Annotated in this window: 198 protein-coding genes, 2 rRNA genes and 1 pseudogene (1 of these 201 cut by a window edge); 80 read left to right on the top strand and 121 right to left on the bottom strand. The window is 37.9% G+C overall.

Annotated features, from left to right (window positions below):
• From ND812_RS07210 to ND812_RS18435, 8 genes and pseudogenes are all read left to right on the top strand, one after another.
• On the top strand, positions 1 to 619 hold the final stretch of the coding sequence (locus ND812_RS07210; protein WP_265374896.1) for a HAMP domain-containing methyl-accepting chemotaxis protein. 1,127 nt of this gene lie to the left of the window's left edge; only the last 619 of its 1,746 coding nucleotides appear in the window; its start codon lies beyond the left edge, outside the window; the stop codon is at positions 617 to 619.
• Between the two features lie 9 nt (positions 620 to 628).
• Complete coding sequence (locus ND812_RS07205) at positions 629 to 1,132, top strand: chemotaxis protein CheW (RefSeq protein ID WP_265374895.1); 504 nt, start codon at positions 629 to 631, stop codon at positions 1,130 to 1,132.
• Between the two features lie 3 nt (positions 1,133 to 1,135).
• Positions 1,136 to 3,067 carry a chemotaxis protein CheA gene (locus ND812_RS07200; protein ID WP_265374894.1) on the top strand — a complete coding sequence of 644 codons (1,932 nt, stop codon included), beginning with the start codon at positions 1,136 to 1,138 and terminating at the stop codon, positions 3,065 to 3,067.
• A complete protein-coding gene (locus tag ND812_RS07195) occupies positions 3,064 to 4,107 on the top strand; it encodes a protein-glutamate methylesterase/protein-glutamine glutaminase (protein WP_265374893.1) in 1,044 nt (347 codons plus the stop codon). The genes ND812_RS07200 and ND812_RS07195 overlap by 4 nt, the downstream gene beginning before the upstream one ends.
• Positions 4,104 to 5,360, top strand: coding sequence for a sensor histidine kinase (locus ND812_RS07190; protein ID WP_265374892.1), 1,257 nt, complete (start codon positions 4,104 to 4,106; stop codon positions 5,358 to 5,360). Before ND812_RS07195 ends, ND812_RS07190 begins: the two co-directional genes overlap by 4 nt.
• Position 5,361: 1 nt before the next feature.
• A complete protein-coding gene (locus ND812_RS07185) occupies positions 5,362 to 5,721 on the top strand; it encodes a response regulator (RefSeq protein ID WP_265374891.1) in 360 nt (119 codons plus the stop codon).
• 13 nt (positions 5,722 to 5,734) lie between these two features.
• Complete coding sequence (locus ND812_RS07180; RefSeq protein ID WP_265374890.1) at positions 5,735 to 6,103, top strand: response regulator; 369 nt, start codon at positions 5,735 to 5,737, stop codon at positions 6,101 to 6,103.
• Positions 6,090 to 8,576, top strand: a pseudogene (locus ND812_RS18435) (sensor histidine kinase). Before ND812_RS07180 ends, ND812_RS18435 begins: the two are co-directional and overlap by 14 nt.
• Here the strand turns inward: ND812_RS18435 and purM are convergent.
• From purM to ND812_RS07155, 4 genes are read right to left on the bottom strand one after another with little or no spacing between them, the layout of a single operon-like run.
• Complete coding sequence (gene purM, locus ND812_RS07170) at positions 8,566 to 9,594, bottom strand: phosphoribosylformylglycinamidine cyclo-ligase (RefSeq protein ID WP_265374889.1); 1,029 nt, start codon at positions 9,592 to 9,594, stop codon at positions 8,566 to 8,568. The pseudogene ND812_RS18435 and the gene purM overlap by 11 nt on opposite strands.
• The gene (gene murI / locus ND812_RS07165) at positions 9,587 to 10,399 is read right to left on the bottom strand and encodes a glutamate racemase (RefSeq protein ID WP_265374888.1); all 813 of its coding nucleotides are present in this window, start codon (positions 10,397 to 10,399) and stop codon (positions 9,587 to 9,589) included. The genes purM and murI overlap by 8 nt, the downstream gene beginning before the upstream one ends.
• A complete protein-coding gene (locus ND812_RS07160; RefSeq protein ID WP_135662611.1) occupies positions 10,400 to 11,701 on the bottom strand; it encodes a pyridoxal phosphate-dependent aminotransferase in 1,302 nt (433 codons plus the stop codon).
• A gap of 4 nt (positions 11,702 to 11,705) precedes the next feature.
• A complete protein-coding gene (locus ND812_RS07155) occupies positions 11,706 to 12,833 on the bottom strand; it encodes a S1C family serine protease (protein WP_265374887.1) in 1,128 nt (375 codons plus the stop codon).
• 3 nt (positions 12,834 to 12,836) lie between these two features.
• Between ND812_RS07155 and ND812_RS07150 the strand changes: the two genes are divergently transcribed.
• A complete protein-coding gene (locus ND812_RS07150; RefSeq protein WP_265374886.1) occupies positions 12,837 to 13,922 on the top strand; it encodes an aminopeptidase in 1,086 nt (361 codons plus the stop codon).
• On the opposite strand, the gene ND812_RS07145 is transcribed toward ND812_RS07150, so the two are convergent.
• From ND812_RS07145 to ND812_RS07100, 10 genes are all read right to left on the bottom strand, one after another.
• Positions 13,919 to 21,859, bottom strand: coding sequence for a biopolymer transporter TolR (locus tag ND812_RS07145; protein ID WP_265374885.1), 7,941 nt, complete (start codon positions 21,857 to 21,859; stop codon positions 13,919 to 13,921). The genes ND812_RS07150 and ND812_RS07145 overlap by 4 nt on opposite strands.
• On the bottom strand, positions 21,856 to 22,431 hold the full coding sequence (locus ND812_RS07140) for a DUF1318 domain-containing protein (protein WP_265374884.1): 576 nt from the start codon (positions 22,429 to 22,431) through the stop codon (positions 21,856 to 21,858). Before ND812_RS07140 ends, ND812_RS07145 begins: the two co-directional genes overlap by 4 nt.
• 7 nt (positions 22,432 to 22,438) lie before the next feature.
• Positions 22,439 to 25,471, bottom strand: coding sequence for an LIC_11026 family protein (locus ND812_RS07135; protein ID WP_265374883.1), 3,033 nt, complete (start codon positions 25,469 to 25,471; stop codon positions 22,439 to 22,441).
• A 21-nt stretch (positions 25,472 to 25,492) separates the two neighbouring features.
• Positions 25,493 to 25,834: an STAS domain-containing protein gene (locus ND812_RS07130; RefSeq protein WP_002989181.1), complete on the bottom strand. Its 342-nt coding sequence runs from the start codon at positions 25,832 to 25,834 to the stop codon at positions 25,493 to 25,495.
• Between the two features lie 63 nt (positions 25,835 to 25,897).
• On the bottom strand, positions 25,898 to 26,710 hold the full coding sequence (locus ND812_RS07125; RefSeq protein WP_265374882.1) for an RNA polymerase subunit sigma-70: 813 nt from the start codon (positions 26,708 to 26,710) through the stop codon (positions 25,898 to 25,900).
• A gap of 95 nt (positions 26,711 to 26,805) precedes the next feature.
• The gene (locus tag ND812_RS07120) at positions 26,806 to 28,179 is read right to left on the bottom strand and encodes a Na+/H+ antiporter NhaC family protein (protein ID WP_265374881.1); all 1,374 of its coding nucleotides are present in this window, start codon (positions 28,177 to 28,179) and stop codon (positions 26,806 to 26,808) included.
• Between the two features lie 10 nt (positions 28,180 to 28,189).
• Positions 28,190 to 29,437 (bottom strand): NRAMP family divalent metal transporter, encoded by a 1,248-nt coding sequence (locus ND812_RS07115; RefSeq protein WP_265374880.1) that lies wholly within the window; start codon positions 29,435 to 29,437, stop codon positions 28,190 to 28,192.
• Between the two features lie 38 nt (positions 29,438 to 29,475).
• Positions 29,476 to 31,443, bottom strand: a complete 1,968-nt coding sequence (locus tag ND812_RS07110; RefSeq protein ID WP_265374879.1) for a PAS domain-containing hybrid sensor histidine kinase/response regulator — start codon at positions 31,441 to 31,443, stop codon at positions 29,476 to 29,478.
• Positions 31,444 to 32,257: 814 nt separating this feature from the next.
• Positions 32,258 to 32,374, bottom strand: a 5S ribosomal RNA gene (gene rrf, locus ND812_RS07105).
• 56 nt (positions 32,375 to 32,430) lie between these two features.
• On the bottom strand, positions 32,431 to 33,378 hold the full coding sequence (locus ND812_RS07100; protein ID WP_265374878.1) for a hypothetical protein: 948 nt from the start codon (positions 33,376 to 33,378) through the stop codon (positions 32,431 to 32,433).
• Between the two features lie 214 nt (positions 33,379 to 33,592).
• On the opposite strand from ND812_RS07100, the gene ND812_RS07095 reads away from it, so the two are divergent.
• Positions 33,593 to 35,929 carry a TonB-dependent receptor family protein gene (locus tag ND812_RS07095; protein WP_265374877.1) on the top strand — a complete coding sequence of 779 codons (2,337 nt, stop codon included), beginning with the start codon at positions 33,593 to 33,595 and terminating at the stop codon, positions 35,927 to 35,929.
• A 114-nt stretch (positions 35,930 to 36,043) separates the two neighbouring features.
• On the opposite strand, the gene ND812_RS07090 is transcribed toward ND812_RS07095, so the two are convergent.
• From ND812_RS07090 to rrf (ND812_RS07080), 3 genes are all read right to left on the bottom strand, one after another.
• On the bottom strand, positions 36,044 to 37,099 hold the full coding sequence (locus ND812_RS07090; protein ID WP_265374876.1) for a hypothetical protein: 1,056 nt from the start codon (positions 37,097 to 37,099) through the stop codon (positions 36,044 to 36,046).
• 17 nt (positions 37,100 to 37,116) lie between these two features.
• Positions 37,117 to 38,619, bottom strand: a complete 1,503-nt coding sequence (locus ND812_RS07085) for a hypothetical protein (RefSeq protein ID WP_265374875.1) — start codon at positions 38,617 to 38,619, stop codon at positions 37,117 to 37,119.
• 679 nt (positions 38,620 to 39,298) lie between these two features.
• Positions 39,299 to 39,415 (bottom strand): 5S ribosomal RNA (gene rrf, locus ND812_RS07080).
• 91 nt (positions 39,416 to 39,506) lie between these two features.
• On the opposite strand from rrf (ND812_RS07080), the gene ND812_RS07075 reads away from it, so the two are divergent.
• Positions 39,507 to 39,971 carry a GyrI-like domain-containing protein gene (locus tag ND812_RS07075; protein WP_265374874.1) on the top strand — a complete coding sequence of 155 codons (465 nt, stop codon included), beginning with the start codon at positions 39,507 to 39,509 and terminating at the stop codon, positions 39,969 to 39,971.
• On the opposite strand, the gene ND812_RS07070 is transcribed toward ND812_RS07075, so the two are convergent.
• From ND812_RS07070 to ND812_RS07060, 3 genes are read right to left on the bottom strand one after another with little or no spacing between them, the layout of a single operon-like run.
• Positions 39,968 to 40,384 carry a hypothetical protein gene (locus ND812_RS07070; RefSeq protein WP_265374873.1) on the bottom strand — a complete coding sequence of 139 codons (417 nt, stop codon included), beginning with the start codon at positions 40,382 to 40,384 and terminating at the stop codon, positions 39,968 to 39,970. The two genes, ND812_RS07075 and ND812_RS07070, sit on opposite strands and share 4 nt — an antisense overlap.
• On the bottom strand, positions 40,381 to 41,145 hold the full coding sequence (locus tag ND812_RS07065) for a PrsW family glutamic-type intramembrane protease (protein WP_265374872.1): 765 nt from the start codon (positions 41,143 to 41,145) through the stop codon (positions 40,381 to 40,383). Before ND812_RS07065 ends, ND812_RS07070 begins: the two co-directional genes overlap by 4 nt.
• Positions 41,142 to 42,950, bottom strand: a complete 1,809-nt coding sequence (locus tag ND812_RS07060; protein WP_265374871.1) for an energy transducer TonB family protein — start codon at positions 42,948 to 42,950, stop codon at positions 41,142 to 41,144. The genes ND812_RS07065 and ND812_RS07060 overlap by 4 nt, the downstream gene beginning before the upstream one ends.
• Positions 42,951 to 43,013: 63 nt before the next feature.
• Between ND812_RS07060 and ND812_RS07055 the strand changes: the two genes are divergently transcribed.
• A complete protein-coding gene (locus tag ND812_RS07055) occupies positions 43,014 to 44,414 on the top strand; it encodes a glycine--tRNA ligase (RefSeq protein WP_265374870.1) in 1,401 nt (466 codons plus the stop codon).
• On the top strand, positions 44,415 to 44,888 hold the full coding sequence (locus tag ND812_RS07050; protein WP_265374869.1) for a GNAT family N-acetyltransferase: 474 nt from the start codon (positions 44,415 to 44,417) through the stop codon (positions 44,886 to 44,888). It begins immediately after the preceding gene.
• 14 nt (positions 44,889 to 44,902) lie between these two features.
• Here the strand turns inward: ND812_RS07050 and ND812_RS07045 are convergent, their stop codons facing one another.
• Together ND812_RS07045 and ND812_RS07040 are read right to left on the bottom strand one after the other, a co-directional pair.
• Positions 44,903 to 46,546, bottom strand: coding sequence for a TPM domain-containing protein (locus tag ND812_RS07045; protein WP_265374868.1), 1,644 nt, complete (start codon positions 46,544 to 46,546; stop codon positions 44,903 to 44,905).
• Positions 46,547 to 46,602: 56 nt separating this feature from the next.
• On the bottom strand, positions 46,603 to 47,298 hold the full coding sequence (locus ND812_RS07040) for a TetR/AcrR family transcriptional regulator (protein WP_265374867.1): 696 nt from the start codon (positions 47,296 to 47,298) through the stop codon (positions 46,603 to 46,605).
• 226 nt (positions 47,299 to 47,524) lie between these two features.
• Between ND812_RS07040 and ND812_RS07035 the strand changes: the two genes are divergently transcribed.
• The 4 genes from ND812_RS07035 (at position 47,525) to ND812_RS07020 (ending at position 51,518) form a co-directional block, all read left to right on the top strand.
• Entirely contained in the window at positions 47,525 to 48,454 is a 930-nt protein-coding gene (locus tag ND812_RS07035; protein ID WP_265374866.1) for an esterase/lipase family protein, read from the top strand.
• Between the two features lie 101 nt (positions 48,455 to 48,555).
• Positions 48,556 to 49,605 (top strand): lipase chaperone family protein, encoded by a 1,050-nt coding sequence (locus ND812_RS07030; RefSeq protein WP_265374865.1) that lies wholly within the window; start codon positions 48,556 to 48,558, stop codon positions 49,603 to 49,605.
• Positions 49,574 to 51,196 carry an apolipoprotein N-acyltransferase gene (gene lnt, locus ND812_RS07025; protein WP_265374864.1) on the top strand — a complete coding sequence of 541 codons (1,623 nt, stop codon included), beginning with the start codon at positions 49,574 to 49,576 and terminating at the stop codon, positions 51,194 to 51,196. The genes ND812_RS07030 and lnt overlap by 32 nt, the downstream gene beginning before the upstream one ends.
• Before the next feature lie 25 nt (positions 51,197 to 51,221).
• Positions 51,222 to 51,518 carry a hypothetical protein gene (locus tag ND812_RS07020; protein ID WP_265374863.1) on the top strand — a complete coding sequence of 99 codons (297 nt, stop codon included), beginning with the start codon at positions 51,222 to 51,224 and terminating at the stop codon, positions 51,516 to 51,518.
• A 123-nt stretch (positions 51,519 to 51,641) separates the two neighbouring features.
• Here ND812_RS07020 and ND812_RS07015 read toward each other — a convergent pair whose 3' ends face one another.
• A complete protein-coding gene (locus ND812_RS07015) occupies positions 51,642 to 53,642 on the bottom strand; it encodes a helicase (RefSeq protein WP_265374862.1) in 2,001 nt (666 codons plus the stop codon).
• Positions 53,643 to 53,757: 115 nt separating this feature from the next.
• Between ND812_RS07015 and ND812_RS07010 the strand changes: the two genes are divergently transcribed.
• Genes ND812_RS07010 through ND812_RS06995 form a run of 4 tightly spaced genes read left to right on the top strand, consistent with a single transcriptional unit; the run spans position 53,758 to position 58,391 of the window.
• A complete protein-coding gene (locus ND812_RS07010) occupies positions 53,758 to 55,062 on the top strand; it encodes an ABC1 kinase family protein (protein WP_265374861.1) in 1,305 nt (434 codons plus the stop codon).
• Positions 55,059 to 55,292, top strand: coding sequence for a FeoA family protein (locus ND812_RS07005; RefSeq protein ID WP_265374860.1), 234 nt, complete (start codon positions 55,059 to 55,061; stop codon positions 55,290 to 55,292). Before ND812_RS07010 ends, ND812_RS07005 begins: the two co-directional genes overlap by 4 nt.
• Positions 55,293 to 55,295: 3 nt before the next feature.
• A complete protein-coding gene (gene feoB / locus ND812_RS07000) occupies positions 55,296 to 57,368 on the top strand; it encodes a ferrous iron transport protein B (protein WP_265374859.1) in 2,073 nt (690 codons plus the stop codon).
• A gap of 30 nt (positions 57,369 to 57,398) precedes the next feature.
• Positions 57,399 to 58,391, top strand: a complete 993-nt coding sequence (locus ND812_RS06995; protein WP_265374858.1) for an N-acetylneuraminate synthase family protein — start codon at positions 57,399 to 57,401, stop codon at positions 58,389 to 58,391.
• A 12-nt stretch (positions 58,392 to 58,403) separates the two neighbouring features.
• On the opposite strand, the gene ND812_RS06990 is transcribed toward ND812_RS06995, so the two are convergent.
• The 9 genes from ND812_RS06990 to ND812_RS06950 all read right to left on the bottom strand — a co-directional run bounded on the left by ND812_RS06990 (position 58,404) and on the right by ND812_RS06950 (position 65,584).
• Positions 58,404 to 59,636 (bottom strand): vitamin K epoxide reductase/DsbA family protein, encoded by a 1,233-nt coding sequence (locus tag ND812_RS06990; protein WP_265374857.1) that lies wholly within the window; start codon positions 59,634 to 59,636, stop codon positions 58,404 to 58,406.
• A 2-nt stretch (positions 59,637 to 59,638) separates the two neighbouring features.
• Entirely contained in the window at positions 59,639 to 60,382 is a 744-nt protein-coding gene (gene hisA, locus ND812_RS06985) for a 1-(5-phosphoribosyl)-5-[(5-phosphoribosylamino)methylideneamino]imidazole-4-carboxamide isomerase (protein ID WP_265374856.1), read from the bottom strand.
• Complete coding sequence (gene hisH, locus ND812_RS06980) at positions 60,382 to 61,008, bottom strand: imidazole glycerol phosphate synthase subunit HisH (protein WP_265374855.1); 627 nt, start codon at positions 61,006 to 61,008, stop codon at positions 60,382 to 60,384. The genes hisA and hisH overlap by 1 nt, the downstream gene beginning before the upstream one ends.
• Positions 61,005 to 61,586, bottom strand: coding sequence for an imidazoleglycerol-phosphate dehydratase HisB (hisB, locus tag ND812_RS06975; protein ID WP_167396522.1), 582 nt, complete (start codon positions 61,584 to 61,586; stop codon positions 61,005 to 61,007). Before hisB ends, hisH begins: the two co-directional genes overlap by 4 nt.
• A 254-nt stretch (positions 61,587 to 61,840) precedes the next feature.
• Entirely contained in the window at positions 61,841 to 62,308 is a 468-nt protein-coding gene (locus tag ND812_RS06970) for an LIC11177 family protein (RefSeq protein WP_100726292.1), read from the bottom strand.
• A gap of 49 nt (positions 62,309 to 62,357) precedes the next feature.
• On the bottom strand, positions 62,358 to 63,311 hold the full coding sequence (locus ND812_RS06965; protein WP_265374854.1) for a rhomboid family intramembrane serine protease: 954 nt from the start codon (positions 63,309 to 63,311) through the stop codon (positions 62,358 to 62,360).
• A 179-nt stretch (positions 63,312 to 63,490) separates the two neighbouring features.
• Positions 63,491 to 64,189 carry a Crp/Fnr family transcriptional regulator gene (locus tag ND812_RS06960; RefSeq protein WP_265374853.1) on the bottom strand — a complete coding sequence of 233 codons (699 nt, stop codon included), beginning with the start codon at positions 64,187 to 64,189 and terminating at the stop codon, positions 63,491 to 63,493.
• Between the two features lie 65 nt (positions 64,190 to 64,254).
• Entirely contained in the window at positions 64,255 to 65,073 is an 819-nt protein-coding gene (locus ND812_RS06955) for an enoyl-CoA hydratase/isomerase family protein (protein ID WP_265374852.1), read from the bottom strand.
• Entirely contained in the window at positions 65,057 to 65,584 is a 528-nt protein-coding gene (locus ND812_RS06950; RefSeq protein WP_265374851.1) for a hypothetical protein, read from the bottom strand. Before ND812_RS06950 ends, ND812_RS06955 begins: the two co-directional genes overlap by 17 nt.
• A 92-nt stretch (positions 65,585 to 65,676) precedes the next feature.
• Between ND812_RS06950 and ND812_RS06945 the strand changes: the two genes are divergently transcribed.
• Positions 65,677 to 66,966 carry a DUF1577 domain-containing protein gene (locus ND812_RS06945; RefSeq protein ID WP_265374850.1) on the top strand — a complete coding sequence of 430 codons (1,290 nt, stop codon included), beginning with the start codon at positions 65,677 to 65,679 and terminating at the stop codon, positions 66,964 to 66,966.
• On the opposite strand, the gene ND812_RS06940 is transcribed toward ND812_RS06945, so the two are convergent.
• The 4 genes from ND812_RS06940 to ND812_RS06925 form a co-directional block, all read right to left on the bottom strand.
• Positions 66,958 to 68,121, bottom strand: coding sequence for a tetratricopeptide repeat protein (locus tag ND812_RS06940; RefSeq protein WP_265374849.1), 1,164 nt, complete (start codon positions 68,119 to 68,121; stop codon positions 66,958 to 66,960). The genes ND812_RS06945 and ND812_RS06940 overlap by 9 nt on opposite strands.
• A 79-nt stretch (positions 68,122 to 68,200) precedes the next feature.
• On the bottom strand, positions 68,201 to 70,708 hold the full coding sequence (locus tag ND812_RS06935; RefSeq protein ID WP_265374848.1) for a penicillin acylase family protein: 2,508 nt from the start codon (positions 70,706 to 70,708) through the stop codon (positions 68,201 to 68,203).
• Between the two features lie 3 nt (positions 70,709 to 70,711).
• The gene (locus tag ND812_RS06930) at positions 70,712 to 71,914 is read right to left on the bottom strand and encodes a hypothetical protein (RefSeq protein ID WP_265374847.1); all 1,203 of its coding nucleotides are present in this window, start codon (positions 71,912 to 71,914) and stop codon (positions 70,712 to 70,714) included.
• A gap of 70 nt (positions 71,915 to 71,984) precedes the next feature.
• A complete protein-coding gene (locus ND812_RS06925) occupies positions 71,985 to 72,650 on the bottom strand; it encodes a lytic transglycosylase domain-containing protein (RefSeq protein WP_265374846.1) in 666 nt (221 codons plus the stop codon).
• A 156-nt stretch (positions 72,651 to 72,806) separates the two neighbouring features.
• Here ND812_RS06925 and ND812_RS06920 point away from each other — a divergent pair, with 156 nt between their 5' ends.
• From ND812_RS06920 to ND812_RS06905, 4 genes are all read left to right on the top strand, one after another.
• Positions 72,807 to 75,188, top strand: a complete 2,382-nt coding sequence (locus ND812_RS06920) for a HAMP domain-containing sensor histidine kinase (RefSeq protein WP_265374845.1) — start codon at positions 72,807 to 72,809, stop codon at positions 75,186 to 75,188.
• A gap of 144 nt (positions 75,189 to 75,332) precedes the next feature.
• Positions 75,333 to 76,139 carry a hypothetical protein gene (locus tag ND812_RS06915; RefSeq protein ID WP_265374844.1) on the top strand — a complete coding sequence of 269 codons (807 nt, stop codon included), beginning with the start codon at positions 75,333 to 75,335 and terminating at the stop codon, positions 76,137 to 76,139.
• 39 nt (positions 76,140 to 76,178) lie between these two features.
• A complete protein-coding gene (locus tag ND812_RS06910; protein WP_265374843.1) occupies positions 76,179 to 76,985 on the top strand; it encodes a hypothetical protein in 807 nt (268 codons plus the stop codon).
• A gap of 156 nt (positions 76,986 to 77,141) precedes the next feature.
• Positions 77,142 to 77,924 carry a hypothetical protein gene (locus tag ND812_RS06905; RefSeq protein WP_265374842.1) on the top strand — a complete coding sequence of 261 codons (783 nt, stop codon included), beginning with the start codon at positions 77,142 to 77,144 and terminating at the stop codon, positions 77,922 to 77,924.
• Between the two features lie 102 nt (positions 77,925 to 78,026).
• Here ND812_RS06905 and ND812_RS06900 read toward each other — a convergent pair whose 3' ends face one another.
• The 4 genes from ND812_RS06900 to ND812_RS06885 form a co-directional block, all read right to left on the bottom strand.
• Positions 78,027 to 81,203 (bottom strand): efflux RND transporter permease subunit, encoded by a 3,177-nt coding sequence (locus tag ND812_RS06900; RefSeq protein ID WP_265374841.1) that lies wholly within the window; start codon positions 81,201 to 81,203, stop codon positions 78,027 to 78,029.
• Positions 81,181 to 82,593, bottom strand: a complete 1,413-nt coding sequence (locus ND812_RS06895; RefSeq protein WP_265374840.1) for a TolC family protein — start codon at positions 82,591 to 82,593, stop codon at positions 81,181 to 81,183. The genes ND812_RS06900 and ND812_RS06895 overlap by 23 nt, the downstream gene beginning before the upstream one ends.
• Positions 82,594 to 82,597: 4 nt before the next feature.
• A complete protein-coding gene (locus ND812_RS06890; protein ID WP_100716316.1) occupies positions 82,598 to 82,822 on the bottom strand; it encodes a YgaP family membrane protein in 225 nt (74 codons plus the stop codon).
• 101 nt (positions 82,823 to 82,923) lie between these two features.
• Positions 82,924 to 83,190, bottom strand: coding sequence for a metal-sensitive transcriptional regulator (locus ND812_RS06885; RefSeq protein ID WP_265374839.1), 267 nt, complete (start codon positions 83,188 to 83,190; stop codon positions 82,924 to 82,926).
• Between ND812_RS06885 and ND812_RS06880 the strand changes: the two genes are divergently transcribed.
• Entirely contained in the window at positions 83,183 to 83,989 is an 807-nt protein-coding gene (locus tag ND812_RS06880) for an SAM-dependent methyltransferase (RefSeq protein ID WP_265374838.1), read from the top strand. The two genes, ND812_RS06885 and ND812_RS06880, sit on opposite strands and share 8 nt — an antisense overlap.
• On the opposite strand, the gene ND812_RS06875 is transcribed toward ND812_RS06880, so the two are convergent.
• Both ND812_RS06875 and ND812_RS06870 read right to left on the bottom strand, forming a co-directional pair.
• Complete coding sequence (locus ND812_RS06875) at positions 83,990 to 85,243, bottom strand: NAD(P)-binding protein (RefSeq protein WP_265375922.1); 1,254 nt, start codon at positions 85,241 to 85,243, stop codon at positions 83,990 to 83,992.
• On the bottom strand, positions 85,240 to 86,742 hold the full coding sequence (locus ND812_RS06870) for a succinate CoA transferase (protein WP_265374837.1): 1,503 nt from the start codon (positions 86,740 to 86,742) through the stop codon (positions 85,240 to 85,242). The genes ND812_RS06875 and ND812_RS06870 overlap by 4 nt, the downstream gene beginning before the upstream one ends.
• 71 nt (positions 86,743 to 86,813) lie before the next feature.
• Between ND812_RS06870 and ND812_RS06865 the strand changes: the two genes are divergently transcribed.
• Positions 86,814 to 87,224, top strand: a complete 411-nt coding sequence (locus ND812_RS06865) for a zinc ribbon domain-containing protein (protein WP_265374836.1) — start codon at positions 86,814 to 86,816, stop codon at positions 87,222 to 87,224.
• Positions 87,225 to 87,230: 6 nt separating this feature from the next.
• Here ND812_RS06865 and ND812_RS06860 read toward each other — a convergent pair whose 3' ends face one another.
• Entirely contained in the window at positions 87,231 to 89,114 is a 1,884-nt protein-coding gene (locus ND812_RS06860) for an ABC transporter ATP-binding protein (RefSeq protein WP_265374835.1), read from the bottom strand.
• Between the two features lie 2 nt (positions 89,115 to 89,116).
• Here ND812_RS06860 and ND812_RS06855 point away from each other — a divergent pair, with 2 nt between their 5' ends.
• A complete protein-coding gene (locus ND812_RS06855) occupies positions 89,117 to 90,541 on the top strand; it encodes an ABC transporter substrate-binding protein (protein ID WP_265374834.1) in 1,425 nt (474 codons plus the stop codon).
• On the opposite strand, the gene ND812_RS06850 is transcribed toward ND812_RS06855, so the two are convergent.
• The 7 genes from ND812_RS06850 to ND812_RS06820 are packed head-to-tail and all read right to left on the bottom strand — an operon-like array spanning position 90,498 to position 101,006.
• Positions 90,498 to 92,981, bottom strand: a complete 2,484-nt coding sequence (locus ND812_RS06850) for a transglycosylase domain-containing protein (RefSeq protein WP_265374833.1) — start codon at positions 92,979 to 92,981, stop codon at positions 90,498 to 90,500. The genes ND812_RS06855 and ND812_RS06850 overlap by 44 nt on opposite strands.
• Complete coding sequence (lon, locus tag ND812_RS06845; RefSeq protein ID WP_265374832.1) at positions 92,978 to 95,350, bottom strand: endopeptidase La; 2,373 nt, start codon at positions 95,348 to 95,350, stop codon at positions 92,978 to 92,980. Before lon ends, ND812_RS06850 begins: the two co-directional genes overlap by 4 nt.
• A gap of 13 nt (positions 95,351 to 95,363) precedes the next feature.
• Positions 95,364 to 97,358: an excinuclease ABC subunit UvrB gene (uvrB, locus tag ND812_RS06840; RefSeq protein WP_265374831.1), complete on the bottom strand. Its 1,995-nt coding sequence runs from the start codon at positions 97,356 to 97,358 to the stop codon at positions 95,364 to 95,366.
• Between the two features lie 6 nt (positions 97,359 to 97,364).
• On the bottom strand, positions 97,365 to 98,033 hold the full coding sequence (locus tag ND812_RS06835) for an ATP-binding protein (RefSeq protein ID WP_265374830.1): 669 nt from the start codon (positions 98,031 to 98,033) through the stop codon (positions 97,365 to 97,367).
• Between the two features lie 48 nt (positions 98,034 to 98,081).
• Positions 98,082 to 98,549, bottom strand: coding sequence for a tRNA (cytidine(34)-2'-O)-methyltransferase (locus tag ND812_RS06830; RefSeq protein WP_265374829.1), 468 nt, complete (start codon positions 98,547 to 98,549; stop codon positions 98,082 to 98,084).
• Positions 98,550 to 98,553: 4 nt separating this feature from the next.
• Positions 98,554 to 99,717, bottom strand: a complete 1,164-nt coding sequence (locus ND812_RS06825; RefSeq protein ID WP_265374828.1) for a S1 RNA-binding domain-containing protein — start codon at positions 99,715 to 99,717, stop codon at positions 98,554 to 98,556.
• Positions 99,714 to 101,006 (bottom strand): hypothetical protein, encoded by a 1,293-nt coding sequence (locus tag ND812_RS06820; protein ID WP_265374827.1) that lies wholly within the window; start codon positions 101,004 to 101,006, stop codon positions 99,714 to 99,716. The genes ND812_RS06825 and ND812_RS06820 overlap by 4 nt, the downstream gene beginning before the upstream one ends.
• Before the next feature lie 117 nt (positions 101,007 to 101,123).
• On the opposite strand from ND812_RS06820, the gene ND812_RS06815 reads away from it, so the two are divergent.
• Together ND812_RS06815 and ND812_RS06810 are read left to right on the top strand one after the other, a co-directional pair.
• Positions 101,124 to 101,822, top strand: a complete 699-nt coding sequence (locus tag ND812_RS06815) for a histidine kinase (RefSeq protein ID WP_265374826.1) — start codon at positions 101,124 to 101,126, stop codon at positions 101,820 to 101,822.
• A gap of 7 nt (positions 101,823 to 101,829) precedes the next feature.
• Positions 101,830 to 102,672, top strand: coding sequence for a glycosyltransferase family 2 protein (locus ND812_RS06810; RefSeq protein ID WP_265374825.1), 843 nt, complete (start codon positions 101,830 to 101,832; stop codon positions 102,670 to 102,672).
• On the opposite strand, the gene ND812_RS06805 is transcribed toward ND812_RS06810, so the two are convergent.
• On the bottom strand, positions 102,580 to 102,924 hold the full coding sequence (locus ND812_RS06805; protein WP_012387849.1) for a hypothetical protein: 345 nt from the start codon (positions 102,922 to 102,924) through the stop codon (positions 102,580 to 102,582). The genes ND812_RS06810 and ND812_RS06805 overlap by 93 nt on opposite strands.
• Before the next feature lie 75 nt (positions 102,925 to 102,999).
• Here ND812_RS06805 and ND812_RS06800 point away from each other — a divergent pair, with 75 nt between their 5' ends.
• The 5 genes from ND812_RS06800 to mutS all read left to right on the top strand — a co-directional run bounded on the left by ND812_RS06800 (position 103,000) and on the right by mutS (position 108,962).
• Positions 103,000 to 103,890 (top strand): shikimate dehydrogenase family protein, encoded by an 891-nt coding sequence (locus ND812_RS06800; protein WP_265374824.1) that lies wholly within the window; start codon positions 103,000 to 103,002, stop codon positions 103,888 to 103,890.
• A gap of 118 nt (positions 103,891 to 104,008) precedes the next feature.
• Positions 104,009 to 105,124: a glutamate ligase domain-containing protein gene (locus ND812_RS06795; RefSeq protein ID WP_322113653.1), complete on the top strand. Its 1,116-nt coding sequence runs from the start codon at positions 104,009 to 104,011 to the stop codon at positions 105,122 to 105,124.
• A gap of 62 nt (positions 105,125 to 105,186) precedes the next feature.
• Entirely contained in the window at positions 105,187 to 105,807 is a 621-nt protein-coding gene (locus tag ND812_RS06790; RefSeq protein ID WP_265358593.1) for a TetR/AcrR family transcriptional regulator, read from the top strand.
• A 16-nt stretch (positions 105,808 to 105,823) separates the two neighbouring features.
• On the top strand, positions 105,824 to 106,456 hold the full coding sequence (locus tag ND812_RS06785) for a phosphoribosylanthranilate isomerase (protein ID WP_265374822.1): 633 nt from the start codon (positions 105,824 to 105,826) through the stop codon (positions 106,454 to 106,456).
• Positions 106,440 to 108,962 (top strand): DNA mismatch repair protein MutS, encoded by a 2,523-nt coding sequence (mutS, locus tag ND812_RS06780; protein ID WP_265374821.1) that lies wholly within the window; start codon positions 106,440 to 106,442, stop codon positions 108,960 to 108,962. The genes ND812_RS06785 and mutS overlap by 17 nt, the downstream gene beginning before the upstream one ends.
• On the opposite strand, the gene serB is transcribed toward mutS, so the two are convergent.
• From serB to bioD, 7 genes are read right to left on the bottom strand one after another with little or no spacing between them, the layout of a single operon-like run.
• Positions 108,933 to 109,832 (bottom strand): phosphoserine phosphatase SerB, encoded by a 900-nt coding sequence (serB, locus tag ND812_RS06775; protein ID WP_265374820.1) that lies wholly within the window; start codon positions 109,830 to 109,832, stop codon positions 108,933 to 108,935. The genes mutS and serB overlap by 30 nt on opposite strands.
• 3 nt (positions 109,833 to 109,835) lie before the next feature.
• The gene (locus ND812_RS06770) at positions 109,836 to 110,603 is read right to left on the bottom strand and encodes a GDSL-type esterase/lipase family protein (RefSeq protein ID WP_265374819.1); all 768 of its coding nucleotides are present in this window, start codon (positions 110,601 to 110,603) and stop codon (positions 109,836 to 109,838) included.
• Positions 110,581 to 110,760 carry a hypothetical protein gene (locus ND812_RS06765; protein ID WP_002975048.1) on the bottom strand — a complete coding sequence of 60 codons (180 nt, stop codon included), beginning with the start codon at positions 110,758 to 110,760 and terminating at the stop codon, positions 110,581 to 110,583. The genes ND812_RS06770 and ND812_RS06765 overlap by 23 nt, the downstream gene beginning before the upstream one ends.
• A 24-nt stretch (positions 110,761 to 110,784) precedes the next feature.
• Entirely contained in the window at positions 110,785 to 112,332 is a 1,548-nt protein-coding gene (locus ND812_RS06760; RefSeq protein ID WP_265374818.1) for an MFS transporter, read from the bottom strand.
• A gap of 59 nt (positions 112,333 to 112,391) precedes the next feature.
• Positions 112,392 to 113,447, bottom strand: a complete 1,056-nt coding sequence (gene bioB / locus ND812_RS06755) for a biotin synthase BioB (protein ID WP_265359836.1) — start codon at positions 113,445 to 113,447, stop codon at positions 112,392 to 112,394.
• A gap of 57 nt (positions 113,448 to 113,504) precedes the next feature.
• The gene (gene bioA / locus ND812_RS06750; RefSeq protein WP_265374817.1) at positions 113,505 to 114,833 is read right to left on the bottom strand and encodes an adenosylmethionine--8-amino-7-oxononanoate transaminase; all 1,329 of its coding nucleotides are present in this window, start codon (positions 114,831 to 114,833) and stop codon (positions 113,505 to 113,507) included.
• Positions 114,823 to 115,515 (bottom strand): dethiobiotin synthase, encoded by a 693-nt coding sequence (gene bioD / locus ND812_RS06745; RefSeq protein ID WP_265375921.1) that lies wholly within the window; start codon positions 115,513 to 115,515, stop codon positions 114,823 to 114,825. The genes bioA and bioD overlap by 11 nt, the downstream gene beginning before the upstream one ends.
• A gap of 58 nt (positions 115,516 to 115,573) precedes the next feature.
• Here bioD and ND812_RS06740 point away from each other — a divergent pair, with 58 nt between their 5' ends.
• Together ND812_RS06740 and ND812_RS06735 are read left to right on the top strand one after the other, a co-directional pair.
• Complete coding sequence (locus ND812_RS06740) at positions 115,574 to 116,095, top strand: cyclic nucleotide-binding domain-containing protein (RefSeq protein ID WP_100716291.1); 522 nt, start codon at positions 115,574 to 115,576, stop codon at positions 116,093 to 116,095.
• The gene (locus ND812_RS06735; protein WP_265374816.1) at positions 116,092 to 117,150 is read left to right on the top strand and encodes an AI-2E family transporter; all 1,059 of its coding nucleotides are present in this window, start codon (positions 116,092 to 116,094) and stop codon (positions 117,148 to 117,150) included. The genes ND812_RS06740 and ND812_RS06735 overlap by 4 nt, the downstream gene beginning before the upstream one ends.
• A gap of 51 nt (positions 117,151 to 117,201) precedes the next feature.
• On the opposite strand, the gene ND812_RS06730 is transcribed toward ND812_RS06735, so the two are convergent.
• A complete protein-coding gene (locus ND812_RS06730; protein ID WP_265374815.1) occupies positions 117,202 to 118,116 on the bottom strand; it encodes a DMT family transporter in 915 nt (304 codons plus the stop codon).
• A gap of 43 nt (positions 118,117 to 118,159) precedes the next feature.
• Here ND812_RS06730 and ND812_RS06725 point away from each other — a divergent pair, with 43 nt between their 5' ends.
• Genes ND812_RS06725 through ND812_RS06710 form a run of 4 tightly spaced genes read left to right on the top strand, consistent with a single transcriptional unit; the run spans position 118,160 to position 121,201 of the window.
• Positions 118,160 to 119,374, top strand: a complete 1,215-nt coding sequence (locus tag ND812_RS06725) for a hypothetical protein (protein WP_265374814.1) — start codon at positions 118,160 to 118,162, stop codon at positions 119,372 to 119,374.
• Entirely contained in the window at positions 119,313 to 120,014 is a 702-nt protein-coding gene (ung, locus tag ND812_RS06720; protein WP_322113682.1) for a uracil-DNA glycosylase, read from the top strand. Before ND812_RS06725 ends, ung begins: the two co-directional genes overlap by 62 nt.
• Positions 120,004 to 120,903 carry a DMT family transporter gene (locus tag ND812_RS06715; protein WP_265374813.1) on the top strand — a complete coding sequence of 300 codons (900 nt, stop codon included), beginning with the start codon at positions 120,004 to 120,006 and terminating at the stop codon, positions 120,901 to 120,903. The genes ung and ND812_RS06715 overlap by 11 nt, the downstream gene beginning before the upstream one ends.
• Entirely contained in the window at positions 120,890 to 121,201 is a 312-nt protein-coding gene (locus tag ND812_RS06710; RefSeq protein WP_265374812.1) for a 4a-hydroxytetrahydrobiopterin dehydratase, read from the top strand. Before ND812_RS06715 ends, ND812_RS06710 begins: the two co-directional genes overlap by 14 nt.
• Before the next feature lie 83 nt (positions 121,202 to 121,284).
• Here the strand turns inward: ND812_RS06710 and ND812_RS06705 are convergent, their stop codons facing one another.
• On the bottom strand, positions 121,285 to 122,196 hold the full coding sequence (locus tag ND812_RS06705) for a porin OmpL1 (RefSeq protein WP_265374811.1): 912 nt from the start codon (positions 122,194 to 122,196) through the stop codon (positions 121,285 to 121,287).
• Between the two features lie 174 nt (positions 122,197 to 122,370).
• Between ND812_RS06705 and ND812_RS06700 the strand changes: the two genes are divergently transcribed.
• From ND812_RS06700 to ND812_RS06690, 3 genes are read left to right on the top strand one after another with little or no spacing between them, the layout of a single operon-like run.
• The gene (locus tag ND812_RS06700) at positions 122,371 to 122,940 is read left to right on the top strand and encodes a hypothetical protein (protein WP_265374810.1); all 570 of its coding nucleotides are present in this window, start codon (positions 122,371 to 122,373) and stop codon (positions 122,938 to 122,940) included.
• A 46-nt stretch (positions 122,941 to 122,986) separates the two neighbouring features.
• Positions 122,987 to 124,072: a glutamine-hydrolyzing carbamoyl-phosphate synthase small subunit gene (gene carA, locus ND812_RS06695; RefSeq protein ID WP_265375920.1), complete on the top strand. Its 1,086-nt coding sequence runs from the start codon at positions 122,987 to 122,989 to the stop codon at positions 124,070 to 124,072.
• A gap of 24 nt (positions 124,073 to 124,096) precedes the next feature.
• A complete protein-coding gene (locus tag ND812_RS06690) occupies positions 124,097 to 124,282 on the top strand; it encodes a DUF5808 domain-containing protein (protein ID WP_100716283.1) in 186 nt (61 codons plus the stop codon).
• Here the strand turns inward: ND812_RS06690 and ND812_RS06685 are convergent.
• The 15 genes from ND812_RS06685 to ND812_RS06615 all read right to left on the bottom strand — a co-directional run bounded on the left by ND812_RS06685 (position 124,244) and on the right by ND812_RS06615 (position 139,962).
• Positions 124,244 to 125,287, bottom strand: coding sequence for a hypothetical protein (locus tag ND812_RS06685; protein WP_265374809.1), 1,044 nt, complete (start codon positions 125,285 to 125,287; stop codon positions 124,244 to 124,246). The genes ND812_RS06690 and ND812_RS06685 overlap by 39 nt on opposite strands.
• A gap of 34 nt (positions 125,288 to 125,321) precedes the next feature.
• Positions 125,322 to 126,719 (bottom strand): MBOAT family O-acyltransferase, encoded by a 1,398-nt coding sequence (locus ND812_RS06680; protein ID WP_265374808.1) that lies wholly within the window; start codon positions 126,717 to 126,719, stop codon positions 125,322 to 125,324.
• Between the two features lie 9 nt (positions 126,720 to 126,728).
• The gene (locus tag ND812_RS06675) at positions 126,729 to 128,939 is read right to left on the bottom strand and encodes a GAF domain-containing protein (RefSeq protein WP_265374807.1); all 2,211 of its coding nucleotides are present in this window, start codon (positions 128,937 to 128,939) and stop codon (positions 126,729 to 126,731) included.
• A 1-nt stretch (position 128,940) separates the two neighbouring features.
• On the bottom strand, positions 128,941 to 131,256 hold the full coding sequence (locus ND812_RS06670; protein WP_265374806.1) for a hypothetical protein: 2,316 nt from the start codon (positions 131,254 to 131,256) through the stop codon (positions 128,941 to 128,943).
• A 9-nt stretch (positions 131,257 to 131,265) separates the two neighbouring features.
• Positions 131,266 to 131,562: a polysaccharide biosynthesis/export family protein gene (locus ND812_RS06665; protein WP_265374805.1), complete on the bottom strand. Its 297-nt coding sequence runs from the start codon at positions 131,560 to 131,562 to the stop codon at positions 131,266 to 131,268.
• 47 nt (positions 131,563 to 131,609) lie between these two features.
• Complete coding sequence (atpC, locus tag ND812_RS06660; protein ID WP_135593863.1) at positions 131,610 to 131,990, bottom strand: ATP synthase F1 subunit epsilon; 381 nt, start codon at positions 131,988 to 131,990, stop codon at positions 131,610 to 131,612.
• Positions 131,991 to 131,995: 5 nt separating this feature from the next.
• Complete coding sequence (gene atpD, locus ND812_RS06655) at positions 131,996 to 133,402, bottom strand: F0F1 ATP synthase subunit beta (RefSeq protein WP_265374804.1); 1,407 nt, start codon at positions 133,400 to 133,402, stop codon at positions 131,996 to 131,998.
• 21 nt (positions 133,403 to 133,423) lie between these two features.
• Positions 133,424 to 134,293: an ATP synthase F1 subunit gamma gene (gene atpG, locus ND812_RS06650; RefSeq protein ID WP_265374803.1), complete on the bottom strand. Its 870-nt coding sequence runs from the start codon at positions 134,291 to 134,293 to the stop codon at positions 133,424 to 133,426.
• Between the two features lie 11 nt (positions 134,294 to 134,304).
• On the bottom strand, positions 134,305 to 135,819 hold the full coding sequence (atpA, locus tag ND812_RS06645) for a F0F1 ATP synthase subunit alpha (RefSeq protein WP_265374802.1): 1,515 nt from the start codon (positions 135,817 to 135,819) through the stop codon (positions 134,305 to 134,307).
• Entirely contained in the window at positions 135,816 to 136,379 is a 564-nt protein-coding gene (gene atpH, locus ND812_RS06640) for an ATP synthase F1 subunit delta (RefSeq protein WP_265374801.1), read from the bottom strand. Before atpH ends, atpA begins: the two co-directional genes overlap by 4 nt.
• Positions 136,376 to 136,900 carry a F0F1 ATP synthase subunit B gene (locus tag ND812_RS06635; RefSeq protein WP_015677608.1) on the bottom strand — a complete coding sequence of 175 codons (525 nt, stop codon included), beginning with the start codon at positions 136,898 to 136,900 and terminating at the stop codon, positions 136,376 to 136,378. The genes atpH and ND812_RS06635 overlap by 4 nt, the downstream gene beginning before the upstream one ends.
• 2 nt (positions 136,901 to 136,902) lie before the next feature.
• A complete protein-coding gene (atpE, locus tag ND812_RS06630) occupies positions 136,903 to 137,187 on the bottom strand; it encodes an ATP synthase F0 subunit C (protein ID WP_002975055.1) in 285 nt (94 codons plus the stop codon).
• A 48-nt stretch (positions 137,188 to 137,235) separates the two neighbouring features.
• Positions 137,236 to 138,315: a F0F1 ATP synthase subunit A gene (atpB, locus tag ND812_RS06625; RefSeq protein WP_407658531.1), complete on the bottom strand. Its 1,080-nt coding sequence runs from the start codon at positions 138,313 to 138,315 to the stop codon at positions 137,236 to 137,238.
• Positions 138,316 to 139,043: 728 nt separating this feature from the next.
• Positions 139,044 to 139,403, bottom strand: a complete 360-nt coding sequence (locus ND812_RS06620; RefSeq protein WP_407658470.1) for a MarR family winged helix-turn-helix transcriptional regulator — start codon at positions 139,401 to 139,403, stop codon at positions 139,044 to 139,046.
• Between the two features lie 73 nt (positions 139,404 to 139,476).
• Positions 139,477 to 139,962: a glutathione peroxidase gene (locus ND812_RS06615; RefSeq protein WP_265374799.1), complete on the bottom strand. Its 486-nt coding sequence runs from the start codon at positions 139,960 to 139,962 to the stop codon at positions 139,477 to 139,479.
• A 393-nt stretch (positions 139,963 to 140,355) separates the two neighbouring features.
• On the opposite strand from ND812_RS06615, the gene ND812_RS06610 reads away from it, so the two are divergent.
• Positions 140,356 to 141,579 (top strand): ammonium transporter, encoded by a 1,224-nt coding sequence (locus ND812_RS06610; protein WP_265375918.1) that lies wholly within the window; start codon positions 140,356 to 140,358, stop codon positions 141,577 to 141,579.
• Between the two features lie 5 nt (positions 141,580 to 141,584).
• On the top strand, positions 141,585 to 141,932 hold the full coding sequence (locus tag ND812_RS06605) for a P-II family nitrogen regulator (RefSeq protein ID WP_002975072.1): 348 nt from the start codon (positions 141,585 to 141,587) through the stop codon (positions 141,930 to 141,932).
• A gap of 51 nt (positions 141,933 to 141,983) precedes the next feature.
• Here the strand turns inward: ND812_RS06605 and ilvB are convergent, their stop codons facing one another.
• From ilvB to lepB, 3 genes are all read right to left on the bottom strand, one after another.
• Positions 141,984 to 143,714, bottom strand: a complete 1,731-nt coding sequence (gene ilvB, locus ND812_RS06600; protein ID WP_265374798.1) for a biosynthetic-type acetolactate synthase large subunit — start codon at positions 143,712 to 143,714, stop codon at positions 141,984 to 141,986.
• Between the two features lie 258 nt (positions 143,715 to 143,972).
• Positions 143,973 to 144,200, bottom strand: coding sequence for an AtpZ/AtpI family protein (locus ND812_RS06595; RefSeq protein ID WP_265374797.1), 228 nt, complete (start codon positions 144,198 to 144,200; stop codon positions 143,973 to 143,975).
• Positions 144,197 to 145,234, bottom strand: a complete 1,038-nt coding sequence (gene lepB / locus ND812_RS06590) for a signal peptidase I (protein ID WP_100718413.1) — start codon at positions 145,232 to 145,234, stop codon at positions 144,197 to 144,199. The genes ND812_RS06595 and lepB overlap by 4 nt, the downstream gene beginning before the upstream one ends.
• Positions 145,235 to 145,345: 111 nt before the next feature.
• On the opposite strand from lepB, the gene ND812_RS06585 reads away from it, so the two are divergent.
• Positions 145,346 to 146,137 carry an aldolase gene (locus ND812_RS06585; RefSeq protein WP_265374796.1) on the top strand — a complete coding sequence of 264 codons (792 nt, stop codon included), beginning with the start codon at positions 145,346 to 145,348 and terminating at the stop codon, positions 146,135 to 146,137.
• Positions 146,138 to 146,311: 174 nt separating this feature from the next.
• Positions 146,312 to 147,877, top strand: coding sequence for a DUF2079 domain-containing protein (locus ND812_RS06580; protein WP_322113652.1), 1,566 nt, complete (start codon positions 146,312 to 146,314; stop codon positions 147,875 to 147,877).
• 124 nt (positions 147,878 to 148,001) lie between these two features.
• Here the strand turns inward: ND812_RS06580 and ND812_RS06575 are convergent, their stop codons facing one another.
• From ND812_RS06575 to ND812_RS06565, 3 genes are all read right to left on the bottom strand, one after another.
• Positions 148,002 to 149,024: an MBL fold metallo-hydrolase gene (locus ND812_RS06575; RefSeq protein WP_265374794.1), complete on the bottom strand. Its 1,023-nt coding sequence runs from the start codon at positions 149,022 to 149,024 to the stop codon at positions 148,002 to 148,004.
• A 9-nt stretch (positions 149,025 to 149,033) separates the two neighbouring features.
• Positions 149,034 to 150,212: a MaoC family dehydratase gene (locus ND812_RS06570; protein ID WP_100718408.1), complete on the bottom strand. Its 1,179-nt coding sequence runs from the start codon at positions 150,210 to 150,212 to the stop codon at positions 149,034 to 149,036.
• Between the two features lie 71 nt (positions 150,213 to 150,283).
• On the bottom strand, positions 150,284 to 150,466 hold the full coding sequence (locus ND812_RS06565; protein WP_207762651.1) for a hypothetical protein: 183 nt from the start codon (positions 150,464 to 150,466) through the stop codon (positions 150,284 to 150,286).
• An 84-nt stretch (positions 150,467 to 150,550) separates the two neighbouring features.
• Here ND812_RS06565 and ND812_RS06560 point away from each other — a divergent pair, with 84 nt between their 5' ends.
• From ND812_RS06560 to ND812_RS06550, 3 genes are all read left to right on the top strand, one after another.
• The gene (locus ND812_RS06560) at positions 150,551 to 152,155 is read left to right on the top strand and encodes an NADP-dependent glyceraldehyde-3-phosphate dehydrogenase (protein ID WP_100728817.1); all 1,605 of its coding nucleotides are present in this window, start codon (positions 150,551 to 150,553) and stop codon (positions 152,153 to 152,155) included.
• Between the two features lie 72 nt (positions 152,156 to 152,227).
• Entirely contained in the window at positions 152,228 to 153,523 is a 1,296-nt protein-coding gene (locus ND812_RS06555; RefSeq protein WP_265374793.1) for a DUF1554 domain-containing protein, read from the top strand.
• 135 nt (positions 153,524 to 153,658) lie between these two features.
• Complete coding sequence (locus ND812_RS06550; RefSeq protein ID WP_265374792.1) at positions 153,659 to 154,936, top strand: esterase/lipase family protein; 1,278 nt, start codon at positions 153,659 to 153,661, stop codon at positions 154,934 to 154,936.
• On the opposite strand, the gene ND812_RS06545 is transcribed toward ND812_RS06550, so the two are convergent.
• Together ND812_RS06545 and ND812_RS06540 are read right to left on the bottom strand one after the other, a co-directional pair.
• The gene (locus ND812_RS06545) at positions 154,933 to 155,865 is read right to left on the bottom strand and encodes a histone deacetylase family protein (protein WP_265374791.1); all 933 of its coding nucleotides are present in this window, start codon (positions 155,863 to 155,865) and stop codon (positions 154,933 to 154,935) included. The genes ND812_RS06550 and ND812_RS06545 overlap by 4 nt on opposite strands.
• The gene (locus tag ND812_RS06540) at positions 155,862 to 156,425 is read right to left on the bottom strand and encodes a hypothetical protein (protein ID WP_265374790.1); all 564 of its coding nucleotides are present in this window, start codon (positions 156,423 to 156,425) and stop codon (positions 155,862 to 155,864) included. The genes ND812_RS06545 and ND812_RS06540 overlap by 4 nt, the downstream gene beginning before the upstream one ends.
• 86 nt (positions 156,426 to 156,511) lie before the next feature.
• Here ND812_RS06540 and ND812_RS06535 point away from each other — a divergent pair, with 86 nt between their 5' ends.
• Complete coding sequence (locus ND812_RS06535; RefSeq protein WP_265374789.1) at positions 156,512 to 157,474, top strand: putative glycoside hydrolase; 963 nt, start codon at positions 156,512 to 156,514, stop codon at positions 157,472 to 157,474.
• Between the two features lie 73 nt (positions 157,475 to 157,547).
• On the opposite strand, the gene ND812_RS06530 is transcribed toward ND812_RS06535, so the two are convergent.
• The 4 genes from ND812_RS06530 to ND812_RS06515 form a co-directional block, all read right to left on the bottom strand.
• Complete coding sequence (locus ND812_RS06530; RefSeq protein WP_265374788.1) at positions 157,548 to 158,570, bottom strand: lipase secretion chaperone; 1,023 nt, start codon at positions 158,568 to 158,570, stop codon at positions 157,548 to 157,550.
• A 125-nt stretch (positions 158,571 to 158,695) separates the two neighbouring features.
• Positions 158,696 to 159,607 (bottom strand): esterase/lipase family protein, encoded by a 912-nt coding sequence (locus tag ND812_RS06525; RefSeq protein WP_265374787.1) that lies wholly within the window; start codon positions 159,605 to 159,607, stop codon positions 158,696 to 158,698.
• Positions 159,608 to 159,720: 113 nt separating this feature from the next.
• Positions 159,721 to 160,758, bottom strand: coding sequence for a hypothetical protein (locus tag ND812_RS06520; protein ID WP_265374786.1), 1,038 nt, complete (start codon positions 160,756 to 160,758; stop codon positions 159,721 to 159,723).
• A 91-nt stretch (positions 160,759 to 160,849) separates the two neighbouring features.
• A complete protein-coding gene (locus ND812_RS06515) occupies positions 160,850 to 161,962 on the bottom strand; it encodes a lipase family alpha/beta hydrolase (protein ID WP_265374785.1) in 1,113 nt (370 codons plus the stop codon).
• 221 nt (positions 161,963 to 162,183) lie between these two features.
• Here ND812_RS06515 and ND812_RS06510 point away from each other — a divergent pair, with 221 nt between their 5' ends.
• Positions 162,184 to 163,053, top strand: coding sequence for a polysaccharide lyase (locus ND812_RS06510; protein ID WP_265374784.1), 870 nt, complete (start codon positions 162,184 to 162,186; stop codon positions 163,051 to 163,053).
• Between the two features lie 58 nt (positions 163,054 to 163,111).
• Here ND812_RS06510 and radA read toward each other — a convergent pair whose 3' ends face one another.
• Complete coding sequence (gene radA / locus ND812_RS06505) at positions 163,112 to 164,479, bottom strand: DNA repair protein RadA (RefSeq protein ID WP_265374783.1); 1,368 nt, start codon at positions 164,477 to 164,479, stop codon at positions 163,112 to 163,114.
• Positions 164,479 to 165,117 (bottom strand): ribonuclease D, encoded by a 639-nt coding sequence (locus ND812_RS06500; protein ID WP_100718397.1) that lies wholly within the window; start codon positions 165,115 to 165,117, stop codon positions 164,479 to 164,481. The genes radA and ND812_RS06500 overlap by 1 nt, the downstream gene beginning before the upstream one ends.
• A gap of 54 nt (positions 165,118 to 165,171) precedes the next feature.
• Here ND812_RS06500 and ND812_RS06495 point away from each other — a divergent pair, with 54 nt between their 5' ends.
• The 4 genes from ND812_RS06495 (at position 165,172) to ND812_RS06480 (ending at position 171,070) form a co-directional block, all read left to right on the top strand.
• On the top strand, positions 165,172 to 167,058 hold the full coding sequence (locus ND812_RS06495; RefSeq protein ID WP_265374782.1) for a glycoside hydrolase family 36 protein: 1,887 nt from the start codon (positions 165,172 to 165,174) through the stop codon (positions 167,056 to 167,058).
• 78 nt (positions 167,059 to 167,136) lie between these two features.
• Positions 167,137 to 167,592, top strand: coding sequence for a putative lipoprotein (locus ND812_RS06490; protein ID WP_265374781.1), 456 nt, complete (start codon positions 167,137 to 167,139; stop codon positions 167,590 to 167,592).
• 128 nt (positions 167,593 to 167,720) lie between these two features.
• Positions 167,721 to 169,457: a hypothetical protein gene (locus tag ND812_RS06485; RefSeq protein WP_265374780.1), complete on the top strand. Its 1,737-nt coding sequence runs from the start codon at positions 167,721 to 167,723 to the stop codon at positions 169,455 to 169,457.
• Complete coding sequence (locus tag ND812_RS06480) at positions 169,454 to 171,070, top strand: dolichyl-phosphate-mannose--protein mannosyltransferase (protein WP_265374779.1); 1,617 nt, start codon at positions 169,454 to 169,456, stop codon at positions 171,068 to 171,070. Before ND812_RS06485 ends, ND812_RS06480 begins: the two co-directional genes overlap by 4 nt.
• Here ND812_RS06480 and ND812_RS06475 read toward each other — a convergent pair.
• Genes ND812_RS06475 through ND812_RS06465 form a run of 3 tightly spaced genes read right to left on the bottom strand, consistent with a single transcriptional unit; the run spans position 171,027 to position 173,882 of the window.
• Positions 171,027 to 172,139: a SpoIIE family protein phosphatase gene (locus tag ND812_RS06475; protein WP_265374778.1), complete on the bottom strand. Its 1,113-nt coding sequence runs from the start codon at positions 172,137 to 172,139 to the stop codon at positions 171,027 to 171,029. The genes ND812_RS06480 and ND812_RS06475 overlap by 44 nt on opposite strands.
• A gap of 28 nt (positions 172,140 to 172,167) precedes the next feature.
• A complete protein-coding gene (locus ND812_RS06470) occupies positions 172,168 to 172,983 on the bottom strand; it encodes a hypothetical protein (protein ID WP_265358640.1) in 816 nt (271 codons plus the stop codon).
• The gene (locus tag ND812_RS06465; RefSeq protein WP_265374777.1) at positions 172,983 to 173,882 is read right to left on the bottom strand and encodes a histone deacetylase family protein; all 900 of its coding nucleotides are present in this window, start codon (positions 173,880 to 173,882) and stop codon (positions 172,983 to 172,985) included. Before ND812_RS06465 ends, ND812_RS06470 begins: the two co-directional genes overlap by 1 nt.
• A gap of 91 nt (positions 173,883 to 173,973) precedes the next feature.
• On the opposite strand from ND812_RS06465, the gene pyk reads away from it, so the two are divergent.
• Positions 173,974 to 175,410: a pyruvate kinase gene (gene pyk, locus ND812_RS06460; RefSeq protein ID WP_265359401.1), complete on the top strand. Its 1,437-nt coding sequence runs from the start codon at positions 173,974 to 173,976 to the stop codon at positions 175,408 to 175,410.
• Here pyk and ND812_RS06455 read toward each other — a convergent pair.
• The 7 genes from ND812_RS06455 to ND812_RS06425 form a co-directional block, all read right to left on the bottom strand.
• A complete protein-coding gene (locus ND812_RS06455; RefSeq protein WP_265374776.1) occupies positions 175,403 to 176,647 on the bottom strand; it encodes a BaiN/RdsA family NAD(P)/FAD-dependent oxidoreductase in 1,245 nt (414 codons plus the stop codon). The genes pyk and ND812_RS06455 overlap by 8 nt on opposite strands.
• A gap of 3 nt (positions 176,648 to 176,650) precedes the next feature.
• Complete coding sequence (locus tag ND812_RS06450; protein ID WP_265374775.1) at positions 176,651 to 177,073, bottom strand: VOC family protein; 423 nt, start codon at positions 177,071 to 177,073, stop codon at positions 176,651 to 176,653.
• Positions 177,074 to 177,085: 12 nt separating this feature from the next.
• Positions 177,086 to 178,273 (bottom strand): sterol desaturase family protein, encoded by a 1,188-nt coding sequence (locus tag ND812_RS06445; protein ID WP_265374774.1) that lies wholly within the window; start codon positions 178,271 to 178,273, stop codon positions 177,086 to 177,088.
• Positions 178,274 to 178,432: 159 nt separating this feature from the next.
• Positions 178,433 to 179,044 (bottom strand): ABC-type transport auxiliary lipoprotein, LBF_0736 family, encoded by a 612-nt coding sequence (locus tag ND812_RS06440; RefSeq protein ID WP_265374773.1) that lies wholly within the window; start codon positions 179,042 to 179,044, stop codon positions 178,433 to 178,435.
• A 5-nt stretch (positions 179,045 to 179,049) separates the two neighbouring features.
• Positions 179,050 to 179,997: an MlaD family protein gene (locus tag ND812_RS06435; RefSeq protein WP_108959773.1), complete on the bottom strand. Its 948-nt coding sequence runs from the start codon at positions 179,995 to 179,997 to the stop codon at positions 179,050 to 179,052.
• Complete coding sequence (locus ND812_RS06430) at positions 179,994 to 180,761, bottom strand: ABC transporter ATP-binding protein (RefSeq protein ID WP_108959774.1); 768 nt, start codon at positions 180,759 to 180,761, stop codon at positions 179,994 to 179,996. Before ND812_RS06430 ends, ND812_RS06435 begins: the two co-directional genes overlap by 4 nt.
• Complete coding sequence (locus ND812_RS06425; RefSeq protein WP_265374772.1) at positions 180,758 to 181,882, bottom strand: MlaE family ABC transporter permease; 1,125 nt, start codon at positions 181,880 to 181,882, stop codon at positions 180,758 to 180,760. Before ND812_RS06425 ends, ND812_RS06430 begins: the two co-directional genes overlap by 4 nt.
• A gap of 100 nt (positions 181,883 to 181,982) precedes the next feature.
• On the opposite strand from ND812_RS06425, the gene ND812_RS06420 reads away from it, so the two are divergent.
• The 5 genes from ND812_RS06420 (at position 181,983) to fliE (ending at position 185,662) form a co-directional block, all read left to right on the top strand.
• Positions 181,983 to 183,059: an AraC family transcriptional regulator gene (locus tag ND812_RS06420; protein WP_265374771.1), complete on the top strand. Its 1,077-nt coding sequence runs from the start codon at positions 181,983 to 181,985 to the stop codon at positions 183,057 to 183,059.
• 113 nt (positions 183,060 to 183,172) lie between these two features.
• Entirely contained in the window at positions 183,173 to 184,042 is an 870-nt protein-coding gene (locus tag ND812_RS06415) for a sterol desaturase family protein (protein WP_265374770.1), read from the top strand.
• Positions 184,043 to 184,299: 257 nt separating this feature from the next.
• On the top strand, positions 184,300 to 184,731 hold the full coding sequence (gene flgB, locus ND812_RS06410; RefSeq protein ID WP_100718381.1) for a flagellar basal body rod protein FlgB: 432 nt from the start codon (positions 184,300 to 184,302) through the stop codon (positions 184,729 to 184,731).
• A gap of 10 nt (positions 184,732 to 184,741) precedes the next feature.
• A complete protein-coding gene (gene flgC / locus ND812_RS06405; protein ID WP_012387770.1) occupies positions 184,742 to 185,203 on the top strand; it encodes a flagellar basal body rod protein FlgC in 462 nt (153 codons plus the stop codon).
• Between the two features lie 75 nt (positions 185,204 to 185,278).
• The gene (gene fliE / locus ND812_RS06400; RefSeq protein WP_265374769.1) at positions 185,279 to 185,662 is read left to right on the top strand and encodes a flagellar hook-basal body complex protein FliE; all 384 of its coding nucleotides are present in this window, start codon (positions 185,279 to 185,281) and stop codon (positions 185,660 to 185,662) included.
• A gap of 38 nt (positions 185,663 to 185,700) precedes the next feature.
• Here the strand turns inward: fliE and ND812_RS06395 are convergent, their stop codons facing one another.
• The 3 genes from ND812_RS06395 to ND812_RS06385 all read right to left on the bottom strand — a co-directional run bounded on the left by ND812_RS06395 (position 185,701) and on the right by ND812_RS06385 (position 188,795).
• Positions 185,701 to 186,141, bottom strand: a complete 441-nt coding sequence (locus ND812_RS06395) for a hypothetical protein (RefSeq protein ID WP_265374768.1) — start codon at positions 186,139 to 186,141, stop codon at positions 185,701 to 185,703.
• Between the two features lie 14 nt (positions 186,142 to 186,155).
• Entirely contained in the window at positions 186,156 to 187,085 is a 930-nt protein-coding gene (locus tag ND812_RS06390; RefSeq protein ID WP_265374767.1) for an MBL fold metallo-hydrolase, read from the bottom strand.
• 111 nt (positions 187,086 to 187,196) lie between these two features.
• Positions 187,197 to 188,795 carry a xylulokinase gene (locus ND812_RS06385; RefSeq protein ID WP_265374766.1) on the bottom strand — a complete coding sequence of 533 codons (1,599 nt, stop codon included), beginning with the start codon at positions 188,793 to 188,795 and terminating at the stop codon, positions 187,197 to 187,199.
• 249 nt (positions 188,796 to 189,044) lie between these two features.
• On the opposite strand from ND812_RS06385, the gene ND812_RS06380 reads away from it, so the two are divergent.
• On the top strand, positions 189,045 to 190,250 hold the full coding sequence (locus ND812_RS06380) for an MFS transporter (RefSeq protein ID WP_265375917.1): 1,206 nt from the start codon (positions 189,045 to 189,047) through the stop codon (positions 190,248 to 190,250).
• Here the strand turns inward: ND812_RS06380 and ND812_RS06375 are convergent.
• The gene (locus ND812_RS06375; RefSeq protein ID WP_265358656.1) at positions 190,247 to 190,900 is read right to left on the bottom strand and encodes a TetR/AcrR family transcriptional regulator; all 654 of its coding nucleotides are present in this window, start codon (positions 190,898 to 190,900) and stop codon (positions 190,247 to 190,249) included. The two genes, ND812_RS06380 and ND812_RS06375, sit on opposite strands and share 4 nt — an antisense overlap.
• Before the next feature lie 164 nt (positions 190,901 to 191,064).
• Here ND812_RS06375 and ND812_RS06370 point away from each other — a divergent pair, with 164 nt between their 5' ends.
• Positions 191,065 to 192,531, top strand: a complete 1,467-nt coding sequence (locus tag ND812_RS06370; protein WP_265374765.1) for an aspartate aminotransferase family protein — start codon at positions 191,065 to 191,067, stop codon at positions 192,529 to 192,531.
• Positions 192,532 to 192,572: 41 nt separating this feature from the next.
• Here ND812_RS06370 and ND812_RS06365 read toward each other — a convergent pair whose 3' ends face one another.
• Both ND812_RS06365 and ND812_RS06360 read right to left on the bottom strand, forming a co-directional pair.
• Positions 192,573 to 192,896 carry a type II toxin-antitoxin system PemK/MazF family toxin gene (locus ND812_RS06365; protein ID WP_265374764.1) on the bottom strand — a complete coding sequence of 108 codons (324 nt, stop codon included), beginning with the start codon at positions 192,894 to 192,896 and terminating at the stop codon, positions 192,573 to 192,575.
• The gene (locus ND812_RS06360) at positions 192,890 to 193,138 is read right to left on the bottom strand and encodes an AbrB/MazE/SpoVT family DNA-binding domain-containing protein (RefSeq protein WP_265374763.1); all 249 of its coding nucleotides are present in this window, start codon (positions 193,136 to 193,138) and stop codon (positions 192,890 to 192,892) included. Before ND812_RS06360 ends, ND812_RS06365 begins: the two co-directional genes overlap by 7 nt.
• 168 nt (positions 193,139 to 193,306) lie before the next feature.
• Between ND812_RS06360 and fliF the strand changes: the two genes are divergently transcribed.
• Positions 193,307 to 195,007: a flagellar basal-body MS-ring/collar protein FliF gene (gene fliF, locus ND812_RS06355; RefSeq protein ID WP_265374762.1), complete on the top strand. Its 1,701-nt coding sequence runs from the start codon at positions 193,307 to 193,309 to the stop codon at positions 195,005 to 195,007.
• 27 nt (positions 195,008 to 195,034) lie between these two features.
• Here fliF and ND812_RS06350 read toward each other — a convergent pair whose 3' ends face one another.
• A complete protein-coding gene (locus ND812_RS06350; RefSeq protein ID WP_265374761.1) occupies positions 195,035 to 197,596 on the bottom strand; it encodes an adenylate/guanylate cyclase domain-containing protein in 2,562 nt (853 codons plus the stop codon).
• Between the two features lie 86 nt (positions 197,597 to 197,682).
• Between ND812_RS06350 and ND812_RS06345 the strand changes: the two genes are divergently transcribed.
• On the top strand, positions 197,683 to 198,570 hold the full coding sequence (locus ND812_RS06345; RefSeq protein ID WP_265374760.1) for an alpha/beta fold hydrolase: 888 nt from the start codon (positions 197,683 to 197,685) through the stop codon (positions 198,568 to 198,570).
• 75 nt (positions 198,571 to 198,645) lie between these two features.
• Here the strand turns inward: ND812_RS06345 and ND812_RS06340 are convergent, their stop codons facing one another.
• Genes ND812_RS06340 through dapA form a run of 4 tightly spaced genes read right to left on the bottom strand, consistent with a single transcriptional unit; the run spans position 198,646 to position 202,201 of the window.
• The gene (locus tag ND812_RS06340; protein WP_265374759.1) at positions 198,646 to 199,692 is read right to left on the bottom strand and encodes a CdaR family protein; all 1,047 of its coding nucleotides are present in this window, start codon (positions 199,690 to 199,692) and stop codon (positions 198,646 to 198,648) included.
• Positions 199,689 to 200,519, bottom strand: a complete 831-nt coding sequence (gene cdaA / locus ND812_RS06335) for a diadenylate cyclase CdaA (RefSeq protein ID WP_265374758.1) — start codon at positions 200,517 to 200,519, stop codon at positions 199,689 to 199,691. The genes ND812_RS06340 and cdaA overlap by 4 nt, the downstream gene beginning before the upstream one ends.
• Position 200,520: 1 nt before the next feature.
• Positions 200,521 to 201,324, bottom strand: coding sequence for a 4-hydroxy-tetrahydrodipicolinate reductase (gene dapB / locus ND812_RS06330; protein ID WP_265374757.1), 804 nt, complete (start codon positions 201,322 to 201,324; stop codon positions 200,521 to 200,523).
• Positions 201,317 to 202,201: a 4-hydroxy-tetrahydrodipicolinate synthase gene (gene dapA / locus ND812_RS06325; protein ID WP_265374756.1), complete on the bottom strand. Its 885-nt coding sequence runs from the start codon at positions 202,199 to 202,201 to the stop codon at positions 201,317 to 201,319. Before dapA ends, dapB begins: the two co-directional genes overlap by 8 nt.
• A 77-nt stretch (positions 202,202 to 202,278) precedes the next feature.
• Between dapA and ND812_RS06320 the strand changes: the two genes are divergently transcribed.
• Together ND812_RS06320 and ND812_RS06315 are read left to right on the top strand one after the other, a co-directional pair.
• The gene (locus ND812_RS06320; protein WP_265374755.1) at positions 202,279 to 203,340 is read left to right on the top strand and encodes an MraY family glycosyltransferase; all 1,062 of its coding nucleotides are present in this window, start codon (positions 202,279 to 202,281) and stop codon (positions 203,338 to 203,340) included.
• Positions 203,341 to 203,367: 27 nt separating this feature from the next.
• The gene (locus tag ND812_RS06315; RefSeq protein WP_265374754.1) at positions 203,368 to 204,351 is read left to right on the top strand and encodes a DUF368 domain-containing protein; all 984 of its coding nucleotides are present in this window, start codon (positions 203,368 to 203,370) and stop codon (positions 204,349 to 204,351) included.
• Here the strand turns inward: ND812_RS06315 and ND812_RS06310 are convergent.
• Genes ND812_RS06310 through ND812_RS06300 form a run of 3 tightly spaced genes read right to left on the bottom strand, consistent with a single transcriptional unit; the run spans position 204,317 to position 208,445 of the window.
• Positions 204,317 to 205,840, bottom strand: coding sequence for an aromatic amino acid ammonia-lyase (locus ND812_RS06310; protein WP_265374753.1), 1,524 nt, complete (start codon positions 205,838 to 205,840; stop codon positions 204,317 to 204,319). The genes ND812_RS06315 and ND812_RS06310 overlap by 35 nt on opposite strands.
• 45 nt (positions 205,841 to 205,885) lie before the next feature.
• Complete coding sequence (locus ND812_RS06305) at positions 205,886 to 207,349, bottom strand: sodium:proton antiporter (RefSeq protein WP_407658466.1); 1,464 nt, start codon at positions 207,347 to 207,349, stop codon at positions 205,886 to 205,888.
• Positions 207,350 to 207,407: 58 nt separating this feature from the next.
• Entirely contained in the window at positions 207,408 to 208,445 is a 1,038-nt protein-coding gene (locus ND812_RS06300; protein ID WP_265374751.1) for an MBL fold metallo-hydrolase, read from the bottom strand.
• Between the two features lie 86 nt (positions 208,446 to 208,531).
• On the opposite strand from ND812_RS06300, the gene ND812_RS06295 reads away from it, so the two are divergent.
• The 5 genes from ND812_RS06295 to ND812_RS06275 all read left to right on the top strand — a co-directional run bounded on the left by ND812_RS06295 (position 208,532) and on the right by ND812_RS06275 (position 213,080).
• A complete protein-coding gene (locus ND812_RS06295) occupies positions 208,532 to 208,933 on the top strand; it encodes a DUF445 domain-containing protein (protein WP_322113681.1) in 402 nt (133 codons plus the stop codon).
• A 28-nt stretch (positions 208,934 to 208,961) separates the two neighbouring features.
• Positions 208,962 to 209,738 (top strand): YdcF family protein, encoded by a 777-nt coding sequence (locus ND812_RS06290; protein WP_265374749.1) that lies wholly within the window; start codon positions 208,962 to 208,964, stop codon positions 209,736 to 209,738.
• 101 nt (positions 209,739 to 209,839) lie between these two features.
• Positions 209,840 to 210,232: a cytochrome c maturation protein CcmE domain-containing protein gene (locus ND812_RS06285; protein WP_100726220.1), complete on the top strand. Its 393-nt coding sequence runs from the start codon at positions 209,840 to 209,842 to the stop codon at positions 210,230 to 210,232.
• Complete coding sequence (locus ND812_RS06280; protein WP_265374748.1) at positions 210,229 to 212,436, top strand: heme lyase CcmF/NrfE family subunit; 2,208 nt, start codon at positions 210,229 to 210,231, stop codon at positions 212,434 to 212,436. Before ND812_RS06285 ends, ND812_RS06280 begins: the two co-directional genes overlap by 4 nt.
• Positions 212,437 to 212,543: 107 nt before the next feature.
• A complete protein-coding gene (locus ND812_RS06275; protein ID WP_265375916.1) occupies positions 212,544 to 213,080 on the top strand; it encodes a cytochrome c-type biogenesis protein CcmH in 537 nt (178 codons plus the stop codon).
• Positions 213,081 to 213,145: 65 nt separating this feature from the next.
• On the opposite strand, the gene ND812_RS06270 is transcribed toward ND812_RS06275, so the two are convergent.
• On the bottom strand, positions 213,146 to 214,312 hold the full coding sequence (locus ND812_RS06270) for an aminotransferase class I/II-fold pyridoxal phosphate-dependent enzyme (protein ID WP_265374747.1): 1,167 nt from the start codon (positions 214,310 to 214,312) through the stop codon (positions 213,146 to 213,148).
• A 74-nt stretch (positions 214,313 to 214,386) separates the two neighbouring features.
• Between ND812_RS06270 and ND812_RS06265 the strand changes: the two genes are divergently transcribed.
• Both ND812_RS06265 and ND812_RS06260 read left to right on the top strand, forming a co-directional pair.
• Complete coding sequence (locus ND812_RS06265) at positions 214,387 to 215,142, top strand: SIR2 family NAD-dependent protein deacylase (RefSeq protein WP_265374746.1); 756 nt, start codon at positions 214,387 to 214,389, stop codon at positions 215,140 to 215,142.
• Between the two features lie 13 nt (positions 215,143 to 215,155).
• Positions 215,156 to 215,512, top strand: coding sequence for a DMT family protein (locus ND812_RS06260; protein WP_265374745.1), 357 nt, complete (start codon positions 215,156 to 215,158; stop codon positions 215,510 to 215,512).
• On the opposite strand, the gene ND812_RS06255 is transcribed toward ND812_RS06260, so the two are convergent.
• The 4 genes from ND812_RS06255 to ND812_RS06240 form a co-directional block, all read right to left on the bottom strand.
• Positions 215,498 to 216,175 carry a phosphopantothenoylcysteine decarboxylase domain-containing protein gene (locus ND812_RS06255; protein WP_265374744.1) on the bottom strand — a complete coding sequence of 226 codons (678 nt, stop codon included), beginning with the start codon at positions 216,173 to 216,175 and terminating at the stop codon, positions 215,498 to 215,500. The genes ND812_RS06260 and ND812_RS06255 overlap by 15 nt on opposite strands.
• The gene (locus tag ND812_RS06250; RefSeq protein WP_265374743.1) at positions 216,172 to 216,702 is read right to left on the bottom strand and encodes a phosphopantothenoylcysteine decarboxylase; all 531 of its coding nucleotides are present in this window, start codon (positions 216,700 to 216,702) and stop codon (positions 216,172 to 216,174) included. Before ND812_RS06250 ends, ND812_RS06255 begins: the two co-directional genes overlap by 4 nt.
• Complete coding sequence (locus ND812_RS06245; protein WP_265374742.1) at positions 216,703 to 218,073, bottom strand: hemolysin family protein; 1,371 nt, start codon at positions 218,071 to 218,073, stop codon at positions 216,703 to 216,705. It lies immediately after the preceding gene.
• Positions 218,074 to 218,278: 205 nt separating this feature from the next.
• Entirely contained in the window at positions 218,279 to 220,891 is a 2,613-nt protein-coding gene (locus ND812_RS06240) for a tol-pal system YbgF family protein (RefSeq protein WP_265374741.1), read from the bottom strand.
• A 53-nt stretch (positions 220,892 to 220,944) separates the two neighbouring features.
• Between ND812_RS06240 and ND812_RS06235 the strand changes: the two genes are divergently transcribed.
• Genes ND812_RS06235 through ND812_RS06225 form a run of 3 tightly spaced genes read left to right on the top strand, consistent with a single transcriptional unit; the run spans position 220,945 to position 228,117 of the window.
• The gene (locus tag ND812_RS06235; protein WP_265374740.1) at positions 220,945 to 224,439 is read left to right on the top strand and encodes a PAS domain-containing hybrid sensor histidine kinase/response regulator; all 3,495 of its coding nucleotides are present in this window, start codon (positions 220,945 to 220,947) and stop codon (positions 224,437 to 224,439) included.
• A 40-nt stretch (positions 224,440 to 224,479) separates the two neighbouring features.
• The gene (locus ND812_RS06230) at positions 224,480 to 226,360 is read left to right on the top strand and encodes an ABC-F family ATP-binding cassette domain-containing protein (RefSeq protein WP_265375915.1); all 1,881 of its coding nucleotides are present in this window, start codon (positions 224,480 to 224,482) and stop codon (positions 226,358 to 226,360) included.
• Positions 226,357 to 228,117, top strand: coding sequence for a PP2C family protein-serine/threonine phosphatase (locus ND812_RS06225; RefSeq protein ID WP_265374739.1), 1,761 nt, complete (start codon positions 226,357 to 226,359; stop codon positions 228,115 to 228,117). Before ND812_RS06230 ends, ND812_RS06225 begins: the two co-directional genes overlap by 4 nt.
• An 18-nt stretch (positions 228,118 to 228,135) precedes the next feature.
• Here the strand turns inward: ND812_RS06225 and ND812_RS06220 are convergent, their stop codons facing one another.
• From ND812_RS06220 to ND812_RS06210, 3 genes are all read right to left on the bottom strand, one after another.
• Entirely contained in the window at positions 228,136 to 228,618 is a 483-nt protein-coding gene (locus ND812_RS06220; protein ID WP_265374738.1) for a hypothetical protein, read from the bottom strand.
• An 87-nt stretch (positions 228,619 to 228,705) separates the two neighbouring features.
• Positions 228,706 to 229,395, bottom strand: a complete 690-nt coding sequence (locus ND812_RS06215; protein WP_265374737.1) for a hypothetical protein — start codon at positions 229,393 to 229,395, stop codon at positions 228,706 to 228,708.
• Positions 229,396 to 229,402: 7 nt separating this feature from the next.
• On the bottom strand, positions 229,403 to 229,963 hold the full coding sequence (locus ND812_RS06210) for a hypothetical protein (protein ID WP_265374736.1): 561 nt from the start codon (positions 229,961 to 229,963) through the stop codon (positions 229,403 to 229,405).
• Between the last annotated feature and the right edge of the window lie 723 nt (positions 229,964 to 230,686).

The raw sequence follows: 230,686 nt of genomic DNA, 5'->3' as shown, positions 1-230,686 counted from the left end.
AACAGCCAAACAAGCCACAGAAGGAAACTCTCGCATGAAAGACCTTGTTTCGGCCATGGGCGAAATCAGTAATTCATTTGAACAAATTTCTAAAATCAACAAAGTGATCAATGACATTGCATTCCAAACAAATATACTTGCTTTAAATGCAGCAGTGGAAGCTGCACGTGCTGGCCAACATGGAAAAGGATTTGCGGTTGTTGCTGAAGAAGTGAGAAACCTTGCTCAAAAAAGTGCCAATGCTGCAGACGAAACCACTCTCCTCATCGAAGCTTCGCTAAAAAAAGTAAAACTTGGAAATGAAATAACGGAAAAAACAGCCGAGGTTCTTGGAAAAATTTCCGAAAGTGCAGACAATGTTAGCAATCTGACTAAAGACTTAGCACTATCCATCAACGAACAAAAATCAGCAGTTTTACAAATCACACAAGGGATTGACCAAGTAACATCCGTTACATCTACCACTGCTGCCTCAGCAGAAGAAGTTGCAGCTTCTAGTGAAACGCTCAAAAGGCAAGTGGAGATTATGCGAAACGTAATTATGGGTTTTAAATTAAAAGAGGACGGATCCAAATCGACTGCTTTAACTCGAATCGAAAGGCCAAGAATTATTTTGTAGGATACTACCATGAACACCACATCCAAATCATGGGAGATAATAGAAGATGAAGATACAATGCGAGATTTGTATCTTTGTTTTAGTATAGAGAACCGTTTTTATGCATTCGAAGTTCGGTATTTAACGGAAATATTGGCTCTCCCAGCCATCACAACGATTCCCGGCACTGCTCCTTTTTTGAAAGGTGTGATTAATGTTAGAGGGAAAATAATTCCTGTAATGGATGTTAGATTGCGATTTGATATGGAATTCCAACCTTACCACGAACGAACTTGTGTTTTACTCGTTGAGTTGGATGGTCATCCTTTGGGACTGATCGTAGACAAGGTAAATGATGTAGTCAAAATACCTGCTGAGAATGTTGATTTAGCTCCAAAAATCGGAGAATCGAAATCATCTCGTTTTATTTACGGAACAGGTCGTGTTGGTGATACCGTTAAAATTCTAATCAACCTGCAAAGACTACTCACCCAAGAAGAAAGTAATTTGATCCAAGACATTCCTGGAAATTGAAAGATGGAAAGAGAAGATGTTTTAGAATACCTAGTCGAAGCCAAAGAAAGTTTAGAGAATATCGAATCTGGATTATTAAACTTTGAAAAAACTACTTTAGATGGTAGTTTGGTTGACCGAGAAATTTTAGATACACTATTTCGGCATTTCCATACAATCAAAGGTAGTTCTGGTTTTTTTGGATTGTCCGGTATCGTTAAAATCGCTCATGCAGCAGAAAACTTACTTGATTATTTACGTAATAAACCCTCATCACAAGATGAGGAAACATTAGAAATTTTAATTACCGCCTTAGACCTATTAAATGAACTTGTGATCCATGAAGAGGATTCACCTACTGGTGGAGGTTTGTATTCAGAGGAACAAAATCAGTTTTTACAAAGGTCGAATGACAAATTATTAGAATTAAAAAATTCAGAGATGGATTTAAGTCCAAATCTTGAAACTGAGCCAACCAAAGAAGAATTCGGACTTTTTCAAAAAGATGAAGCCAAACAATCACCGAATGAAGAATTTGGGATCTTTACGAATGATGTAAAACAAAATGTCCCAGAAGAATTTGGTTTGTTTCAAAATGATACAAACGATTCCAAAAATGAAGAATTTGGATTTTTTGAACCAAAACAATCAGATACAAATCCAGAATTTGGATTGTTTACGGCAAATCAAGTCAATGTAGAATCAAAGCCTACTAATTCACCAACTAACAATTCAAAATCGAAACCTGAGGAAAAAAAATCCAACCAAAAAAAAGACATACGAATTGATACTGATAAACTTGACTCACTCCTAGACATTGTAGGTGAAATTGTAATTAATGAGCCGATGGTCACAGAACACCCTGATTTAAAAAAATTAAAATTAGATAACTTTCACAAGTCTGCCCTTCAATTAAAAAAATTAATCAGAAGTTTACAAGAGATCACACTTAGTTTACGTATGGTACCTATTTCTGGTGTATTTTCACGAATGGAACGTTTGGTACGTGATACCGCGAAAAAAACCGGTAAACAGGTAGAACTCATCATTTCAGGAGAAGATACAGAAATCGATAAATCAATCATCGAAGAAATGTATGATCCACTTGTTCATATCATTCGGAATGCAATCGACCATGGATTAGAAACTCCAGAGGAGAGAAAAGAAGCAGGTAAACAAACAAAAGGAACAATTCATTTAACTGCTGTTCAATCAGGAAAAGAAGTTTGGATTGAGGTGAAGGATGACGGAAAAGGCCTGCAGAGGGATAAAATTATTCGAAAAGCAATTTCCTTGGGCCTAATTAATCACCTAGAGGCAGAGAATTTAAAAGACGAGGAAGTTTGGGATTTTTTATTCCACCCTGGTTTTTCGACTGCAAAAGAAGTAACAGATTTATCGGGTAGAGGTGTAGGTCTCGACGTTGTGCGTAAAAATGTAAGCACACTCAAAGGATTTGTAGATGTAAGTTCCAATTTTGGACAAGGGACAGTGTTTTTAATCAGAGTGCCATTAACTCTTGCGATCATTGAAGGACTTGTTGTTAGGAAGTCAGAAACATACTTTATACTGCCTTCCATCGATGTAAAAGAATCTTTATACATTAAAGAGGAACCAATCCACGAATTGTATCGTAACAACCATAGTATTTTATATCGAGAAAATCAAATCTCTATAGTTGATATCGACTTATTATTTGGAAAAGAATCAGAATTAAACAATCATCATTCGATCCAAGAAAAGTATATGATCGTAGCCGAATCACATGAAAATCAAATGGGAATCGTTTTTGATGAAATATTAGGGAACCAATCCATCGTCATCAAACCAATATCGCCTTTATTTAAAAACATCAATGGCTTAGCAGGTTGCACCATCCTTGGGAATGGACATGCTGGTTTGATTTTAGATGTCAGAAAATTAATCAACCAACATATGGCGATCCAATCCACATGAAAAAACACAAAGCAATTATTGTAGATGACCAACGTACAGTCAGAAGTATGATCAAACGTTGGATAGAATCAGACGAAAACTGGGAAGTGGTAGGAGAAGCTTCTAATCCATTTGAAGCCAGAGATCTCATCATCGACAAACAACCAGATGTAATGACACTAGATGTACATATGCCTGAGATGGATGGAATCGAATTCCTAAGAAAATTACTCCCACAACATCCTATGCCAGTCATCATGTTTAGCTCATCAACGACAGAAGGTACTTCCATCACTCTAGAAGCACTTGATGCCGGTGCATTTGATTACGTGACAAAACCGACAGGAACACAAGAAAGTTTATTAGAAGCCAAAGAAGATTTATTAGAAAAACTGAATGCAGCATTAAATTACAATGCCTCTCTTTTTGAACAATCCAAAAGAGTCATTTCAGTTTCGCCAACTTTACCCAAAAAAACAACAAACTTCAGAACAAAGTTGGTATTGATCGGATCGAGTACAGGAGGAACAACTGCCTTACGAAAATTACTTGATGATGTGGACCAAACCTTTCCTCCCATTCTCATCGCCCAACATATGCCAGAAAACTTTACTGCACTATTTGCAAGTCGACTCAATTCAGAATTAAAAACAAAAGTTGTGGAAGCAAAAGACAAACAAATGTTAGAAAAAGGAACCATATACATTGCCCCAGGAAATTATCATTTAGAAGTTCAAAAATGGAATGGTGATCTATATACAAAAATCCTGCAAACTGATAAGGTAAATGGCCATAGACCATCTGTAGATGTACTTTTCGAATCAGCTGTACAGAACGGTTTAGCAAAAGACTCAATTGGTATCTTACTCACAGGTATGGGAAGTGATGGAGCCAAAGGTTTACTCAAGTTAAAAAATAATGGATGTATCACACTTGGACAAAACAAAGAGACCTGTGTTGTTTATGGTATGCCAAAAGTTGCCTTTGAACTAGGGGCAGTGATGTACCAACTCCCCCTAGATAAAATACTAGAAAAAGTAAAGGAAATAGGTGCCAGATGATTCCTCACAGTTTAATATTAGAATCTTCTATTTCCAGCCATCTTTTGACGATTTTGGATGAAATCCATTATACTTATGAACGATTGGCAAAGTTAGACGATGTTTTGAATTCTTTAAAAAAGGAAAAATTCCATTTTTTAATCGTTCCAATTGAATCTTTAGATAGAGTAAGTTCCCAAGAAATTTTAGAAAGTATCACAAGCTCTTTTCCGAATACATTGATCCTTCTGATCACTAATTCTGATAACTGGGCACAAACGGCTTCTTTACTCAAAAGGCATAGCGCTTATGATTTTTTACAAACACCCCTTGAAACCGATCATGTTAAGTTTACCATAGATCGATCCTTCCAATACCTAAACACAAAACTAAAAACACAATTTATCCACGAAGCGGAAAATCATTTGTATAGAAGAGTGATTGAAATCTTCGATTGGAAAAAATCACTTACTCACAAAGAAAACCAAAATATATCTGCAGATATCATCCACCAAATGAATATTAACTTATTCCAAGGGAGTGGGATCGGTACTTTAATGAGTGTTGTGAGCATCTTACTTTCAAAAAGTAAGTGGGACCAAGACAATAATCACTATACCATTCAAAAACCAATAGTAGATTTATTATCTGAAAACTATGATGCCGCAAAAAGTATGTTTGATAGTATGTCTATATCACAGACTGTAATTGATGATAATGAATTGATCCAGTCGATGGAATCACCATCAAAACTCTTGCCGATCATACACTCAGAAATCCAGACATTAGAAGAAGCACTAAAAATCAAATCTCAGAAAATCAATGTAAGTCAAATTCCCAATTCGGTGAACCATCATGAAATCCGTTTTGATCCGGTTAAAATATCTTATGCACTTCGCGAAGTTTTACTGAATGCAATCAAATACTCAAAAGATGGTGATGAGATTTATGTAATCTTTTTTCAAAAGGAAAATTTTTTGGAAGTGAAAGTCATAAATCCGGCTTATCAAAATGAAGATGGCACCGTAGGCATTCCAGAAAAATTTGAATCCATCATATTTGAACCTTTTTTCAGAATCTCTTCGGTAGTCGATGATAGTTACGCAAAATTTGAACAATTCCGATTTGGATTAGGTTTAACATTGGTTAAAAAGATTTTGGACCAACACCAAGCAAATGTACAAATATATAACATAGAAGATAATCTGAAGTATGATAATAAAGTAGATGTTTGTTTAACAATTCGATTTCCACTAATCAAAAAGGAGAATTAAAATGGCGAGAATATTAACTGTAGATGATGCACCAGCGGTATTAAAAATATTAAATTTAGTACTCACTACTGATGGTCATGAAGTAGAAACAGCATCCAATGGAATGGAAGCACTTGAAAAAATTCAAAACTCAAAGTTTGATATTGGTATCTTTGACGTAAACATGCCAGGAATGACAGGGATCGAACTGACTGAAAAAACATTAAAAACAGAAAATGGGAAATCCATGAAGATCGTCATGTTAACTACAGAATCCAGTGAAGAGATGAAAAACAAAGGTAAAGCTGCTGGTGCAGTGGGATGGCTAGTAAAACCTTTTGCAAATGAATCATTAACAAAACTCATCTCACAATTGATTTAAAATGAGTACTATTTTGGTTGTCGATGATTCTCCTGCTGTATTAAAAATTGTACGCCTTGCTTTGAGTAGCCAAGGCCATAATATAATCATCTGTGATTCAGGAGAATTAGCCCTAGAATCTTTAAAAACAAATCCAAAAATTGAGCTAGGGATCTTCGATTTTAATATGCCAGGAATCAGTGGAATTGAGTTAATTCAAAAATCAAAAATAATAATGGCACATTTAAAATTTAAAATTCTAATCCTATCGGTAGAAACAAAACCTGAAATTATATCGAAAGCCTTATTGGAAGGAGCGGATGCCTGGATTGCAAAACCTTTTAAAAATGAAGATTTAATTAAAAAAGTAAATGAGCTAGTTGAAGTTTATGATTCCATTTGAAATTGATGTTGTTTTTGCCGTAACTGCACTATCAGTAGTAGTCAATACAGTCGTTTCGATCATTATTTATTTTTTATCAAAAAACTCTAAATCAGAAATCAAACTTTCCTATACTTCATTTTTCTTAGCGATCTTAGTCATTCGGAATTATTCCTTATTCCTCTATGGGAGCACACAAAACAAACTCTATTTCTTTTTTTCTGAATCCTTAACACTTCTTAGTTCCTTTCTATTAGTCTTATCTGTTCTCCCGATTATTACCAAAAGAATATCCAAACATTGGGTATACCTTTCTTTCATTATCAGTTATATTATTTTTGTATCTTTACTGCTGGGTAATTTTAGTTTTTTTTGGTTTGCATTACCATCTGCAATTTTCAATGGATCCGCACTTTTGGTATTTGGATGTATCATATTAGGTTTGAATGAATACCCAAAAAACATCCGATTGTATTTTTTTACAGTTTGTATACTACTGTCACTCCAACGATTATTTTTCCCTTATTTATTTTCAATCGATTGGTACAAACCATTAGGTTATACAGTTAATACTTTGCTGATTTTTTTGTTTGGTGTAGCATGTATTCTTTTCAGTTTTCAAGTACAAACAAAAATATTAAACTTATCCTTATTTGAACTGGAAACACTGCAAAAAGCGATCAAAGATGTGAATGTACGTCTGCTAATTATGTACAATCAACTTCCAGCTATCATCTATAATATTGAATTTTTGCCGGAACCAAGAACATCTTATATCAGTTCAAAAATGGAAGAGATCACAGGCTATGGTATCAATTATTTTTACGAGAATTCAGATTTTTTTCGAGACATTGTCATCCCTGAAGACCAACACAAAATCGAAGAGTTGTTTTCTGGTGTTTCTCCAATCATACTTAGAATGATCCATGCCAATGGTTCCATTATTTGGACAGAACACTATGTAAACATTTCGAATGACATCCTAGGAATCAAAAAACGAATCGATGTTGTTGCACTCGATATTACCAATTCTAAAAAGACTGAATTTTCTTTACTGCAGGAAAAGAATCTCAACTCAACTGTCTTTGATAATGCAGCCAATTTAATCCTCCTAACAAATGCAGATGGATTATTGGAGAATATCAATCCTGCCGCGTTAAAAGTCTTGGAATTGGACAAAAAAGAAGTAATTGGAAAGTACATCCAAGATATCATTCTCGCTGAAGAAGATCGGGAATTTTTGAAAGAAGTTTTGGCAGATATAAACGAAATACAAAACATAGCTGAAAGTTTAATCCTTCGATACATTACAACAAATAGACAGACACTTTATTTAGAATGGCGTCTTGGTATCATACGTGATTCCAAAAATGAACCTTCTAAAATCATTTGGATTGGAATTGACCAAACTTCTAAAAGGACAGCCGAATTAGAATTAAAAGAACTCAACAAATCTCTAGAAGAAAAAGTAAAAGAGAGAACGAAAGAGCTGCAATCAAGTAACACGGAACTCAATTCGGCCTAATTTGCATTGAGAGAAGCACAAGAAAAATTAATTCAAAACGAAAAATTGGCTTCTTTAGGACAACTTGTATCTGGTTTATCACATGAAATCAATAATCCAATTGGAATGATCAAATCTTCAGTTGAAACACTGATTACAGAGTGGGAAGAAGAATCACATGATTTAAAAAACCAATCACTGAATGACATATTAGAACTGATTATAGATTCCAATGAATCAGGATTAAGAATATTAACTGGACTCACGAATCGACAAGCACGCAAATCACTAACAGAATTATTAAAAGAAAATTCTATTTTATATGCAGAGGAACTAGCAGAACTATTCGTAGATTCAGGCATTCGAAATCTATCTCTACCGATCGTAAAAAAAATCCAATCTGCAATTACCACTCAAAGTGATTTTAATCAATTGAGAAAGTTTTTACTAATGAAACAATCTTCAGAACATATCCTCTACTCTATTAAAAGATTATCAAAAATTACATTTACTTTAAAAAACTTCGCAGGTCTTCAATCCAATTTGGAGTTAGTCGATTTTTCATTAAAAGATACAATTCATTCTGCAATTTCTTTATATAAGGAATATTTTTTACGAGACATTAACTTAATTTTAAACTTAGATTTTGAAGGTAAAATTCGATGTATACAAGGAGATTTAGTCCAATTATGGAGCCAGATGATTTGGAATGCCATTCAAGCAGTTTCTTCCAAAGGTACGATCTCTATTAGAAGTTATAAAACGACTGATGCAGTTTTCGTTGAAATTGAAGATTCAGGGATAGGGATCCCTGCCGAACATCATTCCAAAATCTTTATGCCGTTTTATTCCACAAAAACATCAGGTGATGGATTGGGACTTGGACTCTATCTGGTGAAAGAAATTGTGAACCGACACAACGCAAATATTAGTTTTGAATCAGAACCGGGAAAAACAAAATTTCGAGTTATTTTCCCTTTTAAGTCGTAATCGAGATTTTTCCACTATCATTGGTTTTACCAATCACGAATGCTTTTTCTCCTAACTGATCCAACTCATTCATGGCCGTATCAACCAAACCATTTTCAACAACGAGTATGTAACCGATCCCCATATTAAATGTACCATACATATCGTTCAAATCTAAGGAATGGTCTTTTTTTAATTTTGAAAAAACATAAGACTCTGGTAAAGAATTGATCTCAGCTCCAATTCCATTTGGTAATACGCGTGGAATGTTTTCATAAAAACCTCCACCTGTAATATGAACCATACCTTTTACCGAAACTTTTTCAATTAAGGATAGTATTGATTTTACATAAATATTTGTGGGGACAAATACATGATCTTTAATAAAAGTTAATTCACTTTCTGAAGAAGGTAATTTACTTTCTTTTAACAATAATCGACGAAGAAGTGAAAAACCATTGCTATGTGGCCCAGAGGAAGAAAGTCCAATGATTGTATCACCTGGTTTTATCGATTTCCCATCGATCATTTTATCCTTTTCCACAACACCAACGACAAAACCCGCTAAGTCATATTCTTCATCAGGCATGACTCCAGGGTGTTCCGCAGTTTCTCCACCAACTAATGCACATTCTGCTAACTTACAACCCTTTACAATCCCAGAGACAATACCTTCCATGGTTGGTAAATGTAATTTCCCACAAGCAATATAATCCTGAAAAAACAAAGGTTTTCCACCATTGACCAAGATATCGTTTACGCACATTGCAACCAAATCAATACCAACTGTGTCATGAATTCCTAACAATCTGGCTAGTTGCAATTTGGTTCCAACTCCATCCGTTCCAGATAATAAAATAGGTTCCTTGTAAGATTTTAAGAAACTAACATCATAACAAGCTGCAAACCCTCCAAGTCCACCTAACACATTTTTATTGTGAGTTGTTGCAACATTGGATTTGATTCGTTTTACGAATTCTTGTCCTTTTTCGGTATCTACTCCGGCATCTTTATACGTTACTTTATTTTGGTCAGACATGGAGTTTTCCTATTGTTGTATTAATTAATGACAGAGTATGATTTGGAGTGATTGTTTTTGCAATTCTTCCCGCTAAGTGAACATAATCGGACTCAGAAGTGTTCAATAGAATATCAAGTTGGTTTCTATTTTCTTTAGATCCATCTGGCAATTGTAACATTTTTTTCATATGTAAAGATGTTCCTAAATTACCGTCATAAACTTTTAAATTTGGATAATGATAATGAATTCTTTCTCTCAAAAAAACGTAATGGGTACAACCTAAAACAATGATATCAGTTTCAGATAGTACCGATTTAATTTTGGAATCTAAAAAATCCCAAGCGTCTTCCCAAAGATCTGAATCAATCAGTTTGGCCAAACCTTCACATGGAACTGGTAAAATCTCCGATCCTTTCGTAAGTCCAGAAACCAAATTCTTAAACTTTTCTTCTTTTAATGTGAGTTCGGTAGCAAAAACGGCAATTTTTACACCTGGATTTTCAACTAATGCAGGTTTTATGGCTGGTTCCATTCCAAAAATTGGAATGGAATGTTGTTTTCTTAAAAAATCTGCTGCTGCAGATGTTGCCGTATTACAAGCAAACAAAACTGCTTCACAATCTTTTTCGATCAAATATTCAAATGCATTTTTTGAAAGTTCAATTACCTTTTGTTTTGATTTTTGACCATACGGAGAATGGACCAAATCACCAAAATAAATATAATCGATATTAGACGTTTCTTTCCACAATGTACGTAACACGGAAAGACCACCTAAACCTGAATCAAAAATTCCAATCTTGTATCTGCCGCGAGAATTCATTTAGGATGCTAGATATTTTTTAATATTCTCTGCTAATGTTTGGTAAATCCATTCAAACTTGGAGTCATCTTCTTCGAGAAGTGTCACTCTAAATCCATTTCGATTACAACAAAATGAACTGAGAGGGACAACACAAATACCTGCAGAAGCTAACAGATGTAAAACAAACCTTCGATCAAGAGCTGCTTTTTCCATGAGTGGAGAAACAAAATCCTTCACCTTTTGGTTTGTAATTGGTAGAGTCATATGAGATTTCAAAACATCATCTTCAAAAAGAACAGTTAAGTAAAAAGCTCCTTTGGGTTGGATGACTTTGACACCAGGAATTCCAGACAACATCTGTGTTGCCTTTTCAGCTCTCTTTTTAAACTTTAAATTTCTGAATTTTAAATGATTTAAAAATTCTGGATGTGAATATACAAGCGGTATCGAAAGTTGAGGTAATGTCGTTGAACATACTTCCAACATTTTAGCATCTAATAATGATTTAATGTAACGTTCGAATGTTGGATCATTTTTTCGATTGAATACTTCTAACCATCCACATCTTGCACCAGGCCATGGGTATTCTTTTGAAATAGATCGAAGTGCAAAGCCACAAACCTTATCACCAATGACTTCCGATAAGTGTATGCTTCCCCATTCCGAATAATTTACATGAGCGTAAGTTTCGTCGCAAATCAGTATGATGTCATACTTTTCACAAATTTTTACAATTTCACGCATAACCTCTTTTGGATACACGGCACCAGTTGGGTTATCTGGATTAATGAGTAAAATTCCTGCAATCGAATCATTGTATTTAACTTTGTTCTCAATGTCTTCTAAGTCAGGCATCCAATCATTATTTGGGTTTAATTCATAAGTTAAATGTTCATAACCAGAGTGAGCAGCTTCAGCAGAGGATAACGTAGAATAGGCGGGAGAAGGTCCGAGAATCCGAGCTTCCCTTCTCATAAATCCAAATATTTTTGCGACTGCATCACCTAAACCATTAAAGAATAAAATGTCTTCGGATGTGATTTGAGCCCCACCCCTTTCATTTACTTTTTCTGCTAAAAATTTACGAGTGTTTTCGTCACCTTGAGTAGCCGTATAGGCCCAAGATTTATTTTGGTTCACAAGTCCGCTGACAATGTCTTTCATCCAATTGGGAACACTTTCCCCTTTTTGGATAGGGTCACCGATGTTTTCCCAAGTGATGGAAACACCCATGGCTTCGATTTGTTTGGCAAGTGCCACAATCTGGCGAATTTCGTAAATGAGGGCGTCTGCACCCGAATGGACTATATTTCTTCTCATAAAATTATTTGCCCTTTTGGTAGGCAGCTTCCACCAAAGGGATCGATAATTCCATCTCTTGGGTATCCCGTAATATCTTCAACCGTAAGACGCCTCCAAGTCCAACAAGTCCTACTTGTTCTCGTAAATCGTTGATATGGCGTACAGAGAGTCCATTTGCGCCCTCAATGAAGTCATACCGTCGTAAACCACCTTTCTCAGCTGCTGAATTGGGTTCTATGTCATACACAAGTACACCCACAGCATCGTTTGGAATTCCTAAGGATTTTCTGTGGTCTGGGAGAGGGGTTGTTGCCATGACACCGAGGGTTGCCGGCCGAATGTTTTGGCCTACATTTTGCTCAATCTGACGGAGCACTCTTTTTGCATAATTGATAGGAATGGCAAATCCAATCCCAGCACTGGCCCCACTGGAGGAACGAATCATACGATTGATCCCAACGACCTCACCATAAATATTAAGCAGTGGTCCTCCGCTAGAACCAGGGTTGATGGCTGTATCTGTTTGGATATGGGTTTGGCCTGTCTCATCTAAGTCTTCCCTAGATTTTGCAGACACAACACCAACAGTGAAGGTTTTTTCTAATCCATAAGGGGAACCAACGGCAATGGCCCAATCTCCCACTTCAATTTCATCTGAATTTCCAAGGAAGGCGGGGATGAATTTATCTTCGCTTGGGATTTTGAGAAGGGCTATGTCTGCCCGTTCATGGCTCCCCACATAACGTGCCGGGAATATCCTTCCATCGGACATGATGATTTCGATGATCTCGGCATTTTTGATGACGTGGAAATTGGTAACAACAAACCCACGTTCATCAATGATGAACCCACTGCCAATAGATGAAATTCGATCTTCCCGACTCTCTCCAAACGCATACGGATGGAAAATCATTTCTGTTTTTTTGGTTCGAATCGAGACAACAAATTGTTGGGCTTCTCGGTATACATTTCGAAAACTCGATTGGATTTGGATGGCTTGGCTCTGTTTGCTAGCAGAGATCGGTTTCGGAGAAGAAAAGAGTTTTGTGACAGCAGAACGAATCTCAGGGAAAAATATAGCGAACAAAAGTACAAAGACTAAGGCAAAGTTAATGTAGACGACTGGTGGAATCGAATTTTTTCTTTCCATAGAATGCCAAAACCCCTTCCACTTTTGCCGATTCCACTTCCGTGTCGAACTAAAAAGAAAAAATTGATCATGACAATCTCGTTCTTTCCTTTTTTTCTCACTAGTTGTTTGCCCTATTTATACCACTTGGGGAAGGAACAATCTACAATCATTTTAGGCAGAGAAAAAATCGAAACGGTATTAAACAAACCAAACATCGATTCTAAAACAAAGGAAAAATTAATCTTAATCCGTGAAGTTAGGAAGTTTGCCATCGAGGAACTTGCGCTAAATGAAAACGGTGGATTTGAATACTTCACCAAACTAGAACGTGACGAAATCGGATGGAATGTCAGTGCTTCGGAATCATTGGCTCTCAAACCCTATACCTGGTGGTTTCCCATTGCAGGAACAGTTCCATACAAAGGGTTCTTTGATAAAGATATGGCAATTGAGTTAGAAAACGAACTCAAAAATAAAGGGTATGATACAAGGATACGTGCCATTGGTGGATACTCCACACTTGGTTGGTTTTCAGATCCTGTATTGTCTCCACAACTAAGTTGGCCTGACCATCGTTTGGTGGGACTTGTCATCCACGAAATGGCACATGCAACCGCTTATTTGCCAGGTGACACAACATTAAATGAATCCTATGCAAGTTTTGTAGAAGAAATAGGAACTGAACGTTATTATCTAAAAAAAGAAGGAGAAAAAAGTTCTCATTTAGAAAAATTCAAAAAAGAAAAAACAAGAAGGGAAACAACCATAAAATTACTTAAATTTTATGCAGATCGCCTTAAAGAGATATACGAAAGTGACAAAAATGCAGAAACAAAACTACTCTTAAAACAAAGCACCATCTCTCAATTCAAAAACAAAGTGATTGAAGATAAATTAATCCCAGAAGAAAAATCAAAAGAATTTTTAGCGCGCGATTGGAACAATGAAGACTTTTTGGGAGCCCTTCGTTACCATTCTGGTGAAGTAAGTTTTAATCATCTATATGCAAAGGCAAATTATGAGTTAAATTTATTCCATAAAGAAGTAAAAAAACTTTTTGATCTTCCTGAAGACTTACGGAAGGATTTTCTAAATCAAAACCATTAGTCTTCAATCATAGCAGACGTATAAAGCCGATATCCGATCCAATATCGATCGTCCATAGAATATGATTTTGCTGCATTTTTACCATCAATCAAACGGATGTATAAAGGTTTTTCCAGCTCTTCATTGGCCAGATATTGACGGATAAAATATAAATTATGAACTCCATTTTGATTACCAGAATGTAAGACAAACAAACCTTTGTTTTGTTGCCCTAAATAGTAGGCAATGCCACTAAAATCATTGGTAAATTGCAAAGAAGGTCCAATTTTCTGATTTGCATACACAATTGCAGTTTGTGATGATTTGGATTTTGTATCCATCAATGGACGAGAATCTAAACATAAATAATTGAAAGAACACCAACCCAATTCTGAAAAATCAACTTTGTAAGGGGATTCAATCTCTTTTGCACCATTTGTTTCCCATTGCACCAAACCAGCACTAATCTCGTTTTCCAATGAATTACGAAATCCTAACGTTGTTACCTTGGGATTTTTTGGTGATATGTCTTTGAATTTAAGTGTAGGGTTTGTTAAAAAATCGGAAACAGAAGAAACCGAATAGTATTCTGTATCAGGAATTGCAAATGGAACCACTGAATGGATTCCCGATGCAAACAGATAATGACGATTTTTTTGATTGAATCGTAAATTGGTCCTATATTTGTCTGCTAATGATTCTCGTAAGATAACTTCTTGGTTACCTGATTCCGAGGAACGAAAGTATCTCACCAATTCTCTATAAAGTAATTTGTTATCGGGGAACAATTCCCTACCCAAAGACTTACCTTGTGCAAAACTTAAAAGATACGTTTTACGACCTAAGTCAAAAATACCATGAAACTCTTGGTTGGCCACCATCTTCTTTTTTAATCGTTCTGCATACAATTCAAAGTTTGGTAGATGTTTGAGGTATAGATATTGGTTTGAGAATCTTTCTGAAGTATAACGAAAAACTTCTCTCGCAATCGCAAGGTCAAAAAAACTTTCCGAGCTATTTTTCTCTAAACATTTTTGCAACAAGTAGTAGAATAAAAATTCGTATTCTGATTTTAACTCAGGGCTTATGAATTCATTGCGATTTCTTCTATTGAAATCATTAAGTAAGGAGATGTATTCTTCCGGTTTCTTAGATAAAGCAGATTCGTAAACTTTGCTAAACAGATTTCCAGATCGAACTTCTTTTTTGGATTGGTTTCTTAAATAATCCCTCTTCCATAAAAAATCTGTCCACTTTGTGACCCAAAAAACATTCCCTTCCCCTAATTCAGAATGAGTATTTTGAATTTTAGAAACCAATTGTTCTGCTAATTCCCAATCACCACGCAAGTACAGTGCTTTTGCCAATTCCAATTGAAAAAATAACGATCGATAAGTTCGTCCTTCGTTTTGTTCCATCTGCAAAAGTAACTCAAACAATGAATTCACTTCTTGGTTTTTTTGGAACGGTATGGATCGTAAAATCATATGAAAAAACAAAGTTCGATTTAAATGGGAGAGTTTTGTAAGGACAGATTGTCCGTTCGTCAAATATTCAGGTGTTAAAGATAAAACTTCTGAATATCCAGTTTGTAACTGTTCTTTCCAAGTTGTATATAATCTTAAACGATAAGAATCATATATGGAATCTGAATATCCAAATTTTGTAAAATCTCTAGATAGAATTTTTTCATCAAACATGTTCCAATCTTTTTTGAATCCATAATTATATGCCGATGTGGAAGTAAGATCCGTAAGATATATTTCTTTATCGCCGAACACAAATGCTTTGTGAAAATAAATTTCCAAAAGCCGATTCTTTAAGACATTTTTTTCTTTGGATGTCTTTACCAGTTTAGCCAATTTTTTAGTTTGTTCGTCAGCTTCCACAAACATATAATTTTGGATGTATAAACTACCTAATCGATATGCTTGCAAAAACGGATCTTCTTCCTTTTCAACTTTTTTTCGCAATTCATCTTTTGAATTAAAATCTTTTAATTTTCCCGTGCGTAACTGTGAATAAAATTCAAGAGCACCTAAGTAAGTATCTCTTTCTTCACCAATAAAATCGGAAGATTTATAAGCACAATCTTCCTTTTCCTTAGAAGAAAAACAGGAAACTAAAAATTCATAACGAACTTGGTTTTGGAATGGTAAATCTTTGTATTTTCTCCAAAGAGGACGAAATATCGAACGTTTAGGAATGTTTGGAAAAATTTCTGCACGTATCCTTGCCAATCTCAATTCCAATGAAGGCAACAAAGGGCTACCATCATCTAACAAAGTAGAAGCAGTATAATAATTTTCATATGCTTCATTCAATTCTTTCGATTTTTCGTTTTGGTATCCAAGCTCAATAAATGATTTAGCCGTTTCTATCAAACTTTCAGATGCAACCGACATTGGTTTCCAATTCCCTATAAAAACCTGATTGTCTTTTTTTACGTACTGTTCCAGTTTCGAAGGAGTAAAATCAGTATTTTTATCTTCTTGAAATGAAACTATATTCTGAATTCTTTTTGTTCTTAAGATTTCATAAATGAGTCCAATTTGATTCCACTGTGATTCTGTTTTAAAGTTACTCAGATTAAAACCAACAATGGATATCTCAGAACCACTTCCTTGGAACAATTCTCTGAGTGGTAAAACTTGTGAAAGTTCATCTCCAAACAAACTTGTTTGTTTGTCTAACCTTTCCTTCGTTACCAAATAATCAGTATCAGAAAGTAAAATGCCCAAATTACCATTTGGCACCACACGGATATGACTATCCTTCTTACGTTCCTGTTTCTCACCATAAACCGTTACCCATTTAAAACGACGTTCATTCCGTTCACTGAATAATTGAACATGATTACGATCAAATATAACGGATGGATACCGCTCTTTTTGTTTGTTCAATTCAATGAGTTTCTGAAGATTTTCTCCTTTGTTTTGTTTACCCAATAATTGTATTTTCGGAGACTCAAGTTTCAAATTAGGTAAACACAAACCCAACTCTTGTTTTTCATCACATTTTGTATGAACAATTTTCCCATCCTTCCAATAGAAAGTATGGATTGTATTTCCGAATTGGTAATACCCATTCCAATCAGGGAAATAGGATTCACTATTAAGTCGCCTAGGTTCAAAAAAAGCAGTACGTTCAGGAGACACTGATTTTAGTTTACCTATGATCGTAGCTAATTTAGTCGATTCTTCATTTTCTTGTTTTATGAGTGGTTTGATATCTTCACGTTTGATTGTTTTTTCAATGATTTGATTTGATACTTTTTTATAACCTTTATACCATCTCAAAAGATCTTGGTAATTTAAATTTAATTTAGAATCTTCAAACTCAAATTGTGCGGAAATCAAATCTCTAAAAATCTCTAAACTTCTATAATTTTCCCAAAGATTTACCATCGGGCTTATTTCTGAGTTCTTCAAATGAATCTCTGAAAATGTCTGAATGAAATTTTCCAACCTTACCTTAGGTGTGAACATTCTGACCGATAAGTTTGATTGGTAAGACTGTACGGCATCTTTTAAATATGGGTCTGAGATAAAGGGGTTCTGTGAAATTTTGGTCTGCCATTTTGTTCGCATTACATTCGACCAAAACTTCTCTTCATCTAATCGAAATTCGAATGCTAACTCAGCTGTTTCTTTCCATTTTTTCTCAGCCATGATCTGGTCACCTAACATCATATAAATAGAATATAGGTTTAATAGAACTCTGACTCTAGTTTGTCTCGAAATAGGATCACTCACGAGACCGATTAATTTTGGATCAACTAGTCCCGGGTTTTCTAATAATGGGATTGCTTCCGCTAGTTGGGTTAAATATTCCTTTCCTTCTTTTTCATTTTGGAGAGCTAAATAATACAATCCAAGTCCGTAGTATAAATCAAAATTTGGATTCGTTATCCTGAAGTTAATCTCACAGGATTCAATCATAAGTTTACATTTTTTTAACTCTCTGTTTTTCCAGGAATTTAAGTCTTCGAAATAGGATTTCAAAGTAATTTTCTTATATGTTTCTGAAAGGTGATCAGTTTCTTGCACAACAAAAGCGGAATGGCTATAATTATGGAAGACACGGTCTAAATCCTTGTTGGATGCAGTTTCGAGTAAATTATCAACTAACTCTCTGTAACGATCATTTGCTTCACTTGGCAAATTACTTCGTTGGTAAATCTGCGCCTCTACCTGTCTTGATTTTGCGAGTATATTTTTTCCAATGATCGTTCCATCTAAGCCTTTAGAAGTGATTAACTCATTCCTAATTTGGATTTCATTGAGAGCAGAAACGTATTCCTCTTGTTCAATATGATTTTCTATCCGAACACCAAGAGTTAACAAATATTTAAAGTCATTTGGAAATTCACCAGGAAAACGGCCGTCTCCAATCACACGTACGTTATCACCTAAAAATAGATTCCACGGACTCCATTTTTTCCATCGAGTATAAAGAGATACATTCGTTGATTTATATTCTGATTCTGCCAATTGTAACATCTGATAAGAGTCCCGAAATCTTCCGCTTTTTTGAAAGGCAATCGCGAGATAATTGGCTAAGTTTATAGGACTTATGAATTTTACATCCTTGTTATAGGCAATGGCGGTTTGAAAAGAGACAATCGAATCTTCAAAAAGACCAAACTCCAATTCAGATAAACCACGTAACGCAAACAATAATGCCAATTTGGATCGTATTGCATTCAATTGTGCTTGCGTAATTGAATTTGGATCTTGGGCATACTGGTTTACATATTGATAATATTCATTTTTGAAATATATATCGATTGATTTTGTAAATTGTTCAGATGCCTTTTTATATTGTCCCTGGTAGATCAGGGATTTACCATAATTAAAACGATAGATTGCTTCTTGTTTATAACCTTCGAATTGGTTTTTGGAAGATAAAGCTGAAGAGTTTTCTTCTACTTTGCGATAACTTTCATTTGCTTTTGGATAATTGTTTAATAAAAAATAATTATTCCCTAAATTAAGATTTAAATCAGAGATTACTTTCTTATTTGGATACTCATCTCCAAGAAACACCAAAATTTGATTATACAACTCAATGTTTGCTTCTAAATTTTTGTCTGGGAAATATTTCTTATATAAACTTTCGTAAACCTCAAAATCAACATTCCCTGAATTTGGATCCTTTTGCAGTTTCATCAAATCTACATATTGGTATAACCAACCAAGTAATTGATATGCATCATAATGAGTGGGATCTGCATAAATGATCCATCGTAATTCTAATTCTGCACGTTTGAAATTTTCTAATATTTCGGCCTTCCGCACATCAGTCATCGTACCAGTAGAATAATAATACGATTCATAGGTTACATACTTGTTGATTAGGTAATAGGAATAACCATAAAGTGTAGCTAAATCTAAATATGGCCGAGCCCTTGGAACTGCTTGTTTATAGTATAACTCTGTCCAATTGAGAGCTTTTCCAGATAGGACTTCAATTTTTTCAAAATCTTTTATATTTACAATGTTTCGTACAAGTTCCCTATCGGTTACAATCGAAGTGATATTGGCCAAATTCCCAATAACATTGAGTTTATCTTTACTCAAAATATTGATTTGATTGAGTAACGCTCGTTCTTCTTCTTCTCGAATCTTTTTTCCGTAACTAAAAATGGTATCTACCATTTTCCGTTGGTAATAAATTGCATATTCTTTGTATAAGGAATCTAAATATAAATTCCTAGTTTTGACGAGGAACATGTTTTGGTTATTAAAGAAATAATGAAACGAGGATTGTAGTAAATCTCCAATCCTTTCAAATTCAACTGCCTTGTTTTCAAAATAAAAAAAGGCACTTTTGATGTCTTCAGCGCCCAAATCAACACCAAGTAGTGGATCATAAAACTCTAAATAAATTTTTAGGTTTCTCAAAGCATCAGAAGTATTACCAGCAGCTTTTTGATTATAATATTTTAGCAAGTTAGCACGTAACAAAATTGGGTTTTTGTAGTCTGCCATAAAACTTCTAGTCTCAAAAACAGATGGTTTTCCTGGTGGTTCTAAATCAATTTGAAGTGGAATTGGTATAATGGAGTCGAGTGTAAGATTCGATTCATTGTATCGCCTTAAATCAGAGAGTGCTTTTGCCTTGATGTACAAAAGTGTATCTCTGAAGACATTTTGTTTCACACTCTCCTTCGAATCCAAAATGGAATTTACATAAGAAAGTATAACTTCACTGTTCTTGTTCTCTGAAATTTTGGAGATAACATCCTCTAAAAGGTAACGAAGGTCCCTTTTCCGATCATTTGAAAAGCTATGATTCAGATCGCTCAGATAAAGAGACTTTTCTTTTTCCCAGGTATCTATCATTTCCTCATAGAGTTTGGATAGTTGAAACGTATTTGGATCAAAATCGTAACCACCTAACCTTCTTTTGATTTCATCAATTTGATGGTAACTTGGATAAGATTGGTAGATTTTGAATAATATATCTTTTGCGTTCGTTATTTGTTTTTCATTTTCTAAAGAATCAGCATACAGATGATAAAGCATTGCTTCACCATCTGTCGGAAATTTTAATCCAGAGGATTGTCGTATTTCATTTAATAGGTTAAAACTCGACCGAGTTTGTTTTGCTTCATTCCATTTAATAAGGATGATAGCAAATATATTCTTATCTAATTCTACTTTTCTTTTGTATTCGCGAATCAACTGGAGTGATTCTTCGTTTTTACCTATGCGTTTTAAGGTTGCATATTTTAGTAAAGAAACCTGCGCTTCATAGATTGGATACAATGGATCTTCTGAATAAAATAATTCTACTGAATCTAACGCCAAGAAGTAAGATTCAATACTTTGACCAGGAGCCAAAACTTTAGAATATTGGTATTGTTCTTTTATATTGGGTTGTTTCGGAATGGATCCGTTCTCAGGTATAAAATAGATATTGATGGCATTAAAATAAGATGCAGAAAATAAGATAGACCCACCATTAAAATTCGAATACCGAACATCAAAATTTGATGTTTCTCCTGATGATAAAACTCGTTCTTCGCCAGTTGTTAAATTTTTCTTAACAAGTAAACTGTGGTCTCGTTCATCTAAGCGCCCATTTCCATTTGTATCTTTTCGGATAGAAGAGAAGTACAAGTTTTTTGATCGGTTATCAATTGTAGGCGAAAAGTCGAGGTATTGATCGTTTGTGATTCGTTTGGTGTTACCATCAGCTAATTGAATTAGGTAAATCTCACCGTATTTGCTCTCATTATAAGAAACAACAAAAACAAATTGCCCGTCAGAAGAAACATAGGGTGAAGTAACTCCCATCGAAGTGATTTGTTTGATTTGAGTTGGTTTATCAAGTTGAATGGAACATAAATTTGGCAAACCTGGAGTGAATCGATCTGAAATGAAATAAATTGTTTTACCATCAGGGGACCAAACAGGATCGGTATCGATAATACCTTTTTGGTATTCTCCTTTTTGATTCGGTATATTTGTTAAATTAATAAACTCATCACTGATAAATCGATGACCTTTCAAATATTCTTGGATCCACTCTTCTGGCTCAATTTGTAATAATATCAAATCACCTTCGGAATCAAATTCCTCAGAAACAAATACTAAGTATTTTCCATCGGGAGAAATAGCAGGTTTTGATTCAGAAAAAGGATTATCTGTGATTGGCACAACTATCGAACTTTGTAAATCACGAAACCAAACGTCAAAATTTCCCTTTTGGTCTGTTGCGTAAAAAAGATACCTTCCATCTTTAGTCGTTGAGCTATATAGATTATTCCCCCTTTGAACTGTTAGTGGGAATGGTTTTGATTGTGTTGGTGAAAAATAATTTTTTGAAATTGCAGAATAGTCAAAATTAACATTCGCATACTTAACTTTACTTTGGAATAGAGCACAATTAATTGTGATTAAAATTAGTAAAAGTAAGGATAACGGGAAAACCTTTTGAATTGGTTTCATTGGTATTTTTCCCACCTTCCTGATACTGTTTCATAATATTCACCCATCGAGACTGCTTTATAATACTCTTCTACTAACGCCTGTTTGATTTTAGATAATTCGTCTTCTTTTTTTCCTTTTTTCTTTTGAATTGTAAGTTCTTTTTCCATAATGAACTTACGAGATTCATTTAAAAAAAGAATCACATCTTCTACTCTCTTTTTTTTAGCAGGAAGTTCATAATTGGCATATGTTGGAAGAGAAGGTGCGAGTGGATTTAATTTTACAAAACCTTGTGGTGTTTCACCCAAAATGCCATGAGTTTTATATATTTTAATTTCAGACGAAAGGTAGTTCAAGCGAATGCGATGGGCTCGTATTTCTGGGTCCGAATCTTCTTTTGCTAATTTTTCTTGGTTATTCTGACCATTTGTAGAGGATTGAATCGAACCTATCATCCAACCTTCTTTTTCTAATTCTCTATCCTCACCTACCATTTGTTTTTCGGCAGCTGTTTGGGCATTGGTGATTGTAATCGGAGGTACTTTTAGGCTACAACCCATGAGTAAAAAAGATAATAAAATTCGTTTCATACAAACCTCACTCTTGGTATGTTTGGATTTCGTTTTGTGCTCGTTTTAAAAAATTCGCAAGAGGCATTCTTTGCTGAGAAATTTTGCCATCTTCTAGTTTCATGATCAATGATAAGAGAGAACGATCAAAATACACATCTGCATATACTAACCCTCTCGATAATGATATATCGATTTTGCTAATCGGGTAACTGTCAGTAATACGATCGATAAAGAAGTTTTGAGCTGAAATTACGTTTAATGCACTTTTACCAAAATCACGACCGATTTGGAAAATTGAAAAAAACAAATCTAAATTTGCAATGGGTTCACTTAAATCTCTAACCTTTATGTTTAAGTCTGCCTTTAATTTTCCATCATCAATTTTATCTCGCACTTTAGGTGCCATGAGTTGTTTTAAATCGATATCCCTAATGAGTAAATTCCCTCTAAACTCCATTGTTTTAGGATCTAAATTCCCTAAATTAAAAACTAAATTTTTACCTAAGATGATTCCATCCATAGAAAAGGATTTTAAGGATTCTATATTGGCAAAATTTTCTTTGTATTCGATAAATGCACTAAACCCTGGTGAATCTTTTTGTTTTTTCACATATTCAAAAGGTAAGTTAGGTATATTTGGGTGTGTCCCAACCACTTTACCTATTGTTACATTGGGAGTATTGAATCGTCCGTAATTTTTAATGAAGATTGACTTATCTCCAATGATTAAACTTTCATCTGGTTTGAAGGCAAGATTATGTTGTATAGGAATTTTAGCATTTATCTCTTCGACTAAGTATGCCTTACAGGATTCTCCCGGGCATTTTTGATTGTTATATGTTAAAGAAGGTAATTTTGAATAAAACTCTCCATTAATATCATAATCATTTATTTTTAAATTTAATCCTAAATCACCCTGAACTGAAATTCCTTTTGCCAGATATTGATTGGATGGAGAAACCACAGAAAAATTCAGATCTAAATTGCCAAAATAAGGACCTAACGGTGGTTTTGGTTTATCTAGTTTCACCAACTTTCCAGTTAATGAAGCTTTTAAAACACCAGAAAATGCATTCACCTTCATCTGTTTGATTAGGATTTCATTTGAATTTGTACCATTGATAGTGAGATCTGTAGTAAGTTTCAGATCTTTCATTTCTAAGCCAGGTAAATCTGCAATAAGGTTGGCATCTATATGTTTTGAACTCGGATTCTGCACATAACTTGCGTTAATTTTAATTTTTGGTTGTTGGCCAAGTAAATTTTGAATAGGAGATATTTTTTCCTTTAAAACGAGTGGTAACACTAACAACAAGTTAGGAGTATTCAGTTTTAAATCGAGAGGTGAAACCTGAGCACTCAAAGGTTCTCCTGGTTTGACATTGCCTTTTAATTGAAGTTCAATGGCTTTATTTCCAGTGAGTGTCCTTTGGTCTAGTGTAAGGTTTTGGATTTGAATTTCGTTGATTCCAAATGGCCTATTAAAAAGCAAATTCGTGTTAATGTCTAAGTTTAAATGAGATGCAGGTGACCTTGAACGATCAATTTGGTAACGAAATCCATCAATCGTAACATTCGAATTTACATGAATGTTCGCAAAAGAATCTCCCGAAGATTGTAATGCTAATTTGACTTTTCCGGCAATCCCCTGTGAATATTCGGCAATTTGTAATTTCTCGAGTGATGCCAAAACCTGAAATCCAGAAGATTGTGAATACTCACCAGACAAACGAATCTCTGATTGGTTATAATTGATCTGTGATGGTAAAATCGTGAGGGATTTTAATTTTGGAAATGGAATTTCTGTAGTAGGTTCCTTCACCGAACCAAAGTCTAAATTTGCTGTTACGTCTAAATTGGTTGTATCAAGTGCATGAGGTTTTTTATTCCCTATCTTTACGTACACTTTGTTCGCAAGTAGTTTTAGATTTGCTTTTGTTTGGTTCCAATTTCCATGAACTCCAGTCCCTGCTAAAGAAAGATCTCCAGAAACCTTCATTGGCGGAATTATACCTTCTAATTGGCTTAGAGAAAATTGTAGATCACTTAACTTTAATTCAGAAGCATCTACATCCAGATTTACCTCTGGTGTATCTGTGGAAAGTTTTGAGATGACACCTCCCAGTTTAAGCCACGTTTGACCGATAACACGTAAATCAAATTGTTGGATTTTTAAAACGTCTTCTTGGGGATCAAAATGTATGTCAGAAAGTAATCTAATTCCAGTTTGAACCTGTTTGCCTCTAATATCTAAATTTAAATTGTCTTTCCCGATATCTGTTGCGAACAAAAACAATTCAGGTGATTCCGTACGATCCCATTCAAATCGAAGTGACATTGGTAAGGTCTCTTTCCAATTCAATTGATTCGATTTAAATTCGATTGATAATGGTCGTTCTGAATTCAAATGAACCATTACTTCATCTAACTGATTTAAGGCGTCTACATTCAATGGGATCGATGTGAATCGATTGGTGATGAGTTTGGTTTGGAAGTCAAAATTCTGAATGGAGGCATATTGGATATTGCCTGATTCCCGAATGTATTGGAGTGAGACTCCTTGTAAGTTCAAATGAGCAGTTAACTGCAATGGAAGATAGGTTTTAATTTCTGTAAGTGGCGGACCAATTTCTTTTTTTGGTTTTTCTTCCTGTTTTGGATTTGGTTTGAATAGATGAGATACATTCCACTCTCCATTTTTCTCTTCTATCCGAATATTCGAATCAATGAAACTGATATCAGAAAATCGAATTTTTCCTAAAAATAAAAAAGGCAGGTTATAACGAACTCGGATTTCTTTTGCGCGAAAGAATGCATCTCCGGCGAAGGGCCCACCTGGATACAATGTTAGGTCTTGGATTTCAATTCCGTACAGTAATGAAAAAGTAGAGAACTTACCTTCCATTTTGACCAAGGTATACTTGGAAAGGAAATGGGGAACAAGCCAGTTAGCAGTGAATTGGTTAAAAACGAGTTTGTAGAGTAGGAAGAGGACCAAAAGCCCTCGAAAGGTTTTGGTTTTGGCGATTCCTAAACTAACCTTCAGGATTGGATTCATCACAAGAATCGCCTCTAAAATTTAATATTCGAAGGAGTCTTCAGCCTCTTCCAGAGTTTTGTATATCTCAAACACACTGGAAAGTTTGGTAATTTCCATCAGGTTTTCGATATCGGAATTTAAGTTCGCAAAAACAAGACGTCCATTCAGACCATCTATGTGTTTGTAGATGTTCAGAAACGTTCCCAGTCCAGCAGAATTGATAAAGGGAACCTTTTTCAAATCAATAATGAATTTTGGGACTTGGCCTTTTTTGATGTACTGTTCAATCTTTTCAGACAACTCGAACTCATTTCCGGCTTTGATGGCACCTTCAATTTTAATGATGTGCACGTCGTTTTTACTAGTAACTTTGATTTTCATAACCCTTCGGAAGGTGGTGTTGCCATAAGCATCATTCGAATTTGCCGAATGTAAAGCAAATTTTTATGCATAGTGCAATAAATCTTTGCCGACTTTCCTAAGTTCATGTTTTCCTTGTGACAAATGATTGCGAACTGCCTTTCTTGTGATACCAAGCCATTTGGCAATCTCCCTTTCTGAAAAAAAACTACGATCAAAGGCTCTTGTCCTGCGTAACATCCAAATTTTTTTCTGTTTCCCATACCAATCCCGTCGCTTCGGGTCAGTCGTTTCATATAATTTTCTTGTATAACGTGTGATCATAGAAGTGAGTCGTGATACCAATTGCCGATGTAGATTTCGTCTTTCTTCCCATTCTGAAAAAAATAAATTCTCATCCAATTGGTTCTCCTTCAATTTCCATAAGAGGAATTGTTTAAGATTTTGTTTCATGGGTAAGTCGAATTGTAAGGAAAGGACTAATGCTGTAAAGATAGGGAGTTTTTCTAGATTTGATTTTAGAATTTCGACTTTTTCCTCCATAGGATCTTCCTCATTAGCTGGGGTGGAGTAATTCCAAAGTTGTAAATACAATTCCCCTGATTCGGGAATTTCTGAATTGCGAAATCGATTTCGGTATTGGTTGAAGATATAGGTGACAAAAAAACCCAAAACATGAGTGAGTTGGTATTTTAAACTCAAAATCCACATTTTAGAAAATACTTCTAAAATGGTAACAACCATTTCAGAACTTTCATCTTCTGATATGTTTCTTTTTTTGGCCAATCGATCAACCATCCAAATTGGCAAATATTCTCTAACAAGTCCAAGATCGTTTGTGATCCTTGCTTGGCTGATCAACGGTAAAATTTTTTCATCTAATATCTTTGGTAACATAGCCAAAGTTTTTACCAAAACACAAAACCAATGAATACTACAATTTGATAGTTAACGTTCGTTACAATAGATTAGAATGAAAATTAGGTGTTAAATTATGAACTTTTTAATTTAATTTTTTTATACATCAGAATTGAAACGGAGAGGAAAACATGGATTAAGTTAAAAAACACAAATGGTAAAAAACTCAATACAGAAACTCCAAGCGAAGACGCCATAAACGCTCCACAACTATTCCATGGGATTAAGGGAGAGGTAATGGTTCCAGAGTCTTCTAATGCCCTTGAGATGTCTTTTTCAGGTATTTGTTTTTCAACCGCAAGCGTTCGGAATGCACGGGCAGGGATCACAAGGGAAAGATACTGGTCTGCTGTCATCAAATTCAGTAAAAAAGAAACACCCATCGTTGATAATAGAATATCATACTGGTTTTTTACCCATCTTTTGATTTGCATTAGAATTTCATTTAAATACCCATAACCTTCTACCACAGCCCCAAACCAAACCGCACTTAAGATCAAAATTTCTGTGGGCAATATGGATACAATTCCTCCACCACTCAAAAATTGATCCCAAGTGAGATTCCCTGTTTGAGACTTGTATCCCCAAACGAGAGAACGAAACATTTCAAAAGAAACTCCAGATTCTAGGATGGGAAATAAAAAAGCAGATCCGATGCCGAGGAAAAAAGAGAAACGAACAGGTAAGTGGAACAAGGAAGATCCAAATACGAGAAAAACAGGGATCAATTTCCAATAAACGATTCTATTTTGCAGTAATTGTGACACTCCAATCTCGGAAGGGAACACTGTCTCACGGGATGGATCCCAAACAAATAAATTCAAAAGATAAAAACAAAATACTGCCAAAAAAAAACTCATACATGTAGTCTTTAACATATGTCGTATATGGGTCCAAATAGGAACGTGTGTTAAACTGGAAGCCAAATTTGTTGTATCCGACAATGGAGAGAGTTTATCACCAAAATAACAACCACTCACGATTGCTCCTGCTGCCATCACATCAGCGAATCCCCATATTTTGGAGACCCCCATCAGCGCGACACCTAACGTACCTGCAGTAGTCCAAGAGGAACCTGAAACCATAGATGCAATGGCAGAAACGATGGCAACCGATGGTAAAAATAATTTTGGTTCAATGAGAATTGTACCAATTTGCATCATCGTGAGTAACACACCAGAATATGCCCATGAAGCGATGAGTAACCCTACTAAAAATAAAATCTCCATTGCAGGGAATACAGAGAATAAATTTTTACGAAAGGCAGAATGTAAAAAAACAAATTTATGATGAACCCTTTGTAAAAATGCAAGGCTACCAGCAAGACACAAAGCCAAAGGATGAGGGTATGGTACAATCCATATATACCTAAAAAACAAAATTGATGCGACTAAATAGAGTATGGGAGTGAGAGAAAAAAATAACGAGTATTTACTTTCCCTCTCCATAAAACTTTAATTAGAAAAAAGTAATATTGATATAATAGATAGAAAATCCAAACAAAAACAAAATTCCAAACCAAGACAATAAATTCATCCAAGGTTTCGGCCTTTCTTCTTTCGGAATTTCTTTTCCAAACAATATTAAATGATGGATCAAAGCAAGTATTGGGGCATTTAAAAACGATACCGTTGTCGCAAAGTCGACTAAACTTTTCATATTGGTGCGGAAGAAAAGTAAAATCAAAATGGAGCCAATCCCAACGAGAAAAATCCAATACCAATATAATTTTTCCGTCGATAACTTTTGCAAAGTTGGAAACAATCTTCTACTTGCATTGGAAACAACACGCGGATAGGCGTCAAAACATGTTAATGTTGTTGAAAACATGGTGAAAAAAGCAGCGACCAAGATAATGGGATATGACCAAGACCCAATGGCAGTGGTATAAAGTTTAACCAATTCGGATGCAAATCCAACTGCTTGTGAAGAAAATTCCATGCCTGTATTGTACATCATATTGGAACCAAGAGCCAAAAAACATACAGCAAGAAGTGTCGTTCCAATATAACCAATGTTAAAATCAATCATGGCATATTTCATGGGAGGTAATTTCCCATCTGGAGTTTTTTTAGCAAGTGTCCAATCGGATTGCCATACAGCAGCTTCAATCGGAATCGGCATCCAACCCATAAGTGCAATTAAGAAGGCAACATCGGCCAAGTTTCCTAAGGAAAATGATTTCCCTTCCGTAGTTAGTTTTGGAATGCCCGCATAAAAGGATAAAACCATTGCAACGATCGTTGCCAATGTGAGGAGAACAACAATCCACTTCATCAGTCCATCCAATGCCTGGAATTTACCGATTGCCAACAGTAAAAAACAAAACGTGAGGATGATTGAACATAACATCCATGGTTCCATGGTTAAACCAAGCAAATTAGAAAACAGACCTGATGTAACCAATGTTACTGTTGCAACGATGATACACATAGTTCCTACGGATATTAAGAAGAAAATCCAAATTGGCAATCTTCCAAGCGATTCATAGCCATCTAACAAAGATTTACCGGTAACGATCGTGTATTTTGTTCCCACTACAAAAAAGGGATACTTGATAAAATTGGCAAAAATTACGACTGCGAGTAACCCATACCCATATACAGCTCCCGCTCGAGTGGATTGGACCAAATGGGAAACACCCACCGCTGCACCAGCATACAATAAACCAGGACCAAGATACGCTAAAAAAGGAAATCGTCTCATTTTGGACAAAATGACGAAGTAAGAAAGATTTTGCTACTCTATTCGAGTTTGGAAGGATTCAAATAATGGTATAAGACTTGGTTCAGTGCCAAAATATCAATCGGTTTGGTCAAAAAATGATCCATACCTACATCAAAACATTTTTTACGTTCTTCATAGAGTGCACCAGCGGTCAAAGCGATGATAGGAATTTGTTGGTTTGATTTGTCCTTTCGAATGATTGTTGCGGCTTCCAATCCATCCATTTCTGGCATTTGAACATCCATAAAAATCATTTCTGGTTTTTTGGCACTGACCATTCGAACAGCATCAACCCCATTTCCAGCTTCCCACAAATTTGCATTTGGAATGTATTTTAAGATCATTCGTTTTAGTAGGTCCCGATTCATCAAATTGTCTTCAGCAATTAGAATATTGGGAGTCACTTCCAACAATTTGGATTGGTTTATATTTTCCCAAATTTCTCCCTGAAAGTTTTCGTTTTTTTCATGAGAGAGATTTGCATTTTTCAGAATGATAGTTTCGATAGAAAAACGAAACTCAGTTCCATTTCCTTCCACGGAAGAAAATTCAATCTCACCACCCATTAGATCGAGTAAGGATTTTGTGATGCGAAGTCCAAGACCAGTCCCTCCAAAACGACGTGTAGAATTGGATTCTCCTTGCCAAAACGATTGGAAAATTTTGGTTTTGTGTGATTCAGGAATTCCTATCCCCGTATCTCGAATGGAAAATCTAAGTTTTATTTTCTCATTACCAACCAACTCATGCTCAACCTTTAGAGTCACACTTCCTTTTTCGGTAAACTTAACAGCATTCCCTAGTAGGTTAATTAATATTTGCCTGAGCCTCGTTGCATCAACAACGATCCATTCTGGTAATTCATTTGATTCTATAAATTCCAACTGAATATTTTTTTCGTTAGCCTTCCATTGGAGAACACCAAGTGAATCTTTTATGATGTGCTTCAAATTTGAAACTGTTTCATTTAGCACCAGTTTCCCAGCTTCAATTTTAGAGATATCTAATATATCATTGATAATGCCTAACAATCCATGCGCACTACTGATTGCATTTTTTACATATTCTTTTTGGTCTGCATCTAATTTCGTTGTCATGAGTAATTCATTAAAACCGATCACTCCGTTTAAAGGAGTACGAATTTCATGACTCATATTGGCTACAAAATCTGACTTCGCTTGGTTGGCACGCTCTGCCTCTTTTTTTGCCTGGATTAAATGTAACTCTGCATTTTTTCGATCTGTTATATCATTAAAATGAACTACAAAATATAGTGGTGAACCATTCCGATCTTTGACAAGTGAATTTGAAATTTCTATCCATAAAACCTGATTTGATTTTGAGATGTATCGTTTTTCGTAAACAACATCGACATCCTTTCCTTTGAGTGCTGATTCTCGGTATTGATAAAAAATATTCTGATCTTCTTTATACGCAAAATCTTTGGAAGCTCGGCCGAATAGTTCTGTTTCATTATAACCTAACATAAGTTGGAGTTTTTTATTCACTCGTAAAAACTTTCCATCTAAATCGAGAAGGCAAACTCCAACTCCAGCATTTTCAAAGCTCATACGGAATCGTTCTTCACTTTCTGCTAGTTCTTCTTGAATTTTATTTTGTTCGGTAATATCTCTGTTGATGGCTATGACACCGATGGTTGTGCCATCTTTGTCTTTCAAAAAACTCACCGCGGAACGTATTTTTAATTTGGAACCATCTTTTGAGGATTGAAAAACTTCGCCCTGCCAGATCCCAGTTGACTTGAGTTCTGAAATGCTCGTTTCCCTTTCACCTTCCAACATAATTGTATGGAGGATGTCATTTGTAGATTTACCAAGGACTTCTTCTACTTTATAGCCATAAATCCTTTCAGCAGCAAGGTTCCAACTAGTGATATGGAAATTTAAATCAGTTACGATAACAGCATCATAAAAGTATTGAAGGATGAGTGAAGAGTAAGCTTCCTTCGGAATGTTATGATCCATCTTACATCAATATACGATAGAATTTAATAAAAGAGCAAGCGATTCCTTAAAAAACTCTTCATTCACGAAAAAACAATTAGTTTCCAATCGAAACTTCATTCAGTAACGAACAATTGATTTTAGTCTAGGATTGGGTTTCTCTCAATGGCTTTTTATCGGTACATAAAAGAAGCCAACTTCGGAAGTCAGCCTTTGCTCTATTTACAATCCATTTAGAATCCACCCGGCAACTATGCCGGAAAAAATAGAGCAAGACACCTTGCTCTATTTTTGAGGCAGCAACCGCTACTGCGAGTCGCGGACGGTAGCCGGCTCAAATAGAGCTCTACAAACAAAAAAAGCGCTCACTTTCGTGAACGCTTTATCTTACGTTATGAGTGCTAACAGAGGCAACGTCCTACTTCCACCCCCACTCGCTTCTCCGCTTCCGCGGGCGAAGAGCCCTGAGCCTTGCTCAAGTAACAGTATCGCCACCCTATTTTTCCTGTGGAAAAATCCTAGCAGGCTTCGGCTTCTTATGGAAGCCTCACCCATTTCGCGAACAAACCTTTCCTATTTACTATTGGGTTCACTCAATGGATTTTGATTCGTACATAAAAAAAGACAACCTCGTAAGTCAGCCTTTTCTCTATCTACAATCCAATCAGAATCCACCCGGCAACAATGCCGGAGAAAAAAGAGCAAGACACCTTGCTCTTTTTTTGAGGCAGCGACCGCTACGGCGAGTCGCGGACGGCAGCCGGCTAAAACTACGCCCTAAAAACAAAAAAAGCGCTCACTTTCGTGAACGCTCTATCATACGTTATGAGTGCTAACCCGGCAACGTCCTACTCTCCCATTGAGCGAACCCAATAGTACCATCGGCGATGAGAAGCTTGACTTCCGTGTTCGGAATGGGAACGGGTATGGCCTTCTCTCCATAATCACCAGGAGTAATTACCATTACTTCCAAGTGAGCTGGATTCGCAAGTACATTTTATATAAAAGTTACAAATTTAAATCGTAAGTGGCTCCAAATTTTAGGCCCGAAATTTCAATTCTTTGCTCTGAGGTCGCAGATACAAATTCCATTAGAGTCCCAACTGATGATAATCGATCGCCCTCAAAACTCAAAGCTATTGGACTTTGAGATTTGGCATTCATATACTCTCTTTCAAAACTTAAGAATAAACGTAATTTAGGAACAACAACAATACTTGCCCCAAAACTTAATTTTTCAGAGTTAAACGTATAACCACCATTAGAGTAATTGAATGATCCACCCGCATTGGAAACTCGGAATTGTTCCGAACTATACGATCCTGTTGAATTCAATAGAAATGGTCCAAAGAGTAAAAAATCTGCAAATAACGTTGCTCGGTCATTCAAATCAAATTCGAACCCAACTCCCAAAAGGCCGGAAGTGCCTGTTGTATTTTTTGTATCTTGTCCAAGGTATGCGGGAGCTCCAATTCCCAAATAGGATCCTTGCATTGTTTGGCTCATACTGCGTAAAACATACTTAGGTAAAATGCGAAAATTGGAAGTGGGAGATAGGGTCACACCCAAATTGATATCGGAGTAAAGTAACCGGTAATCAGCTTCTTTGATGCCAAGTCCCGTAGGATAAAAAGAATTCCATTCATACCCTCTTACAAATCGATTCAAATGTAGACCCACAAATACATTCGAGAGAATGCCTGCATTGATCGATTGGAAATAATCAAAACCCCAATCGTTGATGAGACTCATTCCTTGGTTGTTCTGCCATTCCTGGTTATATTCGGTCTGAACAATATCATTATAGAAATTTCTTTTTTCTAAATCTGTCCGAAGGCTACCTAAAAACAAACCACCTTTGACTCGTAGTGTATTACCTTCTACTTTTCCTTGTGCATAAACGGAAGTGGTCAATAGAGAAAAAAGGACCAAAAGAAAAACGAATGTTCGTTTCATGAATAGATTTACCTCTCTCATCCAATAACAAATGAAAAGGCAACCACTCAAGGAAATTTTAGAAAGTTTCTATCCCAACTGATGTTTGTTTCTCTGCCTTTTGATCCTCCTCTTCAACTTGATTTCCCAAAATGCAAAACGTAGAAACCAAACAAAGAAGGCAGGAGAAGTAAAAAAAAGTAGATTGCGATGCTTTGGAAAAAAGAATGGTTCCATGCTAAATGAAATTGAGAACGAAACTCAAGCCAAGAAGGGTAAAAACCTACTCCTCTTCTGTTTCACTTTAATGGTACCGACCCTCCTATTTTCCCAGGATGAAAAATCACAACCGAACCAAGAACCAAAAGTCGAGGTGCAAACAAAGGAAGAAACTCCTGCCATCCGCGTAAAAGGGAAAAAAGATACAGACCGTGAATTTCTAGGAGATGTGGAAGGTACAAATATCTATGCAGGTAAAAAAAACGAAGTCATTCGATTAGATAAAGTCAATGCGAATCTAGCAATGGGAAACACTCGTCAGGTGTATGCAAAAGTTCCTGGCATTACCATTTGGGAAAATGATGGGAGTGGGATCCAACCAGGAATTGGTGCTCGAGGTTTGTCCCCCAATCGAAATTGGGAATTTAACACTCGTATGAATGGGCATGACATCGCTTCTGATTCCTTTGGTTACCCCGAAGCTTATTTTAACCCACCTTTAGAAGCTCTTGAAAAAGTAGAAATCATAAGAGGAGCTGGTGCCTTACAATACGGACCTCAATTTGGTGGCATGGTCAATTATGTTGTGAAAAAAGCAGACCCAACTAAACCCGTCAAAGTAGAAACCAAAACCACGGGTGGTTCTTTCAACACCCTCAACCAATATAGTTCTGTTAGTGGGACCGTTGGAGATTGGAGTTATTTTGTTTTTTACCAAGGCCGTAGTTCTGATGGATGGAGGGAAAATTCACAGTACAATGTCCAAAATGGATTTGTGAATTTGGCTTATAAAGTTTCCGAAAAATTGAAGATCTCAATGGAAATGGCAAAGTCAACTTACTTAAGCCAACAAGCTGGTGGGCTCACCGATGAACAATTTCGAATCGACCCAAGGCAGTCAGGAAGGACAAGAAACTGGTTTAGTGCACCTTGGAATGTACCAGCGATGAACATTGATTACGAACAAAGTCCTACTACTCGTACCAATGTTAAAATCTTCGGACTTTATGGAGAAAGAAATTCAGTTGGTGTTGTATCGGCAGCAAATGTTACGGACCCAATCCAACCTCGGACTTTAGAATATAGTCCAAGGCAAATTGATAGAGATACCTATCGAAATTATGGGATGGAAGCACGACAGATCTTCAACTACGATTTATTGGAACGAACTCATACTCTGTCATTCGGAGGACGGTATTTTAATGGGAATACAGATCGATTCCGAAATCCAAATGGGACAACAGGAACTAAATTTGATCTAAGGGAAACCAATTTCACTGGAGTGTGTTATGATGGCACAAGAAATTGTCGGATCGCTGATTTAGAATTCTCTACATTAAATTACGCTGGATTTGTTGAAAATTTATTCCGTATCACTGATGCACTTTCACTTACTCCTGGTGTTCGATATGAATGGATTCGGTCCACAGCTTCAGGCCGAGTCAATGAATCGATCCCTAGTGCTTCAAAACCGTTTGGTGGGATGATCCAACCACTAGAACGTATACAAAGACAGGTTCTTTATGGACTTGGTGCCCAATACCAAACAACAAAAACAACCAATTTATATGCAAACTATTCACGCGCGTTTCGGCCAGTCGTCTATTCGGAGTTATTTGCACCAACTGCTACCTTAAATGAAGTCGATCCTAACTTAAAAGACCAATCAGGATATAATGCAGATGCAGGATACCGTGGGAAATTTGGACAATGGATCCAGTTTGACATGAGTGTTTTTGAACTCCGTTATAACAATCGTGTTGGCCAACTTCCAGGCCTTCTCCCTGGCCAAGCTAACTTCCAAACGAATGTGGGAGATTCTTTACACAGAGGAGTAGAAGCATACTTAGAAGTTGATCCAATGTTGTTACTAACTGAATCGCAACCCTACGGGTCCTTTAGTTTATTCACATCGAGCGCAAATGTGAATGCTCGTTATATCCGTTGGGAAGATCCACGTGTACTCACAAACCCAACCAATGCACAAAACTTTTATCGTGTTGGAAAACTTGTAGAAAACGCCCCTTCACAAATCCATCGTTATGGAGTCACATACCAATATAAAAATGTCTTAAGTTTCACGTATTTGATCAGTTATACGGGAGCAACTTATGCGGATGCTGCCAATACAGGTCCTGCTACAGCGAATGGACAAATTGGTCTCATTCCTTCTTATACAGTGAGAGACTTTACGTTTGTTTGGAATTTTCACGAAAATTTTTCACTTCGTGGAGGAGTTAACAACATGACAAACCAAATGTATTTTACACGTCGTGCGGGAGGATACCCTGGTCCCGGAATTTTACCTTCCGATGGGATGTTTTATTTTATTGGGTTAAGCGCTGTATTTTAGCGGATAAATGTTTATCCTATCCTCAGTAAATAATCAATTGAGGGTAGGAACAATTTGATTTGTACTGAATCAATTTAATCCAATCGCTTTAAAAAATCATTTTTTCTACCTGGATCAAAACTCAATTGGCATATACAATGCAAGGTGAAAGGTTCTAAGTTCATACGTATATCCATTTTCTTTTACAATAGGACCACCGAATGATAATCTTGCTCTCAGTCCTAAAAATGGGGGCGATTCTAAATACATCATAAATGCAAATTTTGCGACTGCATTCACTCTGACTTGGTTACGCATAAGACTACTGATGGCAAGAGATTCAACGGCATTAAACCGACCACTAGAGTATGCTGCTAATGCTGTGGAATCTGGTCGTAATAAACCTTGGCTTCCAAGATAATAACCAACTAACTCAAGATTGTTTCCAGTGGAAAGATTTGCGACTAAATAACTCAGCGTTGGATCTGAATTTGGATTTAAATTCCCTGATACAAATTGGTAAGCACCTAAATTGTTTAGAAATGAATTTCGGCCTGGTCCAGAAAAGGCAATGAGTAAATTCGAAGCAGTGTCCTTAAAATCTACATTCCCTCGTAATCGAACATGAGCAGGACCCAAACCAAATCCCAATCGAAAGGTATCAGGATTCCCGATATAAAAGATGGGAACTAACATAGAATAACTTCCTTCGACATTGGTACCTACATCTTCTGTTACCTTATTACTTTTTGAAGTGATAGAATCTCCATTTGAACTTGATGATTCCGAATCCTCTGAAGAAGCTTCAACAGAAGCTGATTTCGAAAATATTTTTGGGATCGATTGACGATTGAGATAAAAACTGGAATTATGTAAGAGTAAATTCATACCAAAGTATTTTGAAATTTGGTATTCAGGAGATTTTACATCCAATAACCAAGAGACCCTACCTGGATCATCTTGGACCATCAATGCATCTCGATTTCTACCTTGGATGGATAACGAAACACTTTCCAATGTTACACCAGGATTGATGGAAACAAAACGGTATTTTGGTTTAACTGGTATAGGGCCCTCTGCTGGCGAAGTTGCATAGCTTTCAGCATAAACAGCTGATACAACTAAGAAACATAAAAGCGAAAATTGAATTTTAAATTTTACTCTCACAGAACGAAATTTAACGAAATCCATCTATATAATTATTGAAGTTACATTTCCCTTATCAGCACTTTACGATATTTACACGTAAACATAGGGTCTTCGATGAATTTAATTTTGCTATTAATCTTAAATTGATTTCTAACAAACGACTTAAATTCATCATCCTCCCTATACTCGGGATTGTGATCAAAATAATCAGTATATATAATTACATTGACATTTTTTGTTTCAATAAATTGATTAAAGTTGTTTTGTTTTTCATATGGAAGAATCGACTTACAAGTTTCCTTGCCAAAATATGCACAAAAATCACCTTCTGGATTTAATACATTAATTTTACCTAATTTCGCATATTTGAATGTTTCAATTAACCGAAGCGTCCCACACTCATTCGTTAGACTAGAATCTCTCAATTTTTTAAAACTTTTAATTCCAGTAAAAAATAAATAAAATACAACTACTAAGATAACAGAAATTATCAATCGAAAATCAAAACGTTTACCCAATGAAATAAAAATATTTTTTATTATTACCGAGTTTCTTTTAGACAATGTCAAAAACACAACGAAAATTTGGATTAAATAATGATCCCTAGGAAAGTAGAAAATTGGTCCAAACATTGTAACACTCATCAAAGCTAAAACCAATAATGATTGTGACAGTCCACTCCATCTCTTTTTATTCACATTACGAATTACTCTTAAAAATTCAAAACTTAAAACAACAACAGCTAAAATCACAACAATGAGAACGGGAACGTTGAATTTTACAGACACTATTTTGAATAATTCGATTAAATTGGACCCCATATGCTCCAACAATACAGCGAAATTCCCAAATAGAATATCTTCCATGTGACCTTCACGTCCGAAGTCCTTCAAAATCAAACTCCCGCAAGTAGTCCAGGGATCATCATTATACAAACCTTTATTGAACTTGGAAAATGCATAATGTTGACAAAACGCAATATATGCCCTTTCATGCGAAGACGGATTTTTAAAGTATGATACAATTAGTCCAATGCAAAATGTTATATATATTGATAAATTTGTCTTATTCTTATTTTTTATTAAATAAGGTAAAATGAAGAAGATACTAAATAAAGCATACCCAAAAAATTCTACTCTAGCATATGCTAATACAAATCCCAAAATAAGGAACAAAACATATTTCTTGTGATAAAAAGCATAAATAAGAATCAACAAAAGAAAACTTGAAAATAAGGTAATAAACGGCATTGCAGACAAGACTAAAGGACTAGTCAAAAGAATTGCCAAAAAACTTATGTTAACGAATAATTCCCTCGTTGTATTTGCCGTGAAAATAAAAGCAAATGAAACTAAATATACTAAAAGTACATATCCAACAAAATATCGATCAACTGGATTTTTAAAAAAAAAATTCAAGAGTTTATAATAGGTGAAGTACGAAACTCCATCTTGTACATCTGTTATATGATTTCCACTTTCTAAATAGAAAGTCTCATCATATAATTGTATATCTCTTTGTCTCTCGTAAGTTAAAATATTTGGCAATAGAATCAATGCCATGAAGACAAAGAACAACTTTAGATAAAACAATTTCTGATGCTTATATATAAAAAGAGCCATAATGAATTTTCTCTTTTGATTGGAATTCTGAATATAAATTAATATAATTCAGCTAAATTATAACTACTCAATTAGATTTTAAAATCAACTCAAATTAACTCTAAATTCGGCTTCTATGGAAGCCTCACCCCACCTATGAACAATTTCTTTCTATATACAATTGGTTTCTCTCAATGGAGTTTCATTCGAACATAAAAAAAGCGCTCACTTTCGTGAACGCTTTATCTTACGTTATGAGTGCTAACAGAGGCAACGTCCTACTTCCACACCCACTCGCTTCTCCGCTTCCGCGGGCGAAGAGCCCTGAGCCTTGCTCCCTATGGGTCGCAAGTCTGTCATTTCGCGAAAAATCTTTTTCTATTTACTATTGGGTTTGCTCAATGGATTTGATTTTGTACATAAAAAAAGCCAACCTCGTAAGTCAGCCTTTTCTCTATTTACAATCCAATCAAAATCCACCCGGCAACAATGCCGGAAAAAATAGAGCAAGACACCTTGCTCTATTTTTGAGGCAGCGACCGCTACTGCGAGTCGCGGACGGTAGCCGGCTCACATAGAGCTCTACAAACAAAAAAAGCGCTCACTTTCGTGAACGCTTTATCTTACGTTATGAGTGCTAACCCGGCAACGTCCTACTCTCCCATTGAGCGAACCCAATAGTACCATCGGCGATGAGAAGCTTGACTTCCGTGTTCGGAATGGGAACGGGTATGGCCTTCTCTCCATAATCACCAGGAGTAATTACCATGTGTACGGAAGAGAGTAGGAAGTCAAACCTTTATAGAAGAAAAGATTGCGTTTTTTTGGAAAACAAAAAGCATTTCCTTATGGCTAATTTGTCAGAACCACTTGTTCAAACAGAAAAATTTACGGTTATGGGACTTCGTATCAGAACATCCAATGCCCCTGGAGATGCAGAAGTCAAAATTCCAGCCATTTATTCCAAATTTTATAAAGAAGACATTCCTAAAAAAATGGAGATGTTACGAAAGATAGATCCTCTGTTTGCCGTATATTCTTCCTATGAATCAGATGAAAATGGTGCGTATGATTTTTTGTTAGGTTATGCTGTAGATCCGAATGCAAAACCACTCCCAGGGATGGAACTGATTCAAATTGCACCACAAAACGGCCGTTATTTTGCAATCCAACCAGGCCCACCTGAAGAAGTTGTTCCTAAATTTTGGGCTGAAATTTGGAACCATCCAGAGATACCTAAAATTAGAAGTTTTCAAACTGATTGGGAAGAATATTCGGAAGCAGGGATTCGAGTTTTTTTATCTACTACTTAGTTATTTGATCCAAGTTCAGCTATTTTAGTTTCGATACACGAAGAAATTTTGCCAGAACTTCCCTCTTCTAAAGTTTGGTATTGATTCTTTTCTACCTTAACCATCTTCACTTTGATCGTACCCCCAATAAAATCGGAAATTTCAGGATCATTTGTTTCCATTAAGGTAAGTGTAAAAGAACAAGGTCCATTCCAAACAATTTTTTCTTTGAGATACATCGAATTATATTCTTGTACTTGGTATGTTGCAAATCGTTTAAAACGGGAGTTATGTCCCGACTGACATTTGTTATCAAAAATACCTGTTAGGAATTTGGAACATTTATTGATGGCAGGTTGATTCAACTTTGGGTGTGCAGCATCAATTGCTTGTAAATAAGATAGGAAAATGAAAATGGCAATCCAATTCTTCATATAACAGGTACTTCGCTTGGTAGATTTGTGATCGATTGTCTGTTTTTTTCGATAACGTAAATTCTCCAATCGGTGACCACCCAAACCCATATCCCAACAAACAAAGCAGTTGAAATCCATAGTCCAATGGTGGCACCTGGGATGAGTAAAAAATCTACCACCCCGTGTTGCAAAACAGCAAGTACGAATCCAAAAATGACAATCAATCGTTTAGCACCCACATCTTGTTTTAAGTTACTCTTTAATAAGAACATAGAAAAACACAAATTGATCAAAAGATGGATATTGGAGGAATGAATGGTTCTTGCGATAAAAAGATTTAATTTTTTTTCTTCTGGTTCACGGAAGATATAATGTGTGTTTTCGACGAAGGAAAATCCCATTGCCACAAATCCGCCAAATAAAACAACACTCGGCGAAAATTCTTTTGTTTTACGATCATATCCCAAAACGAAAGACAAAACCATAATAAAGAAAATTTTGAACGTTTCTTCGGTGATTCCTGCTTGGATAAACGCTAAATGAGCAGTTTGTGTGAGTAAACTTACCTTTTTTTTCGGAGAAAAATCTGTCTCTGGCCAAAGGATGGGGTGTAATCTTAAAATTAAATCAGTAGATAGCCAACCAAATACCAAGGCAAAGAGAATTCCGATGACTTCTTGCCACCCTTTTTTTGGCTTGTAAGCTTTCCAAATGACAACTGCCCATGGAAACACTGTGGCCGCACCAATCAAATAATCAAAGGCTCCCATTTCTTTCATTCAGATATCTCTTCCATATAACGGCCGTCAAATAAGTTGATCATTTCTTTTTGTAAAGGTGTAGGAACAAACTCAGGGTCAATGGGTCCATTCCAGAATAGTTCGGTAACACGAATGTCACTTTTGGTCCCTGGTGGTGGCATGAGAGGTCCCAAACTTTCCACAAGTTGTAAGGTTCTTAAGTCTTGGTCTGGGTAATCAGATGCTTCCACAAGTTCTACGTCTATGACATCACCATCTTGTGTGATTGTATACGCAACAACACTCGAATAAGGATGAGGAGCTTTGGCCCAGTAGTCCATATAACTTTCAGGAATCCTCATTTTTGCGGAGATATAATTGGAATAAGTGGGAGGAACTTTTTTTCCACGGATTTTTTTGATATAACCTTTCACAGGTCCGTTATCTGCTACCTTCTCATTGGAAATTTTTTCACCCTTTTCCTTGTTTTCGGTTTCGTTTCCGGTGATGACTCCCCCATTCAAACCTTTCGTATCATCGGGGACATTTGGATCGATGAAATAAAACTCCATCTTCTCAGGTCGAAAGTGGTCATTTTTTTGTGCAGATTGTTCCTTTTTTTTACCACGTTGGATACTAATAGGAATTAGGAAGACCAAACAAAGTAAAACCAAGTGGAAGAGTAATGAAAGTGGTAAGACATTTCGAAATCCTTTTCGTAGTCCTGGTTTAAAAAAAGGTTCTGATTCACCATCTTTGTCTTTTTTAATTCCTAAATTTTCTAAACTGAATGACTTCTCTAAAATCATGGCAGAGTAAAAATACAATCCCACTAGTGCAGCGACTGAAAAAGCCGCATACGCAATGTTTTGTGAAGAAATAAAAAAATCTTTGTCGGGAATTCCTGGTTTTAATCCAAAACCTGCGAGGAACTGAATCCCAAAAATTGGACTGATATACGAAAAGACCCAAACCGCAGAAAACAAGTATAATAACAGAGTTAGGAATAAAATGGGAAATCCACGCCAATATTCATAAACATAAATATGACCAAACCCAGGTAATAATTGATCACGGAACTTTGCTTTTTGTTTTATGAAAAGTTCTAATCGAAGTGGAAACTTTCCTTCAGTTTTAACAGCTTTTTTCCAACTTTCACGAATGCGAATTCCTTCCATATAACGAAGATAAGGTTTCGCAAGTAGTGAAGGGATTTTGTTTCGATTAAAACTAAACAATAAAATACAAACTGAAATCGAATAATTAAATACAAACTGGTGAACATCGTAAAGAGGTGCAAGTGGCGATAAATTCTTTTGTGGGTTTAGAGATTCGGTAATGTATAAAAATAAATATTGGAATACGAGTGCAAGGACGAGCACAAGCAAAATGGTATCAAATTTAGAATCTCGAATTCGCATCTCAGTTCGGATTTGAGAACTTGGAAAGTCTCTGTTGGCGCGAACCTGTCTTACCGATTCTCGTTTACGATTCCGAAAATGGCTGTGAAAGTAATTGGATAGAAGGAGAAAAAAACAAAAAATAAAGAATCCTAACTTCAAACGGAAGGTTGTTCCATCCTGCGCTAAATAAGCATTGATCATTCCCTCCCATTCCATACTGGAACGATGTAATAACTCAACAGGGTAAAACAAAATCCAATTGAGAATGTAAACTGTGATGACCGCGATTGCTCTTAAGCGGAGGCGAAATTCCTTAGGGAAAGCAAAGAGGATACCAAAGGCTAAAAAAGGTCCCAAACTGAAAAGCGGAGAGAGCCAAAGGAAAAACGTTAAGGACTTTTTCGCCCAGGGTGAGAGGTATTGAGAGTTTGCCGAATCCATTCTTTAGTCTTATCTCAAGGAAAATACTTTGAATTTTCATGGAAAACAAAAAATTTGGCGGATATGGCACAGCCGAAAGAGAAAGAAGAACAGTCGCTTAAACCCATAGTCGCAGTCTCCAAGAGAAGAGGCTTTGTTTTCCCAGGATCCGAAATTTACGGAGGCCTCTCCAATACCTTTGACTATGGTCCAAATGGGATTGAAGTCCTTAATAATTTAAAACGCCTTTGGTGGGAGTATTTTGTCCACCGTAGGGATGATGTATTGGGACTCGACTCTTCTATCCTCCTCCACCCTCGTGTTTGGGAGGCTTCTGGCCATATTTCCAATTTTAATGACCCACTGATGGACTGCAAAAAATGCAAAACCCGAGTGCGTGTGGACAAATTTTTAGAGGATAAAGAAGGAGAAGGTGCGGCAACTGGGAAAAGTTTAGAAGAATTAACAAACACAATCCGCGAAAAAGCTTATGCCTGCCCTACTTGTGGAACCGTCGGTAGTTTCACCGATGCAAGACAATTCAATTTGATGTTTAAAACTTCTCATGGTGCTTCTGAAGAAGGAGCGACTGACATTTACCTTCGTCCAGAAACGGCCCAAGGGATTTTTATCAATTTTAAAAATGTAACTCAAATTGCGCGGAAAAAAATTCCCTTTGGAATTGCTCAAATTGGGAAATCATTCCGTAACGAAATCATGGCACGCCAATTTATTTTTCGCACTCGTGAGTTCGAACAGATGGAGATGGAATTTTTCTGTGAACCTGGAACCCAAAAAGAATGGTTCAAGTATTGGGTAGACTACTGTATGGACTGGCTTGTGAATGTAGTCGGTTTAAAAAAAGAAAACCTACGAGTGAGAGAACATGAGAAGGAAGAACTTTCCTTTTATAGTGATTCCACAAGTGACATCGAATACAAATATCCATTTGGTTGGGGAGAACTTTGGGGCATTGCTTCCAGAACTGATTATGACCTAACCCAACATGAGAAATTTTCTTCTGAAGATTTGAAGTATCACGACTTAGACCAAAAGAAAAAATACCTTCCCTATGTTGTCGAACCAGCACTTGGACTCAACCGCTTCTTCTTAGCCGTGTTATGTGATGCTTATGAAGAAGAAAAATTAGAAAAAGATGACATTCGAACTGTATTGCGTTTTGGAAAACGAGTGAGCCCCATGAAGGTTGCGATTTTCCCATTGATGAAAAAAGACGGACTTGATGCCAAAGCAAAAGAAATTTATGCAGACTTAAGAAACCATTGGTATGTTGACTATGATGAAAGTGGTGCGATTGGAAAACGTTACCGCCGCCATGATGAAATCGGAACTCCATTTTGTATCACAGTCGATTATGATACCATGAGTGATGGGACCGTTACCATTCGTGAAAGGGATTCGATGAAACAAGAAAGAATTCCAGTTTCTGAACTCAAATCTTACCTCATCCAAAGAATGGTATAGTTGATCCGAGATCTTATAGAATCCGATAGAAACCAAACCATCGAACTCGTGAATCAATTTTTCCGAAAGGTAAACGAACTCGAGTTAGATGGTCTATTCCACATTCGTCCTCGTGCTGCCACCAAATTCACTGATATCTATTTTAAATTGATCGGTACTGGGAAAGTGTACATGCGTGGATTTTTTGTGGAAGAGGAACTTGTTTCACTCGTCATTGGTAGGATTGAAGAAAAACCTCACCTCGAAGAAGAAAGAAGTCTCTTCATTGACCTTGCTGTCACCAAACTAGGAAAAAAGAAAAAGGGGTATATGACAGAACTCTTAAAAGATGTGGATCTTTGGTGTTTGGAAAAAAACATTCCCGCCATTGAACTCCGAGCCATTTTAAAAAACGAAGAAGCTGTCAAATTTTGGAACAAGTCAAGTTTCGAGCCGTTTTACATCCGTTACCGCAAGCGAGTTATTAATTCATAAACAATCATTTCTTACTACCAACTTCCAGAACTCCCTCCTCCTCCAAAACTTCCTCCGCCACCACCACTTGAACTAGAACTTGAGCTGGTTCGATAGGAACTTGATGAACTTGTATAACTAGAAGAACTTGAACTTGATGAGTAAGAGGAATAGGAACTACTGTCACTTTCTTCCCAAATTGTATAAAAGAAATGCAAAATAAGTAAGGTAAAGTAAGACAAGAAAAAGATCGCTACCGAAAAGTGATCACTGAATCCGAGGATACATTCAATGGAAAACCCAAAAGTCCAAACTAGAGAAATGAGTCCATATTTCAAAGACCTAGTCTTCCAAGATTTCACATGAATTGAATTTGCTAAGACAAAACCCAATACCAAACAACAAAACCATTGGAAACTTTGGAATAAGGTATTATAATCAATTTGTTTAGCTATGTTTTCATGGGATTGGCCAAAAAAGTATAATCCATAAATGACAGACAACCATAAGAGAAAACAGATTCCATATCGGATGGCATGTTTTTGGAAGACTGAAATGGAAAATCCATACAAGGTAAAAAGAATAAGCCCTTGGTAATAGACTATGTAAAAAATTGATTTTTGGTTCAGAAAGGAATTAATACTAAACCATAAGCTAAGGATGGCAAGGGTATGGAAAAAAAGTCCACTGCCAGTAAAACCTAATTTTTTGGCAAACGCCTTGTAGGAAGTTATCAATACTTCATCTAATGCGAGTTTAATGACCAAAAGGATGGATCCAATGACACCAATGATCCAAAAGAGGACAATCCATTCGGTATGAAAACTGAATTGTAAAAATGGGATCCAAAAAAGAAGCGAAAGGATCGAATAGAGATACGATAACAAGTCCCAACGCCCATACAATAGATATAAATTGAATGCGATCACCCCAAAGCAGAAAAAATAAAAAACTGCATCTGGTAAGAAGTAGATAAGTCCTGATACGACAACTCCACCATACAATACATCCAACCAAATTTTACGTTTGAATTTTTTCCTATCAGTCAAAAGGAAATATACGATACCAGCAACTACGATCACAACGATCGAAATTCCAATGTTTGTTACTGTATTGTCATTGGAAATAGTTGTACCGATGCCATCTGGAAAATTCGTTTGTAAATTGGGATTGGAATCAGCATCTCCAAATAGTATCAATGCAATTGCATCATAACCAAGCAGAATCCCGTTTGGAATATCTCCTTTTTTGAATTCGGGAATCATGATGTTTTTGATGATTCGATTGCACAATGCGTCTGTTAAAGTTTCCTCTAATCCATAACCAACTTCTATCCTTACCTTACGATCACCTACCGAAAGGAGCACTAGCACCCCATTGTCTTTTCCTTTTTGGCCAATTTTTGATCGTTCTGCGACTTGAAGGGAATAAGATTCTAAATTTTCTCCCACTAAACTTTCAATGATGTATAAAAATACTTGTGCGCCAGTTTTTGATTCGATTTCGGATATAACCGATTGTAAGTGAGTGATCTGTGAGGGACTTAAGATTCCAACTTCATCCGTGATGGGCGAAGTAAGGAGTTTGGGTTCTTTTGCAAGCACTGGTGTCAAACAAATGAGATGAACCAAACAAATTGTGAAAAGGAATTGGAAGCTAAATTTCGGATTCCATAACATAGGGCTTAGACTCTACCAAATTTTCCGTATTTGACAAGTAGTGTTTTCGAGAGTATTTATGATTTCAATTTTGCAAGTCTGACCATCCGAAAGATGGGTCCCATTACACTTTTGAACAATGGGAAATTGGAAAGTTTGATGAGTTTAAAAGTCAGATCCAAAGAATCATGGATCATCAATTTTGTGTTTTGAAATGATTTGGTAGGATCACTTAACCAAAAAAACAATATCCCCATTTGTTGCATCCAAAGAAGATCAGGCAAAACTTTACTCAAGTCCTCTCGTAATTTTGTATTAGAAGTCATCATCGCAAGACGTATGATTCCTACAGCTTCTTCACGTAAACTCTCACTCTCAGAACTAAATGGTGATAGAGGATAGGTTGGATCTCCAGCTTGTCTTGCAAGGACCTGTAAGAATTTTTTATGATGGGAAAAAAGCTCTAATTGTGTTGTGACGATAAACTTATAACGCGCCTTAAAATCTTTTGTTGTTTTGAAAAACAATTCCGATTGTCTGATCAATTCCTTCTGAGAACTTTTATAGAATTCTAATACCAAAGCTTCTTTGGATTGGAAATGGTAATAAGTAAGTCCCAATGAAACTTTGGCTTCCTTTGCGATCATTCGCATTGTAGTTGTCTCATACCCTTCTTTTTGAAATAGGACAATTGCCGTTCGAAAAATCTTTTGTTTGGTTTGTTCCCTTTTTGTGAATGTTTGATTCACCCCTAGTTTGAGTTGTACGTTCATAGAGTTTGGCATTGTATCGTTTGGTCTAATTAAATTGAGAACAGAATGTCCGATTTCCAACGAATTGAACACGTTCAAATTGTTGGCACAACATGTTTCTCTTTTTGAACATGTTCAATTATGACATTTTTTTACCATTTTTTTATTTGTCATAAAAAAATTTTCTTGCCCCACTTAAGTCAAATTGACACAATTTTATCTTAGAAAATTCAGAGGTGAAATATTTATGATTCGAAAAAGTCTTTTGGCCTTTTTTGTGACTGCCATGATGGCAACCCCAGTTCTTGCGAGTTCTGGTTCTTCTTCTAAACCACTTGCGGGAACCTACCCGATCATTTTATCACATGGCCTTTTTGGATGGGGCGAAAATTCTGGTGGGATCATTAGTATTGTCAACTATTGGGGTGGAACAGATGACTACCTCAGAAGCCAAGGAGCTACTGTATACGCTCCATCAAAAACAGCAGCTAACTCCAATGAAGTGAGAGCAGCTGAATTAAAAGCCGCTATCTTAACTTATGCAGCAGCCACTAACTACTCTGGCAAATTCCATATCCTTGGCCACTCCCAAGGTGGTCTCGATAGTCGTTATATGGTTTCCAACTTAGGACTTTCCAGTCGAGTGGCAACCCTCACAACACTCAATACTCCTCATTATGGTTCACCAATTGCAGATATCATTAAAACTGTCCTTCCAGGTTGGATCCAACCATTTGTGGCAAGCATTGTAGAAACACTTGTGAAAGTAGTTTATGGTGGAACCAACCAACAGAATGCACTTGCAGCTTTATCTTCTCTTACCAAAGAAGGTTTATCTACATTTAACTCTTACACTCCCAATCAATCAGGTGTGAAGTATTTCTCGTATGGTTCTTATATCACCCTTCCTGATTTAATCCAACACCCACTGATGGGAATTTTGCACCCTGCATGTGCTGCTGGTGGACTTTTCCAAGGACAAGGGGCAACAAATGATGGTCTTGTTCCACTTTCTTCTCAAAAATGGGGAACTTGGAAAGGAGGTCCCTCTTACGGAATCTTTACCACTGGAGTTGACCATTTACAAGTGTCGAATACACTTCGATCTGGAAGTTTATGGTATGATGTAGAAGGATTTTATATGAATATGGCTTCCAATATGAAGGCGAACCAATAATCTACTTCTGTTAATTTTTTAGAAAACCTAAGGCTTTGCCTTGGGTTTTTTTGTTTTCAGATCCCATTTTCTAACCTTTACTTTACTTCACCACTATCTCTATGCATACAAAATACCTTCGTTTCGTAAGTTTCGGCGCCATTGTTATTATCTTTGTATTTGTGATCTATCAATTCACAAAACCGAATGATTTTGGATCTTCCAATGAAGAGAACCCAAATGACAAAGCTGAGTCTTTTTTTCGCACCCAAAGTGATGGTTTTTCCGTGGATCCTTTTTATTTAGAATCAGCGAAATCAATTTTTTCACCCGATGGTCAGTTTTTGCGATTTGACGAGATCATCGCTAAAGCAAAGTCAGGTGATCTAAACTTAATTTCTGAATTATGGAACTTACGCCGGCAATGCCCAGAAGGTAGCACAAGGGAACAATGCCACGAATACATCAAAGCTTTTATACAAAATGAGTATTCTGGTGAAGATGCAAAAAAACTATTAAACTTACTTACCAATTATTTGAAATACGAAGAAGCCATGGTACAATTAGATCCTAGTTCCAAGTCTTTCACGAATGCCGAACGTTACGAACAAATCAAACAACTGAGAAGGAAGTATTTTTCCAAAGACGATGCAGATCTGATATTTGGATTGGAAGAAGCCACTGCCGATTTTAGTTTTAATCGAAAGAATTTTTTAGAGGAAACTAAAAACCTAAAAGCGGACGAACGAATTCGATTGTACGAAGATTATCGCAAAAAATCCTTTGGTAATTATTACAACGCCGTAGTGAATCGTGAACCACAATATGATAAATTTGAAACGGAAATGGACCTCAGACAAAACGAATTGGTCAAACTCTCAGGCACAGAACGCGAATCAAAAGAACGTGAAGTACGAATTCGTTATTTTGGGAAAGATGGTAATGACCGAATGGAAAAAGTTTTGAGAGAAATGAAAGAAGAGGAAGAAAGAATTTCAAAACTAGAAATTGAAGAAAAAAACTTACTCAAAAACAATCCAAATTTATCAAATGCGGAAAAAGAGAAAAAATTGATGGAACTTCGCATTAAAACTTTAGGTAACAAAGAACTCGCAGAAGAATACACTCGTCGATTGGAATATGAGAATTCACTCAAAAATTCCGGGAATTAATTCCCACTTCACATACCTTGTATTAGCTGCAATATGTTTTGCACTCTCACTTGAGCCCTACGGTTTTGTCACCGCAGGGTTTTTGAGTGTGTTATTCATTCTCCTCGTCACAAAAGAAATCATTCGAGTGGGAACATTCCGATTTGCGATTCATTGTACAGTTCTATTTTCCTTTTTGGTAACTTGTACTTCATTTTATTGGATGTGGAATGCGATCAAAAATATTTCTGCACAAGGAAACTTTGTTACATGCATTCTCTTTTTATTGTACGCGATCCTTTCGTATTATAAAATTGGAGTAGTATTTTTTTCTGCTTATTTGATTCACAAATATCGTTTGGTAGGTGAAACAAAGTTTTATCTCTTGATTTTCCCTTCTCTGTTTCTCATTTCAGATTGGCTCTGCCCAATGATTTTTCCTGTGTATTGGGGTGATCTGTTCCGAAACCAAATCCTTTGGCGACAAATGGCACGTTTTGGTACCGAGGTGCTTGGTGTAGTTTCCGTTGTATCTGTATCTTTACTTTACCTGATGGTCAGCCATAAAATTTCAAATTGGAAAGAATCAGTTTTATACTTGGCCCCAATTCTTTTCATTTTCTCTACCAATTTATATTTTTTGGCAGAAACGATCCCATCAGGGAAAAACCTTCATATGGTTTTAGTCCAACCAAACACACCATATGCGAAAAATGAAATCAGAGAAAACTTTGATTTTATGACAAAAACCTTGCAAGATGTGTATAATCTTTCAGAGGAAGCTATACGCAATGCACCTAAACCAATTGATGTGATTGTATTACCTGAATCTTCCATTCCTTTTTTAGGCACCTTGGCATCCGAACATACAAACTCTACGTATAGCCAAAGTTTTGTCGATATCACAACAAATCTTGTCAAGAAGGCAAATTCCCCATTACTTTTTAATGAACTCGTCTGGGATCAAGGATCCAGAAATTCATTTAGCACCTTGCATCCGATCACCTTACAAACAGATAGGCGATTCAAACATATCCTATTGCCATTTGGAGAATACCTTCCTTTTGAAGAAACACTACCTTTCTTAAAAGAATTATTCCCTGAGGTAAGCCACCATATCCCAAACAACGAATTTACTTCTCAAACCATTCAAACCAAATCCAATGAATCTGTAGTATTGACTCCTCTTATTTGTTATGAAGTTTTGTATCCAGAATTTGTCAGAAGTATGGTAAAACGTTCCCCTTCAGAACTGATCATCAACCTCACAAATGATTCATGGTTTGAGAGCCAGACGGAAACAAAACAACATGCTGGAGCGGGAAGGTTACGAGCCATTGAATCAGGTAGGCCCTATGTTCGAGCCGCTGTATCTGGTATGACAACAGCCTATGATCCTTGGGGAAGAGAGATGATGGGGGAAATACCGATCTTTCAAAAAGCTATCGCCTACTTTGATGTGGTGACCGTTCCCACTCAAAGAAAGACTCCTTATTTGCAAATTGGCCCCTATCCTTGGAGGTTCATGGCTCTTTTTGGCTTATTTTTTGCATTTTTCACGAGTCCTAGAGCATTCCACTCGTATAAAAAGAAAAATGAAATTGAAATTTAGCATAGGATAGAAAGGCTATTCGAATATGGAATGGGAAAAAATACTTCGCGATGCAGTCAAAGAAAACTCAATCAAGGAGTTGTATCTTAGAAAGGTACCATCGTTAAAGACTTGCGAAGATTGGAATAAGGTAGTTGAAGTGGGAACCGTTGACCACAAAACGAAATATGCATACTACAAGGGTGGACTTGTGAAATATGGAGAACGTTTGTTCTTTGTCACTCAAGAAAGATTAGATGCTGTGTCCCCTTTTCGCAAATGGGATTTTAAAAGCAAAATCAAAGTCACTGATCCAGAAATGACAGCTGGTGAAAAAAAGTAATCGATTCCCCATATTGATTCTCCTTCTACCAAACAGAAAGCAAAAAAAAAGACCAACAATCGTTGGTCTTTTTTTTTGAATGGTTCTAATGCGAAACCATACTCGATGGATGAAGGAAAGGTTTTAACGATTCAAACGAATGATCATATTGAGTTTTTCAGCAATGGCAATCACTTCCATTACTTTTGATTTTTCAATGATGATCCCTGTTGGACTCACTTCTTCTAATACAAATTTTTTCCCTTTGATCTGACCAAGTAGAAGTTCCATCACTTGAGAATCTTTTGTTCTGAGGAGAACCGAGTCTTCGGTGATCGTTACAATTGGTAAATTGTTTCCCCAATCATCGAGTAAGAAGAGTAAATTTTGTGCAAGATCAGCTTTTGAAGACTCACGTAGGAAATGAATAAAGGTTTCTTTATCGTAACCCAGTAAAATTCCTAATTGGAAACTGTCTTTTGTGAGTAAGAACGTATAAACACGATCATAATCTTTAAGCTCACAAAAAGCTTTCAACAAATGAATTCCATGTAAAGAAACACGGTCAGGGAACGCAATGATCGAAAAGTCTGGGTTGATGGTAATCCCACCCTTTTCTGTTACCGTTACGAGTGGCTCATGGTTGAAGTAATGGAGTCCTAGTTCTGATAAACTTAGATTCCTTTGTGGGTATTCAACTTCGATAAGACCAAAAAGTTGTAAGTAAAAAATGGCAGAGATGATCTCTTTTCTGAGATCCGCCAAATCTTCTTCATATGTTTTGATTTGGAAAGTAGGAGAAAATACTAAATGGTCACGAATGATATGGGAAAAAATCACTGAAGTGTTGATTTTTCCGTGTGCCATAATGAGTTTTACAGTTTTATCCAAAATACCTTTTTCATAAAAAGGAACTTCAGTAGCCGTAAATACTTCTGCTGGGTTTAATCTACGAGTCCTTGCTTCATTCACTTCGTGAATGACAAGTTTCATGATTTCAAAAATGTCTTTTTTTAGAAACTCATCTGTTTCTTGGATTAAGATAACATTTTCACCCTTAATATCTACATAACCTAACAGCTTTAAGATGGGGAGAATGAGTTCAATTTGATAAACTTGGCTTTTTTCAGGGAAAATTTCAATGTCAGGTGATAAAAGTTCTGTTTCTGTCCTTTTATGATCTGCTTGTTTGATTTTTCCTGATTTTGCTAGGTTCAAACCTTTTCTGGAAATATAAGAAATGAGTTTTTTTACGTTTAAGAAAAAATCGAGTCCGTTTGCAGAAATTTTTTCCTGACGAACACGAGTTCCCTTTTTTACAGGAGGTAAAATTGGTGAAAACTGTAAATGGTCGAGAATCTCTTTTGGTATGACAATCACACGAATGAATTTGTCTTCCACATAATACAAATCTCGAACTAAATAAAGTGAAGTTAGGTGAGGAATTGTTTGTTCAAACTTCCCACGATTGACAGTGATATAATTGCGGATGGTATCAGCTTCGATCACACCACCGTGGATGTAAATTTGGTGTAATACATCTTTATCAAAATCAGAAAGTTCATCGATGAGTTTTTGTAAAAATTCAGCACTGAGTGCATTCTTTAAAAAGGTTTCAATGTGTTCGCCTTTTTTTGCACCTACTGCTTCCTTCCATTCCTCTGGAAGTTCACCTAGAGTTGCTTTGTGAAGAGTTTTCTCAATGGAATACTTAAACTTTTCACCCTTAGGATTTGTTTCTACTTTGATGAGTTTTTGGTATTCATCATAGGTATGGTATTTATCTAAATTATTAGTAAGGCGTTCGCGGTTTTTTCGTTGGTATAATAAGTAATACTTGCGAAGAACGTTTAGTTCCATCTCCACATTGATGGGAGGGATGTTGACTTTTCTCGAGATTTCTCCGAGGGTCATCACTCCTTTGTTTTTCAAAATAGAGGTGAGGATGTTCACTTGGAGGGGAGTGAACTTTTCCAAAACACCTTTTAGGTAAAATTCGTTTTGGAAAATCTCCATGAGACCCAAAATGGTCGATTTTTTGTCCTTTCCTGGGATCTTTTGGATGTTCCAAAGGCTTGCGATTTTTTTGATCTCGTTGAGATCGAGTTTCTCTAACTCTTGGTACAGGACAGTTTCTTGGCTCATGGGTGCGATTTGATAAGTTTTTGGTTGGGACCTAATCCTGCAACTCTATTTCAATTGTAGGTTCGGAGTCCATTTTGTCGTTTCCAATCCCCATTTAGGTCACAAATTAGGGCTTATGGACTCTTTTTCCGAAATTGTTTCTTTCGGTCTCCACTCAAGCCTTCGTGTGGCCCATTCCAGTTTTGTGTTTTCTACGAGACTCCTGGGTATCCTAACAAAACTGGCAAAAGGAAACTCAAACCATAGAGAAATCGCCATCTCCCTCAGGGAAGCCTTCTCCCAATTAGGTGCCACCTATATCAAACTGGGACAATTCATAGCAAGTGCCCCATCTCTTTTTCCCATCGAGTATGTGGAAGAAATGCAAGCCTGTCTTGATTCCGTAAGACCCGTACAATTCCGAGAAATCCGCTCCTCTGTCGAACGGGAGCTAGGTGGGAAACTAGAAACTCTCTTTCATAGTTTTGATGAAACTCCCCTTGCCTCTGCTTCCATCGCCCAAGTCCATGCGGCAGTGACAAAAGAAGGTCTTGATGTCGTAGTCAAAGTACAAAGACCTGATGTCCACCTAACTTTAAAAACCGACATGCAGATTTTAGGAATTCTGACTAAAGTTTTAGAAGTCATTGCTCCTGAATTTAAAAAATCGGGACTCACTGCGATGTTTCAAGAATTCCAAACTTCTATCTTACAAGAGATAGATTTTATCCAAGAAGCAAAAAACATCGAAGAGTTTGAAACGTATCTTTTAAAGGCAAAAGAGTCAAGGGCAAGAGTTCCTCGTGTGTATCATACTCTCTCCACAAAAAAGGTTTTAACGATGGAACGTTTTTATGGAGTTCCAATCACAGATGAAAAAGGTTTAAAACAATTCACAGACAATCCGAGAAAGGTTCTAAGTGATGCTCTGGAAATTTGGTTTTCTTCTTTATCCAACCAGGGTTTTTTCCATGCAGATGTACATGCTGGAAACTTAATGATCCTGAAAGATGGAAGTATTGGTTTTATTGATTTTGGGATTGTTGGAAGGATCTCTCCTAAAATCTGGCGTGGTCTTATGTTATTCACACAAGGCATTGGAATTGGAGAACCAACACTCGTAGCCAAAGGACTTGTGGAAATGGATTCAACAGATAGTGGAGTGAACCCAACTCTACTAGCCAAAGAATTAGATTCTGTATTCAATGAATTAGAATCTGTCTATGTACATTTAACAGAAAACGAAATGTTTGATGAATCGAAGGTGAATCGAATCATGTTCGAAATGAAGGAAATAGCTGAAAAAAATGGATTAAAAATTCCGAGAGAATTTGCACTCCTCATGAAACAAATGTTATACTTTGATCGTTATGTAAAATCTATGGCGCCTGAGATCAATTTGTTTCGAGACTCGCAAAACTTTGTAATTGGGAAAACATGACATTACTCGATTTACACGAGGGTGATTCAGCTATCATCCAGTCCATTAATATGGACCAATTGCCAAAACAAATGCTCACAGAACTTTTGGAACTAGGCTTTTTTCCTGGTGCTGAAATTCGATTAAAGACCAAATCGAAGTACCTTGGTAAACTAATCTGCTCACTTGGTGGAACCACAATTGGGCTTCGAATGAAAGACGGAGAAGCGATTTTACTAAAAACCAAATAAATGATGAAAGAAAAAAACATTTACCTAGTCGGGAATCCAAATTGTGGGAAAACCACATTATTCAATCAACTTACTGGCCTAAAACAAAAAACAGGAAACTTTAGTGGAGTCACTGTTGAAAAAAAAGAAGGTTTCGTTTCTTTACCAAATTTAGAACTTAAAATCACCGACTTACCAGGAACATACGGTCTTGGCGGAATCGCAGAAGATAAAAAAATTGCATACGAAATTTTACTCAAAAGAAAAGAAGATGAAGTAGTCATTTACGTACTTGATGCACTTAATTTAGAACGAGGATTACAATTTTTATTACAAATCATCGATATGGGTGTACCTACTTTGGTTGTTCTCACCATGAAAGATGTATTAGAAAAAAAAAGAATCCAATTTGATCTGAATTCGCTAAAACAATCTTTAGGATTAGAAATTGTTCTCGTAAATGCAAAATCGGGAGAAGGAATTCCAGAACTAAAAAATCTTCTCTCAAATGAAAATTCTTTTCGAAAACAAAAACGCCTTTGGACGTGGGAATCAAAAGAAGAATCCTTATTTAACAAACTTAAAAAACAACTCAACATCAATACCAACGAAGCAGAATTCTTTTTATCACAAGCCTTAAAATATTTGAATGGCGACACTCACTTACAAGACAATCGATACCTAAACCAATTTCCCGACTCCACCAAACAAATCTTATCTGAAGAATTACAATCAAACAAATACCAGTTTGGTTACCAAGAAGAGATGATTCATAGATCGATTTTGATCAAAAAAATTATATCTGATACGATTTTATCTCCAATTTCGAAAAATGGTGGTTGGAGTGAAAAATTGGATTCTATTTTTTTACACCCCATTCTTGGATTTTTTTGTTTTTTCCTTTTGATGGGAATTTTATTTCAAAGTCTATTTACTTTTGCAGAAATCCCAATGGATTTGATTGAGGTAGGAATTACACAATTACAAGAATACATATCAATGTATCTAGCAGATGGACCATTTCGTTCCCTCCTCGTTGAAGGTATTTTAGGTGGAGTTGGTAGCGTGGTTGTATTTGTACCTCAAATTGCCCTACTCTTTTTATTTATTGGAATCCTAGAAGAATCTGGTTATTTGGCTCGTGCTAGTTTTCTCATGGATAGACTTATGGGAAAATTTGGTTTATCCGGAAAATCATTTATCCCTCTACTCTCTTCGGCTGCTTGTGCTGTACCTGCCATCCTTGGTACAAGAACGATTGAGAACAAATCAGACCGCTTAACAACAATTATGGTATCTCCACTCATCATGTGTTCAGCAAGATATCCAGTTTATATTCTCATTGTTGGAACTGTTTTTAGTTATCCGCCAATCTTTGGTATTTTCAATGTCCAAGGCTTTGTTTTATTTTCCATGTTCTTCCTAGGAATGACGGTTAGTTTTGCATTTGCATTACTCTTTAGAAAAACAGTTTTTAAAGAAAATGCATCTTACTTTGTGATGGAACTGCCAAGGTATAACATTCCCTCATTCAAAAGTTTATTCTTCACCGTATATGGTAAGGTAAAATCGTTTTTAGCAACAGCGGGCCAAATCATTCTTTATATCTCTGTATTATTATGGTTCTTAAGCCACTTCCCAGCGGAATATAAAGAGAATGTTTGGAAAACAAGTCCCATTGAGACTTCCTATATCGGTCGTGTTGGTAAGGTAATGGAACCTGCCATTGCACCTATGGGATTTGATTGGAAAATCGGAATTTCGATCCTCACTTCTTTTGCCGCAAGAGAAGTGATGGTATCCACCTTAGCCGTATTATACGGATCGGAAGAAGAAGGGGAAGAATCAGAATCCTTGCGAGAGACCCTTAGATCTGATCGAAAGTCCGATGGAAGTTTGGTTTGGACACCCCTTACTGGAGTTTCCCTACTTCTCTTTTTTGCTTTTGCAAGCCAATGTATGTCCACACTTGCTGTAACCAAGAAGGAAACGGGAAGTTTGTTATGGCCTACCGTGCAGTTTTTGTATATGACTACACTTGCGATCACAAGTTCACTTCTGGTTTACCAATTGGGAAAAATTTTAGGATTTGCTTAATCTGCCGACAATGATATCTAGAGGCACACTTTGGATTTTCATATCGGGAACAAAATCATAACTAGAAACTCAAGTCCATATTTGGTAGCAGAAATTGGACTCAATCATAATGCCAATTTAGAAATTGGAAAACGTACGATCGAAAAGGCAAAAGAATCAGGTGCCCATGCGGTTAAGTTCCAAACCTATCGCACAGAAGAGTTCATAGATGCCAAAAACCCTGATGTAAAGTTTTTATTTGATATCTTCAAACAGTATGAATTGGATGAAACCTTTCATCGTGAATTCCAAAAAACAGCTTTGGATCTGGGACTCGATTTTTTTTCTACTCCCCTTTGTGATTCTGCTGTGGATCTATTATCAAGTCTCAATGTTCCTATTTATAAAATTGCATCGGGTGATATCGTCAACTTATCTCTGTTAAACAAGGTCATCAAAACAGGAAAACCAATCATTGTCTCCACTGGCGCAGCCTTACCAGAAGAAGTGATTCGTGCCATTTCCAAATTCCAAGATGAAAAGGTAGAAGTTTGCCTCTTACATTGTGTATCCATGTACCCAACACCACTAGACAAAGTGAATTTACAATCCATTCCCTATTATTTGGACACAACAGATTTTGTTGTTGGATTTAGTGACCATTCCGATGGCACACTTGCTTCCTCTCTCGCCATTGGATTTGGTGCTGTTGTTATCGAAAAACATTTCACTTTAGACCGAAACTTGGAAGGGCCAGACCACACCATTTCGATGGATCCAGTTTCCTTTCGCAAATTAGCAGATGATACCGAACAAAGTTATCAGATGCGAGGTGTGTATGGAAAAAACACACATCCAGAAGAAACAAGTGGATGGTTTTATGGTCGTAGGTCTTTGTACAAACAAAACCAATCTGTGATGAGTTTACGACCTGCACTCCATACAAAAGACAATACTGTTTTAAATTCTTGGGATTTGGAAAAGGTGGGAGATCCTTCTCTTTTACCAGAAGGACCCATCCGAGTGGCACCTAAGAGAATTTAGGTGCCGAAAGTATTACATCTTTTGGATGATTTGTTCTAGTAACGTTTTTAAGAACACTGGATTTGGAGTTCCACTTTCAATCTTACGATCGTTGATAAAAAGGGAAGGCGTGGATTGGATATTTAATTTTTCTGCTTCGTCTATTTCTGCATTCAATTGGTTTTGAGCTTCTTTGGATGCCATACAAGCTTTTAATGAGGAAACATTGAGACCAATCAGGTTCGCTAAATTCACAACACTCGCACCTGAATGAGCCACGCCCTTCTCTAAGTTATCATACAAACCACGATACATTGGTTCAAATTTTCCTTGTTTGTCTGCACAAATCGCAGCCATTGCAGCTACACAAGAAGTTGCCCCTGGTCTTGGTTGTTGCATGAGTCGGTTACAGGAACCATCCAAAGGAAAATTTTTATACACGACTTTTACCATTCCATCATACTCAGAAAGAACTGTGTGTAAAATATGGCTTGTATGAAGGCAATGTCCACAATTGTAATCAGCATACTTTACGATTGTGATGGGTGCATCTTTTTTCCCAATAAACGGTGAACCTTGGGTTTTAATTCCAAGTGTTGGCTCTAAGAAAAAAGCATCAATCTTAGTTTGGATTTCCTTAGAATCCATACCGCGAGATGTAGCGAGTGTATTCGATGATTCACTTTTCACCCACATTTTACTCGATGCAAATCCAACTGAAAAACTAAAAAAGAAAACGAGTCCAAATGTAGTAATACCTTCCTTTAAAGAAGATGTTATATCTAACTTTGGTTTCCCTTCTGTTTTCCATAACAGAAACAAAATTGCTAATAGAGAGATAGTGACTAGGTATGTGACAAAACACAATTGGCAAATTGTGCCGATAATTCCCACAGAAATTCCAAAAAGAATTAGATCAAATATGAATCCTAAAACCAAAACTGGGAACAGTAGAGAAATTAGTTTTGTGACTTCATCAGAACTTGTACTTTTAGAAATGAGATAAAATGCATAAGTGATTAATCCATAAAACCCAAACCCAAGTAAGGCGATAGGAACGTTGCCTAAAAATGGAACACCAGGGATGGCTGAATAGGAACTTTCAGCGACTTTTAAACAAGAATCTCCACCACCTAATGCGGAACAAGCGGCTCCAGCTACATTATCAGTTCCAATTCCAAAATACTCTACTGCTAGTAGGAACGAAAAAAGAAGTCCTAAAACTCCTACGACGAGACCACCGATTGCCAAATTTTTGCGATTCATTTCTACTTTTCCCTCTTTTGATTCAGAATCCTGATACTTTCTTTTAGATCTAATTTTCCTTCATAAATGGCTTTTCCTGTGATAGCTCCAAACAATTTTCCATTTGTTTTTTCAAATAAAGTTACCAAATCTTCAGTTTTAGAAACCCCACCAGAAGCAACCAATTGTAAATCAGGAAATTCATTGAGTAATTCAATGTACAGATCTGTATTGGGTCCTTCCATCATTCCATCTTTGGATATGTCAGTGAAAATCACATGGCGGACACCCATTCCGTACATCTTCTTTAAAAAATCTTTGTATAAAATTCCAGAATTGGTTTCCCAACCTTTCGTTCTCACATAACCATTCTTAGCATCAACGCCAATGACAATCCTATTTTGCCCAAACATTTCTAAACCTTTTTCGACAACGTTCGGATCTTCCACAGCAACAGTGCCTAAAATAAAACGTGAAACTCCGAGCCCATCATAGAATTTCATATTTTCGATAGAGCGAATTCCTCCACCTAGTTCAAGTTCGACGGAGCATTCTTCTTTGATTTTTTTGATTGTTTTTCCGTTTTCTGATTTTCCAGTTTTTGCTGCATTTAAATCCACTATATGGATGAGAGTTGCACCCTGTTCTTCAAACACTTGGATCATTTTTTCAGGGGAAGAAGAATAAACCGTTTTTTTAGCATAGTCTCCCTGTAGTAGGCGGACTGCTTCATTGTCGAGTAAGTCAATTGCTGGTAATACTAACATTAGAGTTCGATAAAATTTTTAAGGATTCCAAGCCCAATTTTGTCTGATTTTTCTGGATGGAATTGAGTTCCAAAAATAGTTTCCTTTTCGACAACTGCTGGGAACGATTCTCCATAATAATGGCAGTTAGCTGTAATATCCAACCTATCAACACCAACAGGCCGATAGGAATGGATAAAATACATAAAGGATTCGTTTGGGATTCCTTTTAAAAGTTTTGAGTTTTTTTGTTTGATATCAAAGAGTTTGTTCCAACCCATATGAGGAACTTTAAGATTAGGTTTACCTTCAAACTTTCTGATTTTGCCTCTGATAAGTCCAAGCCCAGGAATTGTAGAACCAATTTTATTGGTTTCATCCGAGTCTTCAAATAACACTTGATAACCGATACAAATTCCAAATAAATATTTTTTTGCAGCGACATGTTCTTTGATGATAGAAACAAATCCTAGTTCGTTAAGGTTTTGCATCGCTTTGTCAAAATGTCCGTCACCTGGTAAAATGATTTTATCCGCCGCTTTTACTTTGTTCGGATCATTAGTAAAAACAAAATCATCGGTGTGTAAAGAAACTGCTTTTAATAAGGAATGGATATTCCCCATTCCAAAATCTAAAACAGCAATCACTCGAGCATTCCCTTTGTAGAAGGGATTTGGTCTTTGGCACCTGAATCAATTGAAATTGCTTGGCGTAATGCTTTTCCTAAGGCCTTAAAGATAGATTCGTGGATGTGGTGTCTGTTTTCGCCATAATGTACCACAACATGAAGGTTCATTTTTGCATTCAGTGCAAGTTTTTGTAAAAACTCTAACGTAAGTTCGGCGTCGTAAATTCCAAACTTTCCATCTAGCGCAGGTCCAGTATATTTAAAATAGAATCTTCCACCTAAGTCAACTGCCACAGTTGTTAAAACTTCATCCATTGGAAGGGTGAAATTTCCATACCGAAAGATTCCTTTTTTGTCCCCAAGTTGGGTGTGGATCATTTGTCCAAGTAAAATGGCTGTGTCTTCCACGGAATGGTGGCAATCAATACCAATGTCTCCACGAAGTTTTAAGTCCATATCAATGAGACCATGTTTGGCTATATGAGAGAGCATATGCTCGAAAAAAGGGATTTCTGTATCAAATGAATAAACACCACTGCCTCGGAGGTTTAGGTCCAAGCGGATGTCCGTTTCGGATGTTTTTCTGGATTCCACCATATTCCTAAGCATGTTTGGTAGAAAACCCTGATGTCAAGAGAGAATGTAAACGATTTAGGAAGCGAGGCTCAAAACACCTACCAAATTATAACCGATAAATACCCAAAAACAATATACCAATGCGACCAATACAAAAAGCAAAATCCGTTTCCAACGTGAGTCCAAATATGTCCCTCTATGGGAACTAACAAACCAGGTAAAAATCCTTCTCAAATTTTTAGGGAAATCCGTCTCTTTTTTCTGAATTTTCCCCTTTATTTTCCAAACCTTTGGTTGAACATTCGGATGAGTTCAGAAATCGAATCTTCCACATATTTGAAATGTTTAGGTTTCATGGGATCGAGTGGCATCATGTCATGGATCTTTTTATAACGATCGAAGGATTCTCGAATGTATTCCATATACTTTTGGCTTGTGATCCCATACCGTTTGAAAATCGCCTCGTTTTCGACAAACATCCGTTTGAATTCATCTGCATAATTACCATCATTCAAAAAATAATACCGCAAATCAGATTTTGCCTGTGAAAAGGCAATGTCGATATTGGTGATGAATTTGGAAGATTTGGAAGTCTCTGTGACTACTTGGCTTTGTGAAGACAATTTAGAAGCTGCTTGTTCAATCGCCTTCTGCTCGGAAACTCGTTTTTCCTTCTCGAAGTCTTTTGCTAATTTTTCGCGTTTTAATACCTCATCCACAGAGGACTTTTTTTCTTCAGGCATAGTTTCATTATCCCCATCTCAAATGAGTGTCAAGGAATTAGACGAAAAATTATTCCTGAACCTTTCGTAAGGCACAATTTGGCAACCACTCACACCGTAAACAAATGGGATCTTCGGTATTATACGTAGAGGGAGGGCAAATATTGGCGTTTTCTACTTGTAATGGTTGTAAATACTGGATGACCGAAGATCGATCTTTTTTGGATTCAATTTGTCGTAAGACAGTTTCGTTGAGTTTTTTTTGGTCCAAAAACAAATCTTCCACAGGCACCACTTTTGGTTTTTGTTGTGGGATTGATTCAGATTGCCTTGGTGATTCCCATTCCATTCCAGGAAGGTATGGCATTGTCGTTGGTAAAAATTGTTTGGGAAAAAGTTTCACAAGTAACCAAGCAGTCACGGCACCACCCAAGTGGCAGGTATTCGAAATGGGTGCATTCCCAAATTGAGAAATCAAATACCCAATCACAAGAGATACCCAAACTGCATTTTTAGCCTTCACTGGGAAAATGAATAACAATAATTCTGCATTCGGATAAAATAAACCAAATAACGCAAGTAAGCCGAAGACTGCACCCGACGCACCGATTGTTTGAGAGGTCATGGACTCTAAAACAGAAATTCCACCACCTAACATAAAATTCAAATAAGCAGAACCAACTACAAAAATTCCTGCACCAATTTGTGATAAAAAATATAATATGATAAACTTAGTTTTCCCAATGATCGGAATGATGTTACTTCCTAACATATACATTGCATACATATTAAACAAAAGATGGATCGGTAATAAACCAACCTCATGTAAAAATCCATAGGTTAGTATTTGCCAAATTTCTCCGCTTAACACAAAGTCAGGAGTGAGTCCAAATCGAAAGATCAATTGTTGGTTTGCAAAGTATTGTAAAAAAAAGATAACACAGTTGAGGATTAAAATGACATTCAAAGGATGAAGGATCGGATTCCCGAACAAACTAGGGCCCTGGCTTCGATTTCTACTCATGGTACTTCCAAAATTTAGAGTCTAGGGAAAGAAACAAGGGAAATAAAAAAAGGGGGAATCCTTTCGGAAGCCCCCCGGGAGTGATTTAAGGTAAAATCAGGCAACAGACCCTACCTTGATTATCAATCACTTCTACCATCGGAAATCCATGGCACTTGCTTAATAGCTGGGAGAAAAATTTAGGCAATTTTTGAGAGAGAATACAACGCATCTCTGTTCAGAATATCGATGCGGTTTTTGTCGACGGAGATAAATTCTCTGGCTTTGAGATCCGAAAGCGCACGGACCAAGGTTTCCGTTTTTGTACCAATGAAAGTCGCAAGGACATCCCTTGTGACTTTTAATTCCACATGGTTTTTTCGTCCTTGGGCATTGTCTAAAACAATGAGGATCTCTGCTAATTTTTCATGGACTTGTTTGGTCCCAAGAGAGACCACATGTTCTTCCATCTCACGCCACTCTTTGGCCATTTGGCGGAATACTTCTTTTTGGAAATTACTGTCATCTTTGACCAGAGCATCGATGAGGGATCCTGTGATGTAACAAGCGTGAGTGTCCTCTACTGCAACTACATTGTGGTGAGAAATGGAATCGGAAATACAATCACGAAATCCAACCCAATCACCAGGCCCACTCAATCGAAGGGTTTGTTCTTTTCCACTGGCGAGTTGCACATAACTGCGAACGAGTCCTGATTTGATGAAAAAAAATCCTTCGGCTTTTACACCGGCAGTGACGAGATGTTTGCCACGAGGGAAAATCGTAAAATCTTTCCCTGCATTGATTCTTTCAATTGTTTCATGGGCAGCACAATGGAGCACATTATGATTTTTATAATCACATAAAAAACAATCAGGATTGAGTGGAAGGTCAGACATCGAACTTTTATGTAACCCCTTACCAGTCGCTTGTCGAGACAAAATTTTAGAAACTTTCTAAAATTTTATTTACCCTTAAACTTAGGATCTCGTTTTTCTATAATACTCTGGATGGTCTCTTTAAAGTCATCTGAGATAAAGTTTCGCGCTTGTGATTCTGCTTCTTTTTTCAAAGCAGAATCCAACTGTTTCCAGGAATACAAATTTTGTTTGAGTTCTTGTAAGGCAAGTGGAGCGGCTTTTGCTATGGAAAGGGCAAGTTCCATAGCACGTTCATACACAGATGTTTTAGGTACGGCATCCAATGCGAGTCCCCATTCCTTTGCCATCTCCCCATTAAACGTTTCACCAGTTAGCAGTAACCTACCACCTAAACTTTTTCCCAAAAGTTCCAGGGCAAGGAAACTCGATCCCATTCCCGGGTGGATGCCCAATCGGACAAAATTAAACGAATACTTTCCATCACTTGCAAAAATACGTAAGTCACATCCAAACGTTAAGGAAAGACCTGCACCAATTGCATGTCCATTCACTGCAGCAATGACAGGAACTGGAAGTTTTCGGACGGACAAAAAGAAACCATAGAACTTTCTCATATCACGTCTGTTTTGCGAAAAACTTTTCTCTGAAAAAGATCGTAATAAATTCAAATCACCACCTGCGCAGAATACATCACTGCGACCAGAGATGATAACGGCTCTTGGTAATTTTTTCTGTTTGCGAATGGAATGGATGATGTCAGAAAATTCTTCTCCCATTTTCCATGTCATGGAATTACGGGAAGAAGGGTTGTTTAAGAAGATGGAAAGGATGGTTCCATCTTCTGTTTCACGGGATTCTATTTCTAGGAATTCATACTCTTTGGATTCAAATCGCGATTTCATCTATCTGAAAGGATTCGTACCAGGCTTTATCTTGTAAAGATAAAGGTTTTTTCCCGATCTCCATATTTTCAAAGTAATTGAGTAAAATTTCTAAGTGTTGGCTTTCCATATTTTGATTTGGTAAAGCAGAATCAATGCCTTTGCTAAACAAGACATCAGCTCTGATTTTGTCTTTGTAGTGGTCTGGTTTTCCAGAAAAAATCAAATGCGAAGAAATCAAATCAAATCGAATTGTATCGATAATCCGGCGAAGTGAATCTTCTGATTCTAAATAATAACGGGAAGCTACTTCCGTTTGGAAATAATCACCCCAAGTGATGAGATCAGGGAGAGATCCTGTTTTTTCCAAAATTTTCTTTTGGGCCTCTTCATCCGTATACAAACACCCGGCAAATCGTTCCACTATGGAATGGAGTTCTGACAGGATGGCTACCTTTTCAGGATTTAAGAGTCCTTGTCGGATCATTGGCATCAGCTCAGGATTTACATGTTTGGGGAGAGTTAGTTCCATATACTTCCCATTTCGGCGGATTCTGTCGTTTTCTGGCATATTTTCTCTGCGAGAAAATCAGTTTTGGGCCTCTAAAAATCGATAATTTTAGTATGGCAATCGGCAGAACGGATTCGATGCAGGAACTCATCACGATTTTAGAATCGTTATTTGATGAGACGATTATTGGATCTGATGTCAATATTGTTAAACACCTCTTTTACTATCTAAAAGCTGACAACCGAGAATTTGAATTTATCTATGAAGAGGATAACTTAGTAGCTGCTGTTGAGGAAATTGAAGCTCATACAGTGACTCTCATGATCCCTGACCTCGTTGAAAAAGGTTCTCGCAGAGCCCGAGTTCGATTTGAGGTGATGAACATCAATTATCAGTTTGAAGTTGTCATCCTTGATATCCAAAAAGACCAAATTATCATCAAAACTCCAACGGAGTTACAATCTTACCAACTAAGAACGAATAAACGGATCCCAGTTGATGATTTGTTCATGAACTTTATCATTCTCTTCCGGAGTTTGTCTGGAGGTTCAAGGGAAGTTGGGAAAAACCTTTATGCAGAAAGCAGGTTCCCTCACCTAATGAAGGAAGTACGAAAAGACAGGCCAGACAGTAAACTCATCAATATTATGTTAACCGAGGCAATCGAAAGGATATCCAAAGATTATGAAATTCATTTTTACAAAGAAGATGAAAAATTAAACGAATTTGAGGATTTTACAAAAAAAACAATCTTACGTTCTGGAAAAACCATCTACATCCCTGATTGTAACCGAATCACCTCCTATATCAATGAGCCCAAAGATGATGTGTTATTTAATTATTATTCTGAACACAAAGAGATGGCAAAGGAACTAGGAGATGAATTTGCCTTGGATTTTTTTGAATCCATGAGAAAACACGAGTCCAGAAATTTCTATGTTTCTTATATCATTACACCAATCCGTTTGTATGAAGATGTTGTAGGTTATATCAAAGTATATTCCACAGCGATGGAACGTTTTACGATCTCACAAAACCAAGCAATTTATATTTTTGAGTTAGCTGAAATCATCAGTTATGTATTCACAAAAATTGCAATTCAGTATGGAAGTTATGAAACCATGCAATCCACAACCAAAGTTGTCGATATATCATTAGATGGTTTACTTTTTGAAATATACGACAAACGACTGTTTCATTATTTAAAACGTCACAATATCATCAAAATGTTTATCCCATTAAACAAAGAAAGGACCATGATCCTACGGGGTGAAATCATTCGTTTTTTAGATAAAGGAGACCACTACCACCTAGGTGTGAACTATTTTAGTTCAGCACCAGACGATATGTTGTTTCTGGAGTCTTATTTGTTTGAAAAAAGTATGAAAATTCTCTCAGAGTAATCCAGATTGTCTTTCAGCAAGACGAATGGAATTGAGTAAATCTTCCGATAAAGTAGTTTCGCCAGTATAATACAATCGTAAGAGTTTACCATGTTCTACGAGTTTGGATCGATAAGTGGTTTCTTCATTGGATCCTCTTGTTTCTTTCCAACGTAAATTGTAAAACTCGCATGCTAATTTATGAAGGTAATAGTCAGATTTTCTAAGAGAATATGCTTTGTTTAAAAATTCTTCTGAACGGCTAGCAAGTTCATCTCTTGTTTTGCGAAGATCAACTGTATTCCCAGCTAAATTTGTATGTATTAAACTTAAGTATGTTACTTCAAAACTATACAACCAAACTTCGTAAATTTTTGGATATAAGGTGCGTGCTTCTTTTGCCACTTGCGGCATGAGTTCTAATTGTTTTTTGTTTTCTTTCCCTTCTACTTTGAAATAAAAAGTTAAAAACCGTAAGTAATCCACAAGAAATAATAAACGTTCTTGGGGATTCGAAAATCGTTCTCTATTTTTCCAGGCCATGGAATACTCAAAGGCAGTGGAGACATACCCTTCTCCGTCTTTCCAATGGGCTTTTCCTAGCGCATAATGTAAATCAGGTGAACTTTGGTCTAAAGATACAGCATGTTTGTATTTGCGAAGGGCTTCATCCATTTGGCCTTTTGCAAAATAATGATCACCTTGTTTTTTTGCGATAAAGGCTTCTTCATACTTTGTGGTATCGAGCATCCTTGCAGCTGTTACTGGCCTGTCTTCGATCAACCGAAGGTAACCTTCTCCACGTACCTGCCATCCAAAAAAGGTAGTGAGGTAAACGGATTTGACAGTAATCATCCCCACAATGTTACCATCACGAAACGTTTTGTGGTCTTGGTTTTTTTCGAGTAAGTACAGGGTTTGGCCGACTCGAATGCCTTTTGGATCTGCCACCTTGATTGTGACCGTGTCCGGTCTTGTATCGACTTCTAATTCTTGGGAGAGTTTATCGACTTCGTAAAAACTTGCTTTTTCAATCCCAACCACTTCCCCCACAACAATCATTCGAAGTGGATCTAATGAAGATTGGCTACGAAAGGCAAAAGCCATACGATCAGATGGTGACTGCGCATACAGAAACGATACGAATAAAAATGGAAAAAAGAAGTGCCGAACCATCTACTCTAAGAATCGACCAAAACAAAAACGGGAAGAGAAGAAAATTGAACCCCTACCCTGATGGGTAGGGAAAAAACTCTTATTTGGGATGGAATTCTAAACGATACTTGCCATCTCCTACTTGGCTTTTCGAATACAGGATTTTTCTGTGGACCCCATTGATATAATCATCCACAAGATTTCCATAAAACGGACTTCCTAAATTCCCACTATTCCCAATTGGAAGTTGTGTCACTGATTCCTCAAACCTACCATAATCGATGACCCTACGTTTGGAAGGTCCCGCCATAGCAGTCCAATCCTCTTTCATCAATTTGTATTTTAGATTGTTTACAACTTCGGCTCCACCAGCACTCGGTAAGGGACCAATGTTAAAAACACCACCTATCAAAGGTAAAACGCCTAGCGGATGAGGGTGTTTGATTTTGTATAAATATTTCCATTTCCAAAGACTTGGAGTTGCAGAAACATTTTTTTCCAAATATCTTGCTGTCAGTTCAATGGAACGATTTAAGATATCAGTTCTTGTTTCTAAGATTCCGACTGTTCTCAGGTCATCCCAATAATTCGAATTTGGATTACGGATGAATCGTCGGTAAGCATTCCAATACTCTGCCATGTCTCCATACAGTTCAAAATGTTCAAGTCCCATTTCATCTATGAGTAGTTCTTTCATTGTGATATAAAAGAAAACATCATAAACAGCTGCCCCTTGGGACTCTGGGAAGTGTTCAAAATTCCAATTTTTAAGGATTTCTAAAACTTTTTTGCCACCTAACGTCTTTGGTTCTTTCACTGAGGAAAACAAAATCTCTAAGTATTCTGGTGCAAAAGAGGAAACTGTATCATTCTGAATGGCTGCCAGTTCTTCTAAACTCCATTTTTCTTGGGTTTCGAGAATTCCAACTAACCTTTGAAAACGATCTGGCGGTTGCCAATTTCCTTCAGGTTTACCAAGTCCCGATAATTTTCCACTCGTGACGAGGTTATTGGCCGTAACTATGATTCCATTTTTCGGATTGATGATCTTAGGATTGTCCTTAGAAGGAACATAACCAATCACATCATTTTCACCTGTCGAACCTTCTAAAATTTTTCTTGGATTTCCAGATTTTAGAATTGGAAACCTTCCCACAGCATAATAGGCAATGTTCCCATTTTTATCTGCGTAACTAAAATTGAGACCAGGTGCTCCAATCATAGAAGATGCAGAATCCAATTCTTGGAAAGACTTAGATTTACCCATCTTATACAAAACATCTAAGAGTGGATTGTCTAAATGGTGATGTGCCCAGTACAAACTAACTGGCCTACCTTTATAACCTTTTATGTGTTCGGTGATAATGGGACCATGGTTTGTGATCGCGACTTGATAAGGAATTTTAGTCCCATCTTTTTGTTTGATCTCATCTTTGTAATAGGTTAATTCTTTCCAATTGGAACCAGACTTATATTTGCCAGCTTCAATGGTTTCCATATACAAATTCACATCATCTTGTTCAAGCATGGTTAAACCCCATGCCTTGTCCCGGTTATGAGCAATGAGTGGAAAAGGGATAATGGACAAAAAGTAACCATAGTTTTCATAACCAGGGTATTCGATATATGCTTCGTACCAAGCACCTGGATTGGATAAAGCAATATGTGGGTCATTGGCTAAAACTGCACCACCACTCGCAGAGCGACTTGGACCAACAAGCCACGAATTACTACCTTCTAATGGTTCAATCGGGAGATTGAGGGAACTCACAAACGTAACCAACTGCTTTAAGTTGGTGATATCTTTGTTTGATTGAGATAGAGAACTTTTTATTTCACTGCTTTTGAAATCATTCTGTGGATTTACGTTTGGAAACGGAAGATTTGATGTTAATTTTTTAACACTTGGTTGGGATTCCAAAATGGAGGCATTTGGCTCAAAATCATACCTCGGGAATAATTCGCTAGCTGATCTCCCAACTAACTCAGATTCCATAATAGAATACAAACTATCAGATTTAATCCCTTCTGCAAATGAAAATCCCATATAAAACAAGAATGAAATCGCATCCACCCGGTCAAAAGGTCGAGGTTTGATCCCAAGAATTGTGTATTCGATGGGTAATGGTTCTGTTTCTAAGAAATGATTTACACCTTCCAAAAACCAATCCAATTGTTCCCAAGCTTCTGGATAAATTTGTTTTGTCTGATTGGCGTAGTTTTCCGCAGTTTGTTTCAATAATAACGATTTCAAAAATTGATCAGATGGGATGAGTTTTTCACCAAAAATTTCAGTGAGTTCACCTTTCCCAATCCTTCTCTGTAATTCCATTTGAAAAATCCGATCCTGCGCCATTGTAAAACCTAACGCAAAATATGCGGACTTTGCATCCTCACCAACAATATGTGGAATTCCCACTTCGTCTCGAATGACTGTTGCTTTTGTAGTTAACTTTTCGGAACGAATCTCACCATGATACTTAGGAGCTTTTAAAGAAACAAGTCCCCAAAACAGGAAATGTAAGGTAATCGGTAACGTTAGGATAAAAAGAAACAAGAGACTGAGGAATGGTCTCTTGTGAATGAATTTTTTAATTGAATGTATCATACTTTATTGCAGTGCTTTAATTTGACGAATTCGGTTTTGTTTATCAGCTGAGTCCCATGCCGCATTGGAAAAAGATTCAACTTTATAGTATTTGGTTTTGTATTCATCTTTGTATGGGAGCACTAATTCTCGATCAGGTTCTGTTGTTTTTGCTGCCTGGATTTTACGTAAACCTTCTGCTCCTTGGTTAAACCAATCAGGATCAATCGGCAAATTGACTCGATGCCCTCTAAAAGAAGTAGCAAGGTAAGGTCCATCTAGGTCTTTATCACGTAGGATTTTCCCAAAAAAAGTAAATTCTACTTCATTTGATCCAGAAACAAGATCACCGTCATACACTGCATAGGCGATGTATTCACCATTCTTTTCATCCTTTAAATTGGCTTCTAAATGGTATTTTCCTTTTTTGTATACATTGACTACTGCTCTCACAATGAGAGACCCATCTTGGAGTGAGTCCGAAAAAACTCCATTAAACTCTGCAGGAATGGAAGGACTGGAAAAAAAACTAGAAGTTAATGTTGTTTTTAAATTTTCAGGACCATATGTAATTTCAGCTACAAGAGACATTTGTCCCCAATCAGCTTTTTGTGGTTTCCATGAGAATGTATGAATGTTATCACCTCTTGTTTGGTCACCATCGGTTCCACTATCATTAACTGATGCACTCACCACACCAAATCGTTGTCCTTCCCACTCTTTGAAAACTTGGTGTGAATCAATAGAAACTTTTACACGATTCCTTGCTTTATCACGGCATTCGAGTGTAACATACATCATATCCTTATTTCCAATCACTGCCCATGTTTTTGGTTGGAATAAACATACATAACCGGTTGGTTCGTTCGTTTTTGCATCGATTGTATAGTCTGGCGATGTTTCAATGATAAATGGGAACGCTAAATCATGATTGAGAATTGACATTGGTCTTGAGAACGGTGGGTATTCTGCCCATTCTAAGTATTTTTCTAATATATATTCTGGAGTGGCTCCATCCTCTGGAATCCCTTCTCCACCATCACCACCTTCTCCACCTGATTCATTTCCTTGCGTTGGATCCGAATTTCTTGCCATTCTTTCTTGTCTTGCTTTCTCTTTTGCTTCTTGGTCAGAACCAAATCCATCCTTAACTAAATAAAAGATCAAACCTACTAATACTAGTATAACAACAGTTAGATACACACCGTATCTACGAAATAAATCCATACGCTCCCTTCCTTATCTTTTATAAAACGGTTAAGAGCCTTGTCGGTTTTGAAACGATGTAAAGTAAAATTTAAATGGAAAAGAGACTGGCGATTGATTCAGAAATTGGGATTTCAGTAGGGATAGGCATCTGTTTCCATTCTTCATAGTATTTGTATACTGTTCGTGAATAAGAAGGAACACCACCAAAACGTTTGTATCCGCCTAATCCAGCATTATAAGATAACAATGCAGCTTCGAGGGATTCTGTGCGTTCCATGAGATAATTTAAATAAAGAACACCTAAGATTAAATTTGTTTCAGGTTCCAATAGATCTTTCTCGGAATGAAATGGGATTCCTTCTTTATTCGCAAGCCACTTCGCTGTTTCCGGCATCACTTGCATAAGCCCAATGGCACCTTTATGTGATTTTGCTCGTGTATTGAATTGTGATTCCGTTTGGATGAGGCCAACCAAAAAACCCAATTTGTCCATTGGTTCTTTTGCAGTAGTAATTTTCTCTTTTGGGAATCGTATATGGTAAGAAGCCCTTTCGATCACATTGACTAAGTCCTTTTGCTCTTTTTTAGAAAGGCTAGGTCGGTTTTTGGCAATTAGAGAATGTAATTTTACCTTTGCGGAAAGATCACTCGGATTGTTTCCGGAGGGGTTGATTTTCCCGTACGATTCGAACAGAAAGACCATTCCCAAACCAAATACGGCGATTTTATGGATGAAATTGGATTGTTTTCGCATGGTGACTGGTTGTCTCCTTATTGTGCATTGCACAATAAGGCCAGTTTCCGATATCGCGCTCTGGCGGCAAGAGGAATTTGTGCGACGCACAACGAGAAAAACGGACAAATGGGAAATGCTTGCCGAAAGATTCTTCACTCGCATTTCTGGAAAGGCTTGGAACCAACTCTCAACCTCTACAGTTTCTTTTATTTCGGACTCAGTTTGGTCAGTGGGATTGCGTATATTTACTTTCGCTCGAGAAAAGAGGAACTCACCCCCAGTTTTCGAGGCTTACTCATCCCTTTACTCAGCTTGTTTTATTGGTCCATAGCATGGTCGATTTGTAATTCGTTCTTACACCACCTCACTGCCTACGTATTTGTTTTTCTGAAAAATCCAGCCATTCTCGTACTAGGTGTTTCTACTTCTGAGTTAGCATTTCGTTTCCAAAAAGACTTATTCCCACGTTGGCGTAAATGGAGTTTGCGCATCCAAACCGGACTTGCCTTAATTGCAGGTTTTTGGAATGGAATCGGTTTCTTTTTTCGTGAAATTCGTTTTGATCCCAAAATGGAATTTTATGTTCCCGTTCAATCATCAGAAAACACTTTGATCCAATTTTCCATCTTATCCATTGCCATTGTACTTTGTTTGGTGCTTGTGAATACTTTGGTTGCCCTATTCGCAAAATACAATCGATTGGATGGATCCAAAAAAAAAGCAACTGGTGGATTTATCTTAGCAATCCTGGGAATCCTTTCTTTGGCATTTGCTGATATTCTTGTTGATCTCAATTATGTAAGTAAACCCACTTATTTATTTGTTTTAACCAATCTTACGATCATCATCATGACCATACTTGTTTTGGTTTCACTCAACCAAGACACTGTTCCATCGACAGTTGGGTTTAAGATTATGACCTTTAATCTTACAATTTTGTATCTCATACTTTCGATTGTCGCAAATTTTTTATTCAATCGTTTCCGAATCGACATTCAAAATGAAATGAGCAGAGAAAAACATAATATCAAAACGCAATTGGAACTTGGGAATATTTATCCTTATGTTTATTTATCTGACCTCGTCATTGACATGCAGGAAAAAAACTTTCGTATCAATAAAATTGAATTCTCAGAAAACCAAATCGAATCCTTACAAAACAGAATTCCTTCCTATGAATTTTTCAAAGTGGATACATTCAATAATGATCCAACTGGAATTTATTGGACTTCTGATTTTTTCGCAAAAAACCATCATTTTTTAGTCGCAATTCCTTACATTGAATATCGAGAAAAGGTTCACCAAACTGTTGTATGGTTAATCATAACCCTACTTTTTTCGATTTTCACAATCTTTATGTTATACCCTGTATTACATAAAACCAGTATTGTTTTCCCTTTAACGAGACTTCTTTCTGGAATCAGAAGGATGCAATCAGGTGATTTATTTGTTTCAGTAGAAGTTTCCAGTAAAGATGAAATTGGAGAACTCTCAAAAAGTTTTAATGAAATGATTTCGATCGTTAGAGAAGCTAGATTCCAACTCGAACAAAAAATTGAAGAAAGAACTGTTTCTCTCAATAATACAATTTTAGAATTACGTGACACACAGGAACAACTGTTACATGCAGAAAGAATGTCCACATTGGGTAAAATCGCTGCAAGTGTAGCTCATGAAATCAATAACCCACTCGCTGCCATCAAAGGGAGTATCCAATTCATAAAGGATAGTCAATTTTCTGATGATTCAGGCCAACATTCTCCATTAGAGATCCAAGCAGATTCACTCATCGAGAGTTTCAAAAATCAAAAACGTTCGGAAGTAACTTCTAGATTTAAAAGAAAACGAGAACTCACAAATTTTTTTAAATCAAAACAAGTTTCCGATCCAATCTCTCTTGCTGATACCTGCTTCGATTTTCATATGGAAGAGATACCAATTCCATTTTTATCTTTATTTGACACCAAAGAAGGGATCGAAGCCTTCCAAACAAGACTCAACGAACATGTGATCCGTTTCCATTTAGGTATCATTGAAACTGCAGTTGAACGTGCCTCTAAAATTGTATTCGCCTTAAAACACCACTCGTACCAAGGACCCAAAGACAACCAAAAAGAATTGTCCCTAAGAGAGGGCATCGAGTCAGTTTTAAGCATGTATTCCAAAAGTTGGAAACCCCATGTGGAGTTAGAATGGAATTGTGAAGGAGACCCAATAGTATTTGGCCATGCAGACGAACTTGTACAGGTTTGGACCAATTTGGTTTATAATTCTTTCCAAGCTTGTCCCAGTGAAAACGGCAAAATTTCCATCAGTCTCAAAACTACCAATTCTGAAGCTGTGATCCAGATCGAAGATAATGGAAAGGGAATTCCTGAGGAAATTTTACCTCGGATCTTTGAGCCATTTTTCACAACAAAAGAGCTGGGAATGGGCACTGGACTCGGATTGTCTATCGTCCAAAAAATCATCGAAAACCACCAAGGGAAAATCCAAGTCCAAAGCCAACCAGGGAAAACCCTCTTCACCATCCACCTTCCCCTAGCAAATTCCTAGGATTTCTCGTCTACTTTTGTCATGGAATCAGTGACAATGTCAAAATTATGTTAAAATTTTGTCTAAATTGGTCAAAAAATTCTTGTCAATCTTTTGCCAAACTTATACAACAAGAGAAACACAAAACGGGAATAGGAAATTACCATGCGAACTCTCCTCACAGCCATCACAACTTTGCTCTTAGCTGGGTCACTCAGTGCACAAACTTACACTGTTTTCATTCACGGAAAATCAGACAAAAACCATAACGGTGTGGGAACCACTGATGTGAACGGGTATTGGGGTTCTTCTGTGAATTCCGTAGGCGGAACTCGCATTTTCATTGGATACGATGGAACAAGTGATCCTAGATCCTACGGTTCTTCTCGTGCCCAAACAAATATTTCCACAGGACTTACTAACTATTGCAAAGGGGCAAACTCTTGCAAAATCGTATGCCACTCTGCTGGATGTTATGCCATTGAATATTGGTTATCTAATTTAGGTTCTACTGCTTCTGCTAAAGGTTTTAATCTCACAAAAGTGACTGCACTTGCTGCTGCCTCTGGCGGATCGGAACTTGCAAACGCACTGAATGGAATCACTTTCGGTTTCGGTGGGAATGCAATGGACAAATCACTCATCGTAACAACTGCTCGTGGTGCGTTTAACCATAATAATACGGCTGGTGTTGCTGTGAACCATGTCCCTGGTTACAAAGGTATGTTTGGAGCTTCTGCTATCCTTCCTGGTGAAGATGATTATGCTGTAGCTTACCACTCTTCTTGTGGTTACAACCGTGCTGGCGGTTTGAACAAATGCCAATCTTCTCTCACTCAATATGAAGGATTATGGCCATTCGGATCTAACAAAACATACAATCAATACAGCGGTCACTACCGTGCACCTTCTGTTTCTTCCACTGGATTGTATCTAGACCATGGTCAGATCAAAACAGAAGGTTGGAGATAAATTTAGGAATCATTGATAGAAAGGAAAAGGAAAAAAGAGATGCGTAGCTCAATCACAACAATACTTGCGTTCCTCGTTGCAGGATCGCTTAGTGCACAAACCTATACCGTGTTCATTCACGGTAAGTCGGACAAAAACCACAATGGCGTGGGAACAACAGACGTAAATTCGTACTGGGGTTCTTCCACTAGTTCAGTTTCTGGATCTAAAATTTTCATCGGATACGATGGAACTTCTGACCCAAGAACATACGGATCTGCTCGCGCACAAACAAACATTGCGACAGGTTTGACAAACTACTGTAAAGGCGCAAACTCTTGTAAAATTGTATGCCACTCTGCAGGTTGTTATGCGATTGAGTATTGGTTATCTAACTTAGGTTCTACTGCATCCTCAAATGGTTTTAACCTTACTGGTGTAACTGCACTAGCTGCTGCTTCTGGTGGGTCGGAACTTGCTTCCGCTCTTAACGGAATCACTTTTGGTTTCGCAGGAAACGCAATGGACAAGTCACTCATCGTTTCTACTGCACGCGGAGCATTCAACCATAACAACACTGCTGGTGTTGCCGTGAACCACGTACCTGGTTACAAAGGTTTGATTGGAGCTTCTGCCATCCTTCCTGGTGAAGATGATTATGCTGTTGCTTACCACTCTTCTTGTGGATACAATCGTGCAGGTGGTCTAAACAAATGCCAATCGTCACTCACTCAATATGAAGGAATTTGGCCATTCGGCTCCAATGTAACTTACACTCAGTACAGTGGACACTATAGAGCACCTTCTGTTTCCTCTACTGGTCTTTACCTTGACCATGGACAACTCAAAGGAGAAGGATACCGATAGGATCGGAATCCACTTCCTACCTTACCAGACTTTGGTAAGACCAAAAGGCCAGCCATTTCGGCTGGTCTTTTTTTTGCCCGAATATAATACAAATTGACACATTTGACTTATTTGTGGAATTTGTGTCTAAAGAAAAAAATCAGGAAAGGGAAAACAATGCGAAGCACAATCACAACAATACTAGCGTTCCTCTTAGCAGGATCACTCAGTGCACAAACCTACACCGTGTTCATCCACGGAAAGTCGGACAAAAACCACAATGGTGTGGGAACAACAGACGTAAATTCGTACTGGGGAACCTCTGCGAATACGGTTTCTGGATCCAAAATTTTCATTGGATATGATGGAACTTCTGACCCAAGAACATACGGATCTGCTCGTGCACAAACTAACATCTCCACTGGACTTACGAACTATTGCAAAGGGGCAAACTCTTGCAAAATCGTATGCCACTCTGCGGGATGTTATGCGATTGAGTTTTGGTTGGCAAATTTGGGATCCACTGCGTCCTCGAAAGGTTTCAACCTTACAAAAGTAACTGCTCTTGCAGCTGCTTCTGGTGGATCGGAACTTGCGTCAGCTCTCAATGGTGCTACTTTCGGTTTTGGTGGAAACGCAATGGACAAATCACTCATCGTATCCACAGCGCGTGGTGCGTTTAACCATAACAATACGGCTGGAATTCAGATCCACCATGTACCAGGTTACAAAGGTGCATTTGGAGCTTCTGCGATCCTTCCAGGGGAAGATGATTATGCAGTAGCATACCATTCATCTTGTGGATACAACCGTGCTGGTGGTCTTGACAAATGCCAATCTTCTATCGTGAGCGGTAGCACTACTTATACACAATACACTGGACACCTTAGAGCACCGTCTCTAACTGCGACTGGTTTGTATAAGAATCATAGTGAAATCAAAAACGAAGGAACAAGATAATTATAGGAATCAAAAAACCCAACGATTTTAAACGTTAGGTATTAATTCAAAAGCTGAAGGGAAACCTTCAGCTTTTTTGTTTAGTAGAAGCTTTTAATTTGATTAGCCGTGTTTGATCACTCCTTGTCTTGACCTACCAATGAACCAGTAGTATAACACTGGCACTGCAAATCGACTAAGGACAGTAGCTGCTATTTCACCAAACATGAGTGAGATGGCTAAACCTTGGAAAATTGGATCAAATAACATCACAAAAGAACCTACCACAACCGCAGATGCAGTTAGTAACATAGGCCGAAACCGAACGACTCCTGCATGGACTACTGCTTCTTTTAACTCGACCCCTTTTTTAATCTCTCCTTCGATAAAATCAACGAGGATGATTGAGTTTCGGACTATGATCCCAGCTCCTGCAATAAATCCGATCATGGATGTTGCCGTGAAATAAGCACCCATCACCCAATGACCTGGCAGGATACCAATGAGTGAGATAGGGATCGGCGCCATGATGATGAGGGGCACTGTATAACTTTTAAACCATCCAAGCACAAGAACATAGATGAGTAAAATTACGACAGCAAAGGCACCACCTAAGTCACGAAATACTTCGTATGTAATGAACCATTCTCCATCCCATTTGATGACAGGTTTTGTTGTGTTCCAAGGGACATCTGCTGTTTGTGTTTCGTAATTAATTTTTGGTGCCAGTTTTAACATCCCATACACAGGAGCTTCTTCTTCACCAGAAAGTTCACTCATTACATAGTTCACAGGTTTTAGGTTTTTGCGGAAAAGAGCTCGGTCTTCTTCGATGTAAGGATTTCCTAGGACTCTTTCAGAAGAAACAACTCCCGATTCCATTGACATGATGTTTTGGTTTTGGAATGGAGATTTTGAACTACGAACATTTTGTTTCATTGAGAGGTTGATGGAAACTTCTTCCGGTTCTTTTGCCGTTGCCAAACTTACAAGTGGTGATTCAGAAAAGAGTAAAGAACCTGTATAGGCAAGTGCAGATGTTTTGATCCCATAGAGTCCTGATTTATCAAAATCAATCGGATAAACCATCTTGGGTCTTCCGTTTCGGAGTGAAGTATCCAAATCGACTACACTTGGTTCTTCTTTGAAGATATTGTATATCTCCTCTGCTACTTTTTTCCTCTCTGATACACTTGGACCATATACTTCCGCTACCATGGTTGCCATCACTGGAGGCCCTGGAGGGATTTCTAAAACTTTTGTCACTGCATTGTTTTTTTCACCAAAGGACTTAATCTCTCCTCGTAGTGATTCGATGATCTCGTGACTTGATGCTTTACGATCATTTTTATTCTTTAAAATAATTTGCAGGTCATTCATCGAATCTAAATTTCGAAGGAATGAATGTTTCACCATCCCAGAGAATGAAAATGGAGCTGCTTCTCCACCAAAGATTTGGATTTTTTCTACATTCGGATTTTGTAATAGTTTCTTTGCTAAACCTTCCGATTGGGACATACTTTGTGTTAAAGTTGTTTTCGGTTCATAATCGATTAGAACTTGGAATTCTTCTTTATTATCAAAAGGTAACATTTTGACTTTTACCCATTTGAAAGCTACAAAAGCCATGGAAACAACTAATAATCCAATGGTAATAGCTCCAAATAGACTTGCATTTTTCTTTGTACCTAACAACCAATTAGTGAACTTGATGTAAAGTTGGTCTAATTTGGAAACTTTATGACCCACTTCTTTATCTGAATGAGTATGTGATTCTTTTAATAATCTTACAGATGCCCAAGGAGTGATGACAAAAGCGACTATCAAAGATAATATCATCGCAAGACTTGCACCCACAGGGATCGGTTTCATATAAGGCCCCATAAGTCCTCTTACAAATGCCATAGGTAAAATGGCGGCAATCACTGTAAAGGTGGCAAGGATAGTAGGGTTTCCCACTTCTGAAACGGCAATGAGTGTTGCTCGGATGATACCTAGTTTCGGATTTTCTTCCAAATGGCGTTCGATGTTTTCCACAACAACGATGGCATCATCAACCAAAATCCCAATGGAAAAAATCAGTGCAAATAGTGTAACTCGGTTTAGAGTATATCCTAGAAAGTAATATATTGCAAGTGTGAGCGCAAGTGTAACAGGGATCGCAATGGCAACAACAAGTGCTGATCTCCATCCCATCCATAGTGCAATGAGAATAGTCACTGAAATCGTTGCTATCAACAAATGTTCGATCAGTTCATGGGATTTATCTTCTGCGGTGCTACCGTAATCACGAATGATGCTGAGACTAATCTCTTTTGGTAAATCTTTTTGGAATAATTCTGCCCTTTCAATTAAGTCTTTAGATAAATTGACAACGTTTGTACCTTTCCTTTTTGCAAATACAATCGTTACTGCATTACGTTTGGATTCACCAAGTGATTTGTCATACAAAACGGAAGACCTTGTTCTTTCTTCCGGCCCCTCTTCCACTTGGGCTAAATCCTGAATGCGCACGACTCTTCCACCACGTTGGGCAACTGGTAATCGTTTTACATCCGCAATATTTCTTAACACACCCCCAACTTCCATATCGACAACAGATTCCGATGACCAATTTTTCCCCGCTGGGATCAATGCATCATTTTGTTTTAAACTCTCTGCTACTTCAATGGCTGTAACACCAAATCGACTTAATAAACTGGGGTCAACTTTTACTCGAACTGTTTTCTTCAATCCACCCAACATTTGCACACTTGCCAAATCTGGTGTTGAAGACAATTCTCTTGCTAAAGGTCCAACCTTTTGTCTTAGTTCATAATCATTTAAAGATTCTGAACTAAAACTGAGTGCTAGGAAGGGAACATCATCAATTGAATAAGATTTTACAATCGGAGGTAACGTATTTTTCGGTAATACAGTTTTTGCCTCCATTAATTTATGATGGATTTTGACTAGTGAAGGTTCAATTGGTTCGCCAACTTTAAATCGAACAGTGATATAACTTCCATGCCACTTACTACTAGAGTAGATATATTCAACACCTTCAAGTCCCCAAACGGCACGTTCCACAGGTTCCGTAACTTTCCTTTCCGTTTCTTCTGGTGAAAATCCAGGACTTGGAATTTGGATGTCAATCATTGGAACTGATATCTGTGGTTCTTCTTCTTTTGGGGTTAAGTATACAGCAAATAAACCTAATACCAAGCTTGCAATCGCTATGACAGGAGTTAACCGTGAATGTAAAAATGTTTCTGCTAGTTTCCCTGCAAATCCAGCCCTAATTTCTTCCAATGGATTCATTTGCGTCTTCCTTTTTTGAAAATATCGATACTTCCGTTCTCACTTGTAAAAAAGCGATTTCGGTTTCCATTAAAACTCGAGATAAATCTAGTGATTTATTTAAAGTCTCAGCAAATTGCATGGCATTGATTGCTCCACTCTGGAATAATCTTTGCATATTGATCACTTGTTCTTCTTGGAATTTCATGGACTCTCTTATGAGTTCCAAAGTTTCTTTGAGTGAAATCTCTTTTTGAATTAATGATTTTACGTGAGTCTCTTCTTCTTTTGTTTTTTCTTCAATTTTTTTAAGAGCGGCTTCAGCATTTAACTTAGATTCTTCTATCACTCCCATATCTTTTGGATTGTATAGATTCATTTGAAGATACACACCTGCTTGGTATGCGTTTGATATATTACGACTTCCTTGGTATCCGTATGCTTCGGAATAGGCTCCAATTTTTGGTAAAAACTTAGCCATCTCCATTTCTGCTTTCAGTTTTTCACCTTCTGCATACTTGATTTGTGCATTCATTTGATTGGATCTTTCATAGCCAACAGGTCGTTTAAAATACGTATCCAAGAAGTCATTAAGGTCTGATTCTACAATTTCCAAATCAGTTGCTGGTAAATCGGATAAAACATATAAAGTATCTTTATAGTCTTTGATTTGTAACTCAGATTGTTTTTCCAATACCGAGATTTGGTTTTTGATCGATTTTAATGCAAGGTATCCTGCATAACCAACAGGGTTTCCTTTATTGCCTAAAGAATAATTGGATTGGAAACGACTCTCAATTTTTTTGATTTGTTCGAGTCTTTTTTGATACTCATATAAACTTTGAATTGCCCGGTAATAAAATCCAGCTTGAGCAAACTCTCTATCTCGGATTGCTAACCATTCAAATTTCAAACCCGTACTTCTTTTTTCATTCATTGCAGCAAAAGTTTTACCCGATCCACCTTCATATAGTGGCAAATCCATTCCAAGAGTTCCTCTAGAATATTGGTGGTTACCTGGATTATTTAATGTATCTTTTGCAAAAAGATTCATAGTATCTGAATTTAAAGTTGTGTAAGGTTGGTTATTTGAATCTAGGAAATTACCTGGTCGATAACGAGTGGATGCAGTTGAAAAATCAGCATCTGTTGCACTCCTTTGGCTTAATTTTCCCATAAAGTTAAGAGTGGGATCGTTTGTTTGAAAAGTTCTAAGATCAGCATAAACCCTAGGTAACCAGTGTTTGTCGGACCTGTCCTTTGCAATTTCACCAGCTTTCCACTCCAAATATTTGGATTTTCTTGCTGATGAATTTTCTTCGATTCGTTTCCAGAGGTCACTAAACCCGACTCCTTCAGCAGAAAGATAAATCGGCGTGATCAAAAGCAGAAAGCTAGTGAAAAGTTTCATTGGTTTAATCCTTAACCTTTGGTTCTACACCAAGTTTGTTCAAAAGAATTGCCATTGGGCAAAAACCGATGGTTGAAAAAACAACCAAGTTGATACCTACAAGTAAGTTCAAGAGGAACCACCAAGGTGAAACATAAGTTCCAAGTGAAACACCTACTAAACTAAAAACTCCAGCGATGAGAAACACCAATCGCTCCAAATACCATGTTTTTGTTGAAGCCAAGAACATTACTATACCCCCTATAGTATATAGCCTAGATCCAGATATACCCGGCGGGGTATATCTGGCAAGTATTTTTTACATGGGAATTTTAAAGAGGGATGAAAAGATTAAAGGGAAAAGGCAGCTGAAATGGCTTTTTTTACGTCGCTTTCGATGTTTTGAGTGGACTTCTTTTCTTTGAAACAGGTATCCATATATTCATGGATGTAAGCTTCTCCGAACTTTTTCATGGCTTGGTGGGCTGCTTTTAGGAGTAGGATCGCTTTTTCACAGTCCTGTTCTTCTGTCACGATGGTATTTTTGATCGCTTCCAACTGCCCTTGGATACGATTGATGCGATGGATGAGTTTGGTTTGGTTTTCGGAAATGCTCATACCTACATACCCAGCAGGGTATACCAAAGTTTCAAGTAAAAAAATGACCCCCTTCCCATTTTCAAAATCACCTATTACAGATCTACCCCAATCACCACCCTACTACGTTTCCAATTTTGGCTATTGGTTTGGAGTGACTGAGTACAACCAAGCAGGGATTCAATTTGTATCAGAGTTTGCAAAACAATGTGGGCTTACAAAAAAAACCTCCATTTTGGAAGTTGGATCGGGCCTGGGGGGGAGTTTACTCTATTGGAAACACTTTTTTCTTGCAAAGAAACTTGCTGCAATCAATTTACCAGGAGAACAGTCAGACTTCGCAAAACAGTTATTTAACGAGAATGGTGTTAAAGTAGATCCTTTTATCGAAGCAGGATGGGAAAAAATAAAAACTCTTCCCACAAACACATTTGATTTTGTTTTTTCTGTGGATGCTGCTTATCATTTTGACAATATAGAAGAGTTTTATCGCCAAGCTTACCGAGTTCTAAAACCAGGAGGGAAATTAGTTCTCAATATTTTTCATTCTAACAAGAATGTAAGAATATCATTTCCTATCTTATTAAAATTATTCCTGATTCCACCGAACCAAATCAAAACGAAGAATGAAACAAAAAAAGAATTAGAAACCATTGGTTTTACGATCGAAAAATACTTAGATTGGACAAAACCAGTCATCGAAGGATTTATACAAAATTCCAATCAAATGAAATTGTCACTACGTTTGTTTGGATATGTCTTACAAAAAATCACAAAACTTTTTGATCTTACTTACCACTACTATGTAATCAAAAAATAATTATCTCAGAATGATTGTATCTACAGGTTGATTTAAAATTTTAGAAACTACTTGTAGGGCTGATTTAGCTCCAGCTTCCAACAATGGAATTCCATACAAGGAATAGGAACCACATAACCATAGATTACAATTGGCTTTTGTATGTAAGGCAGATATTCGTTCGATTGCCCTACCAGTTCGGTCATCCATGACTGGTCTTTCAAATTTCGCTAATTTTAAAACATCATTTTGATGAGGCATTTTATGTGGGTTCCAGGTTTGGAACACTTTTTTGCCCTTTAATTCAGGGATGATTCTACCCAAATCCAATGTAACTTCAGGTTTATCATAACCGTCTCGTATATTAAAAACTAAAGATACTTTAGGGTTCTTAAAGTAAGTCGGATCAGTATGTAATACAACATCACTTGCTTCATAACGAAATTCATTTAGAATCTCTTTTTCTTCATCGTAACCTTTCCCAAGTAAACTTTTTGCCTGATTGGCTTGTGTGGAAAGGATGACATGATCAAATTCTTTTTCTTCCTTCTCGAATTGAATGATGGTTTTGGAATTCTTTTTATATATTTGTTTTATATTTGAATTCAAATGAATTTGTTTTAATCCTGAAGTAAGCCGATTGACAACATCTCGAGTACCAAATTTTGCTGTTTCTTGGGGAGTGTAAGAATAACCTCTGGAGTGGTATCCAATAATCGTTTCCGCAGGATAAAGGGCAACTGTTTCCGTTTTACAAGTGTTCACCAAAGCAAAGGTAGGCAATAAAAACTCATAAATAAATTCATTTGAATAATGATATTTCTTTAAAAAATCTAAAATGGTAATGTTTTGTTTTTCGTTTTTCCAATCTTTTTTCGAGTTCGTATAAAACTTCAATAAATCAGAAAAAATAAGCCTACCTTTTTTGGATAAAAAAACATCTGCGGTTGGAAACCCAAAATGACTCCCAAATATATTTTTGGAAAAAAATCCAAAAACAGCCTGATCACTGGAATCAACTCGAAAAGAATAATCAACAACCCTGGTTTGGATGTTTGCCTTATCGTAAACTTGGAACAAAGTTGGATAATAATCTCTTTTGATGGTTCGAAAAGGTATATCAAACTCAACTTCTTTTCCATTGATCAATTGTTTAGCGCCAAAGGCTGCCATACCTACTTCAGGGTGTTTCTCATATAATGAGACATCCAAAAATTTGTTCAAAGCCCATGAAGCAGTTAATCCAGTAATTCCTGATCCAATAACTGCAATCACTTCATACTTCCTGTTTTTAAAAATTGAACATGCCATGATAATGCATTTTCTAGGTCATGTGGTGTGTGTTTGCCTTTTGAAACTTTGAGTGCATTTTCATAATAAGCTCTCAATTTATCCCTATAGATAGGATGAGCACATTTTTCAATGATGAGTTCCGCACGTTTTTTGGGAGGACATCCTCGTAAGTCTGCCAATCCATTTTCTGTAACAAAAATCATTGTTGAATGTTCGTTATGATCTGTGTGAGAGACCATTGGTACAATCGCAGAAATATTCCCATCTTTCGCAAGTGAAGGTGTCATAAAAATACTCAAATGCGAATTTCTAGTAAAATCCCCTGACCCACCGATTCCATTCATCATCGATGTACCCATCACATGTGTTGAATTTACATTCCCATAGATATCAATTTCGATCGCTGTGTTCATTGCGATGAGTCCCATACGACGTATGACTTCCGGATGATTTGAAATTTCTTGTGGACGAATGACAAATTTAGATTTCCAAGCTGAAATATTTTCATGGAATCTTTTTAGACCTAACTCTGAAAAGGTGAGCGCAGAAGTAGAAGCTATTTCTAATTTCCCTGCATCTATCAAATCAAAAACAGAATCTTGGACCACTTCTGTATACATTTGGATCGCATGGAATTTTGGATCTTTTGCCATACTTGCAAGTACGGCGTTTGCAATATTCCCAACTCCATTTTGGAATGGCAGATACTCTTTTGGAATTCTACCCATTTTGATTTCGTGTTGGATGAATTCCAAAACATGGGAAGCTATATTTTGGCAATCAGCATCAGGTGTTTTGAATACGGTAGCTGCATCAGGTTTACTAGAACGAACGATTCCTTTGATCTTTTCGGGTGGGACTTGGATAAAAGGTTCACCCACTCGATCACTTGGATTGATAATAGGAATTGGTCCACCTTTCATGTGGTGACTTGGTAGATAAATATCGTGATATGATTTTAGTTCAAGAGGATGGGTATCAGTAAGTTCGATATAAATCGATTCCGCATTTTTTAAGTATGTTGCACTCATCCCAGAAGAAGTGGATAAATAAATTTTACCATCCGTTGTCACATCAATGGCTTCCACTAATGCTACATCAATTTTTGGCAAAATTCCATGTTCGATGTATTTCACGACATGGGAAAGGTGCATGTCTATAAAATCAGTTTCCCCTTGGTTGATTAAATTGCGTAAATGTGAATTGGATTGGTATGGGATTCGTAATTTTAAAGCGCCTGTCTTCGCCAATGCTCCATCTAATTCTTCCCCAGTGGAAGCACCTGCATACAAATTGATAGAAAATGACTTCCCTTGTTTTTTTTCTTCTTCGATACGTTTTGCAAAGGCAACAGGGATAAGTTTAGGGTAACCTGCGGGAGTAAAACCGGAACAACCCAAGGTGACATGATATGGCAATAATAGGGCGATTTCTTCTGCAGTTTTAAGTTTTTCTTCAATCAAGGAATTGGTTACAGTCATAAATGGTAAATCTCTTCTTAGACCAAAGATAAAGAGATTGCCTAAAAATAAAAAGTCCAAATTCTGAACGTATGGATTTTCTCTTATATTTCTATTCGGTGTTATTTGGAATCATTCTGATTGCTCCCTTTTTGGTATTCTATTATCGATTCCAGATTGATGAGTCGCCCTTTGGCAAAGAGATGGATGCACAGTTACGAGCTATTTATGAGAAAAAAAATAACTTATTAGATTCGTTAAAAGACATACGATCCGATTTTGATTCGGGGAAGTTGACAGAAGAAGAATTTCAAACTCAATCCATCCCCTATATTGAAGAATTAGAAACAGTAGAGTCTACATTATTGGAAAAGAGTAAAAATTTGGTTACGTTAGAACAACCCAAGATTAACAATGATTGGACTTGTTCCAATTGTGGATCTTTTGTTTCTGTTCCAAATGCAAAATTTTGTCCAAACTGTGGGACAAGTCGATTGGCTTAATTCCACCTAATTTGAGTTAGAAAATTGCATGTCATACAAACGTTTGTATTTTGAATTTGGGTTTTGCAAAAGTTCTGTGTGGCTACCACTCTCTACAATTTCACCATTTTCTAAATAATAAATTGTATCTGCGATTTTCACTGTGGATAAACGGTGAGCAATGATGATTACTGTTTTGTTTTCATACAATCGGACAAATGCTTGTTGGATTAATCTTTCTGATTCTGTATCCAATGCAGATGTGGCTTCATCTAAGATTAATACTTCTGGATTGGCGAGTAAGGTTCGTGCAATTGATATCCTTTGCCTTTGGCCTCCAGACAACATAACACCTCTTTCACCGACGATTGTATCGTAACCATCTTCAAATGATTCTATGAATTCGGAAGCAAATGCATCTTCTGCTGCTCTTCTGATTTCTTCTTCTGTAGCATCAGGTTTTCCATAGGCAATGTTTTCACGAATGGATCCATTGAATAAAAATATATTTTGCGAAACAACGCCGATTCTTTTGCGTAAATTATCCAAACTTAAATCTTTGGCATTTACATCATCCCAATAGATTCCACCTTCAGTGGGATCAATCAACCTTGGCAATAAATCGACTAATGTAGATTTACCTGCTCCAGAGGAACCAACAATCGCAATGGTTCCTCCTTTTGGTAAAGTCAGATTGATATTTTTTAAGGCGTATAAATCTGTATTTGGATAAAGATAAGTAACGTTTTTATAAGTGATGGCATGACTTAAATTCCCTAGTGGTTTTGGGGAAGTTGGTTCTTTGATGTCAACTTCTCGTCCTAAAATTTCAAAAACCCGATCACTTGCAATCACTGATGATTGGACCAAGTTTACTAAGATACTCATCTGCTTGAGTGGACGCATTAGAAAAATCAAAGTTAGAAAAAATGCTATGAACATACCTTTTGAAAAACTTGCGTCTTCCAATAAATATGCACCAATCCCTAAAAACACCATTGTTACTACAGAACCAGATAACTCGGTTAAGGCGGGACCAATTTGATGGTAAAAATGAGTTTTAAAAGTTTTGTCTGATAAGTTTTGGTTTACTTTAAAAAATCTTTCTGCTTCCTTATCTTCCATTGAAAAAGCACGAATCACACGTATTCCCGAGATCACTTCTTGTAAGTCACCATTTAGTTCCGATAATTGTTCCTGTTGATTTTTAGTTGTCCTTCGAATTCGGTCTGCAAAGGCACTAACTGGTCCTACAATCAAAGGGATCACAATAAAAAGTAAAAAGAACAATTTCCAACTTAACACAAGTAATATGATCAAATGTGTGATGATATAAAAGAAATCGTTAATTGCATCTTTTAGATCGTTTGAAACAACCTTGCCAACGATGTCTACATCGTTGATCACACGGCTCATCAATACTCCCGTTTTTTCTCTATAAAATTCATTGAGAGGTAATACCTGGAGTTTTTGGTAAAGTGCTTGTCTGAGGTCTTTGACAGCAAGTAATCCAGCTGAGTTAACAAAATAAACAGTACCCGCTAGGCATAATAATTTTAAAAAGTAAATGGGAAGGATAATCAGACAAAAGAGATAAACCAAATCATCAGGTTTTTTCTCTGCAAGTTCGGAATTTGTTTTTTCTTTTAAATTTGCGAATTGCCACTCCCAATAGGTTAACCCCTGTAATCGATCTGGGTTTTTGTATTCACTTAAAAGTGATTGGTCTTTTTTTGTAAGAGCAATTTGGAATTTATAATTTTCGCCTGATCCTAAGGAATCAAAGATGGGAATGAATGAAGTGAGAGATGCCCCGTTAAAAATAGAAACAAATATAGACAGAAAAACTCCAAGACTGAGTCTGTATTTGTATTTTGCCAAATATGGCCATAGTTTTCGGTAAATCTTCACGTATGAGAACCTTATCCCTCGTTTTCTTTCTCTTGTCCCTCACTTTTTGTGGAAAAGACAAACAGGAGTTTGCGATCCAAATCGCTTTGCCTTCGGATCCCGCCCAATTGGATCCTTTGTTTTGTACGGATTTAACATGCCAAAAGTTAGCTAGGTTCCTCCACCAGGGACTTTTTAAGGCAGAACAAAATGCCTATGTTTCCCCTTGGATCCAAAAATCACAAAAACTTGAGAGTCCCACAGAGGAAATCCTGGTAATCCAGTTAGGAAAAAAGGCTCCTCCCATTGAAGACATCCACTTTAGTTTCACAAGGTTAATCCAAGAATCGTATCCTCGAAAAGAAGATTACCGTTTTCTCAAATCGGTTCATATCCTTTCCCCTACTCAATTAGAGTTTCGATTCCAAAAAGGGACTTCGGAATCAGAATGGAAAGAGAAGTTCAGTTTACCATTTGCATCCATCATTGGGAAAAAAGATTGGGAACAAAATCGTTTACAAACCTATGGAGATTACAAACTCATTGAATGGAAAAAAAATGAGTTTATCAGTTTAGTTTCTCAAAATAAGGAAACAAACAACCTTCCTGAATCCATCCGTTTTCTCATTTTACCTCAATCCACAACTTCCTTATTTTTATATCGCAAATCAAAATTAGATGCATTCAAACTATCAGATTTTTTACTCTCTATCCCTGAAGCAACTTCTCAATTCACTCTGACAAAAAAAGGAAGATCCGTACAGTATGTAACCATCAATCAAACCAACCCATGTTTTGACATTCACTTCCGCACCGCATTGAACTTAAGTATTCCCAGAGAAGTGATCATCAAAAAATTGTTGGAAAACCATGCAGACCTAACCTATGGCCCGATCCCAATTCCCTATTTAGAAAAACTGAATCTCCATCTGAAGCTAAACGATATCACTTATAACAAAAAGAAGGCAATTTCTGAACTCAAAAAATCAAAGTGTTATCCTAATATTTTAACGAAAGAAATCGATTTTCGAATGAGAGGAGATGATGAAAACCAAACAAAAGGTAGAGCCATCAGACAAGCATTAGCTGAAATTGGACTAAACATCAAACTAAGGCCGATGGAAAAAGCACCGTTGTATAAAGAAAATGGGGAAGGTAAAGGTGACCTAACTTTACTTACTTGGTATTCAGACTATGACTCAGTTTGGAATTTTTTAGATCCCGTTTTCCATCCAAATAAAATTGGGAATGGAGGGAATAGGTCCTTTTATCAAAATCATATCGTTGGTTCGATTTTAAACAAACCAAATCGAAATCTTTCTGATGCCAAACAAGTGATCGAAATCGTCACGGAAGAAAAACCTTGGATCTTTTTATGGTCGATCCAAGAAAACTACCTAGTCTCTAAGGATTTTCTTCGTTATAACGTACTCGCCGATTATCTATAAGTGGTGGTTCCAATTCAACTGAATCAACTGCTGCTGGTTGTGTTTTTGATCCATCTGCATTATAAGTTGAAATCTCAGAATCATCCTCTTCTAAATTGTTTGGTTGTGAAATAGAATTTGGTTGTGGTTCCGATTTATTAAATCCTATTCGTTTGGGAGGTAAATCACCTATATAATAATACTGTGCATATAGAGGCACTTTACAAATATACTCGGGATTATTTTCAATGAGTGTTCCATCATCAGCACAAACATCCACCTTCACAAAATCACCGACAAAACTTGGAATGAGTTGGTTTCCCATTCCTAATTTGGTTTTTACATTTTGAATGTAGCGATACCAAATTCCACCTGATACTCCGGAACCTGACCCAGGGAAAGGTGCACCTTCATCATGTCCCACCCAAACAACTGTTACATTTCTCGGAGTAAGTCCTGCAAACCAAACATCTCTCACACCTTTCATACCTTTCCATTTCGATGATTTGAGTTTAGGAGATTGCACTGTACCGGTTTTCCCCGCATACAAAAATGGCTCCCCTTCCTTTCTTTTAAGGGTCATCGTTCCTTCTTCTGTGAGTACTGACTGTAACGTGTTAATCGCCATTGCACACGCAACTGGATCTAATATCTGTTCTGCGGCTTCATTGGGAATTGTATTGTAAAACTCGTTCCCATCCATATCTGTGATTTTGATAATCTTTCGAGGAGTGACTCTTCTTCCGCCATTCATGAGGGTTGCATAGATTGTTGATAATTCCATTGGACTCAGTTCCCCTGAACCCAGAGCCAGGGAAAGATTACGTTGGAATCTTTGTTCTGCTTCCTCTTCAGGAATCGATAAAATCGCACTTAATTTTTGAATGAAATACGAAATCCCAACTTCATGTAATAATTTGACAGAGACAGTATTGACTGATTGTGCTAAAGCTTGGCGAACAGTTATCTCACCTTTGTAACCTTTATACCAGTTTTTTGGTGAATAACCTGAAATATCTAATTTCTCATCTTTGATTTTTGAGGATGGATTTACGATTCGTTTTTCAAAGGCCAATGCATATACTAATGCTTTGATTGTGGATCCAGGTTGACGTTTTGCTTCTTCAGCACGATTAAAACGAAACACATTGGAAATTTTATACCCTCCTACAAGAGCTTCTACATCTCCTGTTTCTGGATCTAACGAAATCATTGATCCACTAAGTTGAGGTAAAATTCCTCTAGTCACTTCAGCTAAATCAGCTTTACCTTTAGTTTGATACTCTAACTCTTGTTTGGACAGATCTGCACGCACAGAATCAACACCAATCCTCAACGCTTCCTCTGCGAACCTTTGTTTTTCCAAATCTAAGGTAGTATAAACAAGAAGTCCTCGTTCTTCCAAATCCTCATTAGAAAACTTTTCGAGAATAAACCTTCTGATCTCGGCATTAAAATCTGGAGCTAAATTAACTCGAAAGTCTTTATCCGCTCCGTATTTTCCAATTTCACTTGAATACTTTGGATTTCCATCTTCGTCTTTCGATTCTTTCACTTTGTAAATCGTTCGAAAACGTTTTAAATTGACTTCAATAGAATCTGAAAACTTCACAGGGATATCTTTTTGCGAAGGATGAAGTTCTGGATTTCGCGCCATGTCATATAATACTCGTTTTTGGCGAGAAAGTGCAATGCCTAAATTACGAACTGGGTTATACACACTTGGTGCTGGAATGATTCCTACTAGAAGTGCCGCTTCTTCAGGGCTAAGTTCCGATGCAGGTTTTCGAAAATAATATCTGGCCGCTTCTTCCACGCCAGTATTTCCTTCTCCCAAAAAAATTTGATTCAGATACATTGCCAATATTTCTTCCTTCGAATATTGGCTTTCGATATAAAAAGTACAATATAACTCAGTAAGTTTATTGAATAAATTTCGTTTTCCCAGATTGAGAGTTAATTTTGCTAACTGCTGTGAGATGGTGGATCCACCTTGCGATAACCTAAATTGGACTAAGTTTGTAACAACAGCACGTAATATTGCTGTGTAATTAATACCTGAATGAGAAAAAAATTCTCTATCTTCAGAGGAAAGTACTGCCCAAACAATCACATTATGTTTTCTTAAATTATCAGTTCGAATTGGGCGAAAATTACGACGATAAAATTCACCCATCACCTTTCCACTTCGATCCAGAATTTTTACGGACTTAGGCTGGAAACTATCATAAAAATTGGATACTTCTGATCTGTATTTCTCTAAAGATTTATGTACCCTTGTTTCTTCTCCAGACCAAACTACGTAGGCACCTGCCAAGAAGAAAAAACTAAGAAAGACTCCAACAAGGAATCCAATTGTCAAAACTTGGTTCTTTTTTTGCCACAAGAATCGCATAATATCGATTAAATGACCATACAATACTTCTAAAATCAAATAAAAGGAATTATTTTTATAGTTCATTTTTTCTTACTCTTTGTTTTAGGAAAAACCAATGATTCCACTTCTTCAAATCGAGTGACAGGATAAAAGGAAACACCTTTTTTCACGTAATCAGGGATTTCTTGGAACGCTTTTTCATTATCTTTTGGAAAGATGATTTTCTTTATTCCAACTCGTTTGGCGGCTACAATTTTTTCACGTAATCCACCAATTGCCAAAACTTCACCAGTTAACGTTAACTCACCCGTCATACCAAAACCAGGGTTAATGATACGATTGGATACAAGAGATAATATGGCTGTTGCCATTGTAATCCCAGCACTTGGACCATCTTTGGGAGTTGCACCATCTGGTACGTGTAAGTGGATGGCTTTTTTCTCAAACAACGCATCGTTGTTCAAATAGTTTTTCACAAACGACAAAGCAATGTTTGCTGACTCTTCCATCATTTTTCCCATTTGTCCAGTGAGAGTCAAACCTCCCTTTCCTGGGATGAGGACAGCTTCAATGAGTAACGTTGATCCACCTGCATTTGTCCAAGCAAGGCCAAGAGCCGTTCCTGGAACTTTTGGAATTGTCATACGGTCATCCACAAACGGTGGAGGTCCTAAATATTCGACCAAATCTTTTTCACGAATTTCTTTGGAATACTTTTCCTTTAACACTTGTTTAAGGGCAAGTTTACGAACCAATTTATCGAAAGTTTTTTCAAGTCCACGTAATCCCGATTCTCTTGAATAGGAGTTGATGAGATGGCTCACAGTTTCCTTTTTCATCGAAAACAAATCAGGATTTAATCCATTTTTAATGAAGATTTTACTCCACAAATACTTTTGAAAGATTTGAACCTTTTCTTCTGTGATGTAACCTGAAAGTTGGATCACTTCCATACGATCGAGTAAAACTCTTGGAATGGGTTCAAAGGTATTGGCAGTGGCAATAAACAGTACATCCGACAAATCAAATGGAAGATCTAAGTAATGGTCTCTAAAATTAAAATTTTGTTCTGGGTCAAGTACCTCAAGAAGAGCCGCTTGTGGGTCCCCTTGGTAACCTTGTGACATCTTATCAATCTCATCTAACAAAATCACAGTATCACGCTCTTTCGTGATTTTTAGTGCATTGATGAGTTTCCCTGGCATCGCACCTATGTAGGTTCGCCTATGGCCTTTGATCTCAGCTTCATCTCTTACACCACCCACAGAAAATCGGTAAAACTTTCGTCCGAGTGCTTCTGCAATGGATTTTGCAATCGAAGTTTTTCCAACTCCAGGAGGTCCCACTAAACAAAGAATAGAACCTTTACTTTTCGGATTTAATTTGTGAACTGCTAAGAATTCCAAAATCCTTTCTTTTACATCTTCTAACTTATGATGGTCACGGTTTAAAACTTTTTTGGCATGGAGTAAGTTGATATCTTTTGTTTCAGGTTTTTCCCAAGGCAAACTATCTACTAAATCCAAATAATTCCGAATGACATTATAATCACTGGAAATTGGATCTGAGTTTTTGAATTTATCTATCTCTCGTTCCACTTCAACGATAATCTCTTCTGCAACGGGAATGGCTTTTAAACGGGCGAGGAGTTTATCATATTTTTGTTCGGTTTTGTCTTCGCCAACGCCTAACTCTTGTTGTATTGCCTTCAATTGTTCCCTTAGGAAAAACTGTCTTTGTTGGTTATCAATTTTATCATTGATTTGTTCTTGGATTTTTTTCTGTAAAACGACCAGTTCAATCTCTTTCTTTAAAAAAAGTAAAACTTTTTCGAGTCTATCATTGATTGGAATGGCTTCAATGACAGATTGGTATTCTTCTTTTTCCAAATTGAGAATGGAACAAACAAAATCAGCCATCTTGGCTGGTTCATTCACATTCATCATGGTTAACTTCATGTCTTCTGTGAATAATGGATTGTTTTGTGCGAGTTCTTTAGTCAAAATCAGTAATGTTCGCATCAATGCTTTGATGTTATTTTTACTTGTACCCAATTCTTCTTCTGGGTAACTCACATTGGCAATTAACATTGGTTCTTTGGTATGGATGGAATTGATTTTAAATCGTTGGATCGTATTCACCAAAATATTCATCCCACCATCTGGTAGGTTGATTTTTTTTAAAATCCTAGCAACAACACCGATTTGGAAAATATTATCTTCAGAAGGAAGCTCCGATTCATCTTCCTTTAACAAGATGAGGCCTAAGAATCCAGCACCTTTGGAAGACTCCTCAATGGACTGAATAAACCTACCTGGAGGAACGATTAGAGGTGTAATGATACCAGGAAAAACAGGTCGTACTTTGATCGGAAGTAAAAAGATCTGTTTCGGTAAAGTATCTTCTAGTCTTGCCAATTTGGTTGGGTTTTCCCAAAATTCATTCGTTTCCAATCCGTATCCTTCCTTATGATTCTATTTTATCCGGGCCAAGTGCTAACATTTTGTCACGAAACATAGCAGCTTTTTCAAAATCCAAATCTTGAGCATAACGTAACATTTCTCGTTTTAATGCTTCACGTAACTTGTCTTTGGTTTTGTATTTCTTCAATGTAAATTCTTTTTCTAAATCTTTTAAGGCTTCTTCTTTGCTATCCTCTTCCGCCATCTCTCTCGGAAGGATATCGTGAATTTCTTTTTTGATTGTTTGTGGAGTGATCCCCATTTTTTGGTTATGCGACTCCTGGATCAATCGACGTCTCTCCGTTTCACTTATCGCTTTTTTGATGGAATCAGTCATTCGATCCGCATACAAAATTGCCTTTCCATTTACGTTCCTTGCAGCACGACCAATGGTCTGAATCAGAGATTTGTAATTACGCAAAAAACCTTCTTTGTCTGCATCAAGGATGGCAACAAGAGACACTTCTGGAATATCCAAACCTTCTCGGAGTAAATTGATCCCGACGATACAATCATAAACACCTCTACGTAAATCTCGGATGATTTCCGTTCGTTCGATGGTATCAATTTCTGAATGTAAGTAAGCGATTTTTAGACCCACTTCTTTGTAATAGTCAGTTAAATCCTCTGACATTTTTTTTGTCAAAGTGGTGATTAGGATTCTTTCCTTTTGTTCGATGCGCAAACGAATTTCATTGAGTAAATCTTCAATTTGATTGGTGGTTGGTCTTACTTCCACAATTGGGTCAAGAAGTCCCGTAGGGCGAATGATTTGTTCAAATACCGCTTCACTTTTTTCGAGTTCGTTTGTATCGGGTGTGGCAGACACATACAAAGTCCTTGGTGTCATGGATTCAAATTCCACAAAGTTAAGTGGACGATTGTCAAGGGCACTTGGCAACCGAAACCCAAACTCAACTAACGTTTGTTTTCTGGATCTATCCCCTGCATACATCCCACCAATTTGTGGGAGAGTTACGTGTGACTCGTCAATGATAAGTAAAAAATCTTTCCCAGGAAAATAATCGAGTAAACACGCAGGTCTTTCCCCTTCCGAACGTCCTGTCAAATGCCTCGAATAGTTTTCAATCCCACTACAATACCCGAGTTCGAGTAACATTTCCATGTCGTAATTCGTACGAGATTCAATTCGTTCGGCTTCTAAGTGTTTACCTTGTTTTAAAAAATACTCTTTTTGGGCCGCCATCTCTTCTTTGATTTTTTCAATGGCATCTTTGATTTTTGGGCCGGAAGTGATGAAGTGTTTTGCAGGGTACACTACCACTCGGTCTAGTTTGGTTTTTACTTTTCCAGTCAGTGGATCAATTTTGGCAAGTCCGTCTATTTCATCACCAAAGAGTTCGATTCGAATTCCCTCTTCTTGGTAGGATGGCATAATTTCAATGGTATCTCCGCGAACTCGGAAATTCCCACGGCTAAAATCAATATCGTTCCTTGCATATTGGATGTGTAAAAACTTACGAATGATTTGGTCACGATCGATTTTATCACCTACATGTAACATGACAACCGAGTTCATATAATCTTCAGGGGAACCCAAACCATAAATACAAGACACAGAACTCACAATGATCACATCATCACGTTCTAATAAACTGGAGGTTGCACGCAACCTGAGTTTGTCGATCTCTTCGTTCATCGACATATCTTTTTCGATAAATGTATCCGATGATGGCACGTAAGCTTCAGGTTGGTAATAATCGTAATAGGATACGAAATATTCTACGGCATTTTCAGGAAAAAATTCCTTAAACTCACGAAATAATTGTGCAGCTAAGGTTTTGTTATGAGATAAAATCAGTGTAGGTTTTTTGACTCGGGTGATGACCTCAGCCATCGTAAAGGTTTTCCCTGAACCTGTCACACCCACGAGGGTGATTTTATTTTTACCTTCACCGAATGACTTCGCAATATTTTCTATTGCTTTCACTTGGTCTCCGGCAGCTTTGAAAGGAGAAACCATTTTGAAATTTGCCATAGGAACCTATGTTAGTTTACGAGTTGCTTTTAGGATAGCTTGTTTTCTGTTATCAGTGATCTCTAAGTCCACTGAATCAAAAAGTTTTTGCATGACCATCATACCACGCATCAGTGTTGCTGTGGAAGAAAATTTACCTCTTTGGATATCATCTTCTAAATTAAAATCTTTTACAGTATTGATCATTTCAATGCTAAAGACTTTTTGTTTATCAATTTGGAAGATAACTTCCACACCACCACCATCACCATACTTTGCGGCATTTTCTACGGCTTCCACAGTGGCAATGCATAGATCCATCCGTAACTCTTCATCAATACCATTCCGTTTGAGAAAGTAGGCAAGTCTTGCTCGCACATATTGCATTGGGTTATAGTGAAGTGCTCCGAGGATCACAAAGGATTCGGATGTTCCCATCTTTCGGATGATTGGAGACTCGTCCGTAATGTAGTACTCTCGTGGGTCAATGGGGTTTGTGGTGATGAGTCCGTCTTTGACAAACTCATCCATCACTGTGGTGACTGTTTCCAAAGTGACGTTTGGTACATCTTTGAATTTTCTCTGGGTTTCCATAAACACCCATGAGGTAAAATCGTTCACATTCCCCGAAAGTCCATTGGAGAACAAAGTTTTGATTTCTTTCTCTAACTCGGTTCTTGAGAGAGGGAACGGCATATATTCCCATTTCAATGGGAACGGAGGAACTGTAAATTGTTTTATCCCTTAGGGGTTAGTCCTTGTTTTTTCTTGGCGCAGTGCTTCATAAAGGATGATGGCAACAGCATTGGATAAATTGATCGAACGACTCGTTTCTGCCATAGGAATCGAAATGATTTGGTCAGAAGGGTGACCTTTGTGTATTTCTTCTGGAAGGCCTGAGGTCTCACGACCAAATAAAAACACATCCTGAGAGGAAAATGAAACATCCCAATAGGTTTTTTTTCCAAACTTAGATACTAGGAAAATTCGTTTCCCTTCCCCTTGTTTTGTCCTTTGGAATTCTTCAAAGGAAGGAAACTGAGTAAAATCCAAGTCCTTCCAATAATCGAGTCCCGCCCTCCTCACTGCCTTCTCCGAAAGATCAAAGGCTGGTTCACCCACAATGGACAAGGGAACACCAGCGTTCACACACAAACGAGCTATGTTACCAGTGTTAGGTGGAATTTCCGGGCGATACAATGCAACTTCCAAGGGACTACTTCTTCTTTTTTTGATTTTGGTTTTCCAAAGATTTTTTCAAAGCAAGACCAAAACTGGAAACCGAAGGATTGGACTCATCTTTAGAAAGATACTCTTGGTATTCCATTCTGTCTTTAGCTTCTGAAGCTTTAGAGATAGATAAAGCAATTTGTCTTTTTTCAGGATTGATTTCCAATACAAACACTTCTAGTTTTTGGCCAGGTTGGAACACTGTGTTCAGTGGAGTTCTTTGTGGGATTCCCGTTTCTTTGTTGGGAACAAGACCAGAAAAATCTTCTCCTAAGCGTACAAAAAGTCCGAAAGGTTTGATGGATTCTACAGTTCCTGATACAATATCAGATTCTTTAAATGGAAGTTTGCCAGACCATGGATCTGACAAAAAGTCTTTTACACTGAGGGAGATTTTATTCGTAGACCAATCCAAAGTTAGAATTTTTGCACGGAGAGTTTCTCCCACTCGAAACTCAGTTGTGAGGTCTGGACTTTTTTTGTATGTGGCTTCCGATTGTGGAACTAGGGCATCAAGTCCATCCATATCCACGATGAGTCCAAACTTATGAATACTTTTGACAGTGCAGGATACAAACATTCCTACCTTTAATTCATCACGTAACAGTTGTTTCTTGGTTTCTCTTTCTTTATCAGCAATTTTCTTTTGAGAGAGTAGGATTTTGGATTGTTTTTTCCCAAGTTCAGAGATGATAAACTTAACCCGTTTACCAGAAATATTTTTACCTTTGAGTGAAACATCCAATTGGCTGAACGGAACAAAAGCAGTGTAACTGCCGAGTTTCACGTCCCATCCACCATTCCCTTCCAATAAGAGTTGGCCAAGCACTGGGATCTCAAACTGATTTGCAAGTTCTAAATTTTCTTCTGTTAGGTTGTCTTGCGAGAGACAAGTCGTGAAATAAAAATCACCAGAATTTTCTTTTAAAAAATATACGATAAGAGTATCACCAATTTTTGGTAACACTTCTTCTCTCCACTCTTCTGTAGAGATATTCCCAATGACCTTGTTGTCTATGGTTCTAATGAATACATAATCATTCTTAACAGCTGTTACTTTCGCTTCATGGCGTGAGCCAGGTTCAATGGATTGTCTTTTTTTAAAACTTTCTTCTAATAAACGGTCAAATTCTGAGGATGGGCCTTTCATTTTGCGGTTCCTTCCTTGGTGGGTTTGGAGGTATATACCAATTTTCCTCCCAATACCATGGATTCAATTGGAAATATTCCAGAAGTGCGTTTCAGGGGATTTTCCGTAAGGATCGAAAAATGTGCAGGGCCTCCCACTCGGAGTTTGCCTCCATGGTCAGCACCTAGGTATTGGCAGGTTGTTTCTGTCAGAGTTTGGATGATACGACGCCGTATCATAGGTAGGCTTTCCTCATCTTTTGGGATGGAGAGAATTGAGTATGTTTTCCGTCCAAAGAGTGAGTCCCAAAAATTTGAGGTACTTTCGTTTGGCCGTTCGTCTTTTTTTGCATCTGATTGGAGTAAAGATTCCCAAAGGCGAACTTCCACAATGGCAGCTTGGCCAGGGAATAAACCCCAATGACCTGCTCCACTCGCAAAGAGTAAGTTGGAATGTGTTTCCTTTTCCAATTGGAACTGGGAAGCAAAAACAGAAAATGGCGAAGTGGGAAATGAATCAGAATTTTCCTCTTCGGGAACAAGTGAATCTTTCCAATACTTCGCATAATGGGGATTGAGTTTAGCCCATTGGGATTGTTCTTCTTTCCAAACCTCTGGGTTCTTTTTTACTTCCTGGAGGTACAAAATGCCAAACATAGGAGCCCATAAAAAGTTTCGTTTTTGCGCTCGGAATAAATTGGTTCCTTCTGGCATCGGATGGAATAAGACAGAAAATCCTGTATCCAAAGCATCTTCCCAACTGGTTTTATCAGCGAAGGTATAAGCTAGAGCCAAATGACCATTTTCTTCTACTTCCTTTCGTTTGGAAAAAAGTTCCGTCTGCGAAAACCCTCGGTTGTCCATTTCCTTCAGAAAAACGGGGAAGTGCTTATTTCGTTTTGGGTCAACTGTCCCTTTGAAACCAGATTGGTAAATGGCACCATCTCCTGCATTCAGTTCTGGATACAAAATTGGTTTTTGCGCTTGGGATAGGATGGGACCATTCCATTTTGACTTGGCCATTTCTTTGAGCAGTGGTGCCAAATTGGGATCCGCAACGGATTCAATATGGCTAAATCCAGCAGATAAATACCCAAGTAGGACCTTGGGAAGTTCCGCCCTGGATGTTTTGCCCCCAACTGCATTGGCCCCAATGGTGACGGATGCATCACAAAACCCAGGGAGAACAAACTCAGGGTTCGGAATTTCTTTTGCCTGTTGGATGGAAACGATTTTACCCTGCGCCACTTCAACATTCACAAATCCAGAAAAATTGGCTTTTTCACTGTCCCAGATCCGAACAGATTTCATTTTCAATGATTGCGACAAAAGAATCGAGGGGGCAATGGCCGATAGGAATAAGGTGAGGGATAGAAGCCTGCGGTTTTTCATGCTAGCGGTCTTAGTACCTTGACAGTAAGGACTAGAATGGAAAAGATTTCGGGTATGGGAAAGGAAACAAGCGAGATTTCTGATCACATCAAATTACATATCGAAAACGGGAAAATTCTCTCGCTAAAGACCCATCGGGTCTCCAAATCCGTCGAGGAACACATCAAGGAGGCCGTAGGCCTCATCTTGGACAGACTCACTTACCCTACCCTTGTTCCCACTCTCTACACCATCATCAAAGAACTCGCCATCAATGCCTGTAAGGCCAACCAAAAACGGGTCTTTTTTGAAGAAAGGGGTTATAGTATGTTAAACCCTTCCGAATATGCAAGAGGGGTTCGGGAATACCGGGAGATGTTTTCGGAAGAAATGTCGAACGAGTTTGGGATCAAAGCCAAAAAAAAAGGATATTACTGCCTTATTAATTTTAAATACAACGATGATGGTATCATCATTGAAGTGATCAATAATACACCCATTGCCAAAGAAGAAGAAAAATCCATCCGGGAACGATTGGAAAAAGGGATGATGTATGATGATATCGCTCAGTTTTATATCAACAATGCGGATACATCAGAAGGTGCAGGACTTGGTCTTGCGCTCATTCTCATCATGTTAAAAGGGGAAGGGATAGATCCTAATTTTTTTAGAATCATCATTGGCGAAGATTCCACAATTGCAAGATTGGAAATACCTTTAACGGAAAAGTATATTTCCCAACGCGATTCTAATTAACCTCTCAATGACATCAATTCCCCTTTCTTGTACCATCATCACTTTAAACGAAGAAGACAATCTCAGTCGTACACTCCAAGCGATTTCCTTCATCGAAGATATCGTAGTCGTGGATTCAGGTTCCACTGATGATACTGTAAACATCGCAAAATCGTTTGGTGCACGTGTTTACCACCATGAGTTTCAAAACTATGCTGACCAAAAAAACTTTGCGATCACAAAAACAAAATATGATTGGGTCCTTGCCATCGATGCTGACGAAGTTGTTTCCCCAAAACTCAAAGAAGAAATTCTTTTTCTTTTTTCAAAACTTCCTTTAGAAACAAAGGGATATCTCGTCCCAAGGCTTACCTATTATCTAGGAAAATGGATTCGATTTGGTGGATATTATCCAAATTACCAAATGCGTTTGTTCCAGAAATCAGAAGGACAATTTAGCGGTGGTTTGGTGCACGAAAGAGTCAAACTCAATGGGAAACCATCAAAGTTAAAAAATCCACTTTTCCATTATTCTTACAAAAACATTTCAGACCATTTAAAGTTTATAGATCGTTATTCGAGTTTGTTTGCAGAAGAAGAATTTAGAAAAGGAAAACGGTCTTCGGTTTTTTGGGCTTTCTTAAAGGGATGTTTTAAAGGATTTTATATGTATTGGATTCGATTGGGAATCCTAGATGGAAAACAAGGTTTTGTCCTTGCTCTCCTTGGGTTTTATTATAATTTTTTAAAGTATTTGAAGTTGTATGAGAAATCGAACTCAGTCCCTTCTTTCTTTGTTATGGTTGATTCGGTTCATGATATAGAGAGCAAAAAATCCACCAAGAAAAATAGCGACCAAATTCACGTTTGATAATTGTGTTGATCCAATTTTCGGTGACATGAGCCACATGATGATGTCTCTGATGTATGTTTGTAAAGTAGCAAATACAATCAAAGCCCCAATCCCTGCGACAAATGTGGATCCCCAAAACTTTCCGAGTAAGTCTTTTCGTTTGTAATAATAAAAATAATAGGCACAGGCTGCGGATGCGAGAAAAAAGAATAAAATATCAACGAGAATTGTCCATGGTTCTGATGGTGCGGCAAGCGGTAATGAAATCATTGGTCTTGTACCTGTCTATTACCTATTTTCGGTAAGCCATTGTTTAGTCCATAAGATAAAAAAAAGAGGTTTTCCTTGTATTCAAAACACACAGAGATCTTTGGCATATTAGGATTTCCCTTAGGCCATACCCTATCCCCTTGGATCCACAATACTCTATTTAAACTCAGCGGTTACGATGGAGTGTATCTAGTTTTTGAAAACGAACACTGGAAACAAATCGGATTAAAACCTCTTCTCGATTTAGGTGTCAAAGGAGTTTCTGTTACGATACCATTCAAAGAATGGGCGTATACCCAAGCAAACGAAGCCTGTGAAGCTTCAAAGACGATGGCAGCATCCAATACACTTCTCTTCCGAAATGGAATCAGTGCTGTGAATACAGATGGTACGGGTGCACTAGAGTCGATCAAACAAATGAATTCAGATTTGGTCAATCCGGGCATTGAAAAAAAAATCTTAGTCTTAGGGAGTGGTGGAAGTGCCAAAGGGATTTTATTTGCGATCGCAAAAGAATTAGAAGGTTATCACAAACAACATTCTTTCAAACGAAAAGTACACATTCTTGCCCGAAATAAAATAGCTAAAAATGAAATCGAACAATCGTTAGGAAATCCTTCTTGGCTCGAACAACCTACAAAAGAGGAAGTGATACAAAATAGAGAAGAGTATGATCTCATCATCCATACAACACCAGTGGGGATGAATGGAGTTGGTGGTGAACCAATTTTAGACTCTCATTTTTTTACCAAAAAACACACGTTATTCGACATTGTTTACAACCCTTTGGAAACTGATCTTGTAAAAGAAGCAAAGAAAAAGAAGGCAGAAATTATCCCAGGTTACCATATGTTACTGTACCAAGGGATCAGGCAATTTGAACTTTTTACCGGCGAAACTCTAAAGAAAAAATGGATCCAAAAAGTAGAATCCACTTTACTCAAAGAATTAAAACATAGAAAATAAAATCGAAAGCCCCTATTTGTTTATAATGCATTTCATAGAGTTTTTAAACCAAAGGCAAAACATTGAAAAAACAAGAAATTTTAATGTCTTCCAAAATTACACCCTTGATGGAATAAAATTGGTATTCGAACATATACAAAGTTCCTTTGATATAAAAAAACCAAAACCCATTCGGATCAGTGTTGTTGGAACAAATGGAAAAGGTTCCACCTCACACTACTTAGCTTGTTTATTCTCCAAATTAGGATACAATGTAGGTCTTTATACCTCACCTCACCTACTCACACCTTTAGAGAGATTTCAACTGGTGAGAGAAGGTGAACCATGTCTTCCCAACATAGAGGATGTAAATCTTTGTTTCCAAACCTTTTTTTTAGCAGATTTACAACGTTATGAATCTTTGTCTTACTTCGAATTTCTCACTGCATTTGCGTATCGATTTTTCCATGAACAATCTATGGGTGTGGAAATTTGGGAAGCGGGTCTTGGAGGAAGGCTTGATGCCACAAAACTTGTAGAAGCAGACTATATTGTCCTTACCAAAATTGGACTCGATCATTCTGAAATTTTAGGGAACACGAAAGAAGCCATTTGCCAAGAAAAACTGGGGATTACAAGTGATAAAACTTTGTCTCTTTTTGCGTTTCTGGAAGAAGTGGAATCCCTTCCTGAATCATTTCACACTCGGCCCAAAAAAGAAACGGTTCCACTACATGTGATTTCCATTCCACCTAAAGATAGTTATTTGGAGATAAATTTTCTTTATGCAAAAAGTATTGTCTCAAATATTTTAAAGGAACAAGAAACATCAGTTTCCAACATTCCTTTTACTTCCATTCGCAAACCGAAAGGAAGGATGGAAGTCCTTTCGACCAAACCAATTGTCGTTTTTGACCCTTCCCATAACCCAGATGCCATCCGCACCACCTCACTTGAATTTGCCAATCACCACAGAAAATTCCATGTAGTACTAGGAAGCCTTCCCGACAAAGACCTGGCTGAGATTCTGAATGCCCTACCTGAACCAAACCTAGAAAACCTCATCCTTTGGGAAGGAGAGGGTTTTGGCCGTTTCCCTGCCCCTACAGGGAGGCTCCATGAGAGAACCATGAGGCGAAGTTCCCTTCCCGAGTTAGTTCCCTTATTCCAAGGCGAAATTCCGGTTTTGGTGTTAGGAAGTTTCCGACTTTATGGAATTGTGGCAAATTTAATACAAAATACAATAAAGATGTAAAATTGGACTTTACAAATGAATCCTGAACGAGATTGTTCTTTTAGGAAACATCGTTCAGGACTATGCAAACTCCAAAAGAACATACTAGAAAAGAAATTCTACAAGCAGCTCGAGAAGAGTTCATCCAACTTGGTTTTGAAAAAGCCAGTATGCGAACCATTGCCAAAAAAGCAAAGGTCTCAACGAGTAATATCTATAATTACTTCGAAAACAAAGAACACTTACTCACAGAGATCTTACAGCCAGTGTTATCAGGACTTGAGAAAGCATTCGCCTATGTCTCACATCCTGACTATTTTGAAAAAAGGTTTAACGACAGTTATGAGACGTGGAGAGAAAGATTCCACATCGCTTTAGATTATGTGGATGCGAACAGGGATGATTTTATCCTACTCCTCACAAAGTCCCAAGGATCTCATTTAGAAGAATTTCCAGAAACTGTCCTCACAAGACTTACCAAAATCAATTTTGAGCAATATTCAACTTTCAAACAAAAAAATCCAACGTATAAAGGGGAGGTAGATGAGTTTGTGGTTCGTAACATCTTATCATTTTTCCTGAATATCTTTGTCCAAATGGTAAGACAAGGGATTTCCAAACAAGACATGCTGATGTACCAAGATAGTTTCCTCAAATTTTTGCATTTTGGATACAAAGGATCGATTGCCTCCGATTTGAACTGAATCAATCTGGTTCTCGATGGGAACCGATACCAAAATTAAAATCTGTGGAATCAAAGAATTGGCCACACTTGAGTTATGCCACGAACTCGGTGTGGACTATGTTGGTCTCAATTTTTCACCCAGATCACCTCGTGGCATCAATCGAAGCGTAGCAGAAGAAATACTTTCCATCCGCCACTTACCAGGATTCCCTACACTTGTTTTTTTATTTTTTGAAAACTCCACAGAGGAAATCCTATCCATCACAAAAGAATTTAAGCCAGACCTAATCCAACTGATTCGTGGTGATCATTTTCTTACAAAAGAAATTTGGGAATCATTCACAAATCAAAAACAATTACTCCCTGCAATCCGAATCCAATCACCCATCGGTTCAGATGAAGAATTGGAACCTCAGTCTTCCCTAGTCATTTTGGATAGTTTTCAAAAAGGACTCGGTGGAGGCAGTGGACATGTATTCCCTTGGGAATATGTAACCAATGTAAAACGACCTTATTTACTTGCTGGAGGGATCACTCCAAAGAATGTCCAATTAGCTCTGAATACATTAAAACCTTATGGGATCGATGTAGCAAGTGGAGTGGAAACAGACGGTAAAAAAGATCCAACTAAAATCAAAGAATTGGTACAAAATGTCCGAAACATATGAAGCCTTAAATACTCCTGTTATGCGCCAATATCTGGAAGTAAAGGAACTACATCCAGATGGAATCGTATTTTTTCGAATGGGTGATTTTTACGAAATGTTTATGGATGATGCAAAAATTGCCGCACAAATTCTAGACATCACTCTTACCAAAAGGCAAAACCAAATCCCAATGGCAGGAATTCCTTACCATGCCACAGAAAGTTATATCTCAAGACTAATCTCTGCTGGGAAAAAAGTCGTAGTATGCGAACAAACCAAACCCGATGACCCAAAAGCAAAAATTATGTCGAGGGAAGTCGTTCGCATCATCACACCAGGAACTGTAGTAGAAGACAATTTACTTGGTGGGTATCAAAACAATTATTTATCTTTGTATTATAAAGAAAAAACTTCCGTCTACTTAGCGTTTGCCGATGTTTCAACTTCGGAACTTGTATATTTTTACTTTTCTGAAACGGAAAAAGAAAGAATTTTGGATACAATCAAAAGATTTTCTCCGAAGGAGATGATTTATACTGATGAAATCCCTCCCCTTTCAAAAGAATCCAAAATTATCCTATCCCAAATTCCAAAAGAATACCTCCCTAAAAAAAAAGGAGCAGGAATCGATACCGTTGTACACGTATTAGATGCATATCTGCAATACAATTATAGAAACCAAAACTTTGTCTTCCAATCCCCAAGACGAATTGATGAAAGTGAATATTTAGTCCTCGACGAACAAACAGTTTCCCATTTGGAACTGGTTGAAAATCCCAATGATAAAAATCACACTCTATTTGGTGTCCTCAATCGTTGTACCACTGCTACAGGAAAACGTTACCTCAAACAAAGGATCTTATTTCCTACCAGGGATGAAAAAAAAATCAAAGACCATTGGGACAAAATTGAAATTTTAACTCAGAACAAAAAAGAGCGAATCAAGATCAAAGAATCACTGGGGGATCTCATTGATTTAGAACGTGTGATGACACGTTTCCGTGTTGGGAAAGCTTTGCCTCGTGATTTTCGTGGGATTGAAAGAAGTTTAACAGCTGTCAGTCACATGAAGGAAATTTTAGATGGAATAGGATATGACTTTTCCAAACTTCCAAAAGAGTTAGAAGTCCTAGTATCAGAATTTCAAAAAACACTTTTTGATGGCGAACTGCCTGTATTTTTAGGAAACTCACCATTTTTAAAATCTGGTTTTGATAAAGAGTATGATGATGCCATATTAGCCAGAGAAAAAGGGAAAGATTGGATCTTGGAACTTGAAGAAAAAGAGAAAAAAGATTCTGGTTGTTCTAGCTTAAAAATTCGTTACAACAAAATCTTAGGTTACTTTATCGAAGTTTCCAAAGCCCAAGCAAAAGATGTCCCTTCTCATTTTTTAAAAAAACAAACCCTTGTCACAGGGGAAAGGTTTACTTCTCCTAAACTCGAAGAACTAGAACGAGCCATTTTACAAGCGGATGAAATCATTGAACGAATCGAAAAACAAGTGTTTGATCGTTTGGTGACAACATGTATTTCACTTTATGAAGCATTTTTAACTTTATCCAATGAAGTTGCATCTTTGGATTACCATTTGTCCCTAACTGAAACAAAAGAAGAATACCAGTGGACAAGACCCGAGATTAGAACCGATGGAATCATTGAATACATTGACTCTCGTCACCCTGTTGTGGAAACATTTTTACCAATAGGGGAACGATTTGTTCCCAATACATTGGAACTCAATCCAAAAGAAAACGCAATCGCAGTGTTAACGGGTCCGAATATGGCAGGTAAATCTACCTTTATGCGCCAAATTGCCATTAACCAAATTCTCTTTCAGATGGGTTCCTATGTTCCTTCTAAAAAAGCATCCTTATCCATCGTGGATCGTATTTTTACAAGAATTGGATCAGGTGACAACCTAACGAAAGGTGAGTCTACATTCTTTGTAGAAATGAAAGAAACAGCCACAATCCTAAACCAATTCACAGAAAATAGTTTGATCCTTTTTGATGAAGTGGGCCGAGGAACATCAACTTACGATGGTTTGTCGATCGCTTGGGCCATCTTAGAATTTTTAAGTAAAAATTACCCAAAACCAAAAACCATTTTTGCTACACATTACCATGAATTAACGGAACTCGAAAAAGGTGCAGGTATTTTTAATCTTTATTTAGATACTTTTGAGAAAGATGGTGAGATTTTATTCTTAAAAAAAGTGAAACGAGGGAAATCAAAACAATCCTTTGGAATTTACGTCGCAAAACTTGCGGGAATCCCAGAAACCGTATCGGAACGTGCGAAAGAAATTTTATCGGGACTCGAATCCAAAAAACGCGAAATCAAAATCAAAAATGAAGAACCAAGTTTATTTGGGAATTTAATGGAAAAGGAAACCAAGGGATTATCGGCTAACGAAGAGAAAGTGCTAAAACGAATCTCAGGGCTCGACCCTAACAAAATTCCACCTCTAGAAGCTTTGTCAATCTTGGATGAATTAAAAAGAATTCTCAAAGAGGAAAACTAAAGCAGACAAATTTGTAAAATCGATCCAATTGGTAATTTGGTCTTTTAGTCCTTGTTTGGCATGAATTCCAATCCCAATCCCTGCTGCATTTAACATCAAAGCATCATTGGCTCCGTCTCCAACAGCTACCACACGTTCGAGTGGAACAGAAAATTCATTCGCATACTTTCGTAAGTACACTTCTTTTTTCTCACGATTGATGATCTCACCAAAGATTTGGCCTGTGAAAAAACCATCCTTCTCTTCAAGTCCATTGGCTCGAAAAAAATCAACAGGGTATTTTTTTGAAAATAGTTCTAAAACAGGACTAAAACCACCACTCAAAATCCCAAGCTTACATCCGTTCGACGGGACAAATTGAAATACCGTTTCCATTCCATCATTTAAATGCAAAAGATCATACACTTCTTTAAAACTTTGAATCGAAAGGCCAGCCAAATGTTTCACTCTGAGACGTAGGGCTTCATCAAATCCCATACCCCCTTCCATCGCTTTTTTTGTAACACTTGCTACCGTTTCGAATACACCATGTTTACGGGCAAGTTCATCGATCACCTCTTCTTTTATGACTGTGGAATCCATATCAAATACAAAGAGAGAAGTTTGTTTGGTCGGCAGTAAGGAAGGTAGGTATAATAAATCTATTTTGTATTTTGCGAACCTTTCCCGAATGGTAAGAATTTGGTTTCGGTTCCATGATTCGTCGAGTAAGATACGAACAGAGTGAAGGCCGTATCGTTCCGAATAAGAAATTGTTTTAGGATCGATTGTATCAGTGGATGTAAAAGGATTAACCTCAACATCTTGGAAGGTATCGAAAATATGATTGTTGGGAATGGGACTATGCGAAATAAGAAGGATTGAATTCATTCGTTATTTTTGTAAATAGGGTCTCAGTTTTTTACCCCAAAGTTCGTATCCTTTTTCATTAAAATGCAAACTATCACCATTCGGACGAATGAATTCTTCACTTAAAGTTGGTGCATCTGGTTTTCGCATAATGTCCCAAACTTCTATGTATTCTACATTTTGTGTGGTACGAGCCACTTGGTTTAAAAATAAATTATAAACAGGAACAATTTGATTCAATTCCTTCACACGAGTTGGTGGGACTGCAATGAGAAAAATCCTCGTTTGGTGGTTATGAGAATGGATTTTTTTGATGATCATAAGCAGATTATTTTGCACAAGGCTCAAACATTTGCCTTGGATAAAATCGTTTCCACCGATTTCGATCACAACAGTTTTAGGCTCTAATCGTAACACATCCTCATCGATACGAGTGAGTAAGGTTTCTGTCATATCACCACCTATCCCACGATTGGTGACGGATTTGCCTGGAAATTCTTTCACCATTAGGTCTGGTACAAACAAATGTACCAAACTATCACCGGTAAAAACAATTTCAGATTGTTTGATTTTAGTATTGTCTTCTGCGTATAACAAACGTGTTGGGAGCCAGGCCTTTTCGATGTATTTTTTAAAATTTACATCATCGCGCCAACCCGGCTCTGCAAAACACTGGAAGTTAGAGTCAAAGTAATCTCGTTTTGAGGTGGTTTTACAATTTGTAAGACCCAAAACTAGGGTGATCAAAACACCCCATCGAAGGAAGAATTTAATCCTGTTCTTGCGGTTCATTCATTCGGAAGCGCTTTTGCCAATCTTTGATTTGGGCCTGCGCATATTCTTCCGTGTCACAAATCCGAAATTCAATCGGGTTATTTGTGGTTGTTTCGATGAGTTTGGCTTCGATATACCCGTTCTTTAACTTGGTTGTCTCAATGCGATATCTCATCTGAATAGCTCCAAAAACCAGGATTTAATTTCCACGTATCTTTGCAATCTCTTCTAAAGTTTCATCCTCTTTGTATTTTCCAAAGAGAAAAATTGCAAGTAAACAGAATGCAGAAGCGAGAGGTCCTGTCAATCGAACTCCCAGTTCCCCACCAGCTTCTACTTCTTCGACTTTACAAATGGTTGATTCCTTACTTATTTTTGCCTCAGACTCACTATTTTTTTTCGGTTCTGACTTAGATTCAGACACAGATGGAGCAATGATTCCTGTTACGCTAGGAGAAACTTGTTTTTTCGAATCACGGTCAAGCCCAAGTAAAATCACAGAACTGAAGATTAATACGGCAAGTGTTTGACCTAGTTTTTGCATAAAGGTCCTTCCTGCATAAAAGAGGCCTTCTCGTTTGGAACCTGTTTTTAATGAATCAAGTTCAGCAATATCTGCTAATATTGCATTTGGTAATATTCCAAGGATTGCAATTGGTATCGCAGCAACAGCAACAATCATATAACCTTGGATATATGGGGACAATGGCAAACTATTTTTCCCAATAAAATAGATGGATAAAAACAGAGCGAGAAATGTGTAAAATCCGATGAGAACGGTTCTCTTTTTCCCAATTTTTCGTGCGACTAAATTAACAACAGGGTAAAAGGCAAATGATACAAGTAACATCACTGTCAGGAGTTGTGTGACAAAGTCCCTTTCCAATTCTAATAGGACTGTTACGTAGTAGGAAATACCGGTTGTGAGAATGGTGAGTGCGAGGAAGTAACACAAATCAGAAAGTGCAAAATACAAAAAGTTTTTGTTTTTGAAAGTGAGGACAAGTGCTTCTTTAAAAGGAACACTCGATGCTTCTGATTCACAGTATGTTTTTTCGTGGATGGTAAATACGGGGAAGTACATACAAATCGCAGCAAAGATACAAAGGATACCCAATGCATATTGCCTTGCGACAAGAGTTTGAACAGAAGGATCTGAATCAAAAACATAACTCGATTGTAAAACACTAGCAATCATAGGCTCCGTGGAAGCAACAATGATCCCTAATGCATAGGTTACTGAGATGTAAGTGGATAAATTGAGTCGTTCTTCCGGAGTATGTCCAAGCTCAGGGATGAGTGCAAAAAATGGTGTGACATACACTGTTAAAAATAGATAGAAGAGCAACATAAAACTCGTCATCCAAACTAAGTTTGTCGAAGAAACAAAGTTATGTGGTGGCACAAAGATTAACCAACAAAAGACGGCAGATGGGACTCCCCCCAGAAACAAAAAGGGAATTCTCCTTCCAAATCGTGAAGAAAAACGATCGGAAGAGTTTGCAATGAGTGGGTCAGTGAATGCATCCCACAAACGGCCAATGGCGGCTACCACACCGATGGTGGAAAGGCCCCAAAACGCCATTTTTTCAATTAGATCCGGGAAACACTCCTGTCCAGGTTTCGGAGCTGGAGGTAGGTAAAAATAAACTTGGTGTAAGCCAATGATGTTGATGAGTGTAGACCAACCAAGTTGGCCTACCGCATAACTAATTTGTTTTCCAAATGGTAAAGAAGGTTTTTGCATGTGTATCACTAGAGGCGGTAAAGTAGGAGCATGATACCGCCAAAAGTGAAAAAGGCAAACTACTTTTTATGTTTATAGAGTTCTGGAAAGTTTTTCTCGTCGTATAAAAACTTTGATTCGTAGTCTTCCCAACCTTCTGGGATTCCTTCCGTGAATTCTGGAACCATATTACAATCATGAATGAGATTCATTGTTTGTTCCATCTCACTTCCTTTTACATTCAAATACCCTTCTGCAAAAAGAGAATTGGCAACATACAATGCAATCGACTGTAAGGAACCCAAATGCCCTTCACGACCCGCACCAACTCGGATTTCAGAGTCTGGGTTCACCAAACGGAACACCGACAACACTCTGATACAAAACTCAGGAGTGAGTGGTGACTTTTGGATGGCATGACCTTTGATGGGGATAAAAAAGTTCACGGGAATGGAGATCACACCAAGTCGTTTGAGTTCAAACGCAACTTGTACGATGTCTTCCAATGCTTCACCCATACCCACAATGATCCCAGAACAAAGTCCAATCTCTGCTTCTTTTGCCGCTTTAAGTGTCGTTAGTCGGTCTTGGAAGGTATGAGTGGAACAAATTTCATTGTATTTGGATTCAGAAGTATTGAGGTTATGATTGTAACGATCAAGACCAGCGTCCTTTAATGTTTTTGCTTTTTTGGCATCAAGGATTCCCGCAGAAAGACATACCTTCATTCCCAACTCACCATTGATTTTGGAAATGGTTTCGGCTAGTTTGTCGACAGCCTTGTCTGTAGGTCCTCTACCAGAAGTCACCATACAAAAACGATAGGCACCGTTTTCTTTTGCCTTTTTGGCATCTTCCCAAATTTCTTCAGGGGATTTTAAGGAATACTCTTGGATCCCTGATTCTCCACCCTTCCTTTGTGCACAGTAACCACAATCTTCAGGGCAATATCCGTTTTTGATGTTATCTAAAATATGAATGCGAACTTTATTGCTGAAATGACGGAATCGTTCTTCCGAAGCTTTTGCTACGATGGGCAAAAAGGGAACCTCTCCTTTCAAAATTTGGAGGGCTTCTTCCTCGGATATGATGGAGGGAGAGGAAGAGGTCGTTTTTTCTTGGATAGTTGCGATCATGAAAACAAAATCTTTTCTGAGGGTGACTCTGTAAACGAAGAAAATGGACGTAAGGATTTAGTCTTTTTCTGGTTCTAAAAATCCGAGAAGTGTCGTTTCAAGCGCCAAAAATATTTTTTCTAGGGAAGGATCTGAAATGGTATAGGGAGGAGTGATGTAAATGGTTCGCCCCAAGGGTCTGAGTAAAATATGAAATTTCCGAAGGGCGTTTTTGATTTGTTTCCCTATGGGATTTAAGTATTCATCATGGGCAACTGGTTCCTTCCATTCAAAGGCAAAAATTCCACCCTTGACTCTGACATTTTCAACTGACGTTCCCATTTTTTTTTGGAAGGAGATTGCATATTGATTTAGTTTCTTTTCCAATTCCCTTACTCGAGTTAGTCCAAATTCTTGTAACATAGATACAGACGTATAACCAACGCTACATGCGAGTGCATTCCCTGTCATTGTATGTGCATGGAAAAATGCTTTGTATGGATCTTTCGAAAGAAACTGTTTATAAATAAAATCAGATACAAGGGTTGCTGCCAGTGGCAACATTCCACCAGTGAGTCCTTTTGCTAAAATCAGTAAATCGGGAACCACTTCCGCCTTTTGGTAAGCAAACGGTTCTCCTAATTTTCCCATACCCGTAAACACTTCGTCAAAAATTAGCAAAGTGTTTGTACTTGTTGCCAGTTCTCGTAATTTGGTTAAAACTTTTTTATCATAAAACAACATCCCGTTGGCACCAAATACCAAAGGTTCAATCACGATTCCTGCATAATCGTTTTGTTTGATCGAAAGTTCTAAATCTGTCAAACACTCTGTTTCACAATTCGTAGGTTGTTTCCCCCATGGACAGTTCATACAATTGGGAGCTGGGAACTCCTTTGTTGGAAATCGTAATTCTGAAAAAATGCGATTGAAGTAATTTTTCCCAGATACATTCATTGCCCCAATACTATCCCCATGATAGGAGTTGGAAAAAACGATAAACTCTGAACGAGGTTTAAAATCGGGATGGTTTTGGTAATATTGTATCGAAAGTTTTAATGCAATTTCGATCGCATTCGATCCGTTATCCGAATAAAACACTTTTTTGAAATCAAAGTTTGTAAGTTCTAATAATGCTTTCGATAATTTTTCTGCACTTTCATGTATGTTGCCAGCAAGCATCACATGATCCAATGATTGTAATTGTTTTTGTAAAGCAGAGATAAGTTGGGGGTGTCTATGACCATAAATCATCGTCCACCAACTGGAGATGGCATCAATCCAAACATTTCCATCTTCATCCGTTACAAATTCGTTCTCAGCGGAAACAATGTTCAATAGGGGTTCTGATTCCTCTTGGATTGTCAGTGGAACCCAAGTATTGGTTGTAACTGGATTATATTTCATCTTCAGCGTTTAATACAACATCAATCACATTTCGGTCTAAATCAAAATGGATAGAGGCAAAGGTGTTAAATTCATCAGGAGATAATTTTTGATCAGGAAAGTTTGTGATACCTAAAAGAGAAACACCACCTAATTTTTGTATCATGGTCGCATTGTCTTCTTGTAATTCATTTTTTGGACCCACTAGATAAAAACCATACACAGGGATAAAACGAGATGTTAATGCTTCCAATGTTAAGAGTGTATGATTGATGGTGCCAAGTTCGGTGGAACCAACCACAACCACTCCTAAATTGGATTCTTGAATCGCACGTATGGTTAAATAATTTTCAGTTATGGGGACAAACACTCCCCCTGCACCTTCGATGAGTGTATTGTTATTTCTTTCTTTGGATATCAAAGACAAAAGAGTTTTTGGGTCGATGGATTGGCCTTCCAATCGTGCCGCGTAATGTGGACTTGCTGGTATCTTAAACTCAAAACTGGGTTTTAGAAAATGTGTATCGGGCAAATGGGTTGTGTTTTGGATGAAGCTTGTATCGTCTGCACTGATGGTCCCAGTTTGGATGGGTTTCCAATACCGAAAACCATGCTTTTTCGCATATTTTGCCATAAAGAGAGAGGAAAAAAAAGTTTTGCCTACGTCCGTTCCGGTCCCCGTTACATAAAAAGCTTGTCCCATAAGAGCAAGTTTTATCAATTCCGGGCCTCGTCTATCCGATTTATATAGAAGAGGCAATATGCAACTTCCCCTTTGGAAATCCATTCTCAAACGCGATGATAACCCCATCACAGAGATTTCACATTTTTTACGTGAAACTGCAATCTTTGAAGGTATGTCACGAAGGACACTTCGTGAAGTAGCAAGGCTCATCCATAAACGAAAGTATTATGCAGGTGAAACCATCTTTTTTCAGGGACAAGCTGGAACGGGAGTTTACCTGATCTTACAAGGAAAAGTTGAAATTTTTTCTGAACGAGAAGGAGTGACTTTAAAGCTCGCCGAACTCGAAAAAGGTGCTTTTTTTGGTGAACTTGCTCTTTTCCAAGATTTTCCACGATCGGCTACTGCTGTTGCACTTGTTGATTCCATTTTACTTGGTTTTTTCCAACCAGAGTTAAAAACGTTATTAGAAACAAAACCGAGAGTTGGAAACGATTTACTTCTCAGTTTTGCATCAATCATTGCAGATAGACTTCGCAAAACGAATGATACCTTAGAAGCAGCTTACTTTAAAAGCAAAAAGAATAAACCCAAATGATCTTTAAAGAAAATAGTATATCATCACTAGTTTTACGATCTGCCTTTTTTGGGCTTATTGCATTAACTGTTTTAATTGGTATTGTAGGTGTAAAATTTTTAGCAATCCCACTTCTTATATCAGGAATTCATTTTTATATTTTCCACGGAGTAGTTGATTACTTTGAATCGAGAGGGATCCATAGGGCATTCACTATCATCATTATCTTTTCTATTTTGATTGCTTGCGCGTATTGGTTTTTAGCATTTTATTTGCCTAACTTGTTTGAAAAAGCACAACCAATCGTTTCGGAATGGTCAACCAAAATGGATGATCCAAACTTCCAGTTGCTCGATTTTACAAAACTTCCTGTTGTTTCTAAAAATCCGGAACTATGGAAAAAAATCATCAATCCAGAAGAGATTGCAAAACTTGCCACCAATAACTTAGAAGAATTTTTAAGAGGAATTGTTGTGATGATTCCAACATTTATCAGCTGGATGATCATTATTCCTATCATCAGTTTCTTTTTGTTACTCGATGCAAACCTAATCTACAAAACAATGATTAGTTTTATTCCCAATCGATTTTTTGAAATGTTTCTGATGGTTTTTTATCGTATGAACCAACAGATCACTAGTTACTTGAAGAGTTTGGTGATCCAATGTGGAATCATGGCAGTCGTTGCATCGATTGGATTTTATATTGTGGGTGTGAAATTCTTTGTTCTGTTTGGAGTATTTTTAGGAGTTGCCAATTCAATTCCTTACTTAGGTCCGTTAGTTGGTGCAATCCCTCCTATCTTATTTGCCATTTTATTCCCAGAAATGTCACCTTCCATAGGTTCCATTGCATCCGTTGTCATAGTCGCTCAATTGGTCGACAATGCGATAGTCCAACCTGTAGTGATTGCAAATGCTGTTTCGTTACATCCACTTGCGATCCTCATTGGAATTGCAGTTGGTGGAAACTTTTTTGGTATCTTTGGTATGTTATTAGCCATACCTGTTTTATCCATTTTAAAAGTGACCATTGGCATCTTGTACCATGCTCTAAAGGAACACCAAATCATTTAAAATTCTATCTTAGGATACGAGAGAGGAACGGATTTTGGCTTTGTCCAAAATTCACTCTTCTCGTTTGTTCCACTTACCCATTTCTGAGAACAAAATCCCAAATAATGTGAGAAAAGAACCAATGGCACCAATTGTGCCGAGCCTTTCACCTAACACAAGATAAGCTAATAAAAAAGAAAATACAGGTTCCAAACTATAAAGTAAGCCTGCCCTAGCTGGAGAAACTGCCTTTTGGTATCTTGTTTGAATTTGCGTAGTAAAGATTGTCGCAAACACAGATGTATAAATGATACCAATCCAGAATTTTAAATCAAATTGAACATTGATGGTTTGTTTTAAAAATATGGATTCAACAGGGAAAAGAAAACTAGAGACAATCGCTATCAGTAAAATTTCAAACGATACTAAAATCTGAGATGGAATTTTTTTCGTATAAATGTCGATGAGAATGATATAGACAGCAAAAAAAAACGCTCCAATCAAAGTGAGCCCATCACCAAACCCAAACCCCAAATTACTTTGGAACTCATCAAAGGATTTTCCATTTTGTGAAATACAAAACAATCCAATCACTACGATAACAACCGCAATCCATGTTCGTAGAGATGGTAGTTTTCGTTCGATGGCAATTTGTAGTAATGGCACAAATATCACGTATGCACCTGTCATAAATCCTGATTGGGTAGCGGAAGTGTAAACAAGTCCAATGGTTTGAAATGCATACCCGAGTAAGGCCGAACAAGCGACAAAAAAAGCGGGGAGAATGTAATCCAATCGGCGATTTGCTTTGGAAAATAAAGTTTTACGATAGAGTAATAATGTGATGAAACCGGCGACGGAAAATCGGACTGCTAAAAATAAAAAAGGAGGAACCGAATCAAGCGCAAGTTTGATGACCACAAACGTTCCACCCCAAAGAATGGCGGCAATCACCAAAAACAGCTCTGGAGTGAAGATCCTAGACATGTAAGGTCAATCTTTCCGGGGAAATACGGATAGCAAGGAAAAGATGAATTGGAAATTTAAAATCAGAAAACCTCAGTTGGGAACTCCTTTAACGTGGGAATTGTACTTCCCTCCTGGGACTTCCACTTGGGTGGGAGAAAAGGTAAAAGAAATTTTAGACCATGTCCCTCTCCCCAACCAACCGGAAGCAAATGTCCGTGTATTTTCAGAAAAAATCAAAATTGAAAATGTAAATCCCCACCAAATCACGTATCTTTTATTCAATGGGTATTTCATTCGAGACCTTCGTCTTGTGATCGCAAGGACCAATGATTGGGATATGTCGTCAGACAAACGAGAAGACGAATGGGACCGCATCCTAACTGAAGCCGTTAACATCGCAAAACCTCTGTTTACTGACAATGAAACTAAGTTTTATGAGATCAAAGAAAACTTACACATCAGTTTTTTTGAGGAAGAAGTCACTGTCACTCTATCCGTGTTAGGGGAACCAGGTTACAAAAGAGGAATCAAAGCAAATTTTCCAACAAGTGCTCCAATTCCAGAAGATTTAGCTCACATTCTGACGGAGCAATGTTTCCAAATTTTTTCCATCCCAAAAGAAAGTGTTCAACTTGTTTACATTCCGTTTGCAGGAACAATGACATTTGCCACCGAATGGCGATTAGCCGAAGAAAAAATTCCTTATTTAAATCTCCCTAGAGATTTGGTATGGAAAAAACTGAATTTATTCCCTACAAAATCATGGGAACATTTCCTTAAAAAACGAGATTCCTTAAATACGAATTTAAATCTCACGCCGATGGTCATCCAAGATACAGATCCAGCCCTTGCACCTTATTGGCAAAAGGAAAAGGACCATTGGAGAAAATGGATCCATGTTGAAACCATTGACTATACTATTTCCGACTTCTTAAAAACATTTCCCGTTTTTCCAGAAGGAAAAGAATCCTCTACTCATTATTTTTTACCTTTGAACCCACCCTATGGGTATCGAAAAAATGAAAGAATGGGTCCTGATGAAAAGTTATATTCAAAAATTGGAAAACGACTTGGAGAACTTTCCCAAGTCTTACAAAATGAAATTCCTCTCATTGGTTATATCCTATGTCCAACGGAAGAGAAGTGGAGTGAATGCATGAAAGACTTAAGGACATTTGCAAAAAAAACCATCCATGTAACCCACGGAGGCATCGATTTACGCGTGTTATTCTTTCATTCGGAGGGAAAATCTGAAAGACGTTCAAATAGAATCTAGTTGGAAAAAGGTTTTACAGGCAGAATTTGACAAACCTTATTTTACGAATTTACGTGAATGGGTAAGAGATGAATACAAAACCAAAATCGTCTACCCTCCTGCAAAATATATATTCAATGCATTTGATTTATGCCCTTTTGATCAGGTAAAAGTGGTAATCATCGGCCAAGACCCTTACCATGGACCAGGACAAGCACATGGACTTTGTTTTTCTGTCTTGGATGGTGTTCCGTTTCCTCCTTCTCTCCAAAATATCTTCAAAGAAATCCAAGATGATGTCAAAAAACCAATCCCAAAGTCCGGTGATTTAACTTACCTTGCCAAACAAGGAGTGTTTTTACTCAATGCAACACTCACGGTTGAAAAAGACAAAGCAGGTTCCCACCAAAACAAAGGTTGGGAAGAATTTACAGATGCAGTGATCCGTATCTTAGCAAATCAAAAATCAAATTTAGTTTTTCTATTATGGGGATCTTTTGCACAAAAAAAGGAAATCCTGATCCCACCAAACAAACACTTGGTGCTAAAATCAGCACACCCTTCTCCGCTCTCTGCTTACCGTGGATTTTTGGGGAACCGTCATTTTTCGAAAACGAATGAATACTTAAAATCAATAGGAAAAGAAACCATTGACTGGTAATGAAAAAAAGGGATATTTTTTTGTATTTTTAACCGGGGTTTTCTTCGCATTTGAAGTGATCGGTTTTAAAGAAGTATTTCGGAGATATAGCTTATCTCCTGAAATGGCTGCCTTATTTGGTGTTGGATTTGCCTTTTTGGTTGTGAGTCCTTATTTTCTGACTTCGGCACATCGCCGAACAAAAGTAATGTTAACGATCAAACGAGATGGGAAAATTTTACTCATTGGAACTTTATCCAATGCCATGGGAATTATCTTATACTATTATGCGTTAAAACAAACTGACTTAGGTCCCGCTGCAATTCTCATCAAAACAACTGTATTGTATAATGTTTTATTAGGTGTTGTGTTCCTTGGGGAGAACTTAAAATATAGAGAAACATTTGGGATCATCATCTCCATGTTTGGAATTTATTTCATCTCAACCTTGGAAGGTCAAATCCATTGGATCGCAGCAATTTGTATACTAGTCAGTGCTTTTTTATTTGCGATACAAAGTTATTTAATTAAAAAGTACATCCCGGAAATTTTAGGTTTAGAGTATGCTTACTTACGTTTATTTCTGTTATGTGTATTTTTCTTTTTTTATTCTCTTGGTATCGGATCTTTTTTAGTCCCTAAATTGCCCATTGTTGTCACGCTTGGGGTCTGTTCATTACTTGGTTATTTTTTAGGGAGAGCTTTTTATTTTGAAGCTCATAATTATTTACCCATCAGTAAATTGAATGCCACACTTCTCATTGAACCAATCTTTTTGATGTTTGTTGGCATATTTTTTATGAATGAACCGATCGACATACAAAAACTAGGTGGTGGTGCTCTTATTTTACTTGGATTGTATTTAATTGTATTCCATAAAAAGAAGGTCAAACAGAATGAAACAACCTAATCAAATTTTGAACGAAGAATCAATTTTAACATTCTTAAAAGCCTTTCCGCAATGGAAGTATACGAAGGAAAATACACTTTGTTATCTTAGTTTTGAACATTCCTTTGTTTCTTTTACGAGTGCATTTTTGTTTTTAACAAAACTTGCATTTGTATCGGAATCGTTAGACCACCATGCAGAAATCTGGAATGTTTATAACAAAGTCCGACTCAAACTGTATACACATGAATCAAATGCGATTACTTCCAAAGATTTGGAGTTCATTCAAATGTTAATGGAAAATACAGACGAGTTTTGATAAAAAGCGGATGCGTTTGTGGACAAAAAAAAACCGGAGTTGGAATCCAACACCGGTTTTTTCCTTTAACAGTGATTAACTAATTAAATTTCGATTTTGTAACCTACGCGGTAAGTTTGTCCACCGATAACCACTGGGTAAGCTACCCAAGGTGCAAGAGCAGAAGCTCCTCCAACCGATGCAACTCCACCAACACCCATTCCTGCAGAAAGGATAGTTTCCAATTCGAAGAAAAGGTGACCTCTATCAGTTACTTTTGTTTGAGCACCAACAAGCCAGTTTAATCCAAAACCGTGTGCGCCAAAACGTACGTTTTCTTTGTTAATTCCAGGGTTTGGAGCATCACTGATAAGTGAGCCACCAGGTCCTAAAATTCCAGGAGCGAAAGTTTGAAGTCCTGGGTTATTGATTGTTCCAGAAACTCCCCACCATCCGTGGAAGTAGTTTACCCCTGCTCCGACGTAAACAGCAGTGTCATTCGCAGCATTGTATAATTTAATCCCTAAGTATGTTGGAACTGTCCAAGCAGTGTATTGCCACTCTTGGTCTAACCATTTGTATCCCATAATTGTGGAAGATGTTTCACCACCAGAGATTTTAGTAGTATAGTTAACGTTGATTCTCCAGAAAAGGCTAGGAACTCCGAAGACTCCTTCTTTTTCGTAACCTACGTTTACGTTACCACCGACCATAGCTCCGCTAGTTTTTGCACCAACAGCCCCACCAGTTGTTCGTTTCAAACTGATAAGAGTGTTTTCAGCATAAATTGCTTTTTGAAGTGGGTATCCTGTGATGTTTCCGCTCGAGTCTCTAGAGACTGAAGAATTTCTAGAATCTAGACCATCTTTCGTAATTGTTCCGCCGAGTTGTGCAAGGTCAAATTGCATACCTAGACCGATCATAAAATAAGAACGAGGACCAGATTGTGCGCTTAGATTGCCAGCTAAGCACATAAGTAAGAACCCCATCATTCCAAAACGTAGAGATTTCAGCATTTGATGATTACTCCTTAGTGAGTGTTTCCTGAATTTTTTTCATTCCTGCGGACAAACGAATACTGTGAGCAGTCGTTCATACCGACAATTGCAATGAAACTAGTGCTTCTCATGAGATTTGTCAAATAAAATTGTTAAATCTTCACGAAAATTGTGTTAAATGTGGAATTTCGAATGAGTCTAACCCGATCTAAACAACTTTTCCTTATTTGCAGATTCCTTTGGCTTTTTGTTCTTTTTTCTACCAACACGGCAGCGAAAGAAAGAAAGATCATTCGTTTTTCAGGCGAATTGTTGAGTTGGGAATCAGAAGGTGATAATTCACATTTTGTCTTTTTAGATTCTACTAACCTACGAGAACGAACCATCCATTGTGATCCAGATACCATGTCCCTCAGTTTTGGTAATAAACAAAAAGGGAACCTACACGTCGAAGGGAAAGCAACACAAAGTACACCCACTTCCGATACTTGGCTCTGTGTGGGAAAACCACATGTGTTCCAAAAGTACCAAGTGAATTCTCCGAGCCGCACGTCCCAAACCAAAACCGTTCAAGGCCAAGTGGTAGAGGCAGATCCAACAACAGGGCAAATTGTCTATCTCGTCAGAGGAAGGAGGTTTTACCTCACGATTAGTCCCTCGGAAGCAAAGGAAATGGCCGATGCCCTTTCCCAATTGAAAACCGTCTCCATTGATGGGGAATACAGGTATGACAGGATCAAACGTTATTATGTAAAAGATTGATGAATTTTTGTTCGCAAGCCTGGCCTTATTCTTTGGAATGGATTTGATGCAGGCTTTTTTGGTTTTAGCAAACGGAACGGTCATGAAAGGCCAATCCTTCGGTGCAAATAAGAATTCGATCGGAGAGGTAGTATTTAATACCTCAATGGCGGGCTATCAGGAAATTCTAACTGACCCTTCCTACAAAGGTCAACTTGTCACACTTACCTACCCAATGATTGGGAACTACGGAATTAACCCAGACGATATGGAATCAGATCGAATCCAATCCTCTGGTCTCATTGTCAAAGAGTATGTCAAACGACCTTCCAATTTCCAATCCAAAGAAACACTCAGTGATTTTTTAATCCGTTTTGGTGTGCCTGCCATCGAAGGGATTGACACCCGCAAACTAACGCGCATTATTCGAAACTCAGGTGCCATGAACTGTGGTATTTTTATCAGTGAGACATATGAGGATTCCTTTTTAGAAGCTGTCAAAAATGCTCCTAGTATGGAAGGCCAAGACCTCGCCCAAGTGGTCACTTGCGAAAAACCATATGTATTTGGTGCTCATTCTCCAAGCAAATTCAAACTAGCTGTTTATGATTTTGGAATCAAACGTAACATCTTACGATTACTTGATTCCGCTGGATTTAATGTACATGTATTCCCTGCCAAAACAAAAGCTGAGGATTTATTGAAAGATGGTTTTGATGCTTTTTTCTTATCCAATGGCCCAGGGGATCCTGCTCCACTGGATTATGCAATCCAATCAGCAAAAACGATCATGGATGCAAAAAAACCTTTGTTTGGGATTTGTCTTGGTCACCAAATCATTGGCCTTGCACTTGGAAAAAAGACCTCCAAACTCAAGTTTGGTCATAGAGGTGGAAACCACCCTGTGCGAAATGAAGAAACAGGAAAAATTGAAATCACTTCACAAAACCATGGCTTCCATGTGTTAGGTGAATCTTCTCCTGATATGCCAATCACTCGGATCAATCTGTTTGACAATACAGTTGCTGGTCTAAAAACCAAAGGGTTACCTGTGATGGCGGTGCAGTACCACCCTGAAGCTTGCCCTGGTCCTCATGATTCAGCTTACCATTTCCAAGAATTTTATACTATGGTAGAATCCTCAAAATCCTAAACTTTGTTAAATTGAGGGGGCACTATGTCATACAAAGAAGATAAAAATTTCTGGGGGATTCCTTACGGAACTGAAATCTCCGCGGAAGCGTTCGTAAAAGATATTTGGGATCCAAGCACAGAAGAAATTCTCACACCAAAACAATTCCTTGGAATTGGTTGGGGGATCAACTTACATGCCCTTGGCAGACGAGTTGGTGTGATTAAGTAAGTTTTTTTTTAACAAATTTCCAAAAGCATCTCTTCCTTTTTGGTTGAGGTGCGTTAAATCCGCAAAGTATCCATAGTCTTTCAAAAATTCAGATCTAAAATTACAAACAACTCTTCGATTTTTGAAGTGAGTTTTTTCCACCCAATCAAATAATGAATCCGTAACTCCATTTGCATTCTTAGTTGCCAAATCCATTTCCATTTGAGGCGAAAAAGGAATTCTAAGTATAACAATATCTAACTTTTGATTTTCCCATTCTTGTAATGTTCGGACCCACAATTGAATTGATAACTCTCTTTTCCCAGCAAGGATTGTTGTATCCAAATTTGGGAATTTTTCACCTTCCATTAAAGTTGGATCATCACTGATTGACTTCCATATCCAAGCTCCACGTTTAAGTCTCATACTATTTTGAATCGCATCAAACTCTAACCTTCTTCTTGTTAAATCCTCCTTCACAATTGGATCATAAAAAATTCGATTCATATTGGAACTGAGTCCAAAATAGGGAAACATTTGGATGACAAACTTCCAACTTAGATCTGCTAGGTTGCTAAAATAAGCCTTTCTTAGCAATGGTTCTGTTATATGATGAAATTCAAAATCACCAAAAGAATAATACAGTTGTTTGTGTGCATCTGTGATGGCATTTTTACTTGTATTGAGAGGAGAGATGTTTACATACACTTTTCTGAGATTGGGAAGTTTAGCAGTTATGCTAAGCGTATCTGACAAAATACCTTCTGGTTGTTGGCTTGGTCTTGGTAGGAATAAAACTTCGTCCAAGGACACAGATTCAATCTCTGCAATTGTTTCTGGTAAGATCCCACTGACTATCTGGCTATCACCTAAAACTAAGATTTTTGCTTTTGGATTCCATTTACGATCTTTTGCAAAGTACCAGTAGATGGAAGTTGTATCACAGTAAGGGACTAAAAACTCCCATGTAAAATGCATCAGTAAGGAAATAGCAAATAAGAGACGGATTAAAAATCGAAGTTTCATTGGATAAATTTCTAAAGAGTTTGATACAGTCCGTTTAAAATTGAAAATAGAAAAAATCTTCTTTTGCAAAAGGTGAAACTAACGAAAACCAACAGAATCCAATCGCAAACAACAAACCAAATACATATGGTTTTTCATTCACAAAAAAATTAGGTCTTTCCGTTCCCTTCCACTCTTGCCAAACATCGAATAAAAATAAAGGTAAGATGATAAAAATTAATGAATACGGAATGAAGGAAGGATTCGGTATGTGTTGCAAGTTTTTAATTATGAGTAATGATTCGGAAGGCGAAGTAATACGAAATAAAAGAAGACCCAATGAAAAACTGTAAAAAGTAAAAAAAATACCCAGGAATTTTAAGAACGGATTTTGGAATTGAGTGAGACCCATATGTTTCAAAATTCGATACAGAATCAGACAAAATCCTAAATACAAACCCCAAATGATAAAACCGTATCCGGCCCCATGCCAAATCCCAGTCAGAAACCAAACCAATAATAAATTAGAATTCTCTCTCAGAAATCCATGCCGGTTTCCACCTAACTTAATATAAACATAATCACGTAACCATGTTGAAAGAGAAATATGCCATTTTGACCAAAATTCAGATGGGTTGGAAGAAAAAAATGGTCTCTTAAAATTGTTCATGAGCTCAATACCTAACATTTCAGCAAGGCCCATGGCACATAACGAATAGCCAAAAAAATCTGCATACACTTGGAAAGCAATACTTGGTGCGACAATCCACAAGATCCCAGGCTCTAAATTACCAAAGGAACTTGCCATGGTGCCCACATAACGAGACAGAGGATCAGCAATACTTGATTTGATAAAAACTCCGAAACAAAATAGCGAAAGTCCATTCCAGATTTTTTCTTTTGAGATGAATCTTTCAGATTCAAATTGTGGGATTAAATTGCCCGGTCTCTCAATAGGTCCTAGTAACAATAATGGGAAAAATAAATCATATAAAACGAAGGTAAAAAAGTTTTTACATACCTTGATTCTGTTATCATACACTTCGATCAAATAACTAATATTATGAAATGTATAAAAAGAGATCCCAATTGGTAATAATAGGTTTGGTTTCCAAAGAGGTGATTCTCCTCCAAATTCAATTTTCAGATCAGAATAGATTCCCCATACAAACAAAAAATACTTAAAGACTCCCAGATACAGGACATTGGCGACAATTCCAAATACAAAGATTCGCTTACGAAGATTTGAAACTTTTGAATCAATGAGAATCCCCATTAAAAAATTAAAAATGATAGAAAGGATAAGTAAGAGAGTTCCGCCTATCCCCCACTGCGAATAAAAGTATAATCCAAAAAGGATTAAGATCGTTTTGCGAACGGTGAAAGAGGAATAAAAATAAATTATGTAAAAAACAGAGAAGTGTAAAACGAAAGTGAGTGAGTTAAATAACACAAAGGTAAATTATGATTCCTCTACCATTTCTAAAAATTGGTTTTTATCTTTGGTATCATGAGGGTATGCTAAGGTCAAAACGCGGTAACTTGCTCGGAAATTTCCAATGATTGTTTCTTCCTTTTTCGCAAAGGAAGACTTGATTTTTTTAATCACAACATCGGTTTCTTCTTTGTCTTTCCCATGAAGAACTAAAACAAATTTTCCTTGGCCTACCCTTGTGAAAAAATCCAATTCACTGATATGATCCATCATTGTTTTCCGTAGAGTATCTGCGTATCTTGCAAACGTACCTGTTCCAACCAAATGAATCATTCTAGATACGTTTTGAATTTTAAATAATGAAACAGTAAAAGATGCTTTTAGACTAGATGCTTTTTCCATCTCCGCAAGGATTCGAGATTCCAAAGGATTAAATGGATTTCGGAATAGTGCTTCTTTTTCTTGCAGAATGAGTAAGTTAGCAAAAACGGGAGCCGATGTTTCAAGCATCGAAACAGCCACATCACGAGTTGTGTCAGTCCAAGCAGATCCTGTAGAATGAATGATCACCATGCCAACTAACCAATTCAAGTTGATAATCGGCAGAATTGTAAATTCACTCATGATTCCCAATTCGTCATTTGTAAAAATCGATTTGAGTTCCGCATCTTCTCGGAAATTTTCAAGTTTGTAAACTCCCGACACATTGGAGACCATACCAACGATATCTGAATCCTTACTGAGTCGGAAATCTTTTGTCCTTTCAGGCAAAATAAAATTAGATCCAAAAACTATATAATCGGATCTTGTCTCCGAATCTAATACTAAAAAAGAGAACTGCTTAACACCCAATTTGTTTTTGATATTATCGATTAAAAAATCATAAGCTTCATCCATTTTGCGTACTTTCGAAAAATCCCTCGCAAACTGGAGAACCGATTCATTGATTTCTATCACTTCTTTTGCATGTACTAATTCATCATTAATCGATTCAATTTCGGAAACTCTCTCAAATACTGATCCAGCAATATCACCAACAATTTTAGCAAATTCTAAATCATCTGTGATATACTCTTCACCATTGATAAGTTTCCCAAGTGATAATACTCCGAAACATTTTTCACCATGTCGAATCGGGACAAGAATCTCTGAAGCCATCTCATTTAATAAGTTTAATTCTCGATTTGGCAATCTTGAAGATTTAAATTCGCCGGCATAAATGACAGTTTCTGAGTCAGAAATCCTACTATAAATTTCATCACCAGAAGTTAGATACCAAGCATCTTTTGAAGTGATCCCTTGTGCTGCTACCGCTTCCCATTTTGTACTTTTAGGATTTGTAGATGTTAAGATGACTACAGAGTGACAACCTACTTGTCCAATTAAACTGTATACTAAGTTATCAAAAAAATCTGAAAATTCTTTTGAAGAAGCAATTTCCTTTGTAATCTCAAAGATTGCTTGGTAATTCTCAATTCGTTTTTTGGAAGCCAAATGATAGGACATCGGTGCTGTTCCAAAATCAGATTCATCATCGAATAAAACTTCTTCACCGATTGGAGCAGGATCTTCTTTTGCTGGTCGTAATGGTTGTTTTGCGGCTTCTTTTTTTGCCTCATTTTCCCATTCATCAAAAAGATTCACTTCGGGTAAAGGTACATCAGGTTCAATTAAATCATCGTGATAATCACGATCAATCAAATCGTCACCTAACTCAGGTTCTTTCTCACTGTTTTGTAGTGCAGTTGGTTCTTGCTCTTCTTCAGGTTCTTGAATTTCGGTTTCATGGTTCGAATCATGATCTGATTCTAATTCCGAATCTAAATCTGATGCAACTGGTTCATATGGATTTGATTCTTCATGTAAAGAATCCAAATCATCTTCTAAATTTGAAATTGGATTTTCTTTCCAATCGTCGTGATTTTCACTTAGATCACCAAAGTCTGAATCTGTTAGTTCAGGAATATCACTTAAGTCAAATTCTTCTTCCCCATCAGGACTTGGTAAATCACCAATTTCAGTCGCAAGTGAATCTGAGATTGCCTCATCTAACCAATCCGAGTCGGTGTCTGAAACAGGAATGGATTCGGAAACATTTTGACTTAAAGAAGGATCTTCTTCCCGAAAATGTTCTGCTTTTTTAAGTAAGGATGGTGTCTCTTTTTTTGAAGATGGAGTTTGGGATACTTTTGTTTCCGAAGTTTTTTTAATCTCTTCGGCACGATCAAGGAGTCCCACTTTATAACTCCAGTTCTTTCATCATTTTTTTGTATAACTCAAAGTATTGTGACTTAGAGAATTCTCGAATGACTTCATCAGGTAGATTTCCAAGTAAGTTATCAAGGTAACCGAGAACTTTTTTACGATCACCAACTGATAAATGATCACCACCTGCTTCCGCAAATGCATCTTCCGATTCTTTGTTGGCAGCTGGAGCCGATATATCAGATTTACGTAATTCTTCCAGAGGAGAGAGTTTTCCCTCCATTGCATATTCATCTAAATCCACTTCAAATTCTTCCGAATCATCTGAAGCAAGAGTTGGAGTTCTTACTTCGTGGGAAAGATCATGCGTTAGGTCAAAACTATCATCGATGGTAACATCAGAGGAAAGATCACCAAAATCGGATTCTCCTTCATGTTCCACTAAGTCAATGTCTTCAATTGGTTCTAAGTCAAATTCAGAAGTGGTAGTTTCTTCCGTTGGTTCTAAATTGAAATCAGCAATTGGATCTTCATCAATCTGTTCAGAAAGAGTAAATTCTTCTTCTTCTGGTAAATTAGCAATGTCTTCCAATCCTTCCCCTGGAAGTTCCTCACCGAGGATTGCATCTAAACTTTCTGGCGAAAGTGTGACGTCTTCTTGTTCAATTTCTGCTTCAAGATCAGGCACTCCACCATGTTCCGAGGAATCCTCTTCTTCTTCGGTAGCTGTAATGTTCTCTAACTCTTCCATTGAAAGTGCAATGGATTCGTCTTCTTCCTCTTCTGCCAAAAGGTCAGATTTAGGTGTTAAGTCTTCTTCATATGGAAGTGGTGCGCGGTCTAAACTATCTACTAATTCTTCATCTGAAACTTCTTCAGCCTCAGCTGCAATGGAATCGAGTTCTTCTAAGGAAAGTGCAATTGGTCCTTCCTCTTCTTCCGAAGAAGATTCAAATCCTTCCATTTCACCTTCCAATCCTTCAACAGTTGGTTCGGAAACATCAGATTCAGGTTCGCCAAAATCAAATCCAAAATCATCACCTAAATCAGTGTCCAATTCATGATGTTCTTCTTCAGATTCATCTTCTTCAACTGGATCATTGGCGATGATACTTCCTAGTTCGTCTGCACTTAATGTGATGGATTCATCTTCTATTTCTTCACTGAGCAGATCAGAACTTGTATCGTTCATATCTTCTGCAATTGCTTCACCAGAGATATTTTCCAATTCCTCTAAAGAAAGAGTAAGTGGACCTTCTTCCTCTTCTTCGGCAGTGGTAACATCATCTTCAGCTGGTTCAAACTCGCCACCTAACAGATCAAAACCACTATCCTCTTCTGTGAAACTTGGTAAATCTTCGTGATCATCTGTTGCTAAAAATTCTTCTTCGGAAGCTAATGTTTCTTCTAAACTTGCTTCGCCACCAGCACCGAGTATGCTACCTAATTCTTCATCAGAAAGTGTAAGATTTTCATCTTCTTTGTTATGGCCGAATAATTCTTCTTCTTCTGGGTCAACTAATGATGTGAAACTAGTTTCTTCGTCTACCCCAGGTCCCAAATCGTCTTGAGGGACAAATGTTTCTTCATTGTCGTAGTCTGTTAAATCAAATTGAGGTTTGCCTTCTTCGTCAAAAGCAAGTGTAGTGTCTATCTCTGAATCATCTAAATCAAGATCTAAATCAGAATGTTCATCGATGAGTGCATGTTCTTCGTTATCATCTTCATGGTAGTGTTGATCACGATTTGGTAACCCAGAATGTTCTTCTTCTGGAAGAGAACCTGTGATGTTTTCCAATTCTTCTAATGAAAGAGATATAGGACCATCTTCCTCTTCGTCATGTAATGTAGCTTGTTTTTTGGAAGTTAAAATTCCATCTTCACCATTTAAAATAGATTCAATCTCTTTATCGAGATCAATTAAATCATCATCGAATTCTAATTCTAAATCTTCATCATCCAAATCAATGGATTGTTTGTTTTGTGAGTTTGTTGGCTGTTTCGGATGATGGTCTTTTTCGGATTCTTCTTCGTAATCTGAAAAATCTGCATGTATGTCTTCGTCATGCAAAATGGGATCTTCTTCCCCGAGTAAATTTAAGTCAGAGTCTAAATCAATATCAAGTATATCATCATAATCATCAGATGAAGCAACTAAATTGGATATTGATTCATCTTCATCGTCGAAGGCGGAAATGTCATCTAAGTTTGGTGCTTCAATTCCTGGTGATACATCTAAATCTTCATCACCAATATCAAAATCATCCAAATCTAATGAAAACGAGTCTTCATCGAGTATAGGTTCGATGTTTTCTAGATCTTCGTTTTGATTCTGTTCTTGATCCGCCATTCGCCTCGATTACCGTTTTCCCAATTTTAGTATCTGGCCATCCTCTAACGGTTGTTCCAAGATACTGTCCTCCAGATTGATTTGCGCCCCTGGTAATGTTCCACCAGCGATCCCTATTAAATCGTTTCCATTAGAACCTGCATCTAGTGTATAAATTCCGGGGTTCACTACGGGTCCCTCAATTTTAACACGGATTGGTGCTTCCGAATAGATTCTTTTTCGCAAATCAGGGTTTTCCTTTAAGATCACCAATCCAGACAATATTACAATCAAGAATACCATTCGTCTGAGCCAGATTGGATTCAAAGGAAATCCCCCTCTGGTTTATTTTCGGCAAGAAGGGGGGAAAAAAATTAACGTTCGTGCAGTAAAATGCGAACTTTTGCTTTCTTTAGGAGATTTTCTTTCTCTTTCGAGGTTGGGAGAGATTCTGCTTCTTGTAAGAGCTCGATGGCGTGGTCATGAGTCAAATCGTCTTCAGAATCCCCACCTTCCGTGAGCACTCGGATTTGGTCATTTCTCACTTCACAAAATCCACCATCAATGGCGATTCGGAATTCTTTTCCTGCTGTATGCAACTTAATGAGGCCAAAATCAAGTTGTGACACAAGAGTTGCATGCCCAGGGAGAATTCCAAAATAACCCACAGAACCTGGCAGAATCACTGATTCTGCCTTGCCCTGGTACAGGATTTTGTCCGGCGAGATGACTGTTAAAGTCAGTTCTTTACTCATCCGAATTAACCTTTGAGTTGTTTCGCCGCTTCGATCACTTCGTCAATCGATCCGACCATGTAGAATGCTTGTTCAGGAAGAGTGTCATACTTACCTTCAATGATTCCTTTGAAGGAACGGATGGTATCTTCTAACTTCACATACTTACCAGGTCGACCAGTGAACTGTTCTGCCACGTGGAATGGTTGTGAGAGGAATTTTTCCAAACGTCGAGCACGAGCCACAAGGATTTTATCGTCCTCAGAAAGTTCGTCCATACCAAGGATCGCAATGATATCTTGGAGGTCTTTGTAACGTTGTAAAATTCTTTGTACTTCACGTGCCGTGTTGTAATGTTCTTCCCCTACGATTTGTGGGTTCATGATCCTTGATGTGGAATCGAGTGGATCCACAGCAGGGTAAATCCCTTTTTCAGAGATCGCACGAGAAAGAACTGTAGTTGCATCTAAGTGAGTAAACGCAGTTGCAGGAGCCGGGTCAGTTAAGTCGTCGGCAGGAACGTAGATCGCTTGCACAGAAGTAATGGAACCCCTTGTAGTGGAAGTGATTCGCTCTTGTAATCCCCCCATCTCTGTGGAAAGAGTTGGTTGGTATCCTACCGCTGATGGCATACGACCAAGAAGGGCCGATACTTCAGAACCTGCTTGGGAGAAACGGAAGATATTATCTACGAAAAGAAGGATATCAGATCCGGATTCATCACGGAAGTTTTCTGCCATTGTTAATGCAGAAAGAGCCACACGAAGACGTGCACCAGGTGGTTCATTCATCTGACCAAAACAAAGAACTGTTTTGTCAATTACTCCAGAGTCTTTCATCTCGTGCCAAAGGTCGTTCCCTTCACGAGTTCTTTCTCCCACACCAGCGAACACAGAGTAACCACCATGTTGTTTTGCGATGTTGTTGATAAGCTCTTGGATAAGAACCGTTTTACCAACCCCAGCACCACCGAAAAGTCCTGTTTTTCCCCCTTTGATGTAAGGAGCAAGAAGATCGATTACCTTGATCCCTGTTTCAAAGATCTCAGTTTTAGGTTTAATTTCTTCGTAAGAAGGTGCGTTTCTATGGATAGGAAGTTTTTTCACATCTTTTGGAAGGTCACCCATTTCATCGATGACTTCACCGAGTACGTTAAAGATACGACCCAATGTTTTCGTTCCTACTGGAACTGAAATCGGAGAACCTGTATCCACAACTTCTAAACCACGTTTTAAACCGTCGGTGGATTGAAGGGAGATCGCACGAACTGTGTTGTCTCCAATGTGTTGTTGCACTTCTGCAGTGATGGTAACATCTTTGCCATTTACTTTCGATTGGATTTCTACGGCATTGTAGATCTCAGGCATATGCCCGGAATCAAAACTGATGTCCAATACCGAACCGATGATTTGTTTAATTTTACCTTTATTCATATATACTCCGAAAGACCTTTGTTAGGAGATGGCTTCCGCTCCCCCTACGATTTCTGAAATTTCCTGCGTAATTTTTGCCTGACGAACTCGGTTGTATCCGCGAGTCAGAAGTTTGATCATCTCACCTGCGGCATCCGTAGCTGCTTTCATTGCCACTCTTCGTGCAATGTGTTCGGAAGCTACTGACTCTAGAATGATTTTAACAAAAGTTGTTTTGATCACCATAGGAAGTAGGTTTTCCAAAATAGTTTTTGGATCCGGTTCATACAATACTTCTGGGCCAGAAGATCCTTTCGCATTTGTATCTTCCATTGATAAAGGAAGAACCGTTGTGATCTCTGGTTTTTGATTTGCTGCTGAATAATAATGAGTGGAAATGATTTCAACAGAATCCACCGATTCGTTGGCAAAACGTTCCATAAAATAAGAAGCAAGGTCATTCGCTTCTTTACTTCCGGCTTTGTCATCGATGTTGGTGTAAGAAGTTACCAATTCAACTTTCGCAAATTTAAAGAAAGAGATCGCCTTTTTCCCTGCAGCATGGACTTCTACTTCCACACCTTTTGACTTCAACTCTTCAATACGGTTTTTGACCATACGAAGAAGATTGGAGTTAAAACCACCGCATAACCCACGGTTTGCGGCGATAGCAAGGATAGCAACTTTACGGATTTTGTCCGGCTTCCTTAAGTAAGGGCTGTGGATGATCCCAGCAAGGCTAGACAAAGAAGATACTAACTCGCGTGTTAAGTCAGCGTATGGTTTCGCCGCATTCACTTTGTTAGTGGCTTTTTTTGCCTTAGCCGTGGAGACCATCTCCATGGTTCGAGTGATTTTTCTCGTATTTTTAACCGAGTTAATCCTCTTTTTTATCTCACGCGGTGTCGCCAAGATCTTTCCCCTTAGTTATTCTTTGCTAAAAAATGTTCTACAATCGATTTGATTGTTTTTTGCAGAGCTGCTTCTTGTTTCACTTCTTTGGCAGTTCTGATTTCTTCCAAAATTTCTGCGTGTTGCTCTCTCATTGTTTTCAAAAGGTAAGCTTCGAATTCTCTTACTTTTGCAGTAGGAATTGTATCCATAAAACCTTTTGTTACAGCGAAGATGGAAATCACTTGTTCTTCTACCGGAGTTGGTGAGTTATTTGGTTGTTTGAGAATTTCAAGAACTCGGTAACCACGATCAAGCTGAGCTTGTGTCACTGGATCAAGTTCTGTTCCTAACTGTGCAAACGCTTCTAAGTCACGGAACTGAGCCAAATCTGACTTGAGTGTTCCCGCTACTTTTTTCATCGCTTTGATTTGCGCAGCAGATCCAACCCGTGATACAGAAATTCCCACATCCACCGCAGGGCGAAGACCCGATGCAAAAAGGTTGGATTGGAGGTAAATCTGACCATCAGTGATGGAAATTACGTTGGTAGGAATGTATGCCGAAACTTCCCCTTCTTGTGTTTCGATGATTGGTAGTGCTGTCATGGACCCACCACCAAATTTATCATCTAGCTTCGCTGCTCTTTCAAGGAGGCGAGAGTGAAGGTAGAATACGTCCCCAGGGTATGCTTCACGACCTGGTGGGCGACGAAGTAAAAGTGACATTTGTCGGTATGCTACGGCTTGTTTGGAAAGGTCATCGTAAACAACGAGAGTTGCTTTCCCTTCTTCATACATAAAGTATTCAGCCATTGTCGCACCAGAGTAAGGCGCAATGTATAACATAGGAGCTGGTTCAGATGCGTTAGCAGATACGATGATCGTATATTCAAGAGCACCTTTTTCGCGTAACATTTCGATGGTGGAAGCAACAGTAGAAGCTTTTTGTCCAATCGCTACGTAAACGCAGATCACACCTTTACCTTTTTGGTTGATGATGGTGTCGATTGCGATGGAAGTTTTTCCTGTTCCACGGTCACCAATGATGAGCTCTCTTTGTCCACGTCCAATTGGGATCATCGCATCAATCGCTTTGATACCTGTTTGCATTGGTTCATGAACGGATTTTCTCATCGCGATTCCAGGAGCCGGAGACTCAACTGGTCTTGTTTTTTTCGCGTTGAGTGGTCCTTTTCCATCGATCACTTCCCCAAGAGGGTTAAGCACACGACCGAGAAGTTCTGGTCCTACTGGAACTTCGAAGATTTTTCCCACACGTTTAACTGTGAAACCTTCTTCGATTTTAATATAATCACCAAAGATAACAACCCCAACTGAATTTTCTTCTAAGTTGAAGGCTTGACCTCGAACTCCGTTTTGGAATTCAACGAGCTCTCCTGACATTACGTTTGTGAGTCCGTAAACTCTCGCAATCCCGTCCCCGACTTCGAGAACTGTTCCGACTTCTTCAACTTGAAGGTCTTTCTTGAAGTTTTTAATTTCTTGTTTTAGTACCGACGTTACTTCGTCTGTTTTAATTTTCATTCAAATGCTCCGACTGGGATTTTCTTTTGGAGGAGAGCCTCTCTTGTTCCGGCAAGTTTTGCGCGGATTGAGGCATCGATTAAAAAGTCGTCTATATAAATTTTGAATCCACCAATGAGGGTTGGATCCACTTGTTCGGTGACACGAATTTCACGTCCGAACTTGGAAGTGATGGACTTCGTGATTCGATCTACAGCTTCATTGCCTAATGATTCTTTGGAAACGATACGAAGGGAACTACGATTTTTAAGTCGGTCCACACCTGCACGGTAATCTTCCAAAATATCCTTTAAATAAAGGAACCTGTTTTTACGAACCACAAGTGTAATGAAGTTGGCAACAAATTCTGATGCCTTCCCTTGAACTGACTTTGCGGCAGTTTGTTCTTTCTCAGAAGGATCAACTAACGGAGAAAGAAAATAATGGCGAATCGAATCATCGGAAAAGAAAACATCAACTAAACTTGATAATTCCTCTTCCGTTGACTCAAGTGAGTTAGCTTCCTGAGCTAACTCCAAAAGTGCCGTTGCGTAAACCTTTGAAATTTGGTTCAGACTCATTTTATTTTAAGTTTATCGAGTTTTGCGATCTCTTTTTCGACAAAGGAAGCATAGTCTTCCTTCTTCAATTGTTTCTCCAAGATCTCACTCGCGATGAGAACGGACATTTCCACAATTTGGTTTTGTAACTCAGACAAGGCTCTGCCTTTTGCCAATTCGATTTCTCGAACAGCATTGTCTTTGATTCCCTTTACTTCATTGTGTGCTTCTTCCGTCAATTTAGTGCGGAGAGCAACTGCATCTTTCTTAGCTTCATCGACAATTCTGTGTGCTTCTTCTGTCGCTTTGAAGAGTTGGTCTTTATATTCTTTTAAAGACTTTTCTGCTTCAACACGAAGAGATTCCGCTTTGTTGATATCACCTTGGATGCCGGAAGCACGTTCTTCGAGAGCATGAAGGATCTTGTCCCATGCAAATTTTTTAAGAACGAAGACAACAACTGAGAAAGTGACCAGGGTCCAGATGACCAGACCCGGATTGACTTTCAGCAAATTGAAGCCGGAAGCCGCGAGGAGTACCAAGACTATTGTCCTTGTTCTACTTTAGTGGCACCAGCACCAATTGTTTTGTCAATTGAGCCATTGAGTTTGAGCGCGATAAGAAGAGCGATTACCACTGCGAAAAGTGCTGCTCCTTCAATCATACCTGCTGCTACGTAAAGAACGAGTTGGATCTTTCCCGCTGCTTCTGGTTGGCGGCTAATGCTTTCTGCCACTGATCCACCAATTCTACCAATACCGATTCCTGCACCAAGTAATGCAAGTCCTGCTGCGAGTCCTACTGCGATGTATCCTAAACCGAATTCCATTGTTTTCGTTTCACTCCTGTGTGTTTTATAATATAAATAAAACCAATGTTAATGTCTATGCATCACAGTTCCGATGAACACGGTTGTGAGCAGTGAGAAAATGAACGCTTGTAGAAATGCTACAAGAAGTTCTAAAAAGTAGATGAGCACTGAACTGAGAACAGAAACAGGTGCAATCATCCAACTTTCACTCATAAAGATAAACCCAAGTAAAGCAAGGATCATAACGTGTCCTGCTGTCATGTTGGCAAGTAACCTCATGGTTAATGCAAACGAACGGGCAATGTGAGTGACGATAAACTCTAAAACCCACATGAGTGGCCAAAGAGGGAGAGGAACTCCCTTAGGAACCGCATGAGCTACGAAGGAGATCCCTTGGTAAGTAAATGCTGTTCCGTATATCGTAAGTAAGGTGATAGATGCAAGAGAAAGAGTCACACTGATGTCACCTGTGGGCGTGATCCCAGACCAAATCTCTCCAAACGTATGAAGGGAATGTGGTGTGTGTTCGAAAACGCCAAGTGCGACTAGTCCGTCTGAAACTGCGACAGTCAACTCCCCAATCGATGGGATCAGACCAAACAAGTTACAGAATAAAATAAAGAAAAACAAAGAGAAGATGTAGTGGTAGTAAGAATGTCCATGGTGATCCAGAGAGGAATCCACAACATTTTCTTTTAAGTAACTCACAAAAGCCTCTACACCCGATGTGAGTTTGTTATGCACTTTTTTCGGGTTTTTAGAGATGAGGTTTGCTGCAGGGATAAAGATGATGAACATAAAAAAACAAGCGATCCACATCATGGTCACTCGTTTGGTGATGTGTAAGTCGATTCCACCAACATAGTGGTATTTGACACCGTCATGGTTTACGAAAACATCATGATTTTCAGCATCAAATCCAGGTTGGCCTTCTGTAACGATTGTACCACCAAAGTTCAACGGGAAGATAGGGGCGTCACCTAAGTGGTGTGCCATCACTTCGCTGAAATCGAAGCCCTCATCAGAGCTGTGCCCTTCCGAATCGTTTGCAAAAACATTCGTAAAACTAAGGGAAAAAACTAATAAAAATGATAAAAAAAACCGATATTTAGACTTATTTTCCACTGAAATAGCTCGCAAATACAAGGAAAAGAAGGTGGACGAAATAGGCAATTAAAAATCCAGAAGTTGCCTCAAAAGGGTACTCTAACACCTGGAAAGTTGTCAAAATGCCCAAATTCAGAAAAAAGGAGAGAAATACTGTGAAAAGAGGGAAGCCACTCTCTGACAATGCAGGGATTTTGCGTGGTAAAAATCTTAATTGTAAGATGACCATTTGCACAGAAAAGGAAATGGCACCTCCCAGATAAAATAGAATTCGAAATCCATCTTCCACCAAACTAGCCGTTAGCGGGAGACTTAGAATGAATAAAAGAAATAAGTAGGCAAAATAATGAAAATGGAACCGCCTGAGATTGATTGAGTTTAGATCCATTCTTTCAGATTGTATCGGGAGGGTTTTGGGGGCAAGTCGGTTTGGAGGGGATTGGAAAGTATAGTTCCCCGCCCGTATTGAACTGGGTGGGGTTATCCACCCGCCACCCAATGGCTTCCATATATCATATGTTTGCTGGTTTGTAATGAAGGAATCGATGATCCCAATTTTTTAATTCCAAAAAGTTCGTATTTCGAACATGGTGCAGCTGAGTTTTTGATTAGATACGGATACATTATGTTTCCAATTTCGAATTGGAGAAAATTTCAACGGAAATATGACTCATGACAAAACCTTAAAAACGAATGTGGAGAGATTGGATCAGTGAATGAACTGACTTCCTTCACAACCAATTGTAAGTTTAAAATTTCGATGGGTGTTATTTGTAATCTTTTCCAAACTCATCTAGAATCGTTTTTAATTGCATCGCTTGGCTTTCTTCGATTCCGGATAAACAGAAAATTTGTTCTGGAATAGTCTTCGCCTTTTCACGGAGAAGTTTTCCATTTTTTGTAAGCGTCAAAACAACAACCCGTTCATCTTCTAAACTTCTTGTCCTTTGTATTTGACCACTTTTTTCTAATCTTTTAAGAAGTGGGGTCAATGTTCCTGAATCCAGTTGTAACCTTTCTCCAAGTTTAGTGACTGTAATTTCTTTTTCTTCCCACATAACAAGCATAACTATATATTGTGGATAAGTTAACCCTATGTCCGCAAGAAGCGGACGATAGAGTTTCATCAATCGATGCATAGATGAATACATCGAAAAACAAATTTGATTCTTTAATAAAAGAACCTCTTCTTTGGATGTCTTAACCTTGGACAAGTTTCTCAATATCCTTTTCTATTGCTTCTGGTTTCGTGATTGGAGCATATCGCTTAACAACGTTTCCATTTTTATCAACTAAAAATTTTGTGAAGTTCCATTTAATATCTAAAGAACCAAAGATACCAGGAGCATTTTTCTTTAAGTGTGAATATAGAGGATCAGTATTTGGTCCATTCACTTCAAGTTTGGAAAAGATTGGAAAAGTTGTTGAGAATGTCTTCTCACAAAAAAGTTTGATCTCAGCATCAGAACCAGGTTCTTGTTCTCCAAATTGGTTACAAGGGAATGCCAAAACCTCTAAGCCTTTTCCTTTCCAACGATCATATGTTTCTTGAAGACCTTTGTATTGAGGAGTGAAGCCACACTGGCTTGCTGTATTCACAATTAACAATACTTTATCTTTAAATTGTTCCATCGGGATCTCTTCGGATCCTCGTTTCACCTTGATTTTGTAAAATTCTTCTGCCATTTTTTCCCTCGTTCAAATATTAGATTGTGCACAATTTAATTTTGTTCAATCTTTTTACGAAAACGTTTCCATAAATTTATGACTTTTTTTGCCAATACCGCGCGAATTTAGTATCCCCGCCCTCATTTGGGTGGGGAACTACACCCGCCTCCCAATACCATCCACTTATCATAATCCAAACCAACCGGCAAACCTGTTCGCTACTTGTTCGATTTTTCTTAAAAAAAGTTCATCTTAATGCGATTTTTACTCGCTTTCATACTCTAGTCATTCCAAATAATACGAATTTTATTTCGGAAATTGAATCTAGTAACTTTGGAGTTATTTATGAATTTACCACTGGTCTTAAGGCCTGTATTCCTTTGTTTTCTCTTTTTTCTGCCCTCTCTCCTTATGGCAGATGCAGAAATACCAACACCAAACCCAATCGATAAATCCGATACCACTTGGATGTTGATTTCTTCTGCATTGGTTTTTTTTATGATCCCTGGACTTTCTTTGTTTTATGGAGGAATTGTCAGATCCAAAAACGTATTATCCACGATGATGCATAGTTTTGTTGCGATGATTGTAATGACATTACAGTGGACAATTTTTGGTTATAGTTTTGCATTTTCAGGTGAGAATCCATTTGTAGGAAATTTTGATTTAGCTTTTTTGGATGGAATTAACATTGATTCTACGAAAGGTACAATTCCTACATACGTACATTTTTTGTTCCAAGGTATGTTTGCTTTGATTACGCCAGCCTTAATCTCTGGAGCAATCGCAGAACGAATTAAACTCTCAGCATACATTCTATTTATACTCGTTTGGTCAACGTTAGTTTATGATCCAGTTGCACATTGGGTTTGGGCAGATTCAGGTTGGTTATTTAAAATGAATGCCTTAGATTTTGCAGGTGGAACTGTTGTGCATTTAATTTCGGGTATTGCTGGTTTATCAGCTGCAATTGTAATAGGAAAACGAAAAGGTGATGCAGGTCTACTCACCCATCCCAATAACATGACGTATACATTACTTGGTTCCGGTTTGTTATGGTTTGGTTGGTTTGGTTTTAATGCTGGATCTGGCCTTGCTGTTAATGGACTTGCAGCACGTGCTTTTTTAGTAACTTTAATTGCTCCTGCAGCGGCCGGTGCAAGTTGGTTACTCATCGAATGGTATCATACAAAAAAAGCGACAGCACTCGGAGCGGCATCAGGTATTGTTGCAGGATTAGTTGTCATCACACCTGCTTCTGGTTTTGTAGGAGTCAAAGGAGCCCTTATTATGGGTTTACTTGTTTCACCTATTTGCTATTTGGCGATTCTATTAAAAGGTAAACTTAAGTATGATGATACCCTAGATGCATTTGGTATCCACGGTGCTGGTGGAGCATTTGGTGCCATTTTAACTGGTATATTCGCATTGGAATTAGCTGAAGGGATGACATTCGAAAGCCAAATGATGGCTCAGCTTATCAGTGTGATTGCTACTGGTTTTTATTCTTTTGTCGTCTCATACCTCATAGCATTTGTAATTGAGAAAACAGTTGGCTTTAGAATCGAAGAAGATAAAGAAATCACTGGTCTCGACCAAGAGATTCATGGTGAAAAAGGATATGATATAAGGTAATCAATATGAAATTAGTAATAGCAATTATACAACCACACAAATTAGAAGAAGTAAAAAACGAATTAACTAAAAACGAAATTTACCGTTTAACAGTGAGTGATGTGCAAGGTTATGGCCAACAAAAAGGGAAAACAGAAGTATTTCGCGGACACGAATACCAAGTGAACCTACTTAGAAAAGTTCGTTTGGAAATTGCCGTGAACGATGAATTTGTAAAACCAACAGTCGATGCGATATTAAAAGCAGCTAAAACTGGACCGGAAGGTAAAATTGGAGATGGTAAAATTTTCGTAATGCCATTAGAAGAAGTGATCCGTATCCGAAGTGGCGAACGAGGGAATAAAGCCATCTAATGTCAATTGTAACTCCCATAGAAAAAATCCCAATTCTATGGGAGTTTTGCTTTATGTTTTAACTAATTCCAAAATGTATTCTTGGTTTGACTTTCCACCTGGAACAAATGGATACACTCCCCAATCGGATGGAATTTTGATTTCCACAAAAGCGGGTCCATCATACCCTAATAAAGTCTCTAATTCAGAATCATTTTGATCTTTTTCCCAAACCATGTAAGGAATTCCAAACGATTCACTTAACACCGCGAAGTCGGGGTGATAATGGAATTTAGAACCAGAATAAACATTTCCATAAAACAAATCTTGTTGTTGTTTTACTAAGCCTAAATGTCCATTATTCATCAAAATGATTTTTACATTTAGACTTTCTTCTCTGAGTGTCGCCAACTCTTGTAAATTCATCATAATCGATCCATCACCAGTAAAACAATAAACATTTCTAATTGGATTCGCTAAAGATACACCGATCGATGTAGGTAAACCAAAACCCATTGTTCCTTGCCCACCAGAAGTGATCCAAGTATTTGGATTTGGAAATGGATAATATTGCGCCACCCACATTTGGTGTTGCCCAACATCTGTTACGACAAAATGTTCTTCGTTGGGAATGATGGAAGCAAGTGACCTGATCAATTCTTTTGCTGGATGGATTTCTGGATTTTTTTTCCAAATCTCTATTTGTTTACCAACTGATTTCTCTATGGTTTCATTGCCTATTCCTTTGGAATATTCAAATGGATCTAGGAATAAAAGCTCAATTACGTCAGTAATATCCGATTGAAAACTCAAATTCGGTTTTCTAATTTTCCCAATCTCATTCGCCTCAATATCAATATGAATGATCTTTGCATTGGGACAAAAGGTATCTTTGTTTCCAATCGCACGGTCATCAAAACGAACACCAATGGCGATGAGTAAATCACAAATACCCAATGCCTCATTGGCTGCAACTGTTCCATGCATTCCCATCATACCCAAAAACAAAGGATCATTTTTTTCAAAAATACCAAGACCCATAAGAGTTGTTACCACTGGGATTTGGTAGAACTGAACCAATTCTCGTAATCGTTTGTATTCTTTTTTGGCTCCTCCTCCAATGTAAAACAAAGGGAATTTTGCATTTGATACATTCTCTTTCCATTCCTCTAAAAATGAATCTAAAGATTTCGTGTGATCGTATTGCAGTGGAATTTGGTTTTCTATGTTAAAACAATTGGAAGGATCTACCTCATCCAAATGATTCTCGCTCAATGGATCCTCATTTCTTATGATTATCTTGGTTTGGACATCCTTAGGTAAATCAATCCAAACAGGACCTTTTTTCCCTTCGGATGCAAAGGAGTAAGCCTCTTCTAAAACATTTGGGACCAAATTTGGATCTCCAATGGAATAAACTTTTTTTACGATCGAAGAAACGATACGTTCTGTATCTAATTCTTGGAAGGCATCAGTTCCTTTTAAGTGAGTGGGTACTTGGCCGGAAAACACTAACATAGGAACAGAATCTCGATGAGCATCAGCTACTGCTGTGATGAGATTGGCAACACCTGGACCAGAGGAAACAAATACGACACTCACCTCGCCTGTGCTTCTTGCCATCCCTTGAGCGATAAATCCAGCTCCCTGCTCATGCCTTGCAAGGACATGTTTGATGTTTGATTCCGCCAAACTTTCGTATAATGGCAAGATAGTGCCACCAGGAACACCCGAAACCAATTGGATGCCCTTTGATTCTAAAAATTGTATAATGTATTGACTTACGGTGATTTTTTCCCACATAACAGGTCTCCTCTAGTAGTTTCCCCGTCGACTTTTGCTTTCTGTCGACCGAGGAAACAAAGGGAGATTATGACAGAAAGCTAGGTATGTATGGGGAAAGGACGACGACTAGAACGAGGGTTGTGAGGACATAAGAAGGCATTCCCATTTCTAAACTGGAACTGTTTCCAATTGAGTTTGATAATGCCATAGTTTCCATATTCTAATTCTTTTATTGATCCACCGATTGTTTAGTCAAGAATTTTATTGGTAGTGGATTCACTCATTTTCTTTGGCTCGTTTGATGAGAGAATAAAAAGCAAAGGCAAAACCCAAAAAAAATCCAACGAGTAACCAAAGTGGTTCTGATTGTAAATACCCATCTAAGTAATACCCCCCGATCACAAAAAAAACAATCGAGGATACAAATTCAAAACCTGCCCCTGCCATGGCCAAAGGAGATTTATCTCCTTTACCTGGGGGAGTTTTTTGGGGTTCGTTTGTCACTGTAGGATACGACCAATACGATCAAACCTTACACTTAGTCTCCAAAGTCGATAACGTAGTGTTCTTTCGATCCAACCAAATCGAGATTCATCACCTAAATAACGGGCATTATGTGAAGAAAACACTTCGGAGTAATGGCAACGTCTTTCAAGTGCATCACCATCATATCGTTCTGCGACTTCAGGACCTTTTTCTGCTAATTCTTGTCCATCTTTGTATTCACATGTAGCATCTTTCCAATCGATGGAAAAATAAATGATAAGAGCTTTACCTAAAATATCTTCTCGTTTCACAAATCCCCAAGCACGAGAGTCATGAGAATCATCACGGTTATCTCCCATCACCATATACTGGCCTTCTGGAATTTCACAACCATGTAAAAAATCACAATACTCAAAGATATGAGCTCTTCGATCGTCCTCAAATCCTTCTAAGATGTAATGTTCAAATCCAGGTTTGACTTCCTTAAAAAGTGCTCTTTGTGTAGCTTCCAAATTATCTAAATCGGAAAGTTCTTTTCCGATTGGAACTTCTTTTGGTTCATAGGATTTAAATTCAGTAGCACCCTTTTCTTTGTACTCAATGAGTGCAAAGTGTACTCTACCTCTGTCTTTTGTTTCGATGAATTTTCTTGTGATACGGATGGTATCACCTGGTAACCCAACAACACGTTTGACAAATCGTTTGGCAAAAATTCCAGAACGAGACTCTTCTTGTCCAAGAGCAGTTGCTGGTGGGATAAAGGTGACAATGTCTCCTCGTTTTGGGTCATCAATACGGAAGAGTTCTTTTTCTGTAAATGGCATGCGAAAGGAATAACGCATTTTATTCACAAATAAAAAGTCCCCAATTTTTAAGGTAGGGATCATCGATCCTGATGGGATATTATTTGCATCTAATATGGAGGATTTAAATGCAAAAACGAGGACAACAATGATTCCAAAGGAAATTCCAGAGGCTGCTGCCCCTTCCTTTTCTGGTTCTTTGGATTCTGGTTTTGGCGAAGACTTGAAGATAGAAGAGAATAATCCCATAGTTCGAAGCTATGGAATTGGAATTTTCTGTCAAGAAAGGGGGAAAAAAAGCGCAAAAGACTTGTACTATTTTCGGGAATCGACGATACCATACATGGAGATCTTCTGCTTATGGAAACATCAATCCGTGGATTACGTAATACCCTACTTGAGATGAAGAAAAACTATTCTTTTGTCTGTGTAAAAACGGGAACCGAAACAGAAGATATGGGAGCGGAAGAAATTGCGCTCTTAAAAACAATCACTTCAGGGATTTTACCTCTTTATGTGAAAATTGGTGGGCCAGAAGCAAGGAATGATATCCGCATTTGCCAAAGGATTGGGGTTTCAGGAATTTCTGCGCCTATGGTGGAATCTGAATATGCGTTAAAAAATTTCATCCAAACGATGAAAAACCTCCTCACTCCTTCTGAATTTGAATCTTATAACAAATCCATCAATATGGAAACCATCACAGGTTACCGCAATCTTATGGATATCTTTGATTCTCCTTCTTTCCAGGAACTAGAGCAAGTAACAGCCGCTAGATCTGACTTAAGTGCGTCCATGGACAAAAAACCAGATGATAAAGAAGTGACCCGTGTTGCAAAAAAAATCATCTCAGAAGCAAAGAGCCGTGGAAAAAAAACGTCGGTTGGTGGGACAATCACCAAAACCAATTTTGAACTGATTGCAAATGAGATCCAACCTGATTTCATCAATTCGAGACACATCATGGTGGATACAAAAGAAGCGATGAAAATTGGTGCAGCCGATATCGCTGAATGTATGTTAGTATTTGAAATGGACTTATTCGAATTTTTCTCTAAAACTTTCCCTGAAAAAGGATATTATTACCGTAATCGAGTTGAAATCAATAGAGAACGAATCGGAGAAAGAAAAGTCTTGTACTTCATTCGATAAGTGGTTTATTTATTTTTTCTTTTTAGTTTAGTTACCTCCTTTCTTTTTGTTTCTCCTAAACACTTACATGCCCCCTTTCAAAAGGGGGTATCTCTTTTTTTAATCCTTCTATTCCTATTCCATTATTGGAAAAAGAAAAAAGAGTTTCAGCTAGATCGTTCGAGTCAAAGTGGAATGGCTTGGTTAAACCAAACCAAAGTCCTTCCTTATCTTGTTGGGGTGAGTGGATTCTGTTTTCTCATCACAAGTTCCTTCCATGCCTACGGGCTCACCCATTTTTTTGCGGACTCATTTTTATTGCACGATGCTGACTACGTAGGAATCTCCGATGTATTACTCTCGTTCGTGAAAGGATACGGATTTCAAAGCCATTATTATAGTGATACCGTAAATGGTAGTTACTTAAACCATCACTTTGCTCCCGGGATGGGTTTCCTTTCACCTTTTGTGAAGTGGATTCCCAATCGATATGGACTTGCCGTTGGTGTATTTTTATGTTACCAACTGACAACGATTTTATGGTTATATTGGGCATATCTAGTATCCCAAAAGAACAAACAATCAATCGATTTGAAGTTTTTAGTGATATGGGTGGTTCTTACGAATCAATTGTATTTATATCGGATTGGTTCCAGCTATCATTTTGAAATCCTTGTAGTCCTCTTTGGTTGTTTCTTTTTTTACCAATGGGAAAAATACAAAACTCTCCTTTTAGAAGGTGGAACCAAATTCACCAAACAATTGTATTTGATAGGTTTATTTCTTCTCCTATTCCTCTTGCAAAAAGAAGACATTGGTTTTTACCTCTGTTTGTTTTTCCTTCCGATTTTTCTAAATTCTCTTTTCCATTTGTTTCGTAACCATTCTCTCAAAGGAATTTTGGATGCCCAAGAGAACCGAGACTCCTTCCTTATCTTTGGGATTCTTCTCGTAACCGTTTTGTATCTAGGTTTTGTTTTTTTCCTTTTCCCGATCCTAAATGGTTCCCATTCGATTTTTGGTTGGTCTCAAGTTTTGAGACAAGAGTATCACTCCTCATTCAAACAAGTGACAGGTATACCGAAATCCATCCAAATTTATTTGGAACTTCTGATGAGTACGGGACTTGGAATCATACAACTTGTTCCCGAACTCCTTGGCATCAGTTTGATTTACCTAACCCATGTATTCTCCACTAGGCCTTGGCACCATGAAGTGTATTCGTATTATAGTTATTCACTCCTTCCTTTTTTACTCTACGGTGGGATCTTATGGCTTAAGTCAAAAAAACAAATTTCCCTTCCGATTGTTTTTCTCATCTTAGCTTGTTTGTTTTGGAAAAACTCGATGGACCAAAATTTCCCACTCGAAGCCCAATTAGAAAAAAATTTGTATGATCCCAAAATACAATCACAAGTCATCGAAGACTTACCACATGCCAATGGAATTTTACAAACTGAGGCGGCTAAAGTTTTAAGTAACAGAACCAATCAAGCAACAGAACAAATTGTATTTTCCCAATACAATCTTTCCTTTTTTATCAATGACAAGGTGACACTCTATCCGCTCGAACAATTACGCAATGGAAAGGAAATTTGCGACCAAACAAAGATTTGTTATGTGGTATTGGCACCTGAGTTTACAGATACGATTCTTTGGCCGAAACAACGAATTCTCGATACCTTTGCAGAGGCAAAAACTCTTAACGATCAGAAAATATGGCAAGGAAAACAAATAGAGGTTTGGGCCCTCTCGAAGTAAAATCGGAAGTCTATCTTCCATCCGAAACTTGGGTTTCGCGGAACAAACAATCTATGAAATCAAAAGAATCTAGTGAGAAAATAGATAACCTATTTTATTTGTATATTTTATCAATTGGATACATTTACGAAACAATATGAAAGACTTCGTATCCATTGTCTCTTTTTTCGATACGGATTTGTCCTTCTAACACCAGTTTTTGGATGATGCTATAGACAAGACCAAGTGCTGTTGGTAAGTGACCACCATTATGCACTTTTTTCCCAATCGCCGCTTCCATTAATACTTTTAAGTCGGATTTCCCTTCCCGTAACCTTCGTAATACCCCTTTCTCTAAGATACTCAGAGTTTTTTTCACAAGAGTAATCGTTTTTTTGGGATCTTCAATTTCGCTCCCATGAGCAGGCAACATCCGTTTGATGGGTTCTTCTAATAACTTAGATAGTGTAAAATAATAATCCCCTAAGTTCCCATCCATCTCAGAATAAATGGCTGTGAGGTTTGCAATGATGAGGTCTCCTGAAAAATAAACCCCTGCCTTTGGATCAACTGGAGTGATATGGTATAAATTATGACCTGGTGTGTGTAAAAACCGGAATAGCTTTCCGCCTAACTCTAAACTGTCATTATGATCAATTGCCACATCTATGCGTAAAACTGGATCCCCTTTTTTGGTTTCTCCAAACTTACTAAAAAACTGACGCCAACCTTTTCTAGATTCAGCCAAAATGCGATCGAGTTCATCTTTGTCACCAAAAGCTTTGTGGAATAAATCTTCTGTGGCTTCTTCAAAGAGTAACATTGATTCCAAATAATTCCCAACTCCATCTGCCATGGCACGGTATCCATAATAGGTTACATTTTTGGCATAGGATTTAAGAACTAAGGCTGATGATATATGATCCAGGTGGTTGTGAGTGTAAATGATATGACGGATGTCTTTGAAAGAAAATCCCTTGGTTTTTAGGGATGCTTGTAACATCGGAATGGATTCGATGTAACCTGAATCAATCAGGGTGAGTCCGTCGTTTCCTTCATACAAATAGATGTTATTTGGTGCGTAAAAAGGTTGGGGCAAAACAATTTTGAAGATACCATCCCCAATGTCCTCCATCTCAGGAATTCGTTTAGGGATGGTTACTTTCAAAGTTTCACCTTATGGTTGTTTTTTGATGATCAATCTTCTTTCAATTTCGAAGATTTTTTCTGGGATTTTTTCTTTTCCCAATTTCTTTTTGTCGTTCTCTTTGAGGAAAAGATCCGCACCAAATTTATCCAATGCATCATTTGCTTTGATGTTTTTCAGACCGATAAATTGGATTTGAACTTCTCCCGCTGGGATTCCGTATTCTGTTCCTTTGTCTTCTGTTGTGAGGATACGAGAAATACAAGTTACCGTATCACCAGAGAAAGCAGGTTGTGTATGGTATCCTTCTGTGAAACCAAGTTCCCAAATTGCGTTTTCGGAAATATCACGAGATGCCATACCAGCTAACCAACCAAATACGAGTCCACCATACACCACTGGTTCTCCACCCATTGGGCCTGAGATTCCTGCAGAATACAATTTATCATAATGAAGTGGGTGTGTGTTTCCTACTCGGTAGGTCCATTGGTAGTGTTCGTCTGTGATCGTTCTACCGTTTTGGTGCACGTAAATTTGACCTGGTTTGAAGTTTTCAAAGTAAGTATGCCCCCAAGTGACATCTTTCATTTCTGTTGGGAATTTGAGATTTGGAAGTTTGAGTGCAGGAGTTTTGGACTCAGGAAAAAAAGCAGAAGCATCACCAGGTTTTGGATTTCCTTTCGGTTTTCCATTGGACTGGTAAATCATGATCTTACGTTCGTACTGTAACACCACTTCGTTTTTTTGGTTGAGGCAAAGAGTTCTCACACTTACGATTCCTGGTTTATCAGGCCCTTTGTCATCGACTGCCAAAATTTTTGTGCGAGAAGACAAGGTATCACCAGGATACACTGGCATTAAAAATTGTGCGTTGTAATAACCAAGGTTTGCAAGCGCCTTTTCACTGTTATTCTGAACACCAATAGAAAGTGCTAAGTTAAACACCATGAGTGGGTGGACAAGTAGGTCTTGGAACCCATGTGCCTTTGCATATTCACTGGATAAGTAAAGTGGATTGGCATCCATAAACACAGTGGCAAATTCTTGGGCAAAACTTCTGTCGACTGTGAATTGGCGAGGGTGAACGTAAATATCACCGACATTGAATTCTTCGAGGTATCGTCCGTAGATGTTCTTCTTGATGTCAGAGAGAGAGGCAGGGGTTTTGGGAGCTAACTCACCAAAGGGGGACACTGATTTTTCGACCATGGGAATTCCTTTTTCGAATGGGATAGGACTAATTTTCCAAGAGAGGTCCTACAGAAAACGATTTTTCCAGCTCATCCGGTCGCTCGTTTGGCGTATTCCTCCTTCCAAGCGCTGTGCCAAAGGTACCATTCTTCCCGAACCGCACGGTACCTTGTCAAATCACTGCGCACTTCTTGCATCAGTAATTCCAATTCTTCCACTCGGCGAAAAAGTCGTAAGGTCAAAGCCTCCCACTCTTCCTGGTTCTCTGCCATCCATGGTTCCATAATTTATCTATCGGCGGATCTTTTCCGTAAAATGTTGCTTTTTTAGTCCTATGCGCATTCGATTCATGGATCATGAGCTTTGTTTTCCCGACAGAAGATTCCATTCCCGCTGCTTACCGCATCTCACCCATCCACCAAACCAAATACCTTCTCGGTGGCGAAATTCTGGAGTGGAAGGGAGAAACACAAATCGTCAAGTCTCCGATTTTTCTCGAACGGAATGGCAAATTGGAACAAGTGGTTCTCGGTTCTTACCCAAGTTTCGATGAAACACAAAGTCTAAAAGCACTCGATGCCGCAGTGAAAGCTTACAACCACGGAACAGGTGTTTGGCCCACTTCCACACCAGAGGAAAGGATTTTGGCAGTGAACCATTTTGTTTCCCTCATGAAAGAAAAACGAAACCAAATCATTTTACTTCTGATGTGGGAAATTGGAAAAACGGAAAAAGATGCCACAAAAGAATTTGATCGCACCATCGAATACTTAGAAGACACAGTCGATGCACTCCGAGAGCTGGAATCCAATTCTTCTAAATACATACAAGAAAGTGGACTCATTGCCCAAATCAAACGTTCCCCTTATGGAGTGGTTTTGTGCATGGGGCCATTTAACTACCCGTTAAACGAAACTTTTTGTACCTTAATCCCTGCAATCCTTATGGGAAATACAGTTGTTTTCAAACCCGCAAAGTATGGTGTATTGCTTTTAGAACCACTCCTCGAATGTTTCCAAAAAGCCTTTCCCCCTGGTGTGATCAACACTGTCTATGGTGATGGGGCCAAAGTCATTTCACCCATTATGGAATCAGGTAAAATTGATGTGTTTGCTTTTATTGGTTCGAGCCAAACTGCAAATCTCATCACAAAAAAACATCCCAAACTCAACCGCCTAAGGTCTGTTCTCGGACTCAATGCAAAAAATCCTGCCATTATCCTTCCCGATACCGATTTAAAAACAATGGTTCCTGAAATTATTTCGGGATCCTTGTCATACAATGGACAACGGTGTACCGCACTCAAAATCCTTTTTGTCCACAAAGATATCTTAGATGAGTTTACCAAATTGTATTTGGAAGAATTTTCCAAATGGAAAGCAGGAATGCCTTGGGAAAAAGATGTTAACTTCACTCCGCTCCCTGAAGAAGGAAAAACCAAATGGCTAAAAGAACTTTTGGATGATGCAATACAACATGGGGCAAAGATCTTAAACCAAGGTGGTGGGGGAATTATAGAATCCTTTATGACACCTGCCATCCTTTCACCCGTCTCACCTAACGCTCGTCTGTATCACGAAGAACAATTTGGACCACTTGTTCCGATTGTCCCATTTACACACATTGAAGAACCAATGGAATACATCATCAATTCGAATATGGGCCAACAAGCAAGTGTGTTTGGGGAAGACCCAAAAACGATTGGAAAACTCATCGATACCTTGGTCAACCAAGTGGCTCGTGTGAATTGGAATGCACAATGCCAACGTGGACCTGATGTGTTTCCATTTTCAGGAAGGAAGGATTCAGCAGACGGAACCCTTTCTGTTTCCGATGCCCTACGTGTTTTTTCCTTACGCACAGTGGTGAGCTTAAAGGACACGGAAAGGGGACGTAATCTTCTAGGAGATGTACTGAGGACAAAAAGTTCCCGGTATCTCTCAGAAGAATTTCACTTGTAAGTCCTCTACTTTTCTCCGATCATTGAGACAGGGGAATCCCTAATTTGTTTTAATAGGGAAAGAGGGAGGAAAATGTACAAACAGATTGTTCGAATGATTTCCTTCCTTGTTGCCTTGGGATTCCTTTCCTGTAATCCAGTCAAAGGACGTGATGAGTACCTCTTAACCCTTGTCAATGGTTTGACAACGACCTCTGTTACAAATTCGTTTTCGATCGGTCCGTCTTCTAAAATTAATGTGACAAGTGCGAGTGTTGTGTTAACGTACGGAACATCACAAACATTCGGAATTTCACTTGGAGTGGTTCCTACGTCGAACGTTACAATCAATTTAGCATTCGATACAAGTAAACTTTCGATTGATGGTAATGTCACGACACCACTTACCTCTTATTTAACATTTACACCTGCAAATTATAATACTCCACAAACAATAACTTTAGCATCTCTTGCCACAACACCTACGACTTCAAGTTTATCCGTTTCTTCTTCAAGTGTAGATACAAATTTTAATAACATCACAGGTAGTATTGCAATTCGACATAGAGTTATGTTCTATACCGGAAGTTCCTTTTTAATGAAGCAAAGTGATGTGGCCCCAAGTTTGTCTCCCTATGCTGGATTTCCGTATACATCCTGTTCTGTGAGCCCATCACTACCACCAGGTCTTAGTTTGAATACATCTTCCTGTGTGATTTCTGGCACACCAACTGCGACACAAGGTAGCATAAACTATACTGTTAGTGCAACGAATGGAACTATATCCGATACAGAAACCATATCGATTCAAATTCAAACAACTGTTTATAAAGTCTTTGTAACTGCGTCCACGTATAACGGAAATTTAGGAGGTATTTCAGGAGCTGACACGAAATGTGGTTCAGATGCCAATAAACCGTCAACAGGAACTTATAAAGCGATGTTAACTACCGATAGTGGTGCAAGGCGAGCGTGCAATGGTTCTGCAAATTGTACTAATGCTACAGAAAATACGGATTGGGTATTTCAATTCGGTCGTAATTATATACGTGCCAGTGATTCTGCTTTTTTATTCACACCAAACTCTGCCGGAATTTTACCAGCAAGTTCAAATACCTTTTCAAACCCATATACAATGTCTCATGCATTTGATTCGGGAACTCTGAAAACATATTGGACTGGACTCGCATTCCCCAACTCTAATTGGCAAGCAGCTACCGCTCAACCTACCAATACATGTTCGAATTGGACGAGTGGGGTAGCAACGCCAACACCAAGCCAAGGAGGGAGAATCGGTAATTCGAATGCAACAAATTACACGGCTTTTCGAAATGGATCTGGTGGAGTTTCTTGCGATACACTTAACTATATTGTCTGTGTCGAACAATAATCCCAAACGTTTCCGCCAAATCCTGTTGATGAATCTTTGGATCATCCGAAAACAAAACCAATTCGAGTTTTAAAAACAATTCCACCTCGTATTTTCTTCTCGCTTTCTTAAAAATTTCCATTACACTTACCCACCGTGATCCAAATCCTTATCAATTCTCTTGCTGGTAAAACCGTATCCCTCACCCAAAAAACAACAGATTCCTTGTTAAAAGGAGTTCAATTTCTAGTCAAAGGAAGTCTCTCTTCCACGGGCGATGGATTGGATTTACTCTCCAATGCTTTTTTTTATAAACCTGAATGGAGAGATGCCCTCCAAAAACTCGGCGTACAAGTGAAGGACAAAGGTATCCGATCCAATGAAGAGCTCCAAAAAACAATCGAACTCACAAACCAAGCCTTTGACAAAGCACTCTTCAAAGTAGAACTCACAGCAAAAAAAAGTGATGATATGGTGTTTGATAACCGTATGGTCTCAAGTATATTAGGAAGTTCTCATAACCAAAAATTCAAACTCACAAAAATTGATATGAGTTTTCGAACCTTCGGTAAAGACATCACTGCAAAAGAAACCATCACAGAATACCTAAACTCAGGCAAAACAAAATCTGTCTTATTTTTACCGGGACTTTTTACGGACGAAACAGTTTGGCAAGAACAAACTGTCGAATACAAGAACAGGAAAATTACCTCTCCAGGCCTTGCTACGGAACTTGCGGAATGCGGATACTTCTCATTTTATCTCAGATACAACCATGGTCTACCCATCCATGAAAATGGAAAAAAACTCATGCACTTACTAGATGTATTTTTTGAAGAAAACAAAGAAATCCATCCAGACATCATCTGTTATAGTTTGGGTTGTTTGATTTTTCGATCCTGTATGTACCATGCAAAATTAGAAAACAAACCTTGGATTACAAGACTTGGGAAAATCACACTCGTTGCAGCACCTAACAAAGGTTCTTATTTAGAAAAAATTGGCTTTTGGTTAGGTTTTTTATTTGAAAAGAGTCCAAACGTTGCCTTAAAGATCATTGGAATGATCGGAAATTTGCGAAGTGATGCCATCAAAGATTTATCGTTTGGCCTCATCCGAAAAGAGGAAAAAGGTTGGAAGGAAACAATTTCTGGATACTTTGCAGAGACTTATTTTGGTGAATTGGATGATTTGGATGTGTACCAAGCATATGCTCTTATGGAAGGACCTGAGAATCCACTACAGAATTTTTTAGGTGATGGAATCGTTGAGAAAAAAAGCCTAACCTATTTAACGGACAAAGTGTTCGATAAAAAACCAAATCCTGCACTTCGTACATTGGAATTAAAAAAACAAAACCATTTTTCCATCATCAGCTCCCGTCCCCTCATCCATTGGGTGAAGGAAGTATTTGGTGTGGCACCAAAAGTTTAAATTGCCAATACCTCCAAATGAACTTTTACAGATTCGGAAAGTGCATGGAAATCATACCCACCTTCCAAAAACGATAAAAGTTTACCTGCAGAGTAAGTGTTTGCAATTTTTTTCACTTCTTCAGTCAGTTTTTCATACGAGGATGTATTTAGGTTCATGCCAGCTAACGGGTCTTTTGCGTGGGCATCAAACCCAGCTGAAACCAACACAAACTCAGGTTGGAAAGTTTCCATCTCTTTATGGACCATTAAAAATTGGTCTAAATATTGCTTTTCTTCCGCACCTCGCGCCATAGGCAAATTGAGTGTAAAACCTGTGCCTTTCCCTTTGCCTCGTTCTTGTGAGGAACCAGTCCCTGGGTAAAAAGGGTATTGGTGGAGAGATACAAAATATACAGAGTCATCTTCGTAAAACTGGTGTTGGGTGCCATTCCCATGATGCACGTCCCAATCCAAAATCAAAATCCGTTTGATCCCTTGGGTTTGAAGGTATTTGGCAGTGATTGCAATATTATTGAATAAACAAAATCCCATCGCATGATCTGCTTCCGCATGATGGCCTGGAGGCCGAACAAGAGCCATACCGTTTTTTAATTTACCATCTAAAATGTCTTGTGCAAGAGTCACACCTGCCCCAACAGCAAAACTTGCCGCCTGAAATGAATTTGGTGAAAAAACAGTATCTCCATCCAAATACCCAGATCCTTTTTCTTCACAAACTCTTCCCACCAAACGAACGTAATTTGGATCGTGAATCATAGAAATTAATGACAAAGGAGCTTCCTTAAATGTTTTTTTCCATTCAAAGGATTGAGATGGTAAGTCAGAAATTTTATCTAAAATCGATTCTAAACGTACATGAGTTTCCGGATGACCTGGGCCAGTTTTGTGATCTAAAAAAGAGGAATGGAATGAGATACCCGTTTTCATTGGAATAACATAAACCTTTCGATATAAACAATCATCTCTATGATTTCAGCGATAATCCGATCAATTTGTTTTGTAATTTGAATTTTTTCGTCAGGAGAGATTGTTTTGTCCAAACCTGCATTTCCATAAACAGCATAAAAGGTTTTGATATCATTTGAGAAGTCTGAGTTAAACCAATCTTTAAACACTCGTTGTTTCATCTTGTATTCAGGCCGGATGTTTCCAGTGAGTTCCCAAATCCCACCTTCACCAAAACGTAATCTTAATTCAAACAAACCTCTATCCTTTCGGATGTATACTTCCTCATCAGTTTGTGCAAAATCAAGTTTTCGTAACATCACAAGGACGATCAGAATGTTTTCTAAATATTCGATTAGATCTTTTTTTTCAGTTCCGCTGATTTTTGCATCATCACCCAAATGTTGGAGATAGGACTCACCCATTGATTTATAAAGTTTTGAGACTTCCACCATTCGGTCTTTAAATTGGACTTGTTCTGATAAAACTTCTGGGAACCGACCATAGGATTTGATCTGGAAGTCATTTGTGATTTCAATCATGCCCAAATTTTGGGAGGGTCAGGGAATTTCGTCAATCGATTCGATTTGAAATTTCTTTCGTGTGGGAAAAACTTGTCATAACGACTATGAAACCAGTATTCACATTCCTACTCTTATTTGTTTACGTCTCCTGCCAGTCGGTCTCCTCCACCAAAAGCCAACAAAAATCAGGTTCTATCCAGGAACCACCTGAATTTATAGAAGGGCTCTACATCAATACCAAAACCATTCGGGACAAAAAACGATGGAGTTTACTTTTCCAAGTGATGAAAGATGCGGGAATGAATACTGCTGTTGTCGATATGCAACCTTACCCACCTTCACCAGAACAAGTTGCGGAAGCAAAAGCACTTGGAATTTATATGGTGGCACGAGTTGTAAACTTTGAAGGTGGTTTACTGGAAAAAACACCGAATGCAAACCTTGTTTCTTCCATCCAAAAATCAATACGTAAGGCTTGTGAATTAGGATTCCCTGAAATTCAATTGGATTACATTCGATATGCTGATGGTGGCACAAACTTTAGCATGAGTTATGAAAAACGATACGAATCAATTTTAGGAATCATCAAAGACCACAAAGAGAAAACCAAAGACAGTTGCCCAAGTGATACAAGGTGGTCTGCCGATATCTTTGGAAGGGTTCCTTTCATTGAAAATGATATCATTGGCCAAAAAGTAGAACCGTTTAGTGAAGAACTGAATGGACTATATCCAATGTTATACCCATCCCATTTTTATGGTTTAACCAAACGAGTTTCAGATCCTTATGGAACCATCAAGGATGGACTTGACCTAACAGTCAAAAGAGCCAAACAAGGAACAAAGGCCGTTGCTTGGGTGCAAGGTTTCAAAATGATGGTGGGTCCAAGTAAATTGAGTTATATTGATTACATCAAAGTGCAGATGCAAGGGGCAAAAGATTCTGCAGGACATGGTTTTATCGTTTGGAATGCAGGGAATGAATACCTAGAAACCATGAATGCATATGAAAAATACAAAAAGGAACCAACACCTAACAGCACTAAAGTTTCCAGAAACGAAGAATAACTTCGTTTCTGTAGATTTACTTCTCTAGGAATTCTGAAGCAAACTTACAAAGGTACAATAAAAGGAAGTGGGATTATTTCCCTGCTTCCTCTATATTCTTTCTCCTTAAATAGGCATCTGCTTCTTCTTCTGATCCTAACATTTGGATTCTAAGTTCTTTCAATTTTTTATCTTTCTCTGCTTGCGAAAGATTGGAATTTTCTCTTAAAAATTCCCTTTCTTTGGATTCATAGGAAGAAATTGATTCAGAAAATTTAGCTTCTTTTTTACGTTCATTCGCCAAACTTTCTGCCTTTTCTTTTCCAAAGTATTTGGATTCGATTTTAAATAGGTATTTTTCTTTTTCTTTTGGATCCGTAAGTGTAGAAAACTCTTTATCACGAAGAGACATTTCCATTTGGTAATGATCAAACTTATCTTCTCTGGAAACCAACGAATCATAGTAATTCCCATAAGTTTTTTTCTTAAACTCTTCGAACTGTTTTACGCGAAGATCAGCAGGAAGGTTTGCCGATTGTTTGATGAAATTATTTGTACCTTCCATAAAACTAACTTGTGATTCTTCCATTCCAAAAATTAAGTCTGCTTTATCAGAAAGCACTTCTCTTCGTTTGGATTTAATTTTTTCATACAACTCCAAAAATGGAAGATCCGTTGGTTGTTCCCACTTTCGGTATTCTTCCTCATATCGGAAATAGGAAACAAATAGATCTTTTACCTTTTCTTTGTCTGGGGATTCGTATTCAGCATCAATATAGGCAAGGATTGTCGCATTACACTGGTCAGGTGTAAAATCAGGCTTGCATTTGCGTCTTAAGGCCCACACTTCCCAAACAAAATTGATCTTACCTGATTTAAGATCATCAAGTAACTCTAAATAAGGTTTGGTTCGGTCTTCTCGAAACGGAGAAATTGCTTCATCCCAGAAGCCTTCTCCATTTCCCATTGGGGAAATACGATCATTTGCCATTTGTTCTTCTGGTGATAAAGAATCTTTGGAAACCCCACTGTCGTCTGATTGTTTTAGAAAAAAAAGTAAACCGGCAAAAAGAATGAGAAAGAGGATAACAACGAGTAATATTTTTTTAAAATCCATTTGTAGTATCGAAAAAACCTTTGGGGAACATTTAAAAATTTAAGAAGAATAGAAGATTGGGATTTTGCGTACAATAAAAAAGCCGACGGTAGAACACCATCGGCCTTTCCTTTGAGTGGATATAATTATAATCCAGCTTTTGCGTTCTTAGCGATGTTTAAGTAATGTCCTTGCACATCATAGTAGTTTTGTCCACTCCATGCCAAGTTAGTTGCTTGCAGGTGGTCAATTCCTGTTGCAAACCAATAAGAAGAAGGAGTTCCTTTCCATGTTCCCCATTTTTGAGAATTCAATGGAACCACTCCGTCATTTCCTCCACCTAATCCGTAGAACAATCCACCTGCCCAAGTAATTGGGTGAGTGAGTGCCATAATAGGGTGTTGGATGAGGTCTGCCCATGCCATTTGGCTTCCGTAAGAATAGTATTTAATTCCAGAATTGTTAGGTGAATTTGCGTTGAATGTTTTTACATAACTCACAGTAAGAGATTTTCCCATTGCGATCGCATCTTGAGGACGACCGTCACGGTACACTAGTTTTGCAAGTAAACCAAGTGCAGAATTTGCAAAAGGTTGTAACCAACTTGGAATCGCTGCAAGAACGATGTCAGCCATCGGTGCCCCTTGGTGAAGGGAGTTAATTGTTGTAACAGTTTGTGTTTTTCCAGCAAATCCAAGGTTAGAAACCATATAACGAATCACAAGTCCACCTTGGCTGTGTCCCATCAAATGAACCTTAGAACAACCGTTTGCTGTCATCCAAGTCGAAACAGCAGATTGGATTTGGCTTGCACGAACAGGAATGGAATTTGTAGCAGAACTTCCAGGTGTTGTGACTTTCGCGCCTTGGCTACGGAGGTAACCATCTAGGCCTCCCCAATACTTAACGAGTCCACCAGCGAGTCCTTGTGTGTCGTCAAATCCTAAAATCCCGTGAACAAGTGCGATGCATTGGCCATCCAAAGGACCAGCAAACAGACCTGATGTGGGGAAGGAGAGAAGGGTTGCTAAAAACCCGATTACGATTTTCTTTTTCATATATCACCTGAACTTTCTATGTTTTTGGCTAAATTAACCCATACCAATGCCATAAGTCAATACTTTATGGCACAAATATGGCAATTGTTTCGGAACAGTGTTCCTGGAAAGACCTAATTTACACCGTAGGTGCGCTCGTCAGAAGCACGGTAATACCCACTTGCTTCCTCATTTTTGATGATATCTGCCTCTTCCCCGAAGAGTTGTTTCCTCATTGTATCCAATTGTTTTTCATCTTCAGCCGTCATTCCCCCTTTTTTGGTAGAAAGTTGGCTGCGTTTTTCAGCATACTTCTGTTGGTTTTGCCAGTTTTTTTCCCTTTCTTCTTCGAGAGCGTCCCAACGGTTGAGAGCAGCTTGGTCCATTCCCATGGTTTGGCGGATTTCGCGGAGAGCCGATTTTCTCTCGCCATAAGACATCACCTTTAGGTCTTTTTGGACAGAAACCATAAAACCTTCTGTGAGTTGTTGGCGTTTGTTTTCCATGAGACGTGGGTATTCTTTGCCAAACTGTTCCTTAAGGGTTTGTGCATAATTGCTGAGTTTGGCATCCAAATTCCCTGCAGGGCTTTCTTTGATGCGTTTGAGTGTGTCGCCAATTACCGTCATCTTTTTTTCCATGGCCCAGATCTGATCGGCTTTTTCTCCGAAGAGGCGATACCTCTCCTTCCACATCATTGCCCGGCGAGCGTCATCAGACATGAGCCCCACCTTACTCATGTTTGATTCCCTGAAACGATTGTAATTATAAAGGTTTTCAGCCATTCGAAGAAGTTCCAATGCTTTGTCAGGGAAGGCGTAACCCAAAATTTGATTGAGAACTTTCACCCAATCATTTGGATACAATTTCGGAAGGTCTTTCATCAACTCTTCAATCATGGCAATTTGAGCGGCAGGGTTATCGATATTTTTGCCATACTTCTCTTGGAGGATCCTTGCGATTTCTTCAATCGAATACTCCATTAATTTATGATCAGCATAATCTTCAGGTAAATTTGGTAGTTCGATCGATTCGGCGACTTTTCCTTCGTTTAGGATTTTCTCAAAGTCTTTTTGGTTTTTGTCCTTTCCTGGACGTAAAATCAAAATACCGATAAAGAGAAGGATGAGAGAAGTGAGGACTGTGTATAAAATTTTTTTGTTTTGAAACATACTCTAAATGAAGGAATGGAGTTTAAAATTTGATTTGTTAGGACTAAAAGGAAATTGGCAGTAAGATTGGTTCTTACTGCCAAAGAGGTTGTTAACCGCCTTTAGAGACGATGAAATCTAAAATAGAAGCATAAAATTCTTCTTCATCAAATGTATCTGGTGGAACACCAACCACATCTAAATGGTCTTGGCTTACGACAGAAGACTTAGAAGTCATTTGTGCAGAAGTTGGAGCATTTAAGTTACTTACATAACCAAGGCTTGTATTCACTGTGATCCAGTCGAAACAAAGTGCACATTCGTTGTATTGCAAACGATCACCCATTTGTTGTGAGTTGATCCCAACAAGTCCGTCATCGTCATTGTTACCACGAGTGCCATCACCTTTTCCAGCTGCACCATCATTATCACAATCATCTAGGCAATAACCATCACCATCAATGTTGTAAAATCCTTCTTTGAGAAGGTACAACGCTGGGTTTGTATTGATGCTATCTTGTGCTGTGATGATCGATCCCCAATATGCTGCATTACTTGTGTTTACGTTGTAATTCGTGTTAAATGCTTTCATTCCAGTGGTGATCCCATCTGTAGAGGAATAATCATTATAAACTAATTGTTTTGCTGCAGCAACTCCATCATTTCCAGAACCGTAAATCGTATTTCCGAATAATTTAGCAAGTGCATCGATGACTGATGTCACACCTGGGCCTAAATCAAGGATGTACTTCGCAGTAGGAGATCCTCTATGCGGACTTGATACGGAGATAAGAGCATGGACAACTTGTCGACCATAACGTGCTCTTAATACAGCCGCTGCTTTTCTTGCATCAATTCCACCTTGTGAGTGACCAATAATATTCACTTTGGTTGCTCCCGTGGAGGTCATATAGTTTTGAATGCGATCTGCTAGTTGTGTTCCTCTAACTTCCGAAGATTGGAAGGGAGCCACACTTGCAGCTAACGCTTTTTGACTGGAGCTTATGCTACCGTTACACGCTGTTTCCAAAAACTCGTCACATGGATCACCCACGAAAGTACCGTAGTCGTTACCAAAGTAGTAGTATCCGAGTAAGTTGTCGAAGCCAGACAATCCATGTGCGAACACAACTGGATATACCGTTTTTCTTGCGCCTGCATGTACCCCTGTTGTGAACAACAAAAGAGCGAGGAGGCAAACAAGATTTTTCTTTTTAGAGTTCATAAATCACCTCTGAACAATCTACAGATGTATTCCAGTTGTAGGAAAAAAGTCAAGTTAATTGTGTTAAATTTGGGTCATTTTAATATTTTATGACATATTAAGTACTTATACTATCATTTTTGACAGATTTGGGACACATTCAAGGGGTACGCCTAGAGGGAATCCCCAAGTCTGTCGGAATGGATGGATTCGATCCGTCTATGTCGAATGAGAGAACGAACATGAAAACTTTTACGTACACTGATCGTTTCCAACTAGCTGTGGGACTATGCATCCTTATTGGTCTCAGTTTTTTCCAATGCCAAAAAAAAAATGATAACGAGACCTTAAATCTGTTAGCTGGCACAGCGCTAGCCTACCAAGCTTCCACATCAATCATTTGCACAAGTGAACAATTGAATAAAACGCAAAACGGAAGGATTTTCCAAACTAGTTTTGAATCCACAAGTGAATTCTCAAACTTTTATAGTGTTCCTTCTCCCTACCAATCAGTGGCAACCCATGGACAAAGTACGGAACAAAAAAGAACCGGAACCTATTCACACAAAGCAAATATTTCAGGACTTGGACCCACTTGTTTTTATCCGCAAAATTGTAACCATAGAGGTTACCCCACGATCCAACTAAACAAACTAGCGTCAGGTGGTTTTAAAACCCCAGTGTTAATTGAACTGTATGTCTATTTAGATATGGATTTAACGAGTAACCAAGATTGGTTTAGTTTTGCCACGTATTCAGCAGATCCCACTGATTTATGGCGGAGGGTGGTTCTTGTGAATATTGATGCGAGTGATTATGTATACCTCATGCATGTTCCAGTGCATAACCAAAATGTGCATACATACCAAGTCACAAATCTAAGTTTTCCAAGAAGGCAATGGAAAAAACTAACAACTTGTTTGGATTTTTCTCCACAAGGAGGAACTGCAAAGGTTTGGGTGGATACAACTTTAGTCTCAACAGCAAATGTTTCGGGGGGATGTGGAGTATTGGAACAAGCACATTTTGGATTGTATGCCTCTCCTACTTTGAGTTCTGGCTCTATTTATAATGATGATTTACGCATCCAAGAAGTGAGTGTTTGCCCTTAAACTGATATTTTCTGACAACAAATCTTCCATTGTCTCATAGACAAAAGATAGAATTGGTTTATAAACCTAGTTCTTGTAAATGTTTGATGGGAGAAAGTTGGATGGAAGGAAACATACCTTCCACTTCTTTCCAATTGCCATGAGGGATATAAATATGACTGATCCCAATTCCAGCGAGTTCTTTAATTCGCAAACTGATTTGGCCAACACTTCTCACTTCACCTGAGAGTCCCACTTCCCCTAAATAACCTGTTTCTCGTGAGATTGGTTTGTCTCGGAAAGAAGAAACAATCGAAGCTGTGATCGCAAGGTCTAAACTTGGTTCGTCAACACTGAGCCCACCTGCCAAATTACTAAAGATATCCGACTCTGAAAGTGGAAGTCCCAAATACTTTTCAATTACCGCAGAAAGTAAAATCACTCGGCGGTTATCCAGTCCTTCTGCCATACGCCTCGCTTGGCCAAACGCTGATTTGGTGACGAGGGCTTGTACTTCGACACTGATGGCGCGGGATCCTTCCATCACAGAAGATAAAACACTCCCTGACCTTTCCTCAGTTTCGGGAGAGATGAACAAACGGTGGCGGTCGAGGACTTGTTTGAGTCCACCTAGAACCATTTCGAATATCGCAGTGTCTCCCACTGCTCCAAATCGATTTTTGACAGCCCTTAAAATTCGATAATAATTAAATCTATCACCTTCAAAGTACAATACAGTATCCACCAAATGTTCTAAAACTTTTGGACCCGCAATTTGGCCTTCTTTTGTAATATGACCAATGAGAAAAATGGGAACTGAAGTACGTTTGGCGGTTTCTAAAAAAACTTGGGAAGACTCACGGAGTTGTGTAATGGTTCCTGCTTGGTTCACAAGACTTTCTTTTAAAATAGTTTGGATGGAATCGATAAAAACAACTTTTGGTTGTAAATCCGTAATCATCTGCGAAATGTTCTCTGCATACACTTCCGATGAGAGAAGGATATTTTTAGAATCTACTCCCATCCGTTTGGCACGAAGGCCAATTTGTGATGCTGATTCTTCTCCCGAGATGTACAAAACTGTGCCTTGGTTTGCAATGTTTTTCGCAATCTCCAATACTAGTGTAGACTTACCCACACCCGGCTCACCACCAACTAAAACCAAACTACCTGGAACAATCCCACCACCGAGTACCAAATCAAGTTCACTAAAACCAGTGAGAGTCCTTGTGTGGACATCACTTACAATCGAACCAATGGACTTTGGTTCTGTGTACTTTCTGTCTCTTGGTTTTGTGCTGATGGGAGAATCAAACCTTCCTTGGGAAGTGTTCGTCATTTCCTCGATTTGGTTCCATTCACCACAGGACGGACATTTGCCTGCCCACCTGCTAAATGTATCTCCGCAAGCCTTACATTGGTATTGTGGGAGTTGTTTTTTTGCCATCAGTGTTCAAAGAGATTGTACACTTCGAGTAAATCAAGTTCCACTTGTGTTTCTAAAAAACCAAAACATTTTTCTGCAATGGCAAACCGGTTTTCACGGATCATCATTTCGGTCAAAATAGATTCGAGGGAAATCAAAAACCTGACATCAGTGGAAGCATAGTCTACTTGGTCTTTGGTGAGGATTTTTTTCCCCCAATCGGAACTTTGGTTTTTTTTGTCGATGTTTTCTTCAAAAAACTCTCTGATCAGTTCCTTTAACCCGTGTTTATCGGTATAAGTGCGAGCCAATTTACTTGCGATTTTGGTACAAAATACATTTTGTACTTTGATACCGAGCCTTGCACGAAGGAAAGTCATGTCCATACGAGCAAAATGGAAAATTTTGGTAATGTCTTTTGATTCGAATAATTTTTGGATATGAGGGGCTTCTTTTTGGCCAGGGAGGATTTGAACTAAAGCGACTTTATTTTTTGAATCGGAAATTTGAACGACACAAAGCCTGTCCCTTCTGGGATTGAGCCCCATCATCTCACAATCGACTGCTAACCGGTCATCCTTTTTAAAGGCTTCAAAAAAATCTTCGTTCAGATCTCCTTGTAAAACGACTGGTTTTATAGTTGAACGTTTTTGGGTCATAATGGCTTACTATGGAAACCACCCTAACAAAATCATCAAATAGATTTTTCCAAGATGAAAATTCAATATAGAGTTCATAATTCCGTCACCATTTCCAATTTCCTCCCTGTGAAAGCAGGTGTTTTCCAATCCGAATGTAAAAAATTCGAACTTTTACTCACTACGACAAAAGACTCAAAACTGGGAACTGTCCTAAGTCCCAAATTGATATGGCGGGAGAGTACAAGGCCTGAGGTTGGATTTTCTGTCGACCATCTCGAGTTAGAACTCACTGACCTTCCTTCTGGGAATGGATTCAAAATGTTCCAACATGGATACCAGTCCTGGTCCATTGCAAGAAAAGTGGAAAGTACGGATACAGACAGACCACCACTGTTATCATTCCTACATTATTCCCAAGAAAACGTTTATTCCAAAAATGAATCGAAAGTGGGAAAATTTATCTCAGAATACCTCACTCTTCTTTATAACCAAGAGAACCAAAATGGTGTTTTATATGCGCCTTTAGAAGCTGGTGAATTTGGAACTAAATTCGAAGTGGTTTTTGGAAACGAAGGGAATGTAACTTCCGTTAAAGTAATTTATGATATCCATTGCCTACCTGATTTACGTCCAAACGCAAAACTCAATATTTCTAAAATCAAAGTTTTGTTTTTTAAAGGATCACCTGAAACTAAGTTATTAAAATATTTCGAGGAACTCGGTAAAAAAGAAGGTCCAACTAATTTACCAAAAAAAGTTCCTACGGGATGGTGTTCTTGGTATTATTATTATACCAATATTGACCAAAAAACCATTTTGGACAACTTAACAAAGGTTAGAGAGCTAAATTTACCATTTGAGTTTTTCCAAATCGATGATGGTTACCAAAAAGAAATTGGAGATTGGCTCATACCCAATGAAAAATTTCCAGGTGGTATGAGAATCCTTGCTGACGAAATCAAACGAGTTGGACTCAAACCAGGGATCTGGCTTGCTCCATTCCTTGTCAGAAAAAAGTCAGAATTTTTTCGTAAGTACCCAGAAGCTATCCTCAAAGACCAAAATGGAAAACCAGTGCCCGCATTGTACAATCCACTTTGGGGACGCGGTTACACATACGCACTCGACATCACTCATCCCACTGCCCTTGCCTATATAGAAAAAGTATTCACCACAATTGTGAAAGAATGGGGTTATCCATACTTGAAACTTGATTTTTTGTATGCTGGACTCCTTCCCGGTGACGTGTACAACAAAACACTTTCTCCCCAAGCACGTTACCAAAATGCATTAGAACTCATTCGTAAAATTGTAGGGAAAAATACATTCCTATTGGGATGTGGTGCACCAATGTTACCATCCATCGGATTTTTTGATGGTATGCGAATTTCTTGTGATGTGGCTCCATTTTGGAATCCAGAGAGAATCCGAATCTTTTTAAAAGATCGAAATGCTCTTTGTACAAAAAAAGCTCTCATAAACGATATCACAAGATCATCCATGCATAGACATTTATGGCTCAATGATCCAGATTGTTTGCTTGTCCGAAAGAAAAAGAACAAGATGAACGAGGCTCAGACAAAACTGATGGCTTCCGTCATGGCAGTGTCAGGTGGTATGTTACTTGTCTCGGATGATTTGACAAAACTAGAAACCGATCGATTGGACCTCTTAAAAAAAGCCTTCCAATTGAACAGAGAATGCCAAGCATACACTCCCATCCCCATTGGGATCTTTGAAAACGAATTCCCTCTCGCACTTTATAACCCAGGCGGATACTTAGGCATTTGGAATCCAACAGAAGAAGAAAAAACAGTCAGGATTAACCTTCCACCAGGAGTCAAAACGAAAGCTCCATTCCTTGACTTTTGGACTGGCACTCGTGTGGATTTACAACCTGTGGATGGTGGTTTTGAAACAACTTTACCGGCTTTTGGTTCTGTAGTGGTTTCTGTTTAGGAAAGAAAATTCATTGACGTGTTTTGAAAAAAACTTATAATCTTTGCAATTCGACGTAAGAGGTTTTTTATGCGTTCCATGAAAATTTTCACGTTGTTATCTGCAATGGCATTGTTCATTTCAGTTAACAATTGTTCTATTCTAGATTCCGCTTCAGGAAGTGTTAGCCGTTTAGGAGTTTCAGTATCTGATTCTACTTCTGCACTTGTAAAATCGATTTCAAAAAGTATTTCTTCTATTTCTGAAAGTGAAAAAGAAAAAGCAATGAACGAATACAAAGAAGATATCATTGCAAGTGTTGCTTTACAAATTCGCTACGAAAACCAAAAACAAGAATTAGAAAACCAACTCTCTTTGATTGCTAAAAAACATGGTGTAGTTGCATGGAGATCCAATCCATCTACTTACATTGCCATTGGACAAGGTTTAAAACAAGCAAACCTTTCTCCATCCGAAATAAAATTGGTAACAGAAGACATTTCCAAACAAAATGTAACCGTTGCTAAACTTGTTTCCAAAGGATACAACCTATAATTCACTTCTCTTTTGGGCGGAAGTTTTCCGCCCTTTCAAAAACATTTTTCCTTCTCTGCATTTTTTTCACTCTTTCATTCCCTGTAAGTTCAAAACCAACACCAAATCAATCAAATGAATATGGCTTTTTGTACATTGATTCCAATTCTGGACAATCCAGTGGAGGCCATTCTGCTCTCCTTTTAGGAGACCGAGTTTACCACTTACAATACTCCTTTGAAGACCAAATTTTTCATATTGTGAGAGAAAATTGGAATGATTTTCGGTTCCAATACGGAGTCATTGAAAATCGAAATATTGAATTTTACAAATGGAACTTATCACCTTCCGCCAAACAAACCTTACGCCAAAAATGGAATGAACTTTATTTGGTCCAAGAAACACATATCCAAAACCAAAGAATATTAGAAGAAGATTGGGAATTAAACGAACCACAAAAAAAAGAAAACGAGTTCCGAAATACTAGAATTGGATTTGGATACTTTACGAATATCAAAGACCCAAACTCTCCCATCCCAAAACAATTCCACTTCAAAAAAGAAGAACTCAAAAAAATCAAATCCCAACTGGATCAACTGAAATCCGATATAATAGATAAAACCTCCGGTCACACAAGTGAGACGATTGTATTGCCAGATACATCCTCTCCCCTTCGTCTTGTATCAACCATCCAAACGAGTACAAATCAAATGATCCAATGGGAACGTAAATTCTTTATTCGAATGTTTTTACAAAATCCAGTTCTATTATATGAACAAGCATTTGTCACACTCGAAGGAAAAGAATTTAGTCTCACAAATGAAGAAATCCTTATTTGGAAAGGATACCAATCCAAACTCATCAAAGAATTAAAATCCTGCATCCTTTCCAACGAATGCCAAGATTGGGAAGAGTTAACCTTATTACTTCGTGTTTTGTATCTACAGAAATCTATTGATAGGAAACTGATTGTATTCCCTAAAAAGAATTTTACCGGATTCTCTTATTTAGAATTCACTGAACTTCCGATTGCAGTCATTAACACCAAACAGAATGAATACGCAACTCTATTCATGGAAAAACGAAAGGATTTTCTCAGTGGTTACCATCCGCTTCAATTTTATAATTGGGAAACCTTTTTATCACATTACCAAAGTTTTATGGATGGTAAAACATACACCGAAGGCATCGAATTTAATCTAGTAGGAAACAATCCGTACCCCATTGATACAGATAAAACTCAATATAAAAAATCTGAGTTAAAGGTTGCAGAATCTCAAAACCAGGCAGAGATTTATACTAACAAGATCCGACAATTGTATTCATACAATTTGGTATTCCAGAACTGCACGAATGAATTATTTTATTATTTGAATTTAATGTTTCCAGATGGAAAAATTGGAGGAGAAACGTTTTGGGATCCTTTATCAAATTCAATTTTTGGTCTCAATTTTATTCCATCAATAGCTGCAAAAAAATTGGGTTCGGACAATTATACAAAGGAAATAAAATTATATCCATCTTACCGCAATTTAAAACGAAACAATCTCAAAGATTGGGAAGAGAAATACATTATAGAACGATTTGTCCCTACTTCAAAAATATACCGATCCAATCCTATGGACCATTCGTTTTTATTTTTTACTGAAGAATCCATTTGGAGTCGGCCTATTTTGGGTTTTGCCAATATTGTTTATGGTTTGGGTTATACGGGAATCGGTATCATCAAGTCACCAATTGATAAAGGTCGAAATTTTTCTGAAGGAACGGAAACAATCTTTTATAGCCTACCTGAACTTTTTTTCTTTAATATCCGTAAGGGTCATTTTCCATTGATAGCAGCAGAAGAAATTCCAAAAGAATATTACCACAACGAGTCACAATGAACTATTTATTCCTCTACATACCGTATTTATTCCTTTTCTTCACTTCGTTTCTTCCCACCAAACCTTGGTTTTTACCTAGTGATCAAAACACTTACCTATTCATATCATCATTTTTTATTTTCTTGCAAACGATTGTCCTAATTTTCATAAGAAAGGAAATTTTTAAGCAAAACCGTTTTTTAAGATTTGTTCCACCAAACTGGAGTATAGCTGGTTTTTATTTTTTATTGATGTTATGGTTTCCAATTCGCAATCGAAATTGGGGAGATGGTTTATTACTCCTCGAAACCAATCTTTTAGAAACAAAACTTTTTGGATTCCAATTCACTTTAGATGAAATTTTAGAAAGTATCCTACATAGCAAACTCACAAGTACTCTTTCGTATTTTCAATTTGATGAAGACCCGATCCTGTCTTACAAAATCCTTTCCTATCTAGCAGGGATTTTGATTCTTTCTGGATTTTTATGGTTAGGAAAAAAGAAACAAAAAGACCTTTCTATTTTAGTTTTACTTTCTTCAGGTGGGATTTTACTTACCTTCGGGTATGCTGAAAACTATACATTAGTCACAGCGACACACTTAGTTCTCTATCTATTCTTAAATCAATATGCAAAGGATCCCAAAGATAGTGATCTATTACTATATGGTAGCACAATCATAGTTTCCTTATCGATGTTATTCCATTTGGTGTCGGGGTACTTGGTGATATGCCTTGTTTATTTATGGATTTTCCATTCGCCAAAAGAGAAAAAACTCAAACACCTAGTCATATGTACCTTGCTTGGATCCATCATTCTATTCCCTTGGTTTGTCTATTTTAGTCTATTCCATGATCCAACCGTTGATCGAAATAGCACACACCTCATCCATCCTCCTTTTTATCCCATCAAACGTTGGGTTTCAACTAATCACATCAAAGAGATTTTCTCTGTACTCTATTGGAATGTTTCTTTTGGTTCTTTTTATCTCATTTATCAATGGCGTTTTCAAAAAGAAAAATGGAATCAGTTTATCCAAAAACCAAACCATAAACTATTACTCGTTACAACCTTTGCCTTTATCCTACATGGATTTTTACACAATCCACAATTAGGATTCCCTGCGGATTGGGATTTAATGGGATTCTATTGGTTGCCAATTACAGTTTTGGCATTTTTATATTGGAACTCAGAAAAAGAAGTACCTGTGGAGTGGGTTCCTCTGCTTTTCTTCAATGTAACTTTAGTGTTGGTATCTGCTATCGAACTTTCAAAAACGAATCCAAAAGATGAATTAGTTTGGCAAATCACAAAAAAAGCGATCACAAAGTATTCGGTTGAAAATCAAGCGTTCATCCAAAGATTACCGAAGGAAGAGAAGAAGTTTTTTGCAAAGGGTGATTTTTTATTTTTCAAGGGAGAATACATTACGAATCAGTTATGTGATTTTAAAGAAAAAGACTCACTCATACAATCGATGAAAGTTCATAGATTAAATTGGAGAGAAGGTTTTTTAAAAGGGACATTTCAATCGAAAGAGAAATTAAATAATTTCCTAACTGAAGCAACCAAAACGAATGTATTGTATCTCAAATCTCTAGAAGCAAATAAGATATGTCATCCGAAGCTTTAGAAGAAGTTTCCAAATATTGAATATAATTCGAAATTTCTGATTTCATTGCATCAATTCGGTTTTCACCACCTGGCAGTTGCACAAGTGTCTGCACAAGAGGGTGAGTGCTTGATGCAAGGAGTCCATCCGAATACAAAAATAAAATATCTCCTACTTCAACCTGGATTTTATTTTCTGCAAATTCCATTTCCTTTAAGATCCCTAGTATCTGCCCTGATTGGTCCTGTAAGATCAAGGGAGCTCGACTGTCTTTTTGGAAAACAATGGGAAAAGGATGTCCTCCTCTTGCATACGTAATACATTTTTCAATATGATCGACTACGATACTAATCGCCGTCATACTATGAGTGCCAATTTCATTACACAACTCACGATTCAAACGAGACAATAATTGTGACGGAGCAATCGTTGTTGTACGAGCTAGTTCTTTATGAATGGTAGTCATAAGGATTGCAATGAGTCCCGATGTCACACCATGACCTTCAATATCTCCCATAAGGATTAAGGTTCTGTTTTCATCGAGTGGTATGACTTGAAAAAAATCTCCTGATACAAAACTAACTGGTTTGATTTCAGAATAGATTTTTCGTTTTAATACGGGTAAATTCATTGTTTTGGACTGAATTTTGGCAGCGAGCCTGAGATCACGTTTGATCGATTCGTCCATTGATTCTTTATCTTTTAAAAAATTATAATACTCGAATGCCCTTGAAATTGCCGCTTCAATCGATTTTGTATGAAATGGTTTTAAAATAAAATCCGATGCTCGGTGATACAATGAGGAAACAACAGTTTGAATGTCATGTTCCCCCGTCATCATTAACACTTGCGTTTTGGAATCGATAGCCTTGATTTTAGGTAATACATCCAAACCAGAAGTTTGTGGCATGTTGACATCTAAGAATACAATTGGATTTTTTTCCCTTTCAAAGTATTCCAATCCTTGTAAGGGATTTGTGAAGTATCGAACAAAGTAACCCAAACCATTTACAATTAATTCTAATGTTTCACAGATTTCGGTATCATCATCTATGATGAGAATTTCAGGTTTGAAAGAATACTCGGACATCTACTATAATTATCGGAATTTGATCCGGTTATTTTGAGACCAATCGGAATTTTAGTTTTTCTTTTACCTCATCCACACGTCGGAAATAGGATTCATGGAAAACTTTTTTTTCAAGATAGGGGTCCGTACAAGAAATCATTTCCCCATATTTCCATTCATAAGGTTCACCATTTTCATATTGAACTCTGTTTTGATGGATTTGAGAGGATAAACTGCGAAGGTTTGTGCCACGAAAATTTTTAACGAGCGCACGAAATGTACCTTCTTTTTCAGGATCAATGAAACGAAATTTTCGGGAAAACAAGACAGCGTCATGGAAATATTCAGGAACATTAAATGCACCTGATGTTCCAAGGCGTTTTGAAAGTACACGAATAAAATCCGTAAACTCATTGAGAACATTGAGTCCAGGGTATTCCTGTCCAAAGTACAATTCCTTTTTAATATCACCAGGTTCAAAATTTAAGTTTTGAGTGAGTAACCAATCTATATAGATCATTGGGAACTGTTCGTCATCACCTTTTAATTGGAATTGTGAAACTTTGAGACGTGTGTGAACTAAAATCTTTTTTGATTCAGTTTTGATATAAATACGATTGTCAAAGTCATTGAGAATTTCGAGCTCAATGATGGGATTGAGAAAACCACGTTTTTCTACAGCAGAAATCATTCCCGAACTTACTAACAACTGTTCTACTTCATAATGAGTGAAACGATTAAAAAGTTTGGGTTCCATGTTTAAGGAAGTATTTAGTTCTTTAGATACATCTACTAAAGACAAATCATCTAAATTTAACCAATCAGATTGGTTTTTCTTTTTGTCTGTAGAAGAAAAAACTCCCATTATTTTTCACCAAATGCAGCGATTGTATTAAAATGAATTTCAACAGTATCACGAAAGTCTCTTGCATAACCACCAGCTAAAGTCACAACACAAGGAATGTTAAGTGATTCAGCAAATTTTTTAACCATCAAGTCTCTTTCTTTTAAACCTTTCATGGATACTTTTAGTTCTCCAAGAGAATCATCCTCATAAGGATCAGCCCCTGCAACATAATAAATGATATTTGCATCAAAATCCTTTCGGATTTGATTTAATGAAGTATCGAGAATGGAAAGGTATTCATCGTCTTTTATATTTGCTTCCAAATTTACATCTAAGTTAGATATTTCTTTCTTAGGGTAAAGATTGCCTTGGTGCATCGAAAATGTGAAAACTTTGTCATCATATTGAAAAATATACGAATTACCATTCCCTTGGTGTAAATCTAAGTCAATGATTAATGCATTTAGATTCGGTTTAGATTCCTTTTGTTTCCGAATGGCAATCGCAACATCATTCAAATAACAAAACCCCTCAGCTCTATCTGGAAAACTATGATGGTATCCTCCACCCATATTGAAAGCAAACTGATGTTTGTCGGAAAGAACACTCGCATACATTGTCCCTCCCACTCCATACATAAAACTTTCCACAATACTTCGATTCAACGGTAATTCCGAATACATTGTACGTGTCGTATGTTCATAACTAAATAGATCATCGAGGTATTCTTTGGTGTGAACTAACTCTAAATCAGCATCATCTACTTTTTTAGGTAAGAGGATATCCCAGGATGCAAAAACAGGATCCCTTTTCACACGGTTATAAAGATGTGAGTATTTATGTGCAGGGAAAACATGACCAGGTAATTCGAGGTTGTACGAAGAATGGTAAATGAGAGCGAGTGCATTTGATGCCATTAAATTGATATTTCCGCGAAAAATGACACAAGTCAATTCAATCCATACAATTTACTTGCAGGAAAAATCAAAAAAGCCAAGCTTTGGGTCTATGCCGGTAGACGATAAAATCCCTCAAAAACGCACAAAAATTATATGTACCATTGGACCTGCCTCAGCGAATCGGGAAACCATTCTGAATTTAATTTATGCAGGTATGGACCTCGCTCGGATGAACTTTTCCCATTCCACTCATGATTACCACAAAGAGATCTTCGAATTAATCCGTGAATGTGAACAAGAATCGGGAAAATCAATTGGGATTTTAGCAGATTTACAGGGACCAAAAATACGCACAGGGAAATTGGGCACAGGACCAATCGAATTAAAGTCGGGTGACCAAATTGCCATCAATAACAAAGCAGACTTTATAGGAACCAAAGAAGAAATCGGATGTACCTACCAGTACATTCTGAACGATATTGATGTTGGACATAAAATTCTCATCGATGATGGAAAACTTGCGTTTGTTGTAAAATCCAAAACAAAAGAACGAGCCATCTTGGAAACGGTAATTGGAGGAGTCTTAAAAGACAATAAAGGAATCAATTTACCAGGCACACCCATTTCTGCACCTGCCCTTTCAGAAAAAGATATTGAAGACCTACAATTTGCACTTTCACTGGGAGTTGATTATATTGCGTTATCATTTGTTAGACGAGCTAGTGATTTAGAAATGGCACGCCAATTTATGAAAGACAGTTACGCAGGACTGATCGCAAAAATAGAAAGACCGGAAGCCATTCAAAACATCGAAGAAATCATCGACCATTGTGATGGTATCATGATAGCAAGAGGTGATTTAGGGGTAGAACTTGACACTCAATATGTCCCTATCATCCAAAAGGAAATGATCACAAAACTCAATCAAAGAGGGAAACCAGTGATCACCGCCACACAAATGTTAGAGACAATGATCGACAATCCAAGACCAACAAGGGCCGAAGCAAGTGATGTGGCAAACGCTGTGATGGATGGAACCGATGCAGTTATGTTATCTGGTGAAACTGCTTCTGGAAAGTATCCCGTTGAAACCGTTAAAACGATGACAAGCATCATCCAAGCTGCCGAAGAATCTGAAATTTATTTGTCACACTTAAGGAGTATGGACCGTTCCGAATTTGAAGTGGAACGTACGGCTCTTGGAAGTGCTGCAGAATCAATTTCCAGATCCATACATGCGAAAGCCATTATCAACTTTACTAGGTCAGGTTATTCTTCTTTATTATCATCTGAGTTTCGTCCACTCAATCCAATTTATTCTTTTACTCCCTTCTTAGGGACAGCAAGAAAGATGCAATTGTTTTGGGGTGTTGAATCCTATGTGATGCCTATGATGGATAAGTTCCCTGATATGATTTCCTTTATGAGTAAAACTTTAAAATCAGAAGGAAAACTAAAATCGGGAGATACGGTTGTGATTTTGTCAGGTGCTCCTGGTTCAGTGGCACAGACAGTTGATTTTATCCAGATTCACAAAATCAAATAACGAATGATTTACGAATTCCTTGGGCGGCAATGACACTTGTCGTCCAAGCATTTTGAAAATTAAATCCACCAGTGATTCCATCCACATCAATCACTTCACCCACAAAATACAATCCTTTACAAACCTTACTTTCCATCGTTTGGAATTGGATATCTTTTCGGTTCACTCCACCAGCAGTCACGAACTCTTCTTTAAAAACACCTTTTGCAACCATTTGTAATTTTTTTTGTGTTAAGTTTAAAGATACATTTCTAATCTCTGATTTACTCAAATCCGAATAACGTTTGTTTGCCTGAATTTCAGATTCTTTTAATATCCAATCAAAAAATCGAGAGGGTAATTTCCAATTAGGATCTTGCGAAATTTTTTCACTTGGCGAAGTTTCTTTTTTTTTCAAAAACAAATCTTCAACAAATTGAGTGGATTCACCACCAAGCCAATTTACAGACAATTCAACATGGTAATTGGCTTCAAATAAAGTCCTTGCTTCCCAAGCCGAGAGCCGAAGTGCACATGGACCACTCAGACCCCAATGGGTAATGAGGATTGGTCCTTTTTGAGGTTTTCCTTTTGGTAAAATTTTAATTTCTGCATTGGGTACAACCAACCCAGTTAATTCCATCAAATCGGTATTTTCTAAAGTTAACGTGAATAAAGAAGGCACTGGGTTTATAATCGAATGTCCCAGTTTTTCAATCATACTCCAAACTTTTCTGTTTGAACCTGTTGCAAGGACAACGGCATCAAAAAATTCCTCTCTACCACCTTCCCATAATAATCGAAATGATTCGGAATCTTTTTCCGTTTTATAAATTCCAACTAATCCTTGTTCGAAGTGAATTGGGATTTTGTTTTTTTTTAGTTCATTTAAAAAACAATCGATGATGGTTTCTGACTTATCTGTAGTTGGGAACATCCTACCATCGGCTTCTGCTTTCAGAGTCACATCTCTTTTGGCAAACCAATCGATTGTGTCTTTTGGTTGGAACCTTTCAAATGCCCATCGTAATTCTTTTTGGCCACGCGGATAACGGAGAGATAACTGTTCGGGTTCAAACAATTGGTGTGTTACATTACACCTGCCACCACCTGAAACACGAAGTTTGGCGAGAGGTTCTTTACTCCTCTCAAAAATTTGTATGGAAACATTTCCAGAGAAAACATCAAACAATTGGTTGGCGACAAAACATCCAGAAGCACCTGCGCCAATAATCGCTATTTTGGGTTTTTTACCCAAACCTCACCACTCTCCCGTATTTGGCATAGAAATCCACGGTTCTTTCGGAGGTAAAGGATTTCCTTTTTGTAACAACTCAATGGAAATGAGATCAGGTGATCTAACAAATGCCATACGACCATCCCTAGGTGGTCTGTTTATAACAACTCCCATCGATTGGATTTTTTCACAAGTTTCGTAAATGTTTTCAACTTCGTATGCGAGGTGCCCAAAATTCCTACCTACTGAATATGGTTCGGACTGATCCCAATTATAAGTGAGTTCGATTTCGGAACTGTCATTTTCTCCAGTGGATAAAAATACAAGAGTGAATTTACCTTCTGGGTATTCCTTCTGGCGTGAAACTTTCAAGCCCAATATATCCACAAAAAAATGGAGAGCTTTCTCCAAATTTTGGACACGAATCATCGTATGTAAATATTTCATAGTTTTGTGCTTCTATGATTTAAAAAAATATAAGAGCAGAAATAGCCAAGAGAAATACTTAGGAAATTCAACCGAAAGCCACTCTTTTTTCCCTTCTAATAATTTTCCTAGGGAATAGAACGAAAAAACTAACAAAACAAATACAGATGATACTTCCAAAAGACTGTACAAGTGCATACGTTTTAAGAAATACAAAGTGAGAACCGAAGGGAATACAAATTGAATAAACAAAAACACTCGATACAAGATAGTTCCTGATGGTTTATGATAGACTGGGTTATGTACCTTGTTTTTTAATTCTAAATAATGGTGTGACAACCACAGTTTAGGATCTCTGACACCTCGGTCCATCACCACTTGTAAATCATCGGGACGAACAGATGGATAGGAAAAAAAGGAAACTATCCCTTGCCATTTATTTTTAGTATGAATCAAATCCGAGAATAAATCTTTTAATACATGCACATTGGCATTAATGGGATCATAACTATGTAATTGTGTTGTGAGTCCATATCTTGGCTCAAACGTCTCTTCACAATAGGTTCCAAAAATTTTATCCCAGAAAATAAATACGCCACCGTAATTTTTATCAATGTATTCTGGATTCATCGCATGGTGTACCCTGTGATGCGATGGGGTGACAAATATCGCTTCAAACCAATTGGGCAATTTATGAATCGCACGAGTATGAACCCAAAATTGGTAAGTGCGATTGAGTGCATCGATGATCAAATAAGATTCAACAGGGAAACCCAAAAGTGCAATAGGCAAATAAAAGATACCTATCCCGATATTTCTGATAAAAGACTGCCTAAGTGCTACGGACAAATTGAACTCTTCACTGGAATGGTGGACTACGTGAGATGCCCACAAAATTTTAATCTCATGACTATATCGGTGGGCAAGATAAAACAAAAAGTCCAATAGTACAAATAAAACCAACCAATGCAAAATGGAAGATGGAGCTAAATAGAATTTGGAAAGTGTTTCTACACCAAAGGATAAGAGATAGAGTTTATCATAAACGAACACAAGACCAAGTAATACCAAACCATCAAAGATTCGACTTAAAACACCTAAACTCAAATCAGCAAGTGAGTCTTCGAAATAATAGAAATCCTTTTTTTTGATTCGAGTATAAACAATCTCGATGATCATGAGTAAAAAATAAAAAGGAACAATAGATTCAATCAGTCTCATACACTTACCTTAACGATGTACCTATCGATAAGAAAGAAGAAATGAAAGCAAGTACCTTTCCTAGGATTTTCTATTTTGCCTAAAATTTAATTTTACGTTTATCCCCAAAGATCGCGTTCGTTATTGAATGGGATACCAACTCAATAACGAACATGGAAATTATTTTAATTGTTTACTCAAATCTATATTCAATTCTGTGAATGCGTTATTGAGAGCTGAATTCCATCCAATGACAAGTGCTTCTGCATCCTTTTTTTCAATTGTGTTATTTTGTTTGTATGTTTTTCGAAACACTGGTGAAGAAATACTATTCATATCTTCATAAACAACAACTTCAAATTCCACAACGGCTTTTGGTTCTTTGGATCGAAAATCTCCGTACAATTGAGATAAATTTAGTTCAATGTAATGAGTTACATTCAATCTTGTGTGTAAATTTGCATCCCATTCAAAATTCCCTGATTGTATCAGTGATTTCGAAAATTCTTCTTTGAAGTTATGCGAGGGAGGAATGAAAAATCCATTATAAAAATCAGATTCATAAACGGCATTGTCCCTTCGGTAAACAAACTCTTTTCCTTCAAATCTTTGTGAGATAAATACTTTTCGCACAAAAAAGGTTCTTGGTTTAGGAGGAGAAAACAACTGTTTTGTATCATTTGTCTCAATTAGAAAAAATCTTTTTTCTGGAAACGTTTTACTGACACCAAAACATTGGGTAAATAGAATACTAAATAAACTAACGGTAAATATGCGGATCAAAAATTTCATGAAAATCATTTCCAAAGTTTAGACTTGTTTGGTGCATCTCCAAATAAAAATTGGGAAGGGTATTTTTTCGCATTTGAAGTTACTTCTTTTAAGTCTTCTGAGGCAATTCGTAAGTTTTCAATGGAAGTAGAAATATCACCTTGGTTTGCTGCGAGTAATGTATCCAATCGTTTGAGTGTTGTTTGTAATTGTGAAACTGATTGGTCTAGTTTTTTAGGGAGATTTTGAGTTTCTGGGCTTGCGATGAGTGCTTTTACTTCTCCATTCGTTTTCCGTAAGTCCACAAGTAATGAAGTTGCTTCCCTAGAAAGGTCACCAAGTCTTGCGTCCAAAATCGTTTGGTTTAAATTTTTGATCAAATCACCAACACCCATTAGAATTTTGTCTACATCTGCTTTTTCTACCTTATCAAAAAACTTATCAACTGAAGCTGTAAATCTTGAGATAGTACTTGGTGCTGATGGAATATATACTGTTTTTGGTTCCCACTCAATGGATAAAGGAGGATTTTTTTCAGGATTCAAATAATCGACTTCTAAATACGCAGTGCCCGTTAACCCTTGTGAGGCGAGACGTACACGAAGACCACTTTGGATCATTCTCTCTACAGTCTTTTTTAGATCGTTCCCATATACACCTTTCACAAAATCAGGAACTGACATTTTAATGAGAACATACCTTCCATAACGTAGAGCCGTATCTTCGTTTAGTTTGTCTGCATATTCATTTTGTACAAAAGTAATTTCTTGGACGGTTCCTACCTTTACCCCCCTGTGTTTCACAGGCGATCCTATATCTAAACCTTGTACCGACTCATCAAAGTAAGTTTCTAAACTGACTGACCTTTGGAAAATATTCCCAGCCGTGAATACGATGAGAAAAAGGATTAGAGTAAAAAAACTAACTAAAACAAAAATTCCAACTTTAAAATAGATTTTATTGGATTGGTTCATAAGGGAGCACTCTCCTGTGGGATTCGATTGAAAAATTGTCTTACAAAAGGATCTTTTGATTTTTCTTTTAAGTCTTTCGGTTTTCCTTCGGCGATAATTCCTTTTTTAGATTTATCTAACACAATCACACGATCAGCCATTGTAAACACTGATGGTAATTCATGTGTAACGATCACAAAAGTAACTCCTAAGGTTCTCGACAAACGGATGATTAAATAATCAAGTTCGACACTGGTAATGGGATCAAGGCCAGCGCTTGGTTCGTCTAAAAAAATAATTTCAGGATCCATCGCCATAGCCCTCGCGATGGCAGCTCGTTTTTTCATACCCCCTGATAATTCAGAAGGACTCAAATGTGCAAATGGAAACAAACCTACCATTTTTAATTTGGTCATGACAATCTCATTCATGATGGGTAATGGTAAGTTTGTAAATTCTTCCAATGGCAGTCGTACATTTTCTAAAAGAGACATGGAACCAAACAATGCACTTTGTTGGTACATCACACCAATTCGGTTCCAGATTGCGACTTTTTGTTTGCCTTCTGCAAGAACGATGTCATCCTCATCGATCCAAATCCTTCCACTAAAAGGTTTGGTTAAGCCAATCATGTTCTTAAGCACAGTTGATTTTCCACAACCAGAACCACCTAGTATCCCGAAAATTTCTCCTTTATAAACATCAAAAGATATATCTTCCATGATCACAGAGTGGCCATATCCAGTTGTTAGGTGTTCGACACGAATAATTGGTTTCTCTTTCATATGCGTAAGTAAAAATATAGGACGGAAAAAATTCCATCTAAGATGGAAACTAATATGATCGAACCTACCACTGCTGATGTGGTGGATTCACCAACAGCACCAGCTCCTGATGCTGTTTTTAAGCCTCGGTAACATCCAATGGAAGCGATGATCATTCCAAAAAAATAAGATTTTAAGAGTCCCCCTAAAATATCGGAAAGCCCAACGGCAATGTTCACTTGGTTTACAAACGTAACGAGAGGGAATCCAAAACTCACAAGCACAACTGCTCCACCAATGAGACCAAATAAATTAAAGACAATGGTAAGAAGAGGTGTGACGATGAGAGAGGCAACAAGCCTTGGGATGATGAGAAATTGTACGGGAGGTAGACCCATTGTAGTCAATGCATCAATTTCTTCTGATACTTTCATGGTTCCAAGTTCTGCAGCAAAGGCGGAACCAGACCTTCCCGATAGAATAAAAGCTGTCATTAGGGGGCCTAGTTCACGGAATAAAGACAATCCCACTAGGTTTGCCACAAAGATCTCAGCTCCAAATTTCCGCATCGGAATGGCAGATTGGAAAGACATGATGAGTCCCAGTAAAAATCCAATCATGGCAATGATGGGAAACGCATTGACTCCCATGGATTCCGCTACACGGAAACTATCTTTCCAGCGGATTTTGGATGGGTGTAAAAAAGAACGCCAAAAGGAAACAGTAAGTTCACCAGTAAATGTAATTAAATATTTGAATTCCAATAAGGAATCGATGGTCAGTTTTCCAATTTGTTCTGATTTGCGAAGGGCAATTGCAAATTGTTCTTGGTATTTTTTGCTATCATCATTTGTGATATTGAGTCGGTAATTGAATTTTTCATCTAACCCATGCAAGGCGAACTGAATTTTTTTAGATTCACATTCTGTTCTTACTAATTTTAGAAATGAAATTCCAGATGAATCAGATTCTTTTAAATTTTGTGCAAATATTGAGATATTTCTGGGAGTATTTTTGGTGAGACTCTCCAAAAAGGTAACCCAATCTTTTGAAACTTCTTTTGTATTAAAAATCTCGGGTAAGTGAATTTCTAAGGTATTTCCTTCCCACAAAAATGAAGATTGTCTTTGGTTAGATTCCACGTTTCAAACGTAAAACTAATTCGGAACGAACACTAGGCAAGTGATTTTATTTTACATTCTAAAGCATTCTTTAGATCATTCTATATTTATGGGCAATTTTATGATCCAACTGATTGCATTTTCAGCAGGTTTATCCTTCTTATTTGCCATTGGCGAATTCCTTAGGACAAATGCGAGTCGGCAGACCAAAGTGCAGGGATTGTTATTTTTATTTGTCGCCTTTTTCCAAACTCACACCTATTTAGCAAGTACCGAACTGTATCAAATCTATCCACATTTTTATTTGGTTCATTTACCGTTCACTGCAAGTATAGGTTCCTTATTAAAACAATATTTTTCGGAACTTTGGAATGAGAACCCAGATAAAAATCGATTTTCCTTTTGGGAATTGACTCCTGCAATTTTTGTTTTTATACTGATGTTTCCATTTTACCTTTCTTCTGCTGAAACTAAAATTACAATTCACAATTCTTATTTGCAAAATGGAGTTCCTCTTAAATTCCAACTGATCATCGTACTAGCTGTTTTACCTATTTTTTATTCTGCATACTATGTTTTTTCCCATATGGTTCATTACGTTCGATGGGAATCATTCAAAAAATCAGCTCACCTTCGTTTGGTGGGACTCGTTGTTGGTTTTGGTGCTTTGGCGAGTGCAATTGGAGTCTATACTTTATTTTTCCATGCAAAACATGGATTGGAAATCGTGTCCTTTTTCTTATCTTGCCTGATCATCAGTATTTACCTATTGCGACAAAAAAGCCCTGAACTTTGGGGTGAGGTACAAAGGATTGTCATTGAAGAAAAAAAATACCAAACATCCCAATTGGGATCTTTTAACTTAGAAGACCTTCACAATCGTTTGAATTTTCTCATGGAAACAAAAAAAGTATATTTAGATGAAACGATTAATTTGGTAAAATTGGCAAAACATATGAGTTTGTCAGAACACCAACTTTCTGAATTTCTAAATTCTTATGTGAAAAAAAGTTTTTTCCATTTAGTCAATCATTACCGGATCAACGAAGCAAAATCATTATTTGCAAACCATCCAGAAAAAAACATTCTCACAATTGCATATGAAGTTGGATTCCCTTCCAAATCAACATTCTATGATGCCTTCAAACGGGAAATAGGGCAAAGCCCGAGTGAATATCGCAAGAATCTAAAAAAATAAAAACGAACGGACCGATTCGGAAGCATTTTTCATTCCGAATTGACCGATTCGGTCGATTCCCTGGAGAATACAGTGTATGCTAGTCTTAGTCTAAACTAGGTCAGGAGAAAAGTATGTTTGGTGGTCCCGTTCAGTGTGAATTGGTTCTTGATTGTGTAACCAAAATTGGGTTTATGCAGGGCATTTTAAATTTTATTCGTTATTATCCCATTGCAGGATTGGCTTTTCTACTATTCTATGTTTGGCGAAAGGATTTTTTTGAAACGTATCGAATCCAAAAACTTTACCCAAAAGCAGAAAAAGTTTGGAAAGAGTTTCGCCAATCTGCTGTCACTCTCATTGTCTTCACCATGGTGGCTGTGACAAACATCACACTGATGAAAGCAAAAATAGTTCCGAGTGGAGTTTACTTTGGATCTGTTTCAGGTGTATGGGAAATCAGTTATCTCTTTATCAGTTTTTTCTTCATCACGGTTTGGCATGAGACATGGTTCTATTGGATGCACAGATTTGCTCATTTGAAAAAAGTATACCCACATGTACATTCGGAACACCACCAATCTGTGAATCCATCTCCTTTGGCTGCTTACAGGTTCCAAGCAACAGAAGCATTTTTAGAAGCAATTTATATTGTCCCTTTTGTAATGTTTGTGCCGGTTCATTTTTATGTAGTTCTGTTCCACACCTTTTATGCGATGATCCTCAATATTTGGTGGCACCTTGGGTATGAATTTTTTCCCAAAGGATGGGCATCACACCCGATCACAAAATGGATCAATAGTTCCACTCACCACAACCTCCACCACCAAAAGTTCCATGGAAATTACTCATTGTATTTCAATGTATGGGACCGAGTGATGGGAACCAACTTTCCTTATTACGAAGATTACTTCGAACAAGTGGTAGCTGAGAGGGAAAAAAAGCAGAGTGAAAGAGAAAGGAAAGGGAAAATCAAAACGGAATCAGGGTTAGTTGTCTCTTAAATAAAATCATATTTGATTCCCCTCCCCAAGCCTGCGGCAGGGATCGAACGGAAATCCCTCCCGGGTACCAGTGTAAGGATTTAATTTTACAAGGGTAACTTTCGGGAGGATTGCAGGGAGAGCCCGACCCTGCTAACGATCCGATTCGGTTCTTAGAAATCATCGGGGCCGCCCAAAAAAAATCATCGAAACGTGACATAAATGTCTTTAGGAGGAAGGAAAACCGTCCGAAAGGGAAAGTAGAGAGGAAGAGAAATATGTTTGAAGCAACACATTTCATGAAAACTCAAGACCTATTGGAACGAGGGCTTGGCGCGGCGACACAAAGACGAAAGGTGATCTCCGATAACATTGCCAATGCGGATGTTCCTAATTTCAAACGATCCGAAGTTGTGTTTGAATCCATGTTAAAACGTGCGATTGAATCTGAAAAAATTGAAAAAGACAAAGCAGTTCCAACGAAAATCACAAACGACCGTCATATAGAATTTTTTAAACCTCTCGACTACCGCGATGCCAAACCAAAAACCAATTTGGATTACCTCACCACGATGAGACCAGATGGAAACAATGTGGACATCGAAAAGGAAGTAGTGGAGTCCAACCAAAACCAAATGAGTTATAATATCATGATTGATCGGTTAAACCAAAACAACCGTTTGCTTAACATTGTGATGAGAACCAATTAAGGAGTAAACGATGGGTATGTTTGATTCGATTAATATTTCTGCCACAGGTCTTTCTGCACAAAGACTCCGAATGGATGTGATCTCCAATAACATTGCTAACTCCACAACTACGAGAAATACCAATGGAGATGGCCCATTTCGACGTGACCGCGTCATCCTAACACCGATTAACCTCCGCACCCAATGGAAAAGCCCTGTGTATCCATTTGGAGTGGCTCCTGGCGAAGGGAAAGGGGTCAAGGTGATGAAAATTGAGAAGGACATGAGCCCTCTTCGTTTGACTTACGACCCTACTCACCCTGATGCCATCCAAACAGGACCAAAAAAAGGATACGTGGAACTGCCGAATATCAACATCGTCACAGAAATGACGGATATGATCTCTGCTTCCCGTTCTTACGAGGCCAATGTCCAACTCATCAATGGTTCCAAAGCCATGATGAACAAAGCCATGGAGATCGGCAGGGCGTAAGTTTCGGTCGTTTTGGTGCCTTTTTTTTATGAGACATAATTTTTTACTTTAGGTTTTTGATCGTTTACCGATGATTTGAAAGAGGAATCACCCATGTCCATTGACCGCATTACTTCCTTCTCCTCTCAATCTTACAAACCACATTCCCTTCTCCCCCAAGGAGACAAAGTGGGTATCCTTCGTTCAGATGACCGCCATTATGGAAAAACCAATGAAGCCAAATCTCCTGACGAAGTGGCGGGCACATTTGCAGATGCTTTGAAAAAAGCCTTTGAACAAGTGAATGACCAACAAGTGGAAGCAGACGAACTCACTCAAAAAATCGTGTTTGATCCAAACTCAGTGGAACTCCATGACGTGATGATTGCTGCAGAAAAAGCAAGGATCTCTCTTACGTTCGCAAAAACCATGTCAGACGGATTTGTAAGAGCTTACAGAGAACTCACTACGTTACGATAAACTAAACAGTTGAGAACTAATGTTTGTTGTCCTATCCTTCAGTTGATAGGGCGACCAAACACTCGTTCGACGGTTTCGAATCGAATTTGGATTTGGTCGTTAGGTCCAACCTTTACCCCTTTTTTCATCTGAACGGAATCAATTCGTTCCCCATTCACATACACCACCCAACCTGCATCCCAAGAATTTCGGATTCCATTCACTTCCATAATTTCTTCTGTACGATTGGTAGAGATAAACCTCATGGAAGGATCTTCGTTTTTGGACAACTCCGCAAGAAGGAATAGTAAGTCCTTTCGATCAAATAAAGAAGATGGTATGGACTTGGTTTCTTCATAGTCCTTTGACAAAAATTGAATTTGGATTTCTGGTTCTTTTGATTTATGGGAAGAACGAGTGAGTAAACAATTTTCCATTGCGAACACAAACAATCCCAGGAATACACTGAGTTGAATCGGATACATGAATTGTTTTGTCATTTTTTTAGAACAGTTCACTTCTTTTCATTTCTCTCAAAGGCATACACCAGTCCTTGTGCATTCAAATTTACATCCAAACGTAAGAGGGACCAGTCTTTCTCAGTGAGTGTGACCGAATTTCGATTGGCCAAAGATTGGATCATCATTTCTACTTGTTTTTCCATAAAGGAAAGTCGATTTTCTTTTGGTACTTGTTTGAGTTCGAGGATGGCATTCTGGCAGTCACGTAATCCAATTTTTAAATCTTCAGCACTTTGTTTTAGATTTTGGATCTCACCAAAATGTGTCAAATAACAAACATTAGCCCCTGTTCCTAAAATTAAATCAATGGAATGAATGGCTTCTTTGGCATCAAAGTCAGTTGGGGTTGTGGTAGGAAAAATAAATGATTTTCCGTTTTCCAAGTGGGGGTAAGAGATTCCAAATGAATCTCCCGTAAAAACACCATTTAGTTTTTTGTCATAGATACAAAAGTGGTGATTGGCATGACCCTTAGTATAAATGAACTCGAAACTATGGCCTTTCCAATCCAAAAATTCTCCGTCTTCCATCACACGCACTCTTTCTTTGGGAATGGGTTTGATCTCTCCATAGAGTTTTTGAAAATTTTCTTTTCCATACACAGAGGTTGCACTTTTGATGAGAAGGCTTGGGTCGATCAAATGTTTGGCAGTTTTGGGATGTGCTAGTAACACTGCATTTGGACAAGATTCAAGTAGCACCCAAGCCCCACCTGCATGGTCTAAATGGACATGGGTCACAATGATATAATCTAAGTTTGACGGACTGACATGTTGTTTGTCCATCACAGAAAGGATTTTTGGAATCGCATGGGTTGTATTGGTTTCAACAACAATCCCATGCCCTTCTTCTTCGATGAGATAAGCAGAAGCAACTTGTTTTAGATCAGCGTATTCTGTATCAATGGTGATAAAAGTGCCCATAGACATACAGTATGGTCAAAAGAACTACTTTGTCAGCTTAAATTCTATTCTCCAACCCTTCAAACGGGAAGTCGTAACTTGACTTCGATCCATTTCAAAACCTGCTTTGCCTTAAGAATTGAGAATCGCAAAATGTTTTTGATTCGTTTTATATAAATTTTTAAACACAGAAAAGTTTTTATCATATACAGGTTTTAAATCTGGATTGGGAAACCAAGTTTTATCGACTGGGATCATTCGTTTGATGTCCTCGTATGTTTTGATTTTCCCAAGGCCCAAGGCAACGATCGCTGCTGCTCCAATTGCGCCTACATTTTCCGGATGGACAACACGTTCGATGGTTTTCCCTGTAATGTCAGCTAACATTTGACAGATGAAATCAGAACGAGCCACTCCTCCCACAAATCGAATGGTTTTTGAAGTCCGAACTTTTGTATTGGATAACTCTAAAATCCATCGTTTGTGGAACAAAATCCCTTCAATCACAGCTCGGATCAAAATTCGTTTTCCTGTATGCAAACTGATATTAAAGAAGATCCCTCTTGCTTTTGGATCTTCAAACGGACATCGATTTCCATGTAACCAAGGTGTGAAGATCACACCTTGCGAACCAGGTTCTGTATCTCTTATGGAATCAAACATAAACTCAAATAAACTCGCGTAAACAGCATCTGGGCCATCTGTGATTTTCTTTTTTTCTAAGTACAAATCAATTTCATCTAATGCCAAATGGTCTTTCACCCATTGTAAACATTTGCCCGAAGTTTCTTGTTCTCCGAAATAATTATAATACCCTTCACGACTTCCCACAATGGAAGCAATCCTAGCATTGATATCAACTGTCCGTTTTTTTGTAACAGTACCAATCCATCCCGATGTCCCAGCGTAAATATGAGTGTCTCCCTCTGAAACGGCACCTGCTCCCACTCCAATGAGAGATGCATCCCCTCCACCACCAAACACGGGTGTACCGGTCTTTAGTCCTAAAAACTCTGCTGCTTCGTTTGTGAGCCCTCCTACTTTTTCTTCGGCATTGATGAGTTTTGGCAAATGTTCTTTGCGGACACCAAATAACTTACAAAGGAATGGACTCCAGTTTCCTTTGCCTTTTCTCGAATTATATAAAAATGTAGCAAAAGCAGAATCCCTTGTCATCACTGCTTGGTTTGTACACCTAGCGATCAAATATTCTTTGACATCAAACCACCATCTCACCTTATTAAAGTTATCTGGTTCATTTTTTTCCACCCATTTGTATTTCCAAATTGGATCTTTTACACTTGCGGCAACTGCACCCGTAATCCAGAGAGATACCAAAAGTTTAAACGCGTTGATGCCTTCCACTTTCAATCCATGTTCTATCCCTGCTTTCATTTCTTTTGTGGCCCTTTGGTCCATATAACTCATCACATTTCGGACAGGGCGAAATCTTTCATCTACAAGCACAAGGCCTTGCATTTGTGAACAAAAGGAAATGCCTTGGATCTTTTGCTTGGATACTTTCGCTTCGTTTAACACAAGTTCCGTTGTAAAGCGCATTGCCTCCCAAAAGTCTTCTGGATTTTGTTCGGCTCCCCCATTCGGCAAAAGTTGGATGGGGTATTCTTTTGAGGCTGATGCCAAAAGAGTGAGGGACGAGGTCATCTGAAATAGGCAGGTTTTCACCCCTGTGGTGCCAATGTCATAGGCTAAGATACAGTCTGAATCCATGGAGTCTCCGTCGCTCTTGGGAAACATTGTCCCGGTTTTCACCAATTTCAGGCCATGGTTGCCATTTTTTGGAGTTTTTCTGGCAAGAGAGCAAAAAAGTGAGTGATCACTCACAAGCATTGAGTAGGATCAGCTCCGTTGGCAATCGATTTTTGATCCCCCGGGTTCTTTTCCGAAAGGAGAACCCCAATCGGGGGAACAGGGTTTTTGAAACTTCGTGTTGCTATCGGGATTAAGGGAGTGAGTTGTATGAGCCAAATGCCAGTAAAAGTGTATGGATACCGTTGGGTGGTATTATTTGCCTACGTGGTGATCACGGCGACCATCTGTTTGCAATGGTTGTCTTTTGCTCCCATTGCCAGAGAAGCAAAAGAGTTTTATATGGTGTCCCCTCTGCAAATTGATCTTTTGTCTTTGGTGTTTTTAGCTGTTTTTGTTTTCATCGCCATCCCTGCCTCGTATGTGATTGATACCTATGGAATCAAAATTGGTGTTGGCTTCGGCGCTATTTTAACAGGCGTTTGTGGGTTACTCAAAGGGATGTATGCCACGGATTATTCCGTTGTTCTAGTTTGCCAATTAGGACTTGCCATTGCCCAACCTTTCCTCCTCAATGCCGTGACAAAAATTAGCGTATTGTGGTTTCCCATCCACGAAAGGGCAACATCCGTTGCCTTAGGAACTCTTGCACAGTTTCTCGGAATCATCCTCGTGATGATCCTCACCCCCATCCTCTTACACAGTGGAAACACGATCCCAGAAGTGATGATGTTGTATGGGTTTGTTTCTATGGCGAGTGCGATTCTTTTTTTACTCCTTGTAAGAGAAAAACCTCCCACCTCACCGAGTACACACGGCGAAGACCATGAACTCTCCTTTCTCGAAGGGATCCGTTTTTTATGGAAACAAGCCGACATGAAAAAGATTCTCTTTTTGTTTCTCATAGGTCTTGGTGTGTTTAATGCTGTTAGCACCTGTATCGATCAGATTTGTGAAATCAAAGGTTTAAACACAGAAGAGTCTGGACTTGTGGGTGGGGTGATGCTCATCGCAGGGATTGTTGGTGGCATTTTTGTTCCTCCCCTCTCTGACAAATTCCAAAAACGAAAACTATTTTTAGTCATCGCGATGGTTGGTTTTTTATTAGGACTCTCTGTTTTTGTTTTGTTCCAAGGATTTCTCCCGTTACTCATTGGTTCGGTAGTGATTGGATTTTTTTTACTGGGGATTGGTGCACCCATTGGATTCCAATACTGTGCAGAGATCACATCCCCTGCCCCAGAGTCCACCTCACAAGGGTTGCTTCTCCTTGTGGGCCAAGTCTCAGGGATTGTTTTTATCTTAGGGCTTAATTTTTTTGGAATGGTATCGTTTTTATATGTGTTACTTGCGTTAACAGTATTAACACTGGCACTTGTCTTCCAATTGAAAGAAAGTCCGTTTATGCAAAGTTAACCGCCTAAGGCACGTCTGATGAATTTCATGACAGCTTTGACAACTGCTTCATCATCTTCAAATACGCCTTCGCCCAAATAAATTTTCATGCGTTCCTTGTAATACACGGTGGCATAGGAAAACTGTAAGGTCATAAAGATATTATCGAGTAAAAAAGCCGACAGGTTACTATCCACATCACTGGCAATGGTTCCTTCTTGTTTGGCTGCGCTAATCATATCGATATAACATTTTGCTGATAAGGATTCCAATTCACCTGACAGGCGTGTAATGAGTTCATAATTACTTTCCGTTGTCATTTCATTGTAGAGACGAATGATGTCTTGGTTCATGCGAGAATGGTTTTGGATGATCCTTACAATCTTTTCCACCTTCCCAAAAAAATCCAAATCCATAGACAATACGGTTTCTAAGGTTTTTTCCAATTGGGTGATCCCATAATCGACCACGGTTAAGAAAAAATCCTCTTTGGTTTCGAAGTATTTGTAAAGGGAACCAACACTTATCCCCGCTTTTTGGGCGATGGTATTGGTATTGGCGCTTGTGAAACCACGGTTGGCAAATTCAGAGATGGCTATGGATAAAATTCGATTCCGTTTTTCTTCCGAAATCCGTTCGAAACTTTCATTAAAGTGTTTTGTATCAGCCATATGCATCTTCCTACCTATGAATGAAAAAAGGCTGGATTTCTCAAGGAAATTGAGCGCAATTCCAAAAGAATCTCAGAAACTTTCTAAATTTTCCATTTCCTTCTTGACAATGAGTGATGACTCACTCATTGTCAAGTAAAAGAACACGGACGAGGAAACATCGTATGGCCACAGGCTTTTCCATCAATGAATACCCTAATGTAGACCAAGTTTACAAAGACTTGCGGAAATTAATTTCCCTACCGATCCGTTCCATTCGCAAAAACGAAATGGAAAACATCATCCAAAACTACTTTGAAACAAAATGTAGTAAGTCCAAGGCTATGATCACAAAGGCTTCGGAATACATCCCAGGTGGTGTCCAACACAACTTATCTTTCAATTTTCCTTTCCCCCTTGTGTTTACCAAAGCAGCCGGTGCCTATTTATATGATTTAGATGGAAACAAATACATCGACTTTTTGCAAGCAGGTGGACCCACAGTACTCGGCAGTAACCCCACAAGTGTTCGTAAAAAAGTAATCGAACTCTTAGATTCCACAGGACCAGTCACTGGACTTTTCCATGAATACGAATACAAACTTGCTGAAAAAATTGTCGAACTTGTTCCTTCTGTGGAAATGTTTCGCATGTTAGGTTCTGGAACTGAAGCATGTATGGCTTCCATCCGAGTGGCAAGACTTGCAACAAAGAAGAAAAACATCGTGAAGATGGGTGGAGCTTACCATGGATGGAGTGACCAACTAGCTTATGGCCTTCGGATCCCAGGCACAAGGCATTTTGAAGCCAATGGTGTCCCAAGATCGATTTTCAAATACACACAAGAATTTTATCCGAATGATCTAAATTCACTCGAATCCGTCCTCAAACGAAATCGTTTTTTTGGTGGAACCGCTGCCGTTCTCATTGAACCCGTTGGACCTGAAAGTGGAACAAGACCACTTGATAAAGATTTTAACAAAGGTGTCAGAGAACTTTGTAACAAATATGGTGCCTTACTTATTTTTGATGAAGTGGTAACCGCATTTCGCATTGGTCTTAGTGGAGCACAAGGTTACTTTGGTGTGGAACCTGATCTCACTGTCTTTGGAAAAGTTGTCGCTGGTGGTTATCCTTCTGCGGGTGGGCTTGGTGGTAAAAAAGAATACATGAAGTATGTATCTGCTGGATTACAAACGGGCACCAAAAAGGCGTTAATTGGTGGAACGATGGCAGCAAACCCACTCAGTTCCCTTGCAGGATACTTTACACTTTGTGAAATGGAAAAAACCAATGCCTGTGAAAAATCGGGTAGAGCTGGTGACCGCCTAACAAAGGGATTACAAAAACTCATCAAAAAATACAACTTACCCTTTGTTGCCTTCAACCAAGGTTCTATCTGCCATTTGGAAACCGTTGGTACGATGTTACTCGATATTGATATCAAGAAATTTTGGACCATCAAAAAAACCATTGCAGAAGCCCACAAACGCAAACACGCCATGGAAGAAATGGGAGCAGCTTACATGTCAGAAGGTCTTGTGACCCTTGCGGGAAGTAGGTTGTATACAAGTGCTGCTGATACGGACGCAGTGATAGATGATGCACTCAAACGATTTGACCGAGTTTTCCAAAAAGTGGAAGGGGTATAGAGAAACTTTTGATTGGAGTATCATTTTTCGATGATATTCAATTAGTCGACTAACATTTCTTTAATGACTTTTTTGATTTTCTGATTTGTTTTTGGATCGGATGAACCAAGTTTTTTTATCAATCTAGATCGATCTACAGTTCTTATCTGGTCCAAAACAATGGAACCTATTTTTCCTTTGAAGGTGATGGATACTCTGGTTGGGTAATTTCGCATCATGGTAGTCATTGGTGCAACCATCACCGTACGAATAAATTGGTTCATCTCATTAGGAGAAATTACAATACATGGTCTTGTTTTTTGGATCTCATGCCCGATAGTTGTATCTAAATTGACTAAAAAAATATCATACTGAGTGATTACCATTCCCAGTCCTCAGCCTCCAAGTCGAGTGCATCAGGCAGGATCAATGAATCATCATTTTGCTTTGCCATCTCTTGGAATTGGGTCGCCCAAGCTTTCCTTGGTCTTTCTTTATCAGGAGAGATGATGATTTTATCCCCATCGACTTTCAAATCTACTGTATCATCAATATGACATTCCTCTAATACTGTCTTCGGGATACGAATCCCCCTGGAATTTCCAATTTGAATCACAGCCACTTTCATATGTAATTACATTGTAGTCACATATGAATCCAACCGTCAACGAAAAGTAGGATACCATCCTTGCAATTTCCCTCTCACCACTTCAATTCCCACTCATCCCCCGAAAAGTACTTGTACATTTAGGGGAATTCATGGCATTATGTCTCAAATCTCTACGAGGCCCGAACTATGCCTGAACCACTGCAAAAGATCATCGATAATCTAAAAGAGTTATTCAACAAACTCGACAAAACCAAAAAAATGATTTTGGCTGGGGTGCTTGCAGTGGTGGTGGTAGCCGTCATCATCCTCTCCAATGTGTCCTCCCAAAGGAACCGAGTGGTTCTCTTCAAAGATTTGGATTCCAAAGACTTCTCAGAAGTCACAAAAAAATTAGATGCCCTTGGGTATTCGTATGGTTCAAGCGAAACCAGTGTCATCACAGTGGATCCAGAACAAAGGCAAGAAATTGTAACCAAACTTGCACAAGAAAATTTGATCCCAGCAGGTGTGACTGGTTGGGAACTCTTTGATATTGAAAAATTCACCGAAACACAATTTGACAAAGACATCAAAAAGTACAGAGCGTTAAAAGGTGCGATTGAAAAGTCGCTTAACACCTTACGCCCCATTGAAAAAGCAGATGTCAACATTGCCATCCCAGAAGGGGATTTGTTTGAATCAAACTCCTATCCAGTCAAAGCCAGTGTGATTTTACATTTCCGCCCTGGAGTGGAAGGAATTAGCAAAAAAGAAATCAAAGGGATTGTGAACTTAGTTGCAAGAGCTGTTCCCAAACTCAAACCAGAAAACGTAAGTGTTGCTGACCCTGATGGAAAAATCATTTCTGATTTTGAAGAAGACTTAGAAAAAGAAAGATTAGAATTAAGAATTGTCCAAGAAAAACTCCGAATCGAAGAAGAAGAACGTGTCAAACGTCTCATCGACATTCGAAACACTTTACGTTGGTACTTAGGTGGGGAAGACCGAGTGGATATCACTCGATTTGAATATTCCTTTAACTGGGACCAAGAATCCTTAACGGAAAACGAAGTATTACCAGTTGTTGCGGAAGAAGATAACCCTGATACACCATATAACGAACGTAAGCTAGTTGATGGTTATTCCTTAAAAGTATCTTCCAAAGAAACAAAAGAATCCTTTAAAGGAAGAGGTTTTACTCCTGATGGACCTGCAGGTACTGAACCAAACCTTCCTCCTGGATACAAAGATACAGACTACCAAAAGGCTGAGTATTCCAAAGACGAAAACATCAATAACTACGAATTTAACAAACGAGTCAAAGACATCAAACGCCAACCTTGGAAAATCGAAAAGATTGGATTGTCTGTGGTTGTGGATGGAGTTTGGGAACGTAAAGAACGAGAAGACGGAATGGGTTATGATCGTAAGTACATCCCAGTCGCCGAACAAGACTTAAAACTCATTCGTAAAAACTTAGAAGCAGCTATTGGTTACACAAGATCACGTGGTGACCAAATCAGTGTCATCACAATTCCAAAAGATAGGACAGAACAGTTCCGCGCTGAAGATGAAGAATTCCAAAGACAACGTGCGATACGAAATATGGTGATCGCATCCCTTGTCATTCTCATCTTACTCATCCTTGCTATCTTAGTGTATCGTGCGATCAAAAAAGAAATCGCAAGAAGAAGAAGACTCAGAGAAGAAGAACTTGCTGCACAACAACAAATGATGAGAGAAGCAGCTCTCCGTGTGATGGACGAAGGGGGAGCGGAAGTCGAACTCTCCCTCGACGAAAAACTCAGACGAGAACTTCTCGAAAACGCTATCAATTTGGCAAAAGAAAAACCAGAAGATGTGGCACAGTTACTCCGCACTTGGCTTGCCGAAGAGGAACAAACGTAAGGTAACTGATACCTTATTCAGCAACTGTTAGGATTCTTTTTTCCAGCGGATATTGGCACCACGAGAAATCCGAGAATAAACTTCTCGGAAGTATTGGTTAGGTGCCTTTCCATCTGGGTCTTGCGAATAACGAGGCCTTAGGCGGTGGACAAAATACATATCCAAATCACCCTTATTTTTCCCATGGACTTTCCCTCGATACTCTGTCACAAAAAAATACTTCACTAATTCATACGTTTCCTTAGAGACATTGATTTTTCCAGTTTCACCACCTGATTCCATTCGGGATGCAGTGTTCACTGTATCACCCCAGATGTCATAGGCAAACTTAAACCGACCCACTACCCCTGCCACAACGGGACCTGTGTGAATCCCAAGACGTAATTCCCAAAAGGGAAGGTCTAAAGCCGTTTTGATTTCCTTCAATTGGTTCATAAAACTTTGGATCTCGAGGGCCGCCAAACAAGCGTCAATGGCACTTGTTCGATTTTCCACAGGCAAACCACCGGCACACATATAACTGTCCCCTATGGTTTTTAATTTTTCCAAATTATTCCTGAGTATAATTTCATCAAACTGAGTGAAACAAGCATCGAGTTCTTCGATTAGGCTTTGTTCATCCATTCCTTCTGCAACTTTGGTAAAACCTTTGAAGTCAGTGAATAATACGGTAGCGTTTTCAAAACGGACTGGATTCACACTCCCCTTCAATTTTAATTCTTGGGCCACTTTGTAAGGTAAGATGTTTAATAAAAGTTTTTCGGATTCTTCACGTGCTTCTTCTGCTTTATCTTGTGCAATGAGAGCTTTTTCTCTTTCTTCATCTGCTTTTTGTTTTTCTAAATCTAACAAAAAATAGCTAATATCAAGTTCTTCAGCAAGTGGCCTTGACATGATGTAGACCACAAGGTAATTAAAGAGAACCAGTGGCAGAACAATCATAGTGAGATGAAATGCCGACTCCCCCACTCCATATTGTTCTCGTATCAATGGAAAATACAAAATAGCAGCAATTGCCATTGTAATGAGTCCAAGGTTTGCCAAACGTTGGCTTAATTGGATGGTCCTTCCTTCTAATGACAAGGCGCCATGTCTTAGAACCGCATAACCAAGTAAAAATGCAGGGATGAATTGGAAATCTGCAATGGGATAAATCGGAATTCCATGGCTTGGAAGTAAAGCGGCTAACAGTAATAATGCTGATAATAAAAAAGAACCAATGATCCACTTGGAGGCAAAGTTGATATACCCTTTGTTCCGAAGGAAGGTAATTAAAACTAATACTAACGCAATGGCTCCATTAGCTCCAACAAGAAGTTCCGCAGGGCCACCATGATGGACTCGAGACCAAGGGTAATCATAATAACCAATAAACAAATAGGGGGAAGGAGCTAAAATGGCTGCTGTGATACAAAGTAAATCGATTCCTTTCAACCAACTAGGTGACTTCTGACCAATCGCTTCAAAAACAAGTCGCACCATGATACTCGGTGCAAACGCAAAAGCCACAAAGGTCATCTGCGAAATCCGAAGTTGTACAACATAGGATATGTTTAATTTTAATGGAACAGATTGGATTACATAAAAACCAGTGAGAATGAGAGCGAACGCACAAAGTTGGTTGATCCTTGCCGATGGATTAGCCCCAGCAACGATGATGGATAAAAAAACTGCACCAAACACTGAAATGACGGGAGGTATCCCCCAAGGGTACCATTTTGCTGATTCATACGCATTTGGTGAAAGACCAAAGGAAACTCCAAAGGAAATAAAAATCAAAACAAAAGAAAGTAAGGCAAATAGAAAATAAAACATTCCATTCTTTTGGAATAATAGTTCATTCACATCAAAAAAATCAGAACGAAATACACCATAGGCAACAAGTAACATCGGAATGAATAAAAAGAATCCACCAGGATACACTTTGAATCCCAAAATACTGGGAGCATTTAAGGTTGTGAGTAAAAACAATAAATTAACACCGTGAAAGAGTGTGAGATGGTAATGTTTACGAATGTAATGGTAATGTTTGATAAAAGAAGGAAGAATGAGTAAAAAGTATCCTAACGGTGCAAGGATTCCCCAAGGCCTTACGAAGGCACTTCCCCGAGGGTATTTTCCGAATGGAAATTCAAACACGGTTGTTTCAAATCCTTTTCCTAAAAATACCCCCAAATACAATACAAAACTTGCAAACCAACAAACATAAGAATAGTATAACAGGAGTTTACTTTGTTTCCCCGTCATGTGAAAGGCTAGGTAAAAGGCAGTGGGTGCAAGTGGGGCAACAAAAAAATACAATAAATCATTCCACATTACAAGCGTTTCAACATCTTGGATCCATGCTCTTGTCGTTAATACAAGACCTACACATCCAAAACTGATAAATGAGATGGTCAGATTGAGATGAAAATAGCGATTCTCCTCTTTTGATTTTCGAAATTTTTGAAATGCAAAATAACTAAGAAATAAACCTACAACAAATGTCAAAATTCCCGGAGCACCATATGGAATTTGGTACCAAAAATATTCCCAATTGGAGATGATTCCCTCCGGTTTTACAAAATAAATTAGAGAATATGAATCCATCTTATATAAGATCGGCTATGAAATATTGAGAAAAGAGTCTTTTCTTCTATTTGACTCACTTCCTAAAATTTTGTGCTATGTCGGATATGTTAGATCTTAATTTTCCAAAAAAGAACGCTACAGAATGGTTGGCCTCAGGTAAATTTTTTGAATATAAAAAATTCCAAATCTTCTATATCCAAGAAGGAAGAGGTCAAAACTTAATCTTGTTACATGGTTTCCCAACTTCTTCATGGGATTATTCTAAAATTTATAATGGGTTAACAAGATACTTTAATACCATTGCGATTGATTTTTTAGGCTTCGGATATTCTTCAAAACCAATCAAACACGAATATACGTTAGTCGAACAAACCGATATCATCGAATCCTTTATTGAGAAAAATGCCCTCAAACGTGTCAAATTTGTCTTCCATGACTATGCTGTGAGTGTTGGCCAAGAAATCCTTGCTCGTCACTTAGAATCAAAAGAACGTAAGTATGAAATAGATGGTGCGGTGTTTTTTAATGGTGGTTTATTCCCTCATTTACATAGACCTACGTTCAAACAAAAACTACTCGCAACACCTATATTAGGTGCAATTCTCGCAAAATTCTATGATGAAAAAAAATTCGGCGTAGCATTTAGCGATGTTTTTGGTAAAAATACAAAACCCACAGAAAAAGAAATCTCTATACTTTGGAAACTCATCACCTATCCAAATAAAGTGCTTATCCCTCATAAACTTTTAAAATACATTAAAGAAAGAAGATACCATCGTGAACGTTGGAAAAATGCCCTCTTACAAACAGAAGTTCCATTGTTATTTATCAATGGAGGAGAAGATCCTGTCAGCGGGAGTCATTTAGCAGATGAAATTGACAAACTTCCGATCAAACATAAAAAACTGATTCGTTGGCCAAACATTGGTCACTACCCAATGTGGGAAAATCCTGACGAAAGTTTTAAAGAAATTTATGAATTTCTAAAATAAATAGAAATTAATAGTTGTTAGCTTATATCGCATTAGATTCTGAAAGGCCACCTACTATAAAATGATGAGTGGTCTTTAGGATCGATCGGAAGGATGAGGGGTGATTCCTTCCATCCCTGTTCCATCATCTATATTATCTGGATCGATATTTTGTTCTTTGACTTTGTATCGAATTTCGATTTTTTCAGGACTGATCTGCAATATTTCGATCCCTTTTAGATCTTTGTTTTTGATGATCCTAACTTTTGCTACCTGAGGTTGTAATTCTGGAACAATTTTGTTTTTAATTGGATCAAAGATATAATTACAAGGAACTTGTGCTGTAATGCCTGTTAGGATTTGTGCAGAACGAATTGGTTTTAGTGAAAAATAACGAATTGCAACTTGTTCTTCCGAAAGTTCTGCATCAAGTTTTGGATCTAACCCAGAACAAACGATAGGAATCCCTGCGGCAGTTTGTTCTCCCGTTTTATACGAAAGTGGAATAATATTTACATTCACCGTTACATCACGGGAGCCAAGGACATTCACACCTTTCGGCAAATCTGGAATTTTGACAGTTTTTGCAAAAGGTTCCTTACGATCCACAAGTGAGATTTCTGGCAAAACGACTTTATTAATTTTTTCAAGGTCTTGTGGTTTACCACTGAGTGTGATTTTTTGAGGGCTTAAAATTTGAGTCAACTTTTCAAAGTTAGCAGGTGGATTCCCTTCAAAAACTACTTCAATTGGAACCACTTTTAGTCCTCTGGATTCTATTTCCACTGGAACTGTTTTTTTAAGTTTTGTTACCTTCACTCCACTCGGAACACCAACAATTTTTTTGATAGGAACTTCTGTGACACCTAACTGGACATCTTCGGGATCAATCACAGCCTTCATAAATTGAGAATAATAGTTCACTACATCTTTTAAACCTTCCACACGAACTGGAATGGTTTTTTCTGGGTTTTTTGAATAACTCAAATTACCAGATAACTTTGGATAGTCGATGGGAACATTCACTGTTTTGATCAAAACTTTAGAGTTTTGCAAATTTACATAAAAGATACTAGCAATGATAAGCGAAATGAGTTTTGCTTTCCAATTCCGAACCATTTTTCCAAATAATTTCAATATCATATGATGACACCAGAATCTTTTTCTTTGGATTTTCTTTGTGATTCGTCTTTTACCTTTTTATTTCCTGACATGAGACCACTCACAAGAGCTTTCAACTCCAAGGGTTTGACTGGATGGATCATTTCCCCTTCGTAACAAATTGTAATGTCTCCAGTTTCTTCTGAAGTAACGATGATGATTGAATCAGTTTCTTCCGAAAGTCCAAGGGCAGATCTATGCCTTGCACCCAATGTTGAGATTTCTACAGAACTACTCATTGGCAAATAAGAAGCAGCACAAACAATTCTGTTTTGTTCTATGATGACGGCACCATCATGGAGTGGTGAGTTTTTAAAGAAGATGGTTTGTAAAATTTCAGAGGTCACAATGGAATCCATTGGAACTGCGTTTTCTGAAATGTCCTTAAGGCTAATGTCTTTCACAAGCACAATGATAGAGCCAATTTTTTCTTGGGACATGGCCCTCACAGCTTCGACAATCGGATCCAAATCAAAAGTAGGTTTTAAAAAGAACAAACGTAGGAGTCGAATCCTAGCCAGGTCACCTGTTAAACGGCGTAATTCAGGTTGCAAGAGAACAATGATAGCAAAAACAAGTGCTGGCCGAATATTCGTTAAGATCCATTCTAGTAACTCAAAACCTAAGTATTCGGCTAAACTTCCTGAGATCCAAATGATCCCTACACCAAATAAGAGCTGAATCCCTCGAGTTCTACGTAAGGTTGTATAGGTTTTATAAATTAAAAATGCGACGATGAGTACATCTAAACTAATGGAGATATAATTTTTACTCCATGGAATGATGTATAATCCTCGAAAAAAATCCAATTTATATTCCTAAAACATCAAACATATTATACAAACCTTTCGATTTGCCATGTAAAAATTCTGCGGCTTTCACTGCACCACTAGCAAATGTTTTGCGGTCCTGGGCACGATGGGTAATTTCAATCCTCTCTTCTGGACTAAAAAAATAAACTGTGTGTTCGCCAACGACTTCACCGGCACGCATCGTATGCATTGCGATTTCTTTTTGGTCTCGTTCAGGGTACATACCATGACGACCATAAATTACATTTTCTTCACTTCGTTTACTAGCTTCTAGTAACACTTCTTTTAGATACATCGCGGTACCAGAAGGAGCGTCTTTTTTATGTCTATGGTGGATGTCTAAAACTTCTATATCAAAATCTTCGTGTAAAACTTTCGCTGCAATTTCAGTGAGTTTGAAGAGTAAATTCACACCAACAGACATATTGGGAGAGAATACAATTGGGATAGTTTCAGAAGCAGACTTGATTAGAGTTTTATCAGAATCGGTAAGACCGGTTGTTCCAATCACCAATGGTTTATGATTTTTTAATGCTGTATTGAGAATGGATTCAAATCCAGTGTGAGTACTAAAATCAATTAACACATCAGAATCTTCGTTTGCTTTTTGTAAGTCGGAAGATAATAGAATTCCAGTTTCTTTGATACCTGCATGGTTTCCAGAATCAAAACCGGCATATATCGCACCCTCTCTTACAACAGCTGCGCTTAACACCGATTTTTTGGAAAGAGAAAGCACTTGGATGATGGCTTTCCCCATCCTACCACCAGCACCAATCACACCGACTTTGATTTTAGACAATGCCTTCCTCTTTTAATTGAAATACGATTTTTTTAAATGACTCAGCTGGTTGCCCTTCCGACAACGAAGTCATAGGCAATCTGAGTTCATTAGTGCAATAACCAAACCAACTCATAGCTGCTTTGATTGGGATTGGATTTGTTTCAATAAAAGCATTCACAAATACTGGGAGTAGTTTGTAGTAGATTTTTTTGGAAGCTACCAGATCACCACGAAGGTATAAAGAAACCATATCCACACATGCACGTGGGAATAAATTTGAAACTACAGATACAACTCCTTTTCCACCAATGGAAAGAACAGGAAGAGTTAAATTGTCATCACCAGATAACAAATCAAAGTCGGGTGGACAGAGCGAAATCACTTTTGCCATTTGTCCGAGATCACCTGTTGCTTCTTTGATTGCTGCAATTTTAGGGTGAGCCGCCAAACGACTAACCGTTTCTGGCAAAAGGTTTACATTGGTTCTACCAGGGATGTTGTACAACATCACAGGTTTTGATGATACATTTGCAATGGCTGTAAAGTGTTGGAACATCCCTTCTTGTGTAGGTTTGTTATAATACGGATTTACAGACAAAATTCCATCCACTCCATCTGCACAGGCGGACTCGGTGAGTTCAATTGCTTCTTTTGTGGAGTTAGAACCAGTACCCGCGATCACTTGGATTTTGCCCGCTACGATCTGCACCGTTTTTTGGATGAGTTCCTTATGTTCTTCGTAGGATAAAGTAGGAGATTCTCCCGTTGTTCCACAAGGAACCACACCAGCGACTCCGGATCGGATCTGGTTTTCTAGGATTTTAAAGTATTGATCGTAATCGATTTTCCCCTGGCGGAAAGGGGTGATGACCGCAGTATAAACGCCCTGAAACATAAATTAAACATCGAAGAGGGACTGATTTTTGCAATAAAAAACTGCCAAAAGACCCCGATCTGAGAAACTTTGCGAAAATGGTTCCTTTTTTTCCCATTTCCTTCCTCATTCTGGGCATCTTGAGCCTAATTTTGCACACATTTTATGTGTATTCCCGTTTTGGGGTGAAAGATGTGCCAAATGAACGGAGTTTGCATGACACGGTCACAAAAAAATCGGGTGGAATGTTTTTTATCCCTGTTTTTCTCCTCTCGACCCTTCTCTATTTACTCCCCCCTTTGCAGTCGATAGGAAGTGATCTTTTTCCCATTCGTAACGAACCATGGAATCTTTATCTTTTGTTAGTTGGTATTTTAATATTTTCCATTTTAGGATTTGTAGACGATTTATACCATTTAACACCGAAACTCCGCCTCGTATTAGAATTAGGAATTGTTTTTTTCTGTTTATGGGGCATACAACCCAATGTAAGTTTTTTGGGATTTGGTTCCATTCCCAGTTTTGTTCAAATTCTTTTTCTCACAATCTTCTTGGTATTTGGAATCAACTTAGTTAATTTTATGGATGGAATGGATTGGTATTTGGTGACCACATTCGCCATTTGTTTTGTTTCTTTAAGTTTTATTTTACCTGATTTTTACACCAAACCAAACCTAGGATACAGTTTGTACGCAGTGCTCTTTGTCTCCATGTTTGGATTTATCTTTTACAATTTCCCAAAAGCAAAATTATTTATGGGAGATAGTGGATCGCTGGCACTTGGATTTTTTGGATTGGTTCTCCCCTTACTTTACCAAAACAAATCAAATGGCATCCATTGGGATGTAACCGATTACTTTTATCTTTTTCCTTTTTTTTGGATTGATGGTGTCACCATCCTCATTAAACGATTCTTTCAGAAAAAACACCTATTCCAAGCGCATAGAGAACATTTGTACCAAAAACTGACCGAAACCAAACTGGGTAAAATTGGTTCTCTCGTTGTATTTTCCTTATTGAATGTAATGTTGGTTTGTTTCCATTTTCTATTAAAAGAATTTGGTTTTGGGAAAATTGTCATTTTCCTGATTTTGTTTCTGGTTTCGATTTTATCTTATGCTATCGTATGGTTATCAGCAACTAGAAAAAACCTTGCCTAAAGTTTGTAAAAATTCATCCTTTCCGATATGCCTCTTACAAAAAAAGAAATTCTCTTTTGCATTCTCAATGGGTTTCTCATTGGAATTGCCAATTTAATCCCTGGTGTATCTGGTGGAACCTTTGCTCTTATCTTGGGTTTGTATGACAGACTCATCACTGCCATCACTTCCTTAAATTTGGAAACCATCAAAGTTTCCCTTTCCTTACTTGTAGGCTTTTGGAAAGAAGATGTAAGAAATCGTTTTGCATTGGAAATGAAACGAATCGATTTTTGGTTTTTGGTATTCCTTGGTTTTGGACTTTTACTTTCCGTAATCTCTGGAGCAAAACTGATCCAATACTTATTACAAAACCACCCACAAGCAACTCTTGCCCTTTTCATAGGTCTCATCATTCCATCACTAGTCGTTCCCTACAAACTCATTGAAAAACATAGCCTTGTCGTTTGGCTATTCTTAGTCCCGGGAATTTTATTAACGATTGTTCCCAGTTTTTTTATGGGAGAAAACACCGGATCCGAAAATCCAATTTTTGCATTTGCCACTGGTATGATTGCCATTTCAGCGATGATCCTTCCAGGAATTTCCGGATCATACATCATGCTCGTGTTAGGTGAATACCAAATTGTCATCGGAAAACTTTCTACCATCTTAGAACCAGGTTCGATTCTTTTTTTAGGTGCGTTTGGGATTGGATGCCTACTTGGACTTTTGATTTTCACTCATATTGTTAAATGGTTATTTGTGAAATACAAATCACATACGATGACTTTTTTACTTGGACTGATCCTCGGATCCTTTTTTATCCTTTGGCCATTTAAAGATTATGCAAATGGACAAACAATTGTTGGTAGATCAGGTGAAGTCAAACGTGATATCCAAATTGCCACTGCCAAAAACATACTCCCAAAAGATTTTGAAGAAGCACAAATCCCACTCGCCTCACTTGTATTTGGTTTGGTATTGGGTTTGGGACTCAATCGATTGGAGTCGTTGCAAGAGAAGAAGTAGTATTTCGGATTCGTTCCACCAAAGTCTGGATTTCAAAATCCAGACTTCTGTCTTTCTCCATTGTATCAATTCCAGAAAACAATTTAAAATCAGGTACCAATTCTTTCCGTTTTGCAAACAAAGACGTTTGGTACACGGCATAACCAAAAATCGCTAACAGTTTCGTTGCACTTAGGACAGTCCTACGATTTCGTAAAACAGAGATCGCTCCCATAGGAACGATGTCTTGGTTATTACCATTGGTTGGGATTGATTGTATCGAACCTGGCATACTATCTCGTCGTACTTCTGCTGTTAGATGAGCTGACATGAGTCCTAATCCAGACAAACCAGCATAAGTTCCAGGTTTTGCAGACAACATCAAAGGAAATTCATCGTTTTCCTTTGGTTCCATCAGATAATTCAAAAAACGATCAACCCATGTAAACCAAACTGCCATGGCATTTTGTAAACGATCTGCTGCAAAACTAACTTGAGAGGCATAAAAACCTCCACCTTCTGCAAATCGAAACTCCGTCTTTTCATTCTCGGAAGTAGGAATCAAAACAGGATTATCAGACAATGAATTTAACTCTTGTTCTACGATGTTTTTTATCGATTCTATTTCATCCCAAATGGAACCTAATATTTGTGGAATACATCGAACCGAATAAATGTCTTGGATTCGTTTTCCTTCCACTTTCCTTTTTGGATTTTGGGACACAATGGGATGGAGTAAACTGGATAGGAACTTAGGTCCCTTAAATTGTTTGTGTTTGTGGTATTCTGGATGGAAGGCATCTGGGAAAACAGAATGGTAATGGAAAAGATATTGTAAAATCTCAATGGTTAACAAAAACAAATTCCGAAATTCCATCACTTGGTAACCTAGAAGGGCTGTTGTAAAACTAGTCCCATTGGTAAGTGAGATGGCTTCTTTTGGTTGTGGGGTCCAAGGAAGGCCTTTGATTTCTGATCGTTTTCCATTTAACTTTGTGGGGCCTAACTCCTTTCCTTTGCCCGTGAATCCAGATTCACCTAGGAGAGCCAATGGAATATAACTGAGTGGGATTAAATCTCCCGATGCAGAGAGAGAACCTCTTTCTGGTATGATGGGAATACAATCCAATTTGAGGAGCTCGTTTAAAATTTCTAAGGTTTCATACCGAATCCCAGAACCACCAAGTGATAAACTAAAGAGTCTTGCTGCCAGTACAACCCTTGCTTCATTGTGGTGTAAATGAGAATGAGGAATTCCATCACCAGTTAACACTGGCTCTACGGTTAAATGATAGATCAGTGATTTTTGAATGAGTTCCAATTCTTCATTGGAAGTGAATGCATGTGGACCAAATCCCGTGTGAATGCCATAGATGAGTTTCTCTTTGGATGAGGACAAAATAGATTCGAGTGTTTTACGTTCTTGTTCTAATCTTTCCTTCCTTTCCGAAAGATGCGAAAACGAACCAGAGTGAGATAAAGAATATAATTCAGATAATTGGAGAAACATGAAATGATAGAACACCAGGGAAAGTTTCCCTGGTGTTGTTACAACTTAGACGAAGAAAATAAAAGTGAGGAGGATAAAAACAGGAACTAAAATTCCCATTGAATATGCTAAATACCCACCAAAAGAAGGCATCTTCACTTTGTTTTCTTCTGCAACTGACTTCACCATAAAGTTAGGAGCGTTACCTATATATGTATTGGCACCCATAAACACAGCACCTACTGAAATTGCTTTTAAGATCTCTTCTGCTTGGACGTTTCCAATGAATTGGCCAAGAGTGAGAGGAGCAGATCCTGCTGGAGTGAGAAGACCTGATGCAAGGGAACCAAACGTTAAGTACGTAGGAGCATTGTCCAATACGGAAGAAAATGCACCAGTTGCCCAGAAAAATTGCCAATTTTCAGTGATCCCAAGTTCTTTTCCATGTGCTTCGAGTAGTACAAGAGCAGGAATCATCGTGATGAAAATTCCAATGAAGAGGTAAGCCACTTCTTGGATGGGATGTAAAGTAAAGTTATTAAACTTTCGATCTGTTTCTTTCGAAGTAAATTTGGAAAGACCAATGAGGATAACAAGCACTGCTTCACGGATGAATCCAAGTGTTGGAGTTTCGTTGATTTGTGGGATGTAGTTACTGTTTAAAAAAGCAACTGCCAAAATCACACCGAGTAACCAAATGAAGTTCACTTGCCCACCAATGGAAAAAGGAGTTGCGAGTTTATCATCACGTTTGAGATCTTTTTTGGTTTCTTTTTTATAAGCCATTGTATCCCAAACAAAGTAAACAGTGAGTAGGATCGCAACTGCCAATAACATCTCAGGTAATAACTTAAAAGTCCAAGTGAAAGGAACACCTTTGAGGTAACCTAAAAACAATGGAGGATCTCCGAGTGGAGTTAAAGAACCACCAATATTGGAAACAAGGAAAATAAAAAACACAACAGTATGAACAACATGTTTTCTTTCGCTATTTGTTTTTAACAAAGGACGAATGAGTAACATTGATGCACCAGTTGTTCCAATAAAAGAAGCAAGAGCCGCACCAATTAAAAGATACAATGTGTTGTTCAGTGGAGTTGCATGGATATCACCTTTAATCACAATTCCACCGGAAATATAAAACAAGGAACCGAGTAAAATGATAAAGGGGATATAATCAAAGAATACAGTGTGTACTATGTTATGGCTATAACCATAAACAAGTAATACAACAAAAGAGATCGCTCCAAGCCCTACAGCTAAAATGAGTTTGTTATTATTGTCTTCCCACCAATGCGCTGTTTTGTGAGAGGCAACAGGCAAAATTGCAATGGAAAGGAGAATTGCCACGAAAGGTAATACTGTCCAATATGGGAGTTCTTCGTGAACGGATTCACCATGAGAGGAATGCCCAGTTTCCTCTTGTGTTGTTGTCTCGGTTGGAACCGGAGTTGGTTCTTCGGCAAATATCCCGGAAGTTGTCGCAGACAAACATACCAGGAAAACCATCAATGTGAGAAGCTTCTTCAACGTGCTCACCATCCTATTTTTTTTAGGACAGCATACCCGAAAGAGAAATCACTTGGAACTAAAAAAAGCGTGATTCTCCAATTTTTAAAGGAACAAATGCCGATTCGGAGATTCCCGATTGTTTCAATGCCTCTTTTGTGCGGGGCACAGGAGAATCAAGAGGTTCGTCCGATAAAACAAAGGTCATATAATGCATCGGAACTAGGTATTTTGCCTTTAGATCTAAAAAACTGAGCACTGCTTGGTTTGGATCAATGTGGACTGGTTCCATAAGCCATCTTGGTTCTGTCGCACCAATTGGTAAAATCGCAATGTCGATGGGACCAAAATGGTTTGCGATCTCTTTAAAATGAGTGTAATACCCAGTATCACCTGCAAAATAAACTTTCTCTTTTGCACCGACGACCATAAAACTCCCCCATAAAGTTTCATCACGGTCAAAAAGACTTCTGCCACTAAAATGTTGTGTCGGAGTGAAAGTTAATTTTAGCGAACGAAATGTTACTTCTTCCCACCAATCCAATTCTTTTACATGTTTCAGTCCAGCACCTAACAATAATTTTCGATTCCCAAGTCCAGTGAGAACCAAGGGATGGAATGTTTCTTCTAAGATTTTTAAAGTGGGGATATCAGTATGATCGTAATGATTATGAGATAAGATGATGATATCAATTTTTGGTAAATTAGTGATCGAAATTCCAGGTGGAGTGTATCGTTTTGGACCAGCAAAACTGAGTGGAGAACATCTTTCACTCCAGATAGGATCTGTGAGGATATTCACTCCATCCATTTGGACAAGAGTTGTCGCATGTCCAACCCAAGTCACCGATAGTTTGGATTGATTCTTTTGTAAGAGACTTCCATCATTTTTTAGGATGGGAAACTCTGGATAGGCTTTAGCGTCCAAACTGTACGGTAAAAAAAACCGATCCCATTGCCATGCAAAAACATCCCAGAAACCTTTTCGTTTGAAATCAGGATTTGGGTTCTGGAATCCGGATTCGGCATGGTGTGTTTTTAGGATTTTGGAATCAGAAAGGATGTTTGTCGACAATCCAATTGACAAAAGAAGGGAGATTACGTTTTTCCATTTCACGAAGTTTAGACTGTTAAGAAGCAAAAATGGAAAGCTTCATTTTTCGATTGCCTTTTTCTGAATCCAAAGCAAAATCTCATACTATAATGTATCGATTTGACGAAACAAAAAATTTGTTCATCGCCTATGCAAAATGGAGAGATGCAGTCGATCGTACGGAAGGAAACGAAACTGTTTTTGGTTCCAATGCCGAAATTTCAGAAATTGCAAGGGATCTCAGGGAAGACGCTGAGTTCGAACTACGAATCCTCATCCAAGATTTAAAAAAACAAAATCCAGCAGCAATCAAAGAATGGGTTGAGCTCACCAAACAGTTCTTAAATGATCCAGAAATAGGAGTTTCAGAAGAACAAATACAATTGAGAAAACAGATCGCAAGGGATTGGAAATACTCACGTTCTCCACTTGGTGTCTCTGTTCGTTACCCCCACCCTTCTCAATATTGGGGAAGTGGAATAGGAGTTCTTGGTCCTGATTTGGACTGGTAAAACTGGCGGTGGTTCCAATCCTTAGATTATGGATTCCTTATTTTTCATTTTCTCAAAAGTTCTTACCATATTTCTTTACCCCTTACCTGTTTTTTTCCTCTTTTGTTTGTATCTATTGTTTCGCATCAAACCAAAGAAAACGAAGTTTCTTTTTTTTCTCGTTTGTTTGTTTTTATATCTCACTTCCAGTTCTTACATTGCCAATTCACTTGTATCTAGTCTGGAAAAAGATTATCCTCCTATTTCCATCCAGGATGCTCCCAATGCGGATGTAGCCATTGTTCTCGGTGGAATGATCCAAACCATTTCTTCCGTAAAGGCAAGGCCTGAACTCACAGATTCTGCAGACCGAATCACAGATGCTGTTCGCCTTTACAATGCAGGCAAAGTCAAAAAAATCCTATTTACTGGTGGGTCTGGTTTGTTATTGTCTGACGAATTCCGCGAGGCAAACTTAGCCAAATCGTTGTTAATCGATTTAGGTGTAAAAGAATCCGACATCATCTTAGAAAACAATTCCAGAAATACATATGAAAATGCAGTTGAAACGAAAAAAATCGTGGAGAAATTAAATTTTAAAACCTATATCCTGATCACTTCAGCCTTTCATATGAAACGTGCATCTGGTTGTTTCCAAAAACAAAATTTAAATGCGTTCCTTTTCCCAACCGATTATAGATCATTTCAAATGGATTCTGGTGCCTTTGAATTGTTTTTACCATCAGCTGGTTATCTTGATACGACTACATTTGCGATAAAGGAATGGGTTGGGTATTTTGTTTACCGTGCCAAATCCTACCTTTAAATCAGGTTTTTCCGAATGATTCCCTATAACCTTTTTGTTTGACCGAAACTACCAATCAGAGAGCTTAGAGGAAAGACGTGATTTCGTCTAAAGAATGGACTATGAATCGTAAGTTTTTAACCCTTTTATTCCTCATTGCAATCTCTCTTGGAGGCATTGCTTATTTTTCCTCACAAGAAACATCGTATCTTCTCCTCGATGCTTCTGAACTTGCTGCCAATCCCACAAAATACTCGGAACAAAACTTACGAGTGAGGGGATTTGTTCGCGTAGGGAGTTTGGTGCGTGAAGGGAAAAAAGCAAAATTTGATTTGGAACTCAACGACCAAATCATCCCTGTTTTTTTTACAGGAGAAACACTTTTGCCAGATGCTTTTAAAGAAGGAGCAAGGGCACGAGTGGATGGAAAATTAGAAAAGGGAGTCCTTGTTGCAAGTCACGTCGAAGCGAAATGTGCTTCCAAATATGAAGCAGGGTATGCTGAGGAAAAATGAATAATTTAGGAACCATATTACTTTCTGCATCTCTCGCCATTTTAATTTTTTCTGCCATCCAAACCATCTACGGAATCATTTCAAAAGAACGAAAAGCTGTGGAACTAGGTCGTTTGGCCCTTATGACAAATCCATTTGTCATTGTATTAACCTTTGTCGTTTTACTCACACAACTTGTCAGATCAGACTATAGCAACTATTATGTGGTGATGCATTCCAGCGAACATCTCCCTTTATTTTATAAAATGACTTCTATTTGGTCTGGGTCATCGGGTAGTTTACTGTTTTGGAATTTGATTTTAAATGTTTTCACCTTCATCGTGTTATGGCAAACTCGTAAGTCCATAGAAGACCGAATCCCAATGATGAATCTCATCCTTGCGGTTTTATCTGGTTTTTTTAGTTTCCTCGCTGTGTTTTATGGAGACGCTCAACCATTCCGCGAATTTGTTCCCGAAGCAGCGGCAGGAAGAGGACTGAATCCCCTCCTCCAACACTGGGCCATGATCATCCACCCTCCCATTCTTTATATTGGTTATGTGAGTATCTCCATACCATTTGCAATTGCAATGTCAGCACTTGTATCGGGCCAACTTTCAGAAGATTGGATGAAGTTCATTCGTAAATGGACTTTGTTTTCTTGGTTTTTTCTCGGTACAGGAATTTTACTCGGATCCAAATGGGCCTACGAAGAGTTAGGTTGGGGTGGGTATTGGGCATGGGACCCAGTCGAAAACGCATCGTTAATGCCTTGGTTACTCACAAGTGCCTTTGTTCATTCTGTTGTTATCCAAGAACGTCGAGGAATGTTGAAGTTTTGGAATATGTTACTCGTGATCCTTGCCTTTCACTTTAGTTTACTTGGCACATGGATCACTCGTTCAGGTGTTCTCGAAGGTCCTCATAGTTTTTCCAAATCGACAATCGGGACTCCGTTTATCGTTTATATCATCGCAAGTTTTTTGTTTTTCACAGGGTTTGTGATCTACCGAAGGAAAAACCTCACACCAGAACGAAACTTAGAAGCTATCACCTCCAAAGAAGGAAGTTTTTTATTAAACAACTTTCTTTTGGTACTTTCGACCGCAGCTATTTTGTTAGGTGTATTTTCCCCTCTCCTCTATGGTAAAGAATTTAAAGCTCCTTGGTTTAATTCTTGGGGTGTTCCTGCAGGGATCTTTTTATTATTACTCATGGGTTCAGCACCATTACTTGCTTGGCGAAAAGGTGCTGGAGCAGTATTTTTTTCTACCTTACTCAAACCTTTCCTATTTGGAATTTTGGGTGGTGGACTCTACATCCTGTTTTATTCACAAAACTTTACAAAACCCGATTCCAAGTACGGAGATGTTTTAGCAGAAGTGTATTCCGTTCTCACAGTCGGAATTGGTGTATTTACCATTGCCGGGATCATCCAAGAATACTACCGAGGAATCAAAGCAAGACGAGATGAACACAAAGATGAATCTTTGTTACGAGCTGGGCTAAACTTACTTCTTAAAAACAAAAGACGATATGGTGGGTATTTAGTACACTTCTCCCTTGTTCTTATCTTTATTGGTTATGCTGGGAATGCCTTTAAAATCAATACATCCGTTCGTTTCTTTTATGAGCTCCAACCACCTACTTCAGAAGAAATCATCTACCAATCCATCGACAAAGCAATGATTGGTGGTTATCAAATCGAAGCAAACACACTCAAAATCAAACCTGTTCTTATCTCTGGACTTGGCGGGGAACCTAACATCCAAAATGTGATTGTGTCCCAAGAAGCTAGTTACGGAATTTATCGTGGATTGGAAAAAATTGCGACACTTGATACTGAACGTAGGTTTTATCCACAGATTTCCCACCTAACGGGAGATTTCGAAACCCATATCCCAACAAGTGAACCAGCCATCCACTCCATGGCAAAAGAAGATTTTTACATCCAACTGGGTGCAATTGAAACTTCGGATCTAAAATCAGAAAACCCTGACTTACCACTCATGTTCATGCAGTATTACTTCACACCAGGAAGTGAAACAGACAAACTCAAACTTTTCCTCAATTTCCCAAGGCAAATTGTAGCAAATTTAGAAGTTTGGATCAACCCACTTGTAAAATTGATTTGGATTGGATCCTTACTCTATTTTATGTCTGGAATCTTTTTGTTACTCCCCATAGGCGAAAGGAAAAAACAAACCAAAGGGAATCCAATATGAAACAAATAGGATATGAAAGTTCGTTTCGAATGCCAATGTTCCCAATAGGCAATCGGTATGTTTCGACGGGTTTTTTATTACGAGGGTTCCTTTCGATTGTACTCTTTATGGGAATCACAAGTAATGTGTTTTCTCAAAAAACAACCACCAATCTAAAAGAAGAAACTCAGATCCAAACCTTCCTTAAGGTCACAGAGAAAATCCGATGTATCTGTTTACCAAGCCTTCCTATCCAGTCGTGTTCCTTTAACATGTGTGCTGCTTCCAGTTATCTCAAAAGTTTCATTGAAAATCGAATCAAAGAAGGAATGGGAGAAGGAGAAATCATTTCCAAAATGGAAAATGGATTTGGCACTTCAGTTTTACAAGACCCTATTGTAATCATGTTCCAAGAAAATGGAAACCAAGGTATGGTTGATTCGATCGTGTATGGTTTTGGTCCTAAAATCTTAGCAAAACCTGATGATACTTGGATCAATGCCACATTACTTGGATTAGGTGTTCTTGGGTTATTTGGGATCTATCGATATGGAACTAAAAAATCACGTGAAAAATCTGCTCTTTCCCAATCAAACTCCAAAACTCCATCAACTTCTACAACAGAAGCCATCAAAGAAAAAATTCGCAAATTTGAAGAGTCTTAAGAGATTCTGAAGGTAGGAATTTTTCATTCGGACCAAGGATAGATTCAAAAGAATACGAATCTCAATTAAGGAAAGGATACCGTTTCACAATCTTTCCGAATTTGAACCAACGCAGAGACTAAAGAATTTGTATCCTCCCTTGTTAATTTTGCATTCAAACTGATCCGCAATCTTGGCGTGGGAACTGTCGGTGGACGGATGGCGCGAACATCGAGACCCATCTCCTGTAATCGTTTGGCATAATATAAAGATTCTTTTTCGGATGAAAGTAATAAAGGGATGATATGAGATTCTGTATTCGTAATCATAAAACCATTCGTTTGTAACGATTGTTTTAATTCTCTAGTGAGTTCAAATAAATGAAACCTCTCAGTCTCCATAGATCGTAATAAGTCTAAAGCATACATTGCCAATTTAGAAATGATGGGTAGTGGTGCCGTAGAAAATATAAATGGTCGCATGACATTGACCAAATGGTCTCTACCCATTTGTTTTGTTACGATGATCCCTCCTTCCAATCCAAATGATTTACCGAGTGTATACACTCGGTAATCAATCGATTGAATGTCTTCGGGAGGTAAATCGCGAAACAAAATCCCCTTGCCTTCTTTGCCATACACTCCGAGTGCGTGTGCTTCATCCACAATCAGGACAAACCCATATTGTTTTTTTAATGTGAGTAGTTTGGAAAAATCGGGGCTATCTCCATCCATACTAAACAAAGATTCGGTAACAACGATTCGTTTGTGTTTCTGGTTTGGGTCTTCGGCATTTGCCTTGTTTAGTAACGTTTGTAAATGTTGCAAATCCAAGTGGTTGTAGTATTTTTTTTTGGCACCAGAAATCCGTATCCCATCCAAAATCGAGGCATGATTCAAACGGTCTGTAAAAACATAACAATTTGGCGCAGCAATGGAATCAATGAGCCCCAAGTTTGCGACAAAACCATTGGAAACAAGTAAGGCTGCCTCTCCATTCACAAAGTTTGCAAATTCCGTTTCGAACAAATCCATGGAATCATAATTTCCACGAACAAGCCGTGAAGCTGTCGAACCAAAGGGATACAAATCTGTTAAAGACCTGTAGTATTCCAACATACGAGAGTTAGTGGCTAGGCCCATGTAATCATTGGAACAAAAATCAATCCCATGATAGGTTTTAGTTTCCCGAAATAATTGTTTTTCCTTGATGGACTCCAGTTTTTTTTGAATTTCTTCCCAATGATGGCTCACAATCACCAGTTTTCCTGGCCTAAAATTTTTTCCGATTTAATTTTTCTAAGAATTTGTTAGAATGAACCAAAGAAATGGACGTGTTACCGCAAGAATCTTTGGAAATAATTCGGAGAGCAAAGAGTATCATCTTTCTGACAGGGGCTGGTATTTCAAACGAAAGTGGAATCCCAACGTTTCGCGGAGAAGGTGGACTTTGGAAAAACTTCCGAGCAGAGGATTTAGCAACTCCTGAAGCTTTCCTAAAAAATCCAGAACTCGTTTGGGAATGGTACGATTGGCGAAGGAATATTTGTAAAAATGCAAAACCCAATCCAGGCCATATAACAATTGCCAAATGGCAAAAAAAATCAAGTTCTGTTTCCCTCATTACTCAAAATGTAGACGGCCTTCATCCGCGTGCAGGAAGTGAATCCATCATCGAACTTCATGGGAATATTTTTCGTGTCAGGTGTACAAATTGTTCGGCAAAATTCCATTTGGAACAAGATGGTTTAGACCATCCTGGACTTAAATTTTGTAAACATTGTGAATCCCTACTTAGGCCCGACATTGTTTGGTTTGGAGAAGAGTATGACCAAACACTTCTCACAAAAAGTTGGGAACTATGTAAACAATCACAAATCGTTTTTGTCATTGGAACGAGTGCCAACGTATCTGTCCCCGCCCAATTAGCGCTCACCGCGATTCGGAATGGAGCAATCGGGATTGAAATCAATCCAGCTGAAACAAATCTTACACCTTCCATGAAACACCATTTTGGTGGAAAATCAGGTGAAGTATTACCCAAAATTTGGAATGAAGTATTTCCAAACGAACCATTAGACTAAAGGATCCCAAATTATGCTAACATTTGTTTTACTTGTTTTATCCAATATCTTTATGACTTTTGCCTGGTATGGCCATTTAAAATATGCAAAATCAAACCAAATGTTTTATGTGATTTTGTTTTCATGGGGCATTGCATTTTTTGAATATGTGCTTATGGTACCTGCCAATCGAATCGGGTATACTGTATATAAATATGAAGGATTCCAATTAAAGATCATCCAAGAGATGATTACAATCTTTGTTTTTATCCTTTTTGCCACCTTGTTTTTAGGCGAAAAAATCAAATGGAATTATATCGTTAGTTTTGGATTGATCTTACTTGCTGGTTTTTTTGCGTTTGGATTTGGGAACAATTCAAACAGTCACTAAAAATTGGACAAGGGACTTTGCAAGTTCCTCTTTTGGTAAAGGTCCAATCTCTTTCACAAGTCCACTCGGACCAAAAATACGTAATATCGATTCTACTTCACCAAATCCTTTTCCATGTCCAACTACATTTCCTACGATGTAATGTAAACCTTTGCGAACGAGTTTTTCTCTCGCATGTTTTTCCAAATCATTTGTTTCTGCTGCAAACCCAACGCGAATCGAATTCTTGATTTGGTTTTCTTTGATGTACTCATCCACTTGTTTTAAAACATCTGGATTTTCTTCTAATTCGAGTAATAATCCCTTACTTCCTTCAGAAGTTCTTTCTTTTTTGATTTTATGTTCTGCAGTCATGATGGGACGAAAATCTGCAGGAGCCGCTGCCATCACAAGTAAAGTATCATCCAACATTTGAGATAAAACTGTATCTCGAAGTTGCATTGTTGTTTCGACTTCTAAGTTTTGTTTGGCGCCTTCCACATTCGCATATCGTTCCAAGGTATTCCCATGGATATAAATCACATCTACAGGGTATTGTAAAAAATACTTTGCAATTTCATATCCCATTTTTCCAGACGAAGCATTAGAGATATACCGAACAGGGTCAATCCACTCGCGTGTGGGACCAGATGTAATGACAACACGTTTGAATTTTAAATTCATGAATTTTTTCTATGAAGTTCGATGATTTGTTCCATGATGGTTTCGACTGTTGCTAACTTTCCATACCCTTCATCACCACAAACAACAATGCCTTTGTCTGGAGATACAATATGTACACCATCGGCTACTAATGTTTTTAAATTCCGTTGTACAGCAGGATGGAGATACATCCCAGGATTCATGGAAGGTGCCACAAGCACTGGTGAAGTACATGCAAGGTAAGTAGAAGTCACCAAATCATCAGCGATTCCATTAGCCATTTTTCCTATGATGTTAGCGGAAGCTGGAACAACTGCAAAAACGGATGCAATGTTTTTGATCTCAATATGAGCCATACCCGTATCAAATTCATCAATTCGAACAGGTTTACTAGTTAGAGCTTCAAAGGTAATTTTACCAACAAACTTAGTGGCGTTAGCCGTCATAATCACTCGCACTGGGTATCCGTTTTTGGTAAGACCTCTAACCAAATCACAAGCTTTATAAGAGGCGATAGAACCTGAGACTGCGATGATAATTTCTTTCATTTACCGATCCTCGTAGGATAATTCCCGTTCCATTTCGGCATCGTGGTCTTCTTCTAATTTCGGTGTGAATAGGATGGAAATGATTTTGTTTCCTTCCATTTTTTTCACCTTGAGGCTACCTTTTTTGATTTGAACGATACTACCTTCTTTTGGCATATCTTCATTTTTTTCCATAAAGTAACCAGCGATGGTTCGAACCTCTTCCATATCGGATGGTTCTTCCCCTTCTAATATATCAGTTAAGCTAGAAAGTTCGGTTTCTCCATCGAGAGTGATGGTTTTAGTTTTTTTATTCTTGGAAGTTACATCCACTTCATCGGTGTCAGTTTCATCTCGAATTTCACCAAAAAATTCTTCGATAATATCTTCTAACGTAAGTAAGCCGGAAACTCCACCGTATTCATCAATGACAATCGCCATATGTTGTTTTTTCTCACGGAGTTTTGTCATCACTCGTTCGATGGACATGGATTCAGGAACTTTTACAAAATCCTTTTCCATGATAACGGTAATTTTTTCTTTTTTGCCTTTGGCCGACAGATGGGCCGCTTGCCATTTTAAAAATTTTTGAACGTGGACAATCCCAACAATTTTATCGAGTGTTTGGTTGTAAACTGGGTATCTTGAAAAACTATGTTCGGCAATGAGGGGAAGTAGTTTGTCGATCGTTGATTCTTGTGGAATTCCAATGATGGAAAGACGATGTGTCATTACATCCTTGGCAGTATGTTCCGAAAAATCAAAGGTTTTCTGGATGAGTTGCATTTCTGCATTATCAATTCGACCTTGTTTTCTTTGTTCCTCGATGATGATCATGAGTTCTTCAGCAGAATGGACATATTTATCACCTGTTCGTTGCAAACGGAACAGAGTGAGAATCCCACCTGCCAATCTATTCATGACAAAAGTTACAGGAAAAAACAAATAATAAAAAAGCCACATGGGAGCCGATACACCGAGTGCAATTGCTTCGGTATTCTGGATTGCCAAAGTTTTAGGAACTAACTCTCCTAAGATGACATGCAATAGAGTGATGAGTGTGAAGGATACACCGATCGAGATACTGTGGATGGTCACCAGATCCAATTCAATTTGGAACATGTGAAGGAATCCAGAGACAACACTCGCAAATAAAGCCTCACCAATCCAACCAAGGAGTAAACTGGCGATGGTGATCCCTACTTGGCAAACCGATAACATATCATCGATTTTAGAGACCGCTTTTTTGGTGAGATGGGACATGGCCCGGTTTTCTTTGACAAGCTCCTCTAGACGAGAGGGGCGGATTGATACCATCGCAAACTCTGCAGCGACGAAGAAACCATTGACAAAGACAAGGAGGAAGATGAGAAAGATGCCGATTATTTCCATAGAAACTCGAACACCACTAAAGTTTTAAGATCAGGGTCCATTGTATAATGAGGAACAGAATTAAGTATTTTGGACCGAACTTCTAGTGTCGCCTACAATTTGCGGAGATTTTCCAGGAAATCACATCGGAAATCAAAATCCAATCCTTCCATCGTCCAAAACCCTAATCGAAATTTTAATTTCGATTAAAACCTTTATGTCACATTTATTGGGCCGTAGAATAAATCCAAACCCCGTCTTCTTTGTACGCTGCTTGTTCGGTCAGGCTTTGTAATGAAATCTGGTCAAGGACAGGAAGTGTTGGAAGGTATCCAATTTTTTTTGTGCCAGAGCGAAACCAAAAATGTAACCACTCTTGGTGGAGATTCGGGTCGTTCCATGATTTCCCTAACACTCGTTCGGTATAGACGATCATTTTTGGAACCGTTCGGTAATCGATCCTGCGGTACAATTTGAGTAAAGAAATCTCCTCTGTGACCCCAGTTTCCGATCGGCAGGACCAACTGAGGACAGGACCTAAATTGGAAACACTGGCATTAGTAGGAAAATCCCATAGATGTAATCGTTCTTTGTCTTTTAATATCCTCGATCCTTCAAAATAAGCGGTGTCAACAAGTGTGATTCCTTTTCCATCCAGCGAACGCAAGTTTGTCGGACATTTCCAAGAATACAAATTGAGAGGTTTTTGAGTGTCTGTGTTGGGATACAAACTAAAGAAAAAGACAAAGGACTGTTCTTTCATTTCTTTTTTGAGAGAACGAAACAATCCCATCCCAGATTCATTTAGATAAATTTGAATTTTATCATGGTCCTTATTTGCAGAAACAAGTTCTCTCACAACATCTATAATATCAGAAGCATCGGGTCTTTGTGTTCGTACCATTTTCCAATTCAATTGGTTTCGTTTGGAATCTTTTGGATTGAATGTGAAAACATAAAACTCATCTTTATAAGGAAGGAGGAATACAGTAGGAAGTTTGACTGATTCTAAGGAACGTGTATTTTCTTCTTCATTTTTCCTCTGGATCAAATTTTCCGTTTCCCTACTCTCTGCATAAGTGGAATCGAAAAACTTAGATTCTCTTGCAGTGGAAAATCCAGATAAAAATTTAAACTGTTGGTTCACATATGGAATTTGGAATAAAGAATGGGGACTCCCCTTTGTATTCCGTTGTGTTTTGACTGAATTGTATTTAAACAATGTATCAAAAAGTCCCCATACATCATTATCATCACGTAAATGGCTGAGAGCATATTCAAAAAACAAATCTGTCGAAAAAGCAAGTGGCCTGTAGTTACGAATGTAATACAAATCTTCGTATGGATGGTTTAATAAATAATCGCTGATTCCATCTTTGATATTTCCATTCACAGGACCTTTTTTTCCAGAAGCGGTATGAGCAAAAATAAATCCAAAATTACGTAAAAATTCAGCTGCATAAAATGCATTTTCATCATCTAAAATCCCACGGCTTTTTGTGAGTTCAATGGTTGATTTACGATATTCCTTTCGATAGATCTGATTATAACCCTGTAAAATGGTAGCCGCGTATTCTAATCGTCTCCATTTTTTTTCCTGAGCCATATAAATGATCTCATCTGTCATCCGAGATGACAACTCAGGATTTTGGTCCATTAACATTTGGGAAATACGGAGTTTAGGCCAAATATCTGCCTCTGTTAACTTTTCTGGATCTTTGATTTTTTGTAATGCTTTTAGTGCTGATTCTGAACCGTTCACTTTGTACAAAGAAACTGAAATCAAATCTTTTACTTCTGCCAAACTCATCGGTTCGTTTAAAAAAGGATGATGAATGTCTGAAGACCAATTATTTAGATCTAATTTTATATAATAATCTAAGGATTTTTTATAATCTTTTTGGAAATAGGCAAGTGCACCTAACTTTACATAAATACGATTCAAGATGGATGTTTTTTTACCACGTGCTGACTTTAAAAAATTCTGAAATGATTCTTCTGCTCCATTATAATCACCTGATAAAATCTGGAAAAATGCCAATCTTTCGATCGAGTTTTCGTTATAAGCACCATCAGTGATTCGCTCCAAATCCATGATCATTCTTTGGAAATGAATCCCTTCTCTTACAAAACCTAAAAATGACAATTTGGCTGGTAGGTCTTCATCAATCCGATCTAGAAGTGGAATCCATTCTAAATTGGTATCTTCAAAAAATGGTGAACTCACCCGCATTATGTTCACAAAATGTTTGTGCATATCTTTATCTTTTCCCGTAGGAAGATCGATATAATATTGCAAACGAAAAACTCGGCAAAGAGAATAGTATGGTTTTGTTTTTTGACAATCCATACGTACCATTGTTTTTTTCTCATCCTCTCCTGTTTGGAAAAGATTCGTTCGCATATTCTTTGCTAAATTACGAAAGTAGGTATTTGGTTCTTTTTGAATGTATGTATCTAATGTTTTGATGGCTTGGACTTCGTCACCTTGTGAATGTTTCCACAAAGAAGTGAGTAAAAAATCGGCAAACGAATACTCTCCTTTTTTTGTCCTTAAGTCATATAAAATATTCGCAATTCCAACCTTGTCTTTTTTCCTCAGGTAGTATTCACCAAGCATAAGATAAAAATCAATTTCCTGATTCGTGGTGAGAGATTCTGGAGTCTTAAATCGAAAATCATCGCGAATGGTAAGTTGTTCTTTTCCTTGGATGAGTAATTTTCCTTGGGCACCAGAGACAATCCAGCCATGATTTCTCTGATTTTGTGCGTATATAGTAGTATGAGAAATCAGAATGATGAAACTGAAAAAAATAGAAAGTGACAGTCGACTCTTCATCGTATCTTTGATTCTCTAGGACCAAGGGATTTGGTCAAGTGACATAAAGGGAAATGGCAGAAAGTTTCGATTACCAAACGATTGTTGAAAGTTTTGACGAATTCATCCTCATCATGGATGGAAATTTAGAAATCCAATTCGCCCAAACATCTCCCAATCTTTACCTCCCAAAAGATTCCATTAGCGTTGGAAAACACCTAAAGGAACTCCCCATTATCCCAAGGGATGGGCTTATTTTATCCAATTTGTGCCAAGAAACATTGAGCCGAAGGATTCCATTCCAGTTTTTTACCTCACTTCTAGGCAACCAATACCGGATCTTAGGAAGGTTTCTCGAAACCAAATCTGGGCCTTGTGTGGTTTTACGTGGAGAACCAAATTTTAATATCGAAGGTGTGATTTTAGATAGTGGACCCTATGTCATTTTTCGATATAAATTTGATTCTGAATTTTTGATTACCTATGTATCACCCAATGTTTCACTTAACTTAGGTTACCAAACGGGTGATTTTAAAAAAGGAAATTTAAAAATCCAAGATTTGGTACACCCTGATGACCAAAAACAAATCGAAAGCGAAGAAAAGGAATACATAAAAAATAAACAAAGAACTTACCAAAGGGAATTTCGTTTCAAAAAACTTGATGGAAGTTACATCTATTTATCTGAATATAGTGTTGTCAGTTATTACGACTCTTACCCTACCGAAAAAATTTCTTATTTTTCTGACATAAGTGAACGTAAAGAAAAAGAATTAGAAATCAAGAATCAGAGAGACGAATTAAATCGTATTCGCTTATTATTCGAAGAAACAAATGCGGCAGCCAATGTAGGCGCTTGGGAAGTTGACTTAATTCATAATACCATTTTTTGGGCAAAAGAAACCAAACGAATCCATGAAGTAGATGATGATTATTTACCCAGTTTGGAAAATGCGTTCCACTTTTACCCGATTGAATCGGAACAAATTGCTTTACGGAAAGCTTTTGAAGCAACTATTCAAGATGGATCTTCTTATGAACTGATATTACAAATTAGGACAAATACTGGAAAGCTCAAATGGGTAAAAACCATCGGGCATGGAGTTTTTGAAAATGGAAAATGCATTCGTGTGTATGGAAGTTTCCAAGACATCACAAATAGTGTAAACTTAGACAAACAAAAAGAAGAAGCATTGTCTAAATTGGAAACAATTTTAGATGCAACAACCCATGTGACAATTATTGGTACCGATGTGAATGGGACCATTACCCATTTCAACAAAGGTGCTGAATACCATTTGCAATATTCCGCAGAAGAAATGATCGGGAAAAATACACCTTCCATCTTACACAAAGAAGATGAGGTATTATTTCGCGCAGAATCCCTTTCGCAAGAGTTTGGTGTTCCCATTTCAGGCTTTGAAACTTTTGTCCACAAAGCACGATTAGGTGCATTTGATTCTCATGAATGGACTTACATACGCAAAGATGGTTCTGAATTCCCAATCCAATTGGTGGTCACTGCAAGTAAAAATCCAAAAGGAGAAATCACAGGGTTTTTAGGAATTGGGATCGATATTTCAACTCAGAAAGCCACCGAAGAAGCGTTACGTGAAAGTGAAAGGAGATGGCAGTTTGCTCTAGAAGGTTCTGGTGATGGCATTTGGGATTGGAACGCAGAAACTGACCAGGTGTATTTTTCTAATCAATGGAAATCAATGTTAGGTTTTTCAGAATCAGAAGTGGGAACTGATTTATCGGAATGGGAAAAGCGAGTACACCCTGAAGATTTAAACCATTGTTTAGAGGCATTGGAGAAACACTTCCGAGGTGATTCAAATGTATATATGAGTGAACATCGAATGTTATGCAAAGATGGAACTTATAAATGGATTCTTGACAGAGGGAAAGTCATTGAACGTACAGAAGATGGAAAACCTTTACGTGTGATTGGAACCCATACAGACATCACTCATAGAAAGATATTAGAACAAGATTTAATCATTGCACGGGAAAAAGCAGAAAAGGCTTCCATTGCCAAATCCAATTTTTTGGCAAATATGAGCCATGAAATTCGTACACCGCTCAATGGAGTCATTGGTTTTGCAGACTTACTGATGCGAACCGACTTAAACCAAGTCCAAAGAAAGTATATGGAGACTGTGCATTTGTCTGCACTTTCACTTCTTGATTTGATCAACGACATCCTAGATTTTTCTAAAATAGAATCAGGCAAAATGGAACTCTATAAAGAGAGAGTGAATATTTTTGATCTACTACACCAAATTGCTGAAATCGTTAAACACAAAGCATACGAAAAAGGTTTAGAACTCATTTTAAATATTTCTCCAAAAGTCCCAAGGAATGTGTTTGTTGATTCGCTTCGACTGCGGCAAATCCTATTGAATTTAATTGGCAATGCCCTTAAGTTCACTCTCAAAGGGGAAATCCAAATCAAATTAACAGCAAACCCAGTGAATCAAAACGAATATGAATTCTTATTTGAGGTCATAGATACAGGAATTGGGATTAGTAAAGAAAACCAAAACAAAATTTTTGAAGTATTTGCACAGGCTGATAGTTCCACTACACGGCAGTTTGGTGGAACAGGACTCGGCCTATCAATCTCTTCCAAATTATTACAATTATTTGGAAGTAAAATTGAATTAGAATCCGAACTAAACAAAGGATCCCGATTTTATTTTAAATTCATAACAATTGCTGATAATGAAAGAAACATTGAACCGAACTTGGAATCAATCAAAAGAGTTATGGTTGTTGATGATAACGAAACCAATCTTTCTGTGATTAGAGAAATGTTGGCTTATAAAAATATTGAAACGATAACATTCAGTTCTCCCAAATTAGCCCTGAATCATTTCCAAGAAGGGAATGCATATGATATCGTCATCTCTGATTACAATATGCCAGAGATGAATGGATTGGATTTGATTTCAAAGCTCAAAGTCTATGCGCTCACATCAAAATCAAAAATTCCGAAATTCACGATTCATTCCTCTTCCAATGAAGAATCCTTGTATGAAAAGGGGAAAGAAATTGGAGTCGGTGTCATTTTATTAAAACCGATCCAAACCAATATTTTGTATGAAAGTTTATACGACTTAGTTTCAGGAAGACATTCCGAAAAAGATCCGAATCTAAAAGAAAAGTTCAATCCAATTGTCACCAATGAAAAAACAAAGGTGATGATCGTAGAAGACAATCCTGTAAATATGATGTTAACAAAAACAATCGTATTAAAAATTTTACAATCTGCCATAATCATCGAAGCAACAAATGGTTTGGAAGCTGTGGAACATTTTAAAAAAACCGAACCTGATCTTGTCCTCATGGACATCCAAATGCCAGAGATGAATGGGTATGACGCAACTAGAGAAATTAGAAAACTACAGATTGGCCAAAATGTTCCCATTATTGCACTGACCGCAGGCACTCTGTCAGATGAAGAAAACCGATGTTTGGAAAGCGGAATGAATGATTATATATCCAAACCTGTTGTTTTGAATACTATTGCAGAAAAAATGAAACACTGGCTTTTGAAAAATTAGAGATTGAATACGATTGTCCGATTGACCCTTGTTCCATCTCATGGACATTGTGCTAGTTTCTGTATCTAAACTTTCCAAAACCATCGGCGAAAAAAAACTTTTTTCAAACCTAGACTTCTCCATTAGCGAAGGCGAAAAACTTGCCATAGTCGGAATCAATGGATCCGGTAAGTCCACCCTACTCCGCGCCATTTTAGGAAAGGAAGAAACGGATTCAGGCCAGATCATCAAAAACAATAATCTTAAAATTTCGATATTAGACCAAAACCCCGTATTTGATTCCAATGAAACAATCCTCGACCATATCTACAAAGGAGACAACAAACTCGTAAAAACCATTCGTAAGTATGAAGACATTTGTGAACGTATGGGTGAAGGGGAAGAAGGACTGGATGATGAATTTACAAATGTTTCCCAAGAAATGGACAGATTATCAGCTTGGGATTACGAACAACAAATCAAATCCATATTACGAGAATTAGGTGTTGAAAAGCTAGAGCGCAAGATGTCTGAGTTGTCAGGTGGAATGCTCAAAAAAGTAGAACTTGCTAAGGCACTCATTGATGAAAGTAATTTACTCATTTTAGATGAACCAACAAACCATTTGGATGTTAAATCCATCTTATGGTTAGAAGATTACCTTGCGAATTTAGACAAAGCCATCTTACTCATCACCCACGACCGTTATTTTTTAGATCGAATTGTGAACAAAATTTTGGAACTCGATCGCGGAAATTATTTTCTCTATGAAGGGAATTATTCGATTTATTTAGAACGAAAAGTGGAACGAGAAGAAACCCTTCAAAAACAAGAAGATAAAATCAAACAGTTTTTAAAACAAGAAGTCAAGTGGCTAAAACGCCAACCAAAAGCCCGCACCACCAAACAAAAAGCAAGGATTGACCGAGCAAACGAATTACAAGGTAGAGAAAAACGGGAAATCCAAAAGGATTTAGAACTGAGTGTCGCTGCTAAACGCCAAGGGAAAACTATATTAGAGATCCATAATCTAAAAAAATCGATTGGTGAAAAAGTTTTAATCAATGATTTTACTTATACCTTCAAAGCCAAAGAAAGACTTGGCATCATTGGACCAAATGGAATCGGGAAATCTACACTTCTCAATCTTATCGCTGGCCGGCTGACACCCGATAGTGGATACTTAAAACCAGGCCTCAATACAAAAGTTGGTTATTTTGACCAAACAAGTTCTGAACTACCCTTGGAACGAAATGTATTGGAATACATCAAAGATGTTGCAGGTGAGATGATCGAAACAGAATCTGGGGAAAAAATTTCAGCAGCAAAGATGTTAGAACGATTCCTCTTTGATGGGAAGTTACAATACACTCCGATCGCCAAACTCTCTGGAGGTGAAAGACGCCGACTTTTTCTTGTTCAAATTTTGATGACGGGTCCGAACTTTCTCATCTTAGATGAACCAACCAATGATCTCGATATCCAAACACTTTCTGTTTTGGAATCTTTTTTGGATGAATTTCCAGGAACAGTTGTCATTGTTTCCCATGATCGTTACTTTCTAGATCGTACAGCGGAAAGTTTACTCATCTTTCGCAAAGAAGGTAAACTAGACCATTACATCGGAACCTTCTCTTCCTTTTTGGAAGTAGATACTTTAGAAATTGAAAACGAACCAAGTTCTTCTAAAGACAATACTATCCCAAAGACGGTGGTTATAAGCGAAGAAAAACCAAAAAAGTCAAAACAAGACCAAAAGAAAATTCAGACACTAGAGAAAGAAATCGCATCCTTGGAAGAGAAAAAAACCAAATTGGAATCAAATTTGAGTACATTCGCAAATGATCATATGGAATTGGGTAAAATAACCAAAGAAATCCAAACAATCGAAGCGGAAATTCTTTACAAAATGGAGGAATGGGAAAAATTTCATACCGAATGAAAACGGTCCATACGACAAGAATTCTGCTTTGGACTCCCATCATCCTGATAGGATATTTCATTTCAGCACAAATTGGATTTAATATTGCCTTTCTCAATAGCCAAGTTTCCCCCGTTTGGCCACCAGAAGGAGTTGGACTCGCTTCCCTTTTACTCTTAGGCCCTGCTGCTTTACCTGGAATATACTTAGGAGCGACTCTTGCTAACTTCTATAATAACCCTCATTTCCAAACGGCGTTTATTATAGGAATTGGAAACACACTCAGTAGTTATGTCAATTACCGTATCATCAAACGAGTGACGGAAAAAACAGATCCACTTTATTCCACTAAAGACTTAATTTATTTCCTAAGCATTGGAACTTTTCCTGGATCTTTTCTCAGTGCTGTGATGGGTGTTACTAGTTTATGGTATTGGGATTTTTTATCTTCTGAATTGTACTTCAATGTATTCTTCACTTGGTTTTCTGGTGAGATGTTGGGATTTCTCATTGTTGCCCCATTACTCTATGTTTGGTTTTATCCCAAATCAAAATTAAACCTAGACCTTTCCAAACAATTAGAGCTCTTTATTTGGCTCATCATAGTTTATATCTCTGGCTCTATTGCTTTCAGTGATGAATGGCCCCTCTTGTTTGTTCCGATACCATTTGTGATTGTAACAAGCATTCGATTTCGCCAATTTGGAGCGACACTTTCAACCGTAGTTCTTTCTTATATAGCTGTCACACTCACCATAGAAGGGAAAGGTGTATTCGCAAGGAGAGATTCCAGTGGGCTTTCCATCAATGATTCCCTGATTTTTCTTGATGCATTTTTATTTTGTATCAGTGGAATTGCATACTTCCTAGTGACAGCTACACGAGAAAGAGAACGTGCCCAAGAGACTTCCTTAAAATCCTTACAAGTATTAAATGAACTGAAAGAAAAAGCCAATGAAGAATTGGAACTTAAGGTATTGGAACGGACTGCTGTCATTGAAGAACAAAGAATCGAAATTGAAAAACAATTGGATATGGCAAAACGGATCCAAGAATCTCTATTCCCACAAAAAGAAATTATACCAAATGGAGTCGAAATCGAATTCAAAAACATTCCTATGATGAAAGTGGGAGGTGATTTGTATGACATCGTATGGAAACCCGACAAACAAGAACTTGGCGTTTTTATCTGTGATGTATCTGGTCACGGAATTCCAGCTGCACTACTCAGTGCACTCGTGAAAACATCACTGGAAAAATGGAAAGAAGACCCAAGTGACTTAAAAGAAAACCTGGAATCCATCCGAAACCAAATCATACCAAATTTACGTGAACATTTTGTCACAGCAAGTTTACTTCATTTGCATACAGACACAGGTGTTTTGACTTTTGCCCGTGCTGGTCATTTTCCACTTTTTATCATTCGAAAATCAGGAGCCCTCGTTAGTTTAAAACCAATGGGTAGGATCATCACACCAATATTTGACATCCTTGCGGAAGAAGAAAAATTTCAACTAGAAAAGGGTGATTTGATTGTGATGTTGACAGATGGACTCACTGAAGCAAGAGAACCATCCACATTACAAATGTTTGGTGAAGATAAACTTCTCCGACTTGTTACAGACCTAAGAAGTAAACCACTCCTCACCATTCGCGACGAAGTTTTCCAATCGGTGATCCATCTTTCTGGAGGAATTCGCGCCATCCAGGATGACTTAACTCTTGGACTCATTCGTTATACAGGGAATAACGAAGAAAAGGTTATGGTTGGATTATAGATTGATTCTTTTGGCAAATCATTCCTGATTCCCTGGTGTTTCCAAAAATTCTTCGATACAGGGAAGTAGAATCTCCGTTCTTTCATTTTCACTCATAGGACCCAAGTCTCCCCCTTTATTGTATCTGCCAACGGATTTGGTATAATCGGAGTAGTTGATAATAGATGCCATTTCGATTAGCTCAATGAACTTACCGTCAATTTGTCTGATATAGGCACTACAAGAGATGTAGGATCCGAGAAAGGTTTTCTGTTTTTGAAAGAACATCATTTTATAAACAACTCCATACGGGGTGTGGACTAGTAATTGATTAGGAAATTTTTTCTTTTTTGTATCTATCCAATCATGGATGTCCATACCCTTCGGAAGGGAAACGGGATTTTTGGGATACACCCTTCGCTCTGGTGGAAGTAAACTCGCACAACTGACCAAAAAAAATGTGGAGATACAAATCAAAAGACCAAGAGGACCAATTCTAAGTCGACCCAATCTCTGTCTCATTTGTTTTCTTATTTTCAATTGAGCCATTTTAGAATCCATTTCTCTTACTATTCCCCCTACAAATTCGTATTTATGGTTTACTTTCATTTAAGGCACACCCTTCTTCTCTTTTGCCAGTTCGTCCGGCAGATTTAAATAAATCTCATCAATGGCTTCCTGAAAACCTTGTAAGTACAAAGCAGAAACAAGACTGGGTTCATTTGTTAAATTCCCATTATCCCGCATTTGAAAAAGAAAGGGAAATGGAATATACCAAGGGCTTAAATAACTAGTTCCAGAAACTGAGCTTACTTTTTTCAACAATAAGCTGTTCTTATAAAATAACTTTACCTTAACTTCCTGGATGAATTTTTGTTTGCAAGGGATAATACAATGAGTTATCAATTGAAGTACTTGGCTAAACCGTCCTTCTTCCCAATCGCTGCGGGGATGACTTGCGGTGACAAAAAAAACATAGTCCGTTTTTACGTCTGTTAGTTGAAAATTATCATCATCAATGTTATGAATGTAAATTTCCTTCCAATGATAACGAGACTGGCCAATTTCTTTTTGTTTTTTGGGAAAGTATTGGTTGGTTGGCTCACCAAATATTGGACCCAGTTCTACCCAACCCTTACGCTGTTTACAATGATATATTCGATTTTGATTTAAGATGGTTACAGAATCAGAGATTTTTGTTTTTGAAGATTCCCTAAAAAAAGGTTTTAGATTTCTATCTAAATTAGCAAAGGAACAATGAAAACATAAGATTAAAAAAATTGAAAAAAAATATTTCACAAATCAATCATTCCTTGGGTTGGGGAGGTTCTAAAAATTCTTCGATGCAAGGCAAAAGGATATCAATCCTTTCTTTTTCATTCATAGGACCCAAATGTCCATTTTTCCGCATATACCCTTTTGAATAATCCGCATAGTTTACGATAGAGATCATATTATATATTTCTAATTTTCTTGGCTCGATCGTTTTCACCAATGCCGAACAAGCAACATAAGAACCCAAAGAAGTATGTTCTTTTCGATAGTAAGTGATTTTATATTCTAAATCACTGATAACCAGAGTCTTTAGTCGATTCGGATACTGTTTAGTTTTTGTATCGATCCAATCATGTATGTTCATACTTTCTGGAAATGTAACTGGATTTTTCGGATACACTCGCCTCTCAGTTGGGAGTAAACTCGCACAACTGATCGAGAGAAATACAATTATGAAAAGTATAAAGATACGCCGAATTTTCATTCTGGAAAAAATTGTGATTCGGTGAAGAGACCTGGATCTCATAGAACAAATTGTACGGTAAGCCAAAAGTAAATCCGAAACGGTTCTCGAAGTGATTGTTTTGACCAAGTTTATCTCCTCCCGTTATGAGGACGGCCTAAGTTATGGTTGCGATCAGATGGACCATATTGTGCATTATGACCGCCACTTTGATGAGGAGAGTGAAAAGTAGGACCTCCTCCTGGGTGAGAATAACCATTCCTTGGGTGGTGGTGATTACCTGCTCCATTGGGATTTGGAGAGTGGTGAAAGTCTCTACCTCGTCCTTCATGACCACCCCGTGCTAAAACCTCACTGGAATCACTAGTCTCAATACAACCACCTGCAAAAATAGTGAGCCCACTCACCAAGAACAGCGTATAGATAAACCTAACTAGTCTTTGCTGGCTAAGCCTTTCAATAGATACAAAATTGATTTGATTCATCATGGTTCGATTATAAGAGCGAGGTGCTCATTTTTCAATGGAGGGTTTCCGCATTTGCGGGTTTCACCTACCCAAACTCTTTTGGATTGGATTCAAAATGGAAATGACTGATACAGATGAAGATTAGCTTTTTCCTACGATTATGGAACTGACGAATCGAATCTATAGTGGTTTGGGGTACAATCGGAAGACATCAACCAGAGTACAAAACAAGGAGATGAAATATTATGTCACCTTGCGCCCTTGATGCGGAGGAGGCGTTAGCCGTCCGAAGGACCGAAGCGAATGCGGAAGTCCGGAGCGAGCAAGGAAAGGCGCCCTAATTCGTTCTTGTTTCCCTCGTTATAGTTCAAAATGATGGAAAAAT

It is taken from the genome of Leptospira limi (assembly GCF_026151395.1).
Lineage (GTDB): Bacteria > Spirochaetota > Leptospiria > Leptospirales > Leptospiraceae > Leptospira_A > Leptospira_A limi.
The sequence above is the reverse complement of the archived record's forward strand: the minus strand, read 5'-3'. Positions and strand labels throughout refer to the sequence as shown.

Bases quoted from the DNA above. Each gene is read 5' to 3' on its own strand.
- ND812_RS06925 (WP_265374846.1), bottom strand. From the start codon at position 72,650: ATGCGAAAACAATCCAATTTCATCCATAAAATCGCCGTATTTGGTTTG.
- ND812_RS06385 (WP_265374766.1), bottom strand. From the start codon at position 188,795: ATGGATTCAGACTGTATCTTAGCCTATGACATTGGCACCACAGGGGTG.
- ND812_RS06510 (WP_265374784.1), top strand. From the start codon at position 162,184: ATGAAAACTTTTACGTACACTGATCGTTTCCAACTAGCTGTGGGACTA.
- radA (WP_265374783.1), bottom strand. From the start codon at position 164,479: ATGGCAAAAAAACAACTCCCACAATACCAATGTAAGGCTTGCGGAGAT.
- ND812_RS06740 (WP_100716291.1), top strand. From the start codon at position 115,574: ATGCAACTTCCCCTTTGGAAATCCATTCTCAAACGCGATGATAACCCC.
- atpD (WP_265374804.1), bottom strand. From the start codon at position 133,402: ATGAATAAAGGTAAAATTAAACAAATCATCGGTTCGGTATTGGACATC.
- ND812_RS06815 (WP_265374826.1), top strand. From the start codon at position 101,124: ATGGAAAAGATTTCGGGTATGGGAAAGGAAACAAGCGAGATTTCTGAT.
- ND812_RS06615 (WP_265374799.1), bottom strand. From the start codon at position 139,962: ATGGCAGAAGAATTTTACAAAATCAAGGTGAAACGAGGATCCGAAGAG.
- bioD (WP_265375921.1), bottom strand. From the start codon at position 115,515: ATGGGACAAGCTTTTTATGTAACGGGGACCGGAACGGACGTAGGCAAA.
- ND812_RS06415 (WP_265374770.1), top strand. From the start codon at position 183,173: ATGTTTGGTGGTCCCGTTCAGTGTGAATTGGTTCTTGATTGTGTAACC.
- ND812_RS07060 (WP_265374871.1), bottom strand. From the start codon at position 42,950: ATGGATTCGGCAAACTCTCAATACCTCTCACCCTGGGCGAAAAAGTCC.
- ND812_RS07110 (WP_265374879.1), bottom strand. From the start codon at position 31,443: ATGGATCATAACATTCCGAAGGAAGCTTACTCTTCACTCATCCTTCAA.
- ND812_RS06480 (WP_265374779.1), top strand. From the start codon at position 169,454: ATGAACTATTTATTCCTCTACATACCGTATTTATTCCTTTTCTTCACT.
- ND812_RS07010 (WP_265374861.1), top strand. From the start codon at position 53,758: ATGGACTCTTTTTCCGAAATTGTTTCTTTCGGTCTCCACTCAAGCCTT.
- ND812_RS06395 (WP_265374768.1), bottom strand. From the start codon at position 186,141: ATGACAAAACAATTCATGTATCCGATTCAACTCAGTGTATTCCTGGGA.
- ND812_RS06605 (WP_002975072.1), top strand. From the start codon at position 141,585: ATGAAATTAGTAATAGCAATTATACAACCACACAAATTAGAAGAAGTA.
- ND812_RS06805 (WP_012387849.1), bottom strand. From the start codon at position 102,924: ATGATTTCATTACCGCTTGCCGCACCATCAGAACCATGGACAATTCTC.
- ND812_RS07135 (WP_265374883.1), bottom strand. From the start codon at position 25,471: ATGAATCCAATCCTGAAGGTTAGTTTAGGAATCGCCAAAACCAAAACC.
- ND812_RS06420 (WP_265374771.1), top strand. From the start codon at position 181,983: ATGATCCAACTGATTGCATTTTCAGCAGGTTTATCCTTCTTATTTGCC.
- ND812_RS06915 (WP_265374844.1), top strand. From the start codon at position 75,333: ATGCGAACTCTCCTCACAGCCATCACAACTTTGCTCTTAGCTGGGTCA.
- ND812_RS07140 (WP_265374884.1), bottom strand. From the start codon at position 22,431: ATGAAACGAATTTTATTATCTTTTTTACTCATGGGTTGTAGCCTAAAA.
- dapA (WP_265374756.1), bottom strand. From the start codon at position 202,201: ATGTTTCAGGGCGTTTATACTGCGGTCATCACCCCTTTCCGCCAGGGG.
- atpH (WP_265374801.1), bottom strand. From the start codon at position 136,379: ATGAGTCTGAACCAAATTTCAAAGGTTTACGCAACGGCACTTTTGGAG.
- ND812_RS06620 (WP_407658470.1), bottom strand. From the start codon at position 139,403: ATGAAACTCTATCGTCCGCTTCTTGCGGACATAGGGTTAACTTATCCA.
- ND812_RS06910 (WP_265374843.1), top strand. From the start codon at position 76,179: ATGCGTAGCTCAATCACAACAATACTTGCGTTCCTCGTTGCAGGATCG.
- ND812_RS06340 (WP_265374759.1), bottom strand. From the start codon at position 199,692: ATGATATTGAAATTATTTGGAAAAATGGTTCGGAATTGGAAAGCAAAA.
- ND812_RS06610 (WP_265375918.1), top strand. From the start codon at position 140,356: ATGGCAGATGCAGAAATACCAACACCAAACCCAATCGATAAATCCGAT.
- ND812_RS06865 (WP_265374836.1), top strand. From the start codon at position 86,814: ATGGATTTTCTCTTATATTTCTATTCGGTGTTATTTGGAATCATTCTG.
- ND812_RS06545 (WP_265374791.1), bottom strand. From the start codon at position 155,865: ATGAAAACGGGTATCTCATTCCATTCCTCTTTTTTAGATCACAAAACT.
- ND812_RS06885 (WP_265374839.1), bottom strand. From the start codon at position 83,190: ATGAGCATTTCCGAAAACCAAACCAAACTCATCCATCGCATCAATCGT.
- ND812_RS06360 (WP_265374763.1), bottom strand. From the start codon at position 193,138: ATGAAAGTGGCTGTGATTCAAATTGGAAATTCCAGGGGGATTCGTATC.
- ND812_RS06375 (WP_265358656.1), bottom strand. From the start codon at position 190,900: ATGGCTGATACAAAACACTTTAATGAAAGTTTCGAACGGATTTCGGAA.
- ND812_RS06700 (WP_265374810.1), top strand. From the start codon at position 122,371: ATGAGTCTAACCCGATCTAAACAACTTTTCCTTATTTGCAGATTCCTT.
- ND812_RS06825 (WP_265374828.1), bottom strand. From the start codon at position 99,717: ATGAAAGGCCCATCCTCAGAATTTGACCGTTTATTAGAAGAAAGTTTT.
- ND812_RS06870 (WP_265374837.1), bottom strand. From the start codon at position 86,742: ATGACTGTAACCAATTCCTTGATTGAAGAAAAACTTAAAACTGCAGAA.
- ND812_RS07020 (WP_265374863.1), top strand. From the start codon at position 51,222: ATGGAATGGGAAAAAATACTTCGCGATGCAGTCAAAGAAAACTCAATC.
- fliF (WP_265374762.1), top strand. From the start codon at position 193,307: ATGCCTGAACCACTGCAAAAGATCATCGATAATCTAAAAGAGTTATTC.
- ND812_RS06555 (WP_265374793.1), top strand. From the start codon at position 152,228: ATGTACAAACAGATTGTTCGAATGATTTCCTTCCTTGTTGCCTTGGGA.
- ND812_RS06690 (WP_100716283.1), top strand. From the start codon at position 124,097: ATGTCATACAAAGAAGATAAAAATTTCTGGGGGATTCCTTACGGAACT.
- ND812_RS07035 (WP_265374866.1), top strand. From the start codon at position 47,525: ATGATTCGAAAAAGTCTTTTGGCCTTTTTTGTGACTGCCATGATGGCA.
- ND812_RS06970 (WP_100726292.1), bottom strand. From the start codon at position 62,308: ATGCCTGAAGAAAAAAAGTCCTCTGTGGATGAGGTATTAAAACGCGAA.
- ND812_RS07015 (WP_265374862.1), bottom strand. From the start codon at position 53,642: ATGAGCCAAGAAACTGTCCTGTACCAAGAGTTAGAGAAACTCGATCTC.
- carA (WP_265375920.1), top strand. From the start codon at position 122,987: ATGCAGGCTTTTTTGGTTTTAGCAAACGGAACGGTCATGAAAGGCCAA.
- ND812_RS06430 (WP_108959774.1), bottom strand. From the start codon at position 180,761: ATGAAAGAGAAACCAATTATTCGTGTCGAACACCTAACAACTGGATAT.
- ND812_RS06370 (WP_265374765.1), top strand. From the start codon at position 191,065: ATGGCCACAGGCTTTTCCATCAATGAATACCCTAATGTAGACCAAGTT.
- ND812_RS06240 (WP_265374741.1), bottom strand. From the start codon at position 220,891: ATGAAGAGTCGACTGTCACTTTCTATTTTTTTCAGTTTCATCATTCTG.
- ND812_RS07085 (WP_265374875.1), bottom strand. From the start codon at position 38,619: ATGGCATTGATTCTATTGCCAAATATTTTAACTTACGAGAGACAAAGA.
- ND812_RS06310 (WP_265374753.1), bottom strand. From the start codon at position 205,840: ATGTTTCTCCAATTATCTGAATTATATTCTTTATCTCACTCTGGTTCG.
- ND812_RS06380 (WP_265375917.1), top strand. From the start codon at position 189,045: ATGAGCCAAATGCCAGTAAAAGTGTATGGATACCGTTGGGTGGTATTA.
- ND812_RS06535 (WP_265374789.1), top strand. From the start codon at position 156,512: ATGAAACCAGTATTCACATTCCTACTCTTATTTGTTTACGTCTCCTGC.
- ND812_RS06580 (WP_322113652.1), top strand. From the start codon at position 146,312: ATGGCTTGGTTAAACCAAACCAAAGTCCTTCCTTATCTTGTTGGGGTG.
- atpE (WP_002975055.1), bottom strand. From the start codon at position 137,187: ATGGAATTCGGTTTAGGATACATCGCAGTAGGACTCGCAGCAGGACTT.
- hisB (WP_167396522.1), bottom strand. From the start codon at position 61,586: ATGGTGGAATCCAGAAAAACATCCGAAACGGACATCCGCTTGGACCTA.
- ND812_RS06290 (WP_265374749.1), top strand. From the start codon at position 208,962: ATGGATTCCTTATTTTTCATTTTCTCAAAAGTTCTTACCATATTTCTT.
- ND812_RS06890 (WP_100716316.1), bottom strand. From the start codon at position 82,822: ATGTTCTTGGCTTCAACAAAAACATGGTATTTGGAGCGATTGGTGTTT.
- ND812_RS07120 (WP_265374881.1), bottom strand. From the start codon at position 28,179: ATGGAGAGGGAAAGTAAATACTCGTTATTTTTTTCTCTCACTCCCATA.
- ND812_RS07100 (WP_265374878.1), bottom strand. From the start codon at position 33,378: ATGAAACGAACATTCGTTTTTCTTTTGGTCCTTTTTTCTCTATTGACC.
- ND812_RS07205 (WP_265374895.1), top strand. From the start codon at position 629: ATGAACACCACATCCAAATCATGGGAGATAATAGAAGATGAAGATACA.
- ND812_RS06250 (WP_265374743.1), bottom strand. From the start codon at position 216,702: ATGAAAGAAATTATCATCGCAGTCTCAGGTTCTATCGCCTCTTATAAA.
- ND812_RS07145 (WP_265374885.1), bottom strand. From the start codon at position 21,859: ATGAAACCAATTCAAAAGGTTTTCCCGTTATCCTTACTTTTACTAATT.
- ND812_RS06895 (WP_265374840.1), bottom strand. From the start codon at position 82,593: ATGAAACTTTTCACTAGCTTTCTGCTTTTGATCACGCCGATTTATCTT.
- ND812_RS07040 (WP_265374867.1), bottom strand. From the start codon at position 47,298: ATGAACGTACAACTCAAACTAGGGGTGAATCAAACATTCACAAAAAGG.
- ND812_RS06350 (WP_265374761.1), bottom strand. From the start codon at position 197,596: ATGGATTCATATTCTCTAATTTATTTTGTAAAACCGGAGGGAATCATC.
- ND812_RS07190 (WP_265374892.1), top strand. From the start codon at position 4,104: ATGATTCCTCACAGTTTAATATTAGAATCTTCTATTTCCAGCCATCTT.
- ND812_RS06435 (WP_108959773.1), bottom strand. From the start codon at position 179,997: ATGAACCAATCCAATAAAATCTATTTTAAAGTTGGAATTTTTGTTTTA.
- ND812_RS06255 (WP_265374744.1), bottom strand. From the start codon at position 216,175: ATGAATTTAAAATTCAAACGTGTTGTCATTACATCTGGTCCCACACGC.
- pyk (WP_265359401.1), top strand. From the start codon at position 173,974: ATGCCGGTAGACGATAAAATCCCTCAAAAACGCACAAAAATTATATGT.
- atpC (WP_135593863.1), bottom strand. From the start codon at position 131,990: ATGAGTAAAGAACTGACTTTAACAGTCATCTCGCCGGACAAAATCCTG.
- ND812_RS06930 (WP_265374847.1), bottom strand. From the start codon at position 71,914: ATGGATTTATTTCGTAGATACGGTGTGTATCTAACTGTTGTTATACTA.
- ND812_RS06955 (WP_265374852.1), bottom strand. From the start codon at position 65,073: ATGAAATCGCGATTTGAATCCAAAGAGTATGAATTCCTAGAAATAGAA.
- ND812_RS06570 (WP_100718408.1), bottom strand. From the start codon at position 150,212: ATGGTCGAAAAATCAGTGTCCCCCTTTGGTGAGTTAGCTCCCAAAACC.
- ND812_RS06520 (WP_265374786.1), bottom strand. From the start codon at position 160,758: ATGTTTCAAAACAAAAAAATTTTATACACAGTCCTCACTTCTCTCATC.
- ND812_RS06315 (WP_265374754.1), top strand. From the start codon at position 203,368: ATGCCTCTTACAAAAAAAGAAATTCTCTTTTGCATTCTCAATGGGTTT.
- ND812_RS06585 (WP_265374796.1), top strand. From the start codon at position 145,346: ATGGAAACATCAATCCGTGGATTACGTAATACCCTACTTGAGATGAAG.
- ND812_RS06280 (WP_265374748.1), top strand. From the start codon at position 210,229: ATGAATAATTTAGGAACCATATTACTTTCTGCATCTCTCGCCATTTTA.
- ND812_RS06260 (WP_265374745.1), top strand. From the start codon at position 215,156: ATGCTAACATTTGTTTTACTTGTTTTATCCAATATCTTTATGACTTTT.
- lepB (WP_100718413.1), bottom strand. From the start codon at position 145,234: ATGGGATTATTCTCTTCTATCTTCAAGTCTTCGCCAAAACCAGAATCC.
- flgB (WP_100718381.1), top strand. From the start codon at position 184,300: ATGTTTGAAGCAACACATTTCATGAAAACTCAAGACCTATTGGAACGA.
- ND812_RS07045 (WP_265374868.1), bottom strand. From the start codon at position 46,546: ATGTTATGGAATCCGAAATTTAGCTTCCAATTCCTTTTCACAATTTGT.
- ND812_RS06265 (WP_265374746.1), top strand. From the start codon at position 214,387: ATGGACGTGTTACCGCAAGAATCTTTGGAAATAATTCGGAGAGCAAAG.
- ND812_RS06450 (WP_265374775.1), bottom strand. From the start codon at position 177,073: ATGAAATATTTACATACGATGATTCGTGTCCAAAATTTGGAGAAAGCT.
- ND812_RS06515 (WP_265374785.1), bottom strand. From the start codon at position 161,962: ATGAACTCTAAAAAGAAAAATCTTGTTTGCCTCCTCGCTCTTTTGTTG.
- ND812_RS06670 (WP_265374806.1), bottom strand. From the start codon at position 131,256: ATGGCGGATCAAGAACAGAATCAAAACGAAGATCTAGAAAACATCGAA.
- ND812_RS06225 (WP_265374739.1), top strand. From the start codon at position 226,357: ATGAAAACGGTCCATACGACAAGAATTCTGCTTTGGACTCCCATCATC.
- ND812_RS07005 (WP_265374860.1), top strand. From the start codon at position 55,059: ATGACATTACTCGATTTACACGAGGGTGATTCAGCTATCATCCAGTCC.
- ND812_RS06850 (WP_265374833.1), bottom strand. From the start codon at position 92,981: ATGAACTATAAAAATAATTCCTTTTATTTGATTTTAGAAGTATTGTAT.
- mutS (WP_265374821.1), top strand. From the start codon at position 106,440: ATGTCCGAAACATATGAAGCCTTAAATACTCCTGTTATGCGCCAATAT.
- ND812_RS06235 (WP_265374740.1), top strand. From the start codon at position 220,945: ATGGCAGAAAGTTTCGATTACCAAACGATTGTTGAAAGTTTTGACGAA.
- ND812_RS06760 (WP_265374818.1), bottom strand. From the start codon at position 112,332: ATGCAAAAACCTTCTTTACCATTTGGAAAACAAATTAGTTATGCGGTA.
- ND812_RS06565 (WP_207762651.1), bottom strand. From the start codon at position 150,466: ATGGCAGAGAACCAGGAAGAGTGGGAGGCTTTGACCTTACGACTTTTT.
- ND812_RS06810 (WP_265374825.1), top strand. From the start codon at position 101,830: ATGACATCAATTCCCCTTTCTTGTACCATCATCACTTTAAACGAAGAA.
- ND812_RS06765 (WP_002975048.1), bottom strand. From the start codon at position 110,760: ATGAGATATCGCATTGAGACAACCAAGTTAAAGAACGGGTATATCGAA.
- purM (WP_265374889.1), bottom strand. From the start codon at position 9,594: ATGTCTGACCAAAATAAAGTAACGTATAAAGATGCCGGAGTAGATACC.
- ND812_RS06965 (WP_265374854.1), bottom strand. From the start codon at position 63,311: ATGAGTAGAAATCGAAGCCAGGGCCCTAGTTTGTTCGGGAATCCGATC.
- ND812_RS06495 (WP_265374782.1), top strand. From the start codon at position 165,172: ATGAAAATTCAATATAGAGTTCATAATTCCGTCACCATTTCCAATTTC.
- bioB (WP_265359836.1), bottom strand. From the start codon at position 113,447: ATGATCGCAACTATCCAAGAAAAAACGACCTCTTCCTCTCCCTCCATC.
- ND812_RS06905 (WP_265374842.1), top strand. From the start codon at position 77,142: ATGCGAAGCACAATCACAACAATACTAGCGTTCCTCTTAGCAGGATCA.
- ND812_RS06245 (WP_265374742.1), bottom strand. From the start codon at position 218,073: ATGGAAATAATCGGCATCTTTCTCATCTTCCTCCTTGTCTTTGTCAAT.
- ND812_RS06855 (WP_265374834.1), top strand. From the start codon at position 89,117: ATGAGAACCTTATCCCTCGTTTTCTTTCTCTTGTCCCTCACTTTTTGT.
- atpA (WP_265374802.1), bottom strand. From the start codon at position 135,819: ATGAAAATTAAAACAGACGAAGTAACGTCGGTACTAAAACAAGAAATT.
- ND812_RS06285 (WP_100726220.1), top strand. From the start codon at position 209,840: ATGAATCGTAAGTTTTTAACCCTTTTATTCCTCATTGCAATCTCTCTT.
- feoB (WP_265374859.1), top strand. From the start codon at position 55,296: ATGAAAGAAAAAAACATTTACCTAGTCGGGAATCCAAATTGTGGGAAA.
- ND812_RS06770 (WP_265374819.1), bottom strand. From the start codon at position 110,603: ATGAACCGCAAGAACAGGATTAAATTCTTCCTTCGATGGGGTGTTTTG.
- ND812_RS07075 (WP_265374874.1), top strand. From the start codon at position 39,507: ATGGCTAATTTGTCAGAACCACTTGTTCAAACAGAAAAATTTACGGTT.
- ND812_RS07195 (WP_265374893.1), top strand. From the start codon at position 3,064: ATGAAAAAACACAAAGCAATTATTGTAGATGACCAACGTACAGTCAGA.
- ND812_RS06295 (WP_322113681.1), top strand. From the start codon at position 208,532: ATGTATCGATTTGACGAAACAAAAAATTTGTTCATCGCCTATGCAAAA.
- hisA (WP_265374856.1), bottom strand. From the start codon at position 60,382: ATGTTAGTATTACCAGCAATTGACTTACTCGACAATGAAGCAGTCCGC.
- ND812_RS06560 (WP_100728817.1), top strand. From the start codon at position 150,551: ATGAGCTTTGTTTTCCCGACAGAAGATTCCATTCCCGCTGCTTACCGC.
- ND812_RS06470 (WP_265358640.1), bottom strand. From the start codon at position 172,983: ATGGGAGTTTTTTCTTCTACAGACAAAAAGAAAAACCAATCTGATTGG.
- uvrB (WP_265374831.1), bottom strand. From the start codon at position 97,358: ATGGCAAATTTCAAAATGGTTTCTCCTTTCAAAGCTGCCGGAGACCAA.
- ND812_RS07065 (WP_265374872.1), bottom strand. From the start codon at position 41,145: ATGAAAGAAATGGGAGCCTTTGATTATTTGATTGGTGCGGCCACAGTG.
- ND812_RS06230 (WP_265375915.1), top strand. From the start codon at position 224,480: ATGGACATTGTGCTAGTTTCTGTATCTAAACTTTCCAAAACCATCGGC.
- ND812_RS06465 (WP_265374777.1), bottom strand. From the start codon at position 173,882: ATGGCATCAAATGCACTCGCTCTCATTTACCATTCTTCGTACAACCTC.
- bioA (WP_265374817.1), bottom strand. From the start codon at position 114,833: ATGAAATATAATCCAGTTACAACCAATACTTGGGTTCCACTGACAATC.
- ND812_RS07200 (WP_265374894.1), top strand. From the start codon at position 1,136: ATGGAAAGAGAAGATGTTTTAGAATACCTAGTCGAAGCCAAAGAAAGT.
- ND812_RS06940 (WP_265374849.1), bottom strand. From the start codon at position 68,121: ATGGTTCGGCACTTCTTTTTTCCATTTTTATTCGTATCGTTTCTGTAT.
- ND812_RS07070 (WP_265374873.1), bottom strand. From the start codon at position 40,384: ATGAAGAATTGGATTGCCATTTTCATTTTCCTATCTTATTTACAAGCA.
- ND812_RS06220 (WP_265374738.1), bottom strand. From the start codon at position 228,618: ATGAGACAGAGATTGGGTCGACTTAGAATTGGTCCTCTTGGTCTTTTG.
- ND812_RS07030 (WP_265374865.1), top strand. From the start codon at position 48,556: ATGCATACAAAATACCTTCGTTTCGTAAGTTTCGGCGCCATTGTTATT.
- ND812_RS06320 (WP_265374755.1), top strand. From the start codon at position 202,279: ATGGTTCCTTTTTTTCCCATTTCCTTCCTCATTCTGGGCATCTTGAGC.
- ND812_RS06785 (WP_265374822.1), top strand. From the start codon at position 105,824: ATGGGAACCGATACCAAAATTAAAATCTGTGGAATCAAAGAATTGGCC.
- flgC (WP_012387770.1), top strand. From the start codon at position 184,742: ATGGGTATGTTTGATTCGATTAATATTTCTGCCACAGGTCTTTCTGCA.
- ND812_RS06540 (WP_265374790.1), bottom strand. From the start codon at position 156,425: ATGATTGAAATCACAAATGACTTCCAGATCAAATCCTATGGTCGGTTC.
- ND812_RS06945 (WP_265374850.1), top strand. From the start codon at position 65,677: ATGGCAATCGGCAGAACGGATTCGATGCAGGAACTCATCACGATTTTA.
- ND812_RS06490 (WP_265374781.1), top strand. From the start codon at position 167,137: ATGAAAATTTTCACGTTGTTATCTGCAATGGCATTGTTCATTTCAGTT.
- ND812_RS06990 (WP_265374857.1), bottom strand. From the start codon at position 59,636: ATGAATCGCAAAAATTTGGCAATCGGTGGTCTCGTCGTAGGAGTTTTA.
- lnt (WP_265374864.1), top strand. From the start codon at position 49,574: ATGAGAATTCACTCAAAAATTCCGGGAATTAATTCCCACTTCACATAC.
- ND812_RS07115 (WP_265374880.1), bottom strand. From the start codon at position 29,437: ATGAGACGATTTCCTTTTTTAGCGTATCTTGGTCCTGGTTTATTGTAT.
- ND812_RS07090 (WP_265374876.1), bottom strand. From the start codon at position 37,099: ATGGATTTCGTTAAATTTCGTTCTGTGAGAGTAAAATTTAAAATTCAA.
- ND812_RS06730 (WP_265374815.1), bottom strand. From the start codon at position 118,116: ATGTCTAGGATCTTCACTCCAGAGCTGTTTTTGGTGATTGCCGCCATT.
- ND812_RS06725 (WP_265374814.1), top strand. From the start codon at position 118,160: ATGAATTGGAAATTTAAAATCAGAAAACCTCAGTTGGGAACTCCTTTA.
- ND812_RS06445 (WP_265374774.1), bottom strand. From the start codon at position 178,273: ATGAGACTGATTGAATCTATTGTTCCTTTTTATTTTTTACTCATGATC.
- ilvB (WP_265374798.1), bottom strand. From the start codon at position 143,714: ATGTGGGAAAAAATCACCGTAAGTCAATACATTATACAATTTTTAGAA.
- ND812_RS07130 (WP_002989181.1), bottom strand. From the start codon at position 25,834: ATGAAAATCAAAGTTACTAGTAAAAACGACGTGCACATCATTAAAATT.
- murI (WP_265374888.1), bottom strand. From the start codon at position 10,399: ATGAATTCTCGCGGCAGATACAAGATTGGAATTTTTGATTCAGGTTTA.
- ND812_RS07150 (WP_265374886.1), top strand. From the start codon at position 12,837: ATGCCAAAACCCCTTCCACTTTTGCCGATTCCACTTCCGTGTCGAACT.
- ND812_RS06880 (WP_265374838.1), top strand. From the start codon at position 83,183: ATGCTCATACCTACATACCCAGCAGGGTATACCAAAGTTTCAAGTAAA.
- ND812_RS06950 (WP_265374851.1), bottom strand. From the start codon at position 65,584: ATGGAACTAACTCTCCCCAAACATGTAAATCCTGAGCTGATGCCAATG.
- ND812_RS06530 (WP_265374788.1), bottom strand. From the start codon at position 158,570: ATGGATTTTAAAAAAATATTACTCGTTGTTATCCTCTTTCTCATTCTT.
- ND812_RS06365 (WP_265374764.1), bottom strand. From the start codon at position 192,896: ATGGTAATCACTCAGTATGATATTTTTTTAGTCAATTTAGATACAACT.
- ND812_RS07095 (WP_265374877.1), top strand. From the start codon at position 33,593: ATGCTAAATGAAATTGAGAACGAAACTCAAGCCAAGAAGGGTAAAAAC.
- serB (WP_265374820.1), bottom strand. From the start codon at position 109,832: ATGAATTCAATCCTTCTTATTTCGCATAGTCCCATTCCCAACAATCAT.
- ND812_RS06685 (WP_265374809.1), bottom strand. From the start codon at position 125,287: ATGAAACTTCGATTTTTAATCCGTCTCTTATTTGCTATTTCCTTACTG.
- ND812_RS06345 (WP_265374760.1), top strand. From the start codon at position 197,683: ATGTTAGATCTTAATTTTCCAAAAAAGAACGCTACAGAATGGTTGGCC.
- ND812_RS06820 (WP_265374827.1), bottom strand. From the start codon at position 101,006: ATGAAATCTGTTCGGATCTGGGACAGTGAAAAAGCCAATTTTTCTGGA.
- ND812_RS06900 (WP_265374841.1), bottom strand. From the start codon at position 81,203: ATGAATCCATTGGAAGAAATTAGGGCTGGATTTGCAGGGAAACTAGCA.
- ND812_RS06735 (WP_265374816.1), top strand. From the start codon at position 116,092: ATGATCTTTAAAGAAAATAGTATATCATCACTAGTTTTACGATCTGCC.
- ND812_RS07160 (WP_135662611.1), bottom strand. From the start codon at position 11,701: ATGAGAAGAAATATAGTCCATTCGGGTGCAGACGCCCTCATTTACGAA.
- ND812_RS06710 (WP_265374812.1), top strand. From the start codon at position 120,890: ATGAAACAACCTAATCAAATTTTGAACGAAGAATCAATTTTAACATTC.
- ND812_RS06275 (WP_265375916.1), top strand. From the start codon at position 212,544: ATGGGAATCACAAGTAATGTGTTTTCTCAAAAAACAACCACCAATCTA.
- ND812_RS06475 (WP_265374778.1), bottom strand. From the start codon at position 172,139: ATGTCCGAGTATTCTTTCAAACCTGAAATTCTCATCATAGATGATGAT.
- ND812_RS06835 (WP_265374830.1), bottom strand. From the start codon at position 98,033: ATGCCGTTCCCTCTCTCAAGAACCGAGTTAGAGAAAGAAATCAAAACT.
- ND812_RS06390 (WP_265374767.1), bottom strand. From the start codon at position 187,085: ATGGGCACTTTTATCACCATTGATACAGAATACGCTGATCTAAAACAA.
- ND812_RS06960 (WP_265374853.1), bottom strand. From the start codon at position 64,189: ATGTCTGACCTTCCACTCAATCCTGATTGTTTTTTATGTGATTATAAA.
- ND812_RS07185 (WP_265374891.1), top strand. From the start codon at position 5,362: ATGGCGAGAATATTAACTGTAGATGATGCACCAGCGGTATTAAAAATA.
- ND812_RS06790 (WP_265358593.1), top strand. From the start codon at position 105,187: ATGCAAACTCCAAAAGAACATACTAGAAAAGAAATTCTACAAGCAGCT.
- ND812_RS07155 (WP_265374887.1), bottom strand. From the start codon at position 12,833: ATGGAAAGAAAAAATTCGATTCCACCAGTCGTCTACATTAACTTTGCC.
- ND812_RS06525 (WP_265374787.1), bottom strand. From the start codon at position 159,607: ATGAAAAAGAAAATCGTAATCGGGTTTTTAGCAACCCTTCTCTCCTTC.
- ND812_RS06440 (WP_265374773.1), bottom strand. From the start codon at position 179,044: ATGAAATTTTTGATCCGCATATTTACCGTTAGTTTATTTAGTATTCTA.
- ND812_RS06500 (WP_100718397.1), bottom strand. From the start codon at position 165,117: ATGACCCAAAAACGTTCAACTATAAAACCAGTCGTTTTACAAGGAGAT.
- ND812_RS06935 (WP_265374848.1), bottom strand. From the start codon at position 70,708: ATGATACATTCAATTAAAAAATTCATTCACAAGAGACCATTCCTCAGT.
- ND812_RS07055 (WP_265374870.1), top strand. From the start codon at position 43,014: ATGGCACAGCCGAAAGAGAAAGAAGAACAGTCGCTTAAACCCATAGTC.
- ND812_RS06705 (WP_265374811.1), bottom strand. From the start codon at position 122,196: ATGCTGAAATCTCTACGTTTTGGAATGATGGGGTTCTTACTTATGTGC.
- ND812_RS07125 (WP_265374882.1), bottom strand. From the start codon at position 26,710: ATGTTACCAAAGATATTAGATGAAAAAATTTTACCGTTGATCAGCCAA.